Annotated in this window: 218 protein-coding genes, 3 tRNA genes and 1 pseudogene (2 of these 222 only partly in view); 85 read left to right on the forward strand and 137 right to left on the reverse strand. The window is 75.2% G+C overall.

Annotated features, from left to right (window positions below):
* Positions 1-1,069, reverse strand: partial view of a protein meaA gene (locus tag BLR12_RS15930; RefSeq protein ID WP_091380187.1) — the 5' portion only. It extends 950 nt beyond the left edge of the window; the window shows 1,069 of its 2,019 coding nt (coding positions 1-1,069); its start codon is at positions 1,067-1,069; its stop codon lies beyond the left edge, outside the window.
* A gap of 95 nt (positions 1,070-1,164) precedes the next feature.
* Here BLR12_RS15930 and BLR12_RS15935 point away from each other — a divergent pair, with 95 nt between their 5' ends.
* Entirely contained in the window at positions 1,165-1,479 is a 315-nt protein-coding gene (locus BLR12_RS15935) for a hypothetical protein (RefSeq protein ID WP_091380190.1), read from the forward strand.
* Between the two features lie 58 nt (positions 1,480-1,537).
* Here BLR12_RS15935 and murA read toward each other — a convergent pair whose 3' ends face one another.
* Positions 1,538-2,815 (reverse strand): UDP-N-acetylglucosamine 1-carboxyvinyltransferase, encoded by a 1,278-nt coding sequence (murA, locus tag BLR12_RS15940; RefSeq protein WP_091380192.1) that lies wholly within the window; start codon positions 2,813-2,815, stop codon positions 1,538-1,540.
* Between the two features lie 86 nt (positions 2,816-2,901).
* Here murA and BLR12_RS15945 point away from each other — a divergent pair, with 86 nt between their 5' ends.
* Entirely contained in the window at positions 2,902-3,525 is a 624-nt protein-coding gene (locus BLR12_RS15945; RefSeq protein WP_091380194.1) for a cob(I)yrinic acid a,c-diamide adenosyltransferase, read from the forward strand.
* Positions 3,526-3,532: 7 nt separating this feature from the next.
* Here BLR12_RS15945 and BLR12_RS15950 read toward each other — a convergent pair whose 3' ends face one another.
* From BLR12_RS15950 to argS, 23 genes are all read right to left on the reverse strand, one after another.
* A complete protein-coding gene (locus BLR12_RS15950; RefSeq protein ID WP_091380196.1) occupies positions 3,533-3,937 on the reverse strand; it encodes a DUF2550 domain-containing protein in 405 nt (134 codons plus the stop codon).
* A gap of 38 nt (positions 3,938-3,975) precedes the next feature.
* Positions 3,976-4,365 (reverse strand): F0F1 ATP synthase subunit epsilon, encoded by a 390-nt coding sequence (locus BLR12_RS15955; protein WP_091380199.1) that lies wholly within the window; start codon positions 4,363-4,365, stop codon positions 3,976-3,978.
* Positions 4,366-4,620: 255 nt separating this feature from the next.
* On the reverse strand, positions 4,621-4,800 hold the full coding sequence (locus tag BLR12_RS15960; RefSeq protein ID WP_091380200.1) for a hypothetical protein: 180 nt from the start codon (positions 4,798-4,800) through the stop codon (positions 4,621-4,623).
* 199 nt (positions 4,801-4,999) lie between these two features.
* Positions 5,000-6,436 carry a F0F1 ATP synthase subunit beta gene (gene atpD, locus BLR12_RS15965; RefSeq protein WP_091380203.1) on the reverse strand — a complete coding sequence of 479 codons (1,437 nt, stop codon included), beginning with the start codon at positions 6,434-6,436 and terminating at the stop codon, positions 5,000-5,002.
* 79 nt (positions 6,437-6,515) lie between these two features.
* Positions 6,516-7,496, reverse strand: coding sequence for a F0F1 ATP synthase subunit gamma (locus BLR12_RS15970; RefSeq protein ID WP_091380204.1), 981 nt, complete (start codon positions 7,494-7,496; stop codon positions 6,516-6,518).
* Between the two features lie 2 nt (positions 7,497-7,498).
* Positions 7,499-9,136, reverse strand: coding sequence for a F0F1 ATP synthase subunit alpha (gene atpA / locus BLR12_RS15975; RefSeq protein WP_091380207.1), 1,638 nt, complete (start codon positions 9,134-9,136; stop codon positions 7,499-7,501).
* Between the two features lie 55 nt (positions 9,137-9,191).
* Complete coding sequence (locus BLR12_RS15980) at positions 9,192-10,064, reverse strand: F0F1 ATP synthase subunit delta (RefSeq protein ID WP_091380210.1); 873 nt, start codon at positions 10,062-10,064, stop codon at positions 9,192-9,194.
* Positions 10,064-10,648, reverse strand: coding sequence for a F0F1 ATP synthase subunit B (locus BLR12_RS15985; RefSeq protein ID WP_091380213.1), 585 nt, complete (start codon positions 10,646-10,648; stop codon positions 10,064-10,066). Before BLR12_RS15985 ends, BLR12_RS15980 begins: the two co-directional genes overlap by 1 nt.
* A 44-nt stretch (positions 10,649-10,692) precedes the next feature.
* Entirely contained in the window at positions 10,693-10,929 is a 237-nt protein-coding gene (gene atpE, locus BLR12_RS15990) for an ATP synthase F0 subunit C (protein WP_091380216.1), read from the reverse strand.
* A 76-nt stretch (positions 10,930-11,005) separates the two neighbouring features.
* A complete protein-coding gene (gene atpB, locus BLR12_RS15995; RefSeq protein WP_091380218.1) occupies positions 11,006-11,833 on the reverse strand; it encodes a F0F1 ATP synthase subunit A in 828 nt (275 codons plus the stop codon).
* On the reverse strand, positions 11,830-12,054 hold the full coding sequence (locus BLR12_RS16000; protein WP_255363549.1) for an AtpZ/AtpI family protein: 225 nt from the start codon (positions 12,052-12,054) through the stop codon (positions 11,830-11,832). The genes atpB and BLR12_RS16000 overlap by 4 nt, the downstream gene beginning before the upstream one ends.
* Before the next feature lie 119 nt (positions 12,055-12,173).
* Entirely contained in the window at positions 12,174-12,650 is a 477-nt protein-coding gene (locus BLR12_RS16005; protein WP_091380221.1) for a hypothetical protein, read from the reverse strand.
* A complete protein-coding gene (locus BLR12_RS16010; RefSeq protein WP_091380225.1) occupies positions 12,647-13,897 on the reverse strand; it encodes a glycosyltransferase family 4 protein in 1,251 nt (416 codons plus the stop codon). The genes BLR12_RS16005 and BLR12_RS16010 overlap by 4 nt, the downstream gene beginning before the upstream one ends.
* Before the next feature lie 260 nt (positions 13,898-14,157).
* A complete protein-coding gene (locus tag BLR12_RS16015) occupies positions 14,158-14,817 on the reverse strand; it encodes an L-threonylcarbamoyladenylate synthase (protein WP_091380228.1) in 660 nt (219 codons plus the stop codon).
* Positions 14,814-15,674: a peptide chain release factor N(5)-glutamine methyltransferase gene (gene prmC, locus BLR12_RS16020; RefSeq protein ID WP_091380232.1), complete on the reverse strand. Its 861-nt coding sequence runs from the start codon at positions 15,672-15,674 to the stop codon at positions 14,814-14,816. Before prmC ends, BLR12_RS16015 begins: the two co-directional genes overlap by 4 nt.
* Complete coding sequence (gene prfA, locus BLR12_RS16025) at positions 15,671-16,744, reverse strand: peptide chain release factor 1 (protein ID WP_091380235.1); 1,074 nt, start codon at positions 16,742-16,744, stop codon at positions 15,671-15,673. Before prfA ends, prmC begins: the two co-directional genes overlap by 4 nt.
* 87 nt (positions 16,745-16,831) lie before the next feature.
* On the reverse strand, positions 16,832-17,056 hold the full coding sequence (gene rpmE / locus BLR12_RS16030; RefSeq protein ID WP_091380236.1) for a 50S ribosomal protein L31: 225 nt from the start codon (positions 17,054-17,056) through the stop codon (positions 16,832-16,834).
* A 177-nt stretch (positions 17,057-17,233) separates the two neighbouring features.
* On the reverse strand, positions 17,234-19,396 hold the full coding sequence (gene rho, locus BLR12_RS16035; protein WP_091380270.1) for a transcription termination factor Rho: 2,163 nt from the start codon (positions 19,394-19,396) through the stop codon (positions 17,234-17,236).
* A gap of 245 nt (positions 19,397-19,641) precedes the next feature.
* Entirely contained in the window at positions 19,642-20,592 is a 951-nt protein-coding gene (thrB, locus tag BLR12_RS16040; protein ID WP_091380272.1) for a homoserine kinase, read from the reverse strand.
* Positions 20,589-21,674, reverse strand: coding sequence for a threonine synthase (gene thrC / locus BLR12_RS16045; protein ID WP_091380275.1), 1,086 nt, complete (start codon positions 21,672-21,674; stop codon positions 20,589-20,591). Before thrC ends, thrB begins: the two co-directional genes overlap by 4 nt.
* Entirely contained in the window at positions 21,671-22,972 is a 1,302-nt protein-coding gene (locus tag BLR12_RS16050) for a homoserine dehydrogenase (RefSeq protein ID WP_091380277.1), read from the reverse strand. The genes thrC and BLR12_RS16050 overlap by 4 nt, the downstream gene beginning before the upstream one ends.
* Before the next feature lie 73 nt (positions 22,973-23,045).
* Positions 23,046-24,500: a diaminopimelate decarboxylase gene (gene lysA, locus BLR12_RS16055; protein ID WP_255363550.1), complete on the reverse strand. Its 1,455-nt coding sequence runs from the start codon at positions 24,498-24,500 to the stop codon at positions 23,046-23,048.
* A 32-nt stretch (positions 24,501-24,532) separates the two neighbouring features.
* On the reverse strand, positions 24,533-26,206 hold the full coding sequence (argS, locus tag BLR12_RS16060) for an arginine--tRNA ligase (RefSeq protein ID WP_091380283.1): 1,674 nt from the start codon (positions 26,204-26,206) through the stop codon (positions 24,533-24,535).
* A 165-nt stretch (positions 26,207-26,371) separates the two neighbouring features.
* Here argS and BLR12_RS16065 point away from each other — a divergent pair, with 165 nt between their 5' ends.
* The 3 genes from BLR12_RS16065 (at position 26,372) to BLR12_RS16075 (ending at position 27,928) form a co-directional block, all read left to right on the forward strand.
* Positions 26,372-27,151, forward strand: coding sequence for a DUF3105 domain-containing protein (locus tag BLR12_RS16065; protein ID WP_091380285.1), 780 nt, complete (start codon positions 26,372-26,374; stop codon positions 27,149-27,151).
* Positions 27,148-27,798 carry a DUF305 domain-containing protein gene (locus BLR12_RS16070; RefSeq protein ID WP_091380288.1) on the forward strand — a complete coding sequence of 217 codons (651 nt, stop codon included), beginning with the start codon at positions 27,148-27,150 and terminating at the stop codon, positions 27,796-27,798. The genes BLR12_RS16065 and BLR12_RS16070 overlap by 4 nt, the downstream gene beginning before the upstream one ends.
* Positions 27,799-27,856: 58 nt before the next feature.
* A tRNA-Arg gene (locus BLR12_RS16075) sits at positions 27,857-27,928 on the forward strand.
* 60 nt (positions 27,929-27,988) lie between these two features.
* Here the strand turns inward: BLR12_RS16075 and BLR12_RS16080 are convergent.
* Positions 27,989-28,759: an SDR family NAD(P)-dependent oxidoreductase gene (locus tag BLR12_RS16080; protein WP_218120702.1), complete on the reverse strand. Its 771-nt coding sequence runs from the start codon at positions 28,757-28,759 to the stop codon at positions 27,989-27,991.
* 143 nt (positions 28,760-28,902) lie between these two features.
* On the opposite strand from BLR12_RS16080, the gene BLR12_RS16085 reads away from it, so the two are divergent.
* From BLR12_RS16085 to BLR12_RS16105, 5 genes are all read left to right on the forward strand, one after another.
* Complete coding sequence (locus tag BLR12_RS16085) at positions 28,903-30,402, forward strand: long-chain-fatty-acid--CoA ligase (RefSeq protein WP_091380293.1); 1,500 nt, start codon at positions 28,903-28,905, stop codon at positions 30,400-30,402.
* On the forward strand, positions 30,399-30,809 hold the full coding sequence (locus BLR12_RS16090; protein WP_091380295.1) for a hypothetical protein: 411 nt from the start codon (positions 30,399-30,401) through the stop codon (positions 30,807-30,809). Before BLR12_RS16085 ends, BLR12_RS16090 begins: the two co-directional genes overlap by 4 nt.
* Positions 30,724-31,848 carry an alpha/beta fold hydrolase gene (locus BLR12_RS16095; protein ID WP_369803456.1) on the forward strand — a complete coding sequence of 375 codons (1,125 nt, stop codon included), beginning with the start codon at positions 30,724-30,726 and terminating at the stop codon, positions 31,846-31,848. Before BLR12_RS16090 ends, BLR12_RS16095 begins: the two co-directional genes overlap by 86 nt.
* The gene (locus tag BLR12_RS16100; RefSeq protein ID WP_091380300.1) at positions 31,845-32,387 is read left to right on the forward strand and encodes a GNAT family N-acetyltransferase; all 543 of its coding nucleotides are present in this window, start codon (positions 31,845-31,847) and stop codon (positions 32,385-32,387) included. The genes BLR12_RS16095 and BLR12_RS16100 overlap by 4 nt, the downstream gene beginning before the upstream one ends.
* 117 nt (positions 32,388-32,504) lie before the next feature.
* Positions 32,505-33,131, forward strand: a complete 627-nt coding sequence (locus BLR12_RS16105; protein ID WP_091380303.1) for a hypothetical protein — start codon at positions 32,505-32,507, stop codon at positions 33,129-33,131.
* On the opposite strand, the gene BLR12_RS16110 is transcribed toward BLR12_RS16105, so the two are convergent.
* Genes BLR12_RS16110 through BLR12_RS16120 form a run of 3 tightly spaced genes read right to left on the reverse strand, consistent with a single transcriptional unit; the run spans position 33,118 to position 36,361 of the window.
* On the reverse strand, positions 33,118-34,755 hold the full coding sequence (locus BLR12_RS16110; protein WP_091380306.1) for an ABC-F family ATP-binding cassette domain-containing protein: 1,638 nt from the start codon (positions 34,753-34,755) through the stop codon (positions 33,118-33,120). The genes BLR12_RS16105 and BLR12_RS16110 overlap by 14 nt on opposite strands.
* 53 nt (positions 34,756-34,808) lie before the next feature.
* Positions 34,809-35,870, reverse strand: a complete 1,062-nt coding sequence (locus tag BLR12_RS16115; protein ID WP_091380309.1) for an adenylate/guanylate cyclase domain-containing protein — start codon at positions 35,868-35,870, stop codon at positions 34,809-34,811.
* 35 nt (positions 35,871-35,905) lie between these two features.
* Positions 35,906-36,361, reverse strand: coding sequence for a universal stress protein (locus tag BLR12_RS16120; RefSeq protein ID WP_091380312.1), 456 nt, complete (start codon positions 36,359-36,361; stop codon positions 35,906-35,908).
* Between the two features lie 251 nt (positions 36,362-36,612).
* Between BLR12_RS16120 and BLR12_RS16125 the strand changes: the two genes are divergently transcribed.
* From BLR12_RS16125 to BLR12_RS16150, 6 genes are all read left to right on the forward strand, one after another.
* Positions 36,613-37,539: an ABC transporter ATP-binding protein gene (locus tag BLR12_RS16125; protein ID WP_091380314.1), complete on the forward strand. Its 927-nt coding sequence runs from the start codon at positions 36,613-36,615 to the stop codon at positions 37,537-37,539.
* Positions 37,536-38,306 carry an ABC transporter permease gene (locus tag BLR12_RS16130; protein ID WP_091380316.1) on the forward strand — a complete coding sequence of 257 codons (771 nt, stop codon included), beginning with the start codon at positions 37,536-37,538 and terminating at the stop codon, positions 38,304-38,306. Before BLR12_RS16125 ends, BLR12_RS16130 begins: the two co-directional genes overlap by 4 nt.
* A 19-nt stretch (positions 38,307-38,325) precedes the next feature.
* Positions 38,326-39,132 carry an ankyrin repeat domain-containing protein gene (locus BLR12_RS16135; protein WP_091380319.1) on the forward strand — a complete coding sequence of 269 codons (807 nt, stop codon included), beginning with the start codon at positions 38,326-38,328 and terminating at the stop codon, positions 39,130-39,132.
* Between the two features lie 151 nt (positions 39,133-39,283).
* The gene (locus tag BLR12_RS16140) at positions 39,284-43,087 is read left to right on the forward strand and encodes a multifunctional oxoglutarate decarboxylase/oxoglutarate dehydrogenase thiamine pyrophosphate-binding subunit/dihydrolipoyllysine-residue succinyltransferase subunit (protein ID WP_255363553.1); all 3,804 of its coding nucleotides are present in this window, start codon (positions 39,284-39,286) and stop codon (positions 43,085-43,087) included.
* 5 nt (positions 43,088-43,092) lie between these two features.
* The gene (locus tag BLR12_RS16145; protein ID WP_091380323.1) at positions 43,093-43,272 is read left to right on the forward strand and encodes a DUF6104 family protein; all 180 of its coding nucleotides are present in this window, start codon (positions 43,093-43,095) and stop codon (positions 43,270-43,272) included.
* Positions 43,273-43,416: 144 nt separating this feature from the next.
* Positions 43,417-44,130 carry a metal-dependent hydrolase gene (locus BLR12_RS16150; protein WP_091380326.1) on the forward strand — a complete coding sequence of 238 codons (714 nt, stop codon included), beginning with the start codon at positions 43,417-43,419 and terminating at the stop codon, positions 44,128-44,130.
* Positions 44,131-44,134: 4 nt separating this feature from the next.
* On the opposite strand, the gene BLR12_RS16155 is transcribed toward BLR12_RS16150, so the two are convergent.
* Both BLR12_RS16155 and BLR12_RS16160 read right to left on the reverse strand, forming a co-directional pair.
* Positions 44,135-45,325, reverse strand: coding sequence for an NAD(P)-dependent malic enzyme (locus tag BLR12_RS16155; RefSeq protein ID WP_091380329.1), 1,191 nt, complete (start codon positions 45,323-45,325; stop codon positions 44,135-44,137).
* Between the two features lie 92 nt (positions 45,326-45,417).
* Positions 45,418-45,792: a S26 family signal peptidase gene (locus BLR12_RS16160; RefSeq protein ID WP_091380331.1), complete on the reverse strand. Its 375-nt coding sequence runs from the start codon at positions 45,790-45,792 to the stop codon at positions 45,418-45,420.
* 50 nt (positions 45,793-45,842) lie between these two features.
* Between BLR12_RS16160 and sodN the strand changes: the two genes are divergently transcribed.
* The 7 genes and pseudogenes from sodN to BLR12_RS16195 all read left to right on the forward strand — a co-directional run bounded on the left by sodN (position 45,843) and on the right by BLR12_RS16195 (position 50,329).
* On the forward strand, positions 45,843-46,244 hold the full coding sequence (gene sodN, locus BLR12_RS16165; protein WP_091380334.1) for a superoxide dismutase, Ni: 402 nt from the start codon (positions 45,843-45,845) through the stop codon (positions 46,242-46,244).
* Positions 46,245-46,432: 188 nt separating this feature from the next.
* Positions 46,433-46,846, forward strand: coding sequence for a VOC family protein (locus BLR12_RS16170; protein WP_091380337.1), 414 nt, complete (start codon positions 46,433-46,435; stop codon positions 46,844-46,846).
* 77 nt (positions 46,847-46,923) lie between these two features.
* A complete protein-coding gene (locus BLR12_RS16175; RefSeq protein WP_091380340.1) occupies positions 46,924-47,589 on the forward strand; it encodes a phosphatidylserine decarboxylase in 666 nt (221 codons plus the stop codon).
* A gap of 11 nt (positions 47,590-47,600) precedes the next feature.
* Complete coding sequence (pssA, locus tag BLR12_RS16180) at positions 47,601-48,428, forward strand: CDP-diacylglycerol--serine O-phosphatidyltransferase (RefSeq protein ID WP_091380343.1); 828 nt, start codon at positions 47,601-47,603, stop codon at positions 48,426-48,428.
* Between the two features lie 37 nt (positions 48,429-48,465).
* Positions 48,466-48,999: pseudogene (locus BLR12_RS16185) on the forward strand (N-acetyltransferase family protein); the annotation flags it as partial.
* Positions 49,000-49,339: 340 nt separating this feature from the next.
* Positions 49,340-49,528, forward strand: coding sequence for a hypothetical protein (locus tag BLR12_RS24095; protein WP_143018794.1), 189 nt, complete (start codon positions 49,340-49,342; stop codon positions 49,526-49,528).
* An 18-nt stretch (positions 49,529-49,546) separates the two neighbouring features.
* Positions 49,547-50,329, forward strand: a complete 783-nt coding sequence (locus tag BLR12_RS16195; RefSeq protein ID WP_218120704.1) for an HAD-IIA family hydrolase — start codon at positions 49,547-49,549, stop codon at positions 50,327-50,329.
* Between the two features lie 127 nt (positions 50,330-50,456).
* Here the strand turns inward: BLR12_RS16195 and BLR12_RS16200 are convergent, their stop codons facing one another.
* Positions 50,457-50,939 (reverse strand): hypothetical protein, encoded by a 483-nt coding sequence (locus BLR12_RS16200; protein ID WP_091380349.1) that lies wholly within the window; start codon positions 50,937-50,939, stop codon positions 50,457-50,459.
* 115 nt (positions 50,940-51,054) lie between these two features.
* Here BLR12_RS16200 and BLR12_RS16205 point away from each other — a divergent pair, with 115 nt between their 5' ends.
* Together BLR12_RS16205 and BLR12_RS16210 are read left to right on the forward strand one after the other, a co-directional pair.
* Positions 51,055-52,077 carry a diacylglycerol/lipid kinase family protein gene (locus BLR12_RS16205; protein WP_091380352.1) on the forward strand — a complete coding sequence of 341 codons (1,023 nt, stop codon included), beginning with the start codon at positions 51,055-51,057 and terminating at the stop codon, positions 52,075-52,077.
* Positions 52,078-52,522: 445 nt separating this feature from the next.
* Positions 52,523-52,774, forward strand: a complete 252-nt coding sequence (locus BLR12_RS16210; RefSeq protein ID WP_091380355.1) for a WhiB family transcriptional regulator — start codon at positions 52,523-52,525, stop codon at positions 52,772-52,774.
* Between the two features lie 73 nt (positions 52,775-52,847).
* On the opposite strand, the gene BLR12_RS16215 is transcribed toward BLR12_RS16210, so the two are convergent.
* Positions 52,848-54,344 carry a sensor histidine kinase gene (locus BLR12_RS16215; protein WP_091380358.1) on the reverse strand — a complete coding sequence of 499 codons (1,497 nt, stop codon included), beginning with the start codon at positions 54,342-54,344 and terminating at the stop codon, positions 52,848-52,850.
* A gap of 42 nt (positions 54,345-54,386) precedes the next feature.
* On the opposite strand from BLR12_RS16215, the gene BLR12_RS16220 reads away from it, so the two are divergent.
* Complete coding sequence (locus BLR12_RS16220) at positions 54,387-54,893, forward strand: GNAT family N-acetyltransferase (protein WP_091380361.1); 507 nt, start codon at positions 54,387-54,389, stop codon at positions 54,891-54,893.
* 3 nt (positions 54,894-54,896) lie between these two features.
* Here the strand turns inward: BLR12_RS16220 and BLR12_RS16225 are convergent, their stop codons facing one another.
* Positions 54,897-55,118 (reverse strand): biotin/lipoyl-binding carrier protein, encoded by a 222-nt coding sequence (locus tag BLR12_RS16225; protein WP_091381201.1) that lies wholly within the window; start codon positions 55,116-55,118, stop codon positions 54,897-54,899.
* Positions 55,119-55,205: 87 nt separating this feature from the next.
* Positions 55,206-56,246: a biotin carboxylase N-terminal domain-containing protein gene (locus BLR12_RS16230; protein ID WP_091380365.1), complete on the reverse strand. Its 1,041-nt coding sequence runs from the start codon at positions 56,244-56,246 to the stop codon at positions 55,206-55,208.
* 228 nt (positions 56,247-56,474) lie between these two features.
* Between BLR12_RS16230 and BLR12_RS25695 the strand changes: the two genes are divergently transcribed.
* The gene (locus BLR12_RS25695; protein ID WP_014377707.1) at positions 56,475-56,549 is read left to right on the forward strand and encodes a 50S ribosomal protein bL37; all 75 of its coding nucleotides are present in this window, start codon (positions 56,475-56,477) and stop codon (positions 56,547-56,549) included.
* 87 nt (positions 56,550-56,636) lie between these two features.
* Here BLR12_RS25695 and rsrA read toward each other — a convergent pair whose 3' ends face one another.
* Positions 56,637-56,978, reverse strand: coding sequence for a mycothiol system anti-sigma-R factor (gene rsrA, locus BLR12_RS16240; protein WP_091380371.1), 342 nt, complete (start codon positions 56,976-56,978; stop codon positions 56,637-56,639).
* On the reverse strand, positions 56,975-57,670 hold the full coding sequence (locus BLR12_RS16245) for a sigma-70 family RNA polymerase sigma factor (protein WP_091380374.1): 696 nt from the start codon (positions 57,668-57,670) through the stop codon (positions 56,975-56,977). The genes rsrA and BLR12_RS16245 overlap by 4 nt, the downstream gene beginning before the upstream one ends.
* A 293-nt stretch (positions 57,671-57,963) precedes the next feature.
* Between BLR12_RS16245 and ybaK the strand changes: the two genes are divergently transcribed.
* Positions 57,964-58,494: a Cys-tRNA(Pro) deacylase gene (gene ybaK, locus BLR12_RS16250; RefSeq protein ID WP_091380377.1), complete on the forward strand. Its 531-nt coding sequence runs from the start codon at positions 57,964-57,966 to the stop codon at positions 58,492-58,494.
* Here ybaK and BLR12_RS16255 read toward each other — a convergent pair.
* Positions 58,491-60,041, reverse strand: a complete 1,551-nt coding sequence (locus BLR12_RS16255; protein ID WP_091380380.1) for a fused MFS/spermidine synthase — start codon at positions 60,039-60,041, stop codon at positions 58,491-58,493. The genes ybaK and BLR12_RS16255 overlap by 4 nt on opposite strands.
* A 1-nt stretch (position 60,042) precedes the next feature.
* The gene (locus BLR12_RS16260; protein WP_091380382.1) at positions 60,043-60,789 is read right to left on the reverse strand and encodes an SOS response-associated peptidase; all 747 of its coding nucleotides are present in this window, start codon (positions 60,787-60,789) and stop codon (positions 60,043-60,045) included.
* A gap of 134 nt (positions 60,790-60,923) precedes the next feature.
* On the opposite strand from BLR12_RS16260, the gene BLR12_RS16265 reads away from it, so the two are divergent.
* The 4 genes from BLR12_RS16265 (at position 60,924) to BLR12_RS16280 (ending at position 65,244) form a co-directional block, all read left to right on the forward strand.
* Positions 60,924-62,384 (forward strand): NAD-dependent succinate-semialdehyde dehydrogenase, encoded by a 1,461-nt coding sequence (locus BLR12_RS16265; protein ID WP_091380386.1) that lies wholly within the window; start codon positions 60,924-60,926, stop codon positions 62,382-62,384.
* 77 nt (positions 62,385-62,461) lie between these two features.
* Positions 62,462-63,730: a 3-phosphoshikimate 1-carboxyvinyltransferase gene (aroA, locus tag BLR12_RS16270; RefSeq protein WP_091380389.1), complete on the forward strand. Its 1,269-nt coding sequence runs from the start codon at positions 62,462-62,464 to the stop codon at positions 63,728-63,730.
* A gap of 143 nt (positions 63,731-63,873) precedes the next feature.
* On the forward strand, positions 63,874-64,746 hold the full coding sequence (gene rsgA / locus BLR12_RS16275; protein ID WP_255363554.1) for a ribosome small subunit-dependent GTPase A: 873 nt from the start codon (positions 63,874-63,876) through the stop codon (positions 64,744-64,746).
* 66 nt (positions 64,747-64,812) lie between these two features.
* On the forward strand, positions 64,813-65,244 hold the full coding sequence (locus BLR12_RS16280) for a VOC family protein (protein ID WP_091381203.1): 432 nt from the start codon (positions 64,813-64,815) through the stop codon (positions 65,242-65,244).
* A gap of 89 nt (positions 65,245-65,333) precedes the next feature.
* Here BLR12_RS16280 and BLR12_RS16285 read toward each other — a convergent pair whose 3' ends face one another.
* The gene (locus BLR12_RS16285; protein WP_176832552.1) at positions 65,334-66,134 is read right to left on the reverse strand and encodes a hypothetical protein; all 801 of its coding nucleotides are present in this window, start codon (positions 66,132-66,134) and stop codon (positions 65,334-65,336) included.
* Between the two features lie 101 nt (positions 66,135-66,235).
* On the reverse strand, positions 66,236-66,772 hold the full coding sequence (locus BLR12_RS16290) for a DUF2087 domain-containing protein (RefSeq protein WP_091380394.1): 537 nt from the start codon (positions 66,770-66,772) through the stop codon (positions 66,236-66,238).
* A gap of 52 nt (positions 66,773-66,824) precedes the next feature.
* Here BLR12_RS16290 and BLR12_RS16295 point away from each other — a divergent pair, with 52 nt between their 5' ends.
* Together BLR12_RS16295 and hisN are read left to right on the forward strand one after the other, a co-directional pair.
* The gene (locus BLR12_RS16295; protein ID WP_091380396.1) at positions 66,825-67,001 is read left to right on the forward strand and encodes a DUF2795 domain-containing protein; all 177 of its coding nucleotides are present in this window, start codon (positions 66,825-66,827) and stop codon (positions 66,999-67,001) included.
* Positions 67,002-67,023: 22 nt separating this feature from the next.
* A complete protein-coding gene (gene hisN, locus BLR12_RS16300) occupies positions 67,024-67,830 on the forward strand; it encodes a histidinol-phosphatase (RefSeq protein WP_091380397.1) in 807 nt (268 codons plus the stop codon).
* A 69-nt stretch (positions 67,831-67,899) separates the two neighbouring features.
* On the opposite strand, the gene BLR12_RS24625 is transcribed toward hisN, so the two are convergent.
* From BLR12_RS24625 to BLR12_RS16325, 6 genes are read right to left on the reverse strand one after another with little or no spacing between them, the layout of a single operon-like run.
* Positions 67,900-68,064 carry a hypothetical protein gene (locus tag BLR12_RS24625; RefSeq protein WP_176832553.1) on the reverse strand — a complete coding sequence of 55 codons (165 nt, stop codon included), beginning with the start codon at positions 68,062-68,064 and terminating at the stop codon, positions 67,900-67,902.
* Positions 68,065-68,116: 52 nt separating this feature from the next.
* Positions 68,117-69,517 (reverse strand): FGGY family carbohydrate kinase, encoded by a 1,401-nt coding sequence (locus BLR12_RS16305; RefSeq protein WP_091380401.1) that lies wholly within the window; start codon positions 69,515-69,517, stop codon positions 68,117-68,119.
* Positions 69,514-70,017: an XdhC family protein gene (locus BLR12_RS16310; protein WP_091380403.1), complete on the reverse strand. Its 504-nt coding sequence runs from the start codon at positions 70,015-70,017 to the stop codon at positions 69,514-69,516. Before BLR12_RS16310 ends, BLR12_RS16305 begins: the two co-directional genes overlap by 4 nt.
* A complete protein-coding gene (locus BLR12_RS16315) occupies positions 70,014-70,802 on the reverse strand; it encodes an alpha/beta fold hydrolase (RefSeq protein WP_091380406.1) in 789 nt (262 codons plus the stop codon). The genes BLR12_RS16310 and BLR12_RS16315 overlap by 4 nt, the downstream gene beginning before the upstream one ends.
* Positions 70,799-71,812: an aldo/keto reductase gene (locus tag BLR12_RS16320; protein WP_091381204.1), complete on the reverse strand. Its 1,014-nt coding sequence runs from the start codon at positions 71,810-71,812 to the stop codon at positions 70,799-70,801. Before BLR12_RS16320 ends, BLR12_RS16315 begins: the two co-directional genes overlap by 4 nt.
* A gap of 22 nt (positions 71,813-71,834) precedes the next feature.
* Positions 71,835-72,614, reverse strand: a complete 780-nt coding sequence (locus BLR12_RS16325; protein ID WP_091380409.1) for an aldo/keto reductase — start codon at positions 72,612-72,614, stop codon at positions 71,835-71,837.
* Positions 72,615-72,728: 114 nt separating this feature from the next.
* Between BLR12_RS16325 and BLR12_RS16330 the strand changes: the two genes are divergently transcribed.
* Both BLR12_RS16330 and BLR12_RS16335 read left to right on the forward strand, forming a co-directional pair.
* Entirely contained in the window at positions 72,729-74,123 is a 1,395-nt protein-coding gene (locus BLR12_RS16330; RefSeq protein ID WP_091380412.1) for a cystathionine beta-synthase, read from the forward strand.
* The gene (locus BLR12_RS16335; RefSeq protein WP_091380415.1) at positions 74,120-75,265 is read left to right on the forward strand and encodes a cystathionine gamma-synthase; all 1,146 of its coding nucleotides are present in this window, start codon (positions 74,120-74,122) and stop codon (positions 75,263-75,265) included. The genes BLR12_RS16330 and BLR12_RS16335 overlap by 4 nt, the downstream gene beginning before the upstream one ends.
* 82 nt (positions 75,266-75,347) lie before the next feature.
* Here the strand turns inward: BLR12_RS16335 and map are convergent, their stop codons facing one another.
* Both map and BLR12_RS16345 read right to left on the reverse strand, forming a co-directional pair.
* On the reverse strand, positions 75,348-76,118 hold the full coding sequence (map, locus tag BLR12_RS16340) for a type I methionyl aminopeptidase (protein ID WP_091380419.1): 771 nt from the start codon (positions 76,116-76,118) through the stop codon (positions 75,348-75,350).
* Positions 76,115-76,993 carry a glycosyltransferase family protein gene (locus BLR12_RS16345; RefSeq protein WP_091381206.1) on the reverse strand — a complete coding sequence of 293 codons (879 nt, stop codon included), beginning with the start codon at positions 76,991-76,993 and terminating at the stop codon, positions 76,115-76,117. Before BLR12_RS16345 ends, map begins: the two co-directional genes overlap by 4 nt.
* Positions 76,994-77,095: 102 nt before the next feature.
* On the opposite strand from BLR12_RS16345, the gene BLR12_RS16350 reads away from it, so the two are divergent.
* Positions 77,096-77,605, forward strand: coding sequence for a VOC family protein (locus tag BLR12_RS16350; protein WP_091380421.1), 510 nt, complete (start codon positions 77,096-77,098; stop codon positions 77,603-77,605).
* A 12-nt stretch (positions 77,606-77,617) separates the two neighbouring features.
* On the opposite strand, the gene BLR12_RS16355 is transcribed toward BLR12_RS16350, so the two are convergent.
* Both BLR12_RS16355 and BLR12_RS16360 read right to left on the reverse strand, forming a co-directional pair.
* Positions 77,618-77,905, reverse strand: a complete 288-nt coding sequence (locus BLR12_RS16355) for a GNAT family N-acetyltransferase (RefSeq protein WP_091380424.1) — start codon at positions 77,903-77,905, stop codon at positions 77,618-77,620.
* An 87-nt stretch (positions 77,906-77,992) separates the two neighbouring features.
* A tRNA-Met gene (locus BLR12_RS16360) sits at positions 77,993-78,066 on the reverse strand.
* Between the two features lie 408 nt (positions 78,067-78,474).
* Here BLR12_RS16360 and BLR12_RS16365 point away from each other — a divergent pair.
* Together BLR12_RS16365 and BLR12_RS16370 are read left to right on the forward strand one after the other, a co-directional pair.
* Positions 78,475-79,242: a DUF6544 family protein gene (locus BLR12_RS16365; protein ID WP_218120705.1), complete on the forward strand. Its 768-nt coding sequence runs from the start codon at positions 78,475-78,477 to the stop codon at positions 79,240-79,242.
* Between the two features lie 245 nt (positions 79,243-79,487).
* On the forward strand, positions 79,488-80,672 hold the full coding sequence (locus BLR12_RS16370; protein WP_091380428.1) for an IS481 family transposase: 1,185 nt from the start codon (positions 79,488-79,490) through the stop codon (positions 80,670-80,672).
* A 63-nt stretch (positions 80,673-80,735) separates the two neighbouring features.
* On the opposite strand, the gene BLR12_RS16375 is transcribed toward BLR12_RS16370, so the two are convergent.
* The 3 genes from BLR12_RS16375 to BLR12_RS16385 form a co-directional block, all read right to left on the reverse strand.
* Positions 80,736-80,809: transfer RNA gene (locus BLR12_RS16375), tRNA-Met, on the reverse strand.
* 92 nt (positions 80,810-80,901) lie between these two features.
* Positions 80,902-83,856, reverse strand: coding sequence for a UPF0182 family membrane protein (locus BLR12_RS16380; protein WP_255363555.1), 2,955 nt, complete (start codon positions 83,854-83,856; stop codon positions 80,902-80,904).
* Between the two features lie 206 nt (positions 83,857-84,062).
* Positions 84,063-85,085 (reverse strand): YlbL family protein, encoded by a 1,023-nt coding sequence (locus BLR12_RS16385; protein WP_255363556.1) that lies wholly within the window; start codon positions 85,083-85,085, stop codon positions 84,063-84,065.
* Positions 85,086-85,199: 114 nt separating this feature from the next.
* Here BLR12_RS16385 and BLR12_RS16390 point away from each other — a divergent pair, with 114 nt between their 5' ends.
* Positions 85,200-86,558, forward strand: a complete 1,359-nt coding sequence (locus BLR12_RS16390; RefSeq protein WP_091380436.1) for a zinc-dependent metalloprotease — start codon at positions 85,200-85,202, stop codon at positions 86,556-86,558.
* 270 nt (positions 86,559-86,828) lie between these two features.
* Here BLR12_RS16390 and BLR12_RS16395 read toward each other — a convergent pair whose 3' ends face one another.
* Positions 86,829-87,491, reverse strand: coding sequence for a M48 metallopeptidase family protein (locus BLR12_RS16395; RefSeq protein WP_255363557.1), 663 nt, complete (start codon positions 87,489-87,491; stop codon positions 86,829-86,831).
* A 385-nt stretch (positions 87,492-87,876) separates the two neighbouring features.
* Between BLR12_RS16395 and BLR12_RS24630 the strand changes: the two genes are divergently transcribed.
* From BLR12_RS24630 to BLR12_RS16405, 3 genes are all read left to right on the forward strand, one after another.
* Entirely contained in the window at positions 87,877-88,029 is a 153-nt protein-coding gene (locus BLR12_RS24630) for a DUF5679 domain-containing protein (RefSeq protein ID WP_012950213.1), read from the forward strand.
* A 223-nt stretch (positions 88,030-88,252) separates the two neighbouring features.
* Entirely contained in the window at positions 88,253-89,368 is a 1,116-nt protein-coding gene (locus tag BLR12_RS16400) for a ThiF family adenylyltransferase (protein WP_091380439.1), read from the forward strand.
* A 68-nt stretch (positions 89,369-89,436) separates the two neighbouring features.
* Positions 89,437-90,759 (forward strand): ABC1 kinase family protein, encoded by a 1,323-nt coding sequence (locus BLR12_RS16405; protein WP_091380441.1) that lies wholly within the window; start codon positions 89,437-89,439, stop codon positions 90,757-90,759.
* A 284-nt stretch (positions 90,760-91,043) separates the two neighbouring features.
* Here the strand turns inward: BLR12_RS16405 and BLR12_RS24635 are convergent, their stop codons facing one another.
* The 4 genes from BLR12_RS24635 to BLR12_RS16420 form a co-directional block, all read right to left on the reverse strand.
* Positions 91,044-91,208 carry a hypothetical protein gene (locus BLR12_RS24635; RefSeq protein ID WP_176832554.1) on the reverse strand — a complete coding sequence of 55 codons (165 nt, stop codon included), beginning with the start codon at positions 91,206-91,208 and terminating at the stop codon, positions 91,044-91,046.
* Between the two features lie 63 nt (positions 91,209-91,271).
* A complete protein-coding gene (locus BLR12_RS16410; protein WP_091381211.1) occupies positions 91,272-91,526 on the reverse strand; it encodes a WhiB family transcriptional regulator in 255 nt (84 codons plus the stop codon).
* Positions 91,527-91,748: 222 nt separating this feature from the next.
* Positions 91,749-92,093, reverse strand: coding sequence for a hypothetical protein (locus BLR12_RS16415; protein WP_143018795.1), 345 nt, complete (start codon positions 92,091-92,093; stop codon positions 91,749-91,751).
* Between the two features lie 182 nt (positions 92,094-92,275).
* Complete coding sequence (locus tag BLR12_RS16420; RefSeq protein ID WP_091380447.1) at positions 92,276-94,300, reverse strand: ATP-dependent helicase; 2,025 nt, start codon at positions 94,298-94,300, stop codon at positions 92,276-92,278.
* A gap of 148 nt (positions 94,301-94,448) precedes the next feature.
* Here BLR12_RS16420 and BLR12_RS16425 point away from each other — a divergent pair, with 148 nt between their 5' ends.
* From BLR12_RS16425 to BLR12_RS16435, 3 genes are all read left to right on the forward strand, one after another.
* On the forward strand, positions 94,449-94,712 hold the full coding sequence (locus tag BLR12_RS16425; protein WP_091380449.1) for a mycoredoxin: 264 nt from the start codon (positions 94,449-94,451) through the stop codon (positions 94,710-94,712).
* 175 nt (positions 94,713-94,887) lie between these two features.
* A complete protein-coding gene (locus BLR12_RS16430; RefSeq protein ID WP_091381212.1) occupies positions 94,888-95,475 on the forward strand; it encodes an ANTAR domain-containing protein in 588 nt (195 codons plus the stop codon).
* 95 nt (positions 95,476-95,570) lie between these two features.
* Positions 95,571-96,122: a nucleoside/nucleotide kinase family protein gene (locus BLR12_RS16435; protein WP_255363558.1), complete on the forward strand. Its 552-nt coding sequence runs from the start codon at positions 95,571-95,573 to the stop codon at positions 96,120-96,122.
* Positions 96,123-96,147: 25 nt separating this feature from the next.
* On the opposite strand, the gene nudC is transcribed toward BLR12_RS16435, so the two are convergent.
* From nudC to BLR12_RS16465, 6 genes are all read right to left on the reverse strand, one after another.
* Entirely contained in the window at positions 96,148-97,116 is a 969-nt protein-coding gene (gene nudC / locus BLR12_RS16440) for an NAD(+) diphosphatase (protein ID WP_091380451.1), read from the reverse strand.
* Positions 97,113-98,468: a M16 family metallopeptidase gene (locus BLR12_RS16445; RefSeq protein WP_091380452.1), complete on the reverse strand. Its 1,356-nt coding sequence runs from the start codon at positions 98,466-98,468 to the stop codon at positions 97,113-97,115. Before BLR12_RS16445 ends, nudC begins: the two co-directional genes overlap by 4 nt.
* Entirely contained in the window at positions 98,465-99,775 is a 1,311-nt protein-coding gene (locus BLR12_RS16450) for a M16 family metallopeptidase (RefSeq protein WP_091380455.1), read from the reverse strand. The genes BLR12_RS16445 and BLR12_RS16450 overlap by 4 nt, the downstream gene beginning before the upstream one ends.
* 289 nt (positions 99,776-100,064) lie before the next feature.
* On the reverse strand, positions 100,065-100,925 hold the full coding sequence (locus tag BLR12_RS16455; RefSeq protein ID WP_091380458.1) for a DUF2510 domain-containing protein: 861 nt from the start codon (positions 100,923-100,925) through the stop codon (positions 100,065-100,067).
* Positions 100,926-100,934: 9 nt separating this feature from the next.
* Positions 100,935-102,569 (reverse strand): serine/threonine-protein kinase, encoded by a 1,635-nt coding sequence (locus BLR12_RS25565; RefSeq protein WP_218120706.1) that lies wholly within the window; start codon positions 102,567-102,569, stop codon positions 100,935-100,937.
* The gene (locus BLR12_RS16465; RefSeq protein ID WP_091380461.1) at positions 102,566-103,984 is read right to left on the reverse strand and encodes a dipeptidase; all 1,419 of its coding nucleotides are present in this window, start codon (positions 103,982-103,984) and stop codon (positions 102,566-102,568) included. Before BLR12_RS16465 ends, BLR12_RS25565 begins: the two co-directional genes overlap by 4 nt.
* 76 nt (positions 103,985-104,060) lie before the next feature.
* Between BLR12_RS16465 and BLR12_RS16470 the strand changes: the two genes are divergently transcribed.
* On the forward strand, positions 104,061-104,897 hold the full coding sequence (locus tag BLR12_RS16470) for an alpha/beta fold hydrolase (RefSeq protein ID WP_218120707.1): 837 nt from the start codon (positions 104,061-104,063) through the stop codon (positions 104,895-104,897).
* Between the two features lie 2 nt (positions 104,898-104,899).
* Positions 104,900-105,325 carry a hypothetical protein gene (locus BLR12_RS16475; RefSeq protein ID WP_091380464.1) on the forward strand — a complete coding sequence of 142 codons (426 nt, stop codon included), beginning with the start codon at positions 104,900-104,902 and terminating at the stop codon, positions 105,323-105,325.
* A gap of 9 nt (positions 105,326-105,334) precedes the next feature.
* Here the strand turns inward: BLR12_RS16475 and BLR12_RS16480 are convergent, their stop codons facing one another.
* The 10 genes from BLR12_RS16480 to BLR12_RS16525 form a co-directional block, all read right to left on the reverse strand.
* Complete coding sequence (locus tag BLR12_RS16480; RefSeq protein WP_091380467.1) at positions 105,335-108,694, reverse strand: ATP-dependent helicase; 3,360 nt, start codon at positions 108,692-108,694, stop codon at positions 105,335-105,337.
* Positions 108,691-111,873, reverse strand: a complete 3,183-nt coding sequence (locus BLR12_RS16485) for an ATP-dependent helicase (RefSeq protein WP_255363559.1) — start codon at positions 111,871-111,873, stop codon at positions 108,691-108,693. Before BLR12_RS16485 ends, BLR12_RS16480 begins: the two co-directional genes overlap by 4 nt.
* 74 nt (positions 111,874-111,947) lie before the next feature.
* Entirely contained in the window at positions 111,948-112,271 is a 324-nt protein-coding gene (locus BLR12_RS16490; protein WP_255363560.1) for an MGMT family protein, read from the reverse strand.
* Entirely contained in the window at positions 112,268-113,215 is a 948-nt protein-coding gene (locus BLR12_RS16495; protein WP_176832555.1) for a hypothetical protein, read from the reverse strand. The genes BLR12_RS16490 and BLR12_RS16495 overlap by 4 nt, the downstream gene beginning before the upstream one ends.
* An 85-nt stretch (positions 113,216-113,300) precedes the next feature.
* Positions 113,301-113,885, reverse strand: coding sequence for a TIGR03086 family metal-binding protein (locus BLR12_RS16500; RefSeq protein WP_091380474.1), 585 nt, complete (start codon positions 113,883-113,885; stop codon positions 113,301-113,303).
* A 132-nt stretch (positions 113,886-114,017) separates the two neighbouring features.
* Positions 114,018-115,178 (reverse strand): adenylyltransferase/sulfurtransferase MoeZ, encoded by a 1,161-nt coding sequence (gene moeZ, locus BLR12_RS16505; RefSeq protein WP_091380477.1) that lies wholly within the window; start codon positions 115,176-115,178, stop codon positions 114,018-114,020.
* Positions 115,179-115,292: 114 nt separating this feature from the next.
* Positions 115,293-115,556 (reverse strand): hypothetical protein, encoded by a 264-nt coding sequence (locus BLR12_RS16510; RefSeq protein WP_255363561.1) that lies wholly within the window; start codon positions 115,554-115,556, stop codon positions 115,293-115,295.
* Between the two features lie 133 nt (positions 115,557-115,689).
* Positions 115,690-116,199 (reverse strand): inorganic diphosphatase, encoded by a 510-nt coding sequence (locus BLR12_RS16515; protein WP_091381222.1) that lies wholly within the window; start codon positions 116,197-116,199, stop codon positions 115,690-115,692.
* 131 nt (positions 116,200-116,330) lie between these two features.
* Positions 116,331-117,344 (reverse strand): DUF3152 domain-containing protein, encoded by a 1,014-nt coding sequence (locus BLR12_RS16520; RefSeq protein WP_255363563.1) that lies wholly within the window; start codon positions 117,342-117,344, stop codon positions 116,331-116,333.
* A gap of 195 nt (positions 117,345-117,539) precedes the next feature.
* Positions 117,540-118,601 carry an alpha/beta fold hydrolase gene (locus tag BLR12_RS16525; protein ID WP_091380483.1) on the reverse strand — a complete coding sequence of 354 codons (1,062 nt, stop codon included), beginning with the start codon at positions 118,599-118,601 and terminating at the stop codon, positions 117,540-117,542.
* Positions 118,602-118,670: 69 nt separating this feature from the next.
* Between BLR12_RS16525 and BLR12_RS16530 the strand changes: the two genes are divergently transcribed.
* Together BLR12_RS16530 and BLR12_RS16535 are read left to right on the forward strand one after the other, a co-directional pair.
* Positions 118,671-119,321: a TetR/AcrR family transcriptional regulator gene (locus BLR12_RS16530; protein WP_091380485.1), complete on the forward strand. Its 651-nt coding sequence runs from the start codon at positions 118,671-118,673 to the stop codon at positions 119,319-119,321.
* 130 nt (positions 119,322-119,451) lie between these two features.
* Complete coding sequence (locus tag BLR12_RS16535) at positions 119,452-119,688, forward strand: DUF3107 domain-containing protein (RefSeq protein WP_091380488.1); 237 nt, start codon at positions 119,452-119,454, stop codon at positions 119,686-119,688.
* Positions 119,689-119,985: 297 nt separating this feature from the next.
* Here BLR12_RS16535 and BLR12_RS16540 read toward each other — a convergent pair whose 3' ends face one another.
* The gene (locus BLR12_RS16540; protein WP_176832556.1) at positions 119,986-120,636 is read right to left on the reverse strand and encodes a ferritin-like fold-containing protein; all 651 of its coding nucleotides are present in this window, start codon (positions 120,634-120,636) and stop codon (positions 119,986-119,988) included.
* Between the two features lie 335 nt (positions 120,637-120,971).
* On the opposite strand from BLR12_RS16540, the gene BLR12_RS16545 reads away from it, so the two are divergent.
* The 4 genes from BLR12_RS16545 to BLR12_RS16560 are packed head-to-tail and all read left to right on the forward strand — an operon-like array spanning position 120,972 to position 125,601.
* Positions 120,972-122,603 carry a DEAD/DEAH box helicase gene (locus tag BLR12_RS16545; protein ID WP_255363564.1) on the forward strand — a complete coding sequence of 544 codons (1,632 nt, stop codon included), beginning with the start codon at positions 120,972-120,974 and terminating at the stop codon, positions 122,601-122,603.
* Positions 122,604-122,614: 11 nt separating this feature from the next.
* On the forward strand, positions 122,615-123,757 hold the full coding sequence (locus BLR12_RS16550; RefSeq protein WP_255363565.1) for an outer membrane protein assembly factor BamB family protein: 1,143 nt from the start codon (positions 122,615-122,617) through the stop codon (positions 123,755-123,757).
* 45 nt (positions 123,758-123,802) lie between these two features.
* Positions 123,803-124,732 (forward strand): alpha/beta fold hydrolase, encoded by a 930-nt coding sequence (locus BLR12_RS16555; protein ID WP_176832557.1) that lies wholly within the window; start codon positions 123,803-123,805, stop codon positions 124,730-124,732.
* Entirely contained in the window at positions 124,729-125,601 is an 873-nt protein-coding gene (locus tag BLR12_RS16560) for an oxygenase MpaB family protein (RefSeq protein ID WP_091380494.1), read from the forward strand. Before BLR12_RS16555 ends, BLR12_RS16560 begins: the two co-directional genes overlap by 4 nt.
* Here the strand turns inward: BLR12_RS16560 and BLR12_RS16565 are convergent.
* Positions 125,591-126,478: a LysR family transcriptional regulator ArgP gene (locus tag BLR12_RS16565; RefSeq protein WP_255363566.1), complete on the reverse strand. Its 888-nt coding sequence runs from the start codon at positions 126,476-126,478 to the stop codon at positions 125,591-125,593. The two genes, BLR12_RS16560 and BLR12_RS16565, sit on opposite strands and share 11 nt — an antisense overlap.
* A 68-nt stretch (positions 126,479-126,546) precedes the next feature.
* Between BLR12_RS16565 and BLR12_RS16570 the strand changes: the two genes are divergently transcribed.
* A complete protein-coding gene (locus BLR12_RS16570) occupies positions 126,547-127,164 on the forward strand; it encodes a LysE/ArgO family amino acid transporter (protein WP_091380499.1) in 618 nt (205 codons plus the stop codon).
* 92 nt (positions 127,165-127,256) lie between these two features.
* On the opposite strand, the gene BLR12_RS16575 is transcribed toward BLR12_RS16570, so the two are convergent.
* From BLR12_RS16575 to BLR12_RS16590, 5 genes are all read right to left on the reverse strand, one after another.
* A complete protein-coding gene (locus tag BLR12_RS16575; RefSeq protein WP_091381228.1) occupies positions 127,257-128,096 on the reverse strand; it encodes a RecB family exonuclease in 840 nt (279 codons plus the stop codon).
* Between the two features lie 10 nt (positions 128,097-128,106).
* On the reverse strand, positions 128,107-128,982 hold the full coding sequence (locus BLR12_RS16580) for a PHP domain-containing protein (protein ID WP_091380501.1): 876 nt from the start codon (positions 128,980-128,982) through the stop codon (positions 128,107-128,109).
* 44 nt (positions 128,983-129,026) lie between these two features.
* On the reverse strand, positions 129,027-129,686 hold the full coding sequence (locus tag BLR12_RS16585) for a PH domain-containing protein (RefSeq protein WP_091380504.1): 660 nt from the start codon (positions 129,684-129,686) through the stop codon (positions 129,027-129,029).
* Between the two features lie 6 nt (positions 129,687-129,692).
* Positions 129,693-129,845 (reverse strand): hypothetical protein, encoded by a 153-nt coding sequence (locus BLR12_RS24640; RefSeq protein ID WP_176832558.1) that lies wholly within the window; start codon positions 129,843-129,845, stop codon positions 129,693-129,695.
* 124 nt (positions 129,846-129,969) lie between these two features.
* A complete protein-coding gene (locus BLR12_RS16590; protein WP_091380508.1) occupies positions 129,970-130,593 on the reverse strand; it encodes a DUF6758 family protein in 624 nt (207 codons plus the stop codon).
* A 74-nt stretch (positions 130,594-130,667) separates the two neighbouring features.
* Here BLR12_RS16590 and BLR12_RS16595 point away from each other — a divergent pair, with 74 nt between their 5' ends.
* On the forward strand, positions 130,668-131,093 hold the full coding sequence (locus BLR12_RS16595; protein WP_255363569.1) for an NUDIX domain-containing protein: 426 nt from the start codon (positions 130,668-130,670) through the stop codon (positions 131,091-131,093).
* 26 nt (positions 131,094-131,119) lie between these two features.
* Here the strand turns inward: BLR12_RS16595 and BLR12_RS16600 are convergent, their stop codons facing one another.
* Positions 131,120-131,629: a MaoC family dehydratase gene (locus BLR12_RS16600; RefSeq protein WP_091380513.1), complete on the reverse strand. Its 510-nt coding sequence runs from the start codon at positions 131,627-131,629 to the stop codon at positions 131,120-131,122.
* 136 nt (positions 131,630-131,765) lie between these two features.
* On the opposite strand from BLR12_RS16600, the gene BLR12_RS16605 reads away from it, so the two are divergent.
* Positions 131,766-132,263, forward strand: coding sequence for a hypothetical protein (locus BLR12_RS16605; protein ID WP_255363570.1), 498 nt, complete (start codon positions 131,766-131,768; stop codon positions 132,261-132,263).
* Positions 132,260-133,204, forward strand: a complete 945-nt coding sequence (locus BLR12_RS16610; protein ID WP_091380518.1) for an MFS transporter permease — start codon at positions 132,260-132,262, stop codon at positions 133,202-133,204. The genes BLR12_RS16605 and BLR12_RS16610 overlap by 4 nt, the downstream gene beginning before the upstream one ends.
* Before the next feature lie 11 nt (positions 133,205-133,215).
* Here the strand turns inward: BLR12_RS16610 and BLR12_RS16615 are convergent, their stop codons facing one another.
* Positions 133,216-133,509 carry a WXG100 family type VII secretion target gene (locus BLR12_RS16615; RefSeq protein ID WP_091380521.1) on the reverse strand — a complete coding sequence of 98 codons (294 nt, stop codon included), beginning with the start codon at positions 133,507-133,509 and terminating at the stop codon, positions 133,216-133,218.
* A gap of 152 nt (positions 133,510-133,661) precedes the next feature.
* On the opposite strand from BLR12_RS16615, the gene BLR12_RS16620 reads away from it, so the two are divergent.
* On the forward strand, positions 133,662-137,807 hold the full coding sequence (locus BLR12_RS16620; RefSeq protein ID WP_176832559.1) for an FtsK/SpoIIIE domain-containing protein: 4,146 nt from the start codon (positions 133,662-133,664) through the stop codon (positions 137,805-137,807).
* 20 nt (positions 137,808-137,827) lie between these two features.
* On the opposite strand, the gene BLR12_RS16625 is transcribed toward BLR12_RS16620, so the two are convergent.
* The 4 genes from BLR12_RS16625 to BLR12_RS25570 all read right to left on the reverse strand — a co-directional run bounded on the left by BLR12_RS16625 (position 137,828) and on the right by BLR12_RS25570 (position 142,114).
* The gene (locus BLR12_RS16625; protein WP_091380527.1) at positions 137,828-138,340 is read right to left on the reverse strand and encodes a DUF6912 family protein; all 513 of its coding nucleotides are present in this window, start codon (positions 138,338-138,340) and stop codon (positions 137,828-137,830) included.
* A gap of 99 nt (positions 138,341-138,439) precedes the next feature.
* Complete coding sequence (locus tag BLR12_RS16630; protein WP_091380531.1) at positions 138,440-139,819, reverse strand: WS/DGAT/MGAT family O-acyltransferase; 1,380 nt, start codon at positions 139,817-139,819, stop codon at positions 138,440-138,442.
* A gap of 100 nt (positions 139,820-139,919) precedes the next feature.
* The gene (locus BLR12_RS16635) at positions 139,920-141,215 is read right to left on the reverse strand and encodes an AAA family ATPase (protein ID WP_091380534.1); all 1,296 of its coding nucleotides are present in this window, start codon (positions 141,213-141,215) and stop codon (positions 139,920-139,922) included.
* Positions 141,215-142,114: an SAF domain-containing protein gene (locus BLR12_RS25570; RefSeq protein WP_091380538.1), complete on the reverse strand. Its 900-nt coding sequence runs from the start codon at positions 142,112-142,114 to the stop codon at positions 141,215-141,217. The genes BLR12_RS16635 and BLR12_RS25570 overlap by 1 nt, the downstream gene beginning before the upstream one ends.
* A gap of 178 nt (positions 142,115-142,292) precedes the next feature.
* Here BLR12_RS25570 and BLR12_RS16645 point away from each other — a divergent pair, with 178 nt between their 5' ends.
* On the forward strand, positions 142,293-142,568 hold the full coding sequence (locus tag BLR12_RS16645) for a helix-turn-helix domain-containing protein (protein ID WP_091380541.1): 276 nt from the start codon (positions 142,293-142,295) through the stop codon (positions 142,566-142,568).
* A gap of 18 nt (positions 142,569-142,586) precedes the next feature.
* Here the strand turns inward: BLR12_RS16645 and BLR12_RS16650 are convergent, their stop codons facing one another.
* Entirely contained in the window at positions 142,587-143,156 is a 570-nt protein-coding gene (locus BLR12_RS16650) for a hypothetical protein (RefSeq protein ID WP_091380544.1), read from the reverse strand.
* A gap of 102 nt (positions 143,157-143,258) precedes the next feature.
* Here BLR12_RS16650 and BLR12_RS16655 point away from each other — a divergent pair, with 102 nt between their 5' ends.
* Both BLR12_RS16655 and BLR12_RS16660 read left to right on the forward strand, forming a co-directional pair.
* A complete protein-coding gene (locus BLR12_RS16655) occupies positions 143,259-143,945 on the forward strand; it encodes a LysM peptidoglycan-binding domain-containing protein (protein ID WP_091380545.1) in 687 nt (228 codons plus the stop codon).
* Between the two features lie 46 nt (positions 143,946-143,991).
* On the forward strand, positions 143,992-144,576 hold the full coding sequence (locus BLR12_RS16660; RefSeq protein WP_091380548.1) for an Rv3235 family protein: 585 nt from the start codon (positions 143,992-143,994) through the stop codon (positions 144,574-144,576).
* A gap of 69 nt (positions 144,577-144,645) precedes the next feature.
* On the opposite strand, the gene secA is transcribed toward BLR12_RS16660, so the two are convergent.
* Together secA and BLR12_RS16670 are read right to left on the reverse strand one after the other, a co-directional pair.
* Positions 144,646-147,918, reverse strand: coding sequence for a preprotein translocase subunit SecA (gene secA, locus BLR12_RS16665; RefSeq protein WP_091380550.1), 3,273 nt, complete (start codon positions 147,916-147,918; stop codon positions 144,646-144,648).
* Positions 147,919-147,990: 72 nt separating this feature from the next.
* Complete coding sequence (locus BLR12_RS16670) at positions 147,991-148,692, reverse strand: SDR family NAD(P)-dependent oxidoreductase (protein ID WP_091381230.1); 702 nt, start codon at positions 148,690-148,692, stop codon at positions 147,991-147,993.
* A gap of 45 nt (positions 148,693-148,737) precedes the next feature.
* On the opposite strand from BLR12_RS16670, the gene BLR12_RS16675 reads away from it, so the two are divergent.
* Both BLR12_RS16675 and BLR12_RS16680 read left to right on the forward strand, forming a co-directional pair.
* Positions 148,738-149,130 (forward strand): pyridoxamine 5'-phosphate oxidase family protein, encoded by a 393-nt coding sequence (locus tag BLR12_RS16675; RefSeq protein WP_091380552.1) that lies wholly within the window; start codon positions 148,738-148,740, stop codon positions 149,128-149,130.
* A 10-nt stretch (positions 149,131-149,140) separates the two neighbouring features.
* Complete coding sequence (locus BLR12_RS16680) at positions 149,141-149,755, forward strand: GNAT family N-acetyltransferase (RefSeq protein ID WP_091380555.1); 615 nt, start codon at positions 149,141-149,143, stop codon at positions 149,753-149,755.
* Positions 149,756-149,794: 39 nt separating this feature from the next.
* On the opposite strand, the gene hpf is transcribed toward BLR12_RS16680, so the two are convergent.
* The 12 genes from hpf to BLR12_RS16740 all read right to left on the reverse strand — a co-directional run bounded on the left by hpf (position 149,795) and on the right by BLR12_RS16740 (position 163,210).
* Complete coding sequence (gene hpf / locus BLR12_RS16685) at positions 149,795-150,472, reverse strand: ribosome hibernation-promoting factor, HPF/YfiA family (RefSeq protein WP_091380559.1); 678 nt, start codon at positions 150,470-150,472, stop codon at positions 149,795-149,797.
* 40 nt (positions 150,473-150,512) lie between these two features.
* Positions 150,513-151,292, reverse strand: a complete 780-nt coding sequence (locus BLR12_RS16690) for a ComF family protein (protein WP_091380561.1) — start codon at positions 151,290-151,292, stop codon at positions 150,513-150,515.
* Positions 151,293-151,452: 160 nt separating this feature from the next.
* Entirely contained in the window at positions 151,453-153,180 is a 1,728-nt protein-coding gene (locus BLR12_RS16695; protein ID WP_091380564.1) for an LpqB family beta-propeller domain-containing protein, read from the reverse strand.
* Between the two features lie 56 nt (positions 153,181-153,236).
* Complete coding sequence (gene mtrB / locus BLR12_RS16700; RefSeq protein WP_091380566.1) at positions 153,237-154,973, reverse strand: MtrAB system histidine kinase MtrB; 1,737 nt, start codon at positions 154,971-154,973, stop codon at positions 153,237-153,239.
* Positions 154,970-155,686, reverse strand: coding sequence for an MtrAB system response regulator MtrA (gene mtrA / locus BLR12_RS16705; RefSeq protein WP_091380569.1), 717 nt, complete (start codon positions 155,684-155,686; stop codon positions 154,970-154,972). Before mtrA ends, mtrB begins: the two co-directional genes overlap by 4 nt.
* A 323-nt stretch (positions 155,687-156,009) precedes the next feature.
* On the reverse strand, positions 156,010-157,494 hold the full coding sequence (gene ahcY, locus BLR12_RS16710; RefSeq protein ID WP_091380573.1) for an adenosylhomocysteinase: 1,485 nt from the start codon (positions 157,492-157,494) through the stop codon (positions 156,010-156,012).
* Positions 157,495-157,641: 147 nt separating this feature from the next.
* Entirely contained in the window at positions 157,642-158,544 is a 903-nt protein-coding gene (locus BLR12_RS16715; protein WP_255363571.1) for a GmrSD restriction endonuclease domain-containing protein, read from the reverse strand.
* Between the two features lie 78 nt (positions 158,545-158,622).
* Positions 158,623-159,798 carry a mannose-6-phosphate isomerase, class I gene (manA, locus tag BLR12_RS16720; protein WP_091380576.1) on the reverse strand — a complete coding sequence of 392 codons (1,176 nt, stop codon included), beginning with the start codon at positions 159,796-159,798 and terminating at the stop codon, positions 158,623-158,625.
* Between the two features lie 186 nt (positions 159,799-159,984).
* A complete protein-coding gene (locus BLR12_RS16725; protein WP_091380579.1) occupies positions 159,985-161,130 on the reverse strand; it encodes an SIS domain-containing protein in 1,146 nt (381 codons plus the stop codon).
* Positions 161,127-161,321: a Trm112 family protein gene (locus tag BLR12_RS16730; protein WP_255363572.1), complete on the reverse strand. Its 195-nt coding sequence runs from the start codon at positions 161,319-161,321 to the stop codon at positions 161,127-161,129. Before BLR12_RS16730 ends, BLR12_RS16725 begins: the two co-directional genes overlap by 4 nt.
* The gene (locus tag BLR12_RS16735) at positions 161,318-162,682 is read right to left on the reverse strand and encodes a phosphomannomutase/phosphoglucomutase (protein ID WP_091380582.1); all 1,365 of its coding nucleotides are present in this window, start codon (positions 162,680-162,682) and stop codon (positions 161,318-161,320) included. Before BLR12_RS16735 ends, BLR12_RS16730 begins: the two co-directional genes overlap by 4 nt.
* Before the next feature lie 126 nt (positions 162,683-162,808).
* Positions 162,809-163,210 carry a DUF3499 domain-containing protein gene (locus BLR12_RS16740; RefSeq protein WP_255363573.1) on the reverse strand — a complete coding sequence of 134 codons (402 nt, stop codon included), beginning with the start codon at positions 163,208-163,210 and terminating at the stop codon, positions 162,809-162,811.
* A gap of 139 nt (positions 163,211-163,349) precedes the next feature.
* Here BLR12_RS16740 and BLR12_RS16745 point away from each other — a divergent pair, with 139 nt between their 5' ends.
* Together BLR12_RS16745 and BLR12_RS16750 are read left to right on the forward strand one after the other, a co-directional pair.
* A complete protein-coding gene (locus BLR12_RS16745) occupies positions 163,350-163,805 on the forward strand; it encodes a metallopeptidase family protein (protein ID WP_091380589.1) in 456 nt (151 codons plus the stop codon).
* Between the two features lie 79 nt (positions 163,806-163,884).
* Positions 163,885-164,883, forward strand: coding sequence for a hypothetical protein (locus BLR12_RS16750; protein WP_091380592.1), 999 nt, complete (start codon positions 163,885-163,887; stop codon positions 164,881-164,883).
* Positions 164,884-165,016: 133 nt separating this feature from the next.
* Here BLR12_RS16750 and BLR12_RS16755 read toward each other — a convergent pair whose 3' ends face one another.
* Together BLR12_RS16755 and BLR12_RS16760 are read right to left on the reverse strand one after the other, a co-directional pair.
* Positions 165,017-165,829 carry a hypothetical protein gene (locus BLR12_RS16755; protein WP_255363574.1) on the reverse strand — a complete coding sequence of 271 codons (813 nt, stop codon included), beginning with the start codon at positions 165,827-165,829 and terminating at the stop codon, positions 165,017-165,019.
* A gap of 118 nt (positions 165,830-165,947) precedes the next feature.
* A complete protein-coding gene (locus BLR12_RS16760) occupies positions 165,948-166,193 on the reverse strand; it encodes a WhiB family transcriptional regulator (protein ID WP_091381235.1) in 246 nt (81 codons plus the stop codon).
* 322 nt (positions 166,194-166,515) lie between these two features.
* On the opposite strand from BLR12_RS16760, the gene cofD reads away from it, so the two are divergent.
* Genes cofD through rfbA form a run of 4 tightly spaced genes read left to right on the forward strand, consistent with a single transcriptional unit; the run spans position 166,516 to position 170,102 of the window.
* Positions 166,516-167,475, forward strand: coding sequence for a 2-phospho-L-lactate transferase (cofD, locus tag BLR12_RS16765; RefSeq protein ID WP_255363575.1), 960 nt, complete (start codon positions 166,516-166,518; stop codon positions 167,473-167,475).
* Positions 167,468-168,541, forward strand: coding sequence for a coenzyme F420-0:L-glutamate ligase (locus BLR12_RS16770; protein ID WP_091380597.1), 1,074 nt, complete (start codon positions 167,468-167,470; stop codon positions 168,539-168,541). The genes cofD and BLR12_RS16770 overlap by 8 nt, the downstream gene beginning before the upstream one ends.
* Positions 168,542-168,551: 10 nt before the next feature.
* Positions 168,552-169,175, forward strand: a complete 624-nt coding sequence (locus BLR12_RS16775; RefSeq protein WP_091380600.1) for a dTDP-4-dehydrorhamnose 3,5-epimerase family protein — start codon at positions 168,552-168,554, stop codon at positions 169,173-169,175.
* Between the two features lie 54 nt (positions 169,176-169,229).
* Positions 169,230-170,102, forward strand: a complete 873-nt coding sequence (gene rfbA / locus BLR12_RS16780; RefSeq protein ID WP_091380603.1) for a glucose-1-phosphate thymidylyltransferase RfbA — start codon at positions 169,230-169,232, stop codon at positions 170,100-170,102.
* Between the two features lie 101 nt (positions 170,103-170,203).
* On the opposite strand, the gene BLR12_RS16785 is transcribed toward rfbA, so the two are convergent.
* The 5 genes from BLR12_RS16785 to BLR12_RS16805 all read right to left on the reverse strand — a co-directional run bounded on the left by BLR12_RS16785 (position 170,204) and on the right by BLR12_RS16805 (position 176,366).
* On the reverse strand, positions 170,204-170,959 hold the full coding sequence (locus BLR12_RS16785; protein ID WP_255363576.1) for a DNA-3-methyladenine glycosylase family protein: 756 nt from the start codon (positions 170,957-170,959) through the stop codon (positions 170,204-170,206).
* A gap of 196 nt (positions 170,960-171,155) precedes the next feature.
* Complete coding sequence (locus tag BLR12_RS16790; protein ID WP_091380609.1) at positions 171,156-171,926, reverse strand: SDR family NAD(P)-dependent oxidoreductase; 771 nt, start codon at positions 171,924-171,926, stop codon at positions 171,156-171,158.
* A gap of 29 nt (positions 171,927-171,955) precedes the next feature.
* Positions 171,956-173,053 (reverse strand): mannose-1-phosphate guanylyltransferase, encoded by a 1,098-nt coding sequence (locus BLR12_RS16795; RefSeq protein ID WP_091380611.1) that lies wholly within the window; start codon positions 173,051-173,053, stop codon positions 171,956-171,958.
* A gap of 1 nt (position 173,054) precedes the next feature.
* Positions 173,055-173,984, reverse strand: coding sequence for a glycosyltransferase family 2 protein (locus BLR12_RS16800; protein ID WP_091380614.1), 930 nt, complete (start codon positions 173,982-173,984; stop codon positions 173,055-173,057).
* Between the two features lie 9 nt (positions 173,985-173,993).
* Positions 173,994-176,366, reverse strand: coding sequence for a hypothetical protein (locus tag BLR12_RS16805; RefSeq protein WP_143018796.1), 2,373 nt, complete (start codon positions 176,364-176,366; stop codon positions 173,994-173,996).
* A 262-nt stretch (positions 176,367-176,628) separates the two neighbouring features.
* Between BLR12_RS16805 and glf the strand changes: the two genes are divergently transcribed.
* The 3 genes from glf to BLR12_RS16820 are packed head-to-tail and all read left to right on the forward strand — an operon-like array spanning position 176,629 to position 180,397.
* Entirely contained in the window at positions 176,629-177,816 is a 1,188-nt protein-coding gene (gene glf, locus BLR12_RS16810) for a UDP-galactopyranose mutase (RefSeq protein ID WP_091380620.1), read from the forward strand.
* 56 nt (positions 177,817-177,872) lie between these two features.
* Positions 177,873-179,495: a glycosyltransferase gene (locus BLR12_RS16815; protein WP_218120711.1), complete on the forward strand. Its 1,623-nt coding sequence runs from the start codon at positions 177,873-177,875 to the stop codon at positions 179,493-179,495.
* Positions 179,492-180,397 carry a glycosyltransferase family 2 protein gene (locus BLR12_RS16820; protein ID WP_091381239.1) on the forward strand — a complete coding sequence of 302 codons (906 nt, stop codon included), beginning with the start codon at positions 179,492-179,494 and terminating at the stop codon, positions 180,395-180,397. The genes BLR12_RS16815 and BLR12_RS16820 overlap by 4 nt, the downstream gene beginning before the upstream one ends.
* An 81-nt stretch (positions 180,398-180,478) precedes the next feature.
* On the opposite strand, the gene BLR12_RS16825 is transcribed toward BLR12_RS16820, so the two are convergent.
* The 8 genes from BLR12_RS16825 to rfbB form a co-directional block, all read right to left on the reverse strand.
* Positions 180,479-181,393: a galactofuranosyltransferase GlfT1 gene (locus tag BLR12_RS16825; RefSeq protein WP_091380622.1), complete on the reverse strand. Its 915-nt coding sequence runs from the start codon at positions 181,391-181,393 to the stop codon at positions 180,479-180,481.
* Complete coding sequence (locus BLR12_RS16830; protein WP_091380625.1) at positions 181,390-182,160, reverse strand: galactan export ABC transporter ATP-binding subunit Wzt/RfbE; 771 nt, start codon at positions 182,158-182,160, stop codon at positions 181,390-181,392. The genes BLR12_RS16825 and BLR12_RS16830 overlap by 4 nt, the downstream gene beginning before the upstream one ends.
* Positions 182,161-182,196: 36 nt before the next feature.
* Entirely contained in the window at positions 182,197-183,030 is an 834-nt protein-coding gene (locus tag BLR12_RS16835; RefSeq protein WP_255363577.1) for a galactan export ABC transporter permease subunit Wzm/RfbD, read from the reverse strand.
* 143 nt (positions 183,031-183,173) lie between these two features.
* Positions 183,174-186,128: an LGFP repeat-containing protein gene (locus tag BLR12_RS16840; RefSeq protein WP_091380630.1), complete on the reverse strand. Its 2,955-nt coding sequence runs from the start codon at positions 186,126-186,128 to the stop codon at positions 183,174-183,176.
* Positions 186,125-186,679 (reverse strand): hypothetical protein, encoded by a 555-nt coding sequence (locus BLR12_RS16845; protein WP_091380633.1) that lies wholly within the window; start codon positions 186,677-186,679, stop codon positions 186,125-186,127. The genes BLR12_RS16840 and BLR12_RS16845 overlap by 4 nt, the downstream gene beginning before the upstream one ends.
* 67 nt (positions 186,680-186,746) lie before the next feature.
* Positions 186,747-189,734 (reverse strand): N-acetylmuramoyl-L-alanine amidase, encoded by a 2,988-nt coding sequence (locus BLR12_RS16850; RefSeq protein WP_091380634.1) that lies wholly within the window; start codon positions 189,732-189,734, stop codon positions 186,747-186,749.
* Between the two features lie 170 nt (positions 189,735-189,904).
* Positions 189,905-190,804 (reverse strand): dTDP-4-dehydrorhamnose reductase, encoded by a 900-nt coding sequence (gene rfbD, locus BLR12_RS16855; RefSeq protein WP_255363579.1) that lies wholly within the window; start codon positions 190,802-190,804, stop codon positions 189,905-189,907.
* Positions 190,801-191,796, reverse strand: coding sequence for a dTDP-glucose 4,6-dehydratase (gene rfbB / locus BLR12_RS16860; RefSeq protein WP_091380637.1), 996 nt, complete (start codon positions 191,794-191,796; stop codon positions 190,801-190,803). Before rfbB ends, rfbD begins: the two co-directional genes overlap by 4 nt.
* A gap of 348 nt (positions 191,797-192,144) precedes the next feature.
* On the opposite strand from rfbB, the gene BLR12_RS16865 reads away from it, so the two are divergent.
* Positions 192,145-193,698 carry an LCP family protein gene (locus tag BLR12_RS16865; RefSeq protein WP_091380640.1) on the forward strand — a complete coding sequence of 518 codons (1,554 nt, stop codon included), beginning with the start codon at positions 192,145-192,147 and terminating at the stop codon, positions 193,696-193,698.
* 343 nt (positions 193,699-194,041) lie between these two features.
* The gene (locus tag BLR12_RS16870) at positions 194,042-196,219 is read left to right on the forward strand and encodes an acyltransferase family protein (protein ID WP_176832560.1); all 2,178 of its coding nucleotides are present in this window, start codon (positions 194,042-194,044) and stop codon (positions 196,217-196,219) included.
* A 64-nt stretch (positions 196,220-196,283) separates the two neighbouring features.
* Here the strand turns inward: BLR12_RS16870 and BLR12_RS16875 are convergent, their stop codons facing one another.
* Genes BLR12_RS16875 through BLR12_RS16900 form a run of 7 tightly spaced genes read right to left on the reverse strand, consistent with a single transcriptional unit; the run spans position 196,284 to position 204,076 of the window.
* A complete protein-coding gene (locus BLR12_RS16875; RefSeq protein WP_176832561.1) occupies positions 196,284-196,952 on the reverse strand; it encodes an SGNH/GDSL hydrolase family protein in 669 nt (222 codons plus the stop codon).
* A 5-nt stretch (positions 196,953-196,957) separates the two neighbouring features.
* Positions 196,958-197,698, reverse strand: coding sequence for a glycosyltransferase family 2 protein (locus BLR12_RS16880; RefSeq protein WP_091380644.1), 741 nt, complete (start codon positions 197,696-197,698; stop codon positions 196,958-196,960).
* A complete protein-coding gene (locus tag BLR12_RS16885; RefSeq protein ID WP_091380647.1) occupies positions 197,698-198,480 on the reverse strand; it encodes a glycosyltransferase family 2 protein in 783 nt (260 codons plus the stop codon). Before BLR12_RS16885 ends, BLR12_RS16880 begins: the two co-directional genes overlap by 1 nt.
* Positions 198,477-200,699 (reverse strand): lysylphosphatidylglycerol synthase domain-containing protein, encoded by a 2,223-nt coding sequence (locus BLR12_RS16890; protein WP_091380648.1) that lies wholly within the window; start codon positions 200,697-200,699, stop codon positions 198,477-198,479. Before BLR12_RS16890 ends, BLR12_RS16885 begins: the two co-directional genes overlap by 4 nt.
* Positions 200,699-201,322, reverse strand: coding sequence for an HAD family hydrolase (locus BLR12_RS16895; RefSeq protein ID WP_176832562.1), 624 nt, complete (start codon positions 201,320-201,322; stop codon positions 200,699-200,701). The genes BLR12_RS16890 and BLR12_RS16895 overlap by 1 nt, the downstream gene beginning before the upstream one ends.
* Before the next feature lie 16 nt (positions 201,323-201,338).
* On the reverse strand, positions 201,339-201,785 hold the full coding sequence (locus BLR12_RS24105) for a GtrA family protein (RefSeq protein ID WP_143018797.1): 447 nt from the start codon (positions 201,783-201,785) through the stop codon (positions 201,339-201,341).
* On the reverse strand, positions 201,782-204,076 hold the full coding sequence (locus BLR12_RS16900) for a YfhO family protein (protein ID WP_143018798.1): 2,295 nt from the start codon (positions 204,074-204,076) through the stop codon (positions 201,782-201,784). Before BLR12_RS16900 ends, BLR12_RS24105 begins: the two co-directional genes overlap by 4 nt.
* Positions 204,077-204,378: 302 nt before the next feature.
* Between BLR12_RS16900 and BLR12_RS16905 the strand changes: the two genes are divergently transcribed.
* Genes BLR12_RS16905 through BLR12_RS16920 form a run of 4 tightly spaced genes read left to right on the forward strand, consistent with a single transcriptional unit; the run spans position 204,379 to position 207,517 of the window.
* Positions 204,379-205,182 (forward strand): TIGR03089 family protein, encoded by an 804-nt coding sequence (locus tag BLR12_RS16905; protein ID WP_218120712.1) that lies wholly within the window; start codon positions 204,379-204,381, stop codon positions 205,180-205,182.
* Positions 205,183-205,222: 40 nt separating this feature from the next.
* Positions 205,223-206,029: a CoA transferase subunit A gene (locus BLR12_RS16910; RefSeq protein WP_091380653.1), complete on the forward strand. Its 807-nt coding sequence runs from the start codon at positions 205,223-205,225 to the stop codon at positions 206,027-206,029.
* A 1-nt stretch (position 206,030) separates the two neighbouring features.
* The gene (locus tag BLR12_RS16915; RefSeq protein WP_091380655.1) at positions 206,031-206,699 is read left to right on the forward strand and encodes a CoA transferase subunit B; all 669 of its coding nucleotides are present in this window, start codon (positions 206,031-206,033) and stop codon (positions 206,697-206,699) included.
* Entirely contained in the window at positions 206,696-207,517 is an 822-nt protein-coding gene (locus BLR12_RS16920; protein ID WP_091380658.1) for a DUF1028 domain-containing protein, read from the forward strand. Before BLR12_RS16915 ends, BLR12_RS16920 begins: the two co-directional genes overlap by 4 nt.
* 39 nt (positions 207,518-207,556) lie before the next feature.
* On the opposite strand, the gene BLR12_RS16925 is transcribed toward BLR12_RS16920, so the two are convergent.
* The 5 genes from BLR12_RS16925 to BLR12_RS25700 all read right to left on the reverse strand — a co-directional run bounded on the left by BLR12_RS16925 (position 207,557) and on the right by BLR12_RS25700 (position 211,984).
* Positions 207,557-208,393 (reverse strand): HpcH/HpaI aldolase/citrate lyase family protein, encoded by an 837-nt coding sequence (locus tag BLR12_RS16925; protein WP_091380661.1) that lies wholly within the window; start codon positions 208,391-208,393, stop codon positions 207,557-207,559.
* A gap of 109 nt (positions 208,394-208,502) precedes the next feature.
* A complete protein-coding gene (locus tag BLR12_RS16930; RefSeq protein WP_091380663.1) occupies positions 208,503-209,546 on the reverse strand; it encodes a carbon-nitrogen hydrolase family protein in 1,044 nt (347 codons plus the stop codon).
* A gap of 114 nt (positions 209,547-209,660) precedes the next feature.
* Positions 209,661-210,638, reverse strand: a complete 978-nt coding sequence (locus BLR12_RS16935; protein WP_176832563.1) for an AraC-like ligand-binding domain-containing protein — start codon at positions 210,636-210,638, stop codon at positions 209,661-209,663.
* Between the two features lie 153 nt (positions 210,639-210,791).
* On the reverse strand, positions 210,792-211,688 hold the full coding sequence (locus BLR12_RS16940; protein WP_091380668.1) for a TauD/TfdA dioxygenase family protein: 897 nt from the start codon (positions 211,686-211,688) through the stop codon (positions 210,792-210,794).
* Positions 211,689-211,732: 44 nt separating this feature from the next.
* Entirely contained in the window at positions 211,733-211,984 is a 252-nt protein-coding gene (locus BLR12_RS25700; protein WP_369803459.1) for a putative leader peptide, read from the reverse strand.
* A gap of 179 nt (positions 211,985-212,163) precedes the next feature.
* Between BLR12_RS25700 and BLR12_RS16945 the strand changes: the two genes are divergently transcribed.
* A complete protein-coding gene (locus BLR12_RS16945; protein WP_091380670.1) occupies positions 212,164-214,416 on the forward strand; it encodes a glycoside hydrolase family 3 C-terminal domain-containing protein in 2,253 nt (750 codons plus the stop codon).
* Between the two features lie 38 nt (positions 214,417-214,454).
* On the opposite strand, the gene BLR12_RS16950 is transcribed toward BLR12_RS16945, so the two are convergent.
* Positions 214,455-215,354 (reverse strand): helix-turn-helix transcriptional regulator, encoded by a 900-nt coding sequence (locus BLR12_RS16950; RefSeq protein ID WP_091380672.1) that lies wholly within the window; start codon positions 215,352-215,354, stop codon positions 214,455-214,457.
* 135 nt (positions 215,355-215,489) lie between these two features.
* Between BLR12_RS16950 and BLR12_RS16955 the strand changes: the two genes are divergently transcribed.
* From BLR12_RS16955 to BLR12_RS16970, 4 genes are all read left to right on the forward strand, one after another.
* Positions 215,490-216,512: a zinc-dependent alcohol dehydrogenase family protein gene (locus BLR12_RS16955; RefSeq protein WP_091380674.1), complete on the forward strand. Its 1,023-nt coding sequence runs from the start codon at positions 215,490-215,492 to the stop codon at positions 216,510-216,512.
* A gap of 144 nt (positions 216,513-216,656) precedes the next feature.
* On the forward strand, positions 216,657-216,824 hold the full coding sequence (locus BLR12_RS25315; protein ID WP_255363580.1) for a cupin domain-containing protein: 168 nt from the start codon (positions 216,657-216,659) through the stop codon (positions 216,822-216,824).
* Positions 216,825-216,859: 35 nt separating this feature from the next.
* Positions 216,860-217,900 carry an NAD(P)-dependent alcohol dehydrogenase gene (locus tag BLR12_RS16965; protein ID WP_091380675.1) on the forward strand — a complete coding sequence of 347 codons (1,041 nt, stop codon included), beginning with the start codon at positions 216,860-216,862 and terminating at the stop codon, positions 217,898-217,900.
* A complete protein-coding gene (locus BLR12_RS16970; RefSeq protein WP_255363581.1) occupies positions 217,897-219,147 on the forward strand; it encodes an MFS transporter in 1,251 nt (416 codons plus the stop codon). The genes BLR12_RS16965 and BLR12_RS16970 overlap by 4 nt, the downstream gene beginning before the upstream one ends.
* A gap of 33 nt (positions 219,148-219,180) precedes the next feature.
* On the opposite strand, the gene BLR12_RS16975 is transcribed toward BLR12_RS16970, so the two are convergent.
* Genes BLR12_RS16975 through BLR12_RS16985 form a run of 3 tightly spaced genes read right to left on the reverse strand, consistent with a single transcriptional unit; the run spans position 219,181 to position 222,079 of the window.
* Complete coding sequence (locus BLR12_RS16975) at positions 219,181-220,338, reverse strand: acyl-CoA dehydrogenase (protein ID WP_091380677.1); 1,158 nt, start codon at positions 220,336-220,338, stop codon at positions 219,181-219,183.
* A gap of 25 nt (positions 220,339-220,363) precedes the next feature.
* Positions 220,364-220,864: a 5-(carboxyamino)imidazole ribonucleotide mutase gene (purE, locus tag BLR12_RS16980; RefSeq protein ID WP_255363582.1), complete on the reverse strand. Its 501-nt coding sequence runs from the start codon at positions 220,862-220,864 to the stop codon at positions 220,364-220,366.
* A gap of 9 nt (positions 220,865-220,873) precedes the next feature.
* Entirely contained in the window at positions 220,874-222,079 is a 1,206-nt protein-coding gene (locus BLR12_RS16985) for a 5-(carboxyamino)imidazole ribonucleotide synthase (RefSeq protein ID WP_091380679.1), read from the reverse strand.
* Between the two features lie 80 nt (positions 222,080-222,159).
* On the opposite strand from BLR12_RS16985, the gene BLR12_RS16990 reads away from it, so the two are divergent.
* Positions 222,160-222,651, forward strand: a complete 492-nt coding sequence (locus BLR12_RS16990) for a GtrA family protein (RefSeq protein WP_091380680.1) — start codon at positions 222,160-222,162, stop codon at positions 222,649-222,651.
* A 16-nt stretch (positions 222,652-222,667) separates the two neighbouring features.
* On the opposite strand, the gene BLR12_RS16995 is transcribed toward BLR12_RS16990, so the two are convergent.
* The 3 genes from BLR12_RS16995 to BLR12_RS25575 form a co-directional block, all read right to left on the reverse strand.
* On the reverse strand, positions 222,668-223,066 hold the full coding sequence (locus BLR12_RS16995) for a DUF6752 domain-containing protein (protein ID WP_143018799.1): 399 nt from the start codon (positions 223,064-223,066) through the stop codon (positions 222,668-222,670).
* A complete protein-coding gene (locus BLR12_RS17000) occupies positions 223,066-224,649 on the reverse strand; it encodes a class I SAM-dependent methyltransferase (RefSeq protein WP_091380684.1) in 1,584 nt (527 codons plus the stop codon). Before BLR12_RS17000 ends, BLR12_RS16995 begins: the two co-directional genes overlap by 1 nt.
* 76 nt (positions 224,650-224,725) lie before the next feature.
* Positions 224,726-227,266 carry the 3' portion of an AAA family ATPase gene (locus BLR12_RS25575; protein ID WP_091380686.1) on the reverse strand. 420 nt of this gene lie beyond the right edge of the window, so 2,541 of the gene's 2,961 nt are visible here — the last part of the coding sequence; its start codon lies beyond the right edge, outside the window — the gene reads right to left on this strand; the stop codon is at positions 224,726-224,728.

Raw genomic sequence — 227,266 nt, forward strand, 5'->3', positions numbered from 1 at the left:
CGTCCACCAGCTCGGCGACCTTCCGCTCGACGACGACCGAGCCGGTGAACAGGTCGTCGTACTCCAGCAGGTCGGTCTCGTAGGCCAGCACCTGCTGCAGCCGCAGCGACCACTGCTGGTCCCACGGCCGGGGCAGGCCCAGCGCCTCGTTCCAGGCGGGCAGCTGCACGGCGCGGGCGCGGGCGTCCTTGGACAGGGTGACCCCGAGCATCTCCAGCACGATGCGCTGGACGTTGTTCTCCGGCTGCGCCTCGGTCAGGCCCAGCGAGTTGACCTGCACGCCGTAGCGGAACCGCCGGTGCCTGGGGTCCTGGACGCCGTAGCGCTCCTGCGTCAGCTCGTCCCAGAGCCGGGTGAAGGCCCGCATCTTGCACATCTCCTCGACGAAGCGGACCCCCGCGTTGACGAAGAAGGAGACGCGCGCGACCACCTCGCCGAACCGCTCCTGCGGCACCTGGCCGGAGTCGCGCACCGAGTCCAGGACGGCGATGGCGGTGCTCATCGCGTAGGCGATCTCCTGCACCGGCGTCGCCCCGGCCTCCTGCAGGTGGTAGCTGCAGATGTTGATGGGGTTCCACTTCGGCATCGCCGTCACCGTGTAGGCGACCATGTCGGTGATCAGCCGCATGGAGGGCCCGGGCGGGAACACGTGCGTGCCCCGCGACAGGTACTCCTTGATGATGTCGTTCTGCGTGGTCCCGGCCAGCGCCGCGACGTCGTGCCCCTGCTCCTCCGCGACCGCCTGGTAGAGCGCCAGCAGCCACATCGCGGTGGCGTTGATCGTCATCGACGTGTTCATCTCGTCGAGCGGGATGCCGTCGAACAGCGCCCGCATGTCGCCGATGTGGGTCACCGGGACGCCGACCTTGCCGACCTCACCGACCGCGAGCTCGTCGTCGGGGTCGTACCCGGTCTGCGTGGGCAGGTCGAAGGCGACCGACAGGCCGGTCTGCCCCTTGGCGAGGTTGCGCCGGTACAGCGCGTTGGACTCGGCCGGCGACGAGTGCCCTGCATAGGTGCGCATCACCCAGGGGCGGTCGCGCTCCTTCGACGGTGGAGGGAACGGCATGACCGCGGAGTGTAGGGCTGTTACCGGCCAGTAGCGAGACCGCCTCCGGGTGTCCTCCCGGTGGCACACTCGCCGGTGGGGAGAGGAGGACCGGGATGGCACCGGTGGCCGGGATGCACTACCTGACCGCCCCGGTGATCGCGTTCACCGTGATCGCCGGGCTCGCGCTGTTCCTGCGGTGGGCCTTCCGCAGCGAGCCTCGCCGTCGTCCCCCGTCGGACGACGGGCTGCTGACCCGCGTCGCCACGCTGTCCCGGCAGGAGTCGGCGCTGGCGCTGCGCGCGGTCCTCTCCGATGCGGGCATCCGCTCCACGGTGCGCACGTCGGGCCCGCACCGCACCGAGGTGCTGGTCTTCCCCGAGGACGCCGCGCGCGCCCGGGCGCTGGCCGCGTCGTTCCCCGCCGCTTGACGCAGGGCACCGCTGCCCCTACCCCGGCCCGCTCGCGGCGGGGTCCTGCAGCGGACCGCTAGCCGGGTCGCTCGACCCGCTCGATCTGGGCGCCGAGCCCGCGCAGCTGCTCGACGAAGTCGGGGTAGCCGCGGTCGACGTGGTGCACCTCCTGCACCTCGGTGACGCCGTCGGACACCAGCCCGGCCAGCACCAGCCCGGCGCCGGCACGGATGTCGGTGGCCACCACCGGCGCGCTGGAGAGCCGCTCCCTGCCCCGGACGACGGCGTGGTGGCCGTCGATCCGCACGGAGGCGCCGAGCCGGACCAGCTCGTTGGCGAACATGAACCGGCCCTCGAACACGTTCTCGGTGATCAGCGCGGTCCCGGTGGAGACCGCCGCCAGCGCGACGGCCATCGGCTGCAGGTCGGTGGGGAACCCCGGGTAGGGCAGCGTGACGACGTCCACGCAGCGCGGGCGGCCGTCCATCGCGACCCGCAGGCCGTCGGGCAGCGGCTCGACGTGCGCGCCCGCGTCGCTGAGCTTGGCCAGTGCGACGGTGAGGTGGTCGGCCACGGCCCGCTCGATGACGACGTCCCCACGGGTCATGACCGCGCCGATGGCCCAGGTGCCGGCGACGATCCGGTCGGGGACGGTCGTGTAGGTGACCGGCTTCAGCTCCTCGACGCCCTCGACGATGATCGTCGAGGAGCCGGCGCCCTCGATGCGCGCGCCCATCGCGGTGAGCATCGAGCAGATGTCGACGATCTCCGGCTCGCGGGCGGCGTTGTCGATGACGGTCGTGCCGTCGGCCAGGACGGCGGCCATGAGCAGGTTCTCCGTGGCGCCCACCGAGGGGAAGTCCAGCCAGATGCTCGTGCCCTCGAGCCGCGGGGCCGTGGCGACCAGGAAGCCGTGCTCGCTCTCGATGGTGGCGCCCAGCCGTTCCAGGCCGGAGATGTGCATGTCCAGCCCGCGGGAGCCGATCGCGTCGCCACCGGGCAGCGCCACCCTCGCCGAGCCGCACCGGGCGACCAGCGGGCCGAGCACGCTGATGGAGGCGCGCATCCTGCGCACCAGGTCGTAGTCGGTCTCGGTGGAGGGCTGCTCGGGGACGTCGACGACCAGCCGGCCGCCCCCGCCGTGCTCGTGCCGCTCGTAGGTGACGTCGCAGCCGAGCCGGCGGAGCACTTCGCTCATGATCGCCACGTCGAGGATGTCGGGGACCTCGTCGATCGTGGTGCGCCCCGCCGCCAGCAGCGCCGCCGCCATGAGCTTCAGCGCGCTGTTCTTGGCGCCGGTGACCCGCACCCGCCCGGTCAGGGCCGTTCCGCCGGCGACCTCGAAGCACTCCACCGGACCACCCTATGGCCCGGCTGCAGGGTCCCGACGCGAGCCTGCGAGCGGTGGGGGGCAGCAGGTCCTTCTTCTAGGCTCCGGGCATGACCGTCCGGCTGACTCGCATCTACACGAAGACCGGTGACGCCGGCCAGACGCACCTGGGCGACATGAGCCGGGTGACCAAGACCGACCCGCGCCTGGTGGCCTACGCCGACGTCGACGCGGCCAACAGCGTCCTCGGTGTCGCCCTGGCCCTCGGCTCCCCTCCGCCGGAGCTGACCGAGCTGGTGCGCAGCGTGCAGAACGACCTGTTCGACGTCGGTGCCGACCTGTCCACGCCGATCACGCCGGACCCGCAGTACCCGCCGCTGCGGGTGACCGCGGTCTACACCGAGCGGCTGGAGGCGGCCTGCGACTCGTACAACGCCCAGCTGCCCACGCTGTCCAGCTTCATCCTGCCCGGGGGCACGCCGCTGGCCGCGCTGCTGCACCAGGCGCGGGTCGTCGTCCGCCGGGCCGAGCGCAGCGTGTGGGCCCTGCTGGAGGCCGACGCCGAGCACACCAACGCCGAGACCGCCCGCTACCTCAACCGGCTGTCGGACCTGCTGTTCATCCTCGCCCGCGTCGCCAACCCCGGCGGGGACGTGCTGTGGGAGCCGGGTGCCCACAGCGGCGCACACGCCCAGCGGGCGGCGAGGTCGGCGGAGGGCCCCGCCGGCGACTGATCGGCGCTCAGCGCACCGGGGGCGCGGACTCCACCCAGGACAGGAAGCCGGTCACCGTCGAGGGGTCCATGGCCAGCTCGCGGGGACCGGCCGCCGTGGCGCAGGAGAGGACGACGACGTCCGGGGGCAGCGCGACGTCCTCCGAGCAGGCCCGGCGGCGCGACTCCACCCGGAACTCCGAGCGGCACAGCCGCTGCTGTGGGCGGACCGACAGCGACACCGCCCGGTACCAGAGCAGCGAGTCGCCGCCGTACCAGCCCACGCCCACCGACCAGCGCGACGAGCCGGTCGGACGCAGGTACATGGTCACCGCACCCAGCCCGGACAGCAGGAAGTGGCGGCGCAGCAGGAAGGCGACGACCAGCGCGACGAGCGCGACCGCGGCGACCAGGACGATGAGCTCGGTCGTCATCCGGTGCGCCAGGGGTCAGGCGGGACGTCGGCGCGGGCTCAGGCGTCCTGGCCGGCGGCGCGCAGCCGGGACTGGGCGCGCTTGGCGGCGGCGAGGGCCTCCGGGTCGTCTCCCGCGTCCTCGGCGCGGCGCAGCGCCTCGCGCGCCCGCTCGACGTCGATCTCGGAGGAGATCTCGGCGGTCTCGGCGAGGATCGAGACACCGCGGTCGGTGACCGAGAGGAACCCACCGTGCGCGGCGACGACCATGTCCTCGCCCTCGGTGGTGCGGACGGTCACGACGCCACCGTCGGCGAGCTGGCCCAGCAGCGGCGCGTGCCCGGGCAGGACGCCGAGCTCACCCTCGGTCGTGCGGGCGACGACCATGCTGGCCTCGCCGGACCAGATCATCCGCTCGACGGCCACCAACTCGACATGCAGGGTCGCCACAACACTCCTCGGGTCCATCCACCGACGTGGGGACGCCGCGCCCGGGAGGGACACGGCGACGGGTCGGGCCCCACTCTATCGGCCGCGTCCGCACAGCCCCGCAGGCCCCGGCCCCGCCCGGGCCGGCTCCGTGCAGAGGCTCACCGCCGGCCCTGTCCAGGGCACACTCAAGCGGAGCGAGGGGTGGAGAGGACGGCGGCCCCGTCCAGGGGCCCGCCCCTGAGCATGCGAAGGTGGGGAGGACGGGGTCCTCCTTCAGGCGCAGCGGCGGTACAGCAGGGTCCAGCGGCCCACGCGCACCCACGGCCGGCGCACGGTCGAGGCCGGCGCCCAGTCGTCGGTGTGGAAGTGGCGGCCGTCGACGTAGGGCACCGCGGCCGACGGAGGCCAGCTCCAGTCGGCTCCGTCCGCCCTGATCCCGGTGATGCCGTCCACGTCGTCTCTCCCGGTCGTCGCCCAGCTGTTCCGGGCGTCCCCGTCAAGATCGGCTGCTGTCGGGGTGCCCTTGAGGCGACCCGTGCCACACGCTGCCCGCCACGCGGCGCCTCGGCGGCGGGCTACCCGCGCACCGGGCCCCACACACGAGGACGGCCGGTTCCCCCGTGGGGGAACCGGCCGTCGACGGGGCCCTTCGTCAGGAACGCTTGAGCTTGTCGGCGTTGCGCTCGAGGTCCTCGAGACCACCGCACATGAAGAACGCCTGCTCGGGCACGTTGTCGTACTCGCCGTCGGTGATCGCCTTGAACGCCTGCAGCGTCTCCGCCACCGGCACGAACGAGCCGGGCTGGCCGGTGAAGGCCTCGGCGACGAACATGTTCTGCGAGAGGAAGCGCTCGACGCGCCGGGCCCGGTTGACCGTGACCTTGTCCTCCTCGGAGAGCTCGTCGATGCCGAGGATGGCGATGATGTCCTGCAGCTCCTGGTAGCGCTGCAGCACCTGCTTCACCGTCTGGGCGATCGCGTAGTGCTCCTGCCCGACGTACTGCGGGTCGAGGATCCGGCTGGTGGAGTCCAGCGGGTCCACGGCCGGGTAGATGCCCTTCTCCGAGATCGGCCGGCTGAGCACCGTCGTCGCGTCGAGGTGGGCGAAGGTGGTGTGCGGCGCCGGGTCGGTGATGTCGTCGGCGGGCACGTAGATCGCCTGCAGCGAGGTGATCGAGTGACCCCGCGTCGAGGTGATCCGCTCCTGCAGCTCGCCCATCTCGTCGGCGAGGGTGGGCTGGTAGCCCACGGCCGACGGCATGCGGCCCAGCAGCGTGGACACCTCGGACCCGGCCTGGGTGAACCGGAAGATGTTGTCGATGAAGAGCAGCACGTCCTGGTTCTGCTCGTCGCGGAAGTACTCCGCCATCGTCAGCGCCGACAGCGCGACCCGCAGCCGGGTGCCCGGCGGCTCGTCCATCTGCCCGAACACCAGCGCGGTGGACTCGATGACGCCGGACTCGGTCATCTCGGTGATGAGGTCGTTGCCCTCACGGGTGCGCTCGCCGACGCCGGCGAACACCGAGACGCCACCGAACTCCTGGGCGACGCGGCGGATCATCTCCTGGATGAGCACCGTCTTGCCCACGCCGGCGCCGCCGAACAGGCCGATCTTCCCGCCGGCCACGTAGGGGGTCAGCAGGTCGATGACCTTGATGCCGGTCTCCAGCATCTCGGTGCGGCCCTCGAGCTGGTCGAACCGAGGCGCGTGCCGGTGGATCGTCCAGCGAGGGGCGTCCAGGCCGTAGCCGGGGGTGTCCAGGCACTGACCGAGGGCGTTCCACACGTGACCGGTGGTGACGTCACCGACGGGCACGGAGATCGCCGAGCCGGTGTCCCGGACGTCGGCGCCGCGGACCAGACCGTCGGTCGGCTGCATCGAGATGGTGCGGACCACGTTGTCACCCAGGTGCTGGGCGACCTCGAGGGTCAGCGTCTTGCCCAGGTCGGCGAGGGTGACCTCCACCTCCAGGGCGTTGAACAGGTCGGGCATCGCGTCGCGCGGGAACTCGACGTCGACGACCGGCCCGGTGACCCGGACGACGCGGCCGGTCGTCTGGGTGGTCGGACGGTCCTCGGTGACGGTCATCTGTACTGCTCTCCTGCCCTCGGCCTTGCGTGGATCCGCGTCTTCGTTGTCCCCGCCGCGTCGGCGGTCGGGGGTGGGGTCAGTCGTCGGCGCCGGCCGACACGAGCGCGTCGGCGCCGCCGACGATCTCGCTGATCTCCTGGGTGATCTCGGCCTGGCGGGCCTGGTTCGCCTGCCGGGAGAGGTTCTTCGCCAGCTCCTCGGCGTTGTCCGAGGCCGACTTCATGGCCCGCCGCCGGGACGCCGACTCCGACGCCGCCGACTCGAGCATCGCCGCGAAGATCCGCGTCGTGACGTACTTCGGCAGCAGCGCGTCGAGCAGCGCGTCGGGCGAGGGCTCGAACTCGTAGGAGGTGGGCACCCCGGAGTCCCCGGTGCCGGCACCCGCGCCGGTCTCCCGGTCCTCCCGCTCGTAGTCGAACTCCTCGACCTCCTCGACCTCCAGCGGGGCCATCCGCTTGGCGACCGGGATCTGCGCGAGCAGCGAGCGGAACTCGGTGAAGACGATGTGCAGCTCGTCCACCCCGAGGATGCCGTCGGCGCCGGCGCCGCCCTCGTCGTCGTCCTCACCTGCGGTGAAGGCGGCGATGAGCTGCTCCCCCACGCGCTGGGCGTCGGGGTAGCTCGGCTGTTCGGAGAAACCCGTGAAGGTCTCCGCGACCGCGCGGTTGCGGAAGGAGTAGTAGGTCTCCCCCTTCCGGCCCACCACGTAGAGCACCGGGTCCTTGCCCTCCTGGCGGAGCAGCGAGAGCAGCTCCTCGGTGCGTCGCAGCACGTTGACGTTGTAGGAGCCGGCGAACCCGCGGTCGGACGTGATGACGAGCACCGCCGCCCGGCGCGCGTCCTGCCGCTCGGTCAGCAGCGGGTGGTCCAGGGACGCCGACGACGCCAGGGCCGACAGCACCCGGGTGATCTCCCGGGCGTAGGGCTTGGAGGCCTCCACCCGGGCCTGGGCACGCACGATGCGGGCACCGGCGATCAGCTCCTGGGCCGAGAAGATCTTCTTCGTCGACTTCGTGGAGCGGATGCGGCGCCGCAGCGCGCGGAGGTTGCTGGCCACGGTCAGGCGCTCCGCTTGACCTGGACGCGCTCCTGGCCGCGCTCGGACGCGTCCATCGCCTCGGCCTCGTCCTCGTGGACCCGCAGCGTCTCGCCGTCGGCGGTCTGGAACTGGCCGTAGAAGTCCTCGACCGCCCGCTCCAGGCCGGAGACCGCGTCGTCGCCGAGGGCCTTGGTCTGCCGGATCCCGTCGTAGACGCCGCCGTGGTTGCGGGCGACGAAGTCGAGGAACTCGCGCTCGAAGCGGCGGACCTCGGGCACCGGCACCTTGTCCAGCTTGCCGGTGGTGCCCAGCCAGATCGATACGACCTCGCGCTCCACCGGGTAGGGCTGGTACTGCCCCTGCTTGAGCAGCTCCACCAGGCGCTGGCCGCGCTCCAGCGTGGCGCGGCTGGACGCGTCGAGGTCGGAGGAGAACGAGGCGAAGGCCTCCAGCTCCCGGTACTGCGCCAGGTCCAGCCGCAGCCGGCCGGCGACGGACTTCATCGCCTTGATTTGCGCCGAGCCGCCGACGCGGGAGACCGAGATGCCGACGTTGATCGCCGGGCGGACACCGGAGTTGAACAGACCGGTCTCGAGGAAGATCTGCCCGTCGGTGATCGAGATGACGTTGGTCGGGATGTAGGCCGACACGTCGTTGCCCTTGGTCTCGACCAGCGGCAGGCCGGTCATCGAACCGGCGCCCAGGTCGTCGGAGAGCTTCGCGCAGCGCTCGAGCAGCCGGGAGTGGAGGTAGAAGACGTCGCCGGGGTAGGCCTCGCGGCCCGGCGGCCGGCGCAGCAGCAGGGACACCGCGCGGTAGGCCTCGGCCTGCTTGGACAGGTCGTCGAAGACGATCAGGACGTGCTTGCCCTCGTACATCCAGTGCTGGCCGATGGCCGAGCCGGTGTAGGGGGCGATGTACTTGAAGCCCGCGGCCTCCGAGGCGGGGGCGGCGACGATCGTCGTGTACTCCATCGCGCCGGCCTCCTCGAGGGAGGCGCGGATGGCCGCGATCGTCGAGCCCTTCTGGCCGACGGCGACGTAGATGCAGCGCACCTGCTGGCTCGGGTCACCGGTGGCCCAGGCCTGCTTCTGGTTGATGATCGTGTCGGTGACGATCGCGGTCTTGCCGGTCTGCCGGTCACCGATCACCAGCTGGCGCTGGCCACGGCCGATCGGCGTCATCGCGTCGATCGCCTTGATGCCGGTCTGCATCGGCTCGTGCACCGACTGGCGCTGGACCACGGTGGGGGCCTGCAGCTCCAGGGCCCGGCGGCCGGTGGTGGTGATCGGGCCGGCCCCGTCGATCGGGTTGCCCAGCGGGTCGACCACGCGGCCGAGGTAGCCGTCGCCGACCGGCACCGAGAGGACCTCGCCGGTGCGGCGGACCTGCTGGCCCTCCTCGATGCCGGAGTAGTCGCCGAGGACGACGACGCCGACCTCGCGGACGTCGAGGTTCAGCGCCAGGCCACGGACACCGCTCTCGAACTCGAGCAGCTCGTTGGTCATGACCGACGGCAGACCCTCGACACGGGCGATGCCGTCACCGGCCTCGGTGACGATCCCGACCTCTTCCCGCGACACGTCGGGCGAGTACTCGGTGACGTAGTTCTGGATGGCACTGCGGATCTCGTCGGCGGAGATCGTCAGCTCGGCCATGGCGTGGTGTCCTCTTCCCTGCTGGGTGGTGTGCGAGTGGGGGCCGGGTCGCGGGTCAGCCGACGAGCCGTCGGCCGGCGACCTCGAGGCGGTGCGCGACGCTGCCGTCGATGACCTCGTCACCGACGCGGATGACCAGACCACCGAGCACGCCTGGGTCGACGATCACCTGCAGGCCGATGGACCGGTTGTAGAGGCGGCTGAGGAGCTCGGTGAGCCGGCGCTCCTGCGCCGCGGTCAGCGCCACGGCGGTGGTCACGCGCGCCACCGACTGGCCGCGGCGGGTCGAGGCCGCCTCGGACAGCCGCTCGACGACGTTCTCGGCGTTGCCGACGGCCCGCCCGGTGAGGTGGTTGCGCACCAGCATCGCGGTGATCGGGCTGACCCGGCCGGCGACCAGCCGGTCCAGGAGCGCCGCCTTGCCGGCCGCCGGGGCGGTGCGGTCGCTGAGGATCCGGGACAGTTCCGCATCCCCGCCGACGATACGCCCGAACCGGAACAGCTGGTCCTCGACGTCGTCCAGCTCGCCCTGGGCCTCCGCGGCGTCCAGGGCGGCGTCCGTGGCCAGCGCCTCGGTCGCCTCCACCAGGTCCAGCGGCCGCGACCAGCGCTGCCGGGCCGCGGTCTCGACCAGGTCGAGGGTGGTCTCGGAGACCCGGCCGGACAGCAGCCGCCGGGCGACACCGGCCCGGTCGGCCGGGGAGCCGGACGGGTCCGACAGCGCCCGGCGCAGCGAGACCTGGCCGTCCAGGAGGCGGGCGACGGAGAACAGCTCCTCGGCGAGGCCGAGGAGCTCCTCGCTGCTCACCGCGCGCTCCTGCCCGGTCAGGACGTCGCGCGCCCGCTCCAGCAGTCCGGACGCCGGCCGGGTGAGCTCGGCGAGGCGCTGACGCACCTCGGCGAGCGCCCCGCGGCTGGAGGCGTCCATCAGCGGTCGCCCTGCACGTAGACCGAGCTCCCGGTGGCGCCGCCCCGGCCGTCGGGCGAGACACCGGCCATGCCGTCGAGCTGGTCGAGGAACCGGTCGACGGTGCCGCTGCGGCGCGCCTGGTCCTCGAGGGACTCCCCGACCACGCGGCCGGCCAGCTCGACCGCCAGCTGCCCGATCTGGCCGCGCAGCTCGTTGACGACCTGCTGGCGCGAGGTGGCCAGCTGCTCCTCGCCGCGGGCGACGATCCGCGCGGACTCCTGCTGGGCCTGGACCCGCAGCTCCTCGAGGATCTGCTGGCCCTCGGCCCGGGCCTGGTCGCGGATCTGCGCGGCCTCGGTGCGCGCCTCGGCCAGCTGCGCCTGGTACCGCTCGAGAGCGGCCTTGGCCTCGGCCTGCATCGTCTCGGCCCGCTCGATGCCGCCCTCGATCGCCTCGCGGCGGGCCCGGAAGACCTGCTCGAAGCGCGGCCAGACGAACTTGCCCAGGACGAAGAAGGCGATCGCGAAGGTGATCGTCCCGATGATGATCTCGCCGACCGGCGGGAGGAGCGGGTTGGCGCTCTCCGCAGCCAGGATGCTCATGCTCTACACGTCCCTACGTCAGAGTGACCTGCTGGGGGCACAGATCAGCCTGCGTCGAACCCGAAGATGAAGGGGACGACCAGGCCGATGAGGGCCAGCGCCTCGGAGAGCGCGGCACCGAGGAAGGCGTAGGTCCGGGTCAGACCGGCCGATTCGGGCTGCCTGGCGGTCGCCTGGATGTAGGCGGCCCAGACGATGCCGACGCCGATGCCCGGGCCGATCGCGGCGAGGCCGTAGCCGACCGAGCCGATGCTGCCGACGAGCTCTGCCATGACGTCCATGCGGGGGTGTTCCTCCTGTGTCGGTCGCCCGGGGTGGTCCCGAGCGGCTGGCTGGGGGTGGTGCAGGGTGTAGCGGTCAGTGGGCCGGCTCGACGGCGCCGTTGAGGTAGGTCGCCGTCAGCACGGTGAAGACGTAGGCCTGCAGCACGATGACCAGCAGCTCGAAGAACGTCATGAGCAGCGCCATGGTGAACGAGGCCACGCCGAAGAGCGGGAAGATGCCGCCCGCCGTGAGCAGGTAGACCGCCCCGAGCGAGAAGACCACCAGCAGCATGTGGCCGGCGAACAGGTTGGCGAAGAGCCGGACGGCCAGGGTGAACGGCCGGATCACGAAGACCTGGAGCAGCTCGATCGGCGTGACCAGGATCAGCGCCGCGGCCGGGACACCGGGGGGGATGGCGGCGTCCTTGAAGTACCGCGCCGCGCCCTGCTCCTTGATGCCGATGTAGTTGTAGAGCACCCAGACGATCACCGCGAGGACCAGCGGGATCGCGAACTTGGAGTTGGGTGAGATCTGCGCCAACGGGACGATGCTCATGAAGTTGTTCGCGAGGATGAAGAAGAACAGCGAGGCCAGGAAGGGTGCGAACGGCAGGCCCTTGGGGCCGATGACGTCGCGGGCCATGCCGTCGCGCACCAGGGAGTAACCGCTCTCCCCGATGTACTGCAACTTCCCCGGCACGACCGAGGCCTTGCGGGCGGCCAGCACCAGCAGCGTGAGGATCGCGGCGGTGGCGATCCACATGATGATCGTGATCCGGGTGATCTCGAAGTCGACGCCCAGGACCGAGAACTCGGCCACCGCCGGCGGGTAGAACTCGGCGATCGTCGGGGACTCGAAGCCACCCTCGCCGCCACCTTCGGCGGCGAGCACGTCGGCGAGCGCGTGGGCGCTGGAGGTCACCGTTGTCCCTTCTGCGTCCTGGTCGGGCTGCGGCGCCCGCCCCGGGTGGATCCGGTGCGTCCGGGCCCCTCGGTCGGGGGCAGGACGCCGTACTTGACGACCACCAGGTAGATGGCCACCGTCAGGCCGAGGAGCACGCCGATGAGCGCGACGAAGCGCGTGCCCCACCAGCGGTCGAGCAGCAGCCCGACCCCGCCCCACACGACGATCCCCGAGAGCATGGTCCCGGTGATCCCCCAGCCGATGTCGGACCCACTGGGCTGACGTGCGGCAGGTGGTGCAGGTCGAGGTCGAGAACCCCCGCTCGCGGAGCTGTCCTCGGCCATCGGCCGGGACACTATCAGCCGCGTGTCGCGGGGGTTTCCGGCGGCGGCGGGGTTCCCCCGGCCGAGGGCGGGGCGGGCGGCGGCACGTAGTAGAGCCGGCGGGTCCACACCCACCGCTGCTGGACGACGCTCCAGACCAGAGCCCCCGCGACCACCGTCCAGGCCAGCGCGCGCCGGTCGACCCAGCCCTCGGCCGGCAGGGACTGCAGGACCGCGGCCAGGACGAGGATCTTCACGAAGAAGGAGCCGAGCGCCGCCGGCAACGTGAACGCGTCGCCGTGCTTGCCCGCCCAGGCGATCACCAGGCCGGACAGCGCGAAGAAGAAGGTGACGACAGCGGCGCCGAGGAGCACCGCCACGGCGGCGTCCCAGCCCGCGAGCAGCCCGGCGACCGGCGCCGCCACGGCGGTGAGCGCCGCGGTCACCGCCGTCCCCACGCGGAGGAAGGACAGGTCCCAGGGGGCCTGCGGCTCGGCACCGGCGGTGGTCAACGGACTCCCTGCGGGGACGGGTCCGCGGCCGGGTCGGAGGACCGGCCGGGGACGGCGGGCTCGACCGCGCGGAGAGCACGCGCCGTCGGGTGGTCGGCGCGGCTGCGCCGTCGTTGCGCGGCCAGCTCGGCGGCGCGGGCCTCCCGGGCCGTGCGGCGGGTCCGCGGGCTGAGGACGACGACCACGCCGAGGACGACCAGGACCGCGACGCCGGCGAGCAGCTCCACCTTGCCGCCGGTGATCGACAGCCCGACCGCGCCGAAGGAGAGCAGCGCGGCCCAGAAGTACATGACCAGCACCGCGCGCCGGTGCGAGTGGCCGATGGCGAGCAGCCGGTGGTGCAGGTGCATCTTGTCCGGTGCGAACGGCGAGCGTCCGCGCAGGCTGCGCCGGACGACGGCCATCACCAGGTCGATGAACGGGATCGACAGCACCGCGATCGGCACCAGGAGCGGCAGGGCCAGCGGCAGCAGGTTGGCGGCGGAGTCGAAGGACTGCGGGTCGGCCTGCCCGGTGGCCGAGACCGCCGCGGCCGAGAGCATGAGGCCGACGAGCATCGAGCCGGAGTCGCCCATGAAGATGCGGGCCGGGCTGAAGTTGTGCGGCAGGAAGCCGAGGCAGGCACCGGCGAGCACGGCGGTGATCAGCGTGGGGGCGCTGGCGACGTCGTCGTAGCCGGCGGCGCCGAGACCGTAGCTGTAGGCGAAGAAGGCCAGCGCGGCGATGGCGGAGACCCCGGCGGCCAGGCCGTCGAGGCCGTCGATGAAGTTCACCGCGTTGACCGTGAGGACGGTCAGCAGCAGCGTGAGCGGGACGCCGATGTCGGGCCCGAGCGAGAGCGTCCCGATGTCGGCGACCGGGAGGAAGACGTAGAGCAGCTGGACGCCGATGAGCACCATGACCCCGGCGGCGGCGATCTGGCCGGTCAGCTTGGTTAGGGCGTCGAGACCCCACTTGTCGTCGAGCACGCCCAGTGCGCAGATCAGCCCCCCGGCGATGAGGACGGCGGCGGTCTGCGAGTCCTCGAAGGTCCGCTGCAGCGCCGGCAGCCGGGAGGCCACCAGGACCGCCGCGGCGACGCCGAGGTACATGGCCACGCCGCCACCGCGCGGGGTCGGGATGACGTGCACGTCGCGTTCCCGGGGAGTGGCCATCATCCGCAGCCGGATCGCCACCATCCGCACCACCGGTGTGGTCAGGAAGGTGACCAGGCCGGCGGTGAGCAGGACGACGACGTACTCGCGCATGGCTCAGGCAGGGCCGGAGGCGGTGCCCCAGGAGGGGGTGCTCATCGCGGTGGATCTCCCGGGGATCGACGACGGACAGTGGTCTCACGGTATCGCCAAGTCGGCTCCGGGTCCGCGACGAGTGGGGGCCCGGAGGGTTCCCCGAGGAGCGGACGGTGCGGCTCCCCGGCCCCGTCCCGGGGCCGGTGACGTACTGGAACGGCCGCCCTCCAGGGTCCCGCGCCGAGCGTGCGAGGCGTGGGGGGAAGGGTGGTCCTTCGTCAGTCGACGATCTCGGGGACGACCTCGCGCAGGGCGTCCACCGGCACCGCGCCCACCCGCAGCACCCGCGGGGCGGGCACCGTGCAGTCGACGATCGTGCTGGCCGCGGAGGCGTCGCGCGGTCCGTCGTCCAGCGCGACCGCGGCCTGGGAGCCGAGCTGGGCGACCGCCTCGTCGGCGGTGGTGGCGGCCGGCCGACCGGACCGGTTGGCGCTGGAGACCGCCAGCGGGCCGGTGCGCCGCAGCAGGTCCCGGGCGACCTCGTCGTCGGGCAGCCGGACGGCGACGGTCCCCTGGGCGTCCCCCAGGTCCCAGGCCAGGGACGCCGCGTGCTCCAGCACCAGGGTGAGCCCGCCGGGCCAGAACGCCTCGGCCAGCCGCGTCGCGATCGGCGGGACGACGGTGACCAGCCCGACCAGGGTGGACGCCTCGCCGATCAGCACGGGCACGGGCATCGTCCGGCCCCGGTTCTTCGCGGCCAGCAGCGCGGCCACCGCCGGCGGGGTGAAGGCGTCGGCGGCGACGCCGTACACCGTGTCGGTCGGCAGCAGCACCAGCTCGCCGGCGGCGATCGCCGCGGCAGCGGCGTCGAGCCCGGCGGCGCGCGCGTCGGGGTCGGAGCAGTCGTAGAGGTCGGCCACGGACGGCGAGTCTGTCATCCCCCGGTCCGGGAGGCGGTCGTGTACCGGGGCCGGCCGGCCAGGTCGGGGTGGTCCTCGACGTCGGTCCAGCCACCCGAGGCCCGGACCAGCGCGGGCAGCGCACTCCCCTGCTGGTCGGCGTGCTCGATGGCCAGCCCCCCGCCCGGGCGCAGCAGCCGGGCCGCGGTGCGCAGCAGCCCGCGGACGACGTCCAGACCGTCCGGGCCGCCCCACAGGGCCAGCGGCGGGTCGTGGTCGGCGACCTCGCGCGGCACGGTGGCGCCGTCGGGCACGTAGGGCGGGTTGGAGACGACGAGGTCGACCCCGCCGTCGAGCTCCGGCAGCAGGCCCGGGTCGGTCATGTCGCCGGAGAGCACCTCGACCGGGGTGTCCCCGGCCGCGGCGCGGGTGGCGGCGTTGGCCTTCGTCCACTCGATCGCGGCGGGGTCGTGCTCGACGGCGGTGACCCGGGCACCGGGGTGCTCGTGCGCGAGGGACAGCGCGATGGCGCCCGAACCGCTGCCGAGGTCGACGACGACCGGCTCGGCCACGCCGGCCAGCCGGGCGAGCGCCCACTCGACGAGCTGCTCGGTCTCCGGCCGCGGCACGAACACGCCCGGGCCGACGGCGAGCTCCAGGTGGCGGAACGGCGCCCGGCCGGTCAGGTGCTGCAGCGGCACCCGGTCGGCGCGCTGCCCCACGAGGTCGGCGAACCGGGCGACCGCGCCGTCCGGCACCTCGCCGAGGGTCAGCAGGCCGGTGCGGGTCACGCCGAGCACGTGGGCGAGCAGCAGCTCGGCGTCCACCCGGGGGGAGGCGACGCCGGCGTCGGCGAGCCGCCGCGCTGCGTCGGTGACCAGGCTGCGCGGGTTCAGGAGCCGGCCGCCAGCAGCTCGGCGGTGTGCGCGCGGGTGAGCGCGTCGATGACCGGGTCGAGCTCACCGTCGAGCACCTGGTCGAGGTTGTGCGCCTTGAAGCCCACCCGGTGGTCGGAGATCCGGCTCTCCGGGAAGTTGTAGGTGCGCACCCGCTCGCTGCGGTCGACGGTGCGGACCTGGCTGCGGCGCTGGTCGCTGGCGACCGCGGCGGCCTCCTCGCGGGCGGCGGCCAGCAGCCGGGAGCGCAGCACGCGCAGCGCCGACTCGCGGTTCTGCAGCTGGCTCTTCTCGTTCTGCGAGCTGACCACGATGCCGGTCGGCAGGTGGGTGATCCGGACGGCGGAGTCGGTGGTGTTCACGCTCTGCCCGCCCGGCCCGCTGGACCGGAAGACGTCGATGCGCAGGTCGTTCGGGTCGACGGTGACGTCGACGTCCTCGGCCTCGGGCAGCACCAGGACGCCGACGGCGGAGGTGTGGATGCGGCCCTGCGACTCGGTGACCGGCACCCGCTGGACGCGGTGCACGCCGCCCTCGAACTTCAGCCGGGACCAGATGCCCTCGTCGCCGCGGGACTTCACCGCGATGGCGACGTCCTTGTAGCCGCCGAGCTCAGCGGGCACGGCGTCGAGCACCTCGGTGGCCCAGCCGCGCCGCTCGGCGTAGCGCAGGTACATCCGCAGCAGGTCGCCGGCGAACAGCGCCGACTCCGCGCCACCCTCCCCCGCCTTGATCTCGAGGATGACGTCCTTGTCGTCGTCGGGGTCCTCGGGCACCAGCAAGGAGCGCAGCCGGTCCTCCAGCTCGGGCACCCGCTCCTCGAGGGCGGCGGCCTCGGCGGCGAACGAGGCGTCCTCGGTGGCCAGCTCACGGGCGGTGTCGAGGTCCGCGCGGACGGCGTCCAGCGCGCGCTTGGTCTCCACCAGCGGGGCGAGCTGGGCGTAGCGGCGGCCCAGCCGGCGGGCGCGGCCGGTGTCGGCGTGGACGGCCGGGTCGGCGAGCTCGGTCTCCAGCGCCGCGTGCTCGGCCAGCAGCCCGCCCAGCCGGTCCGGTGCGGCGTCGGTGCTCATGCAGGGTCTCCGGGTGCAGGTGTTCGGGGTGCGGACACGACGACGGCGCCCGCCCCACGCGAGGTGGGACGGGCGCCGTCGGGGGGACTACTGGGTGGCGCCGGCGTTGCGCTTGCCGAACCGCTTCTCGAAGCGGGCGACGCGGCCGCCGGTGTCCAGGATCCGCTGCTTGCCCGTGTAGAAGGGGTGGCAGGCGGAGCAGGTCTCGACGGTCAGCGTGCCGCCGGGCGCCGTGCTGCGAGTGGTGAAGGTGTTCCCGCAACCACAGGTCACCGTGGTGGTGTGGTACTCGGGGTGGATACCGGGCTTCATGTCGCCTCTTCCGGGGTCTGTGTCGTTCAGGTGCTCGAACGCCGGCGGCCGGCCGGTCATTCCGGCCGCCAGCGGGGCTCGGTCGCTCAGTATTCCTGACGCTGGCGACGTGCTGGAACGGCCCTCCTGCAGGGTCCCGGCCCGAGCGGAGCGAGGGTCGGGGGGCAGGAGGGTCCTTCAGTCGTTGCCGGGGCCGAGCGTCGTCTTCTGGATCTGCATGAGGAACTCGACGTTGTTGCGGGTCTTCCGCAGCTTGTCGAGCAGCAGCTCCAGGGCCTGCTGGGGCTCGAGCGCGGCGAGCACCCGGCGCAGCTTGATGACGATGGCCAGCTCGTCGGGCGACATGAGGATCTCCTCCTTGCGCGTGCCCGACGCGTTGACGTCCACGGCCGGGAAGACCCGCTTGTCCGCCAGCCGGCGGTCGAGCTTGATCTCCGCGTTACCGGTGCCCTTGAACTCCTCGAAGATGACCGTGTCCATCGTGGACCCGGTCTCCACCAGCGCCGAGGCGATGATGGTCAGCGAGCCGCCGTTCTCGATGTTGCGGGCGGCGCCGAGGAAGCGCTTGGGCGGGTACAGCGCCGTGGAGTCGACACCACCGGACAGGATGCGCCCGCTGGCGGGGGCCGCCAGGTTGTAGGCGCGGCCCAGGCGGGTGATCGAGTCCAGCAGGACGACGACGTCGTGACCCATCTCGACCAGCCGCTTGGCCCGCTCGATGGAGAGCTCGGCGACGGTCGTGTGGTCCGACGGCGGCCGGTCGAAGGTCGAGGCGATGACCTCGCCCTTCACCGAGCGCTGCATGTCGGTGACCTCCTCGGGCCGCTCGTCGACGAGGACGACCATGAGGTGGCACTCGGGGTTGTTCGTCGTGATCGCGTTGGCGATCGACTGCAGCACCATCGTCTTGCCGGCCTTGGGCGGCGACACGATGAGGGCGCGCTGCCCCTTGCCGATCGGCATGACCAGGTCCATGACCCGGGTGGTCAGCTGGTGCGGCTCGGTCTCCAGCCGCAGGCGCTCCTGCGGGTAGAGCGGGGTCAGCTTGGTGAAGTCGGGCCGGTTCCGGGCCTGGTCGGGCTCGAGGCCGTTGACCGAGTCGAGCCGGACCAGCGCGTTGTACTTGTCCTTGCGCTCGCCCTCGCGGGGCTGACGGACGGCGCCGGTGATGGCGTCGCCGCGGCGCAGCCCGTGGCGGCGCACCTGGGACAGCGACACGTAGACGTCGTTCGGCCCGGTCAGGTACCCGGAGGTGCGGACGAACGCGTAGTTGTCCAGCACGTCGAGGATGCCGGCCACCGGCAGCAGGACGTCGTCCTCGCTGACGGTCGGCTCGCCCTGGTCGAAGCGCTCCCGGCCCCCGGCGTTGCTGCCGGTGCGGCGGTTGCGGTCGCGGTAGCGGCGACCCCGGCGGCCGCGGCCACCCTCGAAGTCGTCGTCGTCCTCGTCGGTGCGGGCCTCGGTGCCGCGGTCGTTGCGGTCGTTGCGGTTGTCCGACCGGTTGTCCGGCCGGCTGCCGCGCTCACCGCGGTCGGGACCGCGGTTGCCGTCCCGGTCGGTGCGGTTGCCGTCGCGGTTGCCCCGCTCGGCGCGGTCACCGCCGTCGCGGTTGCCCCGCTCGGCACGGTCCCCGCCGTCGCGGTCGGGACGGTTGCCCTCGCGCTCGGCGCGGTTGCCCTCGCGCTCGCCGCGGTTGCCGTCGCGCTCGGCGCGGTTGCGGCCACGGTTGCGCTGCGGCCGGTCACCGTCGGCACGCTCGTCGTCGGTCCGCTCGCCCTCGGTGCCGTCGTCGGTCCGCTCGCGGGCCGGGGTGGTGTCGGCGGCGGGGGCGTCGGCGCGCGGCACGGGCGCGGAGGTGGTCGCCTCACCGGCGGGGGCGGCCTCGACGGCCGGGCCGTCGGCGGACGGCGAGCCGGCCGGCCGGCTGGCCCCGCGGCGGCGCCGGGGGGTGGCGTCGCTCCCGGGTTCGGCCGGCGCGGTGACCGGCCCGCCGTTGGCGCCGCCGCTGACGGGCGCCTCGAGGGGGGCGGCCGTGGCGGCAGCCGGGCGCGGGGCCTCGGCCTCGCGGGCCGCCGGGATGGTGGCGGCGCCGTCCACCGGCTCGGCGGGGGTGTCACCGCCCACCTGGCGCGCGGAGATGGCGGCGACCAGGTCGCCCTTGCGCATCCGGCCGGTGCCGGAGATGCCGAGCTCGGCGGCCAGTCGCTGCAGCTCGGGCAGCAGCATGCCGGAGAGCCCGCTGCCGCGGCGACGGGTGCGCCCCGTCGTCCCAGAAGCGGCAGGTGCCTCGTCGTTCCCCGAGCTCTGCGGCGCGGTGACGAGGTCGGTGGTCTCGCTCACGTACAGGTCCTTCCCTGCGGAGACCTGCGCCTACCAGCGCAGGGGGTGACCCGGCTCCTCCCCGCCCCATCTTCGAGCGGACAGCGAGGGATGCGGGATCAATGGGTGCGGAGCGGTCCTGCGGCGACGGACATCAGATCGTCTGCAACGCCCCGCGCGAGGCTCGCCCGACTGGGCGGCTACCCCGTGAGCCTAGTGCTGGCCCACGGACACGACAACACCGATCGAGACCGGTGTGTTCCTCGTTATCGAGACGATACCTGCTGCACAGGGCGGTGCACACGGACACCCTGGACATCCACGCCCAGCGGCAGCACCGTCCACCCCTCAGGAGTGAGATCGGCCACCTCGCGCACCCGCACGGCGGCGTCCGGGGAGTCGTCGGGATGGCGGCGGGTCAGCACCAGCAGGCTCGGCCCCGCCCCGGAGACGACGGCGGCGTGCCCGGCGGCGCGCAGCCGCTCGAGCAACTGCGCCGAGTCCGGCATGGCCGCGGCGCGCTGCCGCTGGTGCAGCCGGTCCTCGGTGGCCTCGAACAGCAGCCCCGGCTCCCGGGTCAGCGCGTGCACCAGCAGCGCGGCCCGCCCGGCGTTGAAGGAGGCGTCGGCGTGCGGGACGGCGTCCGGCAGCAGGCCGCGCGCGACGTGCGTGGACAGCGTCGCGTCGGGGACCAGGACGACCGGGAGGACGTCGCCGTCGACCTCGAGGCTCTCCGCCGACGCGCCGGCGTCGGTGGTCCACGAGAGGGTCAGGCCGCCCAGCAGGCACGCGGCCACGTTGTCGGGGTGGCCCTCCATCGTCGTGGTCAGCCGGAGGACGGCGTCCAGGTCGATCGTCTCGACGTCCGGGCACAGCGCCCACGCGGCCATCACCCCGGCGACCACGGCGGCGGCCGACGAGCCCATCCCCCGCCCCTGCGGGATGGCGTTCTCGGCGACGACCCGCAGGCCCCCCGGCGTCCAGCCCAGCTGGTCGCAGGCCGCCCGGAAGGCGCGGACGACGAGGTGGTCCTCCCCGGTGGGCAGGCTGTGCGCGCCCTCCCCCGTCATCGCCACCTTCAGCCCGCTCGACGCGACGGTGACGTCGACGACGTCGTGGTGGGTCAGCGCGAGCCCTGCACAGTCGAAGGCGGGCCCGAGGTTGGCGCTGGTCGCGGGAACCCGCACTCGCACCACGTCGCCGTACGGGAGGCTCACAGGCCCAGCTTCGCGGCGGCGGTCGCGGCGTCGACCGGGACGGTCACCGGGGCCGGGGCGCCGGAGATCGCCCAGTCCGGGTCCTTGAGGCCGTTCCCGGTCACGGTGCACACGACCCGCTGCCCGGGCTCGAGCCCGCCGGCCTCGGCCACCTGGAGCAGCCCGGCGACCGACGCCGCGGACGCCGGCTCGACGAAGACGGCCTCGGTGCGGGCCAGCAGGCGGTAGGCGGCCAGGATCGCCCGGTCGGTGACGGCGTCGATCCGGCCGCCGGACTGGTCGCGCGCGGCCAGCGCCTTGGTCCAGGACGCCGGGTTGCCGATCCGGATCGCGGTGGCGATGGTCTGCGGCTGCTCGACGACGTGCCCGGTGACGATCGGGGCGGCACCGGCGGCCTGGAAACCCCACATCCGCGGCGTCCTCGTGGCGGTGCCGTCGGCGGCGTACTCCCGGTAGCCCTGCCAGTAGGCGGTGATGTTGCCGGCGTTGCCCACCGGCAGGCAGTGGACGTCCGGCGCGTCGCCGAGCACGTCGACGACCTCGAACGAGGCGGTCTTCTGCCCCTCGATCCGGTACTGGTTGACGCTGTTGACCAGGCTGACCGGGTAGTCGATGGCCAGCTTGCTGGCCAGCGCGAGGCAGTCGTCGAAGTTGCCCTCGACCTGCAGCAGCTTGGCGCCGTGCACCAGCGCCTGGGCCAGCTTGCCCAGCGCGATCTTGCCCGTGGGCACGAGGACGGCGCAGACCAGCCCGGCGCGGGCGGCGTAGGCGGCGGCGCTGGCGCTGGTGTTGCCGGTGGAGGCGCAGATGACGGCCTCCGCCCCCTCCTCCTTGGCCTTGGTGATGGCCATGGTCATCCCGCGGTCCTTGAAGGACCCGGTCGGGTTGGCGCCCTCGACCTTGAGCCACACCTCGCAGCCGGTGCGCCGGGACAGCTCCTCGGCCGGCACCAGCGGGGTCGCGCCCTCCTGCAGGGTGACCACGGGGGTGCTGTCGCTGACCGGCAGCCGCGAGCGGTAGGCCTCGATGAGCCCCGGCCAGAGCGGCGAGACGGTCCCCCGGAGGGGCAGCTGCGTCGTCATGACAGTCCTTCCACGCGCAGGATGCTGGTGACGGCGCGGACGGCGGGCATCTCCCGCAACGCGGTGACCGTGGACGACAGCGCCGCGTCGGGGGCGCTGTGGGTGACGATGACCAGCGTCGCGGCGTCCCCGTGCCCGTCCTGGCGGACGGTGGCGATGCTGACCCCGTGCCGGGCGAACTCCTGGGCCACCGTCGCGAGCACGCCGGGCTTGTCCGCGACGTCGAGGCTGACGTGGTACCGGGTGGGGGTCTCGGCGATCGGCCGCGCCGGGAGGCCCGCGTAGCTGGTGACGCCGGGGCCGGCGATGCCGGCGACCCGGTTGCGCGCGATGGCCACCAGGTCGCCCAGGACGGCGCTGGCGGTCGGCTGGCCACCGGCCCCCTGGCCGTAGAACATCAGCTGCCCTGCGGCCTCGGCCTCGACGAAGACCGCGTTGAACGCCCCGCCGACGGCGGCCAGCGGGTGCGTCGTGGGGATCATCGCCGGGTGCACGCGGACGGCGACGGAGTCGCCCTCACCGTCACCGTTGCCCGGCACCCGCTCGCAGATCGCCAGCAGCTTGACGGTGCAGCCGATCTCGGCCGCGCGCGCGACGTCGGTGGAGGTCACCGCGGAGATGCCCTCGCGGTAGACGTCGGCGGCGGTGACGGGGGTGTGGAACGCCAGCGAGGCGAGGATGGCGGCCTTGGCGGCGGCGTCGAAGCCGTCGACGTCGGCCGTGGGGTCGGCCTCGGCGTACCCCAGCTCGGTCGCCTCGGCCAGCGCCTCGGTGAAGCCGTGCCCGGTCTCGGCCATGCGGGACAGGATGTAGTTGGTCGTGCCGTTGACGATGCCGACCACGCGGCGCAGCTGGTCACCGGCCAGCGACTCGCGCAGCGGTCGCAGCAGCGGGATCGCACCGGCCACGGCGGCCTCGTAGTAGAGGTCCGCGCCGGCCTTGGCGGCGGCCGCGTGCAGCTCGCCGCCCTCGTCGGCCAGCAGCGCCTTGTTGGCGCTGACCACCGACTTGCCGGCCTCGAACGCGGCCAGCAGCAGCGAGCGCACCGGCTCGATGCCGCCGATCACCTCGACGACGAGGTCGACGTCGGGCCGGGTCACCAGCCCGAGCGCGTCGGTGGTGAGCAGGTGCGCCGGGACGTCGGGGTGCCGGTCGGGACGGCGGACCGCGACCCCGGCGACCTCCACCGGGCGCCCGATGCGGGCGGTGAGGTCGGCGGCCTGCTCGTCGAGCAGCCGCAGCACCGCGCTGCCGACGGTGCCGCAGCCGAGCAGCGCGACCTTCAGCGGCTGGGTCACAGTCCCTCCTCGCTGGCGATCGTCGGCCCTGTGCCGCCCGGCGCCGTGCTCACGCGTGCCCTCGCGAGCCCGGTCACGTGGTCACCCCCGCGGCGTGCTCCGGCGCGGGCTGGGACGGCGCGACGGCGGGCGCGGGGACGTCGGCGAGGACGGCGTCGAGGGCGAACACGTCCGCCAGTGTCTGACGCCGGACCACCTCGGTGGCAACGCCGTCCCGCACCGCGACCACCGGTGGCTTGAGCAGGTAGTTGTAGTTGCTCGCCATCGACCAGCAGTAGGCGCCGGTCGCCGCGACCGCGAGCAGGTCGCCGGGCTGCACGTCGGCCGGCAGCCACAGGTCCCGCACCAGCACGTCGCCGCTCTCGCAGTGCTTGCCCACGACCCGGCACAGCGCGGGCGGGGCGTCGGAGGTCCGGTTGGCCAGCACGCAGGTGTAGGAGGCGTCGTAGAGCGCGGTGCGGATGTTGTCGCTCATCCCGCCGTCGACCGACACGTAGTTGCGCACCTGCGGGGCACCCTGGCCGCCGCTGCCCAGGCGCACCGGCTTGATGGTGCCGATCTCGTACAGCGTCACCGTGCCGGGGCCGGCGATCGCCCGCCCCGGCTCGACGGCCAGCCGCGGCACCGGCAGGTCCAGCGCCGCGCACTCGGCGGCGACGACGGTGCGCAGCCGCCGGGCGACGTCGGCGGGGCCCACCGGGTCGTCGTCGGGCAGGTAGGCGATGCCGAAGCCGCCACCGAGGTTGAGCTCGCCCAGCACCTCGCCGGTGGCCTGCCGCACCTGGCCGAGCAGGCCGACGACGCGGTGCGCGGCGGCCTCGAACCCGGCGGTGTCGAAGATCTGCGAGCCGATGTGGCTGTGCAGCCCGGTCAGCCGCAGCGCCGGCTCGCGGATGACCCGCACCGCGGCGGTCAGCGCGTCCCCGGTGGCCAGCGAGAAGCCGAACTTCTGGTCCTCGTGCGCCGTGGCGATGAACTCGTGGGTGTGCGCCTCGATGCCGACCGTCGTCCGGATCAGCACCGGCACCGGCGCCCCGCCCGCGGCGACCCGGGCGGCGGCCAGCGGCACCAGCCGGTCGATCTCGTCGAAGGAGTCCAGGACGACGTGGCCGATGCCGGCGTCGACGGCCAGCTGCAGCTCGACGGGCGACTTGTTGTTGCCGTGCAGCGCGATCCGCGCGGCCGGGAACCCGGCGGCCAGGGCCAGCGCCAGCTCGTTGCCCGAGCAGGCGTCCAGGTGCAGGCCGTCCTCGGCGACCCAGCGGGCCACCTGTCCGCAGAGGAACGCCTTGGAGGCGTAGTGCACGTCGGCGTCGTCGAACGCGGCGGCGAAGTCGGCGGCCCGGCCGCGGAAGTCGCCCTCGTCGAGGACGAACAGCGGGGTGCCGTGCTCGCGGGCGAGCTCGGTCACCGGCCGGCCGCCCAGGTGCAGCTCGCCGTCGACCCGCTCGGCCGACCGCGGCCAGACCTGGGCGTCGAGCGCCCCCAGGTCGGCCGGCGGCAGCCCGACCGACGGCGGCGGGGTCATGCCCCCGTGCAGCGGGCCCGCCGGGTGCGCCCTCACATCCGCTCCGGGGCGCCGACGCCGAGCACGCCGAGGCCGTTGCGCAGCACGACGGCGGTCGCCGCGCACAGCCACAGCCGGGCGACGGTCAGGGCGGTGGCCTCCTCGTCGCCGCGCGGCAGCACCCGGCAGGCGTCGTAGAAGCGGTGGTAGGTGCCGGCCAGCTCCTCGAGGTAGCGGGCCACCCGGTGCGGGGCGCGCAGCTCCGCGGCCGAGGTGAGCACCCGCGGGAACTCCCCGAGCGCCCGCAGCAGCGCGTTCTCCCGCTCGTGGGTCAGCTGCCCGGCGTCGACGTCCCCCGGGGTGGGCGGGGTCAGGCTCGCGTCGATGCCCAGGTCGGCGGCGTTGCGCAGCACCGAGGAGATCCGGGCGTGCGCGTACTGGACGTAGAAGACCGGGTTGTCGTTGGACTGCCGGCTCCACAGGTCCGCGTCGATGTCGATCTGCTGGTCGACCGAGGCCCGCGCCAGGGCGTAGCGGGCCGCGTCGGTGCCGACCGCCTCGACCAGGTCGGTGAGCAGCACGAAGTTGCCCTTGCGCTTGCTCATCCGCACCGGCTCGCCGTCGCGCACCAGGTTGACCAGCTGACCGATGAGGATCTCGAGGTGGGTGTCGGGGTCGTCACCGGCCGCGGCGACCAGCGCCTTGTACCGGCCGACGTAGCCGGAGTGGTCGGCACCCAGCATGATCACGACCCGGTCGAAGCCGCGGGCCCGCTTGTCCAGGTAGTAGGCGCAGTCCGCGGCGAAGTAGGTCGGCTCGCCGTCGGCCTTCACCAGGACGCGGTCCTTGTCGTCGCCGAAGTCCGTCGTCCGCAGCCAGACCGCGTCGTCGGCCTCGAAGACGTGCCCCTGCTCCCGCAGCCGGGCCACCGCCTTCTCCAGGGCGCCCGAGGCGTGCAGCGTCCGCTCGGAGAAGAAGGTGTCGAAGTGGACGCCGAAACCCTCGAGCGTGGCCCGGATGTCGGCGACCATCGCCTCGACGCCGCGCTCGGCGAACACCGGCAGCTGCTCGTCCTCGGGTCGCTCGACGAGGCCGGGGTCGGCGGCGACCACCTGCCGGGCGACGGTCTCGACGTAGTCGCCCTGGTAGCCGTCCTCGGGCACGGGCCGGCCGAGCGCCGCGGCCTGCAGGCTGCGGCCGAACCGCTCGATCTGCGCGCCGGCGTCGTTGACGTAGTACTCGCGGTGGACGTCGGCGCCGCTGGCCTCCAGCAGCCGCCCCACCGCGTCGCCGACCGCGGCCCACCGGGTCGAGCCGAGCGTGACCGGTCCGGTGGGGTTGGCCGAGACGAACTCCAGGTTCAGCCGCTGGCCGGCGAGGGTGCCGGTGCGCCCGTAGGCGGGGCCGGCGGTGACCGCGTCCACCGCGATCCGGCCCAGCGCGCCCTGCGCGAGGGTGATGTTGAGGAAGCCGGGACCGGCGACGTCGACCGCCGCGATGCCGGGCCGGGCGCGCAGCTCCTCGGCCAGCGCCTCGGCGACCGCACGCGGCGGCCGGCCGGCGGGCTTGGCCAGGCGCAGCGCCACGTTGGTCGCGTAGTCCCCGTGCTCGGGGTTCTTGGGGCGCTCGACGACGACGTCGTCGGGCACCGGCACGGCCAGCACGCCACGCTCGACGGCGGCGGCCACGGCGGTCCGGACGACGTCGCGCAGCTGCTCGGGTGTCACCGCACGAGCGTACTGAGGCAGCCTCCTCCCCCCGGTGCGGGCTTCCTCACCCTCCGCCCCCCGCGCGCTCCCAGGGTCCGTCCAGGCCGCGCACCTAGACTCGGGGCCCGGGACGGCCCCGCGGGAACCCCGCGCGGCCCCGAGGACGAGCACCGAGGAGAGGCCTTGGCCAAGGACCGCACGCCCGAACCCGGCCGCCCGCGCGGCGGTGCCAGCCGGCCGGGCGCGGCAGGCGGCAAGGGTGGGCGCACCCGCCCGCCGGTCACCAACGTGGTCGCGCCGCAGCGGCCGTGGGGGCTGATCGCCGCCGCGGTCGTCGTGGTCGTGTTCGCCGCCGCGGTGATCGTCTACGCCGTCCGGCAGGTGGACCAGGCCGAGGCCGGCCGGGTCGACGCGGTCGAGGAGATCGAGGGCGTCCAGGTCTTCGAGTACGCCGCCGGCCAGCAGCACGTGACCACGCCGGTGACCTACGAGCAGTCCCCGCCGGTGGGCGGGCCGCACGACGGCGAGTGGGCCGACTGCACGGGCACCGTCTACGACGTGGCGCTCCGGGAGGAGAACGCCGTCCACAGCCTCGAGCACGGCGCGGTCTGGATCACCTACGACCCCGAGGTGGTCACCGGGGACGCGCTGGCCACGCTGACCGACCTCGCCGACGAGTCCGGCCGGATGGTCTCCCCCGCCCCGGGGCAGGACTCCCCCATCAGCCTGCAGTCCTGGAACCACCAGCTGAAGGTCGACTCCGCCGACGACCCGCGGATCGAGCAGTTCGCCGACTTCCTGACCTACAACCAGGCGTTCTACCCCGAGCCGGGCGCCAGCTGCGAGAACCCGGCGTTCATCGCCGACCCGCTCACGGTGGACGACGAGAGCCGCGGCGCCTCCGCCCCGGTGTCCGACGCCCCGACCATGCCGACGGCCGGGGCCGAGACCGGCGCGCCGTGACCCCCGCGCGCAGCCCCCTGCGGGCCGTCCTGCTGGCGGTCATCGCCGTCGGGCTGGTGCTGCTCGGCGGCGGCGCGGCGGTGGCCCTGGGGCTCGGCCGCGGCGAGCCGGACCCGGCCGCGGACTCCGTGGCCGCCGGGTTCTCCCGCGACATGTCCCGGCACCACCTGCAGGGCGTGGAGATGGCCAACCTCGCCCTGGAGCGCAGCACCGACCCGGAGGTCACCCAGCTGGCGTTCGACATCGCCGAGACCCAGCAGAACCAGGTCGGGCGGATGCAGGGCTGGCTGGCGCTGTGGGGGCTGCCGCCCACCGGCGGGGAGACCATGGCCTGGATGCCGGCCGGCGCGCACGCCGGGCACTCGGACGACGACGAGGGCGGTGCGCCGATGCCCGGCATGGCCACCGAGGCGGAGCTCGCGCAGCTGCGGTCGCTGTCGGGCGTCGAGTTCGACCGGGAGTTCCTGCGGCTCATGATCCGGCACCACCAGGGCGGCCGGGAGATGGCCGAGTACACCGCCGAACACGCGGCCGTCCCCGCCGTCGCGGGCCTGGCCGGCACGATCGCCGAGACGCAGTCGGCCGAGGTGACGACGATGGAGCGGATGCTCACCGCCCGCGGCGGCACCCCGCTCCCGGCGCCCTGACCACCGCCGTCCGCGCCCCGCGGGAGGGCTGGTAGGTTCTTCTGCGCCCCACCGCAGAGCCCCCGTAGCTCAGGGGATAGAGCACCGCCCTCCGGAGGCGGGTGCGCAGGTTCGAATCCTGCCGGGGGCACGCCAGCGACACCGAGAGGCCCCGCCGTCCACGGCGGGGCCTCTCGCGCGTCCGGGCAGGTCAGCTGGTGAGCATGCCGCCCTCGACCGGGAGCGTCGTCCCGCTGACGTAGCCGCCGGCGTCGCTGACCAGGAACACCAGCGCGGCGGCCAGCTCCATCGGGTCGCCGGCCCGCCCGACCAGCACACGGGCCATCTGCTGGTCGAGGTAGCCCTCGGGGTACTGGTCGGTCATCTCGGAGGCGAAGAAGCCCGGGGCCAGCGCGTTGACCCGGATGCCCTTGCGGCCGGTCCACTGCTGGGCCAGGTCGCGGGTCAGCCCGATCAGGCCGGCCTTGCTCGCCGCGTAGGCCGCCTGGGGCAGCCCGGCGGTGGTCAGCCCCAGGATGCTGGAGATGTTGACGATCGAGCTGCCCGGCTGCATGACCCGCGCGCAGGCCTGCGCCATCCAGTAGCAGCCGTTGAGGTTGACGTCGATGACCGAGCGGAACTGCTCCGGGGTCTCGCGGGTGGCCGGCACGGCGGTGCCGATGCCGGCGTTGTTCACCAGGACGTCGACCTTGCCGAACTCGGCCACGGTGGCGTCGACGAGGGCCTGGCAGTCCTCGGGCCGGGCGACGTCGGTGCGCACCGTGACCGCCCGCCGTCCGGCCGCCTCCACCGCCGCCCGCGTGTCGGCCAGCCGCTCCTCGCGGCGTGCGCCGAGCGCGACGTCGGCGCCGGCCTCGGCCAGCGCGCGGGCGAAGACCGCGCCGAGGCCGGAGGACGCCCCCGTCACGATCGCCACCCGGCCGTCGAGCCGGAACATGTCGAGGACCGTCCTGTCTGCCACGTGCACTCCTGTCGTCGTCGGTCGGCCCCGAGCCTGTCGCCCCGCACGCCGGCCCGCCACTCGCGACCCCCGTGCGCGTGTGGGGTAGACCACACGTCGGGCGGGTAGGGGACGGACCCGTTCTGCAACCCGGAGGGGACCCCGTGGTCAACCTGGCACAGCAGCTGCTCGACACCGCGGCCGAGCACGGCGGACGGCCGGCGCTCCGCATGGACGACGCCGTCCTGACCTACGACGGGTTCCGCGAGGCGGCCGCCGGCGTGGCCGCGGGCCTGCGGGACCGGGGCGTGCGGCCCGGTGACCGGGTCGGGATGGTGCTGCCCAACGTGCTGAGCTTCCCGGTGGTGTTCTACGGCGCGCTGATGGCCGGCGCCGCCGTCGTCCCGATGAACCCGCTGCTCAAGGCCCGCGAGGTCGAGTACTACCTGCGCGACTCCGGCGCCCGGCTCGTGGTGGCGCTGGACTCGATCGCCGACGCGGCCACCGAGGCGGCGGCCGCCGTGGGCGTCGACGCGGTGACCGTCGGCCCGGTCGACGCCGGCGAGACGCTGGGCGGGTCCGGCAGCGGGGACGCCGAGCCGCGGGCGGACGGGGACGCGGCGGTCATCCTCTACACGTCGGGGACCACCGGGCCGCCCAAGGGCGCCGAGCTCACCCACGCCAACCTGAGCGGCAACGCCCGCACCACGCAGGAGACCCTGCTGGAGGGCACGGCGGACGACGTGATCATGGGGTGCCTGCCGCTGTTCCACGTCTTCGGGCTGACCTGCGCGCTCGACGCCGGCGTCCTGGCCGGGGCCTGCCTGACCCTGCTCCCCCGCTTCGACGGGGCGAAGGCGTTGTCGGTCATCGAGCGGGACCGGGTGACCGTCTTCGAGGGCGTGCCGACGATGTTCGCGGCGATGCTGCACCAGGCCGACCGGGACCGGTACGACGTGTCCAGCCTCCGGCTGTGCGTCTCCGGCGGCTCGGCCATGCCGGTCGAGGTCATGCGCGGCTTCGAGGAGGCCTTCGGCTGCATCGTGCTGGAGGGCTACGGCCTGTCCGAGACCTCGCCGGTCGCCTCGTTCAACCACCCGCACGCCGAGCGCAGGCCGGGGACGATCGGCACCCCGATCCGCGGCGTGGAGATGCGGCTGGTGGACGACGAGGGCCGCGACGTCGCGACCGGCGACGTCGGGGAGATCGCCATCCGCGGCGAGAACGTCATGAAGGGCTACTGGGGCAAGCCAGCGGAGACGGCGAAGGCGATCCCCGACGGCTGGTTCCGCACCGGCGACCTGGCCCGGCAGGACGAGGACGGCTACTTCGCCATCGTCGACCGCAAGAAGGAGATGATCATCCGCGGCGGCTACAACGTCTACCCGCGGGAGGTCGAGGAGGCGCTCTACGAGCACCCCGCGGTCGCCGAGGCCGCGTGCGTCGGCGTCCCGCACCCCGAGCTCGGCGAGGAGGTCGCCGCCGCCGTCGCGCTGAAGCCCGGCGCGCAGGCCGACGCCGGGGAGCTGCAGGCCTGGGTCAAGGAGCGGGTGGCCGCCTACAAGTACCCGCGGCACGTCTGGCTGGTCGAGTCCCTGCCCAAGGGACCGACCGGCAAGATCCTGCGCCGCGCCGTCGAGGTCCCCGCCGAGGTGCGCGCGTGACCGGGCCGCCGCTGTGGCGGCAGGCCTTCGACGCCGTCGAGCAGCGGGTGACCCCGCGCGCCGAGGAGCTCGTCCGCACGGAGACCTTCGCGGTCGGTGCGGCCCTGACCCGCCGGGCGGTGACCCTGGCCCGCGACACCGCACGCGGGGCCACCACCCGCTTCTGGCACCTGCTGGACCTGCCGGCCGGGACCGACGTCCACCGGCTGCGTGCCCAGGTCGGCGCCCTGGACCGCGAGGTCCGGCGGCTGACCCTGCAGCTGGAGGCCCGGCAGCCCGGGCCCCCGCGCCGCCGCACCCACGAGGAGACCGATGCCGACCGTGCCCAGGCCCCCCATCCCGAGCGCACAGACGGTCCTCGACCGCGTCCGGCGGGACGTCGAACGCAACGCCCTGCGGGCCCGTAACGGGCTGAAGCTGGTCAGCGGCGTCGACCGGCCGACCGTCGGGCAGACGCCCAAGGACGTCGTCTGGCAGCGCGGGCGGACCCAGCTGTGGCACTACCGCAACGACCCCGACACCCACGGCGGGGTCCGGTACTCCCCGCCCCTGCTCGTCGTCTTCAGCATGGTCAGCCGCAGCTACATCCTCGACCTGGCGCCGGGCAACAGCTTCGTCGAGCAGCTGCTGCACGCCGGCTTCGACGTCTACCTGCTCGACTGGGGCGAGCCGGACGAGCGGGACGCGGCCAACACCCTCGAGGACTACGTCGACGACTACATCCCGGCCGGTGTGCAGCGGGTGCTGGAGGTGTCGGGGGCCGACGAGGTCACCCTGTTCGGCTACTGCTTCGGCGGCGACCTCGCCCTGCTCTACGCCGCGCACCACCCCGGCGCGCCGGTCCGCAGCCTCACCGTGCTGGCCACCCCGGTGGACTTCCGGCACATGGGCCCGCTGGCCGACCTGTTCCGGGTCGGCGGCCTGGAGGTGTCCGACGTGCTGGACGCCGACGGCAACGTGCCCCCGCGGGTCGTCGTCCAGGGCTTCCGCGCGCTGACCCCCACCTCCGAGGTGACCCGGTACGTGACGCTGTGGGAGCGGCTCTGGAACGACGAGTACGTGGCCGGCTACCAGGCCATGACCGGCTGGGCCGACGACCACGTGCCCTTCCCCGGAGCCGCCGCGGAGGAGACGGTGCGGATGCTGGTGCGCGACAACGGGATGGTCACCGACCGGCTGACCGTGGGCGGCGACCGCGTGCACCTGTCCGACGTCCGCGTCCCCTTCCTCACCGTGCGCGCCGACCGGGACCACATCGTGCCGCCGGACGCCACCGCGCCGCTGGTCGACCTGGTCGGCTCCCCGGACAGGCACGAGCTGCGGCTCCCGGCCGGGCACATGGGCCTGGTCGTCGGGCGGACGGCGGCCCGGACGACGGTGCCGACCATCCTCGACTTCCTCCGGCGGCGCAGCGAGCCGCTGCCGGACGACGAGGACGCCCGGTGACCGCCGTCGCCCCGCTGACCGAGTCGCACGGCGAGGCCCTGGTGCGCTTCTTCGCCGAGCTGCCCGAGGGCGACCGCACCTTCATCCGCGAGGACGTCACCGACCCCGACGTCGTGCGCGGCTGGTCGGCCGGCGCCGGGGTCGACCGCTGGGTCGCGGTGGACGACGGCGGCCGGGTGCTCGGGTACGTCGCCGTCCTCCGGCTGCCCGGCTGGTCCGACCACGTCGGCGAGGTGCGGCTGGTGGTCGCGCCGGCCGCCCGCGGCTCCGGACAGGGCCGGGCGCTGGCCCGGCACGCCGTGGTGGCGGCCCTGGAGGCCGGGCTGAGCAAGCTGGTCGTCGAGGTCGTCGCCGACCAGACCGCCGCCCTGGCCCTGTTCACCGGCCTGGGGTTCACCGGCGAGGCACTGCTGGTGGACCACATCCGCGACCGCGAGGGACAGCTGCGCGACCTCATGGTGCTGGCCCACCACGTCGGCGAGACCTGGGCCGGCATGCGCGCGGTCGGGCTGACCGAGACCCTCGACGACCCCACCTGAACGCCCGGCGACCGCCGCGTCGCCGCCCCCTGGGTGTCACCGCCGCGACACCTGCGCCCGCCACGCTCGCGGTCACGCGGGCCCGACCCGGGTCCGCCGAGCGTCCCGGGAGGCACCGTGACCGCACCGACCGCCCCGACCCGGCCCATCCCCGGCTGGTTCCGCGTGGGCGCCACCGTCGCCGCCGGCCGGCTCCGTCCACCGCTGGGCGGCCGGCGCCGCCGGGCCGTCTGCGGCGCCGCCCGGCTGCTGACCGCCCTCGGCGTCCGCGTCGAGGTCCGCGCCCCGGCGACCGCGTGGCCGCGCACCGGCACCGGGGTGCTGCTGGTCTCCGACACCGTCACCGCACTCGACCCGCTGGCCCTGCTGACCGCCGTCCCCGGGGCCGTGGTGGCCGGTGGCGCCGACCGGCTCGCGGGCGTGCCGGTGCCCGCCCTGCCGGCCGACCCCGCACGGGTCGCCACCGCGCTGCGCGCCGGGACGCCGGTCAGCACCCGCACCGGCGCCGCCGGCCTGCTGGCCGCAGCGGGGGACGCCGGAGCCGCGGTGTGCCCGGTCGCCGTCCGCTGGCGGGGTGCGGCCGACCCGCCCCCGGACGGCGGGTCCGCGGTGGCCGCGGTGCGGTGGCTGGCCGCCTCGCCCGGCACCGTGGTCGAGGTGCACCTGCTGCCGGCCCTGCCGGCCGGCGCCTCGGCGGACGCGGTCGCCGCCGTCCTGGCAGCTCCTGCGCTCAGCCTCCGGTGACCCGGCCCGCGTCGACGGTGAGCCGGCGGGGAGTGTCCACCGCGGCCAGCATCCGGCGGTCGTGGGTGACCAGCAGCAGCGTGCCGCGGTAGTCCGCCAGCGCCTGCTCCAGCTGCTCGATGGCGGGCAGGTCGAGGTGGTTGGTCGGCTCGTCGAGCACCAGCACGTTGACCCCGCGCGCCTGCAGCAGCGCCAGCCCGGCGCGGGTCCGCTCCCCCGGCGAGAGGCTGTCGGCCGGGCGCAGCACGTGCTCGGCGGTCAGCCCGAACTTGGCCAGCAGGGTGCGCACCTCGGCGGTCGGCTGGTCGGGCACCTCCGCCGCGAACGCGTGCAGCAGCGGCTCGGTGCCGAGGAAGGCCCCGCGGGCCTGGTCGATCTCGCCGATCCGCACCGACGGGCCCAGCCCGCCGCGGCCCTCGTCGAGCGGCACCCTGCCCAGCAGCGCGGCCAGCAGCGTGGACTTGCCGCTGCCGTTGGGGCCGGTGATGACCACCCGGTCGCCCCAGTCCACCTGCAGGTCGACCGGGCCGAGGGTGAACCCGCCGCGGCGCACGACCGCCCCGGCGAGGGTGGCGACCACCGCACCGGCCCGCGGAGCCGCGGCGATCTCCATCCGCAGCTCCCACTCCTTGCGCGGCTCCTCCACCACCTCCAGCCGCTCGATCCGCCGCTCGGTCTGCTTGGCCTTGGCCCCCTGCTTCTCCGCCGTCGCCCGGTTGTGGGCCTTGATGAACTTGTCCGGGTCCTTCTGCTTCTTGACCGCGTCCCGCACGCCCTTGGCCAGCCAGTTGCGCTGCATCCGAGCCCGGGCCTCCAGGTCGGCCCTGGTCCCGGCGTACTCCTCGTACTCCTCCCGGGCGTGCCGCCGGGCCACCTCGCGCTCGACCAGGTAGGCCTCGTAGCCGCCGTCGTGGACCCGCACCAGCTGCTGGGCGAGGTCCAGCTCGACCACGCGGGTGACCGTGCGGGCGAGGAACTCCCGGTCGTGGCTGACCACGACGATGCCGCTGCGCGCTCCGGCGACGAAGCGCTCCAGCTGCTCCAGGCCGGCCAGGTCCAGGTCGTTGGTCGGCTCGTCGAGCAGCAGGACGTCGTAGCGCGACAGCAGCAGCCCGGCCAGCCCGACCCGCGCGGCCTGGCCGCCGGACAGCCCGGTCGTCGGGACGTCGAGCGCGACGCCCGGGGCCACCTCGGCCACCACCTGCTCCGCGCGCTCGTCGAGGTCGGCCCCGCCGAGGGCCAGCCAGCGCTCGAGCGCGTCGGCGTAGGCGTCGTCGGCGCCGTCCGTCCCGTTGGAGAGCGCCTCGGTCGCGGCGTCCAGCGCGGCCTGTGCGGCGGCGACCCCGGTGCGGCGGGCCAGCGCCCGGCGCACCGTCTCCCCCGGCCGGCGCTCGTGCTCCTGCGGGAGGTACCCGAGGGTCGCCGTCGGCGGGCTGACGGTGACGCTGCCCGCCTCGGCCGGCAGCTCACCGGCCAGGGTGCGCAGCAGGGTGGACTTGCCCGCGCCGTTGACCCCGACCAGCCCGACGACGTCGCCGGGGGCGACGACGAGGTCGAGGTCGGAGAACAGGACGCGGGCACCGTGGCCGGCGGCCAGGCCGCGGGCGACGAGCGTGGCACTCACGGGAGACCAGGGTGCCAAGCCGGCTGGGGCCGGCGCGACCGGGTTCCCCCGCGTCAGCCCTCCTCGTCGACGTCCTCCTCGAGGACGTCGTCGGCCATCTCGTCGAGCATGGCCTCCAGCGCCAGGTCGGCCTCCCCCGGCGGACGCCGCTCCACCAGCCACGGCTGCAGCTGGTCGTAGCCGCGCACCGACACCCGGCGCAGCGGCCGCACCCGGTAGCGGGGCAGCCCGCGCAGCCGCCGGGCGAGGTCCCGGTCGACCAGCAGGGTGCCCGGCCGGGCGAGGGAGGTCAGCCGGCTGGCCAGGTTGACCACCGGCGAGTAGACGTCCCCGAGGTGGGTGAGGACCGTGCCGTAGGAGGCCCCGACCCGCAGCGAGGGCCGGTCCTCGGCCTGCCAGGCCTCGGGCAGCTCCAGCCCGATCTCGACGGCGTCGATCGCGGAGACGGCGGTGTAGAGGACGCCGTCCCCCACCGTCTTGACCACCCGGCCGTGGTGGCGGGCGATGACCTCGCTGGCGGTGCTCTCGAAGTCCTCCACCATGGCACCGAGCTCGCGCCCGCCCATGCCACGGCTGCGGCTGGTGTAGCCGACCAGATCGGCGAAACCCACGGCGAGCTCCCGCCGGTCGGCGACGGCGGCAGGGGTGAGCAGCCGGTCGGCGTTGGCGGCCAGGTGCCGCCGCCACACGTAGTCCTGCACCTCGCGCAGCAGCGGGAACAGGCCACGGGCGGCGGTCACCACCTCCGCCGCGGGCACCTCGCGACGGCCGGGCTCGGCGCCACCCCGGGTGAGGGCGTCGGCGAGCAGGTCGGTCTGCCAGTCGGCCAGGCGGGACAGCGACTGGCCCATGGCGCGGGCGATGGAGGCCTCGGTCTCCGGGTCCACGAAGCCGGACTCGATGAGCGCGGAGAGCAGCAGCAGCGCGCGGACGTCGGCGTCGGTGAAGACCGGGTCGTCGTCGGCGGCGTCGGGGAAGCCCAGCGCCCGCCACAGCCGCTGGGTCCGCCGCGGGGACATGCCGGCCATCGCGGCGACCTGCAGGCGGGTGTAGCGACGCGGGCCGTCCAGGAGCAGCCGCAGCAGCTCCTCGCGGGCGTCGCCGGTGTCCGACACGGCGTCCGGGTCCCCAGGCGTGTCCAGCAGCGCGGTCAGCCCGTGGTGTGGACGACCAGGACGTCGACCGTGGAGCGGCGGGTCACGTCGGCGGGGACCGAGCCCATCAGCCGGCCCTTGAGGCTGTTGAGCCCGCGGTTGCCGACCACCAGCAGGTCGGCCTGCGCGCGGGTGACGACGTCGATCAGCGTCTCGACCGGCGAGCCGACGACGGCCAGCTGCTCGACCTCGCCGGCACCGGCGGCGACGGCCTCCTCCGCGGCGGCGCGCACGGTGTCCTCCGCGGGCGCGGGGCCGACCACCTGGGCGGCCTCCCCCGGCTCCTCCTGCGCCCGGCGGAGCCCGCGGTCGTCGGCCCGGGACGGGAGGTAGGCGCACACCACGACCAGCCGCGCACCACAGGCCCCCGCGAGGGCCCCGGCGCGGTGCACCGCCCGCAGGGAGGACTGCGACCCGTCGGTCCCGACGACCACCGTGCGGTAGGCGCTCACGGGCCCTCCTCGCTGGCGCTCCGGGCCGCCCCGCGCGGCGCTGGTCTGGCGTGGCGGGAGGCCGGCTCGCCCGCCCGACCGGCCAACCTACCGAACGGGCCGGTCGGCGTGTGCGCGGGGTCACTCCGCTGACACGCGGGGCGCGGACCGGGTGGTGCCGCAACGGACGCCCGGTGCGCTTGGATGGACCCGTCGCCCGCCGACGACAGGAGAGCGCCATCCACCCCGGCAGCAGCGCCGACCGCGGCCCCGTGCGGGTCGAGGTCCGCGGCCTCAGCAAGAGCTTCGGCGCCGTCCGCGCCGTCTCCGACCTCAGCTTCACCGTCGAGCCCGGCTCGATCACCGGTTTCCTCGGCCCCAACGGGGCCGGCAAGACCACCACGCTGCGGATGACCCTGGGCCTGGAGCAGCCCGACGCGGGGACGGCGACCTTCAGCGGCGTCCCCTACCGCTCGCTGCCGGCGCCGGTGCGCACCGTCGGCGCGGTGCTGGAGACCGCCTTCCACCCCGCCCGGTCGGGGCGCAACCACCTGCGGGTGTACTGCCGGGCCGCCGGCCTGCCGGTCTCGCGCGCCGACGAGGTGCTCGCCCAGGTCGGCCTGGCCGACGCCGGACGGCGGCGCGCGGGCGGCTACTCCCTGGGCATGCGCCAGCGGCTGGCACTGGCCACCGCGCTGCTGGGCGACCCGGCGGTGCTGGTCCTCGACGAGCCGGCCAACGGGCTGGACCCCGAGGGCATCCAGTGGCTGCGCGGCTTCCTGCGCCACCTCGCGCACGACGAGGGGCGCACCGTGCTGGTCTCCAGCCACCTGCTGGCCGAGATGGAGCAGACCGCGGACCGCGTGGTGATCGTCGGCGCCGGGCGGCTGGTCCGCGAGGGCTCGATCACCGAGCTGCGCTCCGGCGCGGCGGGCAACGGGTCGGTGGTGGTCCGCAGCCCGGAGGCGGCCCGGCTGGCCGAGGTCCTCGGGACGGCCGGGCTGGCGGTCACCCCCGCCGAGGACGGCCGGGTCACCGTCGCCGACACGACCCCGGCCGCCGTGGGGGCGCACGCCTTCCGCGCCGGTGTCGAGCTGCACGAGCTGCGTGCGGAGACCAGCGGCCTGGAGGAGCTCTACTTCCGGCTCACCGCGGGCCAGGAGCAGTACGCCGCCGCACCCGAGGGAGGCTCACGGTGACCGCGCTGGTGCGCGCCGAGTGGACCAAGCTGTTCACCACCCGCGTCTGGATCGGGCTGCTGCTCGGTGCCTGCGTGCTGGTGGCCGGGTTCGCGGTGCTCTTCACCTCGTTCGCGGGCGACACCCAGGCCGGCCCTCAGGGCGGCGGGCTCCCGGCGGTCGGCACCGAGCAGTACGAGGAACTCGTGCTGGCCATCGGCGCCAACGTCACGGTGCTGTTCCTGATCCTCGGCATCATCGGGATGACCCAGGAGTACCGGCACCGGACCGCGACGCCGACCTTCCTCACCACGCCTCAGCGCGGCCGGGTCGTCGTCGCCAAGCTGGTGGCCTACGCGCTGGCCGCAGCGCCCTTCGCGCTCGTCGTGCTGGCCGTCAACTACGGCGTGGTCGCGGTGGCCGCCGGCGTACGGGGTGCGGTCCCGTCGCTGACCGGCGACAACCTGCAGGTCCTCGCCAGCAGCGGCCTGGCGCTGGTCGTCTACACCGTCATCGGCGTCGGCCTCGGCGCGCTGGTGCGCAACCAGGTGGGCGCGATCGTGGGCGCGCTCGTGTACCTGTTCGTGGTCGAGTCGATCGTCCGGCAGATCAGCGCCATCGCCGACGCCTACAAGTGGCTGCCCGGTGGTGCACTCGAGGCGCTGACGGCGACCTTCCAGGGGCCGGACCTCCTCGAACGCTGGCAGGGCGGGCTGCTGCTGCTCGGCTACGGTCTGCTGGCGGCGCTGCTGGGCACCCTGCTCGCCGTCCGCCGCGACGTCGTCTAGAGAAGGACCCGGGACCCCCATGACCTCGCGCATGACCGCCCCGCGGCTGGGCCGGCTCGTCGCCGACGGCGACGTCGACGCCGTCCGCGCCGCCGTCCAGGACTCCCCGCGGCTGCTCGCCGGCACGGTGGAGCGCGACGGCCAGGGCGGCTGGACGCCGCTGCACCTCGCGGTGGCCGAGAGGCGCGCCGAGGTGGTGCGGCTGCTGGTCGAGGTCGGCGCGGACCTCACCGCCCGCACCGAGCACGGCCGCGACCCGCTGCACACCGCGCTGGAGTCGGCGCCGGACCTGGTGCCGCTGCTGCGCGAGCTGGGCGCACCGGTGGACGCGGCCAGCGCCGCCTACCTCGACGACGTCGACCGGTTGCGCGCCGAGCTGGACGGCGGCGCCCCGCTCAGCGACCCGGTCACCGGGGTCGACCTGCTGACCCTCGCGGCGGCCGGCGGTGCGGCCGGCAGCGCCCGGACCCTGCTCGACCGGGGCGCCGACGCCGACGGCGGCGCGCTGCACGCCGCCGCGGCGAACACCCGCCCGGACCTGGTCCGCCTGCTGCTGGCCGCCGGTGCCGACGTCAACCGCCGCGAGCCCGACACCGGCCGCTCGGCCCTGCACGCCGCCGTGGCCGCCGGGGGGCGCGACGCGCCCGGCGTGGTCCGCGAGCTGCTCGACGCCGGCGCCGACGTCGACGCCACCACCGCCGACGGGGCCAGTGCCCTGGACATCACCCGGGTCTCCGCGGCCCGCACCCGCCGGGACGACGCAGGCCGGGCGACCGCGCACGACGCCCTGGCCGACCTCCTCGTGGCCCACGGCGCGACGCAGTGAGCAACGACCCCGTCCGGGCACCCCTCGCAGGCGAGGGGTGCCCGGACGGGCCGTTTCGCACCCGGTCCGCCTGCGAGTGCGGGCGTAGACTCCAACCCCGGTCCTGAGACGTGCACCGACGACGAAGAAGGCACTCGACCCCGTGTCAAGCGTGAGCTCATCCCGGCCGTCCGCCACCCCCAACTCCTCAGCGGTGGCGGGATTCGGCACCAACGAGTGGCTGGTCGAGGAGATGTACCAGCAGTACCTCGCCGATCCCGCCAGCGTGGACCAGGCGTGGCACGAGTTCTTCGCCGACTACCGGCCGGGCAGCCCGGTGTCGGCCAGCGACGACCGCGAGGCGCCGGCCCCGGCACCCGCGGCCGCCCCGCAGGCGACGCCGGCACCGCAGCCCGCGGCCGCGCAGCAGGCGCCCGCCCAGCAGCCCACTGCCGACGCGGGCGCCCCGTCCCGCGCCACCCGCGTCGAGCAGCGCACCGAGGACACCGTGGTGCACCGGGCCGCCGACCGGACCGCCCAGCAGCAGCCGGCCGCCAAGGCCGCTCCGGAACCGAAGCCCGCACCGGCGGCGAAGCCCGCCCAGGAGCCCGGCGGCCCGAAGCGCGTGCCGCTGCGCGGCGCGGCGGCCAGCGTCGTCAAGAACATGAACGCCTCGCTGACCGTGCCCACGGCGACCAGCGTGCGCGCGGTGCCGGCCAAGCTGCTGGCCGACAACCGCATCGTGGTGAACAACCACCTGGCCCGCTCCCGCGGCGGGAAGGTCTCGTTCACCCACCTGATCGGCTACGCGCTGGTCCGGGCGCTCGACGACTTCCCGAACATGAACGCCGCCTTCGCCGAGGTCGACGGCAAGCCGACCCTCGTGCAGCCCGAGCACGTCAACTTCGGCCTGGCCATCGACCTGCCCAAGGCCGACGGCTCGCGCTCCCTCGTCGTCGCCTCGATCAAGGCCGCCGAGGAGATGGACTTCGCCCAGTTCTGGGGCGCGTACGAGGACGTCATCCGCCGTGCCCGCGCCGGCAAGCTGACCCTCGAGGACTTCTCCGGCACCACGATCAGCCTGACCAACCCCGGCACGATCGGCACCAACCACTCGGTGCCGCGGCTGACCGCCGGCCAGGGCGCGATCATCGGCGTCGGGGCCATGGAGTACCCGGCCGAGTTCCAGGGGATGAGCCCGGAGGCGCTCACCGACCTCGGCATCTCCAAGATCATCACGCTCACGTCGACCTACGACCACCGGATCATCCAGGGCGCCGAGTCCGGCGACTTCCTGCGCCGCCTGCACTCGCTGCTGCTGGGCGAGGACGGCTTCTACGACGAGGTCTTCCGGTCGCTGCGCATCCCGTACGAGCCGGTGCGGTGGATGCCCGACGTGCGGGTCAGCCGCGAGGGGCAGATCGACAAGGAAGCCCGGGTCATCGAGGTCATCGAGGCCTACCGGCGCAACGGCCACCTCATGGCCGACACCGACCCGCTCGAGTTCAAGGTCCGCAGCCACCCCGACCTGGACATCCTCCAGCACGGCCTGACGCTGTGGGACCTCGACCGGAGGTTCCCCGTCGGCGGTTTCGCCGGCGAGCGGCTGATGGCGCTGCGCGACGTCCTCGGGGTGCTGCGCAACTCCTACTGCCGCACGGTCGGCGTGGAGTACATGCACATCACCGACCCCGAAGAGCGGGAGTGGATCCAGCAGCGGGTCGAGATCAAGGCCGAGCAGCCCGACCGGCAGAAGCAGAAGCACGTGCTGGGCCGGCTCAACGCCGCCGAGGCGTTCGAGACGTTCCTGCAGACCAAGTACGTCGGACAGAAGCGGTTCAGCCTCGAGGGCGGCGAGTCCCTGATCCCGGTGCTGGACGAGGTCCTCCTCGCCGGCACCGACCACGGCCTCGACGAGGTCGCGATCGGCATGCCGCACCGCGGCCGGCTCAACGTGCTGGCCAACGTCCTCGGCAAGAGCTACGCGAAGATCTTCGGCGAGTTCGAGGGCAACATCGACCCCGGCACCGTGCAGGGGTCCGGTGACGTCAAGTACCACCTGGGCGCCGAGGGCACCTTCGAGAACCCGTTCAAGCCGGGTGCCGAGATCGCCGTCTCGCTGGCCAGCAACCCCTCGCACCTGGAGACGGTCAACCCCGTCCTCGAGGGCGTCGTCCGGGCCAAGCAGGACATGATCGACAAGGGCGAGGGCGGCTTCACCGTCCTGCCGGTCCTGCTGCACGGCGATGCGGCGTTCGCCGGTCAGGGCGTGGTCGCGGAGACGCTGAACCTCTCGCAGCTGCGCGGCTACCGCACCGGCGGCACGGTGCACGTCGTCGTCAACAACCAGGTCGGCTTCACCACCAGCCCGGCGCAGTCCCGGTCGAGCCTCTACTCGACCGACGTCGCCCGGATGGTCAACGCGCCGATCTTCCACGTGAACGGCGACGACCCCGAGGCGTGCGTGCGCGTGGCCCGGCTGGCCGTGGACTACCGGCAGGCGTTCAAGAAGGACGTCGTCATCGACCTGGTCTGCTACCGCCGGCGCGGCCACAACGAGGGCGACGACCCCTCGATGACCCAGCCGCTGATGTACGACATCATCGACCGCAAGCGCTCGGTCCGGAAGCTCTACACCGAGTCGCTGATCGGCCGCGGCGACATCACGCTGCAGGAGGCCGAGGAGGCCCTCAAGGACTACCGCGACCAGCTCGAGCGGGCCTTCGCCGAGACCCACGACGTGCAGGACACGAGCAAGCCCGAGCCGGTCATGGACCCCCGCACCGCGCAGGAGTCCACCGTCGCGACCGCGATCACGCCCGAGGTCATGAAGGCCATCGGCGACGCGCACGTGTCCTTCCCCGAGCACTTCACCCCGCACCCCAAGCTGCAGCGGATGCTCGAGCGGCGCGCGGCGATGGTCAGCGAGGGCGGCGTGGACTGGGCGATGGGTGAGCTGCTCGCCTTCGGGTCGCTGCTCGTGCAGGGCGTCACGGTGCGGCTGGCCGGCCAGGACTCCCGCCGCGGCACGTTCGTGCAGCGCCACTCGGTGCTCATCGACCGCGAGAACGGCGCGGAGTTCACCCCGCTCGCGCACCTCTCCGAGGACCAGGCGAAGTTCTTCGTCTACGACTCGCTGCTCTCGGAGTACGCCGCGGTCGGCTTCGAGTACGGCTACTCCGTGGCCAACCCCAGGGCCCTGGTGCTGTGGGAGGCGCAGTTCGGCGACTTCGTCAACGGCGCGCAGATGGTCATCGACGAGTTCATCAGCTCGGGCGAGGCCAAGTGGGGTCAGCGGTCGGGCGTCGTCATGCTGCTGCCGCACGGCCTCGAGGGCCAGGGCCCGGACCACTCCAGCGGGCGCATCGAGCGGTTCCTGCAGCTGGCGGCGGAGAACAACATGACCGTCGCCAACTGCTCGACGCCGGGCAACTACTTCCACCTGCTCCGCCGGCAGGCGCTCTCCGACGTGCACCGGCCGCTGGTCGTGTTCACGCCGAAGTCGCTGCTGCGGGCCAAGGCCGCCGTCAGCCCCGTCTCGGACTTCACCGACGAGGCCTTCCGGCCGGTGCTGCCCGACCCGGGCGTGGGCGGGGAGCCGCTGGACGACGGCGCGGTGCGCCGGGTCGTGCTGTGCAGCGGCAAGGTCGCCTACGACCTGCTCGCCCAGCGCGAGGCCGAGGGGCGCGCCGACACCGCGGTCGTCCGCGTCGAGCAGCTCTACCCGCTGCCCGCCGAGCAGGTCGTGCGGCAGCTGGAGCGCTACCCGGACGCCGACGACGTCGTCTGGGTGCAGGAGGAGCCGGCGAACATGGGCGCCTGGCAGTTCATGGCCGTCAACCTGCCCGAGCACCTGCCGGCCGGACGTCACCTGCGCCGGGTCAGCCGCCGCGCGTCGGCGAGCCCGGCCGTCGGCTCGGCGAAGGTGCACGAGGCCGAGCAGAAGCAGCTGATCGCCCAGGCGTTCGCCGACTGACGCTCGTGTACTTCACCGATCGGGGCCTCGAGGAGCTGGCCGACCGGCGGGGCGGGGAACAGGTGACCCTCGCCTGGCTCGCCGACCAGATGCAGGCCTTCGTCGACCAGCACCCCGAGTTCGAGGTGCCCGTGGAACGGCTGGCCACCTGGCTGGCCCGCGGCGGCACCGAGGACGAGGAGTAGGAGAGCCGCACCGGCACCCCGAGTGCGGGGCAGTCGGGGTCCCGGGCGCTGCCCGGACCCCGACTCCCCAGCAGTCGGACCTCGGCCCAGTGCGGGACCGCGCGCCTCCCCCGCCGACCGGCACGGCGGCGGCACGCTCGGTGGGTGCTCGGTCACTCCCACGCGCTCTCCGGGCTCGCCGCCGGCGCCGCCACGCTCCCCTGGGCCCCGGTCGGCGGCACCGTCGGCCAGGTCGCCTGGATCGCCACGGTCGGCGGGATGGCCATGCTGCCCGACCTCGACCACAGCGGCTCGACCGTCTCGGACATGTGGGGGCCGATCACCGACGTCCCCTCCGGCGCGGTCGGCCGGCTGGCGCAGGGACACCGGTGGGGCACCCACGACGCCGTCCTGGCCCCGCTGGCCTTCGGCGCACTGGCCTCGCTCGCCGCCCACGCGTTCTGGTCCAGCCTGCTGCTGGTGAGCCTGGCCATCGGGCTGGCCCTGCGGGCGCTGCACTTCGTCATCCCGGGGCGGGCGGAGAACACCGTCGTCGGCAACCTGGTGCTCTCCTGGGGCGGCGCCTGGTTGCTGCTGGAGCACACTGCGAGCCCGGCCTGGCTGCCGTGGGCGGTCGCGCTCGGGGTGCTCACCCACATCGCCGGGGACGCACTCACCACGCAGGGCGTGCCGGTCCCCGTGCTGTGGCTGCTGCGCCGGACCCGGCTCGCGCTGAGCCCGCTGCGCACCGGGACCGCGTTGGAGAAGGTCGTGCTGGCGCCGGCGTTCGTGCTCGTGACGATCTACTGCGTCTACCTGAACACCGACGTCCGAACCGCCGTCGACCCGCTGTTGCAGGACCTGCAGAGCCTGGGCTGACGGCTCAGCGCGTGACGCCCTGCTCGCGGGCGCAGGCCGCGACCGCGGCGGCGACGGCCTCGGCCACCCGCCGGTCCAGCGGGCTGGGCACCACGTAGTCGGCCCGCACCTCGTCCCCCACCACGTCGGCGATGGCCGTGGCCGCGGCGAGCTTCATCTCCTCGGTGATGCCGGTGGCGCCGGCGTCGATCGCGCCGCGGAAGACGCCGGGGAACGCGAGCACGTTGTTGATCTGGTTGGGCTCGCCGCTGCGGCCGGTGGCGACGACGGCCGCGTACCGCGCCGCCATCTCCGGGTCCACCTCGGGGATGGGGTTGGCCAGCGAGAACACGATGCAGTCCGACGCCATCGAGGCGATCGCCGACTCCGGCACCGAGCCGCCGGACAGGCCCACGTAGACGTCGGCCCCGGCCAGCGCGGCGACCATGGTGCCCGCGTGCCCGGCCCGGTTGGTGTTCTCGGCGACCCAGCGCTTGACCGGCGTCAGGTCGTCGCGGCCGGTGTGCAGCACGCCCCGGGAGTCGGCCACGGCGATGTCGCCGATGCCGGCCTCCAGCAGGATCTTGGTGCAGGCGACCCCGGCCGCACCGGCGCCGGCGACGACGACCCGCAGGCTGGCGAGCTCGCGGCCGACCACGCGGGCGGCGTTGCGCAGCGCGGCCAGGACGACGATCGCCGTCCCGTGCTGGTCGTCGTGCATGACCGGGATGTCCAGCCGCTCGCGCAGCCGGTCCTCGATCTCGAAGCAGCGGGGGGCGCTGATGTCCTCGAGGTTGATGCCGCCGAAGGACGGCGCGATGGCCGCGACCGTCTCCACGATGGTGTCGACGTCGGTCGTGGACAGCACCACCGGCACCGAGCTCAGGCCGGCGAACTCGCTGAACAGGCAGGCCTTGCCCTCCATGACCGGCAGCGAGGCCCGCGGCCCGATGTCGCCGAGGCCGAGGACGGCGGTGCCGTCGGAGACGACGGCGACCACGCGCGGGGCCCAGGTGAACCGGTCGGCCAGCTCCGGTTCCGCGGCGATCGCGCTGGACACCCGGGCGACACCGGGGGTGTAGGTCAGCGCGAGGTCGGCGGTGGAGTGGATCGCCCGCGTCGGGCGCACCGTGAGCTTGCCGCCCTCGTGCACCGCGAACGCCGGGTCGTCGGCGAAGCGCTCGGCCGTGCCGTCCTGCAGCTGCTGCTCACCCATGGACCCGGGAGCGTAATGGAGCCGTGGTGAACCGTCTCTCCGGACCGTCCCGCGTCCCGAGAGACGAGTTCCGCATCGTGGGATCGACGAGGTCAGGCCGGGCGGGCGCCCAGCCGGCCGGGTCGGGGCCACAGCCGCCCGACCACCCGGCCGACCACGACGGCGGCTCCGAAGGCCCGGCTGTCGTCGGTGACGAAGGGGTTGTCGCCCTCGACCCAGTGCCCGCCCGGCACCGCGCGGCGCACCCGCTTGACCACGAGCAGCTCCGGCCGCGCCGGGAAGCGGGCGAGAACCACCGCGTCGTCACCCACCGTGCCCCCCGGGGCGACCCGGCGCACCAGCAGCCGGTCGCCGGAGCGGACGGTGGGCGTCATCGACGGCCCGGCCACGCGGGCCACGACCCAGGGAGTGACCAGCGGAGCGACCGCGCCCGGGCCTCCCGGCTCGGACGTGTCCCCGCTGCTCACCGGGAGTAGGGTCGCAGACGAACCGACACCACAGAACCGGAGGCACGTCCATGCGTTTCCGCATGTTCTCCGCCGTGGAGGCCACCGCTCACTGCGACCTCCCCTGCGGCGTGTACGACCCGGCCCAGGCCCGCATCGAGGCGGAGTCCGTCAAGGCCATCCAGGAGAAGTACCAGGCCAACGAGGACCCGGTGTTCCGCCAGCGCGCCGTCCTGATCAAGGAGCAGCGGTCGGACCTGGTCAAGCACCACCTGTGGGTGCTGTGGACCGACTACTTCAAGCCCCCGCACTTCGAGAAGTACCCGCAGCTGCACGAGCTGTTCAACAAGGCCACCAAGCAGGCCGGCGCGGCCGGTGGCAAGGGCAGCATGGACCCGGCCGAGGGTCAGAAGCTGCTCGACCACATCGCCGAGATCGACAAGATCTTCTGGGAGACCAAGGCCGCCGCCTGAACAAGGACCCCCGTCCTCCCCACCCTTCGCAAGCTCAGGGTGGGCCCCTGGACGGGGGCCGTTCCATCAGGTCACCAACCGGCCGGTGAGCGACCCGCTCACCGGCCGGTTCCGTTCCCGGGCGATGAGTTCCGCGGCCCGGGCCGGTCTGTCCCCTCGACGCCGCACCCCGGACGACAGGAGACCCCGTGGCCACCCGCCTGAACCCCTACCTGCACTTCTCCGGCAACGCCCGCGAGGCGATGGAGTTCTACCGCTCCGTCCTCGGCGGGGAGCTCGACGTGATGACCTTCGGGGACGCCGGTGGGGGTGGCGGCGAGTACCCCGACGACGGCGTCATGCACGCCTTCCTGCGCACCCCCGACGGCCTGGAGCTGATGGCCTCCGACGGCCACGACCCCGACGCCGCCGGCCCCGACCGGCTCTCGCTGTCGGTCTCCGGGGACGACGAGGCGACCCTGCGCCGCTGGTTCGAGGCGCTGGCCGAGGGCGGGCAGGTCGACGTCCCGCTGGCTGGTCAGGTGTGGGGCGACGTCTTCGGCCAGGTGACCGACCGCTTCGGCATGCGCTGGCTGGTGAACATCGGCTCCACGCCCGCCTGATCGGTACCGTCCGGTCGCCGCCCCGAGGCGGCGGCCGGTCGATCCGGGTGACTCCTCCCCGGTACCGTCTGACCTCGATGCGTATCGACCCGGCCGGGTGGCCGTTCGTCACCGGGCCCCTGGCACCCGCCGCCGTGCTCGCCGCCACCGGGCGCGCCCGTGGTCGGCGCGGCCTGCGGCTCGCCGCCTGGCCGTTCGCCCTGCTGTCGGCCTACATGGCGCTGTTCTTCCGCGACCCGCAGCGGCGCTGCGACGTCGAGCCCGCGGCACCCGACGACGTCCTCTCCCCCGCCGACGGCGTCGTGATGGTCGCCGGCGAGCCGCAGGAGGGCGTCGCGCCCGAGGGCGACTGGCAGCAGGTGAGCGTCTTCCTGTCCGTGGTCGACGTGCACGTCAACCGCTCCCCGTACCACGGTGAGGTGGTGGAGAGCTCCTACCGCAGGGGCAGCTTCCTGGCCGCCTACCGCAAGGAGTCGGCGCACCGGAACGAGCGCAGCGAGCTGTGGCTGCGCGACGGCGACCGCACCGTGGTCTTCCGGCAGATCGTCGGCGTGCTCGCCCGCCGCATCGTCACCCGCACCGGCGTGGGCCGTCGGCTGGCCACCGGAGAGCGCATGGGCCTGATGAAGTTCGGCTCCCGGATGGACGTCTTCGTCCCCCGGGAGTGCACGGTGCTCGTCGGGGTGGGCCAGCGGGTGCGCGGCGGGGAGACCGTCGTCGCCCGCTGGCCCGGCACCCGCTGAGGAGGACTTCCGTGCCGAGCTCCGCGTCCGGTCAACGCCTCCCCCAGACCCGGCGGACGGCGACCGTCGAGTTCGTCCGCGGCTCGGTGCGCGGCACGAGGCGGCGGGCGCTGGCCACGCTGCCCAGCCTCTTCACGCTGGCCAACATGATGTGCGGCTTCGTCGCGATCCTGGTGTCCATCCGGGGCCAGTACACGCTGGCCGCCGTCCTCGTCGGGCTCTCGGTCGTCTTCGACATCGCCGACGGCGCGGTCGCCCGGCTGGTCGGCGCGGTCACCCCGTTCGGCCTGCAGTTCGACTCGCTGGCCGACCTGGTCTCCTTCGGGCTGGCCCCGGCCCTGCTGGCGTTCACCCTGTTCTCCGAGGGGCGCGACGCCTGGGACCCGCTGGGCTGGGTGGCCTGCGGCCTGTGGGTCTCCTGCGCGGCGATCCGGCTGGCGCGGTTCAACACCACCATCGACCCGACGGCCGACAAGCGGTACTTCACCGGGATGCCGAGCCCGGGTGCCGCCGGTGTCGTGCTGGCCTCGGTGTTCGCCTTCGGCGACCAGATGGAGGGCCGCGACCGGCTGTGGGTGCTGCTCATCCTCGCCGTCCCCGCGCTGCTGATGGTCAGCACCGTCCGCTTCCGCTCGTTCCGCTCGCTGGTCAGCCCGAAGAGCGGGCGTCCCTACGGGCTGATCGCCGCCGTGCTGGCCGTCGTCGCCGGTCTCGCGCTGGCCCCGGTGCTCACCGGGTGCGTGCTGGCCTACGGCTACCTGCTGGCGCCGGTGCTCGTGCCGGTGTTCTCGCCGCTGAACCGGCTGGTGCCCGCGCGGCTCAAGGAGCTGCTGACGTGAGCGAGCTCGCGAGCTCACGCAGGGACGGAGCACGGCCCGGCGCGGATCCGACGAGCGCCAGCGAGGTGGACCCGTGACGGTGCGGCCGATCCGCCCGGACGACGTCCCCGCCGTGGTGGGTCTGGTCCGCGAGCTGGCCGAGTACGAGGAGGCCCCGGACGAGGCTCGGATGACCGAGGAGCAGCTGCACGCGGCGCTGTTCGGCGACTCCCCCGCGCTGTTCGGCCACGTCGCCGTCGCCGACGACGGCGTGGCCGGCGGGCAGGTCGTCGGGATGGCCGTGTGGTTCCTCAACTTCTCCACCTGGCGCGGCACGCACGGCGTGTACCTCGAGGACCTCTACGTGCAGCCCCAGCACCGGGGCAGCGGGCTGGGCCGCGAGCTGCTGCGCACGCTGGCCGAGCTCTGCGTGCAGCGCGGCTACCGCCGGCTGGAGTGGTCGGTGCTGGACTGGAACACCCCCTCCATCGACTTCTACCGGGCCGCGGGAGCGGTGCCGATGGACGGGTGGACGGTCTTCCGGCTCACCGACGACGCACTCGCGGCCTTCGCCGCCGCCGACCGCCGGTAGCCCCTCGACGGGCGGGTGGCCGGCTGCCACGGTGGCGTGCCCGTCCACCGGCCCGGGGTCCCCGTGCCACGTCAGCTCTCCGCCGCCGACCTCGGGTCCGCCCCGGCCCACTGGGTCCCCGGTGAGCTCTCCACCCTGCTGGCCACGGCAGAGCAGACCGGCGGTGCCTCCGGTCCCGCCGGGGAGCCGCTCCCGCGGCGCGGAGCCGCCGCCGCACGTGCACCACCGGGAGGACGGGTCGTTCCGCGTCCACGGGTCACCCACCGTCCGGATCGGTGACGTGGTCCTCCGCGCGGGACCCGGGTCGTCCACCCACTGCCCGAGGGACGTCCCCCGCCTGTTGACGGTCGAGTCCGACGCGGTGCGGGTGCTCACCCCCGTGCACCGGGGGCTGGAGTCGTTCCTCGTCGAACTCGGCCGGCCGGCACGCAGCCGGACGGTCCCGGTCGGTGAGCTGGAACCCGGGACCCGACGGGTCGCCACCCCGGCCCGGCACTACGGTGCGGAGGTGCTGACCACCTGGCCCTGAGATCCCGAGGACGTGCGAGTGACGATCGACCGCAAGCCGGCCGAGTGCTGGTTGACCGACATGGACGGCGTGCTGGTGCACGAGGGCCAGGCCCTGCCGGGTGCCGCGGACTTCCTGGAGCGGCTGACCGAGGCCGGGCGGCGCTTCCTCGTCCTCACCAACAACTCGATCTTCACCCCGCGCGACCTCGCCGCGCGGCTGGCGCGGTCGGGCCTGCAGGTGCCCGAGGCGTCCATCTGGACCTCGGCGCTGGCGACCGCGGACTTCCTGTCCACCCAGCTGCCGAACGGCTCGGCCTACGTCATCGGCGAGGCGGGCCTGACCACGGCGCTCTACGAGGCCGGCTACACGCTCACCGACACCGACCCGGACTACGTCGTCCTCGGGGAGACGCGCACGTACTCGTTCGAGGCGATCACCCGGGCGATCCGGCTGGTCGGTGCGGGAGCGCGGTTCATCGCGACCAACCCCGACGTCACCGGCCCCTCCCCCGAGGGCCCGCTGCCGGCGACCGGGTCCGTGGCGGCGATGATCACCCGCGCGACCGGCTCGGAGCCCTACTTCGTCGGCAAGCCGAACCCGATGATGTTCCGCAGCGCCATGAACCGGATCGAGGCGCACTCGGAGTCCACGGTGATGATCGGCGACCGGATGGACACCGACGTGGTCGCCGGCATCGAGGCCGGCCTCGACACGATCCTGGTGCTCACCGGCTCGACGCGGGCCGCCGACGTCGCGCGCTTCCCCTTCCGGCCCGGCCGGGTGCTGGACTCGATCGCCGACGTCGTCGAGCTGGTCTGAAGGAGGACCACCCTTCCCCCCGCACCTCGGAGGAGGACCCCGTCCTCCTCACCGCTCGCAGGCTCGCGGCGAGCCTCTGAACGGGGCCGGCGGGTCCCTGGAGGGTGGCCGTTCCCTCACCTCCGGTTCAGCGCTCGAGGAACGCCAGCCGGGCCTCGGGCGTGGCCAGCAGGTACAGCTCGGTGGCCACCAGCACCAGGATCGGGACGCCGACCCACGCGCCACCCCACTCGAACGCCGAGTACCAGCCGAGCAGGCCCAGCAGCAGCTGCAGGAAGACCACGGGGCCCCGCGACCACGGCGAGACCCGCCACAGGCCCGCGGCCGCGGCGCCCAGCAGGACGGCGAAGAAGCTGACGTAGACGACCTCGGCGAGCGCGCGGGAGGTGCTGTCCGGGGTCGAGGTGAAGGTCAGGAAGAGCAACCAGAGCGCGACCAGCGCCAGCCCGGCCGCCTCCACCCCCGCGACCAGCGCGGCCCGGCGCAGGGCGGGCGGCGCGGCCGGCCGGTCCTGCTGCGGACGAGGGCTGGCGGGCTCCGCGGCACCCCCGAGCAGCCGTTCGGCCCGTCGTCGATCGCGCGGCGGCCTGGCTCCGGGCTGCTCGGTCACGCCCGGGAGGGTACGCGCCGGGCACCCTGCGGGCCCTCGTCCCGCCGGGCCCCGTACCGGGGCACCGGCCGCACGCCCGCGCGTCGGCGGCGGACGCGCTGGCTAGCCTGGCGGCATGCGTGCGCTCGTGGTGGCCAACCCCGCGGCGACGACGACCAACCGCGCCGTCGGTGACCGGGTGCTCGCGACCCTCCGCGCCGGCCTGCACGTCGAGATCGCCGAGACCACCCACCGCGGCCACGGCAGCGAGCTGGCCCGCAAGGCCTGCGCCGAGGGAGTCGACGTGGTCCTCGCCCTGGGCGGGGACGGCACGGTCAACGAGGTGGTCAACGGCCTGCTGCACGACGGCCCCGGTGAGCACGTCCCGCCGTTGGCGGTGGTCCCGGGCGGCTCGACGAACGTCTTCTCCCGCGCTCTCGGCCGCTCCCGGGACCCGGTGGCCGCCGCGGAGGAGGTCCTGGCCTCGCTGCGCGCCGGCCGCACCCGGCGGATCTCGCTCGGCACGGCGAGTGTCCGCGGTGCCACCACGGCACCGACCCGGCTACCCGATCCCGGCATGGCGCAGGCCGCGGCCGACGCCGGAGCCGCGGCCCACCCGGAGTGGTCCGAGCCGCGCTGGTTCGTCTTCTCCGCCGGCCTGGGCTTCGACGCCGACGTCATCGGCCGGGTGGAGGCCCACCGCGCCCGCGGCCGCCGCTCCACCGGCCTGCTCTACGTCCAGGAGGCGACCAGCGCCTTCGTGCTCGGCCGCGAGCGCCGGGACCCGGCGATGTCGGTGCAGCTGCCCGGCGGCCCGCCGCTGGACGGGCTCTTCCTGTGCCTGGTCTCGAACGTCTCGCCGTGGACCTACCTGGGCGCCCGAGCGGTCAACCCCACCCCGGACGCCACCTTCGACGGCGGCCTCGACGTCTTCGCCCTGGGCCCTACGGGCATCGTCCGGATGCTGCGCCACGTGCGGGAGGTCTTCGCCCCGCGGCCCGACCTGCGCGGTCGGGGCGTGCACCGCTGGCACGACCTGGACGGGCTGGCGCTCACCGCCCGCCGACCGCAGGGGTGGCAGCTCGACGGCGACCACCTGGGGACGGCGACCGGTCTGCGGGTGCGCAGCGTGCCGTCCGCCCTCACCGTCGTCGTCTGACGCCCGCGGGAGCATCGCAGCGAGCGAGGAGCGGACCGGCGGCGGAAGGCGACCAGCAGGCACCGTCGTCCGACGCCGGCGGGAGCACCGCAGCGAGCGCCGGCGGGCGAGGAAGACCGAACGGTTCCGCTATCGGCCCGGTGACCTGCGCTTTCACGCACGTGGTCGACCGGTTGTCAACGCAGCGCGCGGGATGACCCTCTGGTCGAGTGGCGGCCCTACCATGCCCGTGGTGAGCTTGCTCACGAGGGGTCGACCGATGCCCTCGTTCTGCTTGACAGGTGTCCTCGCCGTGAAAACATCGCGGGAGGAAAGCAACCTGTCGGTAACACATGCATGAAGTCGCTGTGCCATGGCGCTGGTCACCCCGGTGCCGGCCTGCGGATCGGTCCGAGGCCGGCGACGACTGCACCACACCGTAGACGACATCGAGGAGAACACGGCCATGGACTGGCGCCACCGCGCGCTCTGCCGCGACGAGGACCCGGAGCTGTTCTTCCCCATCGGGACGACCGGCCCCGCCCTCGTGCAGATCGAGCAGGCCAAGGGTGTGTGCCGGCGCTGCCCCGTCGTCGAGTCGTGCCTGGACTGGGCACTGCGCGCGGGGCAGGACTCCGGCGTCTGGGGTGGGCTGTCCGAGGACGAGCGACGCGCGCTGAAGCGGCGTCAGGCTCGGACCCGCGTCCGCACCGCCTGAGCACACCGCACCACTGCACCGCAGCGAGGCCGGTCCGGAGCCCTCCGGACCGGCCTCGCTGCGTCATGCGGTCCTAACGGCGGAGTCTCCCCGCCCCGGGCAGCGTGAGGACCACCTCGGTGCCGCTGCGGCCGTCCGCGGGCCGGGACGGCGGGCTCGTCATGGCCAGGCTCCCCCCGAGCTCGCTGTCGACCAGCGTGCGCACGATCTGCAGGCCGAGCCCGTCGCCGGTGGACGGGTCGAAGCCCTCCGGCAGCCCCCGGCCGTCGTCGAGAACCCGGACGACGAGGTCGTCGCCGTCCCGCTCGGCCACCAGCTCGATGCTGCCCGGGGTGCCGTCGGGGAACGCGTGCTCCGCGGCGTTGTGCAGCAGCTCGGTGACCACGAGCACCAGCGGGGTCGCGGCCACCGCCGGCAGCTCGCCGAACTGGCCCACCCGCCGGGTCCGGGCCGCCGGCCCCACCGAGGTCAGGTCGCCCAGCATCGGCAGCACCCGGTCCAGCACGTCGTCGACGTCGACCACGTCCTCGCGGCTGCCGGCCAGCGTCTCGTGCACCACCGCGATCGAGGACACCCGCCGCACCGACTCCTCCAGCGCCTCGCGCGCCGCGGGCTCGGTCATCCGGCGCGCCTGCAGCCGCAGCAGCGCGGCGACCGTCTGCAGGTTGTTCTTCACCCGGTGGTGGATCTCCCGGATGGTGGCGTCCTTGGTCAGCAGCGCGCGGTCCCGCCGGCGGACGTCGGTCACGTCGCGCACCAGCACGAGCGCGCCCTCCTCGGCCCCGGGCGGCTGCAGCGGCAGCGCACGCAGCAGCAGGGTCGCCGCCAGGCACTCGACGTCCGTCGGGTCGGGGAACCGCCCGGCCACCGCGGCCCGGATGCCGGCCGCGACCGCCTCCCCCGCCACCCGGTCGGCCGCGGCGTCGCGGGTCAGCTGGGCCAGGTCCGCGCCGACGACGTCCCCGGTGACCCCCAGCCGGCGGTAGGCCGACAGGGCGTTCGGGCTGGCGTAGACGGCGCGGCCGTCGGCGTCCAGCCGCACCAGCCCGTCGCCCACGCGCGGGCTCAGCTCGCCGTCCAGCGGCTTCTGCGGGGGGAAGGTGCCGGCCGAGACCATGAGGCAGAGGTCGGCGGCGATGTCGAGGTAGGTCAGCTCCAGGGTGGACGGCGACCGGGTCACCGCCAGGTTGGTGTCGCGGGCCAGGACGGCGACGACGACGCCGTCGTGGCGCACCGGCACGACCTCCCGGCGCCGCGGGGTGGCGCCCGACCAGTCCGGCTCCCCCTCGGTGACCGGCCGGCCCTCGCGGTGCGCGACCACGAACGGCTCGGCGGCCCGGCCCGCCATCTCCGAGCCGACGAGGTCCTCGGGCTGGCTGGTGGGCGCGGTGAGCGGCCGCACCTGGGCCACGCACCACCAGGCACCGGTGTTCAACGGCACCCACAGGGTCAGGTCGGCGAACGACAGGTCGGCCAGCAGCTGCCAGTCGGCCACCAGCCGGCGGGCGTGGTCGACCTGGGCCGGCGCGGACGCCGAGCCGCGGGTGAGACGGTCGGAGAGGCTGTTCATGGTGTCCCGAGCGTATGACCGGCCCTGCCTACGCTGGCCGACGTGTCCTCGACCCCCGACGCACCCGTCCTGACCGTCGACGCCGCCCGTCCCGGCGACTTCGCGCGCATCGGGCAGCTCACGTCCGACGTGTACGTGGGCGGTGGGCTGGCCGCGCCGGAGTACGGCGAGCAACTGCGGGACGTCGCCGCGCGGGCCGACCGGGCCGAGCTGCTCGTCGTCCGGGACGACGCCGGCCGCGTGGTCGGCAGCGTGGCGCTGGTGCTGGCCGGCGACTTCGGCGAGGTGACCGAGTCCGACGACGAGGCGGCGTTCCGGATGCTCGTCGTCGACCCGGCCGTGCAGGGCCGCGGGATCGGGGAGCTGCTGGTGACCACCTGCCTGGAGCGGGCGCGGGCGGCCGGGAAGCGGCGGGTGGTGCTGTCGACCGACCGGCGGATGACCATGGCGCAGCGGCTCTACGAGCGGCTCGGCTTCCGCCGGCTCGCGGAGCGGGACTGGAGCCCCAGGCCCGGCATCGACCTGGTGGTCTACGCCCTCGAGCTCTGAGCCTCAGCCGTCGACGGTGGCGATGAGGTCACCCTCCTGCAGGACCTCGCCCTCGACGACGTGCAGCTCCCGCACGGTGCCGGCCCGCTCGGTGAGGACGGGGATCTCCATCTTCATCGACTCGAGGATCACCAGGGTGTCCCCGGCCGACACCTCGCTGCCGGGCTGCACGAGCACCTTCCACACGCTGGACACCATCTCCGCGTGGATCTCCTCGACCGGCACCGGCACCTCCCTGACTGAGCCGACCCCCATCCTGGCACGGCGAGGCGGGCGGGCCGGCCGCCTCCAGGACGTTGCGGGGCCGCTTCCTCACGCCCCCGGCGCAGGACTCCCCGCAGCGAGCCGCTCCAGGACGGCGCGGACGTCGGGCCCGTCGTGCGGCACGCCGACCTCCGGCAGCCCGCGGAGGACCTCGCCGGCGGCGCGGGCGGCGGTCGCGGTGTCGGCGGCTCCCGCGCTGACGGTGGCCAGCAGCGCGTCGTACCAGCGGTCCAGCCGGTCCCCGGGGTCGTAGCCGCTCACCGCCACGACCTCGGCGCCCGGTGCGACCGTGTGCCGGCCCGACCGCGGCAGCTGCCCGGTGACCCGACCGCCCTGCCCGGGTGGGAGGGTCGAGCGCAGCTGGACGGTGACCGCCCGGCGCGGCGGCACGCCGGACCCGGCATCGGCGGCCGGGCCGCCGGCGGCGCTGCGCAGGGCGAGCTCGACGGCGTCCACACCGTGGGCCCGCTCGAGCACCGTCATGTCCAGGGAGAAGCCGGCCGCGACCTCGCCGAGCTCGCCGTCCGGGGCGATGCCCACGGTGACCAGGCCGCGCCAGCCGACCTCCGGCAGCCGCTTGGCCGCCGGCGGCAGCTCGACCGGCTCGTCCGGTGTCCAGGACACCCGGGCGATCCCGGCGGCCCGGTCGCGGGACACCGGCGTGGTGCACCGCAGCCCGCCGTCGGTCACCAGGGCGAGGAAGCCGCGCTCGCTGGCCGGCTCGACGCCGTCCCCGCCGAGGCGCTCCAGCACGGCGGCCGACGGGCCGACCCAGGTGAGGCCGGCGGCCACCACCGCGCCGGCCAGACGGGCGTTGCCGGCCAGGGCGGGGGGCACCGGGAGGACGGCCTGTACCCCGCTGCGCCGGGCGGCCTCGACGATGCGGTCGACGGCGAGGTAGGACTCCGCGGCCGGCGCGGGCCCGAGCAGGAGGGCGTCGTCGGCCAGCCGCACGTGCCGGGCCGAGCGGTCGGCCTCGGAGTGGACGGCGACCGTCTTCACGTCCAGGCGGGAGCAGGCCGCCACCACCGCGCAGGCGGCCGGCCCGCGACCGGCCACGAGCACGCTCTCGATCCCGACGTCCGCCACGTCCCGAACCGCCTTCCACCCGCTCCGGTGCCGTCCCGCCCCACAGCCTCCCCGCCCGTCCCCGCGGACCGCCACAGGGGGTGGGTGCCGCGCGGGGACGTGAGAAGCTGGAGCCTCAGCCTGACGGGTCCCCCGGTCTCGCGCGCCCAGACGCGTCCCGGGGTCACCCAGAGGTGTCCAGGGGCCCGGCAGCGGGCCCGCAGCAGCGACGAGGGAAGGAGGGCGGCGATGTCCAAGCGTGGACGCAAGCGGCGCTCCCGCAAGGGGAACAAGGCCAACCACGGCAAGCGCCCCAACGCCTGAGGACAGGCGTCGGAGTCGATCGTCGAACGCCAGAGGCCCAGAACCCGGTGGGTTCTGGGCCTCTGGCGTTCGACGGTGCCGGTGCGCTCAGGCGGTGGGGCGCTCCTGCGTGCGCTCCACGGTGACCCGCTCGACGCTGACCTGGGTGCCGTCCTCCTCGAAGGTGACGCTGGTCAGCTGCAGCTTGATGCGGTCGCGCAGCCCCGGCGGCGGCGTGTCACCCCCGCAGCGGCGGCGGACCAGCGCCTTGAACTCCTGCTCGATGCCGAACTCGCGCAGGCACGAGGAGCAGTCCTCGAGGTGCTCGGCGATGAGGGCGCGCCGCTCGTCGCCGGTCTCGTGGTCGAGGAACTCGAAGACGTGGGAGAGGACGTCGTCGCAGGAGTGGATCTCGATGGGCTCGCCTGCGCCACGGTCGTCGTCGGTCATGACTGGCTCGCCTCCTCCCCGGCACCGGCGCGGACGAAGCCGCGCTCGCGGGCGTAGTCGGCCAGGAGCTTCTGCAGCCCACGCCGACCGCGGTGCAGGCGGGACATCACCGTGCCGATGGGCGTGCCCATGATCTCGGCGATCTCCTTGTAGGCGAAGCCCTCGACGTCGGCGAGGTAGACCGCCAGGCGGAAGTCCTCCGGCAGCTGCTGGAGGGCCTCCTTGATGTCGGAGTCCGGCAGGTGGTCCAGCGCCTCGATCTCCGCCGAGCGCAGGCCGCTGGAGCTGTGCTCCTCGGCGGCGTAGAGCTGCCAGTCCTGCACCTGGTCGGTGGGATACTGCTGCGGCTGCCGCTGCTTCTTGCGGTAGCTGTTGATGTAGGTGTTGGTCAGGATCCGGTACAGCCAGGCCTTGAGGTTGGTGCCCGCGGCGAACTGGTGGAACGCCGAGTAGGCCTTGACGAAGGTCTCCTGCACCAGGTCCTCGGCGTCGGCCGGGTTGCGGGTCATCCGCAGGGCCGCCGGGTAGAGCTGGTCGAGGTAGGGCAACGCGTCGCGCTCGAAGCGGGCGTCGCGCTCGGCGCGGGTCTCGTCGACCTCCGAGCGGCTGCCGCCGGCGCGGGCCTCGGGGACCTCGACCGGCGCGGTCTCCTCGGCGGTCTCGGGCGTGCGGTCCGCGGACTCCTCAGGCACCGACCGTCCTCTCTGCGGCGCCCGGACGCGGGCCACCGCCTCCGATGATCCTAGCCGCGCGGCCCCGGGCCGGCCCGGGGGCCGCCGGAGCGCGGGGCGCTGGCGGGCGCTGGTGGAGAGGGTGCTGCTCACGTGGGGTCCCAACCGTCCGCCCCGGGGTCGCCATTCCCGGGTGGCCCCCTCCAGGGCACCGCCGGCCCCGTCCCGGGACCCGCCCTGAGCCTGCGAAGGGTGGGGAGGACGGGGTCCTTGTCCGAGGGGTGGTGAGGAGGGTGCCCTCTACTCTCCCCGCCGTGGCGGCGACCCCGGCGGTGCGGGCACTGGAGAAGGCCCGGGTGGTCCACACCCTGCACCCCTACGACCCCGAGCACCCCGCGGACCAGGGGCACGGTGAGGCCGCGGTGGCCGCGCTCGGCGCCGACCCCCGGCAGGTGTTCAAGACGCTGGTCGCCCGGGTGGACGGCGCGCTCACCGTCGCCGTCGTCCCGGTGGCGGGCAGCCTGGACCTCAAGGCGCTGGCCGTGGCCACCGGCGGCCGCAAGGCGGCGATGGCCGACCCCGCGGACGCCGAGCGGGCCACCGGCTACGTGCTCGGCGGCATCAGCCCGCTGGGACAGCGTAAGGCGCTGCCGACCGTCGTCGACGAGACGGCGCTGTCCTTCGCCACCGTGATGGTCAGCGCCGGACGGCGGGGCCTGCAGGTGGAGCTGGCGCCGACCGAGCTGGTGCGGCTGACCCGGGCCCGCACTGCCGCGATCGCGAAAGGACCCCTCGCCCCCCACCACTCGCAGGCTCGCGGCGGGCCCCTGCGAGGGGCCGACTAGGAGCTGGGCACCGCGTAGGGGGTGAGCAGCTGGTCGACCGGCGCGTGGTCGTCGGTGAGCACGTCGGCGTCCCCGACGAACCTCGCCAGCTCCCCGCCGGTCGCGACCCGCCAGTCGAGGCCCCGGTCGCCCAGCGCGGCGTCGACCGCGTCCAGCGGCAGCGGCTGCCGGGAGGCCAGGACGACGACGTTGCCGCCGTCCTCCCCCGCGAGCACGGCGTCGCGGGCCAGCAGCGCCACGTGCGGGAAGACGGCGTCCAGCGTGGCGAGCTCCGCGCGCAGGAACCCCAGCGGCGGGTTGTCGATGATGTTGGCGACGTAGACGCCGTCGTCGGTGAGCGCGCGGTCCACCAGCTGCATGGCCTCCACGGTGGTCAGCTGCCAGGGCACCGACAGCCCGCCGAAGGCATCGCCGACGACGAGGTCGCGCTCCCCCGCCGGCTCCTCGGCCAGGGCGACCCGGGCGTCGGCCACCTCGACCCGCAACCCGTCGGTCTCGGTGAGGCCGAGCTGCTCGCGGTCCATCGCGACCACCCCGGGATCGACCTCGACGACCAGGCTCTCGGTGCCCGGGCGGACCTCGGCGAGGTAGCGCGGGAGCGTCGCCCCGCCGCCGCCGAGGTGCAGCGCCGACAGCGGCTCGCCCGCGGCAGCGGTCACGTCGGTCACCGCGGCGATCGCCTGCACGTAGTCGAACTCCAGGTACGTGGGGTCGGCGAGGTCGACGTAGGAGTGCCGCAGCGTGTCCAGCACCAGCACCCGGCCCGTCTCCCGCTCCGGGTCGGCGACCACGCGCGCGCAGTGGTAGGCGGTCTCGGCCTGGCACTGCGACGGTGCGACCGCGGCCAGCAGGGAGCCGCCCAGCGCCAGCAGCAGCAGCGCCGGCGGGACCCGCCCCGCCGTCCCCCCGCCGCGCCGGCGCAGCAGCACCCCGACCGCGAGGCCGACCGCCACCGTGACCAGCCCGGTGCCGACGAGGATCCCGCTCGTCGGGAAGACCGCGACGAGCAGGAAACCGGTGAGGAAGGTGGCGGCGATCCCACCCAGGGTGCCGATCCCCGACAGCCGGCCGACGACCGAGCCGGTCTCGGCCAGGCTCGCCAGCTGCAGCTTGACCACCATCGGCGGCACGGCCGACAGCAGCGCGGCGGGGACGACGACGGCGATCGCGGCCAGCAGCAGCACGCTGCCGGCGTCGGCGCCGGTCAGCACCGACCCGGCGAAGCGCACCAGCGGCAGGACGGCGACGACGAGCGCACCGCCCGCGACCGTCAGCGGCGCGATCAGCCGGCGCGGGTCGGTCCGGTCGGCCGCCGTTCCCCCGGCCCAGGCGCCGACGGCGATGGCGGCCAGCGCGAAGCCGATGACCGCCGTGTTGGTCTGCAGGGTGATGCCGACGTAGGGGGCGATCAGCCGCAGCCCGGCCAGCTCGAGCACCAGCACGGCGCCGGAGGTCAGGAAGGTGATGCCGGCGGCCACCCAGTCGGGCAGCGCGGCGGGGCCGGTGCGGTCGGCGGCCCCGGGGAGGACCTCCTCGGTGCTGCCCACCTCAGAAGAGCGCGGGCTGGTCGGCCGGCGCGGCGACCGACTCGGCGCGGGCGGTCAGCTCGACGCCGTTGTTCTTCACGCTGTTGACCGCGGGGCTCACCGGCCGCAGCTCGAGGCCCTCGACCAGCTCCGGCGGGGTCGGCGCGGCGACCTCGGCGACGTCCTCCCGCGCCGGGTCCAGCCAGTCGGCCCAGCGCTCGCGCGGCAGCACCAGGGGCATCCGGTCGTGGATCTCGGTGAGCGCACCGACGGCGGGCTGGGTGACCACCGTGCAGGTGTACAGCCGGTCCTCGCCCTCGCCCCAGACCTCCCAGAGGCCGGCGAAGGCCAGCACCGAGCCGTCCTGCGGGGTCATGTAGTACGGCTGCTTGCCGGGACCGTCGAGCTTCTTGGCCCACTCGTACCAGCCGTCGGCCGGCACCAGGCAGCGCCGCGAGCGGGCGGCGCGGCGGAAGGCCGGCTTCTCGGTGAGGGACTCGACGCGGGCGTTGAGCATCCGGTTGCCGACGGAGGCGTCCTTGGCCCACGAGGGCACCAGGCCCCAGCGGACGGCGCGCAGCTCGCGGTGCGTGGCACCGGTGGGCGCCCCCTCGGGGTCGCGCTCCCGCTTGGTGCGCACGACGTACACGTCCTTGGTCGGGGCGACGTTGTAGTCGGCCGGCAGCGCGGGCCGGCCCTCGGCGGGCACCGCCTCGAACTCCAGGACCAGGTCCTCGGGACGGCGGCTGGCGGCGTAGCGGCCACACACGGTGGTACCTCCCGGTCGAGGGCCGACAGATGCGGTCACCTGCGACTGTAGGCGGGGACGGCGACGGTTCCCGGCAGCGGGAGACGGGCAGGCAGGGTCGACGGCCCGACGCCCGAGAGACGAGGATCACCGACGTGACCGCGACGCAGAGCCCGAGCACCGAGCAGCCCAAGACCGCCAGCGAGTCCGCCGAGCGGAGGTACGCGACGGTCAACCCCTTCACCGGCGAGACCGAGCAGGAGTTCGACTTCACCCCGACCGAGGCGATCGACGGCATCGTCGAGCGCGCCCACGCTGCCTACCAGGAGTGGCGGGAGCGCTCGGTCGAGGACCGCGCCGCCGTCGTCCGGCGGGCCGCGCAGCTGGTGGACGAGCGGCGTGAGGACCTGGCCCGGCTCATCACCACGGAGATGGGCAAGCGGCACGACGAGGCCACCGGCGAGCTGAAGCTCTGCTCGATGATCCTGGACTACTACGCCGACAACGGCCCGGGCTTCCTCCAGCCCCAGCCGATCCAGCCGCTGGGCAAGGGCGAGGCGGTCGTCGAGACCCGGCCGATCGGCGTCCTGCTGGCCATCGAGCCCTGGAACTACCCCTTCTACCAGGTGGTCCGCGTGGCCGGCCCGAACCTGGTGCTGGGCAACACGGTCATCCTCAAGCACGCCGAGATCACCCCGCAGTGCGCGGTGGCCATCGAGCAGCTGTTCACCGACGCCGGCGCTCCCGAGGGCGTCTTCACCAACACCTTCCTGCGCATCGACGACGTCGAGCAGGTCATCGCCGACCCCCGCGTCCAGGGCGTGACGCTGACCGGCAGCGAGCGGGCCGGCAGCGCGGTGGGCGCCCTGGCCGGCAAGCACCTCAAGAAGTCGGTGCTGGAGCTCGGCGGCAGCGACCCGTTCATCGTGCTCGACGCCGAGGACCTGGGCGCCACGGTCAAGGCCGCGACGATGGGCCGGATGCAGAACACCGGCCAGGCCTGCACGGCGTCGAAGCGGCTGATCGTCACCGAAGAGCTCTACGAGCCCTTCGTCGAGGGCCTCAAGCAGGCGTTCGGCACCTTCGCCCCCGGCGACCCGGCCGACCCGTCGACGTCCCTGGCGCCGCTGTCGAGCGAGCGCGCCGCGCAGGACCTGCACGCTCAGATCCAGGACGCGATCGACAAGGGCGCCACCGTCGTCGCCGGGGGGACGCGCCCCGACCGGCCGGGCGCGTTCGTCGAGGCCACCGTCCTCACCGACGTCACCCCGGAGATGCGGGCCTACCGCGAGGAGCTGTTCGGCCCCGCGGCCGTGGTCTACAAGGTGAAGGACGCCGACGAGGCCGTCGCGCTGGCCAACGACAGCGACTTCGGCCTGGGCGCAACCGTCATGAGCAGCGACCTGGACCGCGCGCGGGCGGTGGCCGAGCGGCTCGAGGCCGGCATGGTGTGGATCAACCAGCCGACCGGCTCCTCCCCCGAGCTGCCCTTCGGCGGCGTGAAGCGCTCCGGCTACGGCCGCGAGCTCTCCGAGCTGGCCATGTTCGAGTTCGCCAACCGGCGGCTGGTCCGGACGCTGCCGGCGAAGAAGGCGTCGAAGCCGGTCGCCGGCTGAACGGCCCCGTTCAGAGGCTCGCGCCGAGCTTGCGAGGTGTGAGGAGGACGGGGTCCTTTCTCGGGCAGGATGGGCGCATGAGCCCGGTCTGGACGACGCCGCACCGCGCCACCCCGGTGGACGCCGTGGTGGCGCTGCCCGGGTCGAAGTCGCTCACCGCCCGGGCGCTGGTCCTGGCCGCGCTCGCCGACGGCCCGAGCCGGCTGGTCCGGCCGCTGCGCGCCCGGGACACCGACCTGATGGCCGCGGGGCTGCGGGCCCTGGGCGTGCGGGTCGACGAGGACGGCGCCGACTGGGTCGTCACCCCGGGCGAGCTGCGCGGCCCCGCCGAGGTCGACGCCGGCCTGGCCGGCACGGTGCTGCGCTTCCTGCCTCCGGTCGCCGCGCTCGCCGAGGGTCCGGTGCGGCTGGACGGCGACCCCCGGCTGCACGAGCGCCCCAACGCCGGGCTGATCGCGGCCCTGCGCGACCTCGGGGTGCGGGTGGACGACGACGGCCGCGGCCGGGCGCCGTTCACCGTGCACGGCACCGGGCGGGTGGGCGGGGGCGCGGTGACCGTCGACGCGAGCGAGTCCTCGCAGATCGTCTCCGGGCTGCTGCTGGCCGCCGCCCGCTTCGACGAGGGCGTCGACCTCACCCTCGCGGGCGGGCTGCCGTCGATGCCCCACGTGGAGATGACCGTGGAGTCGCTGCGCGAGCGCGGCGTCGACGTCGTCCCCACCGGGCGCGGGTGGCGGGTCCCCCCCGGGCCGGTCGCCGCCCGGGACGAGGTGCTCGAGCCCGACCTCTCCAACGCCGCCCCCTTCCTCGCTGCGGCGCTGGTGACCGGCGGGCGGGTGACGGTGCGCGACTGGCCCACCGCGACCACCCAGCCCGGCGGCCGGCTGGACGCGCTGCTGGGCGCGATGGGGGCGTCGGTGCAGCGGGTGGACGGCGGCCTGCAGGTGACCGGCGGCCCGACGATCCGCCCGCTGGTCGCCGACCTCGGCGAGGTGGGCGAGCTGACGCCCGTGCTGGCCGCGCTCTGCGCGCTGGCCGACGGCACCTCGCGGCTGACCGGCGTCGGCCACCTGCGCGGCCACGAGACCGACCGGCTGCAGGCGCTCGAGGAGGTGCTGACCGCGGTCGGCGCGCACGTCGAGCAGCTGCCCGACGGGCTGGTCGTCACACCCGGCGCGCGCCGGCCGGCGACGCTGGACAGCTACGCCGACCACCGGATGGTGCACGCCGCCGCCGTCCTCGGGCTGGCCGTCGAGGGGGTCGAGGTGCGCGACCCGGGTGCGGTGAGCAAGACGCTGCCGGACTTCGTCGACCGGTGGGACGCGATGCTGGGGGTCGAGCACTGAGCCCCCGCCGGCACGACAAGCGGTCGGACGAGGACGACGTCCGGGTCCGGCCCAGCCGCCGCGGTTCACGGCCGCGGACCCGGACCCGCCCGAGCCACTCCGACGCCGTCCCGGGACTGGTGGTCGCGGTCGACCGCGGCCGCATGACGGTGCGGGTGGCGGGCCCCGACGGCGCGCCGGTGGAGGTCACCGCGATGCGCGCCCGCGAGCTCGGCAAGCACGGCGTGGTCGTCGGCGACCGGGTGCGGCTGGTCGGCGACACCAGCGGGCGCACCGACTCGCTGGCCCGCATCGTGACCATCGAGGACCGGACCACCTCGCTGCGCCGCACGGCCGACGACACCGACCCCACCGAACGGGTGGTGGTGGCCAACGCCGACCAGCTGGTGATCGTCACGTCGGTCACCGACCCCGACCCGGCGCTGGGCTTCCTGGACCGCTGCGTGGTGGCCGCGTACGCCGGGGGGCTGGAACCGCTGCTCTGCCTCACCAAGACCGATCTGGCCAGCCCGCAGCCGCTGCTCGACCGCTACGCCGGCCTGGAGGTCGACGCCGTCCCGATGTCGCGGGAGGCGCCGCTGGATGCGCTGCTGGAGCGGCTGGACGGGCGGATGAGCGTGCTGGTCGGGCAGTCCGGCGTCGGCAAGTCCACGCTGGTCAACCGGCTGGTGCCGGACGCCTTCCGGGCCACCGGGGACGTGAGCAAGGTCGGCAAGGGGCGGCACACGTCGTCCTCCGCGGTGCTGCTCGACCTGCCCGGCGGCGGCACGGTGATCGACACCCCGGGCATCCGCTCGTTCGGCCTGGCGCACGTGACCGCCGAGGACGTCGTCGCCGCGTTCGAGGACGTCGCCGAGGCCGCGGTCGACTGCCCGCCGGCCTGCGGGCACACCGCCGAGGACCCGGACTGCGCGCTCGACGCCTGGGCCGACGCCGGTCCCCCGGCCCGCCGGGAGCGGCTGGAGAGCCTGCGCCGGCTGCTCGACGCCGTCGGCCAGCTCGGCCCCGGCTACTAGAAGGGCCCTCCGCGCCCCGCGTTCTCGGCGCGGACCCTGGAGGGTGGACGTTCCAGGATGGTCGCCATGGAACAGCAGGTCCACTTCACCACCCTGGCCACCGCCGACCTCGATGCCGCCCGGCGCTTCTACGTCGAGGGCCTGGGGTGGCGCCCGCTGCTCGACGTCCCGGGCGAGATCGTCTTCTTCCAGATCGCGCCGGGCACCGTGCTGGCCTTCTTCGAGGCGGCCAAGTTCGCCCAGGACCTCGGCCGCGGCCCCGACCGTCCCGCGGTCTCCGGCGTGACGCTGGCGCACAACGTGGCCGACCGGGACGCCGTCGTCGCGGTCGCCGAGGCCATGACGGCGGCCGGCGGCACGGTGCTGACGCCGCCGGAGGACGGCGCCTTCGGCGGGGTCTTCCACGCTCTGGTGGCCGACCCGAACGGCGTCGTCTGGGAGGTCGCGCACAACCCCGGCTGGTCGGTCGACCCCGACGGCACCGTCCGGCTCGGCTAGACGGCTCCTCCGCGTGCAGTCCGGCGTGGAACGGGTTGCCGGTTGCCCGCCATCGGCGTTCCCGCGGGAACGCCCGAGTGGTCCACCGGTCAGCGCCTGCGCCGATCCTGCTTCCGGAGCCACCGCTCGAGGTACTCCTCCGGCGAACGCGGGCCGTCGGCCGGGATCGGCTCGTGGCGCAGCCGCGGGAAGAGGTCGTCGGTCATCGGCTCGTCGACCGCCTCGATGTGCAGGTCGTGCCCGTCGCCGGCCCAGGTGCCGTCGAGCGCCTCGGTCCACACGCAGACGCCGGTTCCGACGTCGAGACGGACCAGCTCGGCGCTCGGGTACTCGGCCTCCGGCAGCCACTCCGGGCCCCACTCGGCGAGGTCCGCGGTGCGGCTGCGCAGCAGCGGGCAGCAGCCGCAGCGCGGCTCGTAGTCCGCCGTCGGGCGCACCAGCGCCTCCCACGCGGGCCGCCCGGCGTGCTCGACCTCGCGCAGGCCGTCGACCTCCAACGGCGACCCGGAGCCCTGGGTGCGACCCTCCGCCAGCTCGGCCGGGTCCAGCTCGGCGACCCAGCGGTAGTCCTCCCACATCGGGTCCTCCAGGTGCGCGCCGTCCGGCCGCACGGCGACCAGCCCGTCGGCGCGGAACACCGGGTCCTCCACCGGCGGGGGCGGGTCCCAGGGACTGCTGCCCAGGACCGCGGACACGGTGGGCGTCCCACGGACGACGTCGAGCAGCCGCCCCGAGGGATCCTCCACCCGCAGCAGGCCCGGGCGGCGCAGCCACGCGTGCCGCGGTTCCGACCACGTCCGTGCGCGTCGCCGGCGCTCGGTGAAGCGCAGCGTCGACCAGCGCCACGGCGAGGACCGGGCGAGGGCGAGGAAGGCGTCGGCGTCGGGCACCCGCCGAGTCTGCCCGCCGCGATCATGGCACCGCGACCGCTTTCCGGGCTCCTCCGGTGGTCCCGGCGCCATGATCGCCGGGCAGTCGGCGGAGCGAGCGCTCAGACGTCGACCCAGCCGCCGCTGCGCCAGTAGAGGCCGGCCTCGCGGGTGAGCAGCCCCTCGTCGACGAGGTAGCGGCGCAGCGCGGCGGTGTCGGGGTGCCAGACCGCCAGCAGCGCGTTGACCTCCCGCTCGGGATAGCGGACGCCGGCGTCGAAGACCCGCACCAGGTGCTCGAGCACGACCCGCCGCTTGGTCTGCTGCGCCGGGATGGACACCAGCCGCCCGTCGCGGACGAAGGCCGACAGGACGGCGTCCTCGGCGGGGTCGTCGGACAGCGGCTCGGGCGGTGGCGCGGCCTCGGCCGCGGCGCGGGCCGCGGCGCCGAACTGCCCGGTCAACAACTCCAGCTCGTGCCGGTCGCGGCGGACCAGGCCGGCCCGGCCCAACCGCCGGGAAGCGAGTGCCACGTCCTTGAGCGGCAGGCCGGTCGCCTCGGCGACCTGCTCGATCGTCCCGGCGCCCAGGGCGAGGGCGGCGACGACCTTGAGCCTGGTCGGGTCGGCCAGCAGCCCGGCGATGGTCGCGGCGTGCACTCCCCGACCGTATCCGTGCATCGCCCGCGTCGGCCGGGGGTAGCCCGGGCCCATGGTGAGCCCGATCGACATCCAGAAGGCCCTCAAGGGCATGGACTACCCGGCGAGCAAGCAGCAGATCCTGGAGCACGCGAAGGGGGGCGACAGGGAGGTCCTCGACGCGCTGGAGAAGATCGACGACCGGGAGTACGAGGGGCCCAGCGGCGTGAGTGCCGCGGTCTTCGACTGAGCGCCCGCTAGGTTCGGTGCCCATGACACCGGGCCGGGACTACACGGGGGACATGCACCTGGCGCACGTGCTGGCCGACCAGGCTGACTCGATCAGCCTGGACCGCTTCAAGGCGCTGGACCTGCAGGTCGACACCAAACCGGACCTCACGCCGGTCACCGACGCCGACCGCGCCGTGGAGGAGCAGCTGCGCATCACGCTGGCTCGTGCCCGCACCCGCGACGCGGTGCTCGGCGAGGAGATGGGCGCGACCGGCCACGGACCGCGCCGGTGGGTGCTCGACCCGATCGACGGGACGAAGAACTTCGTCCGTGGCGTGCCCGTGTGGGCCACGCTCATCGCCCTGTTCGACGGCGACGAGCCGGTCGTCGGGCTGGTCTCGGCGCCGGCGCTCAACCGTCGCTGGTGGGCGGCCAAGGGCGTCGGGGCCTGGACCGGCCGGCGGCTGGAGTCGGCGAGCCGGTGCACCGTGTCGAAGGTCGGCGACCTGGCCGACGCGAGCCTGTCTTACTCCAGCCTCTCCGGCTGGGAGGAGCGGGGCCAGCTCGGCGGCTTCCTCGACCTGACCCGCACGGTGTGGCGCACCCGCGCCTACGGCGACTTCTGGAGCTACGTGCTGCTGGCCGAGGGTGCGGTGGACGTCGCCTGCGAGCCCGAGGTCTCGGTGTGGGACCTGGCCGCCCTCGACGTCATCGTGCGGGAGGCCGGCGGCGCCTTCACCGACCTCACCGGCACCCCTGGCCCGGCCGGCGGCAGCGCGCTGGCGACGAACGGCCTCCTGCACGACGCCGCGCTGGGCGTCCTGCGCCCACCACCCGCAGCCGCCTGAAGAAGGACCTCCCTGCCCCCCGCCACTCGCAAGCTCGCGGCGGGACCCTGCAGGGAGGCCACCCTGCACCTAGCGGCCGTGACCGCCCTGGAAGCGGCGGCGCGCGTCGTCGATCTTCGCCCGGGTCTTCGGGTCCTTGGCCAGCTGCTGGGCCTTCTCGGTGGCCTGGCTGATGACCCGACGCCCCTTCGGGGTGTTGGCGAACTGGGCCAGCTTGCTGAACAGCGACGCCATCGGTAGGTCCTCCTCGCGTCGTCCGGGCGGCTGCTCCGCCCTGCTGTGCCGCTCAACGCGGTGGTGCGGCTCCCCGTTCCGCGGACCAGCGGTCCCGCGCGGCGGTCAGCTCCGGCACCGGCCGGGGCTCGACCGGCCGGCCGGGCTCCTGCTCCGTCGCGACCTCGGTGCCCGTGCCGCGGGCGGCGAGCACCGCCGCGCCGACCGCCGAGGCGCTGCGGATCGGCAGGTACCGCACGGGGACGGCGAGGACGTCGGCGAGCAGCTGCTGGACGACGGCCGGCCGCCCACCACCCCCGGTGAGCGTGACCGGCCCCTCCCCGTCGAGCAGCTCCGCGGCCGCCGCGACCGCGAACGCGACGCCCTCCACGGCCGCTCGGGCCAGCTCGGCGCGGGTCGTGCCCGCGGACAACCCCGTCCAGCCGCCGCGGTCGGCCGGGCCCGCCACGCCGCCGCGCTCGCCGGTGAGGAACGGCCGGAAGACCACTCCCCCGGCGCCGGGCGGGACCGACGCCGCGGCGTCGAACAGCTCGGCGGGTGTCATCCCGAGCACGCCGCACACCCACGTCCACGCCAGGCCGCCGTTCTGCAGCGCGGCCATCGCGTACCAGCCGTCCTCGACGTCGGCGTATCCGTGCACCGGCGGGTCGTCGGCCGGCGTCGGCGTCCACCCGGGCTGCAGCACCTGCGCACCGGTGCCGAGGTTGACCTGCCGGCCGGCCGTCGTCCCGGCGGCGAGCAGGGCCAGCGGGGTGTCCCCGCCACCGACCACGACCGGCACCTCGCCGACCGGGAGTGCCGCGGTGCCCACGACCTCGGCCGAGGGCCGCACCACGGGCAGCTGCCCCGGGTCGACGCCGGCCACGGTCACCGCCTCGGCCGACCAGCCGTCGGCGACGACGTCCCACAGCAGGGTGGCCGAGGCGTCGCTGCGGTCGGTGACCCGCGGGTCGGCGTCCGGCACGAGCGCGGCGCGCAGCACGTCCTTGGGCAGCAGCACGGTGGCCGCCCGCCCCAGCAGACCCGGCTCGTGCGCGGCCAGCCAGGCCAGCACGGGACCGGTCATCCCCGGGACGAGCGGGTTGGCCAGCGCGGCACGGGCACCGTCGGGCAGCCCGTGCCAGCGCTGCACCTCGGCGCCGGCGCGGGAGTCCGGCCAGAGCACGGCGGGCGCCAGCGGGGCGCCGGCGGCGTCGACCAGCACGGTGCCGTGCATCTGCCCGGACAGGCCCAGCCCGGCGACGCGGCGGCCGGCCAGCGCCGGGAGCACCCGGGCCAGCGCGTCGTCCACCGCCGCCCGCCACACGGCCGGGTCGGTCTGCGCCCAGCCGGGGCGCGGGCGGTCGACGTCGTAGCCGGACTCCGCCTCGGCCACCACGTCGCCGGAGGCGTCCAGCGCCAGCAGCTTCAGCCCGCTCGTGCCGAGGTCGACGCCGAGCAGGACGTCGCTCACCGCGGTCGGTGCGCGGAGCCGCCGCTGCGGCCGTTGCGGTCGGCCAGCAGACCGGCCAGCGTGCTCAGCGCGATCTCCGCGGGGGTGCGCGAGCCGATGTCCAGCCCGATGGGCCGGTGCACGCGGGCGACCTCCTCGGGCGGGACGCCGAGGGCGGCCAGCGCCGCCACGTGCGGACCCTCGTGCCGCGGGTTGCCCATGACACCGACCCAGCGCACCCGCCGGGCCAGCGCGTCGCGCAGCACCTCGCCGAGCTCGGGCCGGTGGTGGTCGGTGACGACGACGTCGGCGTCGGACAGGTCCTCGGTGAGGTCGGCCAGCTCCACGACGCCGGCCCCGCGGGCGGGGTCGGGGTCGAGCAGCACCGTGCGGAACCCGAGTTCCGGCGCCCAGCGCTGCAGCACCTCGGCCACGGGCGAGGCGAAGACGGCGACCAGCACCCGGCCGCTGGTCTCGTCGGCGGGCGCACCGTGCGCGACGCCGCAGTTCGGATCGCTCACGATGTCTCCCCGAGGAAGCCGACCAGCGCCGCAGCGAAGGCCGGAGCCCGGAGTGCGGTCGAGTGGTCGCCGGGGACGACGGTCACCCGGGCACCGGGGATGGCCGCAGCGAGCGCCTCGGGGCGGTCCGCGAGCGGATCGGCGTCGCCGGCGAGGACGAGCGTGGGCGCGGTGATGGCGGCCAGGTCCGGGTCGCGGGCGTGCACCGCACGGGCGTGCGCGGCCAGGGCGCGCCGGTCGGCGGCGAGGGCGTCGGCCATCCGGCGGAAGTCGACGGTGACGGGGTCGCGCACATCGGCGACGTCGGCCGCCTCCAGCGCGGCGGCCAGCCGGGCCATCAGGGCGGCGTGGCGCGCGGCGCCACCGGGCTCGACGAACGGGGCGCCGGCACCGCCGACGACCAGCCGGCGCACCCTCCGGTCGGTGGCCGCGGTCAGCATCGCGACCGTCGCGCCCATCGAGTAGCCGGCCAGGTCGAAGGACTCGTGGCCGAGGGCATCGGCCACCCGCCGTAGGTCGTCGGCCATCCGGCGCTCCCCGTAGGCGGCGGAGTCGTGCGGCTTGTCCGACCTCCCGTGCCCGCGGGCGTCGACGCCGACGACCTCCCGTCCGGCCGACAGGAGGACGCCGACGGCCCCGGTGCCGACCCAGTTGAGCCGGGTGTCCGCGACGAAGCCGTGCTGGAGGTACACCGGCGGCAGGTCACCGGGGGCGCCCCACCGGTGCACGGCGACCTCGACGCCGTCTGCCCCGGGTACCCGCAGCCTCGTCGCCGGCACGGTCACGTCGCGTGCTCCGGGCTGTCGCCGTACGTGTAGGAGGGGTCGGCGTAGCGCCCGCCGACGGCCGCACCGGGCGGGGCGATCTCACCCAGGCGGGCCAGGTCGTCGTCCGACAGCTCGACGGCGGCGGCGCCGACGTTCTCCTCCAGGTGGCTGCGCCGCTTGGTGCCGGGGATGGGCACGACGTCGTCCCCCTGCGCGAGGACCCAGGCCAGGGCGAGCTGGCCGGGCGTGCACCCCTTCTCCTCCGCCATCGCCCGGACGGCGTCGACCAGCCGCAGGTTGGTCGTGAACGCCTCACCGGTGAAGCGCGGGTGGCCGCGGCGCCAGTCGTCCTCGCCGAAGTCCTCCGGGCTGCGGATGGCGCCGGTGAGGAAGCCGCGGCCCAGCGGGCTGAACGGCACGATGCCGATGCCGTGCTCGCGGGCCACGCCGAGCACCTCTGCCTCCAGGTCGCGGGTCCACAGCGACCACTCGCTCTGCAGCGCGGCGATGGGGTGGACGGCGACGGCGCGGCGGATCGAGGCGGCCGACGCCTCCGACAGCCCGAGGTGGCGGACCTTGCCCTGCTGCACCAGCTCGGCCATCGCGCCGACCGTGTCCTCGATCGGCACCCGCCGGTCGACCCGGTGCTGGTAGTACAGGTCGATCACGTCGACGCGCAGCCGGCGCAGGCTGGCCTCCGCGCAGGCGCGGACGTTCTCCGGGCGGCCGTCGACGACCATCGAGTCGCCACGGCGGGACAGCGAGAACTTGGTCGCCAGCTGCACCTCGTCCCGCCGTCCGGCGATCGCCTCGCCGACCAGCTCCTCGTTGTGCCCGTCCCCGTAGACGTCGGAGGTGTCGAGGAAGGTGACGCCGAGGTCCAGTGCCCGGTGGATGGTCGCGAGCGACTCGTCGCGGTCGGCGGCGCCGTAGGACTGGCTCATCCCCATGCAGCCGAGGCCGGGTGCGGAGACGGTCAGGCCGTCGCGGCCGAGCGTGCGGGTGCCGACGGGAGAGGGAGAGGTCACCCGGGCATCCTCGCCGTCCCGGTCACGGGCGCGCCAGGCCATCGATGCGGGCCACCTCGTCGTCGGTCAGCGCGAGGTCGGCGATCGCCAGGTTGGCGCGGATCCGCTCCGGGGTCGCCGACTTGGGGATCACGACGACCTGGTGCTCGACGTGCCAGCGCAGCACGACCTGCGCCGGGGTGGCGCCGTGCGCGTCGGCGACCTCGCGCAGCACCGGGTCGCCGAGGTCGGTGTTCTTGAAGGGGCTGTAGCCCTCGAGGACGACGCCGCGTTCCCGGTGCCCGGCCTCGACGTCGGCGTCGTACAGCGATGGCGCCCAGCTCACCTGGTTGACCTGCGGCGTCACCCCGGTCGCGGCGGTCAGCTCGTCGACCTGCTCCAGCGAGTAGTTGCTGACCCCGACCGCCCGGGCCCGGCCGTCCTCGCGGGCTGCGACGAACCGCGCCCAGACGTCGGCCCTGGCACCACCGGGCGGCCAGTGGACCAGCCACAGGTCGACGGCGTCGACGCCGAGCGCGTCGAGCGACGCCGCCAGCACCTGGTCCGCCTGGTCGGCCCGGGGCGGCGGCAGCTTGGTGGTCACGAAGACCTCGTCGCGGTCGACGCCCGAGTCGCGCAGCGCCCGCCCGACCTCGGCCTCGTTGCGGTAGATCGCCGCGGTGTCCAGGTGCCGGTAGCCGGCGTCCAGGGCCGTGCGGACGGCGTCGTAACAGGTGGAGCCGGTCATCTGCCAGGTGCCGAACCCGAGCAGCGGCATGCCGGGGGCACCGTCGAGCGGCACGGTGGGGAAGCTCTCGGTCATGCCCGGTCCGGTGCCCGCTGGGAGCGCAGCCGACACCCGGCGGGGACCGGTCCCGTCTGGTGGGATGGACGCTGACGGGCCGGCGACCGGCCGCCCGCCGAGGAGGGCCCTTCCGTGCAGTACGTCGAGAACGTCATCGAGCTGGTCGGGAACACCCCGCTGGTCCGGCTGACGTCCGTCACCCGCGACCTCGGGCCGGATGCGCCCCTGGTGCTGGCCAAGGTCGAGTACCTCAACCCCGGCGGCTCGGTGAAGGACCGCATCGCCGTGCGCATGGTCGACGACGCCGAGGCCAGCGGGGCGCTGCGGCCGGGCGGCACGATCGTCGAGCCCACCAGCGGGAACACCGGCATCGGCCTGGCGCTGGTCGCCCAGCAGCGCGGCTACCGCTGCGTCTTCGTCTGCCCCGACAAGGTGGGCAAGGAGAAGTTCGACGTGCTCAAGGCCTACGGCGCCGAGGTGCACGTCTGCCCGACCGCCGTCGACCCGGCGGACCCGCGCTCCTACTACTCGGTCTCCGACCGGCTGGCCCGCGAGACGCCGGGCGGGTGGAAGCCCGACCAGTACGCCAACCCGGCCAACCCGCGGTCGCACTACGAGAGCACCGGGCCGGAGATCTGGGCGCAGACCGAGGGGCGGGTGACCTGCTTCGTCACCGGCGTCGGGACCGGGGGCACGATCAGCGGCACCGGGCGCTACCTCAAGGAGGCCTCCGGTGGGCGGGTGCGCGTCGTCGGCGTCGACCCCGAGGGCTCGGTCTACTCCGGTGGCACCGGGCGGCCGTACCTGGTCGAGGGCGTGGGCGAGGACTTCTGGCCCGACGCCTACGACCGCACCGTCGCCGACGAGATCGTCGCCGTCAGCGACGGGGACTCCTTCGCGATGACCCGGCGGCTGGCGCGCGAGGAGGGGCTGCTGGTCGGCGGTTCCTGCGGCATGGCGGTGGCCGGCGCGCTGCGCGCCGCGGAGCGGCTGACGAAGGACGACGTCCTGGTGGTGCTGCTGCCCGACGGCGGCCGCGGCTACCTCGGCAAGATCTACAACGACGACTGGATGGCCGACTACGGCTTCCTGGAGCAGGCCACCCGGGGCACCGTCGGCGAGCTGCTCGCGGAGAAGGGCGGGGCGACCCCCGAGCTGGTGCACACCCACCCCAACGAGACGGTGCGCGACGCCATCGACATCCTGCGCGAGTACGGCGTCAGCCAGCTGCCGGTGGTGCGGGCCGAGCCTCCGGTGACCGCGGGCGAGGTGGTCGGGTCGGTCGAGGAGAAGACGCTGCTCGACGCGCTGTTCGCCGGGCGGGCCAACCTCGCCGACCGGGTGGAGCGGCACATGTCCCCGCCGCTGCCGATCATCGGCTCCGGCGAGCCGGTCAGCGCCGCGGTCGCGGCCCTGGGGACGGCGGACGCGCTGCTGGTGCACGAGGAGGGCAAGCCGGCCGGCGTCGTCACCCGCCAGGACGTGCTCGGCCACCTGGCCGGGCTGGCTCCTACGGTCGAGGCATGAGCACCACCCACGGCTTCAACACCCGCGCCATCCACGCCGGGCAGGACCCGGACCCGGCCACCGGGGACGTCGTCGTCCCGCTGCACCTGGCGACCACCTTCAAGCAGGACGGCGTCGGCGGGCTGCGCGGCGGCTACGAGTACGCCCGCAGCGCCAACCCCACCCGGACGGCGCTGCAGGAGGCGCTGGCCGCCCTCGAGCAGGGCCGCACCGGGCTCGCCTTCGCCTCCGGCCTGGCCGCCGAGGACACCCTGCTGCGCACCGTCTGCGAGCCGGGCAGCCACGTCGTCCTCGGCGGGGACGCCTACGGCGGCACGTTCCGGCTCATCTCGCGGGTGGCCTCGCGCTGGGGCGTCGAGCACACGCCGGCCGACCTCAACGACCCCGACGCGCTGCGGGCGGCGATCCGCCCCACGACGCGGGTGGTCTGGTGCGAGACGCCGACCAACCCGCTGCTGAACATCGCCGACATCGCGCTGACCGCCGAGGTCGCGCACGAGGCCGGTGCGTTGCTCGTCGTCGACAACACCTTCGCCTCGCCCTACCTGCAGCAGCCGCTGACCCTGGGCGCCGACGTCGTCGTCCACTCGACGACGAAGTACCTCGGCGGGCACTCCGACGTCGTCGGCGGTGCGCTGGTCGTCGGGGACGACGGCCTCGCCGAGCAGCTCGCCTACCACCAGAACGCGATGGGCGCGGTCTCCGGACCGCTGGCCGACTGGCTGGTGCTGCGCGGCATCAAGACCCTCGGCGTGCGGATGGACCGGCACCAGGCCAACGCCGCCCGCATCGCCGAGTTCCTGCTCGGCCACCCCGCCGTCGCCTCGGTGCGCTACCCGGGTCTGCCCGACCACCCGGGGCACGACATCGCGGCGAAGCAGATGTCCGGGTTCGGCGGGATGCTCTCGTTCCGCCTCGCCGGCGGGGAGGACGCCGCGCTGCGGGTGTGCGAGCGGGCGCAGGTGTTCACCCTCGCGGAGTCGCTGGGCGGGGTGGAGTCGCTGATCGAGCACCCGGCGCGGATGACCCACGCCAGCGCCGCCGGGTCGCCGCTGGAGGTGCCGGCCGACCTGGTGCGGCTGTCGGTCGGCATCGAGGACGTCGAGGACCTCATCGCCGACCTGGACCAGGCCCTCGCCTGACCGGGTCGTCGGTGACCGCGGTGGCCCCCTTGCAGGGTCCCACCGCGAGCCTGCGAGCGGTGGGGGGCAAGGGGGTCCTTTCTCAGCGCGGGGCGGTGAGGATCCTGGGGCCGTCGTCGGTGACCGCCACGGTGTGCTCGACGTGCGCCGCGCGGCTGCCGTCGGCGCTGTAGAGCGTCCAGCCGTCCGCGGCGACCCGGTAGTCGTCGCCGCCGCCGGCGAGGAACCACGGCTCGATCGCGATCACCAGGCCGGCGCGCAGCGGCAGGCCCCGCCCGGGACGGCCCTCGTTCGGCACGTGCGGCGCCTCGTGCATGGTGCGGCCCACCCCGTGCCCGCCCTGGTCGGTGTTGATGCCGCAGCCGCCGGCCCGGCCCACCGCGCCGATCGCCGCGGAGACGTCGCCGACCCGGTTGCCGACGACGGCCGCGGCGATCCCGGCCGCCAGCGCCCGCTCGGTGGTCGCCACGAGCTCGAGGTCCCCCGGCCGCGGCGTGCCCACCGGGAAGGTCACCGCGGCGTCGCCCACCCAGCCGTCGAGGGTGGCCCCGGCGTCGACGCTGAGCAGGTCGCCGTCCTCGAGCTCGGCCGGCGTCGGGATGCCGTGCAGCGCGACGTCGTTGACCGACAGGCAGACCACGCCCGGGAACGGCGGCGTGGTGGGCAGCGGGGCGTACCCGAGGAACGGCGAGGTCGCACCGGCGTCGTCCAGGACGGCGCGGGCCACCTCGTCGAGCTGGGTGAGCCGGACGCCCGGCGCCGCGGCGGCCCGGACGGCGGCGAGCATGTCGGCCACCACCGCTCCGGCGGCGCGCATGGCGTCCAGCTCGCCGGGCGTGCGCAGCTCGATCACGCGGCACCGCCCGCGAGCTGCTCGGTGAACCAGGCCCGGGCGCGGGCGTTGCCCGCGCGGCCCCGCTCCCCCGCCGCGCGCACCCACCCGGCGAGCTCCCCGGACAGGCAGCGCTCCAGGGCCGCGTCCAGGGCCTCGGGGGTCACCTCGTCGGCGGGGACGACGAGCGGCCAGTCCAGCGCCGCGGCCTGGCTGGTGACCTTGGCGCCGCCGGCGATCGGGTCGCACGCCACCACAGGCCGGCCGTGCTTGAGGCCCAGCACGAGCGCGGGCAGCCGCATGCTGACCACGACGTCGGCCCGCCGCACCAGGGCCTCGACCTGCGCCGGACGGCGGGCGTGCGGCTTCTCGTAGAGGTCCATGTCCAGCTCGAACCAGGGCAGCGCGCGGTCGGCCAGCCACTCCTCGATCGCCCCGCGGACCCGCTCGGCCTGGCTGCGCTCGCCGTACTCGCCCTGCGCCGGCGTGAACGCCACCGCGACCACCGGCAGGTCCGGCACCGGGCCCTCGACGGCGAGGTCGGGGCGGGCCAGGCCGGCGGCGTCGCGCTCCCAGATCCGGTCGAACAGCCCGCGCGCGGACTCCTGCACCACGGACACGTTGACCGCCCAGCGCTCGGCGCCCGCGAAGGCGCCGGTGAGCTCGCGCAGCAGCGGCCGGTCGGCCAGCGGGCCGCTGACGAACACCAGGTGCGTGTAGTCGGCCGGGTCGACGTCCCGCCAGTCCACCCCGCGCTCCAGGTAGGGCGCCCAGGCGACGTCGTGGTCGACGCCTGCGTCGGTGAGCCAGCCGGCCACCACGTCGGCGCCGAGCTCGTCGCCCACGGTGGCGATCACCTCGTCGAAGCTGAACCACCCGGCGAGCAGGACACGCATGGCCGCCAGCCTCGCACCCACGGGTGACGGGAACCCGTCGAGGGAACGAGATCCTGGTCGCAGCGGTTGTGCCGACCGTCGTCCGACCCCGAGGAGAGCCCCGTGAGCGACACCGCCAGCGACCTGGACCCGACCGCCGTCGAGCGGGAGCGCACCCGCATCCGGGAGGCCCACCTCAAGCCCGCCGGTGAGCGCCCGGCGTCCACCGCCCGCGGCCTGCACCACACCGCGCTGATCAGCAGCGACGTCGAGCGGACCGTCCGCTTCTACCAGGACGTGCTGGGCTTCCCGCTGACCGAGCTCATCGAGAACCGCGACTACCCCGGGTCCTCGCACTTCTTCTTCGACATCGGCCACGGCAACCTGCTGGCCTTCTTCGACTTCCCCGGCCTGGACGTCGGCCCGTACGCCGAGGTCCTCGGCGGCCTGCACCACATGGCGATCAGCGTCGACCCCGAGCGCTGGCAGGCGCTGGTGCAGCGGCTCACCGACGCCGGCGTCCCGCACGAGGTGCACAGCGGCGTCTCGGTCTACTTCCGCGACCCCGACGGCGCCCGCATCGAGCTGATCGCCGACCCGCTCGGCGAGATGTACGGCTCCAAGGTCCTCTGAAGGACGGGGCCGTCAGCTCGGGGGCTCGACCAGGTCGGCGTAGTCCGGGTGCCGCTCGATGTAGCCGCGGACGAAGGAGCACAGCGGCACCACCCGTGCCCCGCGGGCGCGGACGTCGTCCAGGGCACCGCTCACCAGGGTGCTGCCCACCCCGCCGCCCTCGGCGTCGGGGTCGACCTCGGTGTGGGTGAACACCACGCGGTCGTCCTCCCGCCGGTAGGCGGCCAGGCCCAGCACGCGGTCGCCGTCGCGGACCTCGTAGCGGCCGGCCTCGGGGACGTCGGTGACGGTGAGTTCCATGCGGGCGGCAACCCCACCCGGGCCGGGGCTGTTCCAGGAACGACGGAGGGCCCGGTCACCGTGGTGACCGGGCCCTCCGTTCGGGAGTAGCGGGGACAGGATTCGAACCTGTGACCTCTGGGTTATGAGCCCAGCGAGCTACCGAGCTGCTCCACCCCGCGTCGCACTGACCACTCTACACGCCGGCCGACGCCCCCTCCGCAGGACGTCGACCGGCTCCTCCCCGTGCAGTGCAGTCGGGCCGGCGGGGTCCCGGTGGCCGTGGCGATGCGGCGGTCGCCGGCCCGGGCACGCGCGAGGTCGTCCGCACGTCCCCCGGTCCCCCCGTCACGCACAGCCGCTCCCGGTTCCCGGGAGGTGCTCGGCCGCTCGACGGGGGAGGTGACGGCTACGGTCCCTCGGATGACGGGCTCCGAGTCGCCGGAGGCGCGGTCAGGTGCACACCGGATGTCGCGGGCGGCCGCGGTACTCGGGGGGCAGGGTCCGATCGACCTGCCCGGCGTCGCCGTGCTGGTCGCCGATCCTGCGGCACCCCGCAGACCGAGGCACCTGGTCGCCGGGGGGTCGCGGTGACCGGTTCCTCGGTGCCCCGTGCCGCCCGCAGCGTGCGCCGGGAGTGGGACCTGCTGAGCAGCGGCACCCAGCCGCTGGAGGTCTTCGACCCGTCGATGGTCGCCCGCCTGCCGGAGCCCGCGCGCCGCTGGCTCGTCCACGCGATCGCCCCCGGGACCCCGCTGTGGCAGACGGTGGAGCTCTCCATGCGTGGAGAGATCCGCCTGGGCGCCTGGCGACCCTTCGTCGCACGGCAGGTGCTCGCCCCGCCCCGGGGTTTCGTCTGGGCCGCCACCGCCCGCTTCCTCGGGATCCCGGTGACCGGTTTCGACCGACTCAGCTCCGGGTCGGGCCAGATGCGCTGGCGGCTGGGTGGTCTGGTGCCCGTCGTGTCGGCCACCGGGCCCGACGTCACCCGCAGCGCCGCCGGCCGCCTGGCCGGGGAGATGGTCCTGGTGCCGACCACCTTCCGCGCCGCGACGTGGACGCCCGGCTCCGACGAGGACCGGGTCGTCGTCACCTGGCGCATCGACGGACGGGACGAGAGCGCCGAGCTCCAGGTCGGCCAGGACGGGCGCTTGCTCGGCATCGTCGTGCAGCGTTGGGGCAACCCGGGCGGAGCACCGTTCGGCCGCTACCCGTTCGGTGTCGCCATCGAGGCCGAGCAGACCTTCACCGGCGTGACCGTCGGCTCGGTGCTGCGCGCAGGCTGGTGGTGGGGAACGGCCCGGCAGCCCGAGGGCGAGTTCTTCCGGGCCCGGATCACGGGGGCCACGTTCCGGTGACCGGACACCGACGCACCCGGCGGTCTGCAGTGGCGGCGGTGGTGACGCCGCGGCCAGGAGCCGGCGCAGCCCGGCGGCCGCTGACGGTCTCCTGCAAGAACGACAGTGGCCCTCACAGTCACTGTGAGGGCCACTGCACCTTGTAGCGGGGGCAGTGTCCTGGCTCAGGACATCCCGGACAGGTGTCTCACGACATCCCGGACTGATGTCGCAGGTCATGCCGGAGGGCTGGTCGAGGGTCGGCCATGTCGAAAGCCCGGCTGGTCATCACCGCGATCGAGGTCGAGGGCCGATCCCCGGCCGAGGTCATCGCCGCCTATGGCATCTCCAAGTCCTGGCTGTACGAGCTGCTCAAGCGCTACCGGACCGAGGGCGAGGCCGCGTTCGAGCCGCGCTCGCGGCGTCCCAACAGCTCACCGCGGGCCACCCCACCGGCCACCGTCGAGCTGGTTCTGCGGCTGCGAAAGGAGCTCACCGAGGCCGGCCTGGACGCCGGCGCGGACACCCTCGGCTGGCACCTGGCCCAGCACCACCAGACCAGCCTGTCGCGGGCCACCATCCACCGGATCCTCACCCGACACGGCGCGGTCACCCCCGCCCCAGCCAAACGCCCTAAGGCCTCCTACCTGCGCTTCGCCGCCGAGCAGCCCAACGAGACCTGGCAGTCGGACTTCACCCACTACCGGCTGACCACCGGCGCCGACACCGAGATCATCACCTGGCTCGACGACCACTCCCGCTACGCCCTGCACGTCTCCGCCCATCCGCGGATCACCGGGCCCATCGTGCTGGCCACCTTCGGTCACACCGCCGAACAGCACGGCTACCCGGCCTCCACGCTGACCGACAACGGCATGGTCTACACCACCCGGCTGGCCGGCGGCCGCGGCGGCCGCAACCCCCTGGAGACCGAACTGGCCGCGCGCGGCATCGCGCAGAAGAACTCCCGCCCGGGCCACCCCACCACCTGCGGCAAGGTCGAACGCTTCCAGCAGACGCTGAAGAACTGGCTGCGCGCCCAACCGGCCCAGCCGGCCACCCTCGACCACCTGCAGGCCCTGCTCGACCGTTTCCTGATCGAGTACAACCAGCACCGCCCGCACCGGTCCCTGCCGCACCGGGCCACTCCGGCGACCGCCTACACCGCCCGACCCAAAGCCACCCCCGGCACCGGCAGCACCGATACCCACCACCGGGTCCGCACCGACCGCGTCGACCAAGCCGGCTGCGTCACCCTGCGCCTGGCCGGCCGGCTGCACCACATCGGCATCGGACGGACCCACACCCGAACCCACGTCCTCCTGCTCGTGGACGACCTGCACGTGCGCGTCATCCACGCCGCCACCGGCGAGCTGCTGCGCGAGCTCACCGTCGACCCCACCCGCGACTACCAGCCCACCGGACGACCACCAGGACCGGCCCGGAAATGACGAACGCCCGAACCCACAAACCGTGGGTTCGGGCGTCCGCGATGTCCTGAGACATCACACTTGTAGCGGGGGCAGGATTCGAACCTGCGACCTCTGGGTTATGAGCCCAGCGAGCTACCGAGCTGCTCCACCCCGCGTCGGTGAGACCACTGTACCCCGCCGTCGAGCGGAGGTGCAGCCGCCGGTGGCGTGGGCCCCACCACAGCGGTGGGGCCCACGCCGTCCCGACTCAGCCGCCCGGCGTCCCGGCCGGCTGGGCGGCCTGACCCTGCGCGGCCTGGTAGGCGTCGACGGCGGTCTGCAGGTCCTCGAGCGCCTGCCCCTGACCGGCGAAGTCGCCGTTGCGCTGCGCGTCCTCGAGCGCCTGCAGGGCACCGTTGATCGCGTCGACCGCCTGCTGCATGTCCGGGGTCGGCGCGGGCGTCGTCCCGTCCGGTGCAGGGGCCGGCGCGGGCGCCGGCGCGTCCGGCTGGTCGGCCGGCTCCGAGGCGTCCTCGGTGAGGTCGTCGCTGTCGACGGCGGCCTCCCCGGCCCCGGCACCGAAGACCTGGTCCAGCGCCTCGGCGAGGGTGTCGGCGTAGCCCACCCGGTCGCCGTAGTTGACCAGCACCTTCTGCAGCAGCGGGAAGGAGTTCTCCCCGGTGCCCTCGACGTACAGCGGCTCGACGTAGAGCAGGCCGTTGTCGCCGATCGGCAGGGTGAGCAGGTTGCCGAACACCGCCCGGGACTCGGCGCTGTTGAACAGCGTGAGGTCCGGCCGCACCTGGTTGTTGGTGATGAACGACTGCTGCACCTGCTGCGGGCCGCGGAAGGGGGTGTTGCCCGGCAGGGTCAGCACCTGGATCTCGCCGTACGTCTCCGGCGCGCTGGACGCCGAGACGAACGCCGACAGGTTCTCCCGGCGGAACGCGTTGAGCGCGCTGGTCAGCTGGAAGCTCGCCTCCGGGTCACCCGGCCGCTGGGCCAGGATGTAGTACGGCGGCTGCGGCTCCTGGGTGTCCTGCGTCGGGTCGGCCGGGACCGCCCAGCGGTCGTTCTGGCTGTAGAAGTCGCCCGGGTCGCTGACGTGGTAGCGGGTCAGGATGTCCCGCTGGACCTTGAACAGGTCCTCCGGGTACCGCACGTGGCTCTCCAGCTCCTGCGGCATGTCCTCGCGCGGCTCCACGAGCCCGGGGAACGCCTTCATGTAGGTCTGCAGGACCGGGTCCTGCTCGTCCCACTCGTAGAGCCGGACGGTGCCGTCGTAGGCGTCGACCGTGGCCTTCACCGAGTTGCGGATGTAGTTGAACGTCTCGTTGGGCAGCGCCGTCGTCCCCTGCCCGGTGATCGCGTCGGTGGCGGCCTCCTGCAGCTCCATCTGCTCGGCGTAGGGGTAGGAGCCCGACGTGGTGTAGCCGTCGAGCATCCAGACCACCCGGCCGTCGATGACCGCGGGGTACGGGTCGCCGTCCACGGTGAGGAACGGCGCGGCCTTCTCCACCCGGTCCATCGGGTCGCGGACGTACAGCACCCTGGAGGCCTCGTTGACGGCGCCGGAGAGCAGGAAGTTCCGCTCCCGGTAGAAGATCGCGAAGGTCAGCTGCCGGAAGAAGCTGCCCATCTCGACGCCGCCCCGGCCGCCGTAGGTGTTGTTGATCTGGCCCTCGCCGTCGCTGCCCTCGGGCAGGTCGAACTCGCGCGGCTCGGCACCCTCGGGCGCACCGACGACCGAGTAGTCCTCCATCAGCTCGCCGTAGTAGATCCGCGGCTGCTCGACCTCGATGTTGCCCACCGTCGGCAGGTCCCGGGTGGTGAAGTTCGGCTCGCCGCCCTCCTGGCCGGCGACGACCTCGTTGGCCGGCGCGGCCACGAACCCGTTGCCGTGCGTGTAGACGGTGTGCCGGTTGATCCAGGTGTCCTGGTTCTCGCTCAACCCGTCGCTGTTGAGCTCGCGGACCGCGACCACGTAGTCCTGGGTCTCGCCGCCGATCGTGTACCGGTCGATGTCGAGCTTCTCCGGGAAGCCGTAGACGTTGCGGATCTGCTGGCGCGCGGTGAACGTGTCGGACAGCACGTTGGGGTCCAGCAGCCGCGCGTTGGGGATCGTCTCGGTGTCGTTGCGCAGCTCGGCCAGCGCCGCGGCCGGGTCGACCTCCTCACCGGTGGTCTGCTGCGCGTACTGCACGTAGTCCACCTCGGTCAGGTCGTAGGCCTCGCGGGTGGACTCGATCGCGCGGGCGATGAAGTCCGCCTCCCGCTGGTCGGCGCTGGGCCGGACGACGAACTGCTGCACGATCGCCGGGTAGGCGACCCCGATGACCAGGCTGGACAGCAGCAGCAACACCAGCGCCGCGGCGGGCAGCTTGAAGTTGCGGACGACGACGTTGGCGAAGAACGCGATGGCGCACACCGCCGCCGCGAAGACCAGGATCGTCTTGGCCGGCAGCAGCGCGTTGACGTCGGTGTAGCTGGCACCGGTGAACAGGCCGCCGCGGTCGGAGAAGACCAGCGCGTAGCGGTCCAGCCAGTAGGCCGCGGCCTTGAGCGCGAGGAACAGGCCCAGCAGCACCGACAGCTGGATCATCGCCGCGCCGGTCAGCTTCTGCCCCGGGGTCTGCAGCCGCAGGCCGCCGAACACGTAGTGGGTCAGCAGCGAGCCGATGAGCGCGAGGATCACGATCGCGAACCCGAAGCTCAGCAGCAGCCGGTAGAAGGGGTAGTCGAAGACGAAGAACGAGATGTCGAGGTTGAACTGGGGGTCGACCCGGCCGAAGTCGGTGCTGTTGCGGAACTGCAGCCAGGTCTCCCAGCTGCCCTGCGCGGTGAACCCGGCGAACAGGCCCAGCACGACGCCCACCGAGGTCAGCACCAGGGTGCGGCGCGGCTCGAGCGACTGCCGGTAGCGCTCCAGGTTCTGCTGCTCCAGCGACATCGGGCGGAAGGCGGGCCGGAAGCGGTAGGCCAGGTAGACCGCCAGGGCGGTCAGCCCACCGGTCGCCACCCCGGCCACCGCGAAGAGCAGGGCGCGGGTCTGCAGCTCGGTCCAGAAGACGTCGGTGTACCCGGTCTCGTCGAACCACAGGTAGTCGACGTAGACGTTGGTGAGCGTCCCGATGGCCGTGAAGAGCACCAGCAGGACGGCGATGGCCCCGATGACCACCTTCGCGCGCCGCGACAGTGCCGGCACGGACACGGGGGGCCGCATGGCCACGAGGGTTCTCCTTCAGTCGCGGTCGTGGCTCGACGCCACGGACGGTGCCGGCTCCGGACGTCCGGGCCGGCCCCGGTTCGGGCCCCCGGGCGCCGATCCGGTCGCCCAGACCAACGCTCGGGACCGTGCGGGGTTCCCCGCCCGCCCGTCCCGGCCGACAGCTTCCCCCAACCGGGGCGGCCCGTGTCGCCGGGGCGGGCTCAGCAGCCCGGCGGCGTCTCCCCGGCGCGGAGGTCCTCGAGCGCGGCCAGGGCGTCGTCGAGGGTCGACACACGGGCGAGGGTGAGCCCCGGCTGCGGGGCGGCCAGGGCCTCGGCGCAGTTGCCGGCCGGCACGAGGAAGAGCTCGGCACCGATCTCGGTGGCGGCGATCATCTTCAGCTGGATGCCACCGATCGGGCCGACCTCGCCGGTGGCGTCGATCGTGCCGGTGCCCGCGACCGTGGCGCCGCCGGTCAGGTCGGTGTCCCCGACCAGGTCGAGGATGCCGAGGCTCAGCATCAGCCCCGCGGACGGGCCGCCGACGTCCTCCACCGCGATGTCGACGTCGAAGGGCGCGGCGGGCTGCTCGCGGACGAGCACCCCGAGCACCGCCCCCTCCCCGTCCTCTGCGGTCCCGGTGGTGACCCTCGCCGTCCCGGGCTCGCCCAGGCGGGTGTAGCCGACCTCCACCGCCGTGCCGCCGGGGATCGAGCTCAGGACGGCGTCCAGCGCGGCGAGGTCGGGCGTGGGACGGCCCACGACGCTCTCGATCGCGTCGCCCTCCTGCAGCTCCCCCTCGGCCGGCGAGTCGTCGGAGAGGCCGCGCACGACCACCTTGACCGGGTGCCCGAGCTCGGCGAGGGCCGCGGCCTCGGCCGCCTCCTCGGAGGTCAGGAAGGCCTGCCGGTTGGCGTCGCGGGTCTCCTGCTCGCTGCGGCCCGGCGGGTAGACGGTCTCCTCGGGGACGACGCTGACCTCGTCGTCGAACCAGCCCTGCACCGCCTCGACCAGGCTCAGCCCGGCCCGGCTGACGCCGACCGTGGTGAGGGTCAGCTCGCCCTCGGTCTCGTTGCGCTCGCGGCCCTCGACGCTGATGATCGGCTCGCCCTCGATCTCGCCGAGGGTGTCGAAGGTCGGGCCCGGCACCTGGGCCACGTAGGGCACCGGCACCGCCGCGCCGAGGACGCCGAAGACCACCAGCAGCACGACACCGACGCTGAGGACGGCCATCCGACGGGTCACGACCGGCGAGCTTATGTGGCTGTCCGGCTCGGGGCCGTCGCGCGGCGTACCCACCCGGTTGCGCTCCCGGCGGACGGAGGGTCCGCGGGGAGATCACGCGACTACCGTGGGGGCATGAGCGACGTCCCGTTCGGCTTCGGCCGCCCCGACCGTGACCCCGAGCGCCGGGACCCGTCCGGATCCGGTGCCGGCAACGACCCGTTCGGCTTCGGTGCCCTGTTCGGCGGCGGCGCCGGCGGCGCCGGGACGCCGGAGGACCTGCTCGCCAAGATGCCGCTGTTCGCCGAGCTGCAGAAGCTCATGAACTGGTCGGGCGGCCCGGTCAACTGGGACCTCGCCCGGCAGGGCGCGATCAGCTCGCTCGCCGCCGGGTCCCAGCCCACCTCCGACGCCGAGCGGGCCGCCGTGGCCGACGCGCTGCGGCTGGCCGACCTGTGGCTGGACCAGGTCACCGAGCTGCCCTCCGGTGTCGACCGGCCGCTGGCGTGGTCGCGGGTGGAGTGGGTGGAGCAGACGCTGCCCGCCTGGAGCACCCTGATCGACCCGCTGGCCGAGCGCGTCGTGGCCGCCATGACCAGCGCGCTGCCCGCCGAGGCGGCCGCGATGGCCGGCCCGCTCGGCGGGATCATGGGCCGGATGGGCGGCCTGATGTTCGGCGCCCAGGTCGGCCAGGCCCTGGGCCGGCTGTCCGGCGAGGTCCTCACCAGCGGCGAGATCGGCATCCCGCTGGCCCCGGCCGGCGCCGGGGTGCTGGTGCCGCAGAACGTCGCCGAGTTCGCGGCCGGCCTGGACCGCCCGGCCGACGAGGTGCGGCTGTTCCTCGCGCTCCGCGAGGCCGCCTCCCAGCGGCTGTTCGTGCACGTGCCGTGGCTGCGCCAGCAGCTGCACGACGCCGTCCACGCCTACGCGCGCGGCATCCACGTCGACCGCGAGGCCATCCAGCGGGGCATCGACGAGGCGATGAGCTCGATGGGCGGGATCGACCCGACCAACCCGGAGGGCATCCAGGCGCTGCTGGGCAGCGGGATGCTCGAGCCCGAGGAGACCCCCGAGCAGCAGGCGGCGCTGCGCCGGCTGGAGACGCTCCTGGCACTCGTCGAGGGCTGGGTGGACAGCGTGGTGGCCGCCGCGGCCGGCGACCGGCTGCCCGGGCACTCGGCGCTGGCCGAGACGATGCGCCGTCGCCGGGCCTCCGGTGGCCCGGCCGAGCAGACCTTCGCCACGCTGGTCGGCCTGGAGCTGCGGCCCCGCCGGCTCCGCGACGCCGCGACCGTCTGGGGCGCGATGGCCCAGCAGCACGGCAGTGCCGAGCGGGACCGGCTGTGGTCGCACCCCGACCTGCTGCCGACCTCCGACGACCTGGACGAGCCGCTGGACTTCGTGGCCCGCCAGGGTGCGGACGACGAGCTGCGCACCCTCACCGCCGACGACGCCGAGGCCAAGCCCGACGCGAAGGACGACACACAGGACTGAGCCCGGCGTCGCGGCCGGGGACGGCACCGCGCGAGGCCACAGCTCACCGGGGAGGGCAGGCAGCCGGGGTGGACCGGTCGCGGGAGTCCGGTGGCCCCCTCCAGGGCACCGCCCCGAGCGTGCGAGGGGTGGGGAGGAGGGGGTCCTTCCACCGACCGGGACACGGGCAGCGGCTCAGCGCCGGCCGGGGACGCCTCCTGGCCACGGTGCGGTCCGGAGGACCGCGATGTCACCGCGGTGCGGTCCGGAGGACCGCAGTGTCACCGCCGCTCAGTCGACGTCGTCGTCCCCGGTGGACCGCGCGCCCGAGGCGGCCCCGAGTTCCACGCCCTCGAGGAAGCCGCGCGCCCGCTCGGCCTGCGGGTAGCGGGCCACCAGCGACCAGAACCGCGCGTCGTGGCTGGGCTCCACCAGGTGCGCCAGCTCGTGCACCAGCACGTAGTCGACGACGTACTCCGGCATCGCGCGCAGCCGGCTGGAGAGCCGGATCGTGCGGTCGGCCGGCGTGCACGAACCCCAGCGCCGGTTCTGGTTGTCCACCCACCGGACACCGGCCGGCTGGGGCACCCCGTCCAGGTGCGCCGCGGACAGCGCCCGCGCCCGGGCCATCAGCTCTCCGTCCCCACCGAGGGACCGGCGCCGCCGTTCCTCCCGGGTCTGCAGCTTGGCCACCATCTGCGCCACCCAGCGCTGCTCCTCGGCCGGGCTGAACGCCGCCGGGATGAGCACCACGGTGCGGCCGGACTCCCGGTAGGCGGTCACGGTGCGCCGCCTCCGGCTGCTGCGCCGGACCTCGACCGCTCCCTCGGGCAGGACGCCGCCCGCCGCCCGCGCCGACCGATCGGCGGGGACGGCCCGGGTGCCCCGCAGGTCCGCGCGCACGGAGTCGTCGGGCACGGGGCGGCGCGGGGTGTCGGAGGGCGTTCCAGGCACGGGTCGACCGTAGTTCCCGCACCGGCGGCGTGCGCCGCCGGGCGCACCTCCGCGGGACCCATGTCGCACGGACGGTGGACATCCGCCCGCCCGGACCGGGGACGGCCACCTGCCGCCCGTCGTCCACAAGGGGGCAACCGGTGTTCCCGCAGCTCGCACGGCGCGTCGCAGGACGCGCTCCGAACCCCGGACGGAGCCTCTCCCCCGGCCACGCACAGCGACACGCCGCCGGTTCCCCACGTGCTCCACAGGTCTGTCCACAGGCTGTGGGCAGGGCGGTGCCGCGGTGTCGCCGTCGAGCCGGGAAGGGCCTCGCAGCCCGGGTAGCGTTCCCGAGGACGGCGGCCCGAGGGGGACGCCGAGCGGACCGAGACGAGGAGGCACCGTGGCGGAGAGCTACAACGGCTACTGCGTGAAGTGCAAGGAGAAGCGCGACTTCGACGGTGAGGTCAAGGTCAGCGAGTCCGGCCGTCGCATGGCGCAGGGCACCTGCCCGGTCTGCGGCACGAAGATGAACCGGATCCTCGGCAAGGCCTGAGAGAGGACCACCCTTCCCCCACGCCTCGTGGAAGGACCCCGTCCTGCCCACCCTGCGCAGGCTCAGGGCGGGGCCCGGGACGGGGCCGGCGGGCCGCTGGAGGATGGCCGTTCCAGCACGTCACCACGGCGGCGGTGCCCGCACGGCGGGCGCCGCCGTTCGGCGTCCCGGAGCCTGTGGACGGACGCAGCGGACCGGGCCGGGACGCTGGCACCCTCCCGGCGTGGCCGACACCGTGCACCCGCTGCTGCCCCCGACCGTCCCGCTGCTGCACCGCACCGGGGTGGCCGGTACCGCGGACGTCCAGGTCGGCGGCACCGGATCCGACGACGGGCTGCTGGTGTCCCCCGGCGGGGATGAGCTCGCCACCCTGCTGCGCGGGCTGGACGGACGGCGCACCCAGCGGGCGTTCCTCGCCGAGGCCGGCCGGGCCGGTCACGACCCCACGGTCCTCACCGCCGTGCTCGACGGCCTGCGGTCCACCGGCCTGCTGGTCGACCTGGACCCCGCCGACCTGCTGGCCTCCGACGCCGGGCCGGCCGCCGCCGCCCGGACGCGGTCCGAGCTCCCCACCGCCACGGGACGGGGGTCGGGCGCTCGCTGGCGCGCCCGCCGGGCGTCCGCGGTCCTCGTCGACGGGGCCACGCGGGTGGGTGTCCCGCTCGCCGCACTGCTGGCCGCGAGCGGCGTGGGCCGGGTGAGCGTCCGGGACGACGGCCTGACCACCGCGGGGGACGCCGTCGTCGGTGGGCTCGGCGCCGAGGACGAGGGGCGCCCTCGCGTCCTGGCCGCCGGTGACGCCGTCCGCCGGGCCAGCCCGTTGACCGACCTGCGCCCGCTCGCGCCCGGCAGCTCGACCGACCTCGTGGTCCTCACCCGGCCGCAGGCGGCCTCCGACCCGGTGGCGGCCGACCTCCACCGGCGCGGCGTGCGGCACCTGGTGGCCACCGTGCGCGGGGAGACCGGAGTGGTCGGACCGCTGGTGGTGCCCGGCGCGACCGGCTGCCTGCGGTGCGCCGACCTGCACCGCCGCGACGCCGACCCCCGGTGGCCGCACCTCGCGCTCCAGCTGTCCACCGGCGATGCGCTCCCCTCCGGGGCCACGGTGACCTGCCTGGCCACCGCGGTGACGGCGGCCGTCCAGGTACTGGCGCTGCTCGACGGGACCGGCGCTCCGCTCACGCTGGGGACGACGGTGGAGCTCCGCCCGCCGGACCTGCTGCCCCGCACCCGCCGCTGGCCGGCGCACCCCGACTGCGGTTGCGTCCCCGCACCGACGGGTGGGTCCGACCCGTCCTCCAGCGGCATCCCCGCCGATCGGGGGACAATGGTCCCGTAGTGCGCCTCCGGGCCCGATCGGGGCCGGTGCCGCCGCGACCGCGGACGACCGACCGCCGAGGAGGATGCGTGACGGAGCCTGACCGGGGGATCCCACGAGGCTCGGTCTCACGGACCGCCCGGCTCGCCTCCCTGCCACTGGGCGCGGCCGGGCGGGCCACCCTCGGCATCGGCAAGCGGCTGTCCGGGCGCGACGCCGACGCGGTGAACGCCGAGCTCCAGCAGCGCACCGCCGAGCAGCTGTTCGCCGTCCTGGGACAGCTCAAGGGCGGGGCGATGAAGCTGGGCCAGACGCTGTCGGTGTTCGAGGCGGCGGTGCCCGAGGAGGTGGCCGCCCCCTACCGCGAGGCGCTGGTCAAGCTGCAGGAGGAGGCGCCGCCGATGCCGGTGCGCACCGTCCACGCGGTGCTCGCCCAGCAGCTCGGCGGCCGGTGGCGCGAGCGGTTCCGGCACTTCGACGACGACCCGGCGGCCGCGGCCAGCATCGGCCAGGTCCACCGGGCGACCTGGCGCGACGGCCGGGACGTGGCGGTGAAGATCCAGTACCCGGGGGCGGCCACCGCGCTGATGGCCGACCTCAACCAGCTGGCCCGCTTCGCCCGGCTGTTCGCGGCGCTCTTCCCCGGCATGGACGTCAAGCCGCTGATCACCGAGCTCAAGGCCCGGGTGGTCGAGGAGCTGGACTACGGCATGGAGGCCGACTCCCAGCGGGCCTTCGCAGCCGCCTACGCCGACGACCCGGAGATCGTCGTCCCGCGGGTGGTGGCCAGCGCGCCGAAGGTGATCGTGTCGGAGTGGCTCGAGGGCAAGCCGCTGTCGAAGGTGATCGCCTCGGGCACGCGCGAGGAGCGCGACAAGGCAGGCCACCTGCTCGCCGTCCTGCACTTCTCCGCTCCGCAGCGGGCCGGCCTGCTGCACGCCGACCCGCACCCGGGCAACTTCCGGCTGACCCCCGACGGCCGCTTCGGGGTGATCGACTTCGGCGCCACCGCGCGGTTGCCCGACGGGCACCCCGAGCCGATCGGCCGGTTGCTGCGCTGGGCCCTGGAGGGCCGGGCCGACGACGTGCTGGCCGACCTGCGCACCGAGGGGTTCGTCCGCCCGGGCGTGCAGGTCGACGCGCAGGGGGTGCTGGACTACCTGCTGCCGCTGCTCGAGCCGATCCAGCAGCGGCCGTTCCACTTCACGCGGGCGTGGATGCAGGAGCAGGCCACCCGCATCGCCGACCCGCGCACGGAGGCCAACCGGCTGGGCCGGATGCTCAACCTGCCGCCGGCCTACCTGCTCATCCACCGGGTGACCATCGGGTCGATCGGGGTGCTCTGCCAGCTCGACGCCTCCGACGACTACCGCGCCGTGATCGAGGAGTGGCTGCCCGGCTTCACCGGCTGAGCGGCCCCCGACGCTCGTAGAAGGGCCCCGTCTCCCCACCCCTCGCAGGCTCAGGGCGGGTCCCGGGACAGGGCCGGCGGGACCCTGCGCCGGAGCGTCCGGACCCGGCCTCGGTCGGGATGGTCCCGTCCTCACCCCTCGCCCCGAGCGGAGCGAGGGGTGAGGCGGACGGGCGGCCCCGCTGCAGGGGCCCACCGCCGGCCCCGTCCCGAGGCTCGCGCCGAGCTTGCGAGGCGTGAGGAGGACGGGGTCCTTCCATGGTGGGGGACAGCGGGGTCCTCGCTTCAGCGGACGGCGGCGCTGGCCCGCGCCGCGCGCCGCGTCGCGTACTCGGCCCGTCGGGCCCAGCGGCGGGCGGCACGCAGCCGGCGGGCGCGCGCGGCGGCGTCGGCCTCGGCGCGCAGGCCGCGCAACCGGTCGACCGCCAGGTCGTACTCGTAGCTGTACACGTCAGGTCCTCACGTCGTCGTGGACGGTCCGCCGTCGGCGGGCCGGGACTGCGTGCCGGTCGCTCACGCGACCGCCACCTTGCGGGGACGTCCCCGCGGGCGCTTGCGCGGGATGACCGCACCCCGCTCGAAGATCTCCCCGCCCCAGACACCCCACGGCTCGCCGCGGTCCAGCGCACCGGCCAGACAGGCGTCGCGGACCGGGCACTCCGCGCAGCGGAGCTTGGCCTCCTCCAGCCCGGCCGGGGTCTCGGCGAACCACAGGTCGGGGTCGGCCCGGCACGGCAACGGGCGCCGTACCGGTGCCGGCGCGGGCACCGGCCGTCGGGGAAGGGGGCCGCCGATCCGGGGGAGCCCCGGCCGGCGGTGGGACGTCAGACGGTCGGCCGTCGACTGCACTGCCGCTCCTCCTCGTACTCGTCGTCTACGACCGGCGGGGAGACCCGCCGACCGGGAGTCGGTGCGGGTGCCGCGGCGGAGATGACAGAGGCCGCGGAACCCGGTTCGGGTTCCGCGGCCTCGAGGAGGTCCTGTCGAGCGCTAGCTCGCGGGTCTCCTCGGGGAGTGGATCCCGAGGGTGGTGCCGTTGTGCTCGGTGGTGGTGCGCGTGCCGACCTGCTGCGCGTGGTCATCGGTGGCGCCGAGGGCGTCGATCGGCGGCGTCACGCCGACGTCGGTGCCGAGGACCCGGGTGCCGAAGACACCGCTGCCGAAGACGGCCGGAGCGGGGACACGGGTGCCGGCGACCCGGACGGCGACGGTCGCCGGGACGGCGCGCAGGCGCGCGGTCAGGGGCGACTCGACGGCGCAGTCGGCCGCGCGCACGGCGACGCCCACCGGGCCACGGATCCCGGCGGGGGCGGAGGTCCACATCGTGCTGATCACGTCGCCCACCTCCTCCGGGGGTCCGATCGCGGCCGTGCGGCCGGTCTCTGGGTCTGGTGCGCCCGGGGTCCCCCAGGCGCGATCAGGACAGTAGGAGACCGCCGCGGAGACGGTCAACGCAATTAGCGGGCCGGGGGACGGGCGGCTGCACCCACCCGGCCGCCGTCACCGAGCGCAAGGGATCAGGAGCCGAGGGTGGCGAGGACGTCCTCGCCGTAGAGCTCGAGCTTGCGGGCACCGATGCCGGGCAGAGCAGAGAGCTCGCGCAGCGACGCCGGACGCGTCTCGGCGATGGCCTGCAGCGTCGCGTCGGTGAAGACCACGTAGGCGGGTACCGAGGCGGACGCGGCCGCCTCGCTGCGCCAGGCACGCAGCCGCTCGAACAGCTCCCCCGCCTCGCCCTCGAGGACGACCTTGGCGCGCTTCTGCTTCCGCTGCGGCGGTGCGGCAGTCGGTGTGGACCCGGGGACCAGCCCGTCGAGGAAGCGGCTCCGCGGCCGGGACCGGCGTCCGCCGGGGTTGCGGGCCAGCGACCAGGACAGCGTCAGCTGCTCGCGGGCCCGGGTGACGGCGACGTAGAGCAGCCGCCGCTCCTCCTCGACCGCGTCGGGCCGGCTCAGCGACTGGGAGATCGGCAGCACTCCGTCGACCAGGCCGACGACGAAGACGGCGTCCCACTCCAGGCCCTTGGCCGCGTGCATCGAGGCCAGCGTGACCCCCTGGACGGTCGGCGCGTGCTGGGCGTCGGCGCGGGCGGCCAGGTGCGCCACGAAGCCGGCGAGGTCCATCGTCGGGTCCTCGGCGACCAGGTCGACGGCGAGGTCGACGAGCGCGGCCAGGGACTGCCAGCGGTCGCGGGCGGCTCCCCCGGGCGGCGGACGGTGCTCGACCCAGCCGGTGGAGGCGAGCACGTCGCGCACGGTGGGCACCAGCGCGCCCGGATCGCTGCCCCCGGCCGCGGCGCCGCGCAGCAGCAGCACGGCCTCGCGCACCTCCGGCCGTTCGAAGAACCGCTCGCCGCCGCGCAGCACGTACGGCACGCCCACGGCGCTGAGCGCGTTCTCGTAGACCTCGGACTGGGCGTTGATCCGGAACAGGACGGCGATCTCCGCCGCCGGTGTGCCGGCCTCGACGAGCGCGCGGCAGGCGTTGGCGACCGCGGCGGCCTCGGTCGGCTCGTCGGGGTGCTCGAAGAAGCGTGGTGGGGGACCCTCGGCGCGCTGACCCAGCAGCCGGAGCCCCGGCAGGCCCTTGCGCGGTGGGGCCTGCCCGATCAGCTTGTTGGCCAGCCCGACGACCTGCGGCGTGGAGCGGTAGTCGCGCTCCAGCTTGACCACCTCGGCGTCGGGGTAGCGGTCGGCGAAGCCGAGCAGGTAGTCGGGGTCGGCGCCGGTGAAGGAGTAGATCGTCTGGTTCGGGTCGCCGACGACGCAGACGTCGGCGCGGCCCCCGAGCCAGGCGTCCAGCAGCCGCTGCTGGAGCGGGTTGACGTCCTGGTACTCGTCGACCACGAAGTGCCGGTACTGCCCGCGCACCTGGCGGGCGACGTCCGGGTGCTCCTCGAGGGCGAAGGCGGTGACCAGCAGCAGGTCCTCGAAGTCCAGCGCGCCGTCCCGCTGCTTGGCCGACTCGTAGCCGGCGTACACCCGCGCGACCGCCGCGGGCTCGAACGGCGGCTCGCGGCCGGCGGCCTGCGACCGGGCCGGGTAGTCGTCGGGGGTGGCCAGCGTGGTCTTGGCCCACTCGATCTCGCTGGCGAGGTCGCGCAGGCTGGTGCGGTCGGTGGACAGCCGGGCCCGGGACGCCGCGGCGGCCACCAGCCGCAGCTTGTTCTCGACCAGCTGCGGCATCGGGCCGCCCAGCACCCGGGGAGCGAAGTAGCGCAGCTGGCGCATGGCGGCGGCGTGGAAGGTGCGGGCCTGGACACCGCCGACGCCGAGGCCGGCCAGGCGGGAGCGCAGCTCCCCCGCCGCACGGGCGGTGAACGTGACGGCGAGGACCTGCTCGGGCACGAACGCCCCGGTGTGCACGCCGTAGGCGATCCGGTGGGTGATCGTGCGCGTCTTCCCGGTGCCCGCACCGGCGAGGATGCAGACCGGCCCGGACACCGCCGAGGCGGCCGCGCGCTGCTCGTCGTCCAGCTGCGCGAGCACCGCCTCGGCGCCCTGCACCCGGACGTCACCGGGCGCACCGGCGATCTGCGACATCGGCCTCCCCGTCTCCCGTCGATGGCCCGGCACCATCCTCCCAGCCGCCACCGACAGCCGGGGGAAGCATCCCCGGGGGCGCGGCGTTGTCGCCCGGGAACGGTCCGGGACCCGTGCCCGGACGGACCCGACCGGGAGGAACGCCTCGATGACCGCCGCACCCGCCGCCGTGACCATGTACACCACCGTCTGGTGCGGGTACTGCCTACGGCTGAAGAAGCTGATGCAGCGGGAGGGGATCGACTACGCCGAGGTCGACATCGAGCAAGACCCGGCCGCTGCCGAGCTGGTGATGCAGGCCAACGGGGGCAACCGGACGGTGCCGACGCTGCTCTTCCGCGACGGCAGCGCGCTGACCAACCCGAGCATCGACCAGGTGAAGGCACAGCTCGCGCAGTCGGCCGGGGCCTGACGGCGGGTGATGCCCCCGCTGCCCAGCGCGAGGGGGCATAGTCGTGCCGGACGGGTCGTTACCGTAGCCCTCCCCGTCCCCGGCTGCCCGCCGGGCCCAGCCCTCGCGGAGGTCGCCCAGTGAGTGAGCGCACCACCCCAGCGGAGTGTCCGACAGCGGCCACCGGCGGCGCGGCGTGAGTCAGGGCCTGGAGCACGCGGCGGCGACGGAGAGGGCGGCGGACCAGCCCACCGTGGTGGTCGCCCGCACCGGCCGGGGCTGGTCGGTGTTCGCTCCCGGGCGGGCCGAGGACGTCGACGACCTCGTGGAGGGCATGACCCTCGCCGACCTGGTCAGCGAGGAGCTGGGCGCGCTCACCGAGCCCGACCGCGGAGCCCGCCGCGCGGCGCGCGGGCCGGCCGGCGGGGCCGACCCGGACGTCGACCCGCGGGACGCCCGGCTGGCCGCGCTGGAGCGCACCGTCACCCAGCTCGAGCACGCCCTGGCCGCCCGCGTCTCCACCGAGCGGGCCATCGGCGTGCTCGCCGAGCGCCACGGCACCACGCCCCAGGCGGCCTTCGACCAGCTGCGTCGCGAGGCCCGCTCCCAGGGACGGCCGGTGCCCGAGCTGGCCCGCGAGGTGCTCGACGGCCTGGCCGCCCAGGCCGCTGCGACGGAGCCCGACGTCGCCCCCGCGTCGGCCCCGCCGCCGCGCACGTCGGCCGGCCGCGCTCCCCGCACGCGCACCCGGGCCGGGCGCGGACCCGCCGAGGGCCGGTCCTGACCCGACCGGAGCCGCTGTCACCCGGCGCGCTGGCCGACCGGCTGGCGGACCTGCTCGCCGGCACCGGACCCGACGACGGGGCCACGGCCCTGCGCGTGGCGGTGGACGGTCCCGACGTCGCCCGCCCCGACCAGCTCGCGGCCGCGGTCGCCGAGCGGCTGCCGCCGCTGGGCCGCGCCGCCGCCGTCGTCCCGGCCGGTGGGTTCTGGCGCCCGGCGTCCCTGCGGCTGGAGCACGGTCGCACCGACCCCGACGCCCGCTACACCGACTGGCTGGACGCCGGCGCGCTGTCCCGGGAGGTGCTCGACCCGCTCGGGCCGGGTGGCTCCGGGGAGTACCTGCCGGTGCTGTGGGACGTCGCCCGAGACCGGGCCGCCCGCGCGGTGCCACAGCCGATGCCGCCCCGGGGGGTGCTGCTCGTGCCGGGCGCGCTGCTGCAGGGACTGGGGCTGGCCTTCGACGTCGTCGTCCACGTGCGGGTCTCCCCCGCGGCCCGGCGACGGCGCACCCCGGACGACCGGGCGTGGGAACTGCCGGCCTTCGACCGCTACGACGACGAGGTCGACCCGGTGTCGCTGGCCGACGCCGTGGTGCTGGCCGACTCCCCGGACCACCCGGCGCTGGTGCTCCAGGGTCGATTCGGGTGACCGGAAGTCCCCCAGGCCGGTCGGTTCAGCTGAGCTGGTCCTCCAACCACCGGTCGATGATGTGCCGGGCGATCGAGACCGCCGGCGGCAGCGCCCGCGGGCCGGCGCCGGAGCGCAGCTCCTCGCGGGTGAACCAGCGGGCCTCCTCGATCTCGGTGGGGTCCAGCCGCAGCGTCGGGTCGCCCTCCACGCGGGCGGTGTAGCCGAGCATCAGCGACTGCGGGAACGGCCACGGCTGGCTGCCCACGTACCGGATGTCGGTGACCCGCACGCCCACCTCCTCGGCCACCTCCCGGGCGACCGCGGCCTCGGCGGACTCCCCCGGTTCGACGAAGCCGGCGAGGATCGAGAAGCGTCCCGGGGGCCACACCGCCTGGCGGCCCAGCACGCAGCGGTCGCCGCCGTCGTGGACGAGCATGATCACCGCCGGGTCGGTGCGGGGGAACAGCTCCGCGCCGGTCTCCGGGTCGCGCTGCACCCAGCCGGCCCGCTCGATCGTCGTCCGCGCGCCGGACAGCGGGCTGAAGCGGTTGCGCTCGTGCCACTCGACCATGGCGACGGCCTCGGCCAGCAGCCCCGCGTCGAGGTCGCCGAGGTCCGCGCCGACGTCGCGCAGCCCGGCCCAGGTGTCGACCGGGCGGCCGCCGATGGCCAGCCGCCGGTCGCCGCGGACGGCGGCATAGGGCACCCCGTCGGCCTCCCCGAGGTAGACCGCGCCCTCCGGCAGCCCGTCCCGCTCCTCCCACACCAGCCGCGGCCCGCCCTCGGCCTCCTCGACCGGGACGGTGCGCCGCTCGTCGACGGTCAGCACCCGCACGGGGCGGCCACCGGTCGGGTCGGGCAGCAGGCGGGCCAGGTGGCTGCGGTCGTGCGCGGACCGGGACAGCACCGGCACCGCGCCGTCCGGCGAGGGGCTGCTCTCCGGCCACCTGACGCCGTCGCCGGACGGCGGCGGGTTGTCCGCGGGGGTGCTGCCGCCGGCCGGGACGCTCATGCCCGGTCCGCGGCGGGGACGACGTCCACGGGACCGAACGTGCGCAGTGGGTCGGCCACCTGGCCGGCGTCGCCGACGACGACGGCGGTCAGCCCGGCCGGCTGCAGGACACGGCGGGCCGCCTCCAGGACCTCCTCGGCGGTGACCCGGGCCAGCGCCTGCTGGTGCTCGGCCAGCCACTGCGGCGGCAGGCCGGACCCGGCGAGCGCCGACAGCGTGCTGGCCAGCCCCGCGTGGGTGGCGGTGGACAGCGCCATGCTGCCGAGCACGTAGCGGCGCGCGGCGTCGAGCTCGTCGGCGCTGACCGGCGCGAGCGCCATGCGGCCCAGCTCGTACCAGGTCTCGAGGAACGCCGGGCCGGTGACCTCGGTCGCGACGTCGGCCTCGACGAGGAACGAGGAGGCGGCGGCGAGGTGGTCGACCGCGCTGCGCGGGCTGTAGCTGTAGCCGCGCCGCTCGCGGATGTTCTCCACCAGCCGGGAGGAGAAGTAGCCGCCGTAGACCATGTTCGCCAGCCGGACGGCGGGCAGGTCGGGGTCGGTGCGGCCGGGGGCCGGCCCGCCCAGCCGCACGTTGGACTGCACGGCGCCCGGCCGGTCGACCACCTGCAGCGGCCCCGGGACCGGTTGCGGCACCGGCGGGGCGGCGACCGCCGTCCCCTCGCCGGTCCACCCGGCCAGTGCGGCGGCGACGGTGTCGACCGCGGCGGCCGGGTCGAGGTCGCCGACGAGCACCAGGGTGCTGCCGGCCGGCAGCACCCTGTCACCGTGCAGCTTGCGCAGCGCCTGGCTGCGCACGGCGTCCACCAGCTCGGCGGCCGGCAGCTGCTCGGCGTAGGGGTGCGCGCCGTAGCGGCGGGCGGCCAGTGCGGTGCGGGCGATGATCCCGGGCTGGGAGCGGGCGATGGAGATCCGCTCGGCGACCCGGGCACGCTCGGCGGCCACCAGGTCGGCCGGGTAGGTGGCGTCGGTGAGCAGCTCGGCCAGCACGCCGAGCACCGGGGCGAGCCCCTCGGTGAGCAACGTGGTGGAGAACAGCAGTCGGTCGGGGTCGGTGGACACCGACAGCTCCCCGCCGTGGGCCTGCAGCGCCTCGGCGATGCCGGTCGCGTCGCGCCGGCCCGTGCCCAGCAGGACGGCGCCGGAGAGCACCGCGGCGCGCGCGGTGTGCTGGGCGGCGGTGCGGGCGGTCGCCGCGGCGAACGGCACCCGCAGCCGCAGCTCGACCAGCGGGACACCGGGCCGGGGGACGACGACCAGGCGGAGCCCGTTGGGCAGCGTCTGCTCGGTGACCGCCAGCTCGGGCTGGGGCCGGGGCTCCCCCAGCGGCGGGACGAGGACCGGGGCACTCATCGCTGGCCTCCCGTGGCGCGCAGCTCGAGGACGGCGACCATGCCGGGGTCCAGGCCCCGGGCGGCGGTCTGCACCTGCTCGGGGGTGACCGCGGCGAGCCGGGCGGCGAGCTCGCCGGCCAGCTCGGCGCGGCCGTGGACCAGCTCGGCGGTGGCGAAGGCCAGCGTGCGGCCGAGCACGGAGTCGGCCTGGCGCAGCAGCTGGGCCTCGGTGCGGGCCTGGACGCGGGCGAGCTCGTCGGCGCCGACGCCGTCCTGGGCGATCCGGCCGACCTCCTCGTGGACCGCGGCGACCACCTTCTCGACGGGGACGCTCCCCGGGTGGTGCACCTGGGTGGTGAGCAGCGTGGCGTCCCGGACGTCGAAGGGGTCGCCGAACAGGCCGACGTAGCTGCTCTGGGCGACGGCGAGCTGGTCGTCGTGCACCAGCCGGCGCTCCAGGCGGGAGGCGTCGCCCTCGCTGAGCAGCTCGGCCAGCAGCACCGTGCCGAGGTAGGTGTCCAGGTCACCGACCGGGTCGGGGACGCGCCAGCCGAGGGCGACCGCCGGCGCCGGGGCCAGCCGGTCCTCGACCACGCCGGACCGCACGCCGGTGGGCGAGGGCTCACCGGTGGGCGGCGTCGGCGGGACGTCGCGGGCGGCGATGGGGCCGAACCAGCGGCGCACCAGCTCCTCGGTCCCGGTGACGTCGAGGTCCCCGCCGAGGCACAGGACGGCGTTGCCCGGCGCGTAGTAGCGGTGGAAGAAGTCCGCGGCGTCCTCGACGGTCGAGGACTCCAGGTCGACGAAGGACCCGTAGCCGTCGTGGGTGTTGGCGAAGCTCTCGAAGGCGATCTGCGGCAGCTGCAGCCAGGGGAAGGCCCCGTACGGGCGGTTGAGCACGTTGACCCGGATCTCCTCCTTGACCACGTCGATCTGGTTGCGGAGGTTCTCCTCGGTGATGGCCGGCGCCGCCATGCGGTCGGCCTCGAGGAACAGCGCGCGCTCGAGGGCCTCGGCGGGCAGCGCCTCGTAGTAGTTCGTGTAGTCCTGGTGGGTCGAGCCGTTGAAGGTACCGCCCGCGGCCTGGACCAGGCGGGCGTGCTCCATCTTCGGGACGTTGGCCGAGCCCTGGAACATCAGGTGCTCGAAGAGGTGGGCGAACCCGGTGCGGCCCTGGGGCTCGTTGCGCATCCCGACGTCGTAGGAGACGGTCACCGCGACGACGGGGACGCTGCGGTCCGGCGCCAGGACGACGCGCAGCCCGTTCTCGAGTCGGAAGCGCTCCACCGGGTGCCGGAGAGTCAGGTCGGCACCGGCTGCAGTCACGTGCCCGACCCTAACCGCGCCTCGTCGGCCCTGCCCCGGGCGGCCGGGGCCTGCCATCGGCGTCACCCGCGGGCCGCTCTCCCACTCCCGCGCCGTTGCACCCGCTCCCGCGCCGTTGCACCAGCGCGCAGGCGAGCACGACCGCGCGAGAGTCACCGCAGGACGGCCGCGGTGGGGTGTCCCCGGGAGCGGGGGGCCGGAGGCTCCTCCGAGCAGGGACGGGGGTCCGGAGCTCCACGGCGACCGGGGACGGCACGTGGCGGCGGTGTCGGCCGGTGGGCCGACGGTGTCAGAGCACCTCGACGGCCTCGACCACGCGGTCGATGACGCCGTAGAGCTCGGCGTGGGTGTTGGGGACCGACAGGTACAGCAGCGCGGGGGCCGGGCGCCCGACGTCGACGAGCAGCAGGGCGGCCCGCTCCCCCGTCGCGTCGTAGCCCGGGACGTCCCAGGCGAGGTCGAACTCGAGCAGGTGCGCCGGAGCGCCGTCCACGGTGCGGGGCTCGTCGCGCAGCACCTCCTGCTCGTGCGGTGCGGGGTAGTAGTTGATCCGCACGCTGTCGGCGACCTGGGCCAGGGTGGGCTGCAGGCCGGCCGCACCGGGGTACCCGAACAGCGGCGACAGCGGCCCGGAGGTGCACTGGGCGATGAACGGCCCGTCGCCCGGCGTCTCCGGCTGGGTGACCAGGTACTGCCCGGCCACCGAGGTGGTCTCGACGACCTGCTGCAGGTCGTACTCCAGCCAGCCCTCGCCGAGGTAGGGGTAGGCGATGCCGGCGGCCGGGTCGACGATCCGCACGGTGCCCGGCGGGAAGGGCGACCCGCTCGGGGCGGGCGGGACGGCGACCGGCCGGTCGTCGCCGCCCCCGCTGGGCCGGCCGACGAGGAGGCCGACCAGGACGACCAGGACCACGCCGAGGACCGACAGCCCGACCACCCACGCGGTCCGCCGCGGCGGCTCCGGATCGGCGGCCCGGACCGGCGCCTGCACCGTCGCGGTGCGCTGGGCCGCCGGGGCCCGCACGGCCACGCCGGGTCCGGCCGGGGTGGTGACGTCGGACCAGCCGCGGCCGTCCCACCAGCGCACCGTGTCCGGGGTGCCGTCGGGGTCGGGGTACCAGCCTGCCGGCGCGCTCGACTGCCCGTTCACGGCGTCACCCTAGGACCGCCGGTCGGCGGACCGGTCCCACCACGAGACGAGCTCGGGCAGCGCGTCCTCCCCGCCGCCGCGCACCTCCGCGACGGCGAGGGTGCCCAGGTCGTCCCAGGTCCAGCGCAGCTGCGCGTCGCCCTGGGCGTCGATCGAGCAGGCCAGCCGGCCGACCGGGTCGTCGTCGGAGCCGGTGAGCTGCACCCAGCCCTCCGGGTCCTCGCCGTACCCGCACTCGTACTCCGAGTCGTTGCGCGACAGGCCCTCGGTCTCGACGAAGCGAGCGAGGGTGGTGGCGGCACCGTCCCCGGCGTACAGGGAGTAGGTGGCGGCCGGGGCGCCGCCGTCGTCCCGGTCGCCCGCCGGGCACTCCAGCCGGCGCAGCTCGGCGCCGGTGGCCACGGTGGCCGTGCAGTCGGCCGGGTCGACCTCGTCGGGCAGGCCCACGACGAGCAGCCGTTCGGCCACCCCCGAGGTGTCGACGGCCTCGTCCTCGGCACCCCGGCTCGTGACCACCAGGGCGACGGCGAGCACCACCGCCACCAGGGCCGCGGCCGCGGCGACCAGCCAGGGCAGCCACCCGCGCCGGCGGGGCGCCGGAGCGGGCGCCCCGGCCGCCGTCGAGCCGGCCGCCGCCGGGCCGACGAGGGTGGGCGGGGACGGGGCGGGGACGGGCACCGGCTCCTGCCGGGTCACCGAGCGGCCGGCGTCCCCCGCGACCGGCCCGACGGCGGTGACGGCGTCTCCGGGCGGCACCGGCACCCCGCTGCCGGCCAGCGCCGACCGGGCCGCGGCGGCCAGGTCGCCGGCGCGCTGCCAGCGCCGTCCGGGGTCCTTGGCCAGGCCGTGCAGGACGGCCTCGTCCAGGGCCGGCGGCAGGCCGGGGCGCAGGGACGACGGCGCGGGCGGCGGCTCGTGCAGGTGGGCGGCCATCAGGCCCGCCGGGTCGGCGGCGACGAACGGCCGGCGGCCGGTGAGCAGCTCGAAGAGCAGGCAGGCCAGCGAGTAGACGTCGGCGCGGCCGTCCGGCGGGGTGGGGCCGAAGCGCTCGGGGGCCATGTACTCGGTGCTGCCGACCGCGGTGCCGACGGCGGTCAGCGCGGGACCCGGGCCGTCGTCGGCACCGCGGGCGATGCCGAAGTCGGCCAGGTAGGCGAAGTCCTCCCCCGCCGCCGAGGTGGCCAGGTCGCGGCCGTCGGGGCGGGCGACGAGCAGCACGTTGGAGGGCTTGACGTCCCGGTGCACCAGGCCGCCGGCGTGCGCGGCGTCGAGCGCCCGGGCGACCTGGCCGACCAGGTCGACGGCGCGGGCGGGGTCCATCGGGCCGGTGCGGCGCAGCAGCGAGTCGAGGTCCTCGCCGTGCACCAGGCGCATGTCGAGGAACAGCTGGCCGTCGACCTCCCCGTAGCGGTGGATCGGGATGACGTGCGGCTCGGTCAGGCGGGCGGCGATGCGGGCCTCGCGGCGGAAGCGGTCGCGGTAGACCTCGTCCTGCGCCCACTGCGGGTGCAGCACCTTGAGGGCGACGTCCCGCTCGTGCTCGGCGTCGTGCGCCCGCAGCACCGACCCCATGCCGCCGCGGCCGAGGACCCCGAGGACCCGGTAGGGGCCGAAGTGCGCGGCACCGGGCTGGTCGGCGCTCACCGGGGACGCAGCGGGACGGTCGCCAGCTCGCGCCACAGGTGGGCCGCCGCCTCCGCGCCGCGGTGCAGCATCGACAGCAGCACCCGCTCGTTCGGCGAGTGGATGCGGTCGGTGGGCAGGCCGGCGCCGAGGAACAGCAGCGGCGCGCCGAGGACCTCCACCAGGTCCGCCTCCGGGCCGCTGCCGCCCTCGCGGGTGAACAGCACGTCGGCGGGGTCGCGGTCGAATGCCTGACCGATCGCGGTGAGCAGCGCGGTCATCGCCGGGGAGTCCAGGTCGCTCGCGCACGGCGAGACGCCGCCGGCCGGGACGTGCACGTCGGCCTGGATGCCCTGCGGGAGGTTCGCCGCCACCCAGCCGCGGACCTGCTCGGCGAGGTCGGCCGGGCGCTGGTCGGCGACCAGCCGGAAGGTGATCTTGGCGTGCGCCTCGGCCGGGATGATCGTCTTGTGGCCCGGGCCGGTGTAGCCGCCCCACAGGCCGTTCACCTCGGCGGTGGGTCGCGCCCCGATCCGCTCCAGGGTGGTGTAGCCCTGCTCGCCGGTGGCGAGGCGGGAGGCCGCCGGCCCGGTCAGCCAGGCCTGCTCGTCGAACGGCACGCGGGCCATGAGCTCGCGCTCCCGGTCGGTCAGCGGCCGCACCTTCTCGTAGAAGCCGGGCAGGGTGACCCGCCCCTGGGCGTCGTGCAGGCTCGCCAGCAGGGTCGCCATCGCGTGCAGCGGGTTCGGGACGCCGCCGCCGAAGGACCCGGAGTGCAGGTCGACGGCGGGTCCGCGCAGGGTGATCTCGGCGTCGGCGAGCCCGCGCATCGCGACCACGGCGCTGGGGACGTCGGGGGCGGCCATCCCGGTGTCGCTGACCACGACGACGTCGCAGCGCAGCCGGTCGGCGCGCTCCCGCAGCAGCGCGGGGAAGTGCGGCGAGCCGGACTCCTCCTCGCCCTCGACCAACACCTTGACGGTCACCGCGGGGGTGTCGCGGCCGGTGGCGGCCAGGTGCGCGCGCATGCCGAGCAGGTGCATGGCGACGTTGCCCTTGTCGTCGATCGCGCCGCGGGCGTGCAGCTCCGGGCCGTCGGGGCCCTCGACCCGGGTGGGCTCGAACGGCGGGTGCTCCCACAGCTCCAGCGGGTCGACCGGCTGGACGTCGTGGTGGCCGTAGACGAGGGCGACCGGCGCACCGTCGTCCGCCGAGGGCCACTCGGCGTAGACGGCGGGCGCACCGGCGGTCTCCCACACCTCCACGACGGGGAACCCGGTGCGGCGCAGCGCGGTGGCCAGCCACTCGGCGCTGGCGGCGACGTCGCGCGCGTGCGCCGGGTCGGCGGAGATCGACGGGATCCGCAACCACGCGTCGAGGTCGCCGTGCAGGTCGTCGAGGTGCGCGGTGACGAAGTCGCGTTCCGGGCTGCTCACGACTCCCGACGGTAGCCCGGCCCGGGGGGCCGCGACCGGGACGCGTGCGGAGACCCGGGCCACTAGCGTCGGGCGCATGTCCGGAGAGCTGATGCAGGTGGACGTCGGCGACCTCGCCTTCGACGTCCGGGTCGACGGTCCGGACGAGGGCCGGCCGGTGGTGCTGCTGCACGGCTTCCCGGAGACGTCCGCGTCGTGGGCGGCGGTGACCCCGCAGCTGGCCGAGGCGGGGCTGCGCACCTACGCCGTAGACCAGCTCGGCTACTCCCCCGGCGCCCGGCCGGCCGAGGTGGAGGCCTACGCGCTGGCCAACCTGGCGCAGGTCACCGCGGACCTGATGACCGCGATGGACGTGCCGCGCGCCGACGTCGTCGGCCACGACTGGGGCGCCAACGTGGCCTGGGCGCTGGCCGCGTGGCACGAGGACCGGGTGCGCTCGCTGACCGCGGTCTCGGTGCCGCACCCGACGGCGTTCACCATGGCCTTCCGCTCCGACCCCGAGCAGAAGGAGCGGTCGGCCTACATCCGGCTGTTCTGGCAGCAGGGCAAGGCCGAGGAGGTACTGCTCGCCGACGACGCCCGGCGGCTGCGGCGGATGTTCGGCGACGCGGTCCCCGCCGAGGCCGTCGACGAGTACGTCGCCGTGCTGTCGGCGCCGGGCGCGCTGACCGCGGCGCTCAACTGGTACCGGGCGATGAGCTCGGGCACCCCGGTCGACCCGGTCGCGGTGCCGACGACGTACGTGTGGAGCGACGACGACGTCGCGATCGGCCGGCGGGCCGCCGAGGGCTGCGCGGATCAGGTGACCGGCGACTACCGGTTCGTCGAGCTGGCCGGGATCTCGCACTGGATCCCCGAGCAGGCACCGGAGCAGCTGGCCATCGCGATCCTGGACCGCATCGCCTCCAGCTGACCGTGGACACGATCGTCTTCCACGTCCACCCGGACGAGGAGCTGCCAGGAGCTCGGCGGGTCGTCCCCGTGGTGGACGGCGTGCCGCTGACCGCGTCGGTCACCGACTTCGAGGTCGAGCACGGCTGCGACGACCCGGCAGGCGGCTACGACGGGATCGCCGTCGATGCGGCGCGCGCCGCCGAGCACGCCCGCGACCTCACCACCACCTCCTGGTGGCGTCGCTCGCGACGCGTCGACCTGCTCGGCTGCGAGTGCGGCGGCACGGCGTGCTGGCCGCTCGAGGCCAGGGTGCACGTCGGCGAGCACGCCGTGACGTGGGACCGCTTCCGGCAGCCGCACCGGCCGTCGCGCGACTACTCCGGGTTCGGCCCGTTCGCGTTCGACGCGGCCTCCTACCGCGAAGCGGTCCGGGCGCTCGAGGGTTGACGGGCGGGCTCAGCGGGCCGTTCCGGTGACCAGGGCGAGCAGGCCGGCCTCGTCGAGCAGGTCGACCGGGCGGACGGTGACCCCGGCGGCGACGTGGTGGAAGCCGGCGCTGACCCGCTCGACCGGGACGCCGGTCAGCCGCGCCCAACCCAGGCGGTAGGCGGCCAGCTGCACCCCGGCGGCGGCCAGCTCGGCACCGGACGGCGGTGGGCCGGTCTTCCAGTCGATGACCTCGTAGCCACCGTCCCCGTCGCCGAACACCGCGTCGATCCGCCCGCGCAGGGTCAGCGGCCCCAGGGGCGTCTCGAACGGCACCTCGACCTCCAGCGGCTGGCGGTCGGCCCACTCACCGGCGAGGAACGCCTCCTGCAGCTCGGCCAGCGCGCTGTCGGGTGCGGCGAACTCGTCGCCCGAGCCGGGCAGCTCGTCGAGGTCGACCAGCCGGGAGGCGCCGAAGCGCTCCTCCAGCCAGGCGTGGAAGGCGGTGCCGCGCCGGGCCAGCGGAGCGGGCGCGGCCGGCATCGGGCGGCGCAGCCGGCGGGCCAGCTCGGCGGGGTCGCGGCGCAGCGTCACCAGCGCCGACACCGACAGGTGCGAGGGCAGCGGGACCTCGACGGTCGGGCTGGCCGACCTCGCCCGCTCGCGCAGCAGCAGGTCGGCGTCGCGCACCCACTGGTCGACCAGCGGATCGGGGTGGCCGAGGCGGGCGTCGGTCTCCAGCGGGTGCGCCGCGGACCCGGCGACCAGCTCGGCGGCCGCGGTGAGCGCGCGCCGCCGTCCGGGGGCGAGCGGGTCGGCGGGCCAGACGCCGACCGGCCACTCCTCCAGGGCGGGGTTGGTCGCGCCGTCCTCGGGCGCCGGCGCCCAGTGCACGACCGTGCCGGCGCCGCCCTCGCAGGCCTCGCGGACGGTGTGCAGCAGGGACGATGGCCCGTTCGGCCGCACCCCGTCGCGCCACCAGCTGCCCGAGCAGACCAGCAGGTGGCGGGCGCGGGTCACCGCGACGTAGCCGAGCCGGACCTCCTCGCCGGTGCCGAAGCGCTTCCACTCCTCGACGTACTCCTCCAGCGACTGCGAGAGCACCTTCTGGTCACCGGAGCCGGGCACCGGGCGGCGCCACTGCGGCAGCTCCGCGCGGTCGACGGTGCGCAGCTCGGCCGGCACCGCGCCCGGGTCACGGATCCAGGAGTCGGCGACCCCGGGCTTGGCCGGGAACTGGTCCTCGGTCATGCCGGGGACCGCGACGACGTCCCACTCCAGCCCCTTGGCCGAGTGCCCGGTGAGCAGTTGCACCGCCTCCGGGTTGACCGCGACCTCGCCGGGCTCCAGCCCGCGCTCGCGCTCCTCGGCGTCGCGGAGGTAGCCCAGGAAGGCCGGCAGCGAGGGCAGCTCGGCCAGCTCGGTGAACTGGGCGGCCACGCCGTGCAGGGCGTCGAGGTGGGCGCGGGCACCGGCCGGGCTGACGTCGGGTGCGCTGGCCAGCTCGGTCTCCAGGCCCAGGGTGCGGGCCACCTCGTCGACCAGGTCGGGCAGCGACTCCCCCAGCCGCGCCCGCAGCCCGGACAGCTCCGCGCCGAGCCGCCGCAGCCGGCGGTACCCCTCGGCCGACCAGGCGTCGGCGTCCCCGAGGTCGTCGAGGGCCTCGACGATGCTGCCCCGCTCGGTCGGCGGCTCCTCGCGGCCGCCGGCCGCGCGCTCGGGGCGGCGGGCGTGCACCAGCGTCCGGGCGCGGGACTCCAGCGCGGCGAGGTCGCGCGGGCCGATCCGCCAGCGGGCGCCGGTGAGCAGCCGGCCGAGGGCGTCACCGGCGGTCGGGTCGACCAGCACGGTGAGCGCGGCGACGACGTCGGACACCTCGGGCACCTCGAGCAGCCCGCCCAGCCCGACCACCTCCACCGGCACGTCCCGCTCGCGCAGCGCGGCGGCGATGCCGGGCAGCTGCTTGCGGGTGCGGGCGAGGACGGCGACCGTCGGCGGGCGGCCGTCGGGACGGCGGGTGAGGACGGCGTCCGTGCCGTGCCAGCAGGCGGCCAGCCGGTCGGCCAGCGCGGCGGTCTCCTCGGCGACGGTCCGGTACAGGCCGACGGTGACCGAGCCCCGCCCGGCGGTCGGCGCGGGAGCCAGGTCGGGCAGCGGCACCTCGGGCTCGGGCAGCACGGCCGACACGGCGTTGGCCACGGCGAGCACGGCCTCGTCGTTGCGCCAGCTGGTGGCCAGGGTGAGCCTCTCGGCCCGGCGGTCTCCGGTGCCGGGGAAGGTCCGCGGGAAGCGCTCGATGGTGCCCGCCGAGGCACCGCGCCAGCCGTAGATGGACTGGCGCGGGTCGCCGACGGCGAGCACCGGGTGCCCGGTCGCCCGCCCGAACAGCGCCTCGAGCATGCGCAGCTGGCCGACGCTGGTGTCCTGGTACTCGTCGAGGAGCACCACCGTCCAGCGGGCGCGCTCGCGGCGGCCGACCTCTGCTGCTGCCACCGCGATCCGGGCGGCGTGCGCCACCTGGTCGGCGTAGTCGATGGAGCCCATGGCCCGCTTGCGCGCCTCGAACGCCTCGACCAGCGGCAGCAGCGCCACCCGCGCCCGCTGCCGGGCGAGCACGTCGAGCACGTCCTTGTACGGCCCGCGCTTCTTCGGGGCGTCGGGGTAGCCGTGCACCTGCGCCTCGAGGCTCGCCGTCCAGGCCCGCAGCGCGGTCGGGGTGATGTCGTGCTCGCCCATGTCGGCGGCCAGCGCCAGCACGTCCTCGACCGTGGTGAGCAGCGACAGCGGGACGTCGTCCATGTCGCCGGTGTACGCGGCGACCACCTGGGTGGCCTGCCCCCAGCACATGGCCGGGCCGAGGACGCCGGCGCCGGGTTCCACGCCGATCCGCAGCCCGTGCTCGGCGACGAGCGAGGCGGCGTAGCCGTGGTAGGTGGCCACCGTCGGCCGGGCGATCTCCAGCCGGTCCTTCAGCTCCCGCTCGGTGTCCGGGTGGCGGGCCAGGGCCCCCAGCCGGAGGTGGATGCGCTCGTTGAGCTCGCTGGCGGCCTTGCGGGTGAAGGTCAGGCCGAGGACGGCCTCGGGCTCGACGACCCGGTTGGCGACCAGCCAGGAGACCCGCGCGGCCATCGTCTCGGTCTTGCCCGAGCCCGCGCCGGCGACCACCACGAGCGGCCGGTCGGCCGGGGCCTCGACGACCCGTGCCTGCTCGGGCGAGGGCGCGTAGGACAGCCCGCAGCGCGCGGCCACCTCGGCCGGGGTGAGCAGTCGCCGTGGCTCGGGCCGGGGCGCGCTCTCACCGCCGAGCAGGTCGTCGAAGGAGAGCTGGTGAAGGACCCCGTCCTCCTCCCCGCTCGCAGGCTCGCGGGGGGAACCGGAATCGGGCCTCACCCGGTCACCTGTCGGCCGCGCTCGTGCAGCGGGCAGCTGCGCCGGGCGGGGCAGCGCTGGCAGTGGGCGCCGGTGCGCACCTCGAAGGCGCCGGCCCCCATCCCCTCACCGACCGCGGCGATCAACTCGCCGGCCGGGGTCTGCTCCAGCGGGACGTCGGCCGGCAGCGGCTCTTGGTGCTGCTCCTTGGCCCGGGCTCCGGTGCCCACCTGCAGCAGCGCCGCACCGCCGGGGACGGTGCCGTGGTCGCCGAACCCGCCGGCGGCGACCGCGACCTGGTAGGCGGCCAGCTGCCCGTGCGTCTCGACGTCCTTGGCCGCGGTCCGGCCGGTCTTGAGGTCGACGACGACCAGCCGGCCCTCGGCGTCGCGCTCCAGCCGGTCGACCTGCCCGCGCAGCCGGGCCCGGCCGACCGTCACGTCGAAGTCCTCCTCGGCCGCGACCAGCGTGCGGCCGTTGGCGGTGTGCCAGCGCAGGAACCGCTCGAGCATCTGCTGGGCGGTGGCCCGCTGGCGCTGGTCGGCCCAGCCCGGGCCCAGGTCGAGCTGGTCGAGCTCGGCGGCCAGCGCGTCGGGCGCCTCAGCGGAGGGCAGCCCGTCGGCGACCCGCTGGGCGACCGCGTGCACCGCCGAGCCGATGGTCCGGGTGGCGTCGGGCGAGGCCTCGGCGCCGACCGCGCCGAGCACCCACTTCAGCGGGCAGCGCTGGAAGGTCTCGATGGCCGACGGGCGCACCCGCACCGGGGCGTCCGGGTCGACGAGCGGGGCGTCGTCCGACAGCGGGGCCAGGCCCCACCAGGACCGCGGCGCCGCCCCGGGCACGCCCTCCTCGGCGAGCCGCCGCAGCACCGCGGCTGCGGCGGAGCGGCGGGCCGGCGGGGTGTGCGGGTCGGTGACGGTGCGACGCAGGTCGGCGACCAGGGCGGGGAGGGTCAGCGAGCGGGGCAGCTCGGTGAGCGGGCGGCCGTCGTCCGGCGGCGGCACCACCAGGTCGAGGAAGCGTGAGGCGGTCGCGCCGGCCTCGGCGCCGTCGAGCGCCCCCTGGACGGCGGTGACCACCAGCCGGCGCCGGGCTCGGGTGCAGGCGACGTAGAACAGCCGCCGCTCCTCGGCCAGGGCCAGGGTGCGCCGGTCGACCGCAGCGCCGTCGATGCCGGCGGCCAGCTCCACGAGCTCCTCGGTGCCGAGCAGCGTGGCGCGCTCCCGCAGGTCGGGCCACACGCCCTCCTGCACGCCGGCCACGCACACGACGTCCCACTCCAGGCCCTTGGCGGCGTGCGCGGTGAGCAGCCGCACCGTCTCGTCGGTCGCGGCCCGCGCCGCGCCGGTGTCGCCGGGCAGCTCCTGGGCGGAGAGGTGGTCGACGAACGCCCGCACGTCGGCCGAGGGCAGCCGGTCGACGAAGCCGGCCGCGGCGTCGAACAGCGCGACGACGGCGTCGAGGTCGCGGTCGGCGACGGCGCCGGCCGCGCCGCCGGCGGCACTGGCCCGCGCCCACCGGCCGGCCAGGCCGCTGCGCTGCCACATCGCCCACAGCACGTCCTCGGCGCTGCCGTCGTGCGCGAGCGCCGCCCGGCCTGCGGCGAGGACGCCGGCGACCCGGAGCGCGGGTCGGGCCACGTGCTCGGGCAGCGTCTCCAGCAGCAGCTCGTCGGTGACCGCGGTCGCCAGGGGGGCGCCGCGCTCGGCGGTGTCGATCCCCTGCCGGGCCAGGGCGATGCGGACCGCGCGGCGCAGCCGCCGCAGGTCGAGCACGCTGGCCCCGCCCAGCGGCGAGGCCAGCAGCGCCTCGGCCGCCGGCTCGTCGAGGCCGGCCGGGGTGCCGTCGGCGCCGGGCAGCAGCGCGTCGAGCGCGGACAGGAACGGCGCCACGGCGGGCTGGGCGGCCAGCGGGAGGTCGTCGGCGGAGACGGCGACGGGGACGCCGGCGGAGGTCAGCGCGCGCCGCAGCGGACCCAGCGCGAGCGTCGTCCGGACGACGACGGCCATCTGCGACCACGGCACGCCGTCGAGCAGGTGGGCGCGGCGCAGCACGTCGGCGAGGTAGGCCGCCTCGACCGCGGCCGACCCGAAGACGTGCACCTCGGCGGTGCCGTCGTCGCTGCCCTCGACCGGCTGCAGCCGCCGGTGCTGGGCCGGGCCGGGCAGCCCCTCGGCGACCCTGCGGCTGACCCGCAGCAGCTCGGCACCGGAGCGGCGGCAGACGCCCAGGGACAGCCGGCCGGCGGGCCGCCCGTCGACGTGCCGGAACCGGTCGGGGAACTCGACGATCCCGCGCGGCTCGGCACCGCGGAAGGCGTAGACGGCCTGGTCGGGGTCGCCGACGGCGACCAGGTCGCCGCCACGGCCGGCGAGCAGCGCGAGCAGCTCGACCTGCGCGGGGTCGGTGTCCTGGTACTCGTCGACGAACAGCCAGCGGGCCCGCTCCCGTTCCTGGCGGAGCAGCTGGGGGTCGTCCTCGAGCTCGAGGATGGCCTGGCGGACCAGCTCGGCGGGGTCGTAGCCGGAGGAGTCACCGCGGGAGGCGGTGGCGAAGGCGGTGACCGCCTCGTACTGCTCCTGGAACGCCGCGGCGAGCACCCAGTGGTCGCGGCCGGTCGCCCGGCCCCAGGCCGCCAGCTGCTCGGACCCGACGCCGCGTTCGGTGGCCCGCAGCAGCAGGTCGCGCAGTTCGCCGCGGAAGGCGTTGGTGGCCAGCGCCGGGCCGAGCTCCTCGGGCCAGTGGACGGCGCCCTCGCCCTCGACGTCCCCGCGCAGCAGCGAGGCCACGACGGCGTCCTGCTCCGCGGCGGTGAGCAGCCGGGGCGGGGGCTCGCCGCGCAGCAGGGCGGCACGGCGCAGCACCCCGTAGGCGTAGGAGTGGAAGGTGCGGGCCAGCGGCTCGCGGATGGTGCGGGCGACCCGGCCGGTGATGCGGGTGCGCAGCTCGGCGGCGGCCTTGCGGCTGAAGGTCAGGACGAGGATCTGCTCGGGGTCGACCCCGCGGTCGATGCGGGCGGCGACGGCCTCGACGATCGTCGTCGTCTTGCCGGTGCCCGGTCCGGCGAGCACCAGCAGCGGGCCGCCGGGGTGGTCGACGACGGCCTGCTGGGTGCGGTCCAGCCGCGGGCGCGCGGACGGCACCGGCCCGCTCTGCACGAGCCGGTAGACCGGCGCCCCTGCGTCCCCCCGCTGTGCCACCCGTCGATTGCAGCACGGACCGCCGACGCTTCCCGTGCCGCGGGGCCGTGGTCCTCGGGGCCGGGCGGCCCTCCTCAGGGCCAGGCGACGGCGGACAGGTCGATGCGACCCGAGCGCACCGGCACCCCCTCGGCGGCGAGCAGCGCGAACTGCTCCACGCGGACCGGCTCGGCGACCGAGCCGTCGGCCCGGACCACGCGGTGCCAGGGCACCGCTCCCCCGCCCTGCGACAGCGCGCGGGCGACCCGCCGGGGCCCGACGCCGACCAGCCGGCCGACGGCACCGTAGGTGCTCACCCGCCCGGCCGGGATCCGCTCCACGACGTCGAACACCGCCTCGTCCACGTCCAGCGGCGAGGTCCCCGGTGGCGGCGGTCCGGCGGGCGCCGGGGGGCTCACCGCACGTAGTCGCTGTTCGTCGTCCACCACTCGTAGAGCGCGGCGAGGTCGGCCTGGGTGCCGCCCTCCCCGACGACGATGCCCTCGGTGAGCGCGACGTCGTCGGTCCAGTAGAGCCACGGCCGGCCGTCGATGAGCGCGCAGGCCAGCTGCCCCGAGCTGCCGGCGCCCGACCACTCGCCGATGCCCTGGCTGCCGATGCAGTCGGGCTCGCCGGGGAACTCGGGGAAGCCGCGACCCTCGACGTCCCGGCTGAACACCTCGTCCAGGGTCGCCTTGTCGGCGTAGAGGTGGAACTGCGCCTCCGTGGGACCCGGCTGGGTGAGCGCCGCGCCGCAGGTGGCCGCGGCGATGTCGCCGTCGCCCGCCAGCTCGCGTTCGGAGCAGCCGGTGAGGTCGACCGGCAGGGTGGCGACGAAGTCCAGGCTCGGCGCGGGCGCGGGCGCGGGGGCGACCGGCGTCGGCGGGGGCAGAGGTGGCGGCAGCGGGGTGCGGCCGGGGGACGGCGACCGCGACGGGCGGGCCGGCTCGCTGGAGGACGCGGTGGCCGCAGCGGGCGCCGGGTCGTCGTCGTCCCCCAGCGCCAGGAACAGGGTGGCGGCGATGGCGATGACCAGCACGACCCCGGCGACCAGCGCGACGACGAGCCCCTGCCGGCCCGGCCTCCCGCCGCCGGGTCCACCGGGGGCGCCGTACGAACCGGGCGCGCCGTACGGACCGGGCGCGCCGTACGGACCGGGTGGACCGTACTGACCGGGTTGGCCGTACTGACCGGGTTGGCCGTACTGGCCCGGAACTCCGTACTGGCCAGGGGGGCCGGGCTGGGCGGGAGGGCCGTACGGACCGGGCTGCGACGGCTGCCCGGCCCAGCCGCCCTGCGCGGGCGGCTGCCCCGGTCCGCCGGAGGGGTTGTACGGGTCCGGGCCTGAGGGCGGCTGGCTCATGCGGAGCACCTCCTGCTGGTCACGGGCACCGCAGCGTAGAGGCGGCGTGCCCGGCAGGTGGGCGTCTCCTGCGCGGCTCCCGGGGTCAGGCGCGGCGCCCGTACCTGCCCAGCAGGCGCACCTGCGGCGGGGCGGTGCGCGGCACGTCCAGCGGCGGGTCGAACAGGCCGCGGACGCCGTCCTCGGGCAGCCGGTCGGCGACGACCAGGGACGCGGTGACCAGCGCCGGGTCCAGCTCGGTGTCACCGCCCGTGGCGCGGGCCAGGTCCCAGCAGTGCACGGTCAGGTCGGCGGTGAGCTCCTCGATGTACACCGCTGCCGAGGTCGGTCCGCGCCGCAGGTGGACGGTGTGCAGCAGCGCCCTGTCCTGGGCGAACGCGGCCAGCGCGCCGTCGGCGGCGGTCTCCCACCCGGTGAGCGGGTCGTCGCCGAGCAGGTCGGGGGTCTCGTCGGGGAAGCGCCCGTCGACGAGGTCGGCGGGCTCGCCGGCCAGCAGCGGAGGCGTCCACAGCGCCTCGGAGACCAGGTGGGCGACGAGGTCGGCGACGGTCCAGCCGGGCAGCGCCTCGTCGTCCCACTGCTCCGGTCCGACCGCGTCCACGCGGTCGGTGAACTCGGCCTGGGCGCGCTGGAACAGAGCCAGCAGCTCGGTCGGAGCGAAGTCGGCCATGCGGTCAGTAGACAGCGAGAGGGCCCGGTCCGCCCCGTACGGGAGCAGACCGGGCCCAGGTGAGTTGCTGGAACGGCCCCCTCGCAGGGTCCCGGCCCGAGCGGAGCGAGGGTAGGGGGCGAGGGGGTCCTTCTAATAGGTCGGCAGCGCCTTGTCGATGCGCGTGGCCCAGGCGGTGACGCCGCCCTGCACGTGCACGGCGTCGGAGAAGCCGGCGTTCTTCACCGCGGCGAGCACCTCGGCCGAGCGGACGCCGGTCTTGCAGTGCAGCACGATCGGCTTGTCCTGCGGCAGCTCCGCGAGCGCGCGGCCGGAGAGGATCTCGTCCTTGGGGATCAGCTTCGCGCCGGGGATCGAGACGATCTCGTACTCGTTGGGCTCCCGGACGTCGATCAGCTCGAAGTCCTTGCCGGCGTCCATCATGTCCTTGAGCTCGTCGACGGTGATCGTCGAGCCCGCGGCGGCCTCCTGGGCCTCGGTGGACACGACCCCGCAGAAGGTCTCGTAGTCGATCAGCCCGGTGATCGGCTCGGCATCGGGGTCCTTGCGCACCTTGATGGTGCGGAAGGTCATCTCCAGGGCGTCGTAGACCATCAGCCGGCCGAGCAGCGTCTCGCCGATGCCGGTGATGAGCTTGACCGCCTCGGTGGCCTGGATGGCGCCGACGGTCGCGCACAGCACGCCGAGCACGCCGCCCTCCGCGCAGGAGGGGACCATGCCGGGCGGCGGCGGCACCGGGTAGAGGTCGCGGTAGTTGGGCCCGTGCTCGTTCCAGAAGACCGAGACCTGGCCGTCGAAGCGGTAGATCGAGCCCCAGACGTAGGGCTTGCCCAGCAGCACGCACGCGTCGTTGACGAGGTAGCGCGTGGCGAAGTTGTCGGTGCCGTCGACGATGAGGTCGTACTGGCCGAAGATCTCCATCACGTTGTCGCTGTCCAGCCGCGTCTCGTGCAGGCGGACGTCGACGAGCGGGTTGATCTCCTTGATGGAGTCCCGCGCGCTCTCGGCCTTGGACCGGCCGACGTCGGAGGCGCCGTGGATGATCTGCCGCTGCAGGTTCGACTCGTCGACGACGTCGAACTCGACGATGCCGAGCGTGCCGACCCCCGCCGCGGCGAGGTACATGAGCACCGGCGAGCCGAGGCCGCCGGCGCCGACGGCGAGCACCTTGGCGTTCTTCAGCCGCTTCTGACCGTCCATCCCGACGTCGGGGATGATCAGGTGACGGCTGTACCGCCGGACCTCCTCGATCGAGAGGTCCTCGGCGGGCTCCACCAGGGGTGGCAGGGACACGAGCTGCTCCTCAGTACTCGACAGCGGCCCAGCGCAGGCCTGCGTTCGTCGGGTCAACAGCGTGGCACGCCCGGCTGATTCCCCGTCGACCGGAGCTGCGCGCGAGGATCGGGCTCAGCTCCCGGCGGTCAGGCGCTCGACCGTCTGGGCGACGTGGACGACGGACGGCACGGAGAAGACCCCGCCGATGACCGCCCGCACCCGGTCGTCGGAGAGGCCGGAGGTCCGGGCGACCGGCCGGGCCACCGCGTCCGCGAGCTTCGCGCGCCAGCCCTGCAGGCCGGCCTTGCCGAACGAGATCGCATCCGTGCAGGGCCCCCACCCCGGCACGGCCGGCCGGACGTGGCGGAAGGCCCGACCGTGTGCGCTGGTGCGCACTTCCAGCATCCGGCCCTACGCATCAGCGCCCAGCGTCGGGGAACCAGCGCCCCAGGGATGAGGCCAGGCGTTCCCGGCGCAGCCCTCGCGTGGTCGCCTGGTCGATCGTCCGTGGCCTGGCGTCGGCTCCCGATCACCCCTCGGTGCCGGTCGTCGCGGTGCGCTGGTCGGCGAACCTGCGCCGGGCGTCCTCCAGCGCCTCGACGGCCTTCCCCCGCTGCTCCCAGCCGCGGGTCTCGGCCGACTTGTCGGGTGCGAGGGCCTCGTAGATCTCGAAGAAGTGCCAGATCTCGGCGATCTGGTGCATCGGCACGTCCTCCAGCTCCTGCAGGTGGAGCTGCCGCGGGTCGGTCGCGGGGACGCAGAGCAGCTTGGCGTCCGGGCCGTGCGTGTCGTGCACCCAGAACACGGCGATGACCCGGGCGCGGACGAGGCAACCGGGGAAGGTCGGCTCGGTGAGGAGCAGGAGGGCGTCGATGGGGTCGCCGTCCTCGGCCAGCGTGTCGGGCACGAACCCGTAGTCGCCCGGATAGCCGGTCGCGGTGAAGAGCATCCGGTCGAGCCGGATCCGGCCGAGCCGCGGGTCGTACTCGTACTTGTTCCGCGATCCCTTGGGGATCTCGACGATCACGTCGACTTCCACGGCCACGCCTCTCCTCGGCGATCGGCCCCGGAGCCCGGAGTGGCCGATGTCGCCCCGCGACCCTGGCGCGGCGTCCGTCGTGCGTCAACCGGGTCACCGGCGAAACCGGGAGACCGCGCCCGGACGGGCGATCAGGGATACGGCCAGGCGTTCTTGGTGCAGCCCTCGAGCCCGAGCGTCTGCTGCTGCATGACGGGGGCGGGTCGGCCCGGACCGGGGCACTCCTGGTGGCCGTTGCCGAGCGCGTGGCCGACCTCGTGGTTGACCACGTACTGCCGGTAGGTGGGGATGTCGCCCTGGTAGTCCGGGACGGCGGTGGCCCAGCGGGCCAGGTTGATGACGGCGCGGTCGCCGTAGCGGCAGGAGGTGTAGCCGCCGGTGCCGACGCCGGGGCAGTACCGCTCCATGCTGCCCGGGCTGATGAGGGTCACCTTGAACTCGAACTGCCCGGTCTCCGCCTCGGCCCGGCCGACCCGCTGGAACGACATCCGGCCGCCGTTGCCCCACGAGCGGGGATCACCGAGCGTCGCCTCGACGGCGCTGGCGAACGCGGGCCCGTCCACCTCGATGCCGTCCTCGACCTCGACGACGAAGCGCTGCAGCGGCCCGGTCCCGGAGACCGGGGAGCTGCCGTCGACGACGGTGACCGTGCCCGCGCCCTGCTGGACGAAACCGGGGGCGCCGACGGCGGTCTCGGGCGCCTCGGCCGGTGCGGCGTCCACCTCGGCCGGTGCCGGAGGAGCGGCGGAGGGCTCGGCCACCGGGTCGGCCGTGTCGGGCGCCGCGGCCGCGGCCGACGGCGAGGGTGGCGCGGTGGCCGTCCCGGTGGTCTCCGAGCCGCGGACCGCGAGGTCCACGAGCGTCACCACGGTGACGAGGGCCAGCAGCGGGATCGCGTAGGCACGCCAGCCCCACCGCGTCACGAACCGGCGGAAGCGCCCGCCACCGCCGCCGGACCGGGACCGGGTGCGGCCGGTGACGACGACGCGGGTGCCCCCGCTGCGGGGCTCGGCCGGGGCCGGAGCGGGACGGCGCACCCGCGGCCGCTCCGCCCGGCCCGACGGACCCGAGCGGGTCAGCACCGGGTTGGTCTCGGCGAAGCGCGGGGGCTCGTACGGGTCGGCCCGGCGAGCGGGCGGCGGCACCCGGGGGAGGCCGCGGACGGGCTCCTCGGCGCGCGCCGGACGGCCGGGCGGGCCGGCGTCCGGCGACGGTCGCGTGCGCCCGTTCGGCCCGCGGCCTGGGGAGGCGTCCGCGGGACTCACGCCGCCAGGTTCTCACGCCCCGGCCGGCCGACGTGGGCGGCTCGCGGGGACGGCGTGTGGCCCCCGCGCACCCGGTCAGGAGGCCCGCGCGGCGTCCTCGTCGTGCGCCGGCTGCCCCGCGGCGTCCTCGGCCAGCGCGAGCACCGCCCGCGCCACCGGCTCGGCGGCCTCGAGCATGGCGACGTGCCCCACGCCCTCGAGCACCTGCAGGCGCCCGTCGGGGACGGCGGCGGCCAGCCGCGGTGCGAGGGCGGGGTCGACCAGCCGGTCGCGGTCGCCCCAGACGACCAGGGTCGGGGGGCGCAGCGAGCGGGCCAGCCGCCAGGCGTTGCCGGGGCCGACCCGCAGGTAGGAGGTGATCAGGCTGCGCATGCTGCGGGTCAGGGCGCGCGTGGCCCAGGGCTGCCCGGCGCGCTCGCGCATCTCCTCCAGCGCCTGGTCCAGCCGGGCCCGCGGCACCCGGCGCGGGTCGCCGAAGCACACCTGGACCATGCCGCGCACCTGCTGCTCGGGTGTCGCGCCGGACAGCCGGCGCTCGGCCAGGGCCGGGATCCCCGGGAGCAGGAGCAGCAGCAGGGTGCGGCTGAAGACGCCCGGCACCCGGTAGACCGGCATCGCCGGCGAGATCAGCGTCAGGGTGGCGACCAGGTTGGGACGGCTGGCCGCGACGAACAGCGACACCAGACCCCCGAGCGAGTTGCCCAGCAGGTGCACCGGCCGGCCGGCGCCGTCCCCGGGCTCGGCGACGATCCGCTCGAGGACGTCGACGACGGCGGCCACGTGCCCGCGCACCGAGTACGACGAGCGGGCGGGTGGCCGGGAGCGGCCGAAGCCGGGGAGGTCCACGGCCCAGCCGTCGAAGCGGACGGCGAGCAGCGCGGCGAGGTCGGTCCAGTTGGTCGAGGCGCCACCCAGCCCGTGCACGTAGAGCGCCCGCTCCCGCGGCGCGCCCGCGCCGTCGAGTGGACCAGTCCACGGCGTCCGCCGGACGTGGACCTCGCCGCCGCGGACGGGCACCTGCCCACCGGGCCAGGGCGGCGGGACGGTGTCCGCGCCGGGCAGCGGGACGGTCGACAGCCGGGCCTGCCGGACCGGCGTCCCCACCGGGACGGCGGACGCAGCGGGACCCTCGGGCACCCGGTCGACGGTAGGTCAGCACGGACGACGGCGCGCGATCGGGTGACCGGTCGGTAACATCCGTCCGCCATGCACGCACCCCGGTCAGCACCCGCGCCCGTCCGCCGCTCCTCCCGTCTGCCGCGGGGCGCCCGCCGGGCCCAGCTGCTCGAGGCGGCCCAGGAGGTCTTCGTCGCCCAGGGCTTCCACGCCGCGGCGATGGACGAGATCGCCGACCGGGCCGGGGTCAGCAAGCCGGTGCTGTACCAGCACTTCCCGGGCAAGCGGGAGCTCTACCTGGCCCTGCTCGAGCAGCAGGTCACGCTCCTCACCGACCGGGTCCGCGAGGCGATGGAGGGCACCGACGACAACCGCACCCGCGTGAACGGGGCCGTCGGCGCCTACTTCGACTTCATCAACGCCGAGGGCGCCGCGTACCGGCTGGTGTTCGAGTCCGACCTGCGCAACGACGACGACGTGCGGGAACTGGTCGACCGGGGTCACCGGGCCTGCGTGGAGGCGATCGGCGAGGTCATCGCCGCCGACACGGGCCTGGACCGGGAGCGGGCGCTGCTGCTGGCCTCGGGCATGACCGGGTTGTCGGAGACCAGCGCCCGGTGGTGGCTGCCGCGCAAGGGCACCGTGTCCCGGGACGAGGCGGTCTCGCTGCTGACCTCGCTGGCCTGGCGCGGCATCTCCCGCTTCCCGCGCCTCGAGGGCGGCGAGGGTCCGGCGCGCTGAGCCCCCCGGCGGGACGGCGCGCTCAGCGCCCCGCGGGCCGTTCGCTGACGGCGCACCTGCACCGCAGGTCGGCCGCTCGGCCGCTGCACTAGCGTGGGGAACAGCCGCGCAACTCGAGGAGGCATCCCCCGTGGAAGTCAAGATCGGTGTCCAACACTCCCCCCGGGAGCTGGTCATCGACAGCCCCAAGACCCCCGACGAGATCGCTGCCGAGGTGGCGAAGGCCATGTCCGGCGCGACCAAGGACGGCCTGCTGACGCTGGTCGACGACCGCGGCCGCCGGGTGCTCGTCCCCGTCGACCGCATCGCCTACGTGGAGATCGCGCAGGCCGACCAGCGGCGCGTGGGCTTCATCGCCGGGGTGTGACGACAGCCCCGGGAGCACCGCAGCGAGGAACGGGCGAGGAGCGGACCGGGGCGCGGAGTCACGCCAACGGCACGGCCTGAGGGCACCCGCACGTCCCGACGGGGCGCCTCCGCTGCGGCGGGGGCGCCCCGTCGTCGTCTGCGGGAAGGGCCCCGAGACCGCCCGGGGACGTCGACCCGAGCTGCCGTCCCCGCCCGACTGCGGGGAACCCGGGCGCAGATCCCCCTCCGCAGCCCCGACTTCCCGGCAACCGTGCTCCGGGGACCTGGCGGCGGTGCGGTCCGGGAGACCGCGACGTCAGGGGTTGAGGCCGAGGGTCTCCATGCGCTCGGTGTGGGCGCCGGTGATGCGGTCGATCAGCCGGGCGATGCCGGCGAAGTCCCCGGTGCCCTCGACGATCAGCGCGGCGAGCTGGTCGCGCTCGGCGATGACGGCCTGCGACTGGCGCACGGCCTCCCCCACCAGCCGCCGTCCCCACAGCGCGAGCCGGCCGGACAGCGTGCGGTCGGTGGCGATGGCCGAGCGCACCTCCCGGACGGCGAAGTCGGCGTGGCCGGTGTCGGCGAGGACGTCGAGGATGAGCGCCCGGTCGGGGTCGGGCAGGTGGGCCGCGATCTCCCGGTAGAAGTCCGAGGCCAGGCCGTCGCCGACGTAGGCCTTGACCAGCCCCTCCAGCCAGGTGCGCGGCCGGGTGCTCTCGTGGAAGGCGTCCAGAGCCGGGACGAAGGGCGCCATCGCCGTCATCGGGTCGGCGCCCAGCTCGGTCAGCCGGGCGGTCAGCCGGACGTGGTGGTCGATCTCGGCCGCCGCCATGCGCGCCAGCGCGGCCCGGCCGGCGAGGGTGGGGGCCAGCCGCGCGTCCTCGGCGAGCCGGTCGAAGGCGGTGAGCTCGGCGTAGGACAGCACGCCCAGCAGGTCGATGACGGCCTGCTCGTCGACGGCGTCCACTGGCAGCTCCCGGGTCGGCGGAGGGTCGGGCCACTGCCCCGGACGGGTGGGCTCGGGGCCCCGGGCAGCGCGGCGCAGGGAGGCTAACCGGTGCGCGCGCTATGGTGGGAATCGGCGAGCCCTCGGGTTCGCTGGTGCATCTGCGCGCTGACGACCGCTGGAGACGACGCCCCGAGGGGTTTCCTCCCGGACCGACACCGAGGTGCGGCCCGGTTTCTGCTGGCCGCGTCGGCGCTGGAACCGATCCCGCGACACCCGACCGGGACTGGTGCGACAGCGGCGCGATCGCGCCTCCGGAGCCGGTCCCCCAGCAGACCAGAGGCGAGACACCGACCTTGACCGAGAACACCCCCACCACCCCCGAGCTCGACCACGCCGAGTCCGGCGCTCCCGCCCCCGAGCAGCTCGAGCAGGCCGTCGAGGAGCTCGGCGGCGCGCCCGTCGCCCCGGACGCCCCGCTGTTCAGCGACTTCGATGTCCACCCCGACGTCGTCGCGGCGCTGGCCGAGGCCGGCATCACCCGGACCTTCGCCATCCAGGAGCTGACCCTCCCCCTGGCGCTGGCCGGCAACGACCTCATCGGCCAGGCACGCACCGGCACCGGCAAGACCCTCGGCTTCGGCGTCCCGCTGCTGCAGCGCGTCGTCCCGGCTGCCGAGGGCGGCGACGGCGTCCCGCAGGCGCTGGTCGTCGTCCCCACCCGTGAGCTCTGCGTGCAGGTCTCCCGCGACCTGGCCACGGCCGGCGCGAAGCGCGGCATCCGCGTGCAGGCCATCTACGGCGGCCGGGCGTTCGAGCCGCAGGTCGCCGCGCTGCAGGCCGGCGTCGAGGTCGTCGTCGGCACCCCGGGCCGGCTGCTCGACCTGGCCCAGCGGGGCGACCTGATCCTCGGCAAGGTGAAGGTGCTCGTCCTCGACGAGGCCGACGAGATGCTCGACCTGGGCTTCCTGCCCGACATCGAGCGGATCCTGGCGATGGTCCCGGACAAGCGGCAGACGATGCTGTTCTCCGCGACCATGCCCGGCCCGATCGTGACGCTGTCGCGGTCGTTCATGACCCAGCCGACCCACATCCGGGCACACGGCAACGACGAGGGCTCGACGGTCCCCCAGACCACCCAGTTCATCTACCGGGCGCACAACCTGGACAAGCCCGAGCTGCTGTCCCGGGTGCTGCAGTCCCGCGACCGCGGCCTGGTGATGGTGTTCTGCCGCACCAAGCGGACCGCGCAGAAGGTCGCCGACGAGCTGGTCGAGCGCGGCTTCGCCGCCGCGGCCGTGCACGGCGACCTGGGCCAGGGCGCCCGTGAGCAGGCGCTGCGCGCCTTCCGCAGCGGCAAGGTCGACGTGCTCGTCGCCACCGACGTCGCCGCCCGCGGCATCGACGTCACCGGTGTCAGCCACGTCGTGAACTACCAGTGCCCCGAGGACGAGAAGACCTACGTGCACCGGATCGGCCGCACCGGCCGCGCCGGCAGCACCGGCGTCGCGGTCACCCTCGTCGACTGGGACGACATCCCCCGGTGGCAGCTGATCAACAAGGCGCTGGAGCTGGACTTCACCGACCCGCCGGAGACCTACTCCACCTCGCCGTGGGTGTACTCCGACCTGGACGTGCCCGAGGGCGCGACCGGCCGGCTGCCCCGCTCGCAGCGCACCCGCGAGGGGCTGGACGCCGAGACCGTCGAGGACCTCGGCGAGACCGGCAAGCGCACCCGCTCCGGCGGCGGCTCCGGCGCGAGCCGTGGCCCCGCCCGGTCGGACGAGGAGGAGCCGGCCGGCCCCCGCAAGAGCCGCCCACGCCGGCGCACCCGCGGCAGCGGTGCCGCGACGGGCGACGCCCCGGCCGCGCCGGCCGGTGCCCCCGCCGGCGAGGCCGCCCCGACCGGGGACGGCGCCGCCCGCAAGCGCCGCCGTCGTCGCCGTGGCGGCGGCTCCGGGCAGGGCTCCGCCGAGCCCGCCGCGTAAGCACCGGTCGGGTGCCCGTCACGTCCCTGCGCCGCCCGCCGCTGCGGGTGTGGGTGTGGACGGCGGCCGTCCTCGTGCTGGCCGTCGTCGCCACCCTGCTGTGGCGGGGCTCGGACGCGGCGGCCACCGTCAGCACCACCGCGGCACCGGCCGGCGTCCCCAGCGGGACGCCGGCCGGTGCCGTCTCCACCGCCTGGACCGCCCGCACGACCCCCACCGACGGCGCGGCGCGGTCGACCGTCGACGGCGGCCGGGTCGTCGTCGGCGACGGCCACGGCGTGCGGGCGCTGGACGTCGTCACCGGCGACGAGGCCTGGCGCTACAGCCGCGCCAACGCCCGGCTCTGCGACTGGACGGTCGTCGGCGGCCGCGTCGTCGCCGCCTACGGCACCGAGGACCGCTGCGACGAGGCGGTGGCCCTCGCGGTCGACACCGGCGTCCGGCAGTGGACCCGCAACCTGGACCTGCGCCCCGACGCCGTCCTCTCCGCCACCGAGGGCATCGTGCTGGCGACCAGCCCCACCGGCGTGCTCACCCTCGACCCGGTCGGCGACAGCATCCGCTGGCGGGCCGACCCGGACGAGGGCTGCACCATCGAGGACGCCGACGTCGGTGGCGCGGGCGTCGCCCTGCTGCAGCGCTGCGCGGGGACGACGCGCGTGCGGCTGCTCGACGGCTACGACGGCACGCCGCTGTGGAGCCGCGACGTGCCCGCCGGGACGACGCTGGGCGGGGTCGAGCAGGCCGTCGTCCTCGCCGGGGAGGGCGGGGTGCAGCTGCTCGGCCCCGCCGACGGCGCCCCGCTCGGCGCGCCCGGAACCGCGCCCGCGGCAGGGGCGTCGGTGACCGGCGTCGGCTCCAGCGCGCTCGTCTGGGCCGGCGGCACCCTCACCGTCGTCGACCAGGGCACCGGAGCGGTCACCTGGCGCACCCCGGCGACCGGGCTGCCCGCCGGCCCGGTCGACCGCGCGCTGCTGGCGGCCGGGACGTCGGTGCCGGTGCCGGAGGGCGACGCCGTCGTCCTCCGCGACCTCGCGACCGGGGCCGAGCTGCAGCGCGTGGCCGCTCCCGGGCTGCTCGCCGGCGGGCTGGTCGCGGTGACCGGGCCGGTCGTCGTGCAGCAGCTGCCCGACCGGGTCCTCGCCCACCGCTGACGTGCCTCCCGGCAGCGGTGGCGCGGGCGGGGTTCACTGGGCGCCATGGTGATGCCCGGCGGCCGCGACGACCACGCCCCTGTCCCCATCGCACCCGAGGACCTCCGGCAGCTGGCCGACCACGACGCGCGCCACCGCACCTTCGACGGCCTCGCCGGCCCGCTGGCGGCACTGGACACCGGGGGCGGCGGGGAGCAGGGCACGGTCCTGCTGGTCGCGGGCTTCACCGGCAGCAAGGAGGACTTCGCGCCGCTGCTGCGTCCGCTGTGCGCCGCCGGACACCGCGTCGTCGCGCTCGACCAGCGCGGCCAGTTCGAGTCCCCCGGCCCCGACGACCCGGCCCGCTACTCGGTCGCCGAGCTCGGCGGGGACCTCGTCGCCGTCGCCCGTCAGCTGCGCGCCGAGGGGGCGACCCCGCTGCACGTGGTCGGCCACTCCTTCGGCGGGCTGGTCGGCCGCGCTGCCGTCCTGGCCGACCCGACGGCGTTCGACACGCTCACGCTGCTGGGCTCGGGTCCCGCTCGGCTGGGCGGCGCCCGGGCGCAGCTGCTCGAGCACCTCACCCCGCTGCTGGACGCCGGCGGCGTCCCGTTGGTGCACGAGACCCTCGAGCAGCTGGCCATGACCGATCCCCAGGCGCAGCTGGTGCCCCGGCCGACCCGCGAGTTCCTGTCCCGCCGGTTCCTCGCCAACAGCGCCGCCGGCCTGCGCGGCATGGCCGACGCGATGACCCGCGAACCCGACCGCGTCGCCGAGCTGGCGGCCACCGGCGTCCCGGTGCTGGTCACGCACGGCGCCGCGGACGACGCCTGGACGCCGGAGGCCCAGGCGGACATGGCACGGCGGCTCGGAGCCCGCTACGAGGTGATCGAGGGCGCGATCCACTCCCCCGCGATCGAGAACCCACCCCGCACCCTCGAGGTGCTGCTCGGCTTCTGGGCCGCCGTGCCGTCCACCACCGGTGTGCTCCGGTGAACCGGCTCCCCTCGATCCGCGACTTCACCGCCGAGGAGGACCTCCTCGGCTTCTTCGGCCCCGACAGCGTCACCTGGCGCATCCACGCCGACCCGGCCTTCTCCGTCGGCGGCATCCGGGCGCTGCTGCTGCAGGCACTGCACCCCGTGGCCATGGACGGCGTCGCCCGCTTCTCCACGGCCTTCACCGAGGACCCGTGGGCGCGGCTGACCCGCACCGCGGAGTACGTCGCCACGCTGACCTTCGGCACCCGCCGCGACGCCCTGCGGTCGGTGCGCCGGGTGCGCGGCCTGCACCGGGGCAAGTCGGCGGTCGAGGAGGGCACCGGGCGCAGCTACTCCGTCGACGACGCCGACCTGCTGCTGTGGGTGCACTGCTGCGAGGTCGACTCGCTGCTGTCGGTCGCCCGGCGCGCCGGGGTCCCGCTGACCGACGACGACGCCGACCGCTACGTCGCCGAGCAGGTGACCGCCGCGGTGCTGATCGGCTGCGCGGCCGAGGACGTGCCCGCGACCGCCGCCGAGCTCGACGCCTACCTGGAGCGGATGCGCCCGCAGCTGGCCGCGACCCCGGCCGCCCGCAACGCGTCCCGGTTCGTGCTGGTGCCGCCGATGCCTGGCTGGGTGCAGCTGCTCACCCCGGCGCGGCCCGCATGGAGCACGCTGGCCGCCCTCGGCGCCGCCAGCCTGCCCGGGTGGGCCCGCCGGGTGTACGGGCTGCCGGGCTACGGGCTGACCGACACCGCGGCCACCGCGGGCCTGCGCGCGTTCCGGCAGGCCGCGCTGGCGGTGCCGGTGCGGGTCCGGGAGTCGCCGATCGTGCGGGCGGCGAGGGAGCGCGTCGCGGCGGCGGAGGAGCTCACGGCCTGACGTCGTCCAACTCGCGGCGGGCCGCGGCGAGCACCGCGGCGGCCACCCGGTCCAGCGAGGGTGAGCGCAGCCGCCACTGCTGCCAGTGCAGGACGACGTCGACCGCGCCGTCCGGGTCCAGCGCGACGAGCTCACCGGCGGGCTCCTGCTGCGCCGGCACCATGCCCCACCCGAGGCCCAGCCGCACCGCGCTGACGTAGTCGGCGGACGCCGGCACGTGGTGCACCGGCGGGACGGCGCCGACCCCGCGCTGCCGCAGGTAGCGGTGCTGCAGGTCGTCCCGCCGGTCGAAGACCACCACCGGCGCGCGCCCGAGTGCGGCCGGGTGGACGCCGTCGGCGAACCACCGGCCCGCGAAGGCAGCGGTGGCCATCGGCCGGTAGCGCATGCTGCCCAGCCGGGTCACGGTGCACCCCGGGACCGGCTCGGCGTCGGCGGTGACCGCGGCCATCACCCGCCCGTCGCGGAGCAGCGCGGCGGTGTGCTCCTGGTCCTCGCGGTGCAGGTCGAAGGCGAGCTCGCCGGCCAGCGGGGCGAGCGCGGGCAGCACCCAGGTGGCCATCGAGTCGGCGTTGACCGCGATCGGCAGGGTCACCGGGTCGTGCTCCCCGTCCGCGGCGAGCTCGCGGGTGGCGTCCGCGGTCAGCAGGGCCACCTGGCGGGCCAGCCGGAGCACCGCCTGCCCGGACTCGGTGACCCGCACCGGCCGGCTGCGCACCAGCAGCACCCGGCCGGTCGCCGTCTCCAGGGCCTTGAGCCGCTGGCTGATCGCGCTCGGTGTCACGTGCAGTGCCCGGGCGGCGCCGTCCAGCGTGCCCGCGGTGACGGTCGCCTCCAGCGCCCGGAGCTGGGCCAGGTCGAGGTCCACAGCCACCATCAGACCAGCTACAGGTGCGAAAGGAACATGAGCGGAACTGGCGGACGTCGCCGCCTACCGTCGCCCGGGTGACCCCCGCGCTGCTCGCCGCCGTCTCGGGCCTCGGGCTCGGCCTGTCCCTGATCGTGGCGATCGGGGCGCAGAACGCCTTCGTGCTGCGCCAGGGTCTGCGCACGGAGCACGTCGCCGCCGTCGTCGCCGTCTGCCTGCTCTCCGACGCCGTCCTGATCGCCGCGGGCACGGCCGGGGCGGGGGCGCTGGTGACCCGGGTGCCGGAGCTGCTCACCGTCGTCTGCCTGGCCGGCGCGGCCTTCCTGCTGGCCTACGGAGCGATGGCCGCGCGGCGGGCGGTGCGCCCGGCCGCGCTCGTGACCGAGGAGGCCGGACGCCGGGCCGGGCTGCTGGTCACCGTGACCACCTGCCTGGCGCTGACCTGGCTCAACCCGCACGTCTACCTGGACACCGTGGTCCTGCTCGGCTCGCTGGCCAGCACCTGGGACGACGACCGGTGGTGGTTCGCCGCCGGCGCCGCGGTGGGCAGCACGCTGTGGTTCGTCGGCCTCGGCTACGGGGCGCGGCTGCTGCGCCCGCTGTTCGCCCGGCCGTCGTCGTGGCGGGTCCTCGACGCGGTCATCGCGGTCGTCATGGTGACCCTGGCCGCGGGGCTCGTCGTCCGCGCGGTCTGAGAGGACCCCCTGCCCCCCACCACTCGCGAGCTCGCGGCGGGGCCCTGCAGGGGGCCGCCCTGCGCCGGCCCGCTGCGTGCGAGCGGGTCCTGCTACTCCTCGGGCAGGAAGCTCCACGTCTCCCGCGACGGGGTGGCGGCCCGGCCGGGCGCGCAGCTGGGCCGGAAGTCGCACCAGCCGCACTGCCGGCCCGGGAGCGCGGGGAAGGCGGCGTCCGGGTCCGCCCCGGCGTCGAGCGCCGCGGTGGCCGTGGCGATGTCGGCGGCGACGTCCTCGGCCCGGCGGACGTGGTTGGCCAGCGACCGGTCGGTGTGCTCGAAGGCGGCCACCGTGCCGCTGGGCAGGTGGTGCAGCTCGACGCGGCTGCACGGCCGGCGCAGGGTGCGGCGCACCCCGAGCACGTAGGCGGCCAGCGCGGGTGACCCGCGGGCCTCGTCGTCGGTGGAGACCGACCGGCCGGTCTTGTAGTCCACGACGACCAGCTCGTCGCCGCGCTGGTCGATGCGGTCGACCCGGCCCGAGAGCGCCAGCCGCTCGGTGGTGGCGGCCACCTGCCGTTCGGTGCCGACCGGCTCGTCGGCGGGGTCGAGGCCGGTCAGGTAGTCGGTGAGCCAGCCCGCGGCGCGGGTGCGCCACCGCTCGGACTGCTCGGCGTCGCGGAAACCCGCCGTCGACCAGACGCCGTACAGCAGCTGGCGGGCCGCGGCCGGGGTGCGCTTCGGGAGCGGCAGCTCCCACCAGGAGCGCAGCGCGGCGTGCACCGCCGACCCGACGCTGTTGTGCGCCCACGCCGGGCCCTTCGCCGGGGTCGGCCGGTCGACGTAGGCGTGCCGGTAGCGGCGCGGGCAGTCGGCGAAGGCGGCCAGCTTGCTCGGCGTGGCCGGGAACAGCCGCCGCGGCATGCCGGGCATCTTCAGCTGCGCGCCTCCCATGGCCGCCACGCTAACCGGCGTCCCCGACCGTCCCGGTGAACGGCGCGGCGCCCGTCCCGGCGGCCAGCAGCGCCTCGTACTGGTCCGGAGCGGTGGTGCAGGCGGCGATCGGCGTCGTCTTGTTGCTGCCGTGGTAGTCGCTGGAGCCGGTGACCAGCAGCCCGAGGTCGGCGGCCAGCCCGCGCAGGTGGGCGCGCTCGTCGGGGTCGTGGTCGGGATGGTCGACCTCCAGGCCGAGCAGACCCATCCCGGCCATCGTCGCGACGGCCTCGTCCCCCACCACCCGGCCGCGCCGCGTGGCCAGGCCGTGGGCGAACACCGGCACCCCGCCGGCCGCCCGCACCAGCGCGATGCCCTCGAGGACGTCGGTGTCGGCCTTGGCGACGTAGAAGGGGCTGCGGTGGTGCAACAGGGTGGCGAAGGCGTGGTCGACGGAGTCGACCACGCCGGCCTCGACCAGGGCGCGGGCCACGTGCGGCCGGCCCACCACGCCGCCGCCGGCGCGCTCGACGATCTCGGCCCAGACCACCGGGTGGCCGGCCTCGGCCAGCGCGGACACGATCCGCTCGCCGCGGCCGAGCCGCTCCTCGCGCAGCCGCGCCCGCTCGGCGGCCAGCGCGGGGTGCTGCGGGTCGAACAGGTAGGCCAGCAGGTGCACGCTGATCGGCGGCGCCCCCGCCGGGAACCAGCGGCAGGACAGCTCCATCCCGGGGACGACGGTCAGCCCGTCGGGGCGGGCCGCCGCGGCCTCCGCCCAGCCCGCGGTGGTGTCGTGGTCGGTCAGGGCGACGACGTCGAGGCCGGCGGTCCGCGCCGCGGCCAGCACCCCGGCCGGGCTGTCGGTGCCGTCGGACACCGACGAGTGCGTGTGCAGGTCGATGCGCATCAGCGCCCAGACTGCCGCACCCGCCGTCCGGCCACCCGCCCGGCTCAGGGGTCCTGCGGCTGCGGCGGGACGGGAGCGGTGTCCCGGCGCCCGCCGGTCTCGCCGCCGGGCTCCGGTCGTCGAGGGCTGCGCGGCGACGGCTCGGGGTTGCCCTCGTCGTCCCCGGAGTCGGCGCCGTCCCCTCCGAACAGCAGGTCGCTCACCCGGCGGTACATCTGGTCCGCGTGCGGCAGGTAGGTGATCTCCGACAGCGCCTGCTGCTGGCCGGCCGACTCGAAGCGGAACGTCCCGTAGCCGAGCAGCTGGCCGAGCAGCGTCTCCTTGTAGGTGAGGTCGGTGATCCGGCGCAGCGGCAGCAGGGCGACGGTCCGGACGACGATCCCCGTGGTCAGCAGGACCCGCCGGTTGGTGACGATGAAGTGCCGCATCCACCACTCGCCGCCGCGCAGCGCCAGGTACCCCAGCGCGCCGGCCAGCAGGACCAGGCCGAGGGTGGCGGTGACCCGGTTGTCGGGGTCGAGCAGCATGGTCCACAGGCCGACCGCGAGCACCGGCAGCGCCTTCAGCGCGGGCACGACGAGCACCGCCCAGTGCCGGCGGGTGGCGACGACGGGCGGCTGCTCGTGCGGGAGCAGGTACTTCTCGGCGTCCTTGCTCCACCGCGGCCGGCGGCCGTCGGGGTCCGGTGCCGCCGGGCCGCCCACGCCGGCCTAGGCGAGGGACTCGAAGAAGGAGGCGAGGGACGTCGCGGCGTCGCCGATGGCCTGCCCGGCGCTGCGGACGAACTCCGCGGAGCTCTCCGGCGCCGAGATGACGTAGAAGATCACGAAGGCGAGTGCCAGCCAGGTGAGGAGCTTCTTCACCGTCACCTCCGCGGTGGCCGTCGGGCGGGCGTGCGGACGACGGTCGCCCGCACGGCGAGCCCCATGGGTAACACACGTCGCAGGGCTCACCGCCCGGGACACGCCGCCCGGCCGGGTCCGTCCGTCACGGCCCCGGCAGCAGGTGCTCGCTGGGCGGGCCGAGCGGCAGGTCGGGGTAGAGCCGGTCCCGCAGGTCGACCAGCTCCATCTGTTCGGCCAGCAGCCAGGCGGCCGACATGGGCCACATGACCAGCCACAGCCAGACGCCGAAGGCCTCCCCCACGAAGGCGGCGCGGTCGTCCGACGTCGGCACCGCCCACAGCGGCGCGTGCTGGCCGGCGGCCTCGACGGCGGCCGACGACGGGCCGGAGATGACGTCGCCGGGGTCGAGGCCGGGCAGCCCGGCGTAGCCGCAGCCCACGCCGGTGCCGGGCTCCTCCGCGACGAGCACGAGCTCGGCCGAGCCGCCCAGGGGCGCGGGCCCGGCGCAGTCGACGACGATCGCGCGGGCGCCGGGCTCCCCACCCCAGGCCAGACCGGTGAGCGACCAGCCCGGTGGCATCGGGTCCGGCGCCCACGCGGGCACCCGGGCGTCGGCGGTGACCGCGGCGATCGCGTCGTGCGCCACCAGCAGGGTGTGGTGCAGCGGCGTCACCGCGCCGTGCACGTGGCACCAGGCCTGCGCGGAGTTCCCGGGGCGGACGGTCACCCGTTCGCCGCACCGGGGACAGACCGTGGACGCAGTCATCGGGCATCACCGTCCTGTGACCTGGCGGGTTCGTCAAGCGCTGGCCGCTGCGGGGCGTGCGTACCGTGCGGGACGTGCCGACCGCCGCCGAGGACCCGCTGCCGGTGGTCGCCTGCGTCGGTGCGGTGGTGCTCGACGCCCGCGGCCGGCTGCTGCTGATCCGGCGGGGCAACGAGCCCGGCCGCGGGCTGTGGTCGGTGCCCGGCGGCCGGGTCGAGGCCGGGGAGTCGGTGGCTGCGGCGGTCGAGCGCGAGGTGCGCGAGGAGACCGGCCTGGCGGTACGGGCCGGCGCCGAGGTGGGCCGGGTGCGCGTCCCGGGTCCCGGCGTCGTCTACGACGTCGTGGACGTGGCCTGCACGCTGCTGGACCCGGACGCCGCGCCGGTCGCCGGGGACGACGCGGAGGCCGTCACCTTCGCCGGTGCGGCCGACCTCGCGCGGCTCAGTTGCACCCCGCGGCTGCTGGAGACGCTGCGCGGCTGGGGCGTGCTGCCGCCCTGACCCGGGCCCGGGGGCACGCCCGCCGGTCAGCTGCGCGGCTCCGGTTCCGGGCGGCCGGGCTGCTCGCCGCCGCGGGCCTCGCCGTAGGAGCGCTTGGGCACCATGACCTTGCGGCGGAAGACGCAGACCACCGTGCCGTCCTGCTTGTAGCCGATGGTCTCCACGTGGACGACGCCGCGGTCGTCCTTGGACCTCGACGGCGTCTTGTCCAGGACCGTCGTCTCGCCGTAGACCGTGTCGCCGTGGAAGGTCGGCGCGACGTGCCGCAGCGACTCGATCTCCAGGTTGGCGATGGCCTTGCCCGACACGTCGGGGACGCTCATGCCGAGCAGCAGTGAGTAGACGTAGTTGCCGACGACGACGTTCTTGCCGAAGTCGGTGGTCTCCGCCGCGTAGTGGGTGTCCAGGTGCAGCGGGTGGTGGTTCATCGTGATCAGGCAGAACAGGTGGTCGTCGTACTCGGTGACGGTCTTGCCCGGCCAGTGCTTGTAGACCGCCCCGACCTCGAACTCCTCGTAGTACCGGCCGAACTGCACGTGCTGCCTCCGGGTGTCGACGCTGACGGCGGGGCACCGGACGGCACGCGGGCAGGGCCCTCCACGACCGGCGGGCCAGGTCGCCCACCACGCGTCGGTGACCCATCTGGACGGGCGCCGATCCTACGATGCGCCCGTGCTCCCGGTTCCCCCCGTTCCGGACGCCGAGGAGACCGGTGTCCTGACGCTTTCGCCCACCGGCCGGCGGGTCCGTCTCGCCGCCACCGGCGTGGTGCTCGCGCTGCTGCTCGGAGGCACCGTGTGGGGCACCGACTCCGACTTCCCGTTCGGCCCGTTCCGGATGTACTCCACCCGCGCCGATCCCGACCGGCCGGTGGTGTCCACGAGCGTGGTGGGCGTGACCGCGGACGGCGACGAGGTCCGGCTGTCCGGCGGCGAGGTCGGGCTTCGACGGGCGGAGTTCGAGGGCCAGCTGCCCCGGCTGGTCGACCAGCCGGAGCTGCTGGGCCTGCTGGCCGACTCCTACGCCGAGGGCCACCCGGACGCCGAGCCGCTGGTAGCAGTGCGCGTGGTGCAGCGGAGGCACGCGCTCGACGACGGCCGGCGGACCGGTGAGGTCACCGAGAGCGTGCTCGTCGACCACGCCGTCCGCGCCCAGGAGGGCACCCCGTGAGCACCGCCGTGTCCCCCGGAGCGGGCGCCACCCCCGCCGCGTCGCCGTCCCCGCGCGCCCGTGGCCTGTCGGGCTGGTGGTTCCGACCCGTCCCGCTGGCGCGCATCGCCGTCGTGCGCACCATCGCGTACCTGTTCGTGCCGGTCGACGTCTTCCTGACGACGGCCTGGATCCGCGCCCACGCCGACGTCCCCACCGAGTGGTACCAGCCGCTGACCATCGGCCAGCTGCTGCCGCTGCCCGCACCCACGCCCGTGGTGGTCGCGGTCGTGCAGTGGGCCCTCGTCGCGGCCGCACTGGCGGCCGCGACCGGCCGGTCGCCCCGCCTGCTCGGCACCGCCGTCTTCCTGCTCTACGTGCAGTGGATGGTCATCGGGATGAGCTACGGGAAGGTGGACCACGACCGGATCGGCTACCTCGTCCTGCTGGCCGTGCTGCCCACCATCGGCCGCGTGCGGTGGCGCGACAAGCGCTCGTCGGAGGCCGCCGGGTGGGCCATGGCCGCCGTCTTCGTCACGGTGATGCTCACCTACTTCCTGGCCGCCTGGGCGAAGCTGCGCTTCGGCGGTCTCGACTGGGCCACCGGCTCGACGCTGGCCCGCGCGATCGTCCGGCGCGGGACGGTGCTGTCGGACTGGACCCTCGACGTACCCGGGCTGCTCGTGGCCGCGCAGTGGGCGATGCTCGTGCTGGAGTTCGCCGCGCCGCTGATGCTGCTCGTGTGGTCGGCCCGCGCGCGGGTCGCCCTGGTGGTGTTCCTGCTCGGCTTCCACCTGGCCGTGTTCGCCAGCGTGAAGATCATCTTCCTGCCGCACTGCGTGGCGATCCTGTCGATCCTGCCGTGGGAGCGGCTGCCCGGCGCGACGCGGTGGCTGCGCGCCCGCGTCGGTGGCGCGACCCCGGCCGAGGTCCCCCGGGCCGGGACCGCACCACCGGGCTGATCCGCTCGACGTCACATCAGCGCGCCGATGCGGGCGGCCACGTCCGCCTCGTGCTGCTGGTAGGAGGTCGCGACGCCGTCGAGCAGGCCGCCCATCCCGGTGAGTGCGTCGCTGACGCCCTGCGCACTGAGCCGCCACTGCTCGTAGAGCTCGGTGAAGCGGGCGGCGGCCTGGCTGTCGGTCCACCCCTCGAGCACCGAGGCACCCACGGTGCTCGACAGGCCGGCGTGCCGGGCGGTGGTGTCGGCGGCCTCGGCGCGGCACTGGCCGGCCAACGACTGCAGGGTGGCGATCTCGACCTTCACGTGTCCTCCTCCTCGTCCGGGGAACTCCCGGTCGGGGTGGGACGGTAGGGCGTCGGTCCCCCGCGCCGGCGCGGGCCGTCCAGAGCCCCACCGGGCGTCCACAGATGTGCCGGCGGGCCGTCCACGGCGCACCGTGCGGTCAGGGTCGACCGGTGCCCGCCCGCTCTCCCGCCACCCGTTGCTGGACCCTCGTCACGCCGTCCGGCGCCCTCGACGTGGCGCTGTCCGCCCGCGACGACGACCGGCTCGGCGCCGTCCTGCCGCTACTCGCGACCGCGGTGGGCGCGCCGGCCGCGCAGCTGTGGTCCGGGAGCACCCGGCTGGACGACGACCTGCCGCTGACCGACCCGGCACTGCTGCACGGCGCGGTGCTGGGTCTGGGCCGGCCCGGACCACGCTCGGACACCGACGCCAGGCCCGGCGCGCTCGAGCTGCAGGTCACCGGCGGCCCCGACGCCGGCACCGCGGTGCCGCTGGACCGTGGCCGGCACGTCGTCGGCCGCAGTGGCGAGGCGGCCGTCCGGTTGACCGACCCCGCCGTCTCGCGCCGGCACCTGCTCGTCGAGGTCGGCAGCAGCGACCTGCAGGTCAGCGACCTCGGCTCGAGCAACGGGAGCCGGCTGGGAGGCGATCGCCTCGGCCGGCAGCCGACGCCGTGGGCCGCCGGGACGCCGCTGCAGGTGGGGGCGAGCACGCTGCGGACGGCCGGGCCCGGCAGCGCGCGGGCGTCCCTCCGCCCCGGTGAGGGCGGACGGCTGCGCCTGCGGCCGCACCCGCGCCTGCAGGCCCCGCGCGAGGACGCCGAGGTGGTCCTGCCCGCGCCGCCGGTCCCGGGTCCACCGCGGCGGCTGGCCTGGGCGGCCGTGGCGCTGCCAGCGGTCGGCGGCGTGGTCCTGGCCTGGGTGCTCGGCGTGCCGCACTTCCTGTTCTTCGCGCTGCTGAGCCCGGTGGTGGCGCTCGGCACGTGGCTGTCCGACCGGTGGTCGGGCCGGCGCAGCACGCGGCGGGCGCGCGCCGCGCACGCGGTCGAGCTGTCCGCGGCGCGGTCCCGGCTGGCGGCCGCACTGCACGCCGACTCGCGCGCCGCCGAGGCGGCGCACCCGGACCTGGCCACGCTCGCCGCCGCGGCCCGCCGGCGGTCCACCGACCTCTGGCAGCGCCGCCGCTCGGATCCCGACGCGCTGCTGGTGCGGCTGGGCAGTGGCCCGGGTGAGTCCCGGGTGACCTGCGTGGAGCCCGACGGCACCCGGCGCCGCGAGCAGTCCGAGCTGTTGCCCGTCGTCGTCGAGCTGACCGGCAGCGGGGGCCTCGGCATCGCCGGCCCCCGCGGCCCGGCCGTCGGAGCCCTCGCGGCCGTGCTCGGACAGCTGGCCGCGCTGCACGCTCCCGGCGAGGTGGACCTCGCCGTGCTGACCACACCGGGCCGGCTGCCGGACTGGGCGTGGCTGCGCTGGCTGCCCCACCTGGCGCCGGACGCGGTGCACGCCCGCAGCGACGCCCCGGCGGACGGCGCCGACGACGAGTCGCTCCGGTGGCTGGCCGCCCTGCTGGCACGTCGGGCCGGCGGGGACGCCGTTCCCGGCTGGGTCGTCGTGCTGGTCGACCGGCCGATCGGACCGCACCTGCTCACCGCGCTGCGCCGCGCCCGCAGCTCGGGGGTGGTGACCCTGGCCTGCGGCCCCTCGACGGCCGAGCTCCCCGGGTCCGCCGACGCCGTGCTCGAGCTCAGCGGCGAGACCGGTGAGCGGGGCACCCTGCTGCGACCGGGGGCCGGCGTCCGGCCGATCGCGGCGGTCGACCGGCTGCCCCGGCCGGTGGCGGCCCGGCTGGCCCGCAACCTGGCCGCGCTGGCTCCGGCCGACTCGGTCGCGACCGTCCCCCGGCGGGTCCGGTTGCTCGACCTGCCGGAGGTGGGCGGGACCGGGTGGTCCCGGAGCCGGGACCGGCTCGCCGCGACGCTCGGCCGCACCGCCACCGGAGAACTCACCGTCGACCTGTGCCGGCACGGGCCCCACGCACTGGTCGCCGGGACGACGGGATCGGGCAAGTCCGAGCTGCTCCAGACCTTGATCGCCGGCCTCGCCCTGACCCATCCGCCGGACCGCTGCTCGTTCCTGCTCGTCGACTACAAGGGTGGTGCGGCCTTCGCCGAGGCCGCGGAGCTGCCGCACACGGTCGGGCTGCTCACCGACCTCGACGGCGCCGCCACCGCCCGGGCGCTGCGGTCGCTGACCGCCGAGCTCACCCGCCGTGAGGAGCTGCTGGCCGTCCACGGCGTTGCCGACCTGGCGCTGCTCCCCGACGGGGTGGAACTCGCTCGCCTGGTGATCGTAGTGGACGAGTTCGCCGGCCTCGCCGAGGAGCTGCCCGCCTTACTGTCCGGCCTCGTCGGCATCGCCCAGCGGGGCCGCTCGCTCGGCGTGCACCTCGTCCTGGCCACGCAGCGGCCGGGCGGCGTCGTGTCGCCGGAGATCCGGGCCAACTGCACGCTGCGCATCTGCCTGCGCACCACCGACGAGGCCGAGTCCCGCGACGTGCTCGGCACCCCCCAGGCCGCCGCGCTGCCGGTCGACACCCCCGGCCGCGGCTACCTGCGCACCGGGGGCAGCGCCCCGGTGCTGTTCCAGGCCGCCCGCGTCTCCGGCGCACCACCGGACGTCCGCGACCCCGGCCCGCGGGTGGCTCGTTGGCGCTGGCCGGCAGCCCCCGACCCGGCCACCGTGGACGACGTGCCGACGAGTCCCAGCGACCTGGCCCGGCTCACCGGCGCCCTGGCACGCCGGGCCGCCGAGGCCGGGCTGCCGCGGCCCCACCGCCCCTGGCTCCCGCCCCTCCCCGACCGCCTCCCGGCCACGGACCTGCCGCACCCCGCCGGCGGCGACGCACCCGACCGTCTGCGGGTGGGGGTGCTCGACCGGCCCGAGGCGCAGGCGCAGGAACCGCTCGTCCTGGACCTGGGCCGCGCCGGTGGCTGGCTCGCCGTGGGCGGAGCCGGGAGCGGCCGGACGACGTTCCTGCGGACCGCGCTGGCCGAGGCGGTGACCGCGCTCCCGCCGGACCGGCTGCACGTGCACGTCCTCGACCACGCCGGCGGCGGGCTCGTCGCGGCCGTGTCCGGCCTCCCGCACACGGGGACCGCCGTCAGCCGGGACGACGCCCTGCGCACCGTCCGGCTGCTGGACCGGCTGGCGCAGCAGGTGGCCGCCCGCCGCGCCGCCCCGACCGGCGAACGGCCGTACCTGCTGCTGCTCGTCGACGGCGTCGAGTCGCTCATGGCCCAGCTGGACGAGGCGGACCCGGGAAACGGGTCGGCGGCCTTCCTGCGCCTGGTCCGGGACGGCGGGGCGGCCGGGCTGACCTGCCTGCTCACCGGCGACCGGGCCGTCCCCGGGGGCCGGCTGGCGGGAGCCGTGGGCACCCGGCTCGTCCTGCCGCTGCCCGACCGCGCCGACTACGCCGTCGCCGGCATCCCCGCCCGGGAGGTGCCCGCGCACCGGCCGCCGGGACGCGCGCTGGTCGGCGAGGGTGCCCGGGAGTGCCAGCTCGCCCTCCCCCGCCCCCTGCCGACCGGCGTGCCGACCGTCCCGCCCGGCCGGCACCGGCCGCTGTCGGTGCCGGAGCTGCCGGCCGCGCCGGTGCTGACCCTGACCGGTCCGGGGGCGGAGGGGGATCCCCTGCGCCTCCTGGTCGGACCGGGTGGGGACGACGGCGGCGTCCTGGCGGTCGACCTGCGGCGGACCGGCGGCCTGCTCGTCGCCGGTCCACCGGGCAGCGGGCGGAGCACCGCGCTGGACTCCTGCGCCGGCTCCCTCGCCGCCGCGGGCGTCGCCGTGCTGCGGGTCGGCCGCGGCGCCCTGGCGGACGCCGGGCCGGGCCAGCGGGGGTTGGACGCCGCCGACCTGGGCGGCTGGCAGGAGTGGCTCATGGAGCTCGACGGGGCCCCCGGCGCAGTCGTCGTCGACGACTCCGGGCTGCTGGCCGACTCGGTGGTGCTGGGCGCGCTGGCCGCGGCCGAGGGTGTGCCGGGCCTCGTCCCCGTGGTCGCGGGGACCGCCGCCGAGCTGTCGACCGCCTTCCGCGGCCCGGTGCCCGCGCTGCGGAGGCGGCGCAGCGGCCTGCTGCTCTGCCCCGCCCCGGGGGACGCCGACCTGCTGGGCATCCGGCTCCCCCGGACCCCCGTGCCCACGCGGCCCGGATCGGGCTGGTTGGTGGTGGCGGGGGTCGCGCAGCGGGTGCAGGTGGCCCGCCGGGAGTCGCGGGCAGGGGTCCCGGTCGGTGTTCGCGGGGCGGACTGGTGACCGGCCGCCCGGCACCCGGCTCAGAGCAGCTCGAGCAGCGTCCCGATCTCCTGCGTGGCGTACCAGGCGAGCTCGTGCCCCTCGGCCTGGTCGACGACGAACTGCGCGTCCTCGCTGCCGAGGTCTGCCTCCAGGACGACGTTGACCGCCGCCCGCACGTCGTCCTCGGCGTCGGCGCCGTCCACGTGCGCACTCGCGACGTGGGCCAGCGCGACGTCGCCGACCACGCGTACGGCACCCCGGTCGGTGTCGGGGTCGTCGAGCTCGGTCACCGCGGTGTCGGGGGCGTCGGCGGCCAGCACGACACGGCGGCGGGCCGCCGAGGGGTCGACGTCGATCAGCCGGAGGCTGGCCCGCGCCGCGGCGAGCAGGGCGGCGTACTCCAGCTCCTCCTCGTCGGCCCCGGCGTCACTGAGCGCGTAGAACTCGCGCAGCGCGGGCGTGACCGCGAAGCCGGTGAGCGGCCCGGTCAGGCGCCCGTCGTCCACGAGCGTCCGCAGGACGCTCGTCGTGGCAGGCAGGTAGACGCGCACCGGGCTGGCTCCTCAGGACGGGGTGGAGAGCCGACGGTATCCCGGCGCCCGCGCGCGCCCGGTGGGCCCGGGTGGGTCGCGGGCCGGTGTGCGCCCGTGTCAGCCGGCGGTCTCGACCAGCACGGCGAGCTCCTGCTCGATGAGGTCGGCGAGCACGTCGACGTCCCCGACGCCGTCCCGGTCGGCGTTCAGGCCGAAGAAGACGCAGCCGTCGTAGCTGGTGATCCCCACCGACAGCCCCTGACCGGGAGCCAGCGGCACCACGGGGAAGACCTCGAGCATCCGGGCACCCGCCGCGTAGAGCGGCACCTGGGGGCCGGGCGAGTTGGTGACCACCAGGTTGGCCATCCGCCGGGACAGGCCGCGCGCCGCGCGGGCGCCGAGGGCGTGCAGCGTGGGCGGCGCGAACCCGGTGAGCGCGATCAGGGCGTCGGCGCCGACCGACCGCCGGTGCTGGTTGACCCCGCGCATGGCGTAGCTCAACCGCGCGAGCCGCACCCGCGGGTTCGGCTCGCCCACCGGGAGGTCGACCAGGTAGCTCGACACCCGGTTGCCCGGCGCCTCCTCCTCCTCGCCCTGCACCGACACCGGCACCAGCGCCCGCACCGACGTCGAGCCGACGACCGCCTGCCCCCGGGACAGCAGCCAGTCGCGCAGCGCGCCGGTCACGACGGTCAGCAGCACGTCGTTGACCGTGCCGCCGTGGGCCTTGCGGACCCGTTTGACGTCGTCGAGCTCGACGCGCGCCACCGCGACCCGGCGCTGGCTGCCGCTGGTCGCGTTCAGCGGGCTGCTCGGCGCCGGGAACAGGGCGGACCGCGCCGCCCGCACGGCCCCGCCGGCGGCGCCGGTGAGCCGCGCGCCGGTGGCGCGCACGTCGGTGACGGCGTGCCGCGCGGTCTCCACGACGGCCGACGGGCGCTGCACGTACTCCTCCACCGCCTCGCCGACCAGCTGCAGGACCCCGGGCAGCCGACGGGGGCGCCACTGCTCCGGCTCGGGCAGGAACGCATCGGGCGAGTGGTCGAGCAGCACCTGGCCGATGTCGACGGTGCCGAGCCCGTCGACCAGCGCCGGGTGGGTCTTCGTGATCACCGCGACCCGGCCCTCGGGCAAGCCCTCCACCAGGTAGAGCTCCCACAGGGGACGGCCGCGGTCCAGCGGCCGCGCGACCACCCGCGAGACCAGGTCGAGCAGCTGCGCCTGGGTCCCCGGGCGGGGCACCGCAGATCGGCGGACGTGGTACTCGACGTCGAAGTCGGGGTCGTCGGCCCAGACCGGGTTGGCCAGGTGCCCGGGCACCTCGAGGACCCGCTGGCGGTAGCGCGGCACCAGCGGGAGGCGGGCCTCGACCAGGGAGGCGAGCGCGTCCAGGCCACCGGTCGGCGGCTCGAGCACCAGCACCCCCGCGACGTGCATCGGGTTGTCGGGCTTCTCGAGGTAGAGGAACGACGCGTCCAGGGTGGTCAGGCGCTCCACCGTCGGTCTCCTCCCGGTCGGGTGCCCCACGCTACGGCGCGGCGCCGCCGGGGGCACCCCCGTCGGCGGTGGGGCATCCCTCCGCCTGAGGAGGCCGTCGTCATCCGGCGCGGCGACCCAGCCGGGGTCGCCCGCGGCCGGCGGCCGGCACCGGCACGCCGGTCAGCGCGGCCGCCATCGACCGCAGCCCCTCCCGCAACGGGGAGGCCGGCGCCACCTCGGCCAGCGTGCGGCCCGCGGCCAGTGCCGCGTCGGTGGCCCGGCGGTCGGCGGGGAGGAAGAAGCCCACCTCGCGACCGGCGAAACGCCCGAGCGCCTCGCCGATCTCCCGGCGCGGGTCACCGGGCACCGGCCCGCGCCGCACCTGGTTGACCACCACGACCGGCTCGACGTCCGGGAGGACCTCGCGCAGTTCGCCGAGGGCCCGGATGCTCCGCTGCAGCGCCACGGGGTCCGCACCGCTGACGCACAGCACGGTGTCGGCGGCCTCCAGGACCGTGAGGGTCACGCCGTTGCGCCGAGGGGCGGCGGTGTCGAAGGAGAGCTCCTCGTCCTCCTCTAGGCTGAAGGCGCAGTCGACCACGGTCAGCGCGGCGCTGCGACGGACCTCGTCGAGCACGGCGGCGACGGCGTGCGGGCGGAGCTCCGGCCAGCGGTCGGCGCGGGCCAGCCCGGTGAGGACGCCGAGCCGGGGCCGCACCGACCACGCCAGGCGGGCCAGCGCCGCCTCGTCGAGGGTGCCTGCGGCCGCCTGCCGTGCCGCGCCGGCGAGTCCCGGGGACTCGTCGAGCAGGCCGAGCACCTGGGCCACGACGCCGCCGTAGACGTCGGCGTCGACCAGGAGGGTGCTCACGTCGAGCCGGGCGGCCTCGTCGGCGAGCCCGACGGCCACCGTGGTCCGACCCGGCGCACCGGTCGGGCCCCAGACCGCCACCACGCGACCGCGACCGGCCGACCGCCGGGGCGCCGGCTCAGGAGTGCCGTACGCGGGCAGCGCCGCACGTGGGTCCGCGATGTCCCGGCCGGACGGCGTGCTCCCGGACACCGCCTCGCGCAGCGCCCGGGCGATCGCCTCGGGCTCGGCGTCGGCGGGCAGGACCCGCCCGATGCCCAGTCCGCGCAGCCGGTCTGCGGCCTGCTCGTCGCCGGGGTCGACGAGCCCGACGACGGCGACCCCGGCCGCCGCCAGCCGGGCCACCGCGTCACCGTCGAGTCGCCGCAGATCGGCGGACAGCAGCGCCGCCTGCGCCGTGCCGGTGGCCGCGGCGGCCAGCAGCTCGGAGACGTCGACGCACCGGCGGACGACGGTGACCCCGTGGTCGGCCCGGTCGAGCGCCCCGACCAGCGCGGACTCCCACCCGGCGCCGGTGACCGCGGTGAAGACCTGCAGCGCCATCAGGGCGCCCCGGCCGGCGGGACGGCGGGTGCCGTTGCGGGAGGCGGGGCCACGTCCGCGGCCGGCGCGGGCAGGGGGGTCGGCTCGGGCTCAGGGATCGGCGCCGGCATGGAGGGAGTGGGTGCGGCGGTCGACGGAGCCGGTGCGGCCGACGACGACGTCCCGGTCGGGCGCGCGGCCGCCGTGCCGGCCGCGCCGCCGGTGTCCACGGACCCGTGCACGACCACGACCAGCGGCCGGCCACCGATCGCGGCCAGCACTGCCGGAGCGTCCTCGACCGGGACCGAGACGACGACCTGCACCGTCGTCGTGGCCGTCGACAGCACGCCCTCGGTGCGCCCGGAGATCGCCTGCACCGGGGCCGCTGCGACGACCAGCGCCACGCTGCCGTCACCGGCCGCGGTGGCTCCGGCTGCGGGATCGGCCACGGCGTAGACGTCGACGACCTGGCCGCGGTCCAGCCCCGGCGGCACGTAGCCGGCCTGCACCGGCAGCGCGAGCTGCACCAGCTCGGCCGGCTCCTCCAGCGCGGTCCGCGGCAGCAGCTCGCCGCTGCGCACCGCCCGCGCGAGGGTGCGGCCCTCCGGCTGCGTGCTGGTCGCCAGATAGGCACCGGCGACGTCGTCGAGCCGGACGTCCACGGCCACGAGGTCCTCGGCAGCGAGCTGCGTGCCGGCGGCGAGGTCGCCCGCGGCCGACCAGACCGGCACCGTCGCGTCGGCCGCGGCGACCACGCGGGCGCCGAGGAGGACCGAGCCGAGCACCAGCAGGACGCCCAGGACCAGCCGCAGGTCGAGCCACCGCGGGGGCCGCACCCGGCGCGGCACCGTCCCCGGCACGGCGGCTGCGCCCGGGGCGGTCCCCTCCGGAGCGGTGGCCTCGGTGCGCGTGGCGCTCACAGCCAGCGGTCCCCCTCTGCACGGGTGCCGGGGACGCCTGGGTGGTCCACGGTCGGACGGCGATGATGCGGTACCGGGCCCGGTGCGTGCAGGCGTTGTCCACACGTTCGGGGCTGTGGACAGCGCGCATGCCACCCGGACGGGGCTGCCAGACTGTCGGGGACCGGACGGAGACCTGATGCCCACACCGCGGTTCCTGACCCTCGACGACGTCGCCGAGATCCTCAACGTCTCGTGGTCGCAGGCCTACGCGCTGGTGCGCCGCAAGGAGCTGATCGCCATCCAGATCGGCGGCCGCGGTCAGTGGCGGGTCGAGACCGACGAGCTCGAGCGCTTCATCGCCCAGAAGTACGCCGAGGCGCGCGCCGGCACCGTTCCGCCGGAGCCCCCCGCCGAGGAGCAGGGGGCACCGGACGACGCGACCTCCAGCCCCGGGGGGCGCAGCCGGGGCTGACCCGGTCCGGCGTCCGGGTCAGTCCAGCCCGGGCGCGAGGGTCCGCACCACCGCGACCGCCGACAGGGCCACCGCCCGCACCCCGCGCACGGCCGCCGCTCGACGGGGCTGGTCGGCAGCGTGCTCGGCCAGCTCCACGTGGTCCGCGCCGACGCCGTCCACGGTGCCGACGTACACCGACCCGTCGTCCAGGACCAGCTGCACCGCACTCCGGTCGCGGGCCAGTCCCCGCAGCGCCCGCCGCAGGTCCATCCGCACGCGCGCTGGAGCGCCCTCCCGGGGTGCGGCCGTGCCCCGTCCGAGACCGGCGACCGTGCGCACCGTGGCCGTCGCCACGAGGACCTCCCGTCGCCCCTCGTCGGTCAGCAGCAACCAGTCGGCGCCCACCTCGACGAGGACGCCGCTGACGTCCCCCGCGCCGCGGCACCGCACGGCCAGCCACCGGCCGACCGCTCCGGCCAGCCGGTCGACCAGCAGGACCGCCCCGGTCTCCACGCGCCGTCGCGACGCGTCCTCGGCCCTCTCGGCCGCGGCCTCCGCCTCGTCGAACTCCGCCTGCAGGTCGGCGAAGAGCTGTTGCCACCGCATCCGCCACCTCCTCGGTTTCCACACTAGTAGGGGCTGGTCCTTGCGTTTGCGTGCGTTTGCTTGCTTTAGTCACGCGGCACGCTGACCAGTCGAGGAGGAGACATGTCGATCCGGCGCCTGCTGGGGACGGTGGCGGCGATGGCTGTCGCGGCCGTCGCGCTGCGTTCGGTGACCCCGGACCTCGCCGCGGTCACGGGAGCCGGGCTGGACCTGCAGCGGGCCGTCGACACCACGGGCGCCGAGACGGTCCTGCTCGCCGGCGTCGCGGCGCTGGCCTGGGGCGCCTGGCTCTGGGGCGCACTCGGGCTGGTGCTCACCGCGCTCTCCGGCCTGCCCGGGGCCGCGGGCGCCGCCGCACGGGCGCTCACCCGGTGCCTGCTCCCGGCCGGTGCACGCCGCGCGGCGGCTCTCGCCCTCGGCGTCGGCCTGGTCGCCGGGGGCCCGGTGCTGACCGGGTGCGCTGCGGGTCCCGTCACCCCGGCCGTGGTCGTCGCCGCGTCGCAGAGCCCGGTCGCCGACTGGCCGGCCCCCGCTCCTCCGGTCGCGGACCGGCCCGCTCCCGTGCCCGATTGGCCGTCCCCGGCGCCCGGGGAACACGTCGTCCTGCGGGGTGAGTGCCTGTGGGACATCGCCGAGGACGACCTCACCCGCCGGGCCGGCGAGATCCCGACCGACGCCGAGGTGGCCGCCGCCGTCTCCGCCTGGTGGCAGGCCAACGCCACGGTGATCGGCCCCGACCCCGACCTCCTGCTGCCCGGTCAGGTGCTGCGTCCTCCCCCGGCGCCGTGACCGTGCCGCGCTCCGCCGTCCCTCCCCCGAACCTCCGGAGTCCCCGATGACCGCGCCCGCCACGTCCGCCCCCGTCCCGGCCGAGGACGCCGCGCCGCACACCGGCCCGCAGCCGCTGAGCGCGGCGCCCCTGCGGCTCACCGTCGTCCCGGCGCCGCAGCCGTCACTGGATCCCGAGCCCGTGCTCCGGCTCGTGCTGCCCGGGGTCGCGGTCCCCCGGGTGCCGCACCGACCGGGTCCGCGACCGCGCCCGGAGGAGCCGCGAGCCGGGTTCGTGCCGGGCTTCGAGCCGACCTGGTCGGCCCGCGCCGACCTGCCCGACCCGCGCCTCGCCGGACGGCGGCTGCTCACCCTCACCCTCGAGGCGCTGGCCGGGCGGCGGTCGCTGACCCAGGTGCAGCCGCTGACCGCGCTCGGCGTCTACACGGCCCTCACCAGCGGTCGCCGGCCGCGGTGGTGCGCCGAGGGGACGGCGCCGGTGCTGCTCGGCCCGGTGCACGTCTGCGAACCGGTCGACGGGGTCGCGGAGGTCAGCGCCGTGGCCCGCCGGTCCGGTCGGGCGCACGCGGTCGCCGCCCGGCTCGAGGGCATCGACGGTCGGTGGCGGTGCACCGCGATCCAGATCGGCTGAGCGGACCGAGCCCCAGGACGACGGAGCCCCCACCAGTCGGGACCGGAGGGGGCGTCGTCGTGCTCAGGCTCAGGCGCGCGAGGGCGCTCCGTGGCAGACCTTGTACTTCTTGCCCGAGCCGCAGGGGCACGGCGCGTTGCGCTGGGGCTCCTTGGTGCCGGTCACCGTCGCGGACTTCGCGGCCTTGGTGCGGCCGCCCTCCTTGGGCGAGGGGTCCAGGCTCGGCGCCGAGTAGCTCAGCTGCTCGGCCGGGCGCGGCTCGTCGAGGCCCTTGACCTGCATCTCCGGCCCGGTGCCCGAGGACACCGGCTCCTCGACCGCGGGCGCCGGCGGAGCGGCCTGCGCGGCGGCCGGCCGGGACCGGCGCGCCGAAGAGCTGCGCCGGGCCGCCGGCGGAGCAGCGGGTGGGGTCGCCGGCGCGGGCTCCGCCGCCGGCGCGGGCGTGGGATCCGTAGCCGGAGCGGGCGCCGTGGCCTCCGTAGCTGGAGCGGGCGCGGCCTCCGCCGCCGGCGCGGGGGCGGCCTGAGCGGCCGGTGCCGGGGCGGGCTCGGCAGCCGGTGCCGGAGCGACCGGCGCGGGAGCCGGGGCTGCCGTCGCAGCCGGCGCGGGCCGGACGGGAGCGGGCTGCGCGGGCACGGTCTGCGAAGGCGCAGTCGGCCGGGCCGGGGCCGCCGGAGCCGGGGCTGCCGTCGGAGCCGGGGCTGCCGCCGCGGCCTGGGCCTGGGCCGCCGCTGCCGCCTGCTGCCGGGCCAGCACCCGCGCCGTCCCCTGCTGGGCCGCCGCGAGCGCCTTGGCCTCGGCCTCGGCCTGCTTGGCCTGCGCCTCGGCGTCCTGCTGCGCCTTGGTCTTGACCTCCAGGTTGAACAGGAAGCCGACCGACTCCTCCTTGATGCCGTCGAGCATCGACACGAACATGTCGTAGCCCTCGCGCTGGTACTCCACGACCGGGTCGCGGTTGGCCATCGCCCGCAGGTGGATGCCCGCCCGCAGGTAGTCCATCTCGTAGAGGTGCTCGCGCCACTTGCGGTCCAGCACCGACAGCAGCACCCGGCGCTCGAGCTCGCGCATGACCTCGGCACCCAGCGCGGCCTCGCGCTCCTCGTAGGCGCGGTGCACGTCGTCGAGCAGCTCGCGCTTGAGGACGTCGGCGGACAACCCCGCCTGGTCGCCGTCGGCCACCCGCTCGACGAGCTCGTCGCGGTCCAGGCCCACCGGGTAGAGCGCCTTGAGGCCGGTCCACAGCTGCTCGAGGTCCCAGTCCTCGGCGTAGCCCATCTCGGTGGCGCCGTCGACGTAGGCGCTGACGACGTCGTCGACCATCTTGCGGACCTGCACGTGCAGGTCCTCGCCGTCGAGCACCGCACGCCGCTCGGCGTAGATGACGGTGCGCTGGCGGTTGAGCACCTCGTCGTACTTGAGGACGTCCTTGCGGACCTCGAAGTTCTGCTGCTCGAGCTGGGTCTGCGCCGAGCGGATCGCCCGGGTGACCATGCGGTGCTCGATCGGCTGGTCGTCGGGGACCCGCAGCGTGGTCATCATCGACTCGAGCATCGGGCCGTTGAACCGCCGCATGAGGTCGTCGCCCAGCGACAGGTAGAACCGCGACTCACCCGGGTCGCCCTGCCGGCCCGAGCGGCCGCGCAGCTGGTTGTCGATGCGCCGGCTCTCGTGCCGCTCGGTGCCCAGCACGTAGAGGCCCCCGGCCTCGGTGACCTGCTCGTGCTCCGCCCGCACCTGGTCCTTGGACTTCTCGAGCGCGCTGTCCCAGGCCGCCTCGTACTCCTCCGGCGTCTCCGCCGGGGACAGGCCGCGGGCGCGCAGCGCCTCGTCGGCGATGAAGTCGGGGCTGCCGCCGAGCTGGATGTCGGTGCCGCGACCGGCCATGTTGGTGGCCACGGTGACCGCGCCCAGCCGCCCGGCCTGGGCGACGATGTGCGCCTCACGCGCGTGGTTCTTCGCGTTGAGCACCTCGTGCCTGATGCCGCGCTGCAGCAGCAGCTTGGACAGCAGCTCGGACTTCTCGACGCTGGCCGTGCCGACCAGCACCGGCTGACCGGCCTCGTGCCGCTCGGCGATGTCGTCGATGACGGCGTCGAACTTGGCCTGCTCGGTCTTGTAGATGACGTCGGAGCGGTCCTCGCGGACCATCGGCCGGTTGGTGGGGATCGGGACGACGCCCAGCCCGTAGGTCTGGGAGAGCTCGGCCGCCTCGGTCTGGGCGGTGCCGGTCATCCCGGAGAGCTTGGCGTAGAGCCGGAAGTAGTTCTGCAGGGTGATCGTGGCGAGGGTCTGGTTCTCGTCCTTGATCTGCACCCGCTCCTTGGCCTCGATGGCCTGGTGCATGCCCTCGTTGTAGCGGCGGCCGGCCAGCACGCGGCCGGTGAACTCGTCGACGATCAGCACCTCGCCGTTGCTGACGATGTACTGCTGGTCGCGGTGGTAGAGCTCCTTGGCCTTGAGCGCGTTGTTCAGGAAGCTGATCAGCGGGGTGTTGGCCGCCTCGTAGAGGTTCTCGATGCCGATCTGGTCCTCGACGAACTCCACGCCCTCCTCGGTGATGGCGACCGTGCGCTTGGCCTCCTCCACCTCGTAGTGGACGTCGCGCTGCATCATGGGGGCCAGCCGCGCGAACTCGGTGTACCAGCGGTGCATCGCCGGGTCGCCGGCCGGGCCGCTGATGATCAGCGGGGTGCGGGCCTCGTCGATGAGGATCGAGTCGACCTCGTCGACGACGGCGTAGTGGTGCCCGCGCTGTACCAGGTCGGCCTTGCTCCAGGCCATGTTGTCGCGCAGGTAGTCGAAGCCGAACTCGTTGTTGGTGCCGTAGGTGATGTCGCAGGCGTACTGCTCGCGGCGGTGCGCGGGCTTCTCGCCGGAGAGGATGACGCCCACCGACAGGCCCAGGAAGCGGTGCACCCGGCCCATCCACTCGGCGTCGCGGCGGGCCAGGTAGTCGTTGACCGTGACCACGTGCACGCCCTCGCCGGTCAGCGCGTTGAGGTAGGCGGGCAGGACGCCGGTCAGCGTCTTGCCCTCACCGGTGCGCATCTCGGCGATGTTGCCCAGGTGCAGCGCGGCGCCGCCCATGAGCTGCACGCGGAAGTGGCGCTGGCCGAGGGTGCGGGTGGCGGCCTCGCGGACGACGGCGAAGGCCTCCGGCAGGAGCTGGTCGAGGGTCTCCCCCTCCTCCAGACGCTCCTTGAACTCGTCGGTCTTGGCCCGCAGTTCCGCGTCGGTGAGGTCGGCGACGTCGTCCGCCAGCGACTCGACCGCGTCCGCGATCTTGTTCAGCCGTCGGAGGAGCTTGCCCTCACCTGCTCGGAGGATCTTCGAGAACACCACCGTGCCAGCGTAGGCGGTGCAGCCCGCCGCCCGGGGTTGCCGGCGGCGAACCGCCGGGAGCGCTCCGGGCGCTCAGCGCCGGACCAGCCGCTTCGTCGCCGGGTCGAGCACGACCTCCCGGCCGCCCTCGCGCAGCCCCTCGAGCACCGCTGCGACCAGCTCGGCCCGGTCGTACCCCGGCGGCAGCCGCGGCGGGTCGCCGGCCAGGGCGCGGTCGACCAGGCCGGTGTCGACGTGCGGCGGCTTCACGTCGAGCACGGTGATCCTGCGACCGCGCAGCTCGCGGCGCAGCACCCCCGCCCAGGCCGAGAGCGCCGCCTTGCTCGCCGAGTACTCGGCCATCTGCAGCGTCGGCGCGTCGGCCACGACCGCCGACAGCAGCGCCACCGCACCCCCGTCGGGCAGGTGCGGCAGCGCGGCGCGGACCAGGCTCATCGGCCCCAGCGTGTTCACCACGAACAGCTCCTCGGCGACCGCGTCGTCGGCGTCCGCCGCCGGGCCGAAGGCGACCACGCCCCACGCGACCACCACGGCGTCCAGTCCGCCGAGGGCCGACGCCGCACCCTCGACCGCGGCGCGCACCGACTCGACGTCGACGGCGTCGGCCACCAGGGCGGGCGCCCCGCCGAGCACACCGGCCAGGGCCCGCAGGCCCTCGGCGTCCCGGCCGGTCACGGCCACCCGCGCACCGGCGCCGTGCAGCGCCCGCGCCAGCTCCCCGCCCAGCACACCGGTCGCGCCGGCGACCAGGACCCTCGCACCCGCGAACTCCACGGACCCGCGGGTGCCCCGGCCCTGCACGGCCTAACCTCGGACACCGTGGCGCGCGACCTCGACGACCTCGGCCCCGACCTGCTCGCCTTCCTCACCGAGCGGCACCTGGCCACCCTGACCACGCTGCGCGCCGACGGCAGCCCGCACGTCGTCCCGGTCGGCGTCACCTACGACGCGGCCACCCGCACCGCCCGGGTCATCACCTCGGGGACGTCGGCCAAGGCCCGGCACGTCCGCGCCGGTCAGTCCCGGGTCGCGGTGTGCCAGGTCGACGGCCGCCGCTGGGTCACCCTCGAGGGGACGGCGGTGGTGCGCGAGGACCCCGCCGCGGTCGCCGACGCCGAGGCCCGCTACGCCCGCCGCTACCGCACGCCGCGGGAGAACCCGGCGCGGGTGGTCCTGGAGATATCGGTCGACCGGGTGCTCGGCAACGCCTGATCATCGCTGCATGACCTCGACCCCACGGCGCCGGCCAGAGGCTCGCCGCGAGCGTGCGAGCGGTGAGGGGGCCGGGCTCCTCTCGCTCTCCGGCGTCGACCTGACCACCGAGGTGCTGCGCACCGAGCGGCTGGTGCTGCGCCCGCACCGGCCGGACGACGAGGACGCCGTCCTGCGCGCCTGCCAGGACCCCGGCATCCAGCGCTGGCTCGCCGACCTCCCGGTCCCCTACACCCGCGACGACGCCCGGCAGTTCGTGGCCGGCGTGGCCCCGGCCGAGCGGGCGGAAGGTCGCGGCATGCCGACGGTGGTCGAGGCCGACGGCGAGCTCGTGGGATCGGCCGGGGTGCACCTGCGGGGCAGCCGGCTCGGACCGGAGGTGGGCTACTGGATCGCGCCGTGGGGCCGCGGCCGTGGCTACGCCGCCGAGGCCGCCCGCGCGCTGGCCGAGTGGGCGCTGGGGCACGGCGCCCCGCGGGTGCACCTGTTCGCCGACGTCGGGAACGTCGCGTCGCAGACGGTGGCGGAACGGGCCGGGTTCAGCCGCGAGGGCGTCGTCCGGTCCTGCCTCGACCAGCGGGACGGGACGTGGCGCGACGCGGTGCTGTTCGGCCGGGTGCGCTGACGGGGCGGGGGTGCGGTCGGCCCGCACCCCCGCCCGGGGTCACGCGGGGGCCGCCGCGGGCTGGGCCGGCCGGCGTTCGACGGCGCCGTTCGGGGGGACGTCGACGAGCCGGATGAGGCCGTAGTCGTAGGCGTGCCGGCGGTAGACGACCGTCGGCTGCCCGGTGTCGGCGCACTGGAAGAGGAAGAAGTCGTGACCGACCAGCTCCATCTCGTGGAGGGCCTGGTCGACGGTCATCGGCGTCGCCGGGTGGTGCTTCTCGCGCACCACCTGCCCGGGCAGGTGCTCGTCGAGGTCGGTGACGTGCGGCCCCGCCTCCAGCTGCCGGTCGCGGTCGAGGGACTCGAGGACGTCGGTGCCGGGGGCCCCGCCGCCCACGCGCACGGTGGCCGGGGTACGGCGGCCGTGGTGGACGCGGCGGCGGTCGGCGGCCTTGCGCAACCGGTGGTCCAGCTTGCCGGCAGCGAGGTCCAGGGCCGCGTAGAAGTCCGGCGCAGCGGCCTCGGCCCGGACGACCGGGCCCTTGCCGCGGAGGGTGATCTCCACGCGCTGGCACTTGCCGGACTGGCGTGGGTTCTTCTCGTGGAAGAGCTCCACGTCGATGCGCAGGATCTTCAACTTGCCGTCGAAACGGTCGGACTGCCCGACCTTGTCCTCGACGTGCTGTCGGTAGTGCTCGGGGACTTCGACGTTGCGGCCACGGACCACGATCTCCATGAGACCTCCCGGTCGGGTTCGGGTTGTGATCGAACCCACGCTAGACCCCGTTCCCGGGTCCCGACAGTCGACCTTGCGACCTCCCGCGGACCCGCGCCGGCCCGCCCGGCACGGCCCCCGGGGCGGTCCGCCGGGGGGTCGCCGCGACCACCGCGGCGAGCACCGGCGGCCCCTCGCGGCCGGCCGCGGGCACGAGCACCGCGGCCGCCTCGGTGAGCGTCGCGCCGCTGGTGACGACGTCGTCGACGACCACCAGCACCGCCCCTGCCGGGACGTCCCGGCGGTCCGGGTGCAGGACGAAGGTGCCGGTGAGGTTGGCCCGCCGCTGGGCGGCGGAGAGCCCGGCGGAGTCCGCGGCCCGCCCGCGGCGGCGCAGCAGCCGCGCCTCGGCTGCGGGCACCCCGGCGGCGCGGAGCTCGGCGACCGCCCGGCCGGTCAGCTCGCGGACGTGGTCGCGGCCGCGGGCGCGCAGCGCGGCGCGGCTGCTCGGGACCGGGACCAGCCGGACCGGTCCCGGTCGTGCCGGCAGGCCGGCGAGCACGCCGGCGACCGCCAGTGCGAGCGCGGCCCCCAGTGGCCGGGCGAGCTCGGCCCGGCCGCGCTCCTTGAAGGCGTTGACCGCCGGGCGCACCGGCCCGGCGTAGGCGCCGGCGGCCACCGTCGGTGGGAAGCCGGCCGGGAACCGGCGCGGCTGCGCCAGGTGCGGGACGGCGAGCAGTGCGGCGCACCGCCGGCAGAGGACCGCGCCCGGCACGCCGCACCCCGCGCACTCGCGGGGCAGCAGCAGGTCGGCCAGCGCCGCCAGCACCCCGCCGTCCATCCCCCCAGCCTCACGCCGGGCGGGCGGCCGGCCCAGGGCCGCCGCGGATCTGTGGACGGTGACGTGCTGGCACGGCCCCGCGTCAGCAGAGAAGGACCCCGTCCTCCTCACCGCTCGGAGGAGGACCCCCTCCCCCCGCCACGCGAGGAGCTCGGGGCCGTCACCCGGGGTAGAAGGGCTCGGTCCCGCGCAGCGGCTGCTGGCCGCGGACCAGGGTCACCCACGTGCCGCCGGCGACCTGCCACTCCCAGATCGTGCCGCCGGCGCTGACCAGCGGCGGCCGCTCGGGTGCGGCGGCGACCCGGGTGGCCTGGCTGGGCAGGCCGGCGGTCGGCACCGGCGTCAGGCCCCAGCCGTCGACGCCCACCACGTACGGGCTCGTCCGGTCCTCGCCGGCGTCCCCGGCCAGCACCAGCAGGCTGCCCGCGGTCCGCCAGGCGACGTCGACCACCCGGCCCAGGGCGGGGGTGACCTCGCGCCAGTCGCGCACGGCCACCGGGCCGTCGTCCGAGCGGACGACGGTGCCGACGTAGAGGCCCTGCCGCTGCCCCTGCTCCACGACCAGCGCGGCGCGCACGCCGTCGGGTGACAGCTGCAGCGCCGTGGCGCGGCCCAGACCCGGCAGGGTCACGGCGTTGACCGCCTGCGGGGTGCCGTCGGCGGGTACCCGCACCACCGACGAGCCGTCGCGCACCAGCCAGAACTCCTGGCGGGTGGCGGCCACCGTGGGCACGGTGAGGGACCGGCTGGGCAGCAGCGCCGTCAGGTCACCGCCGTACGGGCCGGTCAGCAGCGTGGCCTGCCCGTCCCGCTCGGTGACCCCGGCCATCCGGGTCAGCGCGCCGGTCCCCGGGTCGGTCGCCACGGCGGCACTGCTCAGCCCGTAGGCCCCGGCACCGGCCGGCCCGGGCGCCGGGGCGGGGGTCTCCGTCGCCGTCCACAGCGCGCCGTCGACGAGGTAGTGCCCGACCGCGTCCACCGGGGCGTCGTCCGGGTCCAGCGCCGTCCACTCCTCGACGCTCTGCACGGCCGGGACGCCGTCCAGGCGCAGCCGGTCACCGTCGACGAGCACCTCGACCGAGCGGACCGAGGGCAGCTGGCCCAGCGTCCACACCAGCTGCGCGGACAGACCGGCCAGCCGGGCGGGCGGCGCGTCGGCGACGCCGATCAAGTCGACGGTGACCGCCGAGGCCGACACCGACACCGTGCTGCCGAGCCGGGCGCCCTCCAGCGGGTTGCGGACGCCGGCGGCCAGCGGCGCGGACGGCCCGTCGATCAGCCGCTCGACCAGCACCGTCGGCTGCGCCTCCCCGCCGATCAGGTACCGGGGGTCGGGGACGACGCGCTGCCCGGTGGGGTCGAGGAAGTACAGGTCGCGCCGGTCGTAGAGGCGCTCGAAGTCCGGCTCCAGCATCAGCAGCCCGTCCGGCGGGTCGCTGATCCGCCACTCCCCCTCGACCTGCTCGAGCCGGAACTCCTGGGAGAAGACGTCCTGGCCGCCCACGGTGAAGACGCCGCGCTGGTCGACGGTGCCGACCAGCTCACCGGTCACCACGACCGTGCCGGTGTCGGTGGTGACGGTCGCGTAGTCGGCGCCGAGCAGGGTGACGCCCGACTCGTCCGACCAGGACTCCCGTGGCTCGGGCGCCAGGTGCTCCCGGGCGACGGGGTGCCCGCGCACGGTGCTCGCCGCGGCGTCGAGGAAGCCGCGGACGACCTCCTCCGGGGTGGCGCCCGCCTCCGGCGACAGCGGCTCGATGCCGACCTCGGCGTCCGGCCGGGTGGGGGGCTGGGTGATCTGCACGGTGGCCGAGCTCGTCGGCACCGTGGAGCAGGCACTGACCAGGGCCAGCAGCAGCGCGGCGACGACCGGGCCGCCCCGGCTCACCCTCCCCCGCGACGGCGCGTGGCGCGTCACCCTCCCCCGCGACGGCGCGTGGCGCGTCACCCTTCCCCCCCGGGACGGCGCAGCGCGGCCGGCCGCAGCGGCAGCGGCGAGCTCGTGAGCTCCGCGCCCGCGGCCAGCGGCAGCGTCAGCCGGAACTGCGCGCCCGTGCCGGGCAGACCCCACACCTGCAGCCAGCCGCCGTGCAGCCGCGCGTCCTCGAGGCTGATCGACAGCCCCAGCCCGCTGCCGCCGACGGTGCGCACCCGCGAGGGGTCGGCGCGCCAGAACCGGTCGAAGACGTGCTGCGCCTCGGCCGGGGACAGCCCCACCCCGTGGTCGCGCACGGTCACCGCGGCCGCCGTCCGGTTGGCCGCCCAGGTCACCTCCACCGGCTTGCCGGTGCCGTGCTCGATGGCGTTGCCCACCAGGTTGCGCAGGATCCGCTCCACACGCCGGGCGTCGACCTCGGCGATGACGTCCTGGGCCGGGCCGCTGACCGTCAGCTCGCAGCCGTGCCGCTCGGCCAGCGCGGACATGCCCGCCACCACCCGCCGCACCAGCGCGCCGAGGTCGCTCGGCTCCCACTCCAGGACGGCCGCGCCGGCGTCGTAGCGGCTGATCTCCAGCAGGTCGGTGAGGAGCACCTCGAAGCGGTCCAGCTCCGTGTGCATGAGCTCCGCCGAGCGGGCCACGTGCGGGGGGAAGTCGGCGCGCGACTCGTACAGGACCTCGGCGGCCATCTGCACCGTGGTCAGCGGCGTGCGCAGCTCGTGGGAGACGTCGGAGGTGAAGCGCTGCTGCAGCTGGGAGAGGGACTCCAGCTGGGTGATCTGCCGCTGCAGGCTGTCGGCCATCGCGTTGAAGCTGGTGGCCAGCCGGGCGAGGTCGTCCTCCCCGCGGACGGCCATCCGCTCCTCCAGCTGCCCCTCGGCCAGCCGCTGGGCGGTGCCGGCCGCCTGGCGCACCGGGTCGACGACCAGCCGGGTGACCAGGACCCCGATGCCGGCGACGAAGAGGGTCAGCGCGATCCCGCTGATGACCACCGTGCTGCGGAACAGCGACAGGCTCTCGGCCTCCTGGTCCAGCGGGAAGGCGTAGTAGAGCTCGATCTGCTCGACGCCGCCGGTGGTGGTCGGCACCGGCGCGCCGACGAGGTAGGTGGGCCGCGGCTGACCGCTGTCCCCGGGGATCATCGCGTACTGCGCGTACTGCCCGCCGGAGGCGACGTCGGCCCGCAGCCCGGCCGGGATCGCCGCGTAGACCCCGCGCTGGCTGACCGCGGGCGGCCGCTCGGTGTCGCCGGTCCGGTACACCATGACGACCTCGAAGTCACCGGCCGGTCCGCCCCGCTCCTGCAGCTGGCGCACCGTGCGGTCCAGCGTCGCCCGCACGCTCGCGCCGTCCCCGGCAGCGATGCCCGCCACCTCGTTCTGCGCGTAGAAGACACCGGTCTGCGCCTGGTCGATGGCCGCCTGCTCCTTGACCGAGAGCAGCTGGTCGCGGATCTGGCTGAACAGCACCATCCCGACGATCACCACGACGGTGCCGGCCACGACCATGGTGATCGCGCCGATCCGGATGTGCAGCGACGCCCGCCACGCGGCCAGCGCCCTCGCGGCCAGGCGCCGGGCCACCCGGCGGGCCCGGACGCCCCGCCGGCGCAGTGCCCGCAGGTCGGCCGACAGCCGGCGTCGCGGCCCGGCGGCCGGCGCGGCGCCGACGACCCCGGAGGACGACGACGACGACCCGGGCGGCGGCGCGGGCACGGGCGGCGCCGGCCGCGTGGTGCTCACGGCGGACCGGCCTTGTATCCCACTCCCCGGACGGTCAGCACGATCTCCGGCTTCTCCGGGTCCCGCTCGATCTTGGCGCGCAGCCGCTGCACGTGGACGTTGACCAGCCGGGTGTCCGCGGCGTGCCGGTAGCCCCACACCTGCTCGAGCAGCAGCTCGCGGGTGAACACCTGGCGGGGCTTGCGGGCCAGGGCGACCAGCAGGTCGAACTCCAGCGGGGTCAGCGCGATCGGCACGCCGTCCCGGATCACCTGGTGCGCCGGGACGTCGATCTGCACGTCGCCGATCGAGAGCGTCTCGGCCTGCCCGCTCTCGCCGCGGCGCAGTTGCGCACGGACCCGGGCGACGAGCTCCACCGGCTTGAACGGCTTGGTGACGTAGTCGTCGGCGCCGGCCTCGAGGCCCTGGACGACGTCGAGGGTGTCGCCCTTGGCGGTGAGCATGACGATCGGCACCGTCGACTGGGTGCGGATGTCCTGGCAGATCTGCAGGCCGTTGCGACCGGGCAGCATCAGGTCCAGCAGCACGATGTCGGGCCGGGTCTGCTGGAAGACCCCCACCGCGCGGTTGCCGTCGGAGACGAACGCCGGTTCGTAGCCCTCGCGGCGGAGCACGATGCCGAGCATCTCGGCGAGGGCGGCGTCGTCGTCGACGACCAGGACTCGGCCGCGGCTGGGTCCGTTCTGGGCAGCGGTGGGTGGCACGGCGACCATTCTGCGCTGTCCCGCGGACGAAGCGGGGGCACCGACCCGGTGGAGTCCGGACCGGTGCCCCCGATGGGTGACGCTCGATCGCTTCACGCGACGTGCTGGAACCGCCCCCCCTGCGGGGGCCGGTGACGAGATGGAACGGCCACCCCGCGGGGGCCGGTGACGAGATGGAACGGCCACCCTTCAGGGACCCGCGCCGAGCGTCGTGAGGTGCTGGAACGGCCACCCTTCAGGGACCCGCGCCGAGCGTCGTGAGGTGCTGGAACGGCCCCGCTGCAGGGTCCCGCCCTGAGCCTGCGAAGGGTGGGGGGCAGCGGGGTCCTTCGTCAGTACCTGTAGTGGTCGCTCTTGTAGGGGCCCTCGACCGGGACGCCGATGTAGTCGGCCTGCACCTTGGTCAGCTCGGTGAGCTTCACGCCGAGGGCGTCGAGGTGCAGCCGCGCCACGTGCTCGTCGAGCTTCTTGGGCAGGACCGTCACCGTGGGCTCCTTGCCCTCGTAGGCGGCCCGGTTGGTCCACAGCTCGATCTGCGCCAGCACCTGGTTGGAGAACGAGGCGCTCATGACGAAGCTCGGGTGGCCGGTGGCGTTGCCCAGGTTCAGCAGCCGCCCCTCGGAGAGCAGGATGATCGTGTGGCCGTCGGCGAAGCGCCACTCGTCGACCTGCGGCTTGATCGTCGTCCGCTCGATGCCGGGCGTGCGGGCCAGGCCGGCCACGTCGATCTCGTTGTCGAAGTGGCCGATGTTCCCGACGATCGCCTGGTGCTTGGTCTGGCCGAGCTGCTCGGCGGTGATGATGTCCTTGTTGCCGGTGGCCGTGATGATGATGTCGGCCTTGCCGATCACCTCGTCGAGCGTGGTGACCTCGTAGCCGTGCATCGCCGCCTGCAGCGCGTTGATCGGGTCGATCTCGGTGACGATGACCCGGGCGCCCTGGCCGCGCAGCGACTCCGCGCAGCCCTTGCCGACGTCGCCGTAGCCGCAGACCACGGCCACCTTGCCGCCGATCATGACGTCGGTGGCGCGGTTGATGCCGTCGATCAGCGAGTGCCGGCAGCCGTAGAGGTTGTCGAACTTGCTCTTGGTGACCGAGTCGTTGACGTTGATCGCCGGGAAGAGCAGCCGGCCGTCGCGGGCGAGCTCGTAGAGCCGCATGACGCCGGTGGTGGTCTCCTCGGTGACGCCCTCGATGCCCTGGCCGATGCCGGTCCAGTACCGGCCGTCCTCGGCGAGGGTGCCGCGGAGGACGTCGAGGATGACGCCGTACTCCTCGGAGTCGGCCTCGGTGGTGTCGGGGACGACGCCGTCGGCCTCGAAGCGGGTGCCCAGGTGCACCAGCAGGGTGGCGTCACCGCCGTCGTCCAGGAGCATGTTCGGGCCGACGACCGCGCCGGACCCGTCGCGGAACTCGAAGAGCCGCTGGGTGCACCACCAGTACTCCTCCAGCGTCTCGCCCTTCCAGGCGAACACCGGGACGCCGGCGGGCTCCTCGGGCGTGCCGTCGCCGACGACGATCGCCGCGGCGGCGTGGTCCTGGGTGGAGAAGATGTTGCAGCTGACCCAGCGCACGTCCGCGCCGAGCGCCGTCAGCGTCTCGATGAGGACGGCGGTCTGCACGGTCATGTGCAACGAGCCGGCGATGCGGGCGCCGGCCAGCGGCTGGGCGTCGCCGTACTCGGCGCGCAGTGCCATGAGGCCGGGCATCTCGTGCTCGGCGAGCCGGATCTCCTTGCGGCCGAAGCCGGCCAGGGAGAGGTCGGCGACCTTGAAGTCGCCGTCGGTCAGTACACGGGTGTCGGTGCTGGCGGTCATGTCGCTCCAGATCCGCCCGGCCCACGCGCCGGGCGATGCGTGTCGGATGCAGTGTCGCTGCGATCCCCGCACGGGCGGGGAGAGCGAGCATGCCGAGGCTTCGGCGGGGCTCGTGCCGCCGACCACGATACGCGGATCGGGGCCGGGCTACTCGCAGCCGACGCCGTCCCCGTCTCCGTCGAATGCGTCGCTCCACCCGCGCTCGCCGCGCCGGATGGGTGCCGCGCCGGCCGCCCGGACGGCGCCGCAGTCGGCGTACACCGCGCCCGTCGCCGCGGGCGGCTCCGCGGCGGCCGGCTCGGCGGCGGGGTCGCCGGGCAGCGGCTCGGCCGGGCAGCCCGACAGCACGGTGGCCGCGGCGTTGCGCTCGGCGCGGGTGACCCACAGGCCGTAGCCGGCCTTCACCGCGACCTGCCGCGCGACGTAGACGCACCGGTAGGAGGTGGCCGGCGGCAGCCAGGTCGCGGCGTCACCGTCCCCCTTCTGCATGTTGAGCGGGCCGTCGACGGCCAGCAGGTTGAGCGGGTCGTTGGCGAACGCGGTGCGCCGGTCGGCGTCCCACTGCTGGGCGCCCTTCTGCCAGGCGTCGGACAGCGCGACCACGTGGTCGACCTGCACGTCGTCGCTGGTGTCCTGGCCGCGGCGGAACTCGATGGTGCGCCCGGAGTACGGGTCGGCGAGGGTGCCCGAGAGGACGACGCAGTCGTCGGTGCCGGGCCGGAAGGTCTCACCGGTCAGGTCCCGGGCCAGGACGTCGTTGCGGGTGTCGCAGCCGTTGCGGTCGGTGTCGACCCAGCCGTCGCCGAACTGCTCCCGCTCGTAGCCGGTCCGCGGTGCCCGGCCGCGCACCGCCACGTCGGCGAGGGCGGCCAGCGCCGAGCCCGGCGCGGCCGTCGCGATCGCCCGGTCGGCGGCGGCGTCGTCCAGCACGCCGGTGGGCGCGGTCCCCGCGGCGTCGCCGGCGGGCGGCAGCAGACCGCAGCCGGTCAGGACGAGCAGCAGGGCGGCCAGCGGTACGCGGCGGGATGCCGGGGTGGGGCGCGGGTGCACGGTCTCTCCCGGGGGAGCGGGATCGGTCCCCCCGACGCTACGTCGGCCCGGGGGTGCCGTCCCGGAGCGGCACGGCGCTCAGCCCAGGTTGGTGGTGCTCCGGTAGAGGACGGCGGGGCCCCGGACGCTGACCGGCTCGCCGGCCGGGACGAAGGCCGACTGCCCCCGCTCCAGGACCAGCTCGTCCTCGCCGGAGGCCAGCACCGCGCGGCCGTCGGTGCACAGCAGCACCTGGGGGCCGGCGGTGGTCAGCACCCCGGTGCGGTCGTCGAGCTGCACCCGGGTGAGGTCGAAGTCCTCGACCGGCACGGGGTAGCGCAGCCCGCCGGGGCCGAGCACCGGGTGGATGACCGGGATCCGGCCGTCGGTGAAGTCGAGCACCTCGATGAGCGCCGCCAGGTCGACGTGCTTGCTGGTGAGCCCGCCGCGCAGCACGTTGTCCGAGCTGGCCATGAGCTCGACGCCCGCGCCGGACAGGTAGGCGTGCAGGTTGCCCGCCGGCAGGAACACCGCCTCGCCGGGGGCCAGCTTGAGGTGGTTGCACATCAGCGAGATGACGACGCCGGGGTCACCGGGGTGGGCGTCGGCGAGCGCCGCGGCCCAGCGGTAGGTGTTGATGAACTCCGGGTCGTGGGCGGCCACGAAGGAGTCGGCCTTCCGGGCGACGGCCTCGACCAGGGAGGTCCGGCGGCGTCCGGAGAGCGCGATCAGCTGCGGGATGGCCGCCCGCAGCCCGCCCCGGGCGAGCGCGGCGATCGTGGGCTTGAGCTCCGGCAGCTGCAGCTTGGCCAGGCAGTGCAGCGACTCCTCGACCGGCCGGAAGCCGCAGAGCGCCTCGAAGGTGGTCAGCGCCAGCAGCAGCTCCGGCTTGTGCCACGGGTCCTTGAACGTCCGCGTCGGGTCGTCCTTGGGGATGCCCGCGGCCTCCTCGGCGGTGTACCCGGCCGCCGCCTGCTCCATCGTCGGATGCGCCTGCAGCGACAGCGGGCGGTCGGCGGCGAGCACCTTCATGAGGAACGGCAGCCGCGGACCGAACCGGTCGACCACCGACCCGCTCAGCAGCCGCTCGGGCTCCTCGGCGATGGCCTCGTCCAGCGGGCGGCCGTCGGCCAGCAGGCTCGGCTGGTCCGGGTGGGCCCCCATCCACAGCTCCGCGTACGGCTGCTGCGCGGGGCTGGGCTGACCGAGCAGCTCGGGGATGACCGTCCGACTCCCCCACGGGTAGTGGCGGACGGCGCTGGTGAGGGGCCACATCAGGCGAGAGGCTACTGGCCGGTCCGCGCCGCGGACGCGGTTCGGCGCACGCCTGACCGGTGCTCCCCCGATCGGGTCACCCCCCGAGGAGCGTGGCGGGCGGTCCGGCCGCCGGGGACCGGGACGCCAGGAGCCCGGCGGACGGCGCCCGCCCGGGCCCGGCGGCGGCCGGGGACGGGCCGGCGCTCACCCCGGAGCCGACCGCTCGGTGTCCAGGGCCAGCGCCAGGTACACGGCGGTGAAGTCGGCGACGGCGAGCTGGCGGGCCAGCCGGGGCAGCCGGCCGTACCGGTCCGGGTCCCCGTGCTCGGCCAGCCCGCTCACCGGCACGTTGGCGGTCGCGGCGCTACGCAGTGCCTCGGACAGCGCCTCGCGGGCCGACCGGGGCTCGCGCTCCCCCGCGCCGTCGTGCTCGCCGGCGTCGGCGTCGCGGACGGTGAGCAGCCGCAGTCGCCGGCCGGCGTCCTCGGCGCGGTCGCGGAAGAAGTCGTCCTCCCCGCCCTCGGGTGCCAGCGGCCCGCGCAGCACGGCGCAGGCGGCGACCCGCTGGTCGGGCATCCGGAACGTGGTGACCGGCAGGCCGGCCAGCGTGGCCAGCTGGTCGGCGATCCGGGTCGCGGCGGTGCCGGCCAGCGGCCCCTCGGCCGCGATCACCGGGAGCGCGTCGAGCAGCTCCAGCGCCAGCGTCTTGGCCGGGTTGACGAAGGACTCCCGGGTCGGCCCGCACTCCGTGGCCACCTCGTCGAGGGCCGCGGCGATCGCCTCGAGGTCCGCCGCGCCCTCGGACAGCAGGTCCAGGCCGACCGCCAACTGCAGCAGCGGGGTGAGCATCGACCACAGGGTGGTGTGCCGGACCCGCGAGCGCGGCAGCGGGACGTAGGGCGCGCGGGCCGTGGAGCAGGCCGCCCGCAGCGGGGCGTCCTCGGCGCCGATGCCCAGCAGGGTCACACCGCGGCGGGCCGCCTCGTACGCCGGGGTCACCGCGTAGCGCCCGGCGCCGGTGCGGGTGGCGACGACGGCGATGTCGCTGGGTCCGGTCCACACCGGCAGGTCCGGGCCCGGGACGACGTCCACGGTGACCGGGCTGGCGGGCCCGAGCAGCGCGCGCAGCACCTGGGCGGCCACCGCCCCCTCGCGGCGGGCCACGATGACCAGCCCCCGCGGACGGCCGCCGGCGGTGACCCGCTCCAGGCCGGCCTCCTCGGTGAGCCGGGCGGTCTCGCGGACCTGCGCGCCGGCGCCGGCCACCGCGGGCAACAGGCCGCGCGGGTCGCGGGCACGCAGCTCGTCGAGGTCGTCGAGAACCTCCTCGGCCAGCTCCGGCGAGCTCACGGGCGCTGCCGGGCCTCGTCGAGCAGCAGCACCGGGATGCCGTCGCGGACCGGGAACGCCCGGCCGCAGGTGGTGCAGACCAGCTCGCTCGCCGCCTCGTCCACCGTCAGCGGGCTGTGGTGGGCGTCCGGGCAGGCCAGGATCTCCAGCAGCGCCGGGTCCAGCCCCAGCGGGCCGTTCGACGTCGTCATGCGCGCACCATCCCCAGCACTCGGTCTCGGAGTCCGGTCATCCGCGCCTCGTCAGGCGCCTCCACGTTGAGCCGCAGCAGCGGCTCGGTGTTGCTGGCCCGCAGGTTGAACCACGAGCCGTCGGGCAGGTCGACCGTCAGTCCGTCGAGCTCGTCGACGGTGACGCCGTCCTGCTCCTCGAATGCCTCGCGGACTGCCTTGGCGCGGCCCGCGGCGTCCTGCACCGTCGAGTTGATCTCACCCGACGCGGCGTAGCGGGAGTAGCCGGCGGTCAGCTCCGACAGCGGCCGGCTCTGCTCCCCCAGCGCGGCGAGCACGTGCATCGCGGCGAGCATGCCGGTGTCGGCCCGCCAGAAGTCGCGGAAGTAGTAGTGCGCGGAGTGCTCGCCGCCGAAGACGGCGTCGGTGCGGGCCATCTCGGCCTTGATGAACGAGTGCCCCACGCGGGTGCGCACCGGCTGCCCGCCGTGCTCGCGGACGATCTCCGGCACCGCCCGCGAGGTGATGAGGTTGTGGATGACCGTCGTCCCCCGGCCCTTGGCCAGCTCGCGGACGGCGACCAGCGCGGTGACCGCCGAGGGGCTGACCGGCTCGCCGCGCTCGTCGACGACGAAGACGCGGTCGGCGTCGCCGTCGAAGGCCAGCCCGATGTCGGCGCCGGTGCGGCGGACCTCGGCCTGCAGGTCGACCAGGTTGGCCGGGTCCAGCGGGTTGGCCTCGTGGTTGGGGAAGGAGCCGTCGAGCTCGAAGTAGAGCGGCAGCACCTCCAGCGGCAGGCCGTCGAGGACCACCGGGACGGTGTGCCCGCCCATCCCGTTGCCGGCGTCGACGACGACCCGCAGCGGCCGGATGGTGGACAGGTCGACCAGCGAGCGCAGGTGGGCGGCGTACCCGGCGAGCAGGTCCCGCTGGGCGACCGTCGCCGTCCGGTCGGGGACCCGGTCGTAGCCGTCGCGCTCGGCCCACTCGCGGATCGTCGCCAGACCGGAGTCCTGGCCCACGGGAGTCGCGCCGGCGCGGCACATCTTGATGCCGTTGTACCGGGCCGGGTTGTGGCTGGCGGTGAACATCGCGCCGGGGACCCCGAGCGAGCCGGAGGCGAAGTAGAGCAGGTCGGTGGACCCCAGGCCGGCCTCGAGCACGTCGAGGCCACGGGACAGCACGCCCTCGGCGAAGGCCCGGGACAGCGGGACGGAGGACTCCCGCATGTCGTGCGCGGTCACCACCGCGGTGGCCCCGCTCTCGGCGTGCACGAGCTCGGCGAAGGCCGCGCCGATGCGGCGCGCGACGGCCTCGTCCCACTCGTCGGGGACGACGCCGCGGACGTCGTAGGCCTTGATGATCGCGGACAGGTGGCGCACGGGACGGACCCTATCCGTGGGCAGGCGAGGTGCCGGGACGGCCGCCCCCCGCGACGGCCCCGCCCCGAGCCTGCGGGGGTGGGGAGGACGGGTCCTCCACCGAGGCGTGGGAGGGGTGGTCCTCCCTCAGGTGATGTCGGGGAGGACCCGCAGGTGGCCGCGGCGGGTGCCGCTGCCGTCGTCCGCGGGGTTGCGCGGCGGCTCGGGACGGGCCGCCTCGCGGACCGCGTCGGCCAGGGCGAGCAGGTCGTCGCCGGTCGGGCCGGAGTCCTCGAGGTCGATCTCGTGGCGGACGACCTCCCAGCCGCGCGGGACGGTCAGCCGCTCGCCGTGGAACTCGCAGAGGTCGTAGCTGTGCGGCTCCGAGAACGTCGCCAACGGTCCGACGACAGCGGTCGACTCCGCGTACACGTAGGTCAAGGTCGCTGCCGCCGGTTGCGCGCAGCCGCTGCGCGAGCAGCGACGTGACTGCCTCACCACCGGTTCCTCACGCGTCGCACAGTAGACGCGTAGCGGGGTGGTTGGCATCAGGCACACCGGTGACCGGTACCCGCGCGCAGCAGCAGTCCCATCCTGCACGACGGCCCCGCCGACCCCGCCCGGTGGTCACCGGCGGGCCGCGGCCGGGCGCGGACGGCGGACCCCCGGCCGTACGCTCGCACCCGTCATGAGCCGACCCGCCCGTTCCCGCCGCGACCGGCACGGCAGGGGCCTGCGCGGGCGCCTGGTCCCCGACGGCGTCCCGCTGGCCCGCAGCCGCGCCGGGCAGTTCGACGACCTGGTGCTCGACGCGGTCGAGGACCTCGAGCGGCGCTGGGAGAAGGAACTGGCCGGGGTCGAGTTCGCCGTCGAGGACGTGCCCTGGGTGGAGCACACCAGCCCCGACGAGGTGGTGCTGGACGCCGACGTGCTCGACGACGGCAGCGTGCCGCTGGCCCGCGTGCTGCCCGCGCACCGGGACGGCGACCGCGAGGTGCCGCCGCGGATCGTCGTCTACCGCCGGCCGCTGGAGCTGCGCGCGCACGACCGCGACGACCTCGCCGACCTGGTCCGCGACGTCGTCGTCGACCAGGTGGCCGTGCTGCTGGGGCGCGACCCGGAGGAGATCGACCCCACCGCGTGAGGCCCCCCTGCCCCCACCACTCGCGGGCTCGCGGCGGGACCCTGCAGGGGGCCGGGAGTGGCTGCGATGCTCTGACGCGATGGACCCCTCCGCGCCGGCCGCCGTCCCCTGGGTGGTCCTGGCCGTGGCGTTGCTCGGGCTCGCCGGCCTGGCCGCGGTCGCGCTGACCGGCCGGTGGCGGGCCGCCCCTCCCCCCGCCGCCCCGGAGCCGCGGCGGCCCCGGCCGGCGCCGCGCTGGCCCGACGACGACCTGCCGGGGTTCCTCGCCGCGCCGCCCGGCACGCCCGCCGGTCCGCCCGCCCCGCCGCCGGCACCGGCCCTGGACGCCGAGCCCGCCGCTGCGGGCCCCGACGGCACCGGCCGCGCGGTGGCCGGCGCGGCCGCCACGGCGCTGCTGCTCGTCGCGGCGCTCGCCGGCGTGGCGGCCGCCGGCCGCGACGGCGGCGACCCCCCGGCGCAGGCGACCCCGGGCGCCCGGTCGTCGTGGCCGACGCCGGAGCCGGCGACCCCCGCACCCTCGCCGACCTCGCTGCCGCCGGTGCCGTCGGACCCGCTGCCGGGCGAGGGCGGCGCCGGCGTGCTGGCCGACCGGTCGGTGCCGCTCGACCGGGACGGCGTGCTGGCCCGGCTCGCGTTCGGCGGCATCGTCGTCGAGCGCCAGGCGGTGGGGACGACGGTGGCCTACCCGTCGGTGAGCGTCACCGCGGACGGCGGGACGGCGCTGGCCCACCTGCGGCTGCCGACCTGGAACTGCCTGACCGCCGAGGCGCCGGCCGACCCGGCCGCCGCGGGGTGCGTGCGGTCGCGGACGGAGTACGCCGACCTGCCCTCTCCCGCGCTCACCGTGACGCGGGAGGGCCGCGACCTGCGGCTGACCGGCCGGTTCCCCACCTACACCCGGCCGATCGGCACCGCGCCGGCGTACACGGGCCGGGTGTACGACCTGACCGTGACCGCCTCCCCCGCCGGACCGGTGCGCGACGGGACGGCGCCCGCGGAGGGCACGCTGTTCCTCGGCACCGACCGGGCCGTGAGCCTCGACGAGCCCGGTCTGGGCGTCGTCCGGTACGCCGGCTGAGGGAGGACCCCGTCCTCCTCACCGGAGGAGGACCCTCCTGCCCCCACCATGCGCAGGCTCATGGCCGGGCCCTGCAGGAGGGCCGGCGGCGAGCCTCGGGACGGGGCCGGCACGACCGGGGAGGAGCCGGGTCTCACCGCCGGTCGAGCAGGCGCAGCGCGGGACCGCGCCGCAGCGTCAGCGTGACCAGCGGCGCGCCCGGCTCGGTGGGCAGTCCGGGCGTCCCCCACCAGGGCCGCCGCTCCGGGCCGTCGAGCAGGGTGAGCAGCCCGCCGTCGGGCACCGTCGCGAGCTCCACCTGACCGATCGCCGCGTGCAGCCGGGCGGTGGTGCGCAGCGCGGCGCGGGTGCGGCGGTCGGGTTCACGGGTCAGCAGGGCGGCCAGTCCCCGCTCGACCTCCGCCGGGTCCGTGGTGCGTCGCACCGGGCCGGCGGCGTCGAGGGCGTCGACGAGCCGGGCGCTGCGGGCGGTGGCGAAGGCGGCCTCGGGCCGCAGCCGGCCGATCGCCCGCAGCGTGGGGTCGCCCAGCGGCAGGCCGGCCAGCCGGAGCGTCCAGGGCCGGCGCAGGCGGTCCAGGACGCCCAGCACGCCGGCGGCCAGCTGCCCGGCGGCCGCGTCGTCCCGGGCCGGGAGCCGGGCCGGCGCCGCGCCGACGGGGACCGGCAGCCCGTCGCCGAGCAGGGTGGCGGTGAGCCTGGGGCCGCCGCGCAGGACGAGGGCCGCCAGGGCGCGGGGCGCGCCGCGCCCGTCCGGGTCGTCCACCACGACCGCGACCGGGCGGGGACGGGGCCGCGGGCCGGTCGCGCCGAGGACCAGGGCCGCGGTCAGCCAGGGGGCGCGGGCGGTCACCGGAGCGCGCAGCGCGGCCAGCAGCGGACCGGCCGCGCGCAGCTCGCGCACCACGCCGGCCCGGCCCGCCACGACGCGGACGCCCGGGGTGTTCACGCCCCGAACGACACCACAGCCGCCGACGGGGTCCGTCGGCGGCTGTGGGGGCAGCTCGGTGCTGGTGTCACACGGCGGTGTGTGAGGCGCGCCCGCTCCGGCCGGCGCGAGGGCGGCGTCAGCCGGCGCGGCGGCGCAGCCGGCGGCGCTCACGCTCGGAGAGCCCGCCCCAGATGCCGAAGCGCTCGTCGTTGGACAGCGCGTACTCCAGGCACTCGGCCTTGACCTCGCAGCCCGTGCAGATCTTCTTGGCCTCGCGGGTGGAGCCGCCCTTCTCGGGGAAGAACGCCTCGGGGTCGGTCTCGGCGCACAGCGCGCGCTCCTGCCAGGACTGCGCCTCGGCCTCCAGGCCCGCGCTCCAGATCCCGGCGAGGCCGGCCTGCCCGGTGGCGCCGTGGCCGGCGTTCCGCTCCGACGCACCCACGTAGTCGCTCAACCACGAGACCTCTGCCATGACGTTGCGTCCCCTCTCGCTGCCGTCCCGATGTGCGTTCCACGGGACGTTCCCGGGCCGCTCGGCACTCGTTGACACCGCGGGAATTACACGCGTGTCGTTGCGAAGGCGTCAACTCCGCCCGGTGTAAGCGCTCCGCCACACCAGCCACAACCGTCACAGGGCGTTCGTCACATCTCGCTGCACACCCCGACACGCCCGGCGAACAGTGGACAACTGCCCATCGGGCACGATGACTTTCGTGCACATCGTCGTCCTCGCCGGAGGTGTCGGCGGGGCCCGGTTCCTGGCCGGACTCCGCGCGGCGGTGCCCGACGCCCGGCTGACCGCCGTGGTCAACACCGGGGACGACGTGACGATGCACGGGCTGCGGATCTGCCCGGACCTCGACACCGTCATGTACACCCTCGGCGGCGGCATCGACCCCGAGCGGGGGTGGGGCCGGGCCGGCGAGAGCTGGACGGTCAAGGAGGAGCTGGCCGCCTACGGTGCCGAGCCGACCTGGTTCGGCCTGGGCGACCGCGACCTGGCCACCCACCTGGTGCGCACCCGGATGCTGGACGCCGGGTACCCGCTGTCGCAGGTGACCGCGGCGCTGGCCGACCGCTGGCGACCCGGCGTCGAGCTGCTGCCGATGAGCGACCAGCGGGTGGAGACCCACGTCGTCGTCCCCGACCCCGAGGACGGCCGGCAGCGGGCGATCCACTTCCAGGAGTGGTGGGTGCGCCACCGTGCGGAGCCGGAGGCGCGCGCGTTCGTCCAGGTCGGCGTGGACACCGCGAAGCCCGCACCCGGCGTCGCCGAGGCGCTCGCCGCCGCCGACGCGGTGCTGCTGGCACCGTCGAACCCGGTGGTGTCGGTCGGCACGATCCTCGGGGTCCCCGGGCTGCGCGATGCGCTGCTGGCGACGCCGGGCCGGGTGGTGGGGATCTCGCCGATCGTCTCGGGCGCCGTGGTGCGCGGGATGGCCGACCGCTGCCTGCCGGTGCTGGGGGTCGAGGTCAGCGCCGAGGGGGTGGGCCGGCACTACGGCGCCCGCTCGGCCGGCGGGCTGCTCGACGCCTGGCTGGTGCAGACCGGGGACCCCGCCGACGTGCCGGGGGTCGACGTCCGCGCCGTCCCGCTGCTGATGGACTCCCCCGGGGCGACCGCGGCGCTGGCGCGGGCCGCGCTGACCGCCGCCGGTGTGTGAGCCGGACGGCGGTCCGACCGCCCCGGGTGGGATCTCGGTCCACCCGGTCCCGGGGCTGCCGGAGTTCTCCCCCGGCGACGACCTCGCCGCGGCGGTCGCCGGCGCCGCGCCCTGGCTGGCCGACGGCGACGTCGTCGTCGTCACCTCCAAGGTGGTGTCCAAGGTCGAGGGCCGGCTGGTGCCGGTCGCGCCCGGGGAGGACCGGGAGGCCGCCCGGCAGCGGGCGATCGACGCCGAGACCGTGCGGGTGGTGGCCCGCCGGGGTCCGCTGAAGATCGTCGAGACGCCGCAGGGCTGGGTCGTCGCCGCGGCCGGGATCGACGCCTCGAACGTGGCCGGCGACGCGCTGGTGCTGCTGCCCGAGGACGCCGACGCCTCCGCCCGGGCCCTGCGCGACCGGCTGCGCGAGCTGCTCGGCGTGACCGTCGCGGTCATCGTCAGTGACACCTTCGGCCGCACCTGGCGGGACGGGCTGACCGACGTCGCCGTCGGGTCCGCGGGCATCCCCGCGCTGGTCGACCTGCGCGGCGCCGTCGACGCCCACGGGAACCGGCTGGAGACGACGCAGGTCGCGCTGGTCGACGAGCTGGCCGCCGCGGCGGACCTGGTCAAGGGCAAGCTCGGCGGGATCCCGGTGGCCGTCGTCCGCGGGCTGGCCTACGACCCGCCCGCCGAGGACGCCGGCACCCGGCCGCTGGTCCGGCTCGGCCCCGGCGACCTGTTCCCCTACGGCAGCCGCGACCTGGTCGCCACCCGGGCGCCCGGCAGCGACCTGGTGCCCCGGCCGGGCGAGCTGGACGCCGTCGCGGCGGCCTTCCGGGTGGCCACGGCCGCGCTGCCGGAGTTCCCCGTCGTCCTGCGCTACGGCGGCGAGGGCGACGGCGTGGTGGACGTGCACCTGCCCGAGCGGGCCACCACGACGGCGGCGCTCAACCTCGGCGCGCTCGTCGGCGCGGTCGTCGTGCAGCTGCACGCCGAGGGCTGGACGACGCGGTGGGAGCCGGTCGGGACGCCGGGGGGCACCTCACTCGTCGGGAGGCTGTGGCTCGGCAGCACCGCTGGATAGCGTCGGGTCCGTGGACATCCGCCAGCTCGCCGTACCCGATGCCTACGTCGTCGACCTGGTCCCGCACGGCGACGCCCGGGGCCGGTTCACCGAGTGGTACCGCGCCGACGTGCTGGCCTCGGCGACGGGCTTCGGGCTGACCCTGGCGCAGAGCAACCACAGCGTCTCCGCCCGCGGCGTGCTGCGCGGTGTCCACTTCGCGCTGGTGCCCCCGGGGCAGGCGAAGTACGTGTACTGCCCGGAGGGCCGGGTCCTCGACGTCGTCGTCGACACCCGGGTGGGCAGCCCGACGTTCGGCGCCCACGACGCCGTGGTGCTCGACAGCGAGCAGCCCCGCGCGGTCTACCTCGCGGAGGGGCTGGGCCACGCCTTCGTCTCGCTGGCCGACCGCAGCTCGGTGACCTACCTGGTGTCGACCGGCTACTCGCCGGGCCGGGAGTTCGGCATAGACCCGCTGGACCCTGCCCTCGACCTGCCGTGGCCGGCCGACCTGGAGTTCGAGCTGTCCGCCAAGGACACCGCCGCGCCGACCCTGGCGGAGGCCTGCGAGCAGGGCCTGCTGCCGACCATGGAGCAGTGCACCGCCCGGTACGCCGAGCTGCGGGCGCAGGCCGCGGCCCACCCCCCGGGGTGAGCCCCGGCGCGTTGTCCGGCGGGGAGCGTGCGCGCGGCGGCTAGCGTGCGGCACATGCGCGGCATCATCCTGGCTGGCGGGACGGGCAGTCGGCTCTTCCCCATCACGCAGGCGGTCAGCAAGCAGCTGATGCCGGTCTACGACAAGCCGATGGTCTACTACCCGCTCTCCACGCTGATGATGGCCGGGGTCCGCGAGGTCCTGGTGATCACCACGCCCGCCGACCAGGAGGCCTTCCGCGCGCTGCTGGGCGACGGCACCCGGCTGGGCATGCGCATCGAGTACGCCGTCCAGCCGCACCCCGAGGGGCTGGCCCAGGCCTTCCTCATCGGCGCCGGGTTCGTCGGGGACTCCTCGGTGGCCCTGGTGCTCGGCGACAACATCTTCTACGGCGCGGGCCTGGGCACGGCGCTGGGCCGGCTGCCCGACCCCGACGGCGGCCACGTCTTCGCCTACCACGTGGCCAACCCCCAGGAGTACGGCGTCGTCCAGTTCGACGCCGACCGGCGGGTGCTGTCCATCGAGGAGAAGCCGGCGGTCCCGAAGAGCTCCTACGCCGTCCCCGGGCTGTACTTCTACGAGTCCTCGGTGGTCGACGTGGCCCGGGGCATCCGGCCCAGCGCCCGCGGTGAGCTGGAGATCACCGCGGTCAACGAGCACTACCTGAGCGAGGGCCGGCTCACCGTGACCGTGCTGGACCGCGGCACCGCGTGGCTGGACACCGGCACCTTCGCCTCGCTGCGCCAGGCGACCGAGTTCGTCTCGGTGGTCGAGGAGCGGCAGGGGCTCAAGGTCGGCTGCATCGAGGAGGTCGCCTGGCGGCAGGGCTGGCTGGACGACGACGGCCTGCGCCGCGCCGCCGAGCCGCTCGCCAAGAGCGGGTACGGCGACTACCTCCTGGGCCTGCTCGACGACCCCGTCCTCTAGGCGCGCTCCCGGTGATCAGCTGAGCTGGTCGTCGTGGCTCCTGGCTCGCCACCGAGGGTGAGCCAGGACCCGCGGCGGTGAGCTGAGCTGATCACCGGCGATCACAACCGGCGGTGGTCGGTCGGCGCGTTGCGCGGGCCGCGCCTGGGCGGGCGGCTGCCGCCGATGCCGAGCAGCCGGACGACGCGCTGCCGCTGCCCGCGCCAGGGCTCGAGCAGCTCCATCATCCCGTCGTCGTCGGTCTTCCGGCCGGCCAGCGACCAGCCGACCAGGTTCTTCAGGTGGTAGTCGCCGTAGCTGACCGTGTCGGGGCAGCCGAAGACGCGCTGCACCACCTCGGCCGCCGTCCAGACGCCGATGCCCGGCACCGTGCGCAGCCGGCGCTGCAGCTCCGCGCAGCCGATCTCCTCGCCGGGCTCCATCCGGGCGGCCACGCCCGTGACCGCCCGCAGCGCCCGCCGGCGGGCGCCGTCCAGGCCGCACCGGTGCCACTCCCAGTCGGTGACGTCGAGGACCCGACGGGGACTCGGCACCACGCGCATGCCCTCGGGCGCCGGGCCGGGCGCGGGGTCGCCGGCCAGCCGCAGCAGCGCCCGCCACACGCGGTGCGCCTCGATGGTGGTCACCTTCTGCTCGAGGACGGCGGGCACCAGCGCGTCCCAGGTGCGGCCGGTGCGGCTCATCCGCAGCCACGGCGAGGCCCGGTGCACCCGGGTGAGCAGCGGGTGGCCGCCCGGGTCGAAGCCGTCGGGCCGGTCGTCGGCGCCCAGCCAGCCGCGCACCGCCGTCCCGGCGCGCTCGGCACCCGGGCCCCACGCGAGCACCCGCACCTCGCCGCCGCCCACGCTGATCCGCACCGTCGCCGGCCCGTCGGGCGTGCTGGTCGTCCGCCAGACCGCGTCGCCGTCGTGGCGCAGGGTCGGGTCGGCGGCCCCGCGCAGGTGCGGGTACAGGGTTCGCCGGACGTCGAGCGGCCAGTCCGGCCGCCAGGTGTCGGTGAACGCCGGGGCGTCGACGGTGGTGGTGCTCAGCGGAGTGCTCCCGGGGAAGAGGTCAGCGGGGCGCCATCCGGAGTGCGCCGTCCATCCGGATGACCTCGCCGTTCAGGTAGCCGTGCTCGACGACGTCCAGGGCCAGCTCGGCGAAGTCCGCCGGCCGGCCGAGGCGCTTGGGGAAGGGTATGCCCGCGGCGAGCGCCTGGCGGGCCTCCTCGGGCAGCCCGGCCAGCAGCGGGGTGTCGACGAGGCCGGGGGCGATGGTGCACACCCGGATGCCGAGGGAGGCGAGGTCGCGGGCCGCCGGGAGGGTCATGCCGACGATGCCGCCCTTGGACGCCGAGTAGGCGACCTGCCCGATCTGCCCGTCGTAGGCGGCGATCGAGGCGGTGTTGACGACGACGCCGCGCTCGCCGTCCTCCCCCGGCTCCGTGGCGGCCATCGCGGCGGCGGCCGAGCGCAGCACGTGGAAGGTGCCGACCAGGTTCACCATCACCGTGCGCAGGAAGGCGTCGGCGTCGTGCGGCGCACCGTCCCGCCCGACCGTGCGCTGCGCCCAGCCGATGCCGGCGCAGCTGACCGCGATCCGCAGCGGCCGATCCTTCCCGGCGGCCTCGGCGACCGCGGTGTCCACCGACGCGGGGTCGGTGACGTCGGTGCGCACGAACGTGGTGTGCCCGCCCAGCTCGGCGGCGAGGGCGGCCCCCCGCTCCTCCTGCAGGTCGAGGACGGTCACGGCGGCCCCGCGGGCGGCCAGCGCGCGGACGGTGGCCTCGCCGAGGCCGGAGGCCCCTCCGGAGACGACAGCGGCGACGTCGAGGTTCTTCACGCCCGGCAAGCTATCCCGGGGGCCTTCCTTCAGCTGAACCGGGAGCCGTGCCGGTCCTCGACGGCGGCCAGCAGCTGCTTGACCCGCTCGGCGTCGGCGACCGGGCACACCATCGTCACGTCGGCGGTGTGGACGACGACGCTGTCGCGCAGCCCGACCAGGGCGACCAGGTGCTCCGGGTCGTCGCTGAAGACGATGTTGCCGGCGCTGTCGAGGGTCACGGCCAGCCCGGAGACGGCGTCCTCACCCACCCGCTCGAGGGTCTGCGCCAGCGCCGGCCACGAGCCGACGTCCAGCCAGTCGACGTCCAGGTCGGCGACCAGCACCCGGCCGGGCTCGGTGGCCGCCGGCTCCAGGACGGCGTAGTCGACGCTGATCTTGGGCAGGGTCGGGAAGACCTCGGCCAGGACGGCGTCCCGCTCCGGCCCGGCGGGGGCGGCCACGATGCGCCGCAGCCCCTCGGCGGTGGCCGGCAGGTGGTCGGCGAGGGCGTCGAGGACGGTGGTGGCGCGCCAGACGAACATGCCCGAGTTCCACAGGTACTCCCCCGAGGCGAGGTAGGCCTCGGCGGTCTGCCGGTCGGGCTTCTCCCGGAAGGACGCGGCCGCGGCGACGCCGGGCACCTCGGTCGCGTCGCCCTTCTGCACGTACCCGAAGCCGGTGGCCGGGGACGTCGGGCGGATGCCGAGGGTCACCAGCGACCGGGGGCGGGCGGCGAGGGCGTCGTAGGCGGTGGTCAGCGTCGCGGCGAACCGCTCCACCGGCCTGATCACGTGGTCGGCGCTCACCACGGCCAGCTCGGCGTCGGGGTCGGCGTCGGCCACCAGCGCCGCGGTCAGCCCGACGGCGTTGGCGGTGTCGCGGGCGACCGGTTCGAGCACCAGCCGGTCCGGGCGCAGCCGGGGCAGCGCGGCCCGGACCTGCGCGCCGTAGCGGGCGGCGGTGCAGACCCAGATGCGGTCCGCCGGCAGCACGGCCTCCAGCCGGGTGAAGGCCTCGGCGAGCAGGCTGTGCGCCCCGCCGTCCTCGCCGGCGACGACGTCCAGCAGCTGCTTGGGCCGCCCGCCCCGGGACAGCGGCCACAGCCGCGTCCCCGAGCCGCCGGCCATGACGACCGCGTGCCGCACGTCAGGCCCTCCCCCGCCGCGCCGCGCGGCCCACGCCCTCGGCGCGGCGCTGGAAGCGGGCGCCGGCGGCCACCCGGCCGCTCACGTAGGACAGGAGCATCCGGCCGCCCAGCCCGGCACGCAGCGCACCGCGCAGCGGGGCGTGCCGGCGCAGCGGGTACTGGCCGGAGAGGTACCGCAGCGCGCTGGTGTGGTGCACCCGGGCCATCCGGTGCGGCTCGCGGCGGGTGGCGTGCCCGCCCTCGTGCGTGACCACAGCCGAGGGCGCGTAGACGTGCAGCCAGCCGCGGCGGGTCAGCCGCTCGGCGAGGTCGACGTCCTCGAAGTACATGAAGTAGCCGGGGTCGAAGCCACCGACCGACCGGAAGGCGGCCACGTCGACCAGCAGGCAGGAGCCCGACAGCCACCCGGCCGGGCGCTCGCGGGGCGCCTCCCGCTCGCGGCGGTAGCGCGCGGTCCAGGGGTTGGCCGGCCAGGCCCAGCCGAGCAGCGCGTGCCCGGCGCCGGTGGACAGCCGCGGCAGGTCGCGGGCCGAGGGGTAGAGCTCGCCCTCGGGGGTGCGGATCGCCGGGCCGACGGTGGCCGCACGGGGCCAGCGGGCGGCCACGGCCAGCAGCTCGTCGACCGAGCCGGGGTCGAAGCGGACGTCGGGGTTCGCCACGATCGCGTGGCCGTCGGTCAGCCCGGCCATCCCGGCGTTCACCGCGGCGCCGTAGCCGATGTTGCCGCCGGTGCGCAGCAGCCGCACGTGCGGGTGGCGGGCCGCGGCGCGCTCGGGGACACCGTCGGTGGACCCGTTGTCGGCGAGCACCACCTCGACCGGCCGCGTGGTGGCCTCCCCCAGCGACTCGAGGAACCCCTCGAGCGCCTCGCCGGGTGAGTACGTCACCGCCACGACCCGCAGCGGCGGGTCCGACGTCGTCCTGGGCACCGGACGACTCTAGGCGGCGGCCGTCGGGGGGCCCGCCGGGGCAGCGGTGCGCCGGCGGGCCCGCCGCTCGACCACCGCCGCCGCGAGGGCGGCCAGGAGGACCAGCGCGGGGCCGGCGGTCAGGGCCGCCGGGAGGAGGCGGGCGCCGATCGGGTCGAAGTACAGCTCGAGCCGGCCGTCGGTCACACCCGCCGGGACGGTGACCTCCACGAGCGCCCCCTCGCGGGCACCGACCTCGACCTCCTGCCCGTCCACCGTCGCGCGGTACCCGGGCCAGTGCGGCACGCGCAGCAGCACCGTCCCCGCGGACCCGCCCGTGGTCACCGTGTAGGCGTCCTGCGGCTCGCCGATCCGGGCCAGCCCGGCCGTCCAGCCGGTCGGGGCCACCGCCACGCCGTCCAGCGCGGCGACCCGCCCGGGGAGGCGCTCGGCCTCCGGCCGCTCGAACCGGGACCAGTTCTCGTCCGCGCCGGTCGCCCGCCAGTTCTCCCGGAACCAGCCGGCCACCTCGGCCGGGGCGTTGGAGGAGAGGACGACGGAGTCGCTGGAGAGCACGTCGAGCCAGGGCCGGTCGGTGCCGGGGACCGTCGAGAGGATGGACGACGGGTCGGGGCAGCCGAGGCTGCCCACGTAGCTGGGGCACAGGTAGGGGCTGAGGAACCGGTGACCCGACGTCACGTAGCCGGTGCCGACGCTCGCGCCGGCCAGCAGGTTCGCGTTCCCGGGGAAGAAGCCCCTCCCCCACCCGCGGTCCAGCCCGAACACGGCCGGGTAGGGGTTCCACGCGTAGACGGTGACGGTCTGGTCGGTGACGATCGACCGCTCACGGAACTCCTCGACCGTGCGGCCGAGCGCGTCGGACCCCGACTGGCCCGGTGCGCCGATGTCCCGGTACGGCAGGCCCTCCTGCGTGACCGGGGCGCCGACGGCCGCCAGGCGGTCGCGGACGTCCACCATGGTGGCGACCCCCAGGAAGGGCGTGGCAGCGGTCGCGAGCAGCACGACCACCGCCGTCACCGCCCGCGGACCCGGCCGCGGCTCCCGGAGGAGGGCGAGGAAGGCGGCGAGCGCGACGGCCGTCACCGCCGCGGCGACGACGTGCCACGGGAGGAGCAGCGGCGCCCGGAACGCCGCGAACAGGAACTGCAGACCGACCAGGCCGAACGCGGCGAGCACCCGGGGCCGGCTGGTCGAGCGCGCCGCCGCGAGGGCCAGGACCGCCAGGACCGGCAGCGCGATCTGGACGACGACGAGGTAGCGGAACGGGTAGCGGAACAGGAAGACGACCGTCGGCAGCTGGGTCGCGAGCACCGCCGCCACGGTCAGCGCCAGGGCGGTGGGCACACCGGGCGCCCGCAGCGCCGCGCGCCACCGGACCAGCGGCAGCAGCGGGACGGCGAGCAGGAACGTCGCCAGTGCGGGCACCAGCCCGATGGGGCCGTTGAAGGCGTTGGTCTGCCCGAGCAGGGTGGCCCCGCCGAGGACGGTGTCGGCGACGTTGGGGACCTGGGTCCCCGCGTTGCCGATCACCCCCTCCGGGCCCGGCCGCTGGAGGTGGCCGGCCACCTCCAGCGCGTTGAGCAGCGTGGGCACGGCGATCACGGCGCCGCCGACGCACGCGAGGGCACGGGTCCACAGCCGGCTGTCGGCGGACGCGGCGCGCACCCCGCCCGCCTGGCGGACGTGCTCCACGGTCTGGGCCACGACGATGACGAGGCCGAACGGGAGCGAGTACGGGTTGCCCGACGCCAGCAGGGCCCAGGTGGCGACCCCGGTGAGCAGGACGCCAGGCCAGCGGCGGGTGGCCAGCCCCAGCCAGAGCCACGGCAGCCAGGCCGAGCCCCACATCAGCGGCCACCAGGTGCTGCCGTACCAGAGGAAGAAGCCGCCGGCCGACACACCCACGGCCGCGGCGACGGCCCAGACCGCGGGCACGCGGTGGTACCGGAGCAGGGCCAGCACGCCCAGCCCGAGCACGGCCATGCAGATCGACCCGTACTGCCAGGCCATCGTCAGCACGTCCTCGTTCGCGCCCAGCACCCACACCAGCAGCCAGTGCAGGGGGTCGAAGACGCCGTACTGCATGTCGCTGGTGACGTTGCCGGCGATGCCCTGGTCCGGGTCGGCCAGCGGGGGCACGCCGCCCTCGAGGTTGCGGCCCAGCCACCAGGCCATGGGGCCGAACTGCACCTGGGAGTCGTCGAGCCAGAAGAAGCGCGGCACCAGGCGGTGCAGGACGGCGATCTGCAGGCCCTGCACCACCAGGAACACCGCGAACGGGACGACCTCCGCTGGCAGGCTCCGCCGGACCGGCGGGCGGGCCTCGTCGCGGGGACGGGCCGAGGTCGGCCGCACGTCGTGCGCGACCACCGACGAACTCACGAGAACGGTCCTCTCCTGGGGGCGGGGGCGGGGCGGGACACAGCCACCCAGCGCATGCACCGACGCGCACGCCCGGTCCCCGCAGCGCTCCGGCGTGGGACGGTTCCGAGACTAGCCGCCGCCCCGCCCCGCGGCGGGCGGGCGAGCAGCGCGCGGGTCGCCTGGGGTCGGTGTGGTGTGAGGGATCCCCCCGTCACGAACTCCTCCGCCGATCCCCTCACCAAGCGGAGTTCGAGGGCCACCGCCGGTACAGTCGCCAGGCGTGACACCAGCCAGTCCTGACCTCGTCGTCGTCGGCTCCGGGTTCTTCGGCCTGACCATCGCCGAGCGCGTCGCGACCCAACTGGACAAGCGCGTGCTGGTCCTCGACCGCCGCAGCCACATCGGCGGCAACGCCTATTCCGAACCCGAGCCGGAGACCGGCATCGAGGTGCACGTCTACGGCGCCCACCTGTTCCACACGTCCAACGAGCGGGTCTGGCAGTACGTCAACCAGTTCACCGAGTTCACCGGCTACCAGCACCGCGTCTTCAGCATCTACCAGGACAAGACGTACTCGCTGCCGATCAACCTGGCCACGATCTGCCAGTACTTCGGCAAGAGCTTCTCCCCCGAGCAGGCCCGCGCGCTGGTCGCCGAGCAGTCCGGCGAGATCGACACCGGCGAGGCCGCCAACCTCGAGGAGAAGGCGATCTCGCTGATCGGCCGCCCGCTGTACGAGGCCTTCATCCGCGGCTACACCAAGAAGCAGTGGCAGACCGACCCCACCGACCTGCCCGCCGCGGTCATCGCCCGCCTCCCGGTGCGCTACACCTTCGACAACCGGTACTTCAACGACCGGTACGAGGGGCTGCCCAAGGACGGCTACACCGCCTGGCTGCAGCGGATGGCCGACCACCCGAACATCGAGGTGCGGCTGGACACCGACTGGTTCGACGTCCGCGACCAGCTGCCCCCGGACGTGCCCACGGTCTTCACCGGCCCGATCGACAAGTACTTCGGCTACGAGGCCGGCGAGCTCGGCTGGCGCACGCTGGACTTCGAGACCGAGGTCCTGCCGGTCGGCGACTTCCAGGGCACCTCGGTCATGAACTACGCCGACGAGGACGTGCCCTACACCCGGATCCACGAGTTCCGGCACTTCCACCCCGAGCGCGACTACCCGACGGACAAGACCGTCGTCGTCCGCGAGTACTCCCGCTCCGCCGAGACCGGCGACGAGCCATACTACCCGATCAACACCCCCGAGGACCGGGCGAAGCTCGAGCGGTACCGGGAGCTGGCCGCGAAGGAGGCCGCGGAGAAGCGCGTGCTCTTCGGCGGCCGGCTGGGCACCTACAAGTACCTGGACATGCACATGGCCATCGGCTCCGCGCTGACCATGTTCGACAACCGCATCCGCCCCTTCTTCGATCGAGGCGCGTCGCTCGACGGCCGCCTGGAGGACTGATCACCCATGACGACCGCCACCGTCCTGCGCGACCCGCTCTCCCGGGAGTGCGACAGGTGACGGACCCGCACGACCAGACCGGAGCACGGCGGGTCTTCGACATCCTGCAGGAGCCGGACTGGTTCTCCGGGTTGTCGACGCGGGAGGCCCGGCTCCTCGACGGCGCACTGGCCTTCCACTGCCTGGCGCGGCCCGGCGAGCGGATCCGCGCCACGGTGCTGCGCACCGACGGCCCGCACCTGCCCTCGCTGACCGACCACGGGACGCAGCGGATCGAGTGGGCCGACGACCGGCGGGTCGTGGGCACCATCGAGGCGCACGCCACGGGGACCCCCCTGCCGGGCCACGGCGTCGTCGACGTCGTCCTGGACCTGGGCGGCCCGCCCGAGGCGCTGATGCGCCTCGAGCAGCTCCCCGGCCGGCTGCACGCGGCCCGCAACGCCGCACGGGGCCGCGCGCCGGTCGCCTTCGACGTCCTCCGCCAGCTGCGCACCGACCGGCTGGAGAACCGCCGGCTGTCCCGCCCCATCCCGCGCGTCGGCCGGGCGGAGAACACCTCCGTCGGCTCCTCCCGCGGCCAGACACCGGCGGTGCTGTTCGGCCTGCACTGGCTGGAGCTCGGCGGCGCCGAGAAGTGGGCCGCGGAGACCATCGGGATGGCCCGCGACGCCGGGCTGTTCCCCATCGTGATCAGCGACCGGCCCTCCGGGCACCCCGACATCGCGCGGCCGGTCTTCGACGACGCCCTGGTCGTCCCGCTGACCCACCCGGTGCCCGCCGAGCACGAGTCGCGGCTGCTCAGCCAGCTCTTCGAGCGCTTCGACGTCCGCGGCGTGCACGTCCACCACTGCACCTGGCTCTACCAGCGGCTGCCGTGGATCCGGGCGCAGTACCCGGGCACCGAGCTGGTCGACTCGCTGCACGTGCTGGAGTGGCGGACCGGCGGTTTCGTCGACATCGCGCTGCGGATGTCCAACGTGATGGACGCCCACCACGTCATCTCCCCGCAGCTGCGCGACTACCTCGTCGACCGGCAGGGCCTGCCCCGCGAGAAGGTCACCCTGGCCACCCTCGCCGACCTCACCGTCGACCCCGCGGCCGAGCGCAGCGAGCCGGCCACCGGCCGCAAGCCCGGCGACCCGCTGACGGTGGCCTTCGTCGGGCGGTTCACCCAGCAGAAGCGGCCCTACCTGTTCCTGCGGCTGGCCGCGCGGCTGCGCGACCGGCTCGGCGACCGGGTCCGGTTCGTGGTGCACGGGGACGGCGAGCTGGCCACCGAGGTGCGCGCCGACCACGCCCGCCTGGGGCTGGCCGGCGTCGTGGAGCTGCGCGGCCCCGGCACGCCGGTCGCCCAGACCCTCGACGAGGCCGACGTCCTGGTCATCAGCTCGGACAACGAGGGCGTCACCCTGACCTCCTTCGAGGCCGACGCCCACGGCGTCCTGGTGGTGAGCAGCGACGTCGGCTCGCAGGCCTCCGTCGTCCCCACCGAGCTGCTCCTGCCCCGCGCACCGCTGCCGTTCCTGCGGGCCGCCGAGGACACCGTCGTCTCCCTGTGCGAGGACCCCGACCGGGCCGCGCGCCTGCTCGTCGAGCAGCGCGCCAAGGTCGACGCCTTCGCCGCTCTCCCCCGTGCCCGGGACTGGACCCGGTCGCTCTACGAAAGGTGGGCCTCGTGACCACGACCAACGTGGCCGCGGTGATCGTCACGTACAACCGCGCCGACAAGCTGGGGAAGGTCATCGAGCAGGTCCTGGCCCAGGACCGGCCGGCCGACCAGGTGATCATCGTCGACAACGCGTCGACCGACTCCACCGCCGAGGTGCTGGCGACCTACGAGGGCCGCCCCACCGTGCACGTCGAGCGGCTGGGGACGAACTCCGGCGGCGCCGGCGGCTTCGCGCACGGCATGTCGGTCGCCTACGAGCGCGGCGCCGACTCCATCTGGATCATGGACGACGACTGCTACGCCGACCCGGACGCGCTGCGCCAGCTGCTCGACGGCCACGCCGCGGCGGAGGCGAGCATGGGCATGCGGCTGCCCTTCGCCTGCTCGGTGGTCCGCTGGACCGACGGCGAGATCTGCGAGATGAACAACCCCGAGCCGACCTGGGACTGGGGCAAGCTGCTGGTCCGCGGCGAGAACGCCGTGCTGGTCAACTCGTGCTCGTTCGTGTCGGTGCTCTTCCCGCGCTGGGCCCTCACCCAGTTCGGCCTGCCGCTGTCGGAGTACTTCATCTGGTTCGACGACCAGGAGTACACCCGCCGGATCACCGCGGCCGGTCCCGGCGTCCAGGTGCTGCGCAGCACGGTGACCCACGACCTCGGCGTGAACCGCGGCGTGAACTTCGGTGACGTCAACGACGGCAACATGTGGAAGTTCGAGTACGGCGTGCGCAACGAGGCCTCCTACCGCTGGCACCACGAGGACCCGTTCGCCGCCCTGCGGTTCGCCCAGCGGCTGTACAGCGGCCTCGCGGGTGGGCGGGTGCCCTGGCGGCTGCGCCGCCGGCTGGCGAGGAAGTGGCTCGAGGGCATCCGGTTCGACCCGAAGCCGGCGTTCCCGCGCACCGTCCTCTGACGGCCGCTCCCCCGACGACGAGAGCCGCCGGTGCCCATGCGGGCACCGGCGGCTCTCGTCGTCTCGGAGGGCGCGGCGGGCTCAGCGCCCCGGAGGCATGCGGAAGCGCTCGCGGCGCCCGGCACGGGTGAGTGACAGCCACTCGCGCAGGCCCCGCAGGTCCCGGCGGCCGAGGAAGAACCAGCCGAACCGGACCAGCTCCAGCGGGAACAGCCAGCGCATCCCCGGCTGGGCCATGAGGTAGCCGCGGTTGCGGTAGGTGAAGTAGCGCTTGGCCGCGTCCCCCGGGTACTGGGCCGAGAGCCGCCCGCCGAGGATCGGCAGGAACTCGTCGCCGCCCTGCGGGTGCAGGTAGGTGGCGCGCATCGTCGTCCCGAACCGCAGGCCGGAGCGGCCGAGCCGGCGGTGGATCTCGGTCTCGTCACCGCGGATGAACAGCCGCAGGTCCGGGACGCCGACCGCGCGGAAGGTGTCGGCCCGGAACAGCGCGCCGTTGAACAGCGACGCGTAGGAGGGCAGGAACTCCCCCGGGGAGAAGTCGGCGACCGACCCCCGCCAGCGCAGGCCCTGCCGCAGCGGGAAGGCCAGCCGGGCCGGGTCGGCCTCGTCGACGACCGCCGGGGAGACCTCGGCCAGGTCCCGGGCGCGCGCCTCCTCGAGCAGGGTGGCCAGCACGCCGGGGCCGCCGGGACGGCCGTCGTCGTCGGCGCACCACACCCAGTCGGCCCCCCGGGACAGGGCGGTGAGCAGCCCGAGCGCGAAGCCGCCGGCGCCGCCGAGGTTGGTGTTCGAGGGCAGGTAGACCGTCGGCACGGCACACCCGCGGACGACGGCCTCGGTCTCCGCGTCGGCGGCGTTGTCGACGACGACCACGGCGTCCACCGGGTGGGTCTGGCCGGCGACGGCCGCCAGGCTGGCGCGCAGCAGCTGGGGGCGGCGGTGCGTGACGACGACGGCGACGACCCGGTCGCCGTCGCGGTGGTCCGGGGCGCTCACGCGGCGCCGTGCGCCTCGTCGGGCCACGCCTCGGGCCCCTTGTAGGCCCGCAGGACCTCCTTGAGCGACCCCTGCTGCTTGATCCGTCCGTGCTCCATCCAGATGGCGCTGGTGCACAGCTGCCGGAGGAACTCGTCGGAGTGCGAGGCGAACACCAGCAGGCCGGCCCGCTCGACGAGGTCGCTCAGCCGCTCGCGGGCCTTCTCGAGGAAGGCGGCGTCCACGGCACCGATGCCCTCGTCGAGCAGCAGGATCTCCGGGTCGATGCTGGTGACCACGCCGAGCGCCAGGCGCACCCGCATACCGGTCGAGTAGGTCCGCAGCGGCATCGACAGGAAGTCGCCGAGCTCGGTGAAGTCGGCGATGTCGTCGACCCGGGCCTCCATCTGCTTGCGGGTCATCCCGAGGAACAGGCCGCGGATGAGGATGTTCTCGTAGCCGGAGATCTCCGGGTCCATGCCGACCCCGAGGTCGAAGACCGGGGCCACCTTGCCCTCGACCACCGCGCTGCCACGGGTCGGCTCGTAGATGCCGGCCAGCAGCCGCAGCAGGGTGGACTTGCCGGCGCCGTTGTGGCCGACGAGGCCGACGCGGGCGCCGTGCTGCAGGTCGACGGTGACGTCCCGCAGCGCCTGGATGACCGGGACCTTGGCGTCGCTGGCGATGTTCCCGCCGACGAGTCCGAGCACGGTCTTCTTCAGGGACCTGCTCTTGGCGTCGAAGATGGGGAAGTCGACCGACGCGTCACGCGTCGTGATGCTGACCACGGAGGGTGCCTTTCTGTCGCGCTGAGGGCGGTCGCGTCAGACCCAGTAGGCCACGCGGGCCCGGTACCTGCGCATGACCACGAGCGTCATGACCCATCCGACGACGGTGATCACCGCGACGACGACCCAGTGTCGCAGCTGCTGGTCGGCCCCCAGCATCGGCGAGCGGATGATCTCGATGAAGTGCAGGAACGGGTTGAACTCGGCCAGCCGCGCCCGCTCGGCGATCGTCGGGTTGGGGTTGTTCAGGAAGTCGTCGTAGATCCAGACGATCGGCGTCATGAAGAACATCAGCTGGACGATGCTCTGGGTGATCGGCGTGAGGTCACGGAAGCGGGTGCTCACGATGCCGGCCAGCAGCGCGACCCAGGCGCCGTTGGCGACGAGCAGCGCGAACGCCGGGATGGCGGCGAGCGCCGTCCACTTCAGCGGCTGCGGGAAGATCACCAGCATGACGGCGTAGACGAGCAGGTTGTGGGCGAAGAAGAGGACCTGGCGCCACACCAGCCGGTAGACGTGCACGCTGATCGGTGAGGGCAGGTGCTTGATCAGGCCCTCGTTGGCGATGAACACCTCCGAGCCCTCGTTGATGCAGCCGGCGATGAAGCCCCACACGATGAACCCGACGAGGATGTACGGCAGCTGCTCCTCCAGCGGGTTGCCGAACAACCCGGCGTAGAGGATGCCGAGGGCGATGGCGGTGACCGCCATGCTGATCGTGATCCAGATGGGGCCCAGCAGGGACCGGCGGTACCGCTGCCGGATGTCCTGCCAGCCCAGGTGACCCCACAGCTCGCGCTGGTGCCAGCCGATCTGCAGATCCGAGAGGGTCTTGGCCATGGAGGTGGGGGTGGTACGGGCCGAACGCACGCGGGGCACGCTACCCGCGTGGCGGCGGGCCAGTCGGGAGGGCGTGGGCACGGCGGACGGGTCCGTCCCACGCCTGACCGGCCAGCCACACTGGTCCGTCCCGTCCCACCGGAGGCGGGCCCGGACACCCGCCGGGCCCGCCGTCAGCCGACGCGGACGGTCGCCGTCCCGGTGGCCTCGGACACCGTGATCTCGCCGCGCTCGAACGTCTGCCGGGCACCGCCGGGGACCGCCTGGAGGTCCGAGGTCGGGAAGCCCAGGCTCCCCTTCTCCCAGCCGGTGCCCGCCCAGGCGGTCAGCACCTCGCCGCTCAGCACGCGCGCCCCACCCACGGCGCTGGAGTAGACGGCCCCGCGCTGGAAGTGGGCGTACTGGCCGCGCCCGTCCGGGGTCCGGGTGACGTCGGTCGTCGGGTAGCCCAGAGCGCCCTGCTCCCACCCGGCCCGGGCCCACGCGTCGCGGACCGCACCGTGGAGGACGTGGGCGCCGGTCGCGCGGGTCCAGTAGACCGACCCGCCCTGGAAGTGCACGTACCGGCCGAGCTGGTCCGGCGTCGTCGTCACGTCGGTGGTGGGGTAGCCGAGCGGTCCGCGCTCCCACCCGCTCCACGACCAGGCCTCCCGGAACACGGTCGGCAGCGCGCGCGTGCCGGTGGCCGCCGTGCTGTAGACCGACCCGCCCTGGAAGTGCTGGTAGCGGCCGATCCCGTCGGGTGTCGCGGCCGGGTCGGAGACGGGCAGGCCGAACGCGCCCGCCGCCCCGCCCGCGGCGCGGTACGCCGGCAGGAACGCGGCCGGGACGTGGTGCGCCCCGGTCGACTCGGACACGTAGAGCTCGCCGCCCTGGAACGACATGACCTGCGCCGTCCCGCCGGCCGTGCTCGTGGCACCGGAGGTCGGGTGGCCCAGCGGCCCGCGCTCCCAGCCGGTGCGGGACCAGGCGTCGCGGAAGGCCGCCGGGACCACCTGCGTACCGCCGGCCGCGGTCGAGTACAGGGACCCGCCCGTGAAGTGCTGGTAGCGCGCGACGCCGTCCGGCGTGGTCCCCGGGTCCGACGAGGGCAGGCCCAGCGCACCGGTCGGCCCGCCGGCCGAGCGGTAGGCGGTGAGCAGGTCGCCCGCGACGGCGTGGGCCCCGGTCGACGGCGAGGCGTAGACGACCCCGCCCTCGAAGGCGTGCGAGGTGGCACCGCTCGGGAGCGCCTCGCCGACCACCCCGGAGCCCGCGGAGGCCGGGGTCGGGTAGCCGAGGGGCCCACGCTCCCAGCCGGTCCGCCCCCACGCGGCGGCCACGGTCGTGGGCAGCAGGTGGGTGCCGGAGGCGGTCGTGTACAGCGACCCCTTCTGGAAGTGCGCGTACTGCGCCCGGCCGTCGGGCGTCGTGGTCGAGTCGCTGGTCGGGAGGCCCAGGGCGCCCTTCTCCCAGCCGGTGGCCGCCCACGCCGTGAGCACCGGACCGCCGAGCCGCCGCGCGCCGGTCGCCGCGGACCAGTACACCGAGCCCTGCTGGAAGTGCACGTAGCGCGCCGCGCCGTCCGGCGTCGTCGCCTGGTCGCTCACCGGGTAGCCGAGGAGGCCGGTCTCCCAGCCGGTCGCGGCCCACTTGGCGGAGACCTCGCTGCCGACGACGCGGGCCCCGGTGGCCGCGGTGCGGTAGATCGAGCCCTTCTGGAAGTGGGCGTACTGCCCCTGCCCGTCGGGCGTCGCGGTCACGTCGCTGGTCGGCAGGCCGAGCTGGCCGTTCTCCCAGCCGGTGGCCGCCCACCGGTCGTAGACGGGACCGGACAGGATGCGCGCGCCCGTCCCCGCCGACCAGTAGACCGACCCGCGCTGGAAGTGCACGAACTGCGCGGCACCGTTGGGGGTGGTGGTGAGGTCGGAGACCGGGTAGCCGAGGCTGCCGTACTCCCAGCCGGTGGTGCCCCAGCGGTCGCCGACCGGGCCGGAGAGGAAGTGCGCCCCCGACGCCTGGCTCCAGTAGAGGTTGCCCCGCTCGAACGGCTGGAAGCAGCCGCCGCCGGCCAGACCGCACACGCCGTCACCCACCGGGTAGCCCAGCGTCCCGAACTCCCAGCCGAGCGAGGCCCACCGGTCCCGGAGCGCGCCGTTCCACACGATCCGGGCGCCGGTGCCCTGCGACCAGTAGACGACCCCGTGGGCGTACTCCTGCAGGCAGCCGGCGTTGCGCAGGCCGCAGGCGACAGGGGCCCGGATCGCACCCAGCGGGCCGGCCTCGCCGCCGGTCTGGGCGTACCGGGCGGTGACCTGGCTGGCGCCGGGCACCTGGGTGGACCCGAACCAGTCGGTGAAGTAGATCCAGAAGTTGCGGTTGCCGTAGGCCGAGCAGCCGTCGCCCGTGCCGACGCCGGCCGCCAGGGCCGCGGCGTTGGGCTGGTAGGGCGTGTAGTTGTACAGCCCGGCGGTCGCCTGGTTCTCGATGAACACCGCCGAGCTGCCGCAGGCGGTGGTGGGGTGGAACCGCACCTGGTTCACCTGGCCGGCCCGGTGCCCGAACCGGGTCGGGTTGTCCGCGTAGTACTGGTACCGGGAGGCCGCGCTGTAGAGCTGGTTGAACAGGTGCGCGTACGCCGGGTTGCACGGGGCGGTGTCGGGGCAGCCGTAGCCCATCGCCTTCTCGTACCGCGTCGCGTTCAGCCGGTTGCCGCTGAGGGTGACCAGCCCCTGCTCCTTCTGCAGGATGACCAGCAGCACCCGCTGGCTGATCCCGCAGGCCTGGCCGACCTTGGCGATGATCGTGGCTGCGGTCTCGTTCGGCGCCCCGACGTAGGTCCCCGGGCAGAGCGAGTCCGCGGGCCGCGTGTAGGTGTCCTGGCGGGCGTCCTGCAGGCAGGGCGTGCCGTCGGCGGCGGGGACGCAGGTGGGGTTCTTGGACTCGAGGAAGGTCTGCACGTCGCGGGCGGACATCGCGTTGCCGTCGAAGAACAGCTGGTCGCTGATGATGTTGCCGGGCCGGAACTGGCTGGTGTCGGCCGCTTGGGCGACGCCGGTGGCCGCCGGGGCGACCAGGACGCCGGCCACCACGCCGGCACCGCAGGCCGCGGCGAGCAGTCCGGCGGCCAGCCGCCGCAGCGCCCTCACGCCGGCACCTCGACGTCCACCGGGTCGGACTCGCCGGACGCGGCGTCGGACTCGTAGCGCAGCACCGCCGTCCACGTGCCGGCGGCCAGCTCCTCGCCGCTCACCTGCAGGTCACCGCACGCGGTGGTGCTGGCGTCGGCCAGGCCCGCTGCGGTCGCGGTGCGGGTCTCCCCGCCCCGGGTCAGCTCGAGGACGCACGTGCCGCCGTCCTCCACCACCGGGCTGACGTAGCCCGCAGCGACCACGGACCCCGCCTCCCAGGCGGCGAGGGACAGGACGACGTCGGTCGTCGCCGGCCGCGGTGCGTCGGTCGCCGCCTCCTCCGCGTCCGCCGCCCCCGAGGGGTCGGCCGGCTGCGACGGGACACCGGCACCGGGGGTGGTGCCCGCGGCGGGGGTGCCGGCCACCGCCCCGGCCGGCGGCGGTGCCGTTGCGGCGGTCGCGCCGGCGTCCGCGGCATCGCCGCCGCCGGAGCACGCGGCGAGCGCGAGGGTCGCGGCCACGGCGGCCGCGGTGGGCAGCAGCCGGGAGGACGGGGCGGGACGGGTCATGGCGGTGGTACCTCCGCGGGCCGGCCGCAGGGGGCCGACGGGTGGGTGGGTGAGACGGGTGCGGGGGTCAGCGGACGCTGACGGTGGCGGTGCCGGTGGCCGAGACGGTGATGGACCCGCGCTCGAACTCGGTGCGCGTGCCACCGCCGGGAGCGGCGACCGTGTCCGAGGTCGGCCAGCCCAGCTGGCCCTGCTCCCACCCGGCCCGACCCCAGGCGTCGAGGACGGCGCCGGTGAGGACCCGGGTGCCGCCGACGGCGCTGGAGTAGACCGCCCCGCCCTGGAAGTAGGCGTAGCTGCCCTTGCCGTCCGGCGTCGGGGTCACCGAGGTCGTCGGGTAGCGCAGCGTCCCGGTCTCGGCGCCGCTGCGCACCCAGGCCTCCAGCACGGCCCCGCGGACGGCGTGGGCTCCGGTGGCCCGGGACCAGTAGACCGACCCGCCCTGGAAGCGGGCGTACAGGCCCTGGCCGTCGGTGGTCGCCGCGACCGACGACGTCGGGTAGCCGAGGACGCCGCGCTCCCAGCCGGTACGGCCCCACAGGTCGAGCACCGGGCCGCGCAGCGCCCAGGCGCCGGTGGCCGTGACGTAGACCGACCCGCCGGTGAAGTGCTGGTACTGCGCCTTGCCGTCGGGCGTGGCGCGGGCGTCGGTGGTCGGGAAGCCGAGCACGGCGGTGCCGCCCGCCGCGGTCAGGGCACCGGTGAAGGCGCCGGAGACGGCGTGCGTCCCGGTGCTCGGCGAGGTGTAGACCACGCCGCCCTGGAAGTCCTGGACCTGCATGCCGTCGGGCGTGGCGACCGTCGAGCTGCCCGAACTCGCCGCCGCGGCCGACGACGTCGGGTAGCCCAGCGGGCCGCGCTCCCAGCCGGTGCGCGACCACACGGCCACCACCTCGGCGGGCAGCACGTGGGCCCCGGAGGCGCCGGTCGAGTAGATGGAGCCCTGCTGGAAGTGGGCGTACTGCGCCCGACCGTCCGGCGTGGTGGCGGTGTCGGACACCGGCAGGCCGAGGCTGCTGCGCTCCCAGCCGCTGGCCGCCCAGGCCTCGTAGACGCGGCCGCTGAGCACGCGGGCGCCGGTGTCCTGCGACCAGTACACCGAGCCCTTCTGGAAGTGGACGAACTGCGCCTTGCCGTCGGGCGTGGTCCCCCAGTCGGAGACGGGGAAGCCGAGCGGGCCGTTCTCCCAGCCCGTGGCCGACCACCGGTCGCGGACGGGACCGCCGACGGTGTGCGCGCCGCTCGCGGCGGTCCAGTAGACCGAGCCGTTCTGGAAGTGCGCGTACGAGCCCGCGCCGTTGGGGGTGCCGGTCACGTCGCTGGTCGGCAGGCCGAGGGTGCTGCGTTCCCACCCGGCCGCCGCCCACTTCGCGTAGACCTCGCCCCGGAGGATCCGCGCCCCGGTCGCCTGCGACCAGTACACCGAGCCCTTCTGGAAGTGGACGAACTGCGCCTTGCCGTCGGGCGTGGTGGTCCAGTCCGAGGTCGGGTAGCCCAGCTGACCGGTCTCCCAGCCCGTGGCCGACCACCGGTCCCGGACGGCGCCCCCGACGGTGTGCGCTCCGGTCGCGGCGGTCCAGTAGACCGAGCCGTTCTGGAAGTGGGCGTAGAGCCCGGCGCCGTCCGGGGTGACCGTGACGTCGGTCGTCGGGTAGCCGAGCCGGCCGCGCTCCCAGCCCTGGGCCGCCCACGCGTCCCGGATCGGGCCGCGCAGGACGCGGGCACCGGTGCCGCGCGAGGCGTAGATCGAGCCGTTCGCGTAGTGGGCGTAGGCACCGCCGCCGTCGGGGGTGGGCGTCGGCGCGGTGGTCACCGCCCCCAGCAGACTGCGAGCGGCGGGGTCGGAGTCGTAGCGCTGCTGGACCAGCGGCACGGCGGTGGCCAGGGCCGAGGTCACCTTGCCGCGGATCTCGCCCAGCCGGGCGTAGCCGTACCGGCCCGGGCAGGCGGTCGACTTCGTGTCGCGGTGCCCGTGGATGGTCGGCAGCGTCACCGCGGTGCCGGCCTTCCACTTGTCGGTGCCGCCGGAGGTGAGGGTCGCCGTGCCGTTGGGGTTGACGTCGTAGAGGGAGAACTTCCAGCCGATGATCGCCGCCACGGCGTCGACCATCGGCTGCGGGGTGTCCACGACGTCGTAGTTGCCCATCATCGACACCCCGAAGGTCGAGGTGTTGAAGCCGCCGGCGTGGGCGCCGATCACCGTGCTGGCCAGCCCGCCGGAGCGGCCCTCCCAGAGCCGGCCGTACTTGTCGACGAGCACGTTGTAGCCGATGTCGCCCCACTTGAGGCTCACGGCGTGGTAGCGGTAGATGCCCCGCAGCATCTCCGGCACCCGGTCGGCGCTGTAGTCGTTCGTCTCCGCGGTGTGGTGCAGCGTCGCGGCCTTGATGGTCGAGGCGTACTGCGGCGCCCAGGTGCGCAGGCTCTCGTCGGCGCCCCACTGGGCGCGGGAGTAGACGTCGGGCATGGCCAGCGCGGCGTCCGCGGTGTCCTGGATGTCGGGGCTCCCCAGCGCGCCGTCGGCCGGGCTCTCGCCCGGGTCGACGAGGTCCAGCTGCACGTCGGTCGGCGCGGCCCCCGAGCGGGTGACCACCTCGACCTCGACGCCGGTGCTCGGCCCGGTCCACAGCGGCGCGGTCCCGCTGCGGCGCTGCGCGGCGGGCTGCGCCTGACCGGCGTCCTGGCCGAGGTCCTCGGAGCCGACCTCGGTCCAGCTCCCCCACGCGCCGTCGTCGTCCTGCACCCGCACCTGCACGAGGACGTCGGAGACCGCCGGGTCGTGCGCCCAGGTCACGCCGACCAGGGAGAACTCCGCCAGCCCGGTGCGGCGGACGGTGAGCGCGGGGGCCGTCTCCGCCACCCCGGCCACCGGCTCGGTCGTCCCCTGCTGCACGTCGGCCTCGGCCGCCGGCTGCTCGACCGAACCGAGCGCGACCTCCTCGACCGACGTCTCGACGGGCACGGCCTCCGGGGTCGGCTCGGCGTAGACGGGCAGCACCAGGACAGCGCCGGTGAGGGCGACGAAGGCGGTGGTCCCTGAGATCAGGCGACGCACGAGGTGGTCCTCCCGTGGAGCGTGGCGGCTGCGCACCCGTGGTGGCGCGCATCTGTCCACGAGGAGCATCGGCGCACCGGTGGCCGCACTTGAGGCGACACGACCACGGGGCGGGGGTGGACCCGTCCGTCCGGAACCGCTGACCACACGGGTCCCACGGACCCCGGGGGTCAGCGGGGCGGCCACTCCCGCAGGGCCAGGTGCAGCGTCGTCCGCCAGGGGCGCGGGGCCGGCAGGCCGGCGGCCAGCCACGCGCTGCCGTCGAGCACCGACCACGCCGGGCGGGGCGCCGGGCGCGGGAACGCCGCGGTGGTCGTCGGGGTGACCAGGGCCGGGTCGGCGCCGAGCTCCTCGTAGACCGCCCGGGCCAGGCCGTACCAGCTGACCGCCCCGGCGTCGGTGCGGTGCAGGACCGGCGGCACCGGGCCGGTCCGGGCGCCGAGGGCGACCAGGCCGGCGGCGAGGTCGGCCGCCCACGTCGGGGAGCCGACCTGGTCGTCGACCACCGAGACCGGCGCGCCGTCGAGGGCGCGGCCGGCCATGGTGCGCACGAAGTTGGCGCCGTGGGCCCCGTACACCCACGCGGTGCGGACGACGGTGGCGTCGCCCCCGGCGGCCGCGACCGCCCGCTCCCCCGCCGCCTTGGTCCGCCCGTAGACCGAGCGCGGCGCCACGGGGGCGTCGACCGGGTAGGGCTCGGTGGCCGTGCCGTCGAAGACGTAGTCGGTGGAGACGTGCACCAGCCGCCCGTGCCCGGCGAGCTCCTCGGCCAGCCACCCCGGCGCCGACCCGTTGACCAGCAGCGCCGTGGCCTCGTCGGTCTCCGCGGCGTCCACGGCGGTGTAGGCGGCGGCGTTGAGCACGACGGGACGCCGTCCCTGCCGGCGGGCGCCGGCCAGCCAGTCGCGGACGACGTCGCGCACCCGGCCCTCGTCGGTCAGGTCGAGCTCCGCGCGCCCGAGCGCGGTCACGTCGTCGCCCGCCCGGCCGGCCAGCACCGCGAGCAGGTCCCCGCCGAGCTGTCCCCTCGCGCCGGTGACCAGCCAGGTGGTGGCCGCGGTCACGCTCACGCCCGGGCGGTGGCCGCCGCGGCCTTGAGCGGCTCCCACCAGGGCCGGTTGTCCCGGTACCACTGGACGGTGAGCGCGAGGCCGTCCTCGAAGGTCGTCCGCGGTGCGTAGCCGAGCTCGGCAGTCTTGGAGTAGTCGACCGAGTAGCGCAGGTCGTGGCCGCCGCCGCGCGGGTCGACGATGTTCTCCACGAAGCCCCAGTCGCGGCCGGTGGCCTCGAGCAGCTTCTCGGTGAGCTCCCGGTTGGACAGCTCGCGGCCGCCGCCGATGTTGTAGAACTCGCCCGGCCGGCCCTTCTCGACGACGAGCTGGATGCCGCGGCAGTGGTCGTCGACGAACAGCCAGTCGCGCACGTTCGCGCCCTCGCCGTAGAGCGGCACCCGCTGCCCGTCGAGCAGGTTGGTGACGAACAGCGGGATGACCTTCTCGGGGAAGTGGTACGGCCCGTAGTTGTTGCTGCAGCGGGTGACCGAGATGTCCAGCCCGTAGGTCTTGGCGTAGGCCCGCGCGATGAGGTCGCTGCCGGCCTTGGCCGCCGAGTAGGGCGAGTTCGGCTCGAGGAGGTGGTCCTCGGTCCACGAGCCCTCGTCGATGGAGCCGTACACCTCGTCGGTGGAGACGTGCAGCACCCGGCCGACGCCGTGCCGCAGCGAGGCCTCGAACACCTGCTGGGCGCCGAGCACGTTGGTCAGCACGAAGTCCGCGGCGCCGTGGATGGAGCGGTCGACGTGCGACTCGGCGGCGAAGTTGACGACCACGTCGTGGCCGGGCAGCGCGGCGTCCAGGTCGTCCCGGCTGCAGATGTCGCCCTGGACGAAGCGGTAGCGCGGCGAGTCGGCCACCGGCGCCAGGTTGGCGGGGTTGCCGGCGTAGGTCAGCTTGTCGAAGACGGTCACCTCGGCGTCCTCGAAGCCGGGGTAACCGCCGGTCAGCATGGTCCGGACGTAGTGCGAGCCGATGAAGCCCGCTCCCCCGGTGACGAGCACGCGCATGGTCCGATCCTCTCGTCCACGGGACACCGGCAGCATCCTCCCGCGGGGTGAGGCGTGTCGCGGCCGCCCACCCACCCCCGGGTCGCCGGCCGACGTCTCCGCAGGTCAGCGGGGCCATCGGGGCTCGCAGGCCGGCGGACGCGACCGTCCCGGGGAGGCCACCGCGTCCCGTTCGTCCCACCCGTCCCGTGCGCCCCCGTCGACGGGGCCGGGCCGGTCGGGAGCCACCTACCATCGCTGCAGCCTCCGGGCACCGCCCGCCGCCGGACGGCGGCACGTCGAGCGGGCCCGCCGGGTGGACGTGACGCCACCGCCGTCCGCCCGGACGATGCAGAGGGAAGGACCCACGTGAGCTCGAAGAACCCCGGACCGCCCGCCGACCGGCCCCTGCCGGCCCGGCTGGACCCGCGGGCGGGGCGCCCCGGGTCCTCGCGTGCCGCGTCCCGGGCCGAGGCGGTCGACGCTCCCGAGGCCGAGGGCCGCGGCCGGCAGCGCCACACCGGCCGTGCGGCGCGCGCGGCCCGGGTGGTCGCCGGTGTGCTGTCCGTCGTCCTGCTCGCCGGGTCGGGCTGGGGCTGGTACCTCGGCCAGGTCGCCGAGGCCACGGTCAACCGCACCAACGCCATCCCCGACTCCGGCAACGAGGGCAACGGCGGCGCGGCGGCGATGAACCTGCTGCTGGTCGGCAACGACAGCCGCGCCGCGCTGTCGGACGACCAGCTGGCGGAGCTGAACGCCGGCGCCGACTCGGGCACCAACACCGACACCATGATCCTGGTGCACCTGCCCGCCGACGGGTCGCGGGCCTCCTTCGTCTCCTTCCCCCGCGACTCCTACGTGCAGATCCCCGGCTACGGCTGGGACAAGCTCAACGCCGCCTACGCCTACGGGTACGCCGACACCCCGGACGACGCCGCCGAGGCCGACCGGCGGGCCGGCGGCGCCCAGCTGCTCGTGCAGACCATCAGCGGGATGACCGGGCTGCAGATCGACCACTACGCCGAGGTCGACCTGCTCGGCTTCTTCAACCTCAGCTCCGTCGTCGGCGGCGTCGAGGTCAACCTCTGCGAGCCGGTCGACGACTCCCAGTGGTCAGGGGCGGTCTTCCCCGCCGGCGTCCAGACCATCAGCGGGGCCGACGCGCTGGAGTTCGTCCGCCAGCGCCACGGGCTGCCGCGCGGCGACTTCGACCGGATCGTCCGCCAGCAGGTCTTCATCGCCGGCGTGCTGCGCAAGATGCTCTCCGACGACGTGCTGCTGGACCTCGGCAAGCAGCGCGAGCTGGTCGAGGCCGCCTCGCAGTCGCTCACCATCGACCAGGGTCTGGACCTGTTCGACCTGTCCGAGCAGATGCAGTCGGTGACCGCCGGGAGCATCGAGTTCCAGACCATCCCCTACGTCGGGGACGACGAGGACGACCAGGGCCGCTACATCCTCCGGCTGGAGGACGAGGACGTCCTGCACGACTTCTTCGCCGAGCTCTCCGCCGAGCCCGAGGCACCCGCGGTGGAGACGCCGGCCGCGCCCGAGACGGTCGCCCCCTCGGCGGTCACGGTCGACGTCTACAACGGCTCCGGGACCCCCGGGCTGGCCGCCCAGGCCGCCACCGCGCTGGAGGCCGGCGGGTTCACCGTCGGCTCCACCGGCAACGCCGACTCCACCGACTACGCGCAGACCGTCGTCCGGCACGCCGCCGGTGACGAGGCGGCGGCCGCGACGCTGGCGGCGGCCGTCCCCGGCGCCGTCGTCGAGGTCGGCGAGGACGCCACGTCCGGCACCGTGCAGCTGGTCCTCGGGTCGGACTTCAACGGGGTCGGCCAGGCCGTCACCCCGGCGGCCCCGAGCGCGCCGGTCGAGGGCGAGGACGCCCGCACCGCGGCCGACACGACCTGCATCTACTGACCCACCCCGACGCGGAGGGCCACCCCGGGACACCCCGGGGTGGCCCTCCGCGTCGTTCGTCCGGGGCCCGTGTGACGAGCGGGGCGGAACGGGCTGGAGTGCGCGACACCATCGTGCACCATCGGTCTCCCACCGTTCCTGTTTCGTTACAGTTCGACTGAACAGCAGCTCAGGCGGGTGCACCTCGACTCCAGCACTGAGCGACTCCTGCCCGGCGCGGGCGCGGACGGCCACAGCCCGTCCCACCGGTCCCGGCAGCGGGAGCGACGGAGTCGGCGGACCGACGACCGGCACGACGAGCAGCTGGGCCGCGCGGCCCGCGTGGACGCGAGATGGGGGCAGCGTGGCGATCGACCACGGCACGACCACGGACCGGCCGGCGGTCGGGGACCGGGCCATCCGGATCCCGGCTCCGCGGGCGGCCCGGCCGGCCTCGCCGGGGAACCGGTCGACGAGCGTGCGCGTCGAGATCCAGGCGCTGCGCGCCCTCGCCGTCTCCCTGGTGGTCCTGTACCACGTGGTCCCACTCCGGGTGCCGGGCGGCTACGTCGGCGTGGACGTCTTCTTCGTCGTCTCCGGCTTCCTCATCACCGGCCACCTGCTGCGCGAGGTGGACCGCACGGGGCGGGTCCGGCTGGCGCGGTTCTGGGCCCGCCGTGCCCGCCGGCTGCTCCCGGCGGCACTGCTGGTGCTGCTGGCCACCGTCGTCGCCACGGCGCTGTGGGTGCCGCGGTCGTACTGGCAGGGCTGGCTGCGCGAGATCGCCGCCTCCGCGCTGTACCTGGAGAACTGGGTGCTGGCCGGCGACGCGGTCGACTACCTGGCGCACACGAACGCCGCCTCGCCCGCGCAGCACTACTGGTCGCTGTCGACGGAGGAGCAGTTCTACCTGCTCTGGCCGCTGCTGATCGTGGCCGCCGCCTGGCTCGCCGCCCGCCGCGGCTCCTCCCGCCGCGTGGTGGTCGGGGCCCTGCTCACCGTGCTCACCGTCGGGTCGTTCGCCTACGCGCTCTGGGCGACGCACACCTCGCCGCCGGCCGCCTACTTCACCACCCCGGCCCGCGCCTGGGAGTTCGGCCTGGGCGGCCTGCTCGCGCTGTGGGCGGCCGCTCCCCCGGCGGGCCGGGACCGGCTGCGCGCGGTCGTCTCGTGGGCCGGCTTCGGCGCGATCGCCGTCGCCGCGTTCGCCTACACCGGCGCCACCCCGTTCCCCGGCACGGCGGCACTGCTGCCGGTCCTCGGCACGGTCGCGGTCATCTGGGCCGGCGCGCCGCGCGGCGACTGGAGCCCCACCGGGCTCGCCGGCTTCGGCCCCGTCCGGTTCCTCGGCGACATCTCCTACTCCGCCTACCTGTGGCACTGGCCGCTGGTGGTCATCCTCCCCTTCGCCCTGGGTCACGACCTCGGGACGACGTCGAAGGCCGGCATCCTCCTGGTCACCGTCGCCGCCGGCTGGGCGACCAAGGTGTGGGTCGAGGACCCGGTCCGCACCGGCACCCCGCTGGCCCGCCGCGGCTCCGGCACCACCTTCCTCGCGACCGCGGTCGCCACGGCGCTGGTCGTCGGGGTGTGCGCCGGCGGCTGGTTGTTCGTCAAGGTGCAGGTCGACCAGGCCCGCGCGGCCGCCGCGGCGTTCGCCGCGGGCGGCGACCCCTGCTTCGGCGCAGGCGCCATGGACCCGGCCCGCGGCTGCGGCGACCCGTTCGCCTGGAGCGACACGGTGGACACCGCCTTCGCCAAGGCCGACGTGTCCGAGGGCATGTCGTGCCTGCAGGGCGGGCTCAACACCGAGGTGAAGACCTGCCGGTACGGCGCTCCGGACGCCACGGAGACGGTCGCGCTGATCGGTGACTCGCACAGCGCGGCCCTGTACGAGGCCCTCCAGCAGGTGGCCGACGACCGCGGCTGGGCCCTGGTGGTGCACGTCAAGGCCGGCTGCCCGGCGCTGGGCTCGGACCGGATGCTCGGCGTCGACATGCCGCTGGAGGAGCCGGGGTCCTGCGCCACCTGGGGGCGGGACGTGCTGCAGCGGGTGGCGGAGGACGAGTCGATCACCCGGGTCTTCACCAGCTACCGCTCCGACATCTACAAGTACGTGGACGACGACGGCGTGCTGCGCGACGAGATCCCGGCCGCGGTGGTGCAGCAGCCGCTGCGCGCGCTCGCCGACGCCGGGAAGCAGGTGCACGTGGTCCGCGCCGCCCCCACCACCAACGGCGTGGCGCCCGCCCCGGAGCTGGTCACGCTGGAGGTCGGCATGCCCGACTGCATCGCGAACGCGGGCGCGGTCGACGACCCGTGCGCCGGGCCGCGGGACGTGCGGCTGACCCCCGACCGGATCGCCGACCAGGTCCTCGCCATGGACGACGAGCGGGTCACCGTCCTCGACCTGACCGATGCGTTCTGCGATGAACGCGAGTGCCACGCCCTGGTCGGCGGCGTGGTGGTCTACGTCGACGGCAGCCACCTCTCAGCCACGTACTCCCGCACCCTCGGCCAGTTCCTGGCCCGGGAGCTGTAGGCGCACCGACGCGACGCCGCCCCCGGGCCCAGGGGCACGGGGGCGGCGCCGTCTCCGGGCGGCGTCAGCGCGCGGCGACCTCGAGCACCGTGCTCCGCAGCGCCGAGCCGATCACGGCCGCGCCCGCCCCGGTCGGGTGCAGCCCGTCGGTGGACATGCCTGGCGCGAAGCGGTCGCCCTCCCGCACGCCGGCCATCGGGTCGGCGAAGACCCACCCCGCCTGCTCGGCCAGGTCGGCCAGCACCTCGTTGGTCGCGACGGCGACCTCGGGCGCCGCGTCCCGCGGCGGGACGGCGGAGACCACCACCTGCGCCACCCCGACCCGGTCGACCAGGGCGCGGATGTTCGCGGCGGTCTGCTCACCGGAGAGCCCGGCACCGGGGTCGTTCGTGCCGGCGAGGACCACCAGGACGTCGGCGTCGACGGGCTCGGCCGCGGCCAGCATGTCCGCCGTCGTCGCGCCGCCGCGGGCCCAGCCGCCGGCGAAGACCACGCCGTCGGTCGCCGCGGTCGACAGCCAGGAGCCCGCGCCCAGCTCACCGGCCGGGACGTCGCCGTCGGCCTGGGTGATCGAGTCGCCGTAGGCCGCCAGGCGGACCTCCTCCGCCGGCGGCAGCAGCGGCCCCTGCGACGTCGGCCCGGCGGCCGGGACCACCGCGCCGGGGCCGGCGCCGCAGGCGGTGAGCAGGACCGCCGCCACGGGCAGCGCCGCGGTGCTCAGATGGCGTCGCACCGGGCTCAGATGGGCCGGCCGGTCGCCTGGTAGGCGGCCAGCTCCTCCGGCGTCCCGAAGCAGTAGAAGTCGCCGCGGACCAGGCCGACCCGGCGGCCGGAGGAGATGAGCTCGTTGAACACCAGCGACACGTAGTACTCCGGCATCGCCGCGTCGATCTGCCTGGCCATGAGCCGGTCGGCGGCCTCGAGGAAGACCCGTGCGCTGGTGAAGGAGTACACGCCCATGAGCGCGTCGGAGGAGATCGCCTGCTTCTCCGCCGTCCGGACGACGATGCCGTCGGGGCCCACCTCGGCGAAGCTGTAGCGCGGCTCGGTGGAGGCGAACGACAGCAGCAGGCCGTCGACGTCCCGGCTCCGCACCGCCTCGTCCAGCACCCGGAAGTACTCCGGGGAGTCGAAGGCGATGTCGCAGTCCATGATCACCAGCGGCAGGTCCGGGTCGAGCCGGTCGCGCGCCTCCAGGCAGGTCTCCACCGCGCCCCGCGTGTCGTGGTCCAGCAGCACGATGTCGGCGCCCGGCTCGGCCTCGAGCACCTGACGGGCCAGCCCGTGCTCGGCGTCGTCGTCCGCGCGGACGACCACGACCACCCGCTTGTCCCCCGTCCACGGGGCGAACGAGCGCAGCGCCCGCTGGAACATCGGGGCACCGTCGACCTCGATGAGCGGCTTGGGGGTGCTGATGCCGACCTTGCGGAACCGCGTCCCGAGCCCGCCCATCGGCATGAGCACCTGCAGGGTGGTCATCACTGCACCTCGTCCCACTCGTAGTCACGGTCGGGCGCAGGCGCCGAGGTCTGCCGGCCCAGCCGCCAGAGCGCGAGGTTGCGCAGCGCCGTCCGGAAGATGTTCCAGTTCCGCGCGTTCGACACCTGGTCCTCCTCGCGCCAGGTGATCGGCACGTAGGCGAAGCGCACGCCGCGGTCCACCAGGTGGAGCAGGATCTCGAAGTTGAACGTCAGGTGGTTCGCGAAGCGCATGTACGCCGCCGGGTCCAGGTCCCGCAGGGCGAACAGGTTGAGGCCCGAGCCGAGGTCCTGCAGCCGGCGCAGCGTGACCGCGCTGTAGATGCCGTTGAGCACCCGGTTGCCCCACACCCGCTTGGCGTCGTAGCCGTGCAGCCGGGACCGGCGGCTGAACCGCGAGCCCAGGACCGTCTGAGTCTCCGGGTGCGCCTCGGCGTGGTCGAGCAGCAGGCCGACCTCGTCGCTCTTGGCCTGGTTGTCCCCGTGCAGGATCACCACGTGGGTGAACCCGGCGGCCCGCGCGTGCTCGAAGGCGACCTTGTGCGTACCGCCCAGGCTGTTGTTCTGCCGGTTGCGGAACACCTGCAGGTTGGGCAGCCGGCCGGTGCGCTTGTACTCGACGGCCTTCTCGAGGGTGTCGTCGGTGCTCCGGTTGTCGACCACCCAGATCCGGTCGACGCGGGCGGCCACCTCGTCGGTGATCTCGTCGAGCACCCGGGTGATCTGGGGGGCGCAGTTGTACGCCGGGATGGCTACCACGACCTTCTGGGGGACCGGCTTCACCGGGTGAGTACCTCCTGGGTCCTCGGCTCGGCGCCGAGGACCTCGTCGTCGTCGTCCGCGTCCACGGGCAGGTCGTACTGCTCAAGGAAGCGGTTCAGCGCCTGGATGCAGACGCCGTAGTACTTGAGCACCGTGCCGGGGTTGATGGCCACCCGGTGGGTGAGCATGCGGCCGTAGAACAGCCCCACGTGGAAGAGCACCGACCGCTGCTCGGCCGGCGAGAGCCGGCGCGGCATCACCTGGGTGGTCACGAAGTCGGCCAGCTCGGCGTAGCGCGCCGACCGCGCGTCGCGGTAGGTGATCTCCGGGACGCCGTCCCGCGCGCCGAGGACGACGGGGTCCTCGTCCTCGTTGAGGAACTCGTAGCCGTAGGCCAGCGACTGCATGTGCCGGGCGAAGTCGATGACCGGCCCGCGGACCTGGTTGTCGTCCGAGGGGTCGATGACCAGGACCTCGCGCGTGGGCAGGTCCACCAGGATGTTGTCGACGGTGAGGTCGCCGTGGATGTGCGTCGACGGCCGGAAGGTGGCCAGGTCGGTCCAGGCCGACTCGGTGGACTGGATGCGGCGCAGCACCCGGTCGAAGTTGTCCAGCTCCCGGCCGTTGACCACGATCCGCTCGCCCTTGAGCGCCTCGGCCAGCGCCGGGTGCGACTCGGCCGCGGCCCGCACCCGCAGCACGAACCGCTCGGTGACGTAGTCGTCGCGCAGCTCGGGGTGCTGCTCGAGCTGACCCACCCGGTAGACCCGCGAGTACATGTAGTCCCAGACCTCGGCGAGCTTGGCCGCGCCCTCGGCGAACGGGTTCTCGTGCACGTACTCGAACAGCGGCACGCTGCTCGGCCGGTACTCGATGTCGATCGCGTAGTGGTCCTCGGCGTGCTGCTCGCGCAGCACGGTGACCAGCTGCCGGTGGTCGGCGCGCTCGGCCAGCCAGTCGTGCTGGTTCTTCAGCCGGTGCGCGTACTCCGGCGGCACCATCTTCTTGACGAACAGCTCCCCCGAGCCGTTGGTCGCCAGCAGCGTCACCGCGTTGGACCCGCCCTTGAAGAAGCGGACCAGGCTGACGTTCCCGTCCACCTCCAGCCGGTGCATGACCTGGCTGAGGTGCTGGCGCTGGAAGTAGGCGTCCAGGAAGTGCGTCATCGACCCGGAGATGTCCTGGTCGCGGCCGAGCTTGTTGACGTAGCGGTCCGACGGGGTCAGCTCCGCGCCGGCGAGCGGGTCGCTGGTCCGCCGCGCCCAGTTGACGAACAGGGCCACGACGGCGACGACGAGCACCGGGACGTTGGCCACGACCCAGGACGCGGCGCCGAAGAGCAGCACCGCCGGGCCGGACAGCGCCGTGCTGCCCTCGACGAAGGCCCGGATGTTCTCGACGTAGGCGCCCGGGGCGCCGTTGCCGAGGCTGGGGCTCACCACGCCGGCCGGGGCCGCGGTGGCGATCACGGCCTGGCGGCCGCTGAGCGCCGGGAAGACGAGCACCACGGTCAGCGCCGCCGCCGCGACGTAGCAGGCCCACGAGGCCAGGGCGAGCACGCCGTAGCGGACCAGCTGGCGGCGCTGCCGGAAGAAGCGCTGGAAGCCGAAGATGACCGACCACAGCTTGAAGCGGGCCCGGTTCTCCAGGTCGGTGTTCAGCCACGCCGTCATCCGCCACGCCAGCCGCATCAGCGTGGCGTTCTCCCGCACCAGGGCGGCGAAGGCGGCGATGAGCAGCAGGGACACGACCAGCGCCACCACCGCGGCGACCGGCACGATGCCCGAGAACGGCCCACCGAGGACGGCGATGCAGACCAGGAAGGCCACCGAGACCAGGACGACGTCGATCAGCCGCTCGAGGACCACGGCCGCCAGCGTGTACAGGAAGCTGATCCGCAGGGTCTTCGCGACGAGGTAGGAGCGGACCACCTCCCCGACCCGCAACGGCCACACCAGGTTGAACAGGTAGCCGATGGACAGGTGCCGGAACTGGCCGGCGAGGCTGCCCCGCCGGACGTTGTCGATCGGCACCTTGGTCCGGGCGGCGCGCAGCACGTGCCCGGCCAGCTGGACCAGCCCGGCGAGGCCGAGCAGCGCCCAGCCGGTCCCGGACAGCCCCGTGGACAGCCGGGACCACAGCTCGGACAGCGACGGCCAGGTGAACAGCGCGAACCCGGCCAGGGAGACCAGCGCGACGACGATCAGCGCGAGACGGCCGCGCGAGTAGCGGACGGCCATCAGAAGTGCGGCACCTCCAGGACCATGAGGCCCGCGGCGAGCGCGGCCTGCCGGCCGGTCTCGGAGTCCTCGAACGCCAGGCTGGCGGCCGGGTCCGCGCCCAGCAGCTCCAGCGCCCGCAGGTAGCCCTCCGGGTCCGGCTTGCTGCGGGTCACCTGGTCGCCCCACACCACGACGTCGAACAGCGGGGTCAGCCCGTGGGCCTGCAGGATCTGGTCGCCGTTGCCGGACTTCGCGGTGCTCACCAGCGCCGTCCGGTGGGTGGGCGCGACCAGGCGCAGGAAGGCCACCAGGGCGTCGTTGGCCGCCGTCCGGTGCAGCTCCTCGGCGTAGAGCCGGCTCTTGGCCGCCCGGATGACGTCGACCCCGCCGGGGTCGATGCCGGGCAGCAGGTCGGGGATGAAGTCCCGGGAGTCCCGACCCCAGGTGGCCGCGAACTGCTCCGGGGTCAGCTCGTGGCCGGACTCGGCGAAGGCGTTGCGGTAGGCCAGGTAGTTGGCCTCCCGGGTGTCCACCAGGGTGCCGTCGAGGTCGAAGAGCAGGGCCTGCACCGACCCGCCCGGTCGTGCCATGTCGTACCGCTCCCCCAGGTCGATGGCGTCGTGCCCATCGGACGTCTGCACCGTGCGCTCCTGCATGTCAGGCCCCCGCCGTGTCGCGGGCGGGCGCCGGACCCCTGCCGGGGGCCGGCCCGGACGCGGCTCGCCGGTGCAGCAGCAACCGGCTCACCACGAAGTTGGCCGCGAAGGACGGGGGCAGCGAGACCAACTTACAGACGAAGGGTGCCCACCCGGTCTGCACGTGGAGGACCTCGATGAACGCCGAGAACAGCACGATCGACACCACGTACCAGCCCACGAAGAGCAGGAAGCCGGTCCGCGTCCGCTCCGCCGCGAAGGCGTACTTGGTGACGAAGAGGTAGACCACCACGGTCGCGCACCCGGCGCTGACCACGTTGGCCAGCCACGGTGCCGCGCCCAGCCGGACGCCCAGGGCGAAGACGCTGAGGTCGACGGCCAGGCCCAGCCCCGAGCCGAGCAGGAAGCTGAGGACCTGGCGGACCAGCCGCCCGAGCCGGCCGCTCACCGGCCCGCCCGCCGGCGCAGCACGAGGCCGCCCACCGCGGCCAGCACGATGACCGCCGTCCCGGCGATCGTCGCGGGGACCACGGCCCGGGCGCCCAGCGGCGCGTAGGACAGCTCCAGCCGAGCCGACTCCAGGCCCGCGGGCAGCTCGACGGCGAGCACCGCGCCCTCGACGCTGGTGACCGGCAGCGGCTCGCCGTCCAGGGTCGCGGTCATGCCGGGGTAGTACGGCGTCCGGGTGGTCAGGGTGCCGCCCTCGGCGCCGGTGGAGACCAGGTAGCCGTCCATCGGACGGTCCACGCGGGCCAGGCCGGAGGACCAGCCCTCCGGGGAGACGGTGACCCCGTCGACCGCGGTGACCCGGCCGGGCAGCCCGTCGTCCCGGCGGTACTCGGTGTACGGGGCGTCCACGCCGGTGGCCTGCCAGGTCGTGTCGAAGTGCTCCCGGATCTCGGCCGGGGCGTTGTCCGCGAGCAGGACGACGTCGGTGGACAGCAGGTCGATCCACGGGACGCCGGTGTCCCCGGCCGGGGCCAGCAGCTGCGCCGGTTCCGAGCAGGTGGCGCCCTGGTAGGTGCGGCACCAGCGCTCGTTGAGCTCCTCGTGCCAGACGGCGAGCGAGCCGAAGCCCGGCCGGAAGCCCGCGGGCAGGTTGGCGTTGCCGACCAGGACCCCGGAGGACCAGCCCCAGTCCGGCTCGACGGCGAAGGTGACGACGGTGGCCGCGGCGTCGGTCGCGACGGAGCGGGCCTCGTAGTCGTCGGTGGTCGTGCCGATCCAGTAGGCGTTGGTCAGGGAGCGGTAGGGCTGGCCGCCGCTCGCCGTCCCCTCGACGGCGTCGATGCGCTCCTGGACCGCGACCATCGTGTAGAGGCTGAGGACCGGGGCGAGCGCGACGACGAGCGCGACGGCCACGCCGGCGAGCCGTCCTGGGCGGGTGGACCGGCCGGCGCGCAGGTGGACGAGCAGCAGCGCCAGGCCGGCGGCGGTGAGCACCGCGGCCAGCACGTGCCAGCGGTAGAGGACCGGCGCGCGGAACAGCGCCAGCAGGAACTGGGCGGCCACGATGCCGAGGGCCACCTGCACGCGGCCCCGGGTCGGGCGTGGCGCGGCGGCCAGGGCGATGAGCACCAGCGCGGGCAGGAACACCGCGGCCACGACGACGTACCGCAGCGGGTAGCGGAACACCGCGACGACGGTGGGCAGCTGGGTGGCGACCACGGCGCTGACCCAGACGAGCCCCGCCGGCACCACGCCGGGCGCCCGCACCGCGCGCCGCCAGTCGACGAGGGCCGCCGCCGGCAGGGCCAGCAGCATCGTCGCCATGGCCGGGACCAGCCCGATGTTGCCGCTCCAGAAGTTGGTCTGGGCCATGAGCGTCGGGCCGCCGAGGACGACGTCGGCGAGGTTGGCGACGGCGAAGCCCGCGTTGCCGAACAGCGCATCGCCCTCCGGCCGGCCCATGACGGCGGACAGCTCGGCGGCGGCGAGCAGCGTCGGCACGGCGACCACGCAGCCCCCGACGGCGGAGCCCAGCCGCAGCACCAGGTCGCGGTCGACCACCCCGCGCCAGGCCCCGGCCGACTGGCGGCGCTCGACCAGGTGGCCGAGGAACAGCACGACCACGAAGAACAGGACGTAGGGGTTGCCCGAGGTCAGCAGCGCCCAGCTGGAGACCCCCACGGCGAGCACGCCGAGGACCCCCCGGCCGGTGAGCCCGTACCAGAACCAGGGCAGCCAGGCGACGCTCCACAGCAGCGGCCACCAGGAGCTGCCGTACCAGAGGAAGAACCCGCTGGAGGCGATCCCGACCGCGCCGGCGACCGCGAGCGCGACACCCACCCGGTGCCGCAGCAGGACGGCGAGCGAGCCCAGCCCCAGCAGGGTGACCGAGACCGCGCCGTAGAGGAAGGAGACGAGCAGCAGGTCGTCCGACGTGGCGGCCAGGCCCTGCATGAGCCAGTGCAGCGGGTCCAGCGCCCCGTACTGCATGTCGACGAGGACGTTGCCGGCCATGCCCTGCTCGGGGTCCATGAGCGGGGGGACCCCGCCCTCGGCGTTGCGCCCCAGCCACCACATCATCGGGAGGAACTGGGCCAGGGAGTCGTCCAGGTAGAAGAAGCGCGGCGCGACCCGGGCCAGCGCGGCCAGCACCAGGCCCTGCAGGACGGCGTAGCCGGCGACGGCCGCGGCCACCCGGCGCACCTCGTCCCGGCGTCCCCGCACGGGCACCTCGGGGCCGCGTCGGGCCGTCGCGGCGGCGCGGTGCTCGGCGAGCGGCGTGTCCAGCACGTCCTGCGACCTCTCCCTAGATGGGCCGGCGCCGGGCACCTGCGGTCCACCGGACCCCAGGCGAGCGACGACACCCACGACCTGGGCTGCCCGCCGTCCCGGCTCTCCAGCACCGACGGACGCCAGTCGACCGAATGTGCGGCTCATCCTCGGAGAGCCTCGTCGGGCCCCACCCGGAGACACCGTCGCCGGTCACGACCCTCGACTGCCACGGGGGCGCGTGCGCGCCCTCTCGCCCGCAAACTGTAACGGCAATCGGGCCACCGAGGGGGACGCCGGGACGACCCTGCCACCCTTGCACCGTGAGCCACACCGACCCCACGACCCCGGACCTGCTCCTGGCCGCGACGCTGCGCCGCGCACCCGCGGCGCCGCTGCTCACCTCCTACGACGACCTCGGCGGCGGGCGGGTCGAGCTGTCGGCGACCACCCTCGCCAACTGGGTGGCCAAGACCGCCAACCTGCTCCAGGACGAGTTCGACGTCACCGCCGGCAGCACGGTCGCCGTCGCGCTGCCGGTGCACTGGCAGACCGCGGCGGTGCTGCTCGGGGTGTGGAGCTGCGGGGCGACGGTCCTCGACACCGCGGCCGAGGACGACGGCCGGCTCGACGGCGTCGACGTGGTGCTCGCCGACCAGGACCGGCTGGGGCCGCTGGAGGAGCTGGGGGTGCCCGAGCTCCTCGGCCTCTCCCTGCACCCGCTCGGGATGGGCATGACCGGGTACGCCGGCCCTGCCCGTGACTTCGCGCTCGAGGTGCGCGGGCACGGCGACGTCTTCACCCCGTGGCAGCGGCCCGACCCGGCCGCGCCCGGCCTGCTCCTCGGCGGGCTGCAGCTCACCCTGGGCGGCCTGGTCGACACCGCGCGGGAGCTCGCGACGCGGCTCGGCGTGGTCGAGGGCGACCGCGTGCTCGTCGACGACCGCACCGCGGCCGAGGCCGGGCCGGTGGCGTGGCTGCTGGCCCCGCTGGCCGCCGGCGCGTCGGTCGTGCTGGTCCGTTCCCCCGACCCGTCACTGCTCCCGGGCCGCGCGGCGGCCGAACGGGTCACCGCTACGCTCGGCCGGACGGTCGAGGGCATCCGCGAGCTGGGCCGACCTGCCTGACGCAGCGACCCCAGCCGCCCGGACGGACGGTGGGTTCGGCATGGACAAGGTGGTGGGCAGCGCCGCTGAGGCGGTGGCCGACATCGGGGACGGCGTGACGCTGGCCGTCGGCGGCTTCGGGTTGTGCGGTGTGCCGATCGCGCTGATCGACGCCCTGCTGGAGCAGGGGGCCTCGGGCCTGACGACGATCAGCAACAACTGCGGCGTCGACGACCAGGCGCTGGGCGTGCTGCTCTACGCCGGGCGGATCACCCGCACGATCAGCTCCTTCGTCGGGGGCAACAAGGAGCTGGCCCGCCTGTACCTGTCCGGACAGCTGTCGGTCGAGCTGACCCCGCAGGGCACGCTGGCCGAGCGGCTGCGCGCCGGCGGCACCGGCATCCCCGCCTTCTACACCCCCACCGGCGTGGGCACGATGGTCGCCGACGGCGGCATCCCGGTGCGCTACGACGCCGAGGGCACCGTGGTGGAGACCTCCACCCCCAAGGAGATCCGCGAGTTCGACGGCCGGCAGTACGTGCTGGAGACCGCGCTGACCGCCGACTTCGGCCTGGTCCGCGCCGCGGTCGGCGACCGGCACGGCAACCTGGTGTTCCACGAGTCCGCGCGCAACTTCAACCCGCTGGCCGGGATGGCCGGGCGGATCACCGTCGCCGAGGTGGAGACGCTGGTCGAGCCGGGCGAAATCCGGCCCGAGGACGTGCACCTGCCCGGGGTGTTCGTCGACCGGGTGGTCGTGGTCGGCCCGGAGGGCAAGAAGATCGAGAACCGCACCACCCGTCCCCGCCCGTCGTCCGCGCCGCTCGCGGCCGGCGGCGAGGAGGCCACCGTCGAGGGAGCCGAGTGACATGACCCTGACCCGCGACCAGCTCGCCGCCCGCGTCGCACTCGAGCTCGGCGACGGCGAGTACGTGAACCTGGGCATCGGCATGCCGACCCTGGTGCCGAACTTCGTGCCCGACGGGGTGCACGTGGTGCTGCACTCGGAGAACGGCATCCTCGGCGTCGGCCCCTACCCCGTCGAGGGCGAGGAGGACCCGGACCTGATCAACGCCGGCAAGGAGACCGTCACGATCCTGCCGGGGGCGTCGTTCTTCGACTCCTCGCTGTCCTTCGGCATGATCCGCGGCCGCCACCTGGACCTCGCCGTCCTCGGCGCCATGCAGGTCAACCCCCGCGGGGACCTCGCCAACTGGCTGATCCCCGGGAAGATGGTCAACGGCATGGGCGGGGCGATGGACCTCGTCCACGGCGCCCGCCGGGTGATCATCATGATGGAGCACGTGGCCCGCGACGGGTCCCCGAAGCTGGTCCAGGAGTGCACGCTGCCGCTCACCGGCAAGGCGTGCGTGGACCGGGTGGTCACCGACCTCGCCGTCGTCGACGTGACCCCGGGCGGCTTCGTGCTCCGCGAGACCGCCCCGGGCGTCGGCGTGGACGAGGTCCTGGCCGCCACGGGGGCCCCGCTCACCGTCGCCGACGACGTCCGCGAGATGCCGCTGCCGGCGACTGTGTGACCTTCAGCGTCGTCGCCCGCGACCCGGCGACCGGCGAGCTGGGGATCGCGGTCTCCTCGTGCATCCTCGCCGTCGGCCGCGTGGTGCCCAGCGCCCGCCCAGGAGTCGGGGTGGTCGCCGTCCAGGCCCGCAGCCGCCGGGGGCTCGGCCAGTCGCTGCTGGCCGGGCTGGCCGACGGCGCGGACCCCGCCGACCTGGTCCGCGCCGCGGCGCACGCCGCGGAGGACGTCGACCGGCAGATCGCCGTCCTGGACACCGCCGGCCGGGTGGCCGCCGACACCGGACGGGGCTCGTTCCCGGTCAGCGGCCACCTGCTCGGCGACCAGCTGAGCGTGCAGGGCAACATGCTCGCCTCGCCGGAGGTGCTGCCGGCGATGGTGCAGGCCTTCACCGCCGCCCGCGGCGGGCTGCCCGACCGGCTGCTGGCCGCGCTGACCGCGGGGCAGGACGCCGGCGGCGACGTCCGCGGCCGGCAGTCCGCGGCGCTGCTGGTGGTCAGCGGGACACCGGCCAGCGACGAGGACGACGGCGTGCGGATGGACCTGCGGGTCGACGACTCCGGCGACCCGGTGGCCCAGCTGCGGATGCTGCGCAACCTGCAGCGCGCCTACGACGAGCGGGACTACGAGACCCTGGCGCTGTTCGCCCCGGAGGGCGCCCGCGACCTCTACGCCGCGCTGGCCGCCTCGCAGCGCGGCGACCGCGAGGCGGCCCGGGCGGCGCTGTCGGCGATGCGGGCCCGGCCGGGCTGGTCGGCGTGGCTCACCGCGATGGCCGGCGACGCCCGGCTGGCCGGGGTGTCCCGCCTGCTGGAGTGAGCACGGGAGCCGCCCGCGACCGGGCGGCTCCCGCAGGGGTCAGGCCGGCTCGACGCCGAAGGTCCGGGCCAGCCGCTCGATCTTGCGGGCCCGGCCCAGCCGGGGCTTGTCGCTGCCGTCGCGGATGACCTGGCCGCGGGCCTCGAAGTCGGCGAGGAAGTCCCGCGCCCAGGCGACGTCGGACGGCGTCGGGCTGATGACCTCGTTGATCACCGGGGTCTGCTCCGGGTCCAGGCACAGCTTGCCGGTCAGGCCCAGGGAGACGGTGACGGCGGTCTGCTCGCGCAGCACCGGGTGGCTGCTGCTCACCGTCGGGCCGTCGATGGGCCCGGGCAGCCCGCCGATCCGGCTGGCGAGGACCAGCCGCGAGCGCGGGTAGGCCATGGCCAGGTCGTCGGCGCTGGTGCCGGTGTCGCGGCGGTAGTCGCCGCTGCCGAAGGCCAGCCGGAAGGCGCCGCGGGCCCGGGCGATGGAGACCGCCTCCTCGATGCCCAGCGCGGACTCGACCAGCGCCAGCACCGGCGTCGACCCGCCGAGCCGGTCGAAGGTCTCGGTGACCTGCTCGGCGGCCTCGGTCTTGGCCAGCATGACGCCGAGCAGGCCGGGCAGCCCGGCGAGCTTGGCGACGTCGCCGTCCCAGAAGTCGGTGGAGCGGTCGTTGATCCGCACCCAGGCCGACCGGTCCCCGCCGGAGAGCCACTGGCCGACCCCGTCCCGGGCCTCGGCCTTGTTCGCCGGGTCCACCGCGTCCTCGATGTCCAGCACCACCTGGTCCGCCCGCGAGGCGTGGGCGGCGTCGAACAGGTCGGTGCGCGACCCGTTCACCAGCAGCCAGGAGCGAGCGTCCTCGGGACCGACCTTCCGCTGTCTCAGCACGGTCCCATCCTCGTACGTGCGCCCGGTACGCCCGCGACCGACCCCGGTCCCGGGCGTACCGGTGGGTAGCCGGCCGGGTCGGTCGCGGGAGGACACTCCCCGCGGCCGGTCAGACCCGCTCGAGGGGGTGCTCCCCGACCGGCACCAGGTCACTGGGCTCGGTCACCTCGACCGGCGGGCGCTCCCCGCTGACCACCACCCGGTTCGGGCGGGCGTTGAACAGCAGCTGGAACACGTCGGGGCGCGAGTAGTGCCCGACCGGGTCGGCCGCTGACTTCGCCACCGCGATCAGCGAGAAGTCCAGGTCGGCGTAGAGGATGCCCTCGTCGTCCTCGGCCAGCGGCTCGGCGAGCTCGGTGCCCTCGGGGCCGTAGATGCGGGTGAAGCCGCCGCCCTGCCGCAACAGCTGCCGCTTCTGCTCGGTGTCGCACCACAGATCCTGCCCGGCCTGTCCCACGACCGCGCACGGGGCGACGACGAAGGTCTGGCCCTCGACGGCGTGCACGAGGCTCGCGGCGGTGTTGACCTGCGGGCCCAGCGCCGAGGCTGCGCCGCGGTAGACGGAGAAGCTGGGCCAGGAGGCGACGTGGATCTGTTCGCCCATGCTGTAGAGCGCGTACTTCGTCAGCGGCTGGAAGTGCTCCCAGCAGTTGAGAGCGCCGAGGCGCCCGATCCGGGTGTCGTGCACCTGGACGTCGCTGCCGTCGCCCTCGCCGAAGACCGTGCGCTCGACGTGGGTGGGCTTGAGCTTGCGGCGGACCGAGATCACCGCGCCGGTGTCGTCGATGAACGCCTGCGACATGTACAGGCTGCCGCCGGCCTTCTCGGCGAAGCCGAGGACGACGTGGATGCCGTGCCGGCCGGCCGCGGCCGCGATCCGCTGCAGGTGCTCGCCGTCGCGGGTCATCGCGTTGTCCGCGTACCGAGCGACGAACTGCATCCCCCAGGCCGGCGAGTCCAGCCAGATCCACCAGGGGTAGCCGGGGACGAACGTCTCGCTGAAGGCGACCAGCCGGGCGCCGTTGGCGGCGGCCTCGGCGATCAGGTCGACGACCTGGGCGACACCGGCGTCGAGGTCCAGCCACTTCGGCTCGGCCTGGACGGCGGCGACGCGGACCGGGCCGCGGGGTCGGACTGGTTCGGTGGTGGTCATGGCGTCCTCCTGGGTGGGGCCCGCCGGTGGCGGAGCGCGCGCCCAGGTTGCGGCCGCCGGGTGTGACCGGGAGCACGATCCGTGCCGGCTGTCTGACGATCCGGGCCATCTGCCTCAGCCGGCGCCCCCCCGCCGGTAGGCAGCGGGCGTCGTGCCGGTGAGGCCGCGGAACGCCCGGTGCAGCTGTGCTCCACCGCCGAACCCGCAGCGGGCTGCGACGGCGGCCAGGGGCAGCCGCGGCTCGGTGCGCAGCAGCCGCTGCGCACCGCTGACCCGCAGCCGGCGCAGGACGTCGCCGAGGCTCTCGGGTTCGTGCTCGAACAGCCGGAACAGCGTGCGGCGGGACAGGTGGCAGGCCCGCGCGACGGTGTCGGCGTCCAACCGCGGATCGGCGAAGTGCGCGGCCAGGTGGGCCAGCACCCGCTCCCGGTCCAGCGCGGACGGGCCCGGCAAGGGCGACGACCCGGCGGCGAGGCAGAGCGCCGAGGTCAGCAGGCCGATCGCGTGCGGAGCCAACGCGGCGGCGCCGACCGGGTCGGTGGTGCTGAGGTGGGCCAGGCCGCGGAAGAAGTCGGCGACGAGGCGGCCACTGCTGTCGGCGGCGAGGGCGACGCCGGTGGCGCGTTCGACGGCGGCCGCGGGCAGGCCACGTCGGGGCACCTGGACGACCAGCTGCTCGAAGCCCGCGGGGAACTGCAGGGTGTAGGGGCGGGTGCTGTCGTAGAAGGCCATCCCGCCGGGGTGCAGCAACGCTGTGCGGCCGCTCTGGCTCACCTCACCGCGGCCGGCGACCTGGATGCTGGCCAGCACGTACTCCTCGGGACTGCGCGCGATGAGCCGCGGGGTACGGCGCACGTGCTGTCCGCCCGCCCGCACCGTGGTCAGCTGCACCTGGCCCACGGTGCTGTGGACGATCCGGCCGCGGAACGGCCGCCCGGTCGTCGGCGCCGCGACCAATGGCACGAACGTGTCACTGATCAGGTCCTGCCACCGGGCGAACGCCTGCCCGGGGGTGACCTCGTCGGTCGTGAGCGTCCGCGGACGCGTTGCGACGCCGGCCGAGCCGGGGTCCGCTTCGTGCTCCGCGTGCACCCCGCGATCATGGCGGCGGCTCCCGTTCCGGTCCACCGTTCCGGGACCGACGCCTGTTCCACCGGCCCGCCGGCTCGGTACGCGTGAAGCCCTCGTCCCGGCGGGTGGGTCGCACGGTCGGTGGAGTGACGCGCGTCGCGCCGTGGACGAGGGTCAGGCGGCCGGTGGCCCGACCGGGGCGTCGCCCCGGAGGGTGATGCGGTGCATGACCCGCCGCTGGTCGCCGTAGTCCCGGTTGGCGTAGTGCACCGTCGAGCGGTTGTCCCAGATGACGACGTCACCGACCGACCAGCGGTGCCGGACGATGTGTTCCGGCTTGGTGATGTGCGCGTAGAAGAGGTCGAGCAGGTACCGGCTCTCCGCGTCGGAGACGCCCTCGATGTGCGAGACGAAGCCGGGGTTGACGAACAGCGACTTGCGGCCGGTCTCCGGGTGCACGCGCACGACCGGGTGCTCCACGGGGACGAGCGCGCGGAACTCCTCGCCCTCCCACGTCGTCCGCTCCTCGCGCTGGGCAAGGTAGTAGCCGAACTCACGCGTGCCGTCGTGGACGGCGACGAGCTGGTCGGCCAGGCGCTGCAGGGGCTCGCTGAGCGAGCGGTAGGCCAGCTCCAGGTCGGCCCACTGGGTGTCCCCACCGGTCGGCGGGAGGACGACGGCGCGCAGCACCGACCCGAGCGGTGGCCGGCGCACGAAGGTCACGTCGGTGTGCCACACGTCGGCGAAGCCACCGGTGGCGCTGTCGAGGGCGTAGATCTCGGGGTGCTCCTGGTCGACGCCGGGGACCACCGGGTGGGATTCGGTGACCTCGCCGAGCCGGCGGCCCAGTGCGATCTGGCTGTCGGGGTGCAGGGCGTGCTGGCCGGAGAAGAACAGCACCTTGTACTCGGCGAGCGCGGCCCGGATGGCCCGGACCTGGCCGTCGGTGACGCGGCTGAGGTCGATGCCGTGGACGCCGGCGCCGATGGTCGGCTCGAGGCGCTCGAGGTCGAGGACGCCGCCGTCGACGTCGCCGGGTGCGGTGGTCGGGGCAGCAGCGAGCAGGGTCATGCGAGGGCTCCAGGGGTGGGTGCGGACGAGCGGGACGGGAGATCTCAGGCCCGACAGAGCGCGCTCGCGCACCGGAGCAGGTCGACGTGCCGGCGCTCGACGAGCGCAATCCGCACCAACCCGACCGGGAACATGGAGATTACCGTAGCGGGTGTCCTGGGTTCTGCGGACCAAGGGTGTCCCGTGTCCCTGCCGGGCTGGCTGCCCATCGACGGCACGTGACAGGGCGCCGGCTCCGGCCGCGTCCCCCGCCTGCTCGACGCGTTCGACGGATCGCTCGCCCTCGCCACCGCCATCGGCCGCGGCACCGAGGACGACGAGCGTCAGGCCGCGCGGCCGGGCGCCGACGCGCTGTGCGCGACCGCGAGCACGTCGTTGACGGCGAGCGCGCCACCGAGCCGGAGGCTCGGGTGACCGGGCGCCTCCCCGAGCCGGTCGAGGCGCGGATGCAGGGCTCGGAGGCCAGGGTGTCGTCATGACCGCACCCCCCGGACCCGGCAGGGACACCGTCGCGTCCCTGACCACCGCGGAGAAGGCCGCCCTGTGCCTGGGGTCGGACTTCTGGCACACCGCCGCCGTCGACCGGCTGGGCATCGAGCGGATCAGGCTGTCCGACGGTCCGCACGGGCTGCGCGTGCAGCCGGCCGAGGGCGACCACGTCGGCATCTCCGGCAGCCTGCCCGCCACGTGCTTCCCCACCGCCTCGGCGCTCGGGGCGAGCTGGGACGTCGACCTGATCGGCGAGGTCGGCGCGGCCATCGGTCTCGAGGCGCGGGCGCAGGACGTCGCGGTGGTCCTCGGACCCGGGGTCAACATCAAGCGGTCGCCGCTCTGCGGCCGCAACTTCGAGTACCTCAGCGAGGACCCGCACCTGTCCGGCCGGCTCGGCGCCGCCCTCGTCGCCGGCATCCAGTCCCAGGACGTCGGCGCGTCGGTGAAGCACTTCGCAGCCAACAACCAGGAGACCGACCGGCTGCGGGTCAGTGCCGACGTCGACGAGCGCACCCTGCGCGAGATCTACCTGCCCGCGTTCGAGCACGTCGTGACCACCGCGCGCCCGTGGACGGTGATGTGCGCCTACAACCGGGTCAACGGGGTCCACGCCTCGCAGGACCGGTGGCTGCTCACCGAGGTGCTGCGCGAGCAGTGGGGCTTCGACGGCCTGGTCGTCTCCGACTGGGGCGCCGTGCACGACCGGGTCGCCGCCCTCGCCGCGGGCCTGGACCTGGAGATGCCGCCGGACCTGGGGGTCAGCGACGCCGCGATCGTCGACGCGGTCGCCTCCGGCGCGCTCGACGAGACGGTGCTCGACACCGCCGTCGCGCGGGTCCTGCGGCTGGTCGAGCGGTCCCGGGCCCGCCGGCCGGCCGACATCGACGTCGACGCCCACCACGCGCTGGCCCGGCGTGCCGCGGCCCGGAGCATCGTGCTGCTGAAGAACGACGACGAGGTGCTGCCGCTGACCGCCGGGCGCGTCTGCGTGGTGGGTGCCTTCGCCCGCACCCCGCGCTACCAGGGTGCCGGCAGCTCCCAGGTCCACCCCACCCGCGTGGACACCGCGCTCGACGAGCTGCGCCGCGCCCGCCCCGACCTGACCTTCGCCGCGGGCTTCGACCTCACCGACCCCGGCCGGGACGCGGCCCTCGCCGACGAGGCGGTCGCCGTCGCCCGGGACGCCGACGTCGTCGTCGCCTTCCTCGGCCTCCCGTCCGGGGACGAGTCCGAGGGCTTCGACCGCACCTCCATGGACCTCCCGGCGTCGCAGACCGCGCTGCTGGACCGCCTGCTCGACGGATCGGCGCCGGTCGTCGTCGTGCTCGCCAACGGATCGGCCGTGCTGGTCACGCCGTGGCACGAGCGCGCCGCCGCCGTCGTCGAGTGCTGGCTGGGTGGGCAGGCCGCCGGCGGCGCGATCGCCGATGTGCTCACCGGCGCGGTTAACCCGTCGGGGCGGCTGTCCGAGACCCTCCCGCTCCGGCTGCAGGACGTCCCGTCCCACCTGAACTTCCCCGGCGAGGAGGGGCACGTCCGCTACGGGGAAGGGGTGTTCGTCGGCTACCGCGGCTTCGACGCGGCCGACCTGCCCGTCGCCTATCCGTTCGGGCACGGGTTGTCCTACACCCGTTTCCACCACGCCGACCTGTCGGTCGCCACCACCGGCAGCCACGACACCGGTGACCTGGCCATCACGGCACGGCTGACGGTGACCAACACCGGTGCCGTCGCCGGCCGCGAGGTCGTGCAGCTCTACGTCGGCGCCCCGCCCGGCCGCGTCGCCCGCCCGCCACGGGAGCTGCGGGGGTTCACCACCGTCGACCTGGAGCCCGGTGACAGCGCCGACGTCGAGCTCATCCTCGGCTCACGCGACCTCGCGTACTGGTCGACCGCGCACGCCCGGTGGGTCGTCGAGCCAGGCCCGTTCACCTTCGAGGTCGGCGCCTCCTCCCGCGACATCCGCCTCCGCGCCACCGTGCACGTCGACGCCACCCCGCCGCGGACCCCGCTGGACGGGACGTCGACGCTGCAGGAGTGGCTGGCCGACCCCGACGGCGCCGCGGCCATCCGCGCTGCCGCGGGGACCGGGGACGACGGCCGGCCGACGGGCGTCCTCGGCGACCCCGAGCTGCTCGAGGTGATCGGCAACTTCCCGCTGACCACACTGGCCGCCTTCCCGGGGCTCGGCATCACCCACGAGCTGGTGCGGAGCCTGACCGGTCGGAGCAGCTGACCGCGCAGGTCATCCGTTCCCGGGCAGCGCGGGCCGGGTCAGGTCCGGTCGGGTGCCGGGGCGGCCGCGTCGCCGGCGGTCGGGGCCGCGGTGGTCGCCGCCCAGCTGGCCAGCAGCTTGAGGCCGTCCTCGGACGGTGACCCGGGTTCGGCGGTGTAGATGGTCAGGCGGAGGCCCGAGTGGTCCTCGGTGGGCAGGTCGAGGGTGTGGTAGCCGAGGTCGAGCGTGCCGACCACGGGGTGGTGGAACTGCTTCGCGCCGTTGTGGTGGATCCGGACGTCGTGCGCTGCCCAGCGGGTGCGGAACTCCTCGCTGACCGTGGACAGCTCCCCCACCAGTTCACGCAGCTGCGTGTCGTGCGGGCGGCGGCCGGCCTCGGCGCGGAGCAGGGCGACGGTGACGTTGGCCGCGCCGTCCCAGTCCTGGTAGTAGGCGCGCGCCTGCGGGTCGAGGAACTGGAACCGGGCGAAGTTCGCCGGCCGGCGCGGGTCGTCGAACAGGGGAGAGTGCAGCGCCCACCCCAGGGTGTTGGTCGCGAGGATGTCCAGGCGGCCGTTGGCGACGAACGCGGCGGACCCGGTCATCGAGTCCAGCATCCACTGCACCCGCGGCTGGATCGGCGCCCTGCTGCGGCGCTGCGGGGTGCGGGTCGGCCTCGCGGCGGCGCGGGCCAGGTCGAACAGGTAGGTCCGCTCGGCCTCGTCCAGCTGCAGCGCCCGGGCGACGGCCTCCAGGACGTCCTCGGAGACACCGGCGATGTGGCCCTTCTCCAGCCGGGTGTACCAGTCGGTGCTCACCCCGGCCAGGACGGCGACCTCCTCCCGGCGCAGCCCGGGCACCCGCCGCCGGCCACCCCCGGGGAGCAGCCCCGCCCGCTCCGGGGTGATCTTGGCGCGCCGGCTGACGAGGAAGTCGCGGATGTCGGAGCGGTTGTCCACGCCCGTCGACGCTACGTCGCCCGGCCGGTGGAGGGAGGTCGAGCTTCTCCCCCCCCCACAAACCCGACCTCCCACACGCGTGCTCGGAGGCGTTCCGTGGAGTGCAGCGCCCGACCACTCCAGGAGGAGCACCCCATGCGAGGAGCCGTTCTGCACGCCCCCGGCGACGTCCGCGTCGACAACCGCCCGGACCCGACGATCGAGCAGCCCACCGACGCCGTCATCCGGCTGGTCGCCGCCTGCGTGTGCGGCTCGGACCTGTGGCCGTACCGCGGCATCGAGCCGATCGACGGGCCGACGCCGATGGGGCACGAGTACGTCGGTGTCGTCGAGGAGGTCGGCAGCGAGGTCCGCGATCTCCGGCCGGGCCAGTTCGTCGTCGGCTCGTTCTTCGCGTCGGACAACACCTGCGACATCTGCCGGGCCGGCTACCAGTCCCGGTGCGTGCACGCCGAGCCGATGGGCGCCATCGGCACCCAGGCCGAGTACGCGCGGGTCCCGCTGGCCGACGGCACCCTCGTCGCCACCCCCGGCACGCCGTCCGACGACCTGGTGGCGGGCCTGCTGGCCGCCTCCGACGTGCTCGGCACCGGCTGGTTCGCCGCCGTCGCCGCCGAGGCCGGCCCGGGCAGGACCGTCGCCGTGGTGGGCGACGGCGCCGTCGGCCTGCTCGGCGTCCTCGCGGCGAAGCAGCTGGGCGCCGAGCGGATCATCGCCTTCAGCCGGCACGGGGACCGCCAGCGGCTGGCCCGGGAGTTCGGCGCCACCGACGTCGTCACCACGCGCGGCGACGAGGGCGTCGCCGAGGTCCGAGAGCTCACCGGTGGCCTGGGCGCGCACTCGACCATCGAGGCGGTCGGCACCCAGGAGTCGATGATGCAGGCGATCCGGGCCACCCGCCCCGGCGGCCACGTCGGCTACGTCGGCGTCTCCCACGACGTGCAGCTGCCCGGTGCGGAGCTGTTCTTCTCCGGCGTCCACCTGCACGGCGGCCCCGCCCCGGTGCGCCGGTTCCTGCCCGAGCTCATCGACCTGATCACCAGCCGGGAGATCGACCCCGGGCGGGTCTTCGACCTGACCCTGCCGCTCGACCAGGCCGCCGAGGGCTACCGGGCGATGGACGAGCGGCGCGCCATCAAGACGCTCCTGCGCCCCTGACCCATCCCCACCGAGGAGGACGACCGTGCAGATCACCCGGAGCTCGATCGACACCGTCGAGGGCCCGGCCGACCGGTTCACCGGCGAGGTCCACACCGACGCCGTCGCTGCCGCCCCGGCGCGTCCCGGGTCACCGCCGACCTGGTGCACTTCGTGCCCGGCGCCCGCACCCACTGGCACCGCCACCGGCTGAGCCAGACCGTCTCCGTCACCGAGGGCGTCCTGCCCGAGGGCGACGACCAGCACACCGTCGTCCACTGGCTGACCCCCGTCACCGACGACGGGTACGCCGCAGCCCCCACCGCCGACTGACCCTCAACCACCACCCACGAACGAGGAGCACCCCCATGCGCGTCAACGCCTACGCCGCCCCCGCCGCCGGCCGGCCCCTGGAGCCCACCACCATCGAGCGCCGGGACGTCGGCCCGGACGACGTCCTCATCGAGATCCAGTACGCCGGCATCTGCCACTCCGACATCCACACGGTCAACGGCGACTGGGGCCCGCAGCCCTTCCCGGTGGTCCCCGGCCACGAGATCGTCGGCGTCGTCGCCGAGGTCGGCTCCGACGTCACCACGCATCGGGTCGGCGACCGGGTCGGCGTCGGCTGCATGGTGAACTCGTGCGGCGAGTGCGCCAACTGCCGCAACGGTGACGAGCAGTACTGCCTGCGGGGCATGGTCCCCACCTACGCCGGCACAGACCGGGACGGCAGCAGCACCCAGGGCGGCTACTCCACCCACGTCGTGGTGGACGCCGACTTCGTCCTGCGGGTGCCCGACGGCATCGACCCGTCCGCCGCCGCGCCGCTGCTGTGCGCCGGCATCACCACGTACTCCCCGCTGCGCCGGTGGGGTGCCGGTCCCGGCAAGCGGGTCGCCGTCGTCGGCCTGGGCGGTCTGGGCCACATGGCCGTGAAGCTCGCCCACGCGATGGGCGCCGAGGTCACCGTGCTGTCGCAGTCGCTGAAGAAGCAGGAGGACGGCCTGCGGCTCGGCGCCGACCACTACTTCGCCACCGGCGACCCGGACACGTTCGCGCAGCTGGCCGGCCGGTTCGACCTGATCGTCAACACCGTGAGCGCCCCCATCGACGTCGACGCCCACCTGTCGCTGCTGGCGGTGGACGGCGCGCTGGTCAACGTCGGTGCCCCCGCGGAGCCGCTCAGCGTGAACGCGATGTCGCTGATCGGCGGCCGGCGCACCTTCGCCGGCTCGATGATCGGCGGCATCGGCGAGACCCAGGAGATGCTCGGCTTCTGCGCCGAGCACGGCATCGGCGCCGAGGTGGAGGTCATCCCCGTCGGCCAGGTCAACGAGGCCTACGAGCGGGTGCTCGCCTCCGACGTCCGCTACCGGTTCGTCATCGACGCCGCCACCCTGCGGTGACCTCGGACCAGGTGACCCGCCTGGAGGGGACGGCGACCTCGCCCGCCGTCCCCTCCGGGCACGGTGGCGCGACCGGGCGGCTCCCGGCGGTCGTGTACGTGCTGGCCGTCGGCACGTTCCTCATGCTGACCACAGAGTTCGTCGTCGCGGGGCTGCTGCCGGAGATCGCCGGGGACCTGCAGGTCACCGTGGCCCAGGCCGGGCTGCTCATCACGGTGTTCGCGGTGGGCATGGTCGTCGGCGCCCCCACGATGGCGCTGCTCACCCGGGGGCTGCCACGCCGGACGACGTTGCTGCTGTCCCTCGCCGTGTTCGCGGTCGGGCACGTCGTCGTGGCGGTGGGGAGCAGCTTCCCGGTCCTGCTCGCGGCCCGGTTCGTGACCGCCTTCGCGACGGGGGCGTTCTGGGCGGTGGCGTCGGTGGCGGCCACCCGCGCCGCCGGTCCCGGCGCCAGCGCCCGGGCCCTCGGGCTGGTGGGCGCCGGCGGGATGCTGGCCAACGTCCTCGGGGTGCCGCTGGGCGCCTTCGCCGGGCAGCTGTCGGGCTGGCGCGGACCCTTCTGGGCACTGGCCGTCCTGGCGCTGGCCGCCGTGCCGCTGATCGCGCGGCAGGTCCCGCGCGACGAGGACCGCCGGCAGCCGGTCCCTCTGCGGTCGGAGCTCGGGGCGGTGCGGTCCGGTCGGCTGTGGCTGGTGCTCGCGGCCTGCGCGACCACCACCGGCGGCGTGCTGTCGGTCTACTCCTACGTCTCCCCGCTGCTGACCGACGCCGCCGGGCTCGCGCCCTCCTGGGTGCCGCTGGTGCTCGTCGGGTTCGGCATCGGCTCGCTCGTCGGCACGATCGTCGGTGGTCGCCTCGGTGACGTCCGCCCGCACGCGACCACCATCGCGGTCGCGGCGTCGACCACGGTCGTGCTGCTGGCGATCTGCCTGCTGTCCGCCCACCCCGTGCCCACGGCGCTGCTGGTGGTCCTGCTCGGCCTGCTCGGGCTCAGCGCCAACCCGGTGCTGTCCGCGCTGGCGGTCCGCTTCTCCGGCGTGGCGCCCACGCTGGGAGTGGCGATGTCGGTCTCGGCCTACAACCTCGGCACCGCGGTCGGCTCCTGGGGCGCCGGCCGGGCCCTCGACTCCGGCCTCGGGGCAACCGGCCCCGCCGTGGTCGGCGTGGGCTCCGCCGTGCTGACCCTCGTTCCCACGGTCGCCATCGCCTCGCTCCAGCGCCGCTCCCCGTCCGGCGGCGGAGCATGAGCACCGGCTGGTGCACGGGGGCGGGCCGACGCCCTACCGCAGGAGGCTCCGTGCGATCACCATGCGCTGGATCTGGTTGGTGCCCTCGTAGATCTGGGTGATCTTGGCGTCGCGCATCATCCGCTCGACCGGGAAGTCCTGCGTGTACCCGGCGCCGCCGAAGAGCTGGACGGCATCGGTGGTGACCTGCATGGCGACGTCGGAGGCGAAGGCCTTGGCCGAGGCCGAGATCCGGGTGACGTCGGGGCGGCCCTGCTCGCCGGCGGCCGCGGCGACGTAGACCAGGTGGCGGGCGGCCTCGATCCGCATCTCCATGTCGGCGAGCATGAACTGCACGCCCTGGAACTCCCCGATCGCCTTGCCGAACTGCTTGCGCTCCTTGACGTAGGCGACGGCGGCGTCCAGCGCGCCCTGGGCGATGCCCACGGCCTGCGCGCCGATGGTCGGGCGGGTGGAGTCCAGCGTCCGCAACGCGGTCTTGAAGCCGGTGCCGGGTTCGCCGACGATGCGGTCGGCCGGGATGGTGCAGTCGGTGAGGTAGAGCTCGCAGGTGGGCGAGCCCTTGATGCCCATCTTGCGCTCCTTGGGGCCCACCGCGAAGCCGGGGTCGTCCCGGTGGACGGCGAAGGCGGAGATGCCGTTGGCGCCCTTCTCCGGGTCGGTGACCGCCATGACCGTGTACCACTCGGAGATGCCGGAGTTGGTGATCCAGGCCTTGGTGCCGTTCAGCACCCAGCTGTCCCCGTCGAGCCGGGCCCGGGTCCGCATCGCGGCGGCGTCGGAGCCGGCCTCGCGCTCGGACAGGCCGTAGCTGATCATCGCGTCGCCGGCGGCGATCGGGCGCAGCACCCGCTGCTTGAGCTCCTCGCTGCCGGCCAGGATCACCGGCACCGAGCCGAGCTTGTTCACCGCGGGGATCAGCGAGGCGCTGGCATCGACCCGGGCGACCTCCTCGATGACGATGCAGGTGGCGATCGCGTCGGCGCCCTCCCCGCCGTAGGCCTCCGGGATGTGGGTGGCGTGGAAGCCGGCGGCGGTGAGCGCCTTCTGCGCCTCGACCGGGAACCGCGAGTCGGCGTCGACCTCGGCGGCGTACGGCGCGATCTCCCGCTCCGCGATGTCCCGGACCGCCTCGCGGATCGCCTCGTGCTCGTCGGTCAGGGCGTACAGCCCGGCAGCATTGTTACCCACGAGTAGATCGTAGGACGCCGTCCGGTCAGGAGGAAGCGAGCCGCTCCTGCAGCGTGGCGTCCCGCGCGAGGACCGACTCGGCGAGGTCGGCCTGGAACCGCTCGACGGCGGCCCGCAGCCGCGGGTCCGACGCCGCGAGGATGCGCACGGCGAGCAGCCCGGCGTTGCGGCCGCCGCCGATGGAGACCGTCGCGACCGGGACGCCGGCCGGCATCTGCACGATCGAGAGCAGGCTGTCCAGCCCGTCGAGGCGGTCCAGCGGCCGGGGGACGCCGATGACCGGCAGCGGCGTGGCCGCGGCGACCATCCCGGGCAGGTGGGCGGCTCCCCCGGCACCGGCGATCACCACCCGCAGCCCGCGCCCGGCGGCCGTCTCGGCGTACTCGAGCATCCGCCGCGGGGTGCGGTGCGCGGAGACCACGTGCGCCTCGAACCGGACGTCGAACTCGCCCAGTGCCCGGGCGGCCGGCTCCATCACCGGCCAGTCCGAGTCGCTGCCCATGACGATGCCGACGATCGGGTCCACGCGTGCTCCTCAGTGCTCGGGATCGAAGGCGAACGCGGGGTCGACCTCGCCGTCGGCCAGGTAGCGGGCCGCCGCGACCGCCCGCGCCCGCACCTCGGCCAGCTCGGACCCCAGCGCGGTCACGTGGCCGAGCTTGCGGCCGGGACGCTGGCCCTTGCCGTACCAGTGCAGCTTCACGTCGGGCCAGTGGGCCATGAGGTGGTGCACCCGCTCGTCGAGGCCGGGCCCGGTCCAGCCGTCGGCGGCCGCGCGCCCGCCGAGGACGTTGGCCATCACCACCACCGGCGCGGCCATCGCGGTGGCTCCCAGCGGGTAGTCCAGGACGGCGCGCAGGTGCTGCTCGAACTGGCTGGTGCGCGAGCCCTCGATGGTCCAGTGCCCGGAGTTGTGCGGCCGCATCGCGAGCTCGTTCACCAGGACGCCGTCCGCCGTCTGGAACAGCTCGACGGCGAGCACCCCCACCACGCCGACGCGGTCGGCGACCCGGACCGCGAGCTCCTGGGCGGCGGTCGCGCTCTCCTCGTCCAGGCCGGGCGCCGGGGCCAGCACCTCGGTGTTGATGCCGTCGCGCTGCACGGTCTCGACCACCGGCCAGACGGCGACCTGCCCGAACGGTGACCGGGCGACCAGCGCGGAGAGCTCCCTGACCATCGGGACCCGCTGCTCGGCCAGCAGCACGTCGTACCGGCCGAAGAGGTCCCGGGCGTCGTCCGGACCGTCGACCATGAACACGCCGCGCCCGTCGTAGCCGCCGCGCGGCGCCTTGAGCACCACCGGCCAGCCGTGCCGCTCGCCGAACGCGGCGACCTCGTCGGTCGAGGTGACCTCCGCCCAGGCCGGCTGCGGCTCACCCGCCGCCGCCAGCGCCCGGCGCAGGACCAGCTTGTCCTGCGCGTGGACCAGGGCATCGGAGCCGGGCGCAACCCGGTGCCCGGCGGCCTCCAGGGCTCGCAGGTGGCCGGTGGGCACGTGCTCGTGGTCGAAGGTGACCACCGTGGCGCCGTCGGCGACGGCCAGCAACGCGTCGAGGTCGCGGTGGTCGCCGAGCCGGACGTCGGCGGCCACCAGGGCCGCGGACTCGTCCGCGCCGGTGGACAGCACCCGCAGCGACTGGCCGAGCGCGATGGCCGCCTGGTGGGTCATCCGGGCCAGCTGACCGCCGCCGACCATCGCGACGACGGGCAGTCCGGTGCGCGGGTCGAGTGGGGACGCCATGGTGGGCCGAGGGTAGCGAGGCCCCGACACCCGGCCGGAACCGCCTGAGGACCCGGCCGCGGTCCGTACAGTCGGCGGGCGTGCCGCTCCTGGAGACCGTGAGCCGTCGAGCCGGGACGACCGGGCGGCTGCTGCTCAAGGAACTGGGCGCGTTCGGCGTGGTCGGCGCGGTGTGCTTCGCCGTCGACGTCGGCCTGTTCTGGGTCCTATACACGCAGGCCGGTCTGTCCGCGGTGGCGGCCAAGCTCGTCGCGACGCTGGTGGCGATGACGCTGGCGTTCCTCGGCCACCGGTACTGGTCCTTCTCCCACCGGGCGCGGACCGGGGTGCGCCGCGAGTACCTGCTGTTCGCCGTCGTCAACGGGGTGACGCTGCTGCAGGGCCTGGCGATCGTCTGGTTCGTGCGCCACCCGCTCGGCCAGGAGAGCGCGCTCGTGCTGCAGCTGGCCAACGTGGGCTCGATCGCCCTCGGCACGGTGATCCGCTTCCTGGCCTACCGGCGCCTGGTGTTCCCCTCCGCCGTGCCTGCGGTGGCCGCGCCGGCGGGCCGGCCGCAGCCGACCGGCAGCTGAGCCGCCGAGGGGGCGGTCAGTCCGCGGCGGGGGGCGGCGACGCCACGAGCCGGTCGAACACGAGGTCGGTCATCTGGGCGACCCGCAGCGACAGGCGGCGGGACTCCTCCAGCCCGGCGTCCACGTCGGCGATCCTCGCGTCCAGGTCGTCCGCGCGGCCGACCAGCCGGGCGATGGCGTCGTCGGCGACCCCGCCGCGGACCCGGGCGTCGTCCAGGTCCGAGCGGACCGACGCCGCTGCTGCCGCGGTCTCCTCGACCCGGGCGCCGAGCTGGTCGGTGCGACGCCGCAGCTCCTCCAGCTGGGCCCGCACCTCGGCGACCTCACCGGCCAGCACCCGCACCGTCTCCAGCGCCTCGACCGTTCGGGGCAGGGCGCGGCGGAACGCCGCCCCGGCCACCTGGCGGGGGCCCATCAGACGGCGCCCAGGCGGAGCCGCGCCACCCACGGGTCCTCCTCGCCGTAGGGCGCCAGACCGCGCCCCTCGACCAGCGAGAGGACCTTGAGCTCGTGCTCCTTGGCCTCCAGCACCACCTGCTGGGGATCCAGGTAGCGCCGGAAGTGGTCCCCGAAGACGTGCTTCTCGCGCTCGTCGCGGTCGGTCCGGAACTCCAGCCAGCACTCACCGCCGCGCCGGGCGACGGCCGCGGCCAGGGTCCACAGGTTGGCGCGCGCCAGGTCGTCGATGGCGTGCACGAGGAACCGCGCGTACAGGTGCCAGTCGACCGCCGGGTCCATCTGCCCGGCCACCTCCGCGACCTGGTGCAGGTCGGCGAGGTTGACCACCCGGAAATCGGCCGCCCACCCCTCGCGATCCGCCGCCGCGCGCCCGCGCTCGATCGCCGCCGACGAGTAGTCCAGCGCGAGGACGGGGCGCCCGGTGCGGGCGAAGTAGCGGGCGTCGCGGCCGGTGCCGGTCCCCACGTCGAGCACCCCGGCCGCCGGCGGCAGCTGCTCGGCGACCCAGGTAGCGAACCCCGACTCCACCGGTGGCACCCGGTCGACGTCCGCGCTCGCGTAGAAGTCCTGCCAGTAGTCGCGCTGCATGCCGAACTCTCCCATCCAGGTGCTGAGCCGAGACCGCACGGGGTGCGGGGTGGTGAAGGTGAACGACGGGTCCGGCGTCCGCCAGCCGGGGCCGTAGGTCGCGGCGAGCAGGGCCTCGACCTCGACCGGTGCCGGGTAGGCCCGGCCGCGGATGCCGATCTCCGTGCGCTCCCCGAGGTCCAGGCCCTCGGCTCCGACCTGGAAGCACAGGTAGGTGCGTCCCTCCGTCACGAACGCCGTGAAGACGTCGATGTAGTGGTCCAGCCCCTCGTCGCCGCCGCCGAAGAACAGCTGGAGGTGGCCGCCGCTGTGCCGGCTGACCACGTGCCCCCGCGCCCGGAGGGCACGTTCGAGCTCGAGGTTCTCGCGGACGACGTCCAGCGGGTGCTGGTGCCGGGACAGGTAGCCGAGGTCGGCGTCGTCGTCGTGCGGGATCAGGTCGCCGTCCCGCGTGGCGCCGAGCAGGGTGCCGTACACGACGAACGGCGGCAGGCCGAGGTCCTCCAGGTCGCCCCGGACCCGGTCGAGCCGGTCGAGCAGGCGGTCCTGCAGCAGCTGCGCGTCCGAGGGGGCGAGGCCGTCGAAGCTGGGTGCCAGCCGGCCCCACTTGTTGACCGAGAGCCAGCGCCCCTCGGCGTCCGACAGGTCGAGGGCGCCGTCGGACCCGTCGAAGGCCACCACGGCGGAGGCCAGGAGGTCCTTGGTGACGGCGTCGCGGAGCGTGACCTCGGCCCGACCCGAGAGCACCTGCGCGAGCGCGTCGGGCCAGCGCCAGACGTGTGTCGAACCGCGGACCTCCTCGGCGCCGTCCACCCGGAGGGACACCGTCCGGTAGCCCTGGAGGAGGACGTCGACCACCTGCGGCGTCGTCCGCGCACCACCGAGGTCCACGGTGAGCGTGTCCCGGTCGGCCCTCAGGGCAGCCGATCGGGCCTCGGGGGTGGCGGGCATCAGCTCACTGTAGGTGGCCGCATCGACACGCAGCCGTCTCCGAACAGGGGTACGGCTGTCTCCACCCGCGGGCGGCTCAGCCCGCCAGCCGGGACCCGTGCCGGCCGGCGACCACCTCCAAGCGGGTGGGGATGCGGGTGCGCAGCTCCTCCAGGTGGCTGATGACGCCGACCGTCCGGCCGCCCCGCCGCAGCTCGTCGAGCACGTCCATCACGGCGTCGAGGGCCAGCGCGTCGAGCGTGCCGAAGCCCTCGTCGACGAAGAGGGTGTCCATCTGGATGCCGCCGGCCTCGGCGGTGACGACGTCGGCCAGCCCGAGGGCGAGGGCGAGGGAGGCCATGAAGCTCTCACCGCCCGACAGGGTCTTCGTGGGCCGCCGGGTGCCGGTGTACTCGTCGAACACGTCCAGGCCCAGGCCGCCGCGGGCGCCGTGCCGGCCCTGCGCGTCGCTGTGCAGGAACGTGTAGCGGCCGCCGGACATCTCCTGCAGCCGCCGGCTGGCCACCTCGGCCACCTGCTCGAGCCGGGCGGCCAGCACGAAGGACTGCAGCCGCATCCTCAGGGTGTTGGCGCCGCGGCCGTTCACCAGGTCGGCCAGGCCGGCGACCCGGCCGGCCCAGGCGCGGCGCTCGGCGAGCTCGGTCTCCGCGGAGACCACCTCGCCGGCCAGCGCATCGAGGGCTCCGGCACACCGCCGCGCCTGGTCGAGCGCGGCCACCGCCTCCTCCCGGTGCGCGGTCAGCTCGGCACAGCGCTGCTGCAGGGCGGCCACGTCCGGCCGCGCGGGCAGGTCGGTCAGCTCGGGGTCGGCGAGGGTGGCGACGACGACCGACCGGGCCTCGTCGTGCTCGCGCAGCCGCCGGTCGAGCCGGGCCAGCTCACCGGCGTCGAGCAGGGCGTCGGCGGCGGCGAGCACGTCGGCGAAACCGGCCGCGGCGGCGCGCTCCTCCGCCGTCCCCCGGGCGGTGCCGGCGGCGGCGCGGGCCCGGAGCTCCTCGGCCGCCGCGGCCAGCAGGGACTCGCAGCGCTCCGCGGCCTCGGTCAGCCGCCGGACGCGGGCCGGCAGGTCGGCGTCCTCCCCGCGGGCGGCGTCGAGCCGGGCGGTGAGCTCGGTGAGCGCCTCCACGCGCCCGTCCCGCTCGGCGGTGCGCCGCTGCAGCTGCTCGCGGTCGGCGGCCAGCGCCGCGGCCGCGGCGTCCCGACCGGCCTCGCGCGCGGCCAGCTCCCGGCGGGCGGCCTCCACACCCCCGGCGACCGCGGCCACCTGCGCCCGCTCGGCGCGCGCCTGCGCGGCCCGGCCGGCGAGCTCGGCGGCGGACAGCTCCCCGGCGCGCTCCCGGAGGACGGCGAGCTCCCGCTCCCGCTCCTCGACGGACCGGTGGGCACGGGTGACCCGCTCCTCGGCCGCGTCGGCGCCCGCGCGGGCCCGCTCCTCGTCGTCGGCGGAGGCGCGGGGGCCGTCGTGCGCGGCCGGTCGCGGGTGCTCGGTGGCGCCGCAGACGGGGCAGTCGGCGCCGGGCACGAGGCCGGCAGCGAGCTCGGCGGCCATGCCGTCGAGGCGGGCCGCGCGCACCTCGACGAGGGCCTCGCGGGCCTCCAGCCAGGCGGTGCGCGCGGTGCCCGCGGTCGCGCGGGCGGATCCGAGGTCGGCGGCGACCTCCTCGGCGCGGGTGGCGGCGTCCAGCGCGGAGCGGGCGGCGTCGGCGACGGCGGTCAGGCCGGGCAGGCGCGCGGCGGCGGCCAGCGCGTCGTCCAGGCCGCCCTGCGCCCCGGCGACCCGGCCGGGCCAGGCCGCCGCGGCGGCGGCGCCGTCGGCGCAGCGGGCCGCGAGCACCTCGACGTCCCGGCCGAGCCGGGTGAGCCCGGCGGCCAGCCCGGCGGCGCGGTCGGCCTCGGGCACCAGGGAGCGGGCGGCGGCGGCCCGGTCGCGCAGCTCGCGGGCCAGCAGCGTGTCGGCCTCGCGGTCGTCGGCCACCCCGGCCCAGGCCGCCCGTGCCGACTCCAGCTCGGCGGCCGCCGTCTCGGCGGCCAGCGCGCTGCGGCCGGCGGCCTGCAGGACGTCGCGCAGCGCCTCGGCCCGCCGTCCGGCGTCGGCGCGCGCCCGGACCGGGGTGAGCTGCTCCTCCTCCGCGGTGAGCCGGGCCAGCTCCTCGCGGGCTCGGTCGCGCCGGGCGTGCCGGTCGGCCAGCGCACGGGCCTCGGCCAGCCCGCCGTCCAGCCGGGCGCTCTCCGCGGCGGCCGCGTCGGCCGCTGCCGAGGCCGTGGCGAGGTCGCCGGCGGCCCGGGTGCGCACCGCGCCCACCCAGGTGCCGACCGACGGCCCCGGCCGGGCGCCCACCAGCTCCGGGGCCAGGTCCTCGGGCACCGCCACGTCGGCGATCTGGGCGACCCGGTGCAGCAGGGTGCTGATCCGGTGCTGGTCGGCCCGCAGCGACTCCTCGGCGGCACGCCGCTCGGCGGCCAGCCAGTCCTCGGCGCGGGCGAAGCGCCCCACCTCGAACAGGGTGCGCAGCAGCTTGGCCCGGTCCTCCGGCTCGGCACGCAGGAAGCGGGCGAAGTCGCCCTGCGGCAGCAGCACCACCTGGCAGAACTGCTCGGCGGTCAGCCCCAGCCGCAG

This window comes from Geodermatophilus sp. DSM 45219, from assembly GCF_900104025.1.
Taxonomy (GTDB): domain Bacteria; phylum Actinomycetota; class Actinomycetes; order Mycobacteriales; family Geodermatophilaceae; genus Geodermatophilus.

Bases quoted from the DNA above. Each gene is read 5' to 3' on its own strand.
- BLR12_RS15935 (WP_091380190.1), top strand. From the start codon at position 1,165: ATGGCACCGGTGGCCGGGATGCACTACCTGACCGCCCCGGTGATCGCG.
- BLR12_RS15945 (WP_091380194.1), top strand. From the start codon at position 2,902: ATGACCGTCCGGCTGACTCGCATCTACACGAAGACCGGTGACGCCGGC.
- BLR12_RS15950 (WP_091380196.1), bottom strand. From the start codon at position 3,937: ATGACGACCGAGCTCATCGTCCTGGTCGCCGCGGTCGCGCTCGTCGCG.
- atpD (WP_091380203.1), bottom strand. From the start codon at position 6,436: ATGACCGTCACCGAGGACCGTCCGACCACCCAGACGACCGGCCGCGTC.
- atpA (WP_091380207.1), bottom strand. From the start codon at position 9,136: ATGGCCGAGCTGACGATCTCCGCCGACGAGATCCGCAGTGCCATCCAG.
- BLR12_RS15980 (WP_091380210.1), bottom strand. From the start codon at position 10,064: ATGGACGCCTCCAGCCGCGGGGCGCTCGCCGAGGTGCGTCAGCGCCTC.
- BLR12_RS15985 (WP_091380213.1), bottom strand. From the start codon at position 10,648: ATGAGCATCCTGGCTGCGGAGAGCGCCAACCCGCTCCTCCCGCCGGTC.
- atpE (WP_091380216.1), bottom strand. From the start codon at position 10,929: ATGGACGTCATGGCAGAGCTCGTCGGCAGCATCGGCTCGGTCGGCTAC.
- BLR12_RS16000 (WP_255363549.1), bottom strand. From the start codon at position 12,054: ATGCTCTCGGGGATCGTCGTGTGGGGCGGGGTCGGGCTGCTGCTCGAC.
- BLR12_RS16010 (WP_091380225.1), bottom strand. From the start codon at position 13,897: ATGCGCGAGTACGTCGTCGTCCTGCTCACCGCCGGCCTGGTCACCTTC.
- BLR12_RS16015 (WP_091380228.1), bottom strand. From the start codon at position 14,817: ATGACAGACTCGCCGTCCGTGGCCGACCTCTACGACTGCTCCGACCCC.
- prfA (WP_091380235.1), bottom strand. From the start codon at position 16,744: ATGAGCACCGACGCCGCACCGGACCGGCTGGGCGGGCTGCTGGCCGAG.
- rpmE (WP_091380236.1), bottom strand. From the start codon at position 17,056: ATGAAGCCCGGTATCCACCCCGAGTACCACACCACCACGGTGACCTGT.
- thrC (WP_091380275.1), bottom strand. From the start codon at position 21,674: ATGACGACGCAGCTGCCCCTCCGGGGGACCGTCTCGCCGCTCTGGCCG.
- lysA (WP_255363550.1), bottom strand. From the start codon at position 24,500: ATGACCCCGCCGCCGTCGGTCGGGCTGCCGCCGGCCGACCTGGGGGCG.
- BLR12_RS16135 (WP_091380319.1), top strand. From the start codon at position 38,326: ATGACCTCGCGCATGACCGCCCCGCGGCTGGGCCGGCTCGTCGCCGAC.
- BLR12_RS16155 (WP_091380329.1), bottom strand. From the start codon at position 45,325: ATGGGTGAGCAGCAGCTGCAGGACGGCACGGCCGAGCGCTTCGCCGAC.
- sodN (WP_091380334.1), top strand. From the start codon at position 45,843: ATGCGTTTCCGCATGTTCTCCGCCGTGGAGGCCACCGCTCACTGCGAC.
- BLR12_RS16175 (WP_091380340.1), top strand. From the start codon at position 46,924: ATGCGTATCGACCCGGCCGGGTGGCCGTTCGTCACCGGGCCCCTGGCA.
- BLR12_RS16205 (WP_091380352.1), top strand. From the start codon at position 51,055: ATGCGTGCGCTCGTGGTGGCCAACCCCGCGGCGACGACGACCAACCGC.
- BLR12_RS16210 (WP_091380355.1), top strand. From the start codon at position 52,523: ATGGACTGGCGCCACCGCGCGCTCTGCCGCGACGAGGACCCGGAGCTG.
- BLR12_RS16215 (WP_091380358.1), bottom strand. From the start codon at position 54,344: ATGAACAGCCTCTCCGACCGTCTCACCCGCGGCTCGGCGTCCGCGCCG.
- rsrA (WP_091380371.1), bottom strand. From the start codon at position 56,978: ATGACCGACGACGACCGTGGCGCAGGCGAGCCCATCGAGATCCACTCC.
- aroA (WP_091380389.1), top strand. From the start codon at position 62,462: ATGAGCCCGGTCTGGACGACGCCGCACCGCGCCACCCCGGTGGACGCC.
- rsgA (WP_255363554.1), top strand. From the start codon at position 63,874: ATGACGGTGCGGGTGGCGGGCCCCGACGGCGCGCCGGTGGAGGTCACC.
- BLR12_RS16280 (WP_091381203.1), top strand. From the start codon at position 64,813: ATGGAACAGCAGGTCCACTTCACCACCCTGGCCACCGCCGACCTCGAT.
- BLR12_RS16295 (WP_091380396.1), top strand. From the start codon at position 66,825: ATGGTGAGCCCGATCGACATCCAGAAGGCCCTCAAGGGCATGGACTAC.
- hisN (WP_091380397.1), top strand. From the start codon at position 67,024: ATGACACCGGGCCGGGACTACACGGGGGACATGCACCTGGCGCACGTG.
- BLR12_RS24625 (WP_176832553.1), bottom strand. From the start codon at position 68,064: ATGGCGTCGCTGTTCAGCAAGCTGGCCCAGTTCGCCAACACCCCGAAG.
- BLR12_RS16325 (WP_091380409.1), bottom strand. From the start codon at position 72,614: ATGACCGAGAGCTTCCCCACCGTGCCGCTCGACGGTGCCCCCGGCATG.
- BLR12_RS16335 (WP_091380415.1), top strand. From the start codon at position 74,120: ATGAGCACCACCCACGGCTTCAACACCCGCGCCATCCACGCCGGGCAG.
- BLR12_RS16345 (WP_091381206.1), bottom strand. From the start codon at position 76,993: ATGCGTGTCCTGCTCGCCGGGTGGTTCAGCTTCGACGAGGTGATCGCC.
- BLR12_RS16355 (WP_091380424.1), bottom strand. From the start codon at position 77,905: ATGGAACTCACCGTCACCGACGTCCCCGAGGCCGGCCGCTACGAGGTC.
- BLR12_RS16370 (WP_091380428.1), top strand. From the start codon at position 79,488: ATGTCGAAAGCCCGGCTGGTCATCACCGCGATCGAGGTCGAGGGCCGA.
- BLR12_RS16380 (WP_255363555.1), bottom strand. From the start codon at position 83,856: ATGCGGCCCCCCGTGTCCGTGCCGGCACTGTCGCGGCGCGCGAAGGTG.
- BLR12_RS16390 (WP_091380436.1), top strand. From the start codon at position 85,200: ATGAGCGACGTCCCGTTCGGCTTCGGCCGCCCCGACCGTGACCCCGAG.
- BLR12_RS16420 (WP_091380447.1), bottom strand. From the start codon at position 94,300: ATGTCGCAGATCGCCGGTGCGCCCGGTGACGTCCGGGTGCAGGGCGCC.
- BLR12_RS16425 (WP_091380449.1), top strand. From the start codon at position 94,449: ATGACCGCCGCACCCGCCGCCGTGACCATGTACACCACCGTCTGGTGC.
- nudC (WP_091380451.1), bottom strand. From the start codon at position 97,116: ATGAGCGTCCCGGCCGGCGGCAGCACCCCCGCGGACAACCCGCCGCCG.
- BLR12_RS16445 (WP_091380452.1), bottom strand. From the start codon at position 98,468: ATGAGTGCCCCGGTCCTCGTCCCGCCGCTGGGGGAGCCCCGGCCCCAG.
- BLR12_RS16470 (WP_218120707.1), top strand. From the start codon at position 104,061: ATGTCCGGAGAGCTGATGCAGGTGGACGTCGGCGACCTCGCCTTCGAC.
- BLR12_RS16495 (WP_176832555.1), bottom strand. From the start codon at position 113,215: ATGAGCCAGCCGCCCTCAGGCCCGGACCCGTACAACCCCTCCGGCGGA.
- BLR12_RS16500 (WP_091380474.1), bottom strand. From the start codon at position 113,885: ATGGCCGACTTCGCTCCGACCGAGCTGCTGGCTCTGTTCCAGCGCGCC.
- BLR12_RS16530 (WP_091380485.1), top strand. From the start codon at position 118,671: ATGCACGCACCCCGGTCAGCACCCGCGCCCGTCCGCCGCTCCTCCCGT.
- BLR12_RS16555 (WP_176832557.1), top strand. From the start codon at position 123,803: ATGGTGATGCCCGGCGGCCGCGACGACCACGCCCCTGTCCCCATCGCA.
- BLR12_RS16565 (WP_255363566.1), bottom strand. From the start codon at position 126,478: ATGGTGGCTGTGGACCTCGACCTGGCCCAGCTCCGGGCGCTGGAGGCG.
- BLR12_RS16575 (WP_091381228.1), bottom strand. From the start codon at position 128,096: ATGGGAGGCGCGCAGCTGAAGATGCCCGGCATGCCGCGGCGGCTGTTC.
- BLR12_RS16580 (WP_091380501.1), bottom strand. From the start codon at position 128,982: ATGCGCATCGACCTGCACACGCACTCGTCGGTGTCCGACGGCACCGAC.
- BLR12_RS16590 (WP_091380508.1), bottom strand. From the start codon at position 130,593: ATGACTGCGTCCACGGTCTGTCCCCGGTGCGGCGAACGGGTGACCGTC.
- BLR12_RS16635 (WP_091380534.1), bottom strand. From the start codon at position 141,215: ATGGCGCTGCAGGTCTTCACCGCGGTCACCGGCGCCGGGTGGGAGTCC.
- BLR12_RS16645 (WP_091380541.1), top strand. From the start codon at position 142,293: ATGCCCACACCGCGGTTCCTGACCCTCGACGACGTCGCCGAGATCCTC.
- BLR12_RS16650 (WP_091380544.1), bottom strand. From the start codon at position 143,156: ATGCGGTGGCAACAGCTCTTCGCCGACCTGCAGGCGGAGTTCGACGAG.
- BLR12_RS16655 (WP_091380545.1), top strand. From the start codon at position 143,259: ATGTCGATCCGGCGCCTGCTGGGGACGGTGGCGGCGATGGCTGTCGCG.
- BLR12_RS16660 (WP_091380548.1), top strand. From the start codon at position 143,992: ATGACCGCGCCCGCCACGTCCGCCCCCGTCCCGGCCGAGGACGCCGCG.
- BLR12_RS16680 (WP_091380555.1), top strand. From the start codon at position 149,141: ATGACCTCGACCCCACGGCGCCGGCCAGAGGCTCGCCGCGAGCGTGCG.
- hpf (WP_091380559.1), bottom strand. From the start codon at position 150,472: ATGGAGATCGTGGTCCGTGGCCGCAACGTCGAAGTCCCCGAGCACTAC.
- BLR12_RS16690 (WP_091380561.1), bottom strand. From the start codon at position 151,292: ATGGACGGCGGGGTGCTGGCGGCGCTGGCCGACCTGCTGCTGCCCCGC.
- mtrA (WP_091380569.1), bottom strand. From the start codon at position 155,686: ATGGTCGCCGTGCCACCCACCGCTGCCCAGAACGGACCCAGCCGCGGC.
- ahcY (WP_091380573.1), bottom strand. From the start codon at position 157,494: ATGACCGCCAGCACCGACACCCGTGTACTGACCGACGGCGACTTCAAG.
- manA (WP_091380576.1), bottom strand. From the start codon at position 159,798: ATGTGGCCCCTCACCAGCGCCGTCCGCCACTACCCGTGGGGGAGTCGG.
- BLR12_RS16730 (WP_255363572.1), bottom strand. From the start codon at position 161,321: ATGACGACGTCGAACGGCCCGCTGGGGCTGGACCCGGCGCTGCTGGAG.
- BLR12_RS16740 (WP_255363573.1), bottom strand. From the start codon at position 163,210: ATGCCAACCACCCCGCTACGCGTCTACTGTGCGACGCGTGAGGAACCG.
- BLR12_RS16745 (WP_091380589.1), top strand. From the start codon at position 163,350: ATGAGCCGACCCGCCCGTTCCCGCCGCGACCGGCACGGCAGGGGCCTG.
- BLR12_RS16750 (WP_091380592.1), top strand. From the start codon at position 163,885: ATGGACCCCTCCGCGCCGGCCGCCGTCCCCTGGGTGGTCCTGGCCGTG.
- cofD (WP_255363575.1), top strand. From the start codon at position 166,516: ATGACTTTCGTGCACATCGTCGTCCTCGCCGGAGGTGTCGGCGGGGCC.
- rfbA (WP_091380603.1), top strand. From the start codon at position 169,230: ATGCGCGGCATCATCCTGGCTGGCGGGACGGGCAGTCGGCTCTTCCCC.
- BLR12_RS16845 (WP_091380633.1), bottom strand. From the start codon at position 186,679: ATGACCCGTCCCGCCCCGTCCTCCCGGCTGCTGCCCACCGCGGCCGCC.
- rfbB (WP_091380637.1), bottom strand. From the start codon at position 191,796: ATGCGCGTGCTCGTCACCGGGGGAGCGGGCTTCATCGGCTCGCACTAC.
- BLR12_RS16880 (WP_091380644.1), bottom strand. From the start codon at position 197,698: ATGACCACCCTGCAGGTGCTCATGCCGATGGGCGGGCTCGGGACGCGG.
- BLR12_RS16890 (WP_091380648.1), bottom strand. From the start codon at position 200,699: ATGGCCGTCCGCTACTCGCGCGGCCGTCTCGCGCTGATCGTCGTCGCG.
- BLR12_RS16910 (WP_091380653.1), top strand. From the start codon at position 205,223: ATGGACAAGGTGGTGGGCAGCGCCGCTGAGGCGGTGGCCGACATCGGG.
- BLR12_RS16915 (WP_091380655.1), top strand. From the start codon at position 206,031: ATGACCCTGACCCGCGACCAGCTCGCCGCCCGCGTCGCACTCGAGCTC.
- BLR12_RS16930 (WP_091380663.1), bottom strand. From the start codon at position 209,546: ATGACCACCACCGAACCAGTCCGACCCCGCGGCCCGGTCCGCGTCGCC.
- BLR12_RS16940 (WP_091380668.1), bottom strand. From the start codon at position 211,688: ATGACCCTGCTCGCTGCTGCCCCGACCACCGCACCCGGCGACGTCGAC.
- BLR12_RS25700 (WP_369803459.1), bottom strand. From the start codon at position 211,984: ATGGCGGTGGCGAGGGCGAGCGATCCGTCGAACGCGTCGAGCAGGCGG.
- BLR12_RS16945 (WP_091380670.1), top strand. From the start codon at position 212,164: ATGACCGCACCCCCCGGACCCGGCAGGGACACCGTCGCGTCCCTGACC.
- BLR12_RS16955 (WP_091380674.1), top strand. From the start codon at position 215,490: ATGCGAGGAGCCGTTCTGCACGCCCCCGGCGACGTCCGCGTCGACAAC.
- BLR12_RS16965 (WP_091380675.1), top strand. From the start codon at position 216,860: ATGCGCGTCAACGCCTACGCCGCCCCCGCCGCCGGCCGGCCCCTGGAG.
- BLR12_RS16985 (WP_091380679.1), bottom strand. From the start codon at position 222,079: ATGGCGTCCCCACTCGACCCGCGCACCGGACTGCCCGTCGTCGCGATG.
- BLR12_RS16995 (WP_143018799.1), bottom strand. From the start codon at position 223,066: ATGGGCCCCCGCCAGGTGGCCGGGGCGGCGTTCCGCCGCGCCCTGCCC.
- BLR12_RS17000 (WP_091380684.1), bottom strand. From the start codon at position 224,649: ATGCCCGCCACCCCCGAGGCCCGATCGGCTGCCCTGAGGGCCGACCGG.